Source organism: Mesorhizobium sp. CA15 (assembly GCF_020165215.1).
Lineage (GTDB): Bacteria > Pseudomonadota > Alphaproteobacteria > Rhizobiales > Rhizobiaceae > Mesorhizobium.
Map to the genome: position 1 here is coordinate 114,985 of NZ_JAIUHQ010000003.1, position 226,725 is coordinate 341,709.

The 226,725-nt window shown below is 64.0% G+C and carries 221 protein-coding genes, 1 pseudogene and 1 riboswitch (2 of these 223 cut by a window edge); of the genes and pseudogenes, 114 read left to right on the forward strand and 108 right to left on the reverse strand.

Features of this window, described 5'->3' with window-relative positions:
* The 4 genes in view from LB515_RS07155 to LB515_RS07170 are tightly spaced (at most 14 nt apart) and all read right to left on the reverse strand, a layout consistent with a single transcriptional unit that may run on beyond the window.
* On the reverse strand, positions 1–743 hold the 5' portion of the coding sequence (locus LB515_RS07155) for a nucleotidyltransferase family protein (RefSeq protein WP_095768876.1). 61 nt of this gene lie to the left of the window's left edge; only the first 743 of its 804 coding nucleotides appear in the window; the start codon lies at positions 741–743; its stop codon lies off the left edge, out of view.
* Entirely contained in the window at positions 743–1,840 is a 1,098-nt protein-coding gene (locus LB515_RS07160) for a glycosyltransferase (RefSeq protein ID WP_224707248.1), read from the reverse strand. Before LB515_RS07160 ends, LB515_RS07155 begins: the two co-directional genes overlap by 1 nt.
* Positions 1,841–1,854: 14 nt before the next feature.
* Positions 1,855–2,451, reverse strand: a complete 597-nt coding sequence (locus tag LB515_RS07165) for a histidine phosphatase family protein (RefSeq protein WP_224632603.1) — start codon at positions 2,449–2,451, stop codon at positions 1,855–1,857.
* Positions 2,448–3,551, reverse strand: coding sequence for an inositol-3-phosphate synthase (locus LB515_RS07170; RefSeq protein ID WP_140844510.1), 1,104 nt, complete (start codon positions 3,549–3,551; stop codon positions 2,448–2,450). The genes LB515_RS07165 and LB515_RS07170 overlap by 4 nt, the downstream gene beginning before the upstream one ends.
* Positions 3,552–3,704: 153 nt before the next feature.
* Here LB515_RS07170 and LB515_RS07175 point away from each other — a divergent pair, with 153 nt between their 5' ends.
* Positions 3,705–5,453: a hypothetical protein gene (locus tag LB515_RS07175; protein WP_224707249.1), complete on the forward strand. Its 1,749-nt coding sequence runs from the start codon at positions 3,705–3,707 to the stop codon at positions 5,451–5,453.
* Here LB515_RS07175 and LB515_RS07180 read toward each other — a convergent pair whose 3' ends face one another.
* From LB515_RS07180 to LB515_RS07220, 9 genes are all read right to left on the reverse strand, one after another.
* Positions 5,454–5,639 carry a hypothetical protein gene (locus tag LB515_RS07180; RefSeq protein ID WP_095768871.1) on the reverse strand — a complete coding sequence of 62 codons (186 nt, stop codon included), beginning with the start codon at positions 5,637–5,639 and terminating at the stop codon, positions 5,454–5,456. It abuts the gene before it with no gap.
* Between the two features lie 78 nt (positions 5,640–5,717).
* Positions 5,718–6,779: a UDP-glucuronic acid decarboxylase family protein gene (locus LB515_RS07185; protein ID WP_411965891.1), complete on the reverse strand. Its 1,062-nt coding sequence runs from the start codon at positions 6,777–6,779 to the stop codon at positions 5,718–5,720.
* Entirely contained in the window at positions 6,776–7,885 is a 1,110-nt protein-coding gene (locus LB515_RS07190) for a glycosyltransferase (RefSeq protein ID WP_224707250.1), read from the reverse strand. The genes LB515_RS07185 and LB515_RS07190 overlap by 4 nt, the downstream gene beginning before the upstream one ends.
* A complete protein-coding gene (locus LB515_RS07195) occupies positions 7,882–8,976 on the reverse strand; it encodes a glycosyltransferase (RefSeq protein WP_224707251.1) in 1,095 nt (364 codons plus the stop codon). Before LB515_RS07195 ends, LB515_RS07190 begins: the two co-directional genes overlap by 4 nt.
* Positions 8,973–10,100 (reverse strand): glycosyltransferase, encoded by a 1,128-nt coding sequence (locus LB515_RS07200; protein ID WP_224707252.1) that lies wholly within the window; start codon positions 10,098–10,100, stop codon positions 8,973–8,975. Before LB515_RS07200 ends, LB515_RS07195 begins: the two co-directional genes overlap by 4 nt.
* A 2-nt stretch (positions 10,101–10,102) precedes the next feature.
* The gene (locus LB515_RS07205; protein ID WP_224707253.1) at positions 10,103–11,203 is read right to left on the reverse strand and encodes a glycosyltransferase family 4 protein; all 1,101 of its coding nucleotides are present in this window, start codon (positions 11,201–11,203) and stop codon (positions 10,103–10,105) included.
* Positions 11,188–12,480, reverse strand: a complete 1,293-nt coding sequence (locus tag LB515_RS07210; RefSeq protein ID WP_224707254.1) for a TIGR04295 family B12-binding domain-containing radical SAM protein — start codon at positions 12,478–12,480, stop codon at positions 11,188–11,190. Before LB515_RS07210 ends, LB515_RS07205 begins: the two co-directional genes overlap by 16 nt.
* Positions 12,477–13,550 (reverse strand): NAD-dependent epimerase/dehydratase family protein, encoded by a 1,074-nt coding sequence (locus LB515_RS07215; RefSeq protein WP_224707256.1) that lies wholly within the window; start codon positions 13,548–13,550, stop codon positions 12,477–12,479. The genes LB515_RS07210 and LB515_RS07215 overlap by 4 nt, the downstream gene beginning before the upstream one ends.
* Positions 13,547–14,653, reverse strand: coding sequence for an NAD-dependent epimerase/dehydratase family protein (locus LB515_RS07220; protein ID WP_224707257.1), 1,107 nt, complete (start codon positions 14,651–14,653; stop codon positions 13,547–13,549). Before LB515_RS07220 ends, LB515_RS07215 begins: the two co-directional genes overlap by 4 nt.
* A 189-nt stretch (positions 14,654–14,842) precedes the next feature.
* On the opposite strand from LB515_RS07220, the gene LB515_RS07225 reads away from it, so the two are divergent.
* Positions 14,843–15,115, forward strand: a complete 273-nt coding sequence (locus LB515_RS07225; protein ID WP_140833344.1) for a hypothetical protein — start codon at positions 14,843–14,845, stop codon at positions 15,113–15,115.
* A gap of 226 nt (positions 15,116–15,341) precedes the next feature.
* Entirely contained in the window at positions 15,342–15,548 is a 207-nt protein-coding gene (locus tag LB515_RS07230) for a hypothetical protein (protein ID WP_095768905.1), read from the forward strand.
* Positions 15,549–15,787: 239 nt separating this feature from the next.
* On the opposite strand, the gene LB515_RS07235 is transcribed toward LB515_RS07230, so the two are convergent.
* Positions 15,788–16,111: a hypothetical protein gene (locus tag LB515_RS07235; RefSeq protein WP_224707258.1), complete on the reverse strand. Its 324-nt coding sequence runs from the start codon at positions 16,109–16,111 to the stop codon at positions 15,788–15,790.
* A 209-nt stretch (positions 16,112–16,320) separates the two neighbouring features.
* On the opposite strand from LB515_RS07235, the gene LB515_RS07240 reads away from it, so the two are divergent.
* Positions 16,321–16,815, forward strand: a complete 495-nt coding sequence (locus LB515_RS07240; RefSeq protein ID WP_224707260.1) for a DUF6894 family protein — start codon at positions 16,321–16,323, stop codon at positions 16,813–16,815.
* 311 nt (positions 16,816–17,126) lie between these two features.
* Positions 17,127–17,477, forward strand: a complete 351-nt coding sequence (locus tag LB515_RS07245) for a response regulator (protein ID WP_224605637.1) — start codon at positions 17,127–17,129, stop codon at positions 17,475–17,477.
* Between the two features lie 11 nt (positions 17,478–17,488).
* On the opposite strand, the gene LB515_RS07250 is transcribed toward LB515_RS07245, so the two are convergent.
* From LB515_RS07250 to LB515_RS07260, 3 genes are read right to left on the reverse strand one after another with little or no spacing between them, the layout of a single operon-like run.
* Entirely contained in the window at positions 17,489–17,863 is a 375-nt protein-coding gene (locus LB515_RS07250; protein ID WP_224707261.1) for a response regulator, read from the reverse strand.
* A 34-nt stretch (positions 17,864–17,897) separates the two neighbouring features.
* Positions 17,898–21,470, reverse strand: coding sequence for a CheR family methyltransferase (locus tag LB515_RS07255; protein ID WP_224707263.1), 3,573 nt, complete (start codon positions 21,468–21,470; stop codon positions 17,898–17,900).
* Positions 21,424–22,476 carry a chemotaxis protein CheB gene (locus LB515_RS07260; protein WP_224707264.1) on the reverse strand — a complete coding sequence of 351 codons (1,053 nt, stop codon included), beginning with the start codon at positions 22,474–22,476 and terminating at the stop codon, positions 21,424–21,426. Before LB515_RS07260 ends, LB515_RS07255 begins: the two co-directional genes overlap by 47 nt.
* A gap of 327 nt (positions 22,477–22,803) precedes the next feature.
* Between LB515_RS07260 and LB515_RS07265 the strand changes: the two genes are divergently transcribed.
* A complete protein-coding gene (locus LB515_RS07265) occupies positions 22,804–23,235 on the forward strand; it encodes a hypothetical protein (protein WP_224707265.1) in 432 nt (143 codons plus the stop codon).
* Positions 23,236–23,287: 52 nt separating this feature from the next.
* Here LB515_RS07265 and LB515_RS07270 read toward each other — a convergent pair whose 3' ends face one another.
* Entirely contained in the window at positions 23,288–23,863 is a 576-nt protein-coding gene (locus tag LB515_RS07270) for a response regulator (protein WP_224707266.1), read from the reverse strand.
* Positions 23,864–24,130: 267 nt separating this feature from the next.
* On the opposite strand from LB515_RS07270, the gene LB515_RS07275 reads away from it, so the two are divergent.
* Together LB515_RS07275 and LB515_RS07280 are read left to right on the forward strand one after the other, a co-directional pair.
* Positions 24,131–24,325 (forward strand): hypothetical protein, encoded by a 195-nt coding sequence (locus tag LB515_RS07275; protein WP_224707267.1) that lies wholly within the window; start codon positions 24,131–24,133, stop codon positions 24,323–24,325.
* An 11-nt stretch (positions 24,326–24,336) separates the two neighbouring features.
* On the forward strand, positions 24,337–24,939 hold the full coding sequence (locus tag LB515_RS07280) for a diguanylate cyclase (RefSeq protein ID WP_224707269.1): 603 nt from the start codon (positions 24,337–24,339) through the stop codon (positions 24,937–24,939).
* A gap of 14 nt (positions 24,940–24,953) precedes the next feature.
* Here the strand turns inward: LB515_RS07280 and LB515_RS07285 are convergent, their stop codons facing one another.
* Positions 24,954–25,091 carry a hypothetical protein gene (locus tag LB515_RS07285; RefSeq protein WP_181174857.1) on the reverse strand — a complete coding sequence of 46 codons (138 nt, stop codon included), beginning with the start codon at positions 25,089–25,091 and terminating at the stop codon, positions 24,954–24,956.
* Positions 25,092–25,108: 17 nt separating this feature from the next.
* A complete protein-coding gene (locus tag LB515_RS07290) occupies positions 25,109–25,312 on the reverse strand; it encodes a DUF2934 domain-containing protein (protein WP_224707270.1) in 204 nt (67 codons plus the stop codon).
* Between the two features lie 150 nt (positions 25,313–25,462).
* Here LB515_RS07290 and LB515_RS07295 point away from each other — a divergent pair, with 150 nt between their 5' ends.
* The gene (locus tag LB515_RS07295) at positions 25,463–25,777 is read left to right on the forward strand and encodes a hypothetical protein (RefSeq protein WP_224601096.1); all 315 of its coding nucleotides are present in this window, start codon (positions 25,463–25,465) and stop codon (positions 25,775–25,777) included.
* A gap of 617 nt (positions 25,778–26,394) precedes the next feature.
* On the opposite strand, the gene LB515_RS07300 is transcribed toward LB515_RS07295, so the two are convergent.
* Both LB515_RS07300 and LB515_RS07305 read right to left on the reverse strand, forming a co-directional pair.
* The gene (locus LB515_RS07300; protein ID WP_224551591.1) at positions 26,395–26,565 is read right to left on the reverse strand and encodes a hypothetical protein; all 171 of its coding nucleotides are present in this window, start codon (positions 26,563–26,565) and stop codon (positions 26,395–26,397) included.
* 570 nt (positions 26,566–27,135) lie between these two features.
* The gene (locus LB515_RS07305; protein WP_224707271.1) at positions 27,136–28,896 is read right to left on the reverse strand and encodes a thiamine pyrophosphate-dependent enzyme; all 1,761 of its coding nucleotides are present in this window, start codon (positions 28,894–28,896) and stop codon (positions 27,136–27,138) included.
* A gap of 144 nt (positions 28,897–29,040) precedes the next feature.
* Here LB515_RS07305 and LB515_RS07310 point away from each other — a divergent pair, with 144 nt between their 5' ends.
* The 3 genes from LB515_RS07310 to LB515_RS07320 all read left to right on the forward strand — a co-directional run bounded on the left by LB515_RS07310 (position 29,041) and on the right by LB515_RS07320 (position 31,139).
* Complete coding sequence (locus tag LB515_RS07310) at positions 29,041–29,937, forward strand: alpha/beta fold hydrolase (protein WP_224707273.1); 897 nt, start codon at positions 29,041–29,043, stop codon at positions 29,935–29,937.
* A 132-nt stretch (positions 29,938–30,069) separates the two neighbouring features.
* Positions 30,070–30,258 carry a hypothetical protein gene (locus LB515_RS07315; RefSeq protein WP_224629461.1) on the forward strand — a complete coding sequence of 63 codons (189 nt, stop codon included), beginning with the start codon at positions 30,070–30,072 and terminating at the stop codon, positions 30,256–30,258.
* 617 nt (positions 30,259–30,875) lie between these two features.
* The gene (locus tag LB515_RS07320; RefSeq protein WP_224544272.1) at positions 30,876–31,139 is read left to right on the forward strand and encodes a hypothetical protein; all 264 of its coding nucleotides are present in this window, start codon (positions 30,876–30,878) and stop codon (positions 31,137–31,139) included.
* Positions 31,140–31,174: 35 nt separating this feature from the next.
* Here the strand turns inward: LB515_RS07320 and LB515_RS07325 are convergent, their stop codons facing one another.
* The 3 genes from LB515_RS07325 to LB515_RS07335 are packed head-to-tail and all read right to left on the reverse strand — an operon-like array spanning position 31,175 to position 32,779.
* Positions 31,175–31,387 (reverse strand): hypothetical protein, encoded by a 213-nt coding sequence (locus LB515_RS07325; protein ID WP_140696544.1) that lies wholly within the window; start codon positions 31,385–31,387, stop codon positions 31,175–31,177.
* A 49-nt stretch (positions 31,388–31,436) separates the two neighbouring features.
* Entirely contained in the window at positions 31,437–32,036 is a 600-nt protein-coding gene (locus LB515_RS07330; RefSeq protein ID WP_224544273.1) for a hypothetical protein, read from the reverse strand.
* 17 nt (positions 32,037–32,053) lie between these two features.
* The gene (locus LB515_RS07335; protein WP_224707275.1) at positions 32,054–32,779 is read right to left on the reverse strand and encodes a DUF4142 domain-containing protein; all 726 of its coding nucleotides are present in this window, start codon (positions 32,777–32,779) and stop codon (positions 32,054–32,056) included.
* Positions 32,780–33,215: 436 nt separating this feature from the next.
* Here LB515_RS07335 and LB515_RS07340 point away from each other — a divergent pair, with 436 nt between their 5' ends.
* Positions 33,216–34,130: a hypothetical protein gene (locus LB515_RS07340; protein ID WP_224707276.1), complete on the forward strand. Its 915-nt coding sequence runs from the start codon at positions 33,216–33,218 to the stop codon at positions 34,128–34,130.
* A gap of 61 nt (positions 34,131–34,191) precedes the next feature.
* On the opposite strand, the gene LB515_RS07345 is transcribed toward LB515_RS07340, so the two are convergent.
* From LB515_RS07345 to LB515_RS07365, 5 genes are all read right to left on the reverse strand, one after another.
* On the reverse strand, positions 34,192–35,262 hold the full coding sequence (locus LB515_RS07345; RefSeq protein WP_224707278.1) for a sensor histidine kinase: 1,071 nt from the start codon (positions 35,260–35,262) through the stop codon (positions 34,192–34,194).
* Positions 35,262–36,005 (reverse strand): Crp/Fnr family transcriptional regulator, encoded by a 744-nt coding sequence (locus LB515_RS07350; RefSeq protein WP_224707280.1) that lies wholly within the window; start codon positions 36,003–36,005, stop codon positions 35,262–35,264. The genes LB515_RS07345 and LB515_RS07350 overlap by 1 nt, the downstream gene beginning before the upstream one ends.
* A 483-nt stretch (positions 36,006–36,488) precedes the next feature.
* A complete protein-coding gene (locus LB515_RS07355) occupies positions 36,489–36,707 on the reverse strand; it encodes a hypothetical protein (protein ID WP_140844354.1) in 219 nt (72 codons plus the stop codon).
* A 224-nt stretch (positions 36,708–36,931) separates the two neighbouring features.
* Positions 36,932–37,120: a DUF3606 domain-containing protein gene (locus LB515_RS07360; protein ID WP_224629451.1), complete on the reverse strand. Its 189-nt coding sequence runs from the start codon at positions 37,118–37,120 to the stop codon at positions 36,932–36,934.
* A 273-nt stretch (positions 37,121–37,393) separates the two neighbouring features.
* Positions 37,394–37,702 carry a DUF982 domain-containing protein gene (locus tag LB515_RS07365; RefSeq protein WP_224632579.1) on the reverse strand — a complete coding sequence of 103 codons (309 nt, stop codon included), beginning with the start codon at positions 37,700–37,702 and terminating at the stop codon, positions 37,394–37,396.
* Between the two features lie 366 nt (positions 37,703–38,068).
* On the opposite strand from LB515_RS07365, the gene LB515_RS07370 reads away from it, so the two are divergent.
* From LB515_RS07370 to LB515_RS07385, 4 genes and pseudogenes are all read left to right on the forward strand, one after another.
* On the forward strand, positions 38,069–38,230 hold the full coding sequence (locus LB515_RS07370) for a hypothetical protein (protein ID WP_224601105.1): 162 nt from the start codon (positions 38,069–38,071) through the stop codon (positions 38,228–38,230).
* A 93-nt stretch (positions 38,231–38,323) separates the two neighbouring features.
* Positions 38,324–39,130, forward strand: coding sequence for a hypothetical protein (locus LB515_RS07375; RefSeq protein ID WP_095768838.1), 807 nt, complete (start codon positions 38,324–38,326; stop codon positions 39,128–39,130).
* A complete protein-coding gene (locus LB515_RS07380; protein ID WP_224707281.1) occupies positions 39,123–39,869 on the forward strand; it encodes a metallophosphoesterase in 747 nt (248 codons plus the stop codon). The genes LB515_RS07375 and LB515_RS07380 overlap by 8 nt, the downstream gene beginning before the upstream one ends.
* A gap of 137 nt (positions 39,870–40,006) precedes the next feature.
* A pseudogene (locus tag LB515_RS07385) lies at positions 40,007–40,168 on the forward strand (LysR family transcriptional regulator); the annotation flags it as partial.
* A gap of 221 nt (positions 40,169–40,389) precedes the next feature.
* Here the strand turns inward: LB515_RS07385 and LB515_RS07390 are convergent.
* Genes LB515_RS07390 through LB515_RS07400 form a run of 3 tightly spaced genes read right to left on the reverse strand, consistent with a single transcriptional unit; the run spans position 40,390 to position 43,942 of the window.
* Positions 40,390–41,205 carry an alpha/beta hydrolase gene (locus LB515_RS07390; protein WP_224707282.1) on the reverse strand — a complete coding sequence of 272 codons (816 nt, stop codon included), beginning with the start codon at positions 41,203–41,205 and terminating at the stop codon, positions 40,390–40,392.
* A gap of 10 nt (positions 41,206–41,215) precedes the next feature.
* Positions 41,216–42,700 carry an NAD-dependent succinate-semialdehyde dehydrogenase gene (locus LB515_RS07395; RefSeq protein ID WP_224707283.1) on the reverse strand — a complete coding sequence of 495 codons (1,485 nt, stop codon included), beginning with the start codon at positions 42,698–42,700 and terminating at the stop codon, positions 41,216–41,218.
* Between the two features lie 15 nt (positions 42,701–42,715).
* On the reverse strand, positions 42,716–43,942 hold the full coding sequence (locus LB515_RS07400; RefSeq protein WP_224707284.1) for an iron-containing alcohol dehydrogenase: 1,227 nt from the start codon (positions 43,940–43,942) through the stop codon (positions 42,716–42,718).
* Between the two features lie 135 nt (positions 43,943–44,077).
* On the opposite strand from LB515_RS07400, the gene LB515_RS07405 reads away from it, so the two are divergent.
* Complete coding sequence (locus LB515_RS07405) at positions 44,078–44,776, forward strand: GntR family transcriptional regulator (RefSeq protein WP_224601112.1); 699 nt, start codon at positions 44,078–44,080, stop codon at positions 44,774–44,776.
* A gap of 108 nt (positions 44,777–44,884) precedes the next feature.
* A complete protein-coding gene (locus LB515_RS07410; protein ID WP_224527768.1) occupies positions 44,885–45,478 on the forward strand; it encodes a DJ-1/PfpI family protein in 594 nt (197 codons plus the stop codon).
* Positions 45,479–45,635: 157 nt separating this feature from the next.
* On the opposite strand, the gene LB515_RS07415 is transcribed toward LB515_RS07410, so the two are convergent.
* Positions 45,636–46,400: an SDR family oxidoreductase gene (locus LB515_RS07415; protein WP_224707285.1), complete on the reverse strand. Its 765-nt coding sequence runs from the start codon at positions 46,398–46,400 to the stop codon at positions 45,636–45,638.
* 289 nt (positions 46,401–46,689) lie between these two features.
* Between LB515_RS07415 and LB515_RS07420 the strand changes: the two genes are divergently transcribed.
* From LB515_RS07420 to LB515_RS07455, 8 genes are all read left to right on the forward strand, one after another.
* Entirely contained in the window at positions 46,690–46,962 is a 273-nt protein-coding gene (locus LB515_RS07420; protein ID WP_095768828.1) for a hypothetical protein, read from the forward strand.
* 294 nt (positions 46,963–47,256) lie between these two features.
* Complete coding sequence (locus LB515_RS07425; protein ID WP_224527774.1) at positions 47,257–48,459, forward strand: ABC transporter substrate-binding protein; 1,203 nt, start codon at positions 47,257–47,259, stop codon at positions 48,457–48,459.
* 77 nt (positions 48,460–48,536) lie between these two features.
* Entirely contained in the window at positions 48,537–49,403 is an 867-nt protein-coding gene (locus LB515_RS07430) for a branched-chain amino acid ABC transporter permease (protein ID WP_224707287.1), read from the forward strand.
* Positions 49,404–49,428: 25 nt separating this feature from the next.
* A complete protein-coding gene (locus LB515_RS07435; RefSeq protein ID WP_224707288.1) occupies positions 49,429–50,391 on the forward strand; it encodes a branched-chain amino acid ABC transporter permease in 963 nt (320 codons plus the stop codon).
* Between the two features lie 3 nt (positions 50,392–50,394).
* Positions 50,395–51,174, forward strand: a complete 780-nt coding sequence (locus tag LB515_RS07440; protein WP_095768824.1) for an ABC transporter ATP-binding protein — start codon at positions 50,395–50,397, stop codon at positions 51,172–51,174.
* On the forward strand, positions 51,171–51,893 hold the full coding sequence (locus tag LB515_RS07445) for an ABC transporter ATP-binding protein (RefSeq protein ID WP_095768823.1): 723 nt from the start codon (positions 51,171–51,173) through the stop codon (positions 51,891–51,893). The genes LB515_RS07440 and LB515_RS07445 overlap by 4 nt, the downstream gene beginning before the upstream one ends.
* 11 nt (positions 51,894–51,904) lie before the next feature.
* Positions 51,905–52,648: an aspartate/glutamate racemase family protein gene (locus tag LB515_RS07450; protein ID WP_095768822.1), complete on the forward strand. Its 744-nt coding sequence runs from the start codon at positions 51,905–51,907 to the stop codon at positions 52,646–52,648.
* A 141-nt stretch (positions 52,649–52,789) separates the two neighbouring features.
* The gene (locus LB515_RS07455) at positions 52,790–53,497 is read left to right on the forward strand and encodes a GntR family transcriptional regulator (protein ID WP_224629425.1); all 708 of its coding nucleotides are present in this window, start codon (positions 52,790–52,792) and stop codon (positions 53,495–53,497) included.
* Positions 53,498–53,543: 46 nt separating this feature from the next.
* On the opposite strand, the gene LB515_RS07460 is transcribed toward LB515_RS07455, so the two are convergent.
* Entirely contained in the window at positions 53,544–54,446 is a 903-nt protein-coding gene (locus LB515_RS07460) for an SDR family oxidoreductase (RefSeq protein WP_224707289.1), read from the reverse strand.
* 81 nt (positions 54,447–54,527) lie between these two features.
* On the opposite strand from LB515_RS07460, the gene LB515_RS07465 reads away from it, so the two are divergent.
* Positions 54,528–55,382 carry a helix-turn-helix transcriptional regulator gene (locus LB515_RS07465; protein ID WP_224707290.1) on the forward strand — a complete coding sequence of 285 codons (855 nt, stop codon included), beginning with the start codon at positions 54,528–54,530 and terminating at the stop codon, positions 55,380–55,382.
* Between the two features lie 111 nt (positions 55,383–55,493).
* Positions 55,494–55,829, forward strand: a complete 336-nt coding sequence (locus LB515_RS07470) for a hypothetical protein (protein ID WP_224601119.1) — start codon at positions 55,494–55,496, stop codon at positions 55,827–55,829.
* 137 nt (positions 55,830–55,966) lie between these two features.
* On the opposite strand, the gene LB515_RS07480 is transcribed toward LB515_RS07470, so the two are convergent.
* Complete coding sequence (locus tag LB515_RS07480) at positions 55,967–56,947, reverse strand: LysR family transcriptional regulator (RefSeq protein WP_224707291.1); 981 nt, start codon at positions 56,945–56,947, stop codon at positions 55,967–55,969.
* A gap of 85 nt (positions 56,948–57,032) precedes the next feature.
* On the opposite strand from LB515_RS07480, the gene LB515_RS07485 reads away from it, so the two are divergent.
* Positions 57,033–57,863, forward strand: a complete 831-nt coding sequence (locus LB515_RS07485) for a class I SAM-dependent methyltransferase (RefSeq protein ID WP_224707292.1) — start codon at positions 57,033–57,035, stop codon at positions 57,861–57,863.
* A gap of 12 nt (positions 57,864–57,875) precedes the next feature.
* Positions 57,876–58,379: a hypothetical protein gene (locus LB515_RS07490; protein ID WP_224707293.1), complete on the forward strand. Its 504-nt coding sequence runs from the start codon at positions 57,876–57,878 to the stop codon at positions 58,377–58,379.
* On the opposite strand, the gene LB515_RS07495 is transcribed toward LB515_RS07490, so the two are convergent.
* Complete coding sequence (locus tag LB515_RS07495) at positions 58,376–58,915, reverse strand: Lrp/AsnC family transcriptional regulator (protein ID WP_224638504.1); 540 nt, start codon at positions 58,913–58,915, stop codon at positions 58,376–58,378. The genes LB515_RS07490 and LB515_RS07495 overlap by 4 nt on opposite strands.
* A gap of 48 nt (positions 58,916–58,963) precedes the next feature.
* Here LB515_RS07495 and LB515_RS07500 point away from each other — a divergent pair, with 48 nt between their 5' ends.
* Together LB515_RS07500 and LB515_RS07505 are read left to right on the forward strand one after the other, a co-directional pair.
* The gene (locus LB515_RS07500; protein WP_224707294.1) at positions 58,964–60,148 is read left to right on the forward strand and encodes an MFS transporter; all 1,185 of its coding nucleotides are present in this window, start codon (positions 58,964–58,966) and stop codon (positions 60,146–60,148) included.
* A gap of 91 nt (positions 60,149–60,239) precedes the next feature.
* Positions 60,240–60,665: a GNAT family N-acetyltransferase gene (locus tag LB515_RS07505; RefSeq protein ID WP_224707295.1), complete on the forward strand. Its 426-nt coding sequence runs from the start codon at positions 60,240–60,242 to the stop codon at positions 60,663–60,665.
* Here LB515_RS07505 and LB515_RS07510 read toward each other — a convergent pair whose 3' ends face one another.
* On the reverse strand, positions 60,666–61,781 hold the full coding sequence (locus LB515_RS07510) for an anhydro-N-acetylmuramic acid kinase (RefSeq protein WP_224707296.1): 1,116 nt from the start codon (positions 61,779–61,781) through the stop codon (positions 60,666–60,668). It lies immediately after the preceding gene.
* Positions 61,782–62,006: 225 nt separating this feature from the next.
* Here LB515_RS07510 and LB515_RS07515 point away from each other — a divergent pair, with 225 nt between their 5' ends.
* From LB515_RS07515 to LB515_RS07555, 9 genes are all read left to right on the forward strand, one after another.
* A complete protein-coding gene (locus LB515_RS07515; protein ID WP_224544300.1) occupies positions 62,007–62,696 on the forward strand; it encodes an SDR family NAD(P)-dependent oxidoreductase in 690 nt (229 codons plus the stop codon).
* A 203-nt stretch (positions 62,697–62,899) separates the two neighbouring features.
* Complete coding sequence (locus LB515_RS07520; RefSeq protein WP_224527822.1) at positions 62,900–63,736, forward strand: substrate-binding periplasmic protein; 837 nt, start codon at positions 62,900–62,902, stop codon at positions 63,734–63,736.
* Between the two features lie 2 nt (positions 63,737–63,738).
* Positions 63,739–65,100 carry a dicarboxylate/amino acid:cation symporter gene (locus LB515_RS07525; RefSeq protein WP_224527825.1) on the forward strand — a complete coding sequence of 454 codons (1,362 nt, stop codon included), beginning with the start codon at positions 63,739–63,741 and terminating at the stop codon, positions 65,098–65,100.
* Positions 65,097–65,894: an aspartate/glutamate racemase family protein gene (locus LB515_RS07530; RefSeq protein WP_224601129.1), complete on the forward strand. Its 798-nt coding sequence runs from the start codon at positions 65,097–65,099 to the stop codon at positions 65,892–65,894. Before LB515_RS07525 ends, LB515_RS07530 begins: the two co-directional genes overlap by 4 nt.
* A gap of 197 nt (positions 65,895–66,091) precedes the next feature.
* Positions 66,092–66,934 carry a MetQ/NlpA family lipoprotein gene (locus LB515_RS07535; protein WP_224601130.1) on the forward strand — a complete coding sequence of 281 codons (843 nt, stop codon included), beginning with the start codon at positions 66,092–66,094 and terminating at the stop codon, positions 66,932–66,934.
* Positions 66,935–67,017: 83 nt separating this feature from the next.
* Entirely contained in the window at positions 67,018–68,109 is a 1,092-nt protein-coding gene (locus LB515_RS07540) for a methionine ABC transporter ATP-binding protein (RefSeq protein WP_224707297.1), read from the forward strand.
* Entirely contained in the window at positions 68,090–68,743 is a 654-nt protein-coding gene (locus LB515_RS07545; RefSeq protein ID WP_140844297.1) for a methionine ABC transporter permease, read from the forward strand. The genes LB515_RS07540 and LB515_RS07545 overlap by 20 nt, the downstream gene beginning before the upstream one ends.
* Before the next feature lie 285 nt (positions 68,744–69,028).
* The gene (locus LB515_RS07550) at positions 69,029–70,048 is read left to right on the forward strand and encodes an isopenicillin N synthase family dioxygenase (RefSeq protein ID WP_224707298.1); all 1,020 of its coding nucleotides are present in this window, start codon (positions 69,029–69,031) and stop codon (positions 70,046–70,048) included.
* Positions 70,049–70,512: 464 nt separating this feature from the next.
* Entirely contained in the window at positions 70,513–70,866 is a 354-nt protein-coding gene (locus tag LB515_RS07555; protein ID WP_224707299.1) for a hypothetical protein, read from the forward strand.
* Between the two features lie 134 nt (positions 70,867–71,000).
* Here the strand turns inward: LB515_RS07555 and LB515_RS07560 are convergent, their stop codons facing one another.
* On the reverse strand, positions 71,001–71,903 hold the full coding sequence (locus tag LB515_RS07560) for a LysR family transcriptional regulator (protein WP_224707301.1): 903 nt from the start codon (positions 71,901–71,903) through the stop codon (positions 71,001–71,003).
* Positions 71,904–72,005: 102 nt separating this feature from the next.
* Between LB515_RS07560 and LB515_RS07565 the strand changes: the two genes are divergently transcribed.
* Positions 72,006–72,992: a zinc-dependent alcohol dehydrogenase family protein gene (locus tag LB515_RS07565; protein ID WP_224707302.1), complete on the forward strand. Its 987-nt coding sequence runs from the start codon at positions 72,006–72,008 to the stop codon at positions 72,990–72,992.
* A 99-nt stretch (positions 72,993–73,091) separates the two neighbouring features.
* The gene (locus tag LB515_RS07570; protein ID WP_224707304.1) at positions 73,092–74,051 is read left to right on the forward strand and encodes a dihydrodipicolinate synthase family protein; all 960 of its coding nucleotides are present in this window, start codon (positions 73,092–73,094) and stop codon (positions 74,049–74,051) included.
* Between the two features lie 73 nt (positions 74,052–74,124).
* On the opposite strand, the gene LB515_RS07575 is transcribed toward LB515_RS07570, so the two are convergent.
* The gene (locus LB515_RS07575) at positions 74,125–75,021 is read right to left on the reverse strand and encodes an AraC family transcriptional regulator (protein WP_224707305.1); all 897 of its coding nucleotides are present in this window, start codon (positions 75,019–75,021) and stop codon (positions 74,125–74,127) included.
* 149 nt (positions 75,022–75,170) lie between these two features.
* Here LB515_RS07575 and LB515_RS07580 point away from each other — a divergent pair, with 149 nt between their 5' ends.
* Positions 75,171–75,896 carry an SDR family oxidoreductase gene (locus LB515_RS07580; protein WP_224707307.1) on the forward strand — a complete coding sequence of 242 codons (726 nt, stop codon included), beginning with the start codon at positions 75,171–75,173 and terminating at the stop codon, positions 75,894–75,896.
* Between the two features lie 64 nt (positions 75,897–75,960).
* Here LB515_RS07580 and LB515_RS07585 read toward each other — a convergent pair whose 3' ends face one another.
* Complete coding sequence (locus LB515_RS07585) at positions 75,961–79,365, reverse strand: acyl-[ACP]--phospholipid O-acyltransferase (RefSeq protein ID WP_224707308.1); 3,405 nt, start codon at positions 79,363–79,365, stop codon at positions 75,961–75,963.
* Between the two features lie 535 nt (positions 79,366–79,900).
* On the opposite strand from LB515_RS07585, the gene LB515_RS07590 reads away from it, so the two are divergent.
* The 5 genes from LB515_RS07590 to LB515_RS07610 are packed head-to-tail and all read left to right on the forward strand — an operon-like array spanning position 79,901 to position 87,296.
* Positions 79,901–81,271: an SWIM zinc finger family protein gene (locus tag LB515_RS07590; RefSeq protein ID WP_224707505.1), complete on the forward strand. Its 1,371-nt coding sequence runs from the start codon at positions 79,901–79,903 to the stop codon at positions 81,269–81,271.
* A complete protein-coding gene (locus LB515_RS07595) occupies positions 81,268–82,707 on the forward strand; it encodes a DUF5691 domain-containing protein (protein WP_224707309.1) in 1,440 nt (479 codons plus the stop codon). The genes LB515_RS07590 and LB515_RS07595 overlap by 4 nt, the downstream gene beginning before the upstream one ends.
* Before the next feature lie 19 nt (positions 82,708–82,726).
* Positions 82,727–83,806 carry an ATP-binding protein gene (locus LB515_RS07600; protein WP_140844275.1) on the forward strand — a complete coding sequence of 360 codons (1,080 nt, stop codon included), beginning with the start codon at positions 82,727–82,729 and terminating at the stop codon, positions 83,804–83,806.
* A 3-nt stretch (positions 83,807–83,809) separates the two neighbouring features.
* Positions 83,810–86,068, forward strand: a complete 2,259-nt coding sequence (locus LB515_RS07605) for a DUF5682 family protein (RefSeq protein ID WP_224707310.1) — start codon at positions 83,810–83,812, stop codon at positions 86,066–86,068.
* The gene (locus tag LB515_RS07610) at positions 86,061–87,296 is read left to right on the forward strand and encodes a VWA domain-containing protein (protein ID WP_224707312.1); all 1,236 of its coding nucleotides are present in this window, start codon (positions 86,061–86,063) and stop codon (positions 87,294–87,296) included. The genes LB515_RS07605 and LB515_RS07610 overlap by 8 nt, the downstream gene beginning before the upstream one ends.
* A 22-nt stretch (positions 87,297–87,318) precedes the next feature.
* Here the strand turns inward: LB515_RS07610 and LB515_RS07615 are convergent, their stop codons facing one another.
* The 8 genes from LB515_RS07615 to mtnK all read right to left on the reverse strand — a co-directional run bounded on the left by LB515_RS07615 (position 87,319) and on the right by mtnK (position 95,374).
* The gene (locus LB515_RS07615; protein WP_224707313.1) at positions 87,319–87,519 is read right to left on the reverse strand and encodes a hypothetical protein; all 201 of its coding nucleotides are present in this window, start codon (positions 87,517–87,519) and stop codon (positions 87,319–87,321) included.
* 99 nt (positions 87,520–87,618) lie between these two features.
* Entirely contained in the window at positions 87,619–89,619 is a 2,001-nt protein-coding gene (locus LB515_RS07620; RefSeq protein WP_224707314.1) for a protein-L-isoaspartate(D-aspartate) O-methyltransferase, read from the reverse strand.
* Positions 89,620–89,720: 101 nt separating this feature from the next.
* Entirely contained in the window at positions 89,721–90,446 is a 726-nt protein-coding gene (locus LB515_RS07625) for an MgtC/SapB family protein (RefSeq protein WP_224707316.1), read from the reverse strand.
* Positions 90,447–90,553: 107 nt separating this feature from the next.
* Positions 90,554–90,712: a peptide ABC transporter permease gene (locus LB515_RS07630; RefSeq protein WP_224707318.1), complete on the reverse strand. Its 159-nt coding sequence runs from the start codon at positions 90,710–90,712 to the stop codon at positions 90,554–90,556.
* 144 nt (positions 90,713–90,856) lie between these two features.
* Positions 90,857–91,921 (reverse strand): class II fructose-bisphosphate aldolase, encoded by a 1,065-nt coding sequence (fba, locus tag LB515_RS07635; RefSeq protein ID WP_095768796.1) that lies wholly within the window; start codon positions 91,919–91,921, stop codon positions 90,857–90,859.
* A gap of 160 nt (positions 91,922–92,081) precedes the next feature.
* Positions 92,082–92,549: a 6,7-dimethyl-8-ribityllumazine synthase gene (locus LB515_RS07640; protein WP_224707319.1), complete on the reverse strand. Its 468-nt coding sequence runs from the start codon at positions 92,547–92,549 to the stop codon at positions 92,082–92,084.
* Between the two features lie 77 nt (positions 92,550–92,626).
* Positions 92,627–92,779: riboswitch (FMN riboswitch) on the reverse strand.
* Positions 92,780–93,014: 235 nt separating this feature from the next.
* Positions 93,015–94,109 (reverse strand): S-methyl-5-thioribose-1-phosphate isomerase, encoded by a 1,095-nt coding sequence (gene mtnA / locus LB515_RS07645; protein WP_224707320.1) that lies wholly within the window; start codon positions 94,107–94,109, stop codon positions 93,015–93,017.
* Positions 94,106–95,374 (reverse strand): S-methyl-5-thioribose kinase, encoded by a 1,269-nt coding sequence (gene mtnK, locus LB515_RS07650; protein ID WP_224707322.1) that lies wholly within the window; start codon positions 95,372–95,374, stop codon positions 94,106–94,108. The genes mtnA and mtnK overlap by 4 nt, the downstream gene beginning before the upstream one ends.
* Positions 95,375–95,510: 136 nt before the next feature.
* Here mtnK and LB515_RS07655 point away from each other — a divergent pair, with 136 nt between their 5' ends.
* From LB515_RS07655 to LB515_RS07665, 3 genes are all read left to right on the forward strand, one after another.
* Positions 95,511–97,022, forward strand: coding sequence for a sugar ABC transporter ATP-binding protein (locus tag LB515_RS07655; protein WP_224707324.1), 1,512 nt, complete (start codon positions 95,511–95,513; stop codon positions 97,020–97,022).
* A gap of 77 nt (positions 97,023–97,099) precedes the next feature.
* A complete protein-coding gene (locus LB515_RS07660; protein WP_224707506.1) occupies positions 97,100–98,095 on the forward strand; it encodes an ABC transporter permease in 996 nt (331 codons plus the stop codon).
* 35 nt (positions 98,096–98,130) lie between these two features.
* Entirely contained in the window at positions 98,131–99,183 is a 1,053-nt protein-coding gene (locus tag LB515_RS07665; RefSeq protein WP_224707325.1) for a substrate-binding domain-containing protein, read from the forward strand.
* A 73-nt stretch (positions 99,184–99,256) separates the two neighbouring features.
* Here LB515_RS07665 and LB515_RS07670 read toward each other — a convergent pair whose 3' ends face one another.
* Complete coding sequence (locus LB515_RS07670) at positions 99,257–99,496, reverse strand: DUF1127 domain-containing protein (RefSeq protein ID WP_224707326.1); 240 nt, start codon at positions 99,494–99,496, stop codon at positions 99,257–99,259.
* Between the two features lie 234 nt (positions 99,497–99,730).
* On the opposite strand from LB515_RS07670, the gene LB515_RS07675 reads away from it, so the two are divergent.
* A complete protein-coding gene (locus LB515_RS07675) occupies positions 99,731–101,236 on the forward strand; it encodes a winged helix-turn-helix domain-containing tetratricopeptide repeat protein (RefSeq protein WP_224707327.1) in 1,506 nt (501 codons plus the stop codon).
* A gap of 54 nt (positions 101,237–101,290) precedes the next feature.
* Here the strand turns inward: LB515_RS07675 and LB515_RS07680 are convergent, their stop codons facing one another.
* The 3 genes from LB515_RS07680 to LB515_RS07690 form a co-directional block, all read right to left on the reverse strand.
* Positions 101,291–102,355: a D-alanine--D-alanine ligase family protein gene (locus LB515_RS07680; RefSeq protein ID WP_224707329.1), complete on the reverse strand. Its 1,065-nt coding sequence runs from the start codon at positions 102,353–102,355 to the stop codon at positions 101,291–101,293.
* Between the two features lie 224 nt (positions 102,356–102,579).
* On the reverse strand, positions 102,580–104,634 hold the full coding sequence (locus LB515_RS07685) for a bifunctional aldolase/short-chain dehydrogenase (protein ID WP_224707331.1): 2,055 nt from the start codon (positions 104,632–104,634) through the stop codon (positions 102,580–102,582).
* Positions 104,635–104,717: 83 nt separating this feature from the next.
* A complete protein-coding gene (locus tag LB515_RS07690; protein WP_224707332.1) occupies positions 104,718–105,683 on the reverse strand; it encodes a sugar-binding transcriptional regulator in 966 nt (321 codons plus the stop codon).
* Positions 105,684–105,886: 203 nt separating this feature from the next.
* On the opposite strand from LB515_RS07690, the gene LB515_RS07695 reads away from it, so the two are divergent.
* From LB515_RS07695 to LB515_RS07715, 5 genes are all read left to right on the forward strand, one after another.
* On the forward strand, positions 105,887–107,527 hold the full coding sequence (locus LB515_RS07695; RefSeq protein ID WP_224707334.1) for an acyl-CoA synthetase: 1,641 nt from the start codon (positions 105,887–105,889) through the stop codon (positions 107,525–107,527).
* Between the two features lie 437 nt (positions 107,528–107,964).
* Entirely contained in the window at positions 107,965–108,570 is a 606-nt protein-coding gene (locus LB515_RS07700) for a TetR family transcriptional regulator (protein WP_140844245.1), read from the forward strand.
* Between the two features lie 83 nt (positions 108,571–108,653).
* Positions 108,654–109,787, forward strand: a complete 1,134-nt coding sequence (locus LB515_RS07705; RefSeq protein WP_224707507.1) for an efflux RND transporter periplasmic adaptor subunit — start codon at positions 108,654–108,656, stop codon at positions 109,785–109,787.
* 311 nt (positions 109,788–110,098) lie between these two features.
* Positions 110,099–113,251, forward strand: a complete 3,153-nt coding sequence (locus tag LB515_RS07710) for an efflux RND transporter permease subunit (RefSeq protein ID WP_224707335.1) — start codon at positions 110,099–110,101, stop codon at positions 113,249–113,251.
* A 47-nt stretch (positions 113,252–113,298) separates the two neighbouring features.
* Positions 113,299–113,469 carry a hypothetical protein gene (locus tag LB515_RS07715; protein ID WP_224707337.1) on the forward strand — a complete coding sequence of 57 codons (171 nt, stop codon included), beginning with the start codon at positions 113,299–113,301 and terminating at the stop codon, positions 113,467–113,469.
* A 72-nt stretch (positions 113,470–113,541) separates the two neighbouring features.
* Here LB515_RS07715 and LB515_RS07720 read toward each other — a convergent pair whose 3' ends face one another.
* From LB515_RS07720 to LB515_RS07795, 16 genes are all read right to left on the reverse strand, one after another.
* Positions 113,542–115,251 (reverse strand): APC family permease, encoded by a 1,710-nt coding sequence (locus tag LB515_RS07720; protein ID WP_224707338.1) that lies wholly within the window; start codon positions 115,249–115,251, stop codon positions 113,542–113,544.
* Positions 115,252–115,618: 367 nt separating this feature from the next.
* Complete coding sequence (locus tag LB515_RS07725) at positions 115,619–117,988, reverse strand: DUF1989 domain-containing protein (protein WP_224707339.1); 2,370 nt, start codon at positions 117,986–117,988, stop codon at positions 115,619–115,621.
* A 254-nt stretch (positions 117,989–118,242) separates the two neighbouring features.
* Positions 118,243–118,869 carry a sarcosine oxidase subunit gamma gene (locus LB515_RS07730; protein WP_224707340.1) on the reverse strand — a complete coding sequence of 209 codons (627 nt, stop codon included), beginning with the start codon at positions 118,867–118,869 and terminating at the stop codon, positions 118,243–118,245.
* A complete protein-coding gene (locus LB515_RS07735; RefSeq protein ID WP_224707341.1) occupies positions 118,862–121,843 on the reverse strand; it encodes a sarcosine oxidase subunit alpha in 2,982 nt (993 codons plus the stop codon). The genes LB515_RS07730 and LB515_RS07735 overlap by 8 nt, the downstream gene beginning before the upstream one ends.
* Positions 121,843–122,118, reverse strand: a complete 276-nt coding sequence (locus LB515_RS07740) for a sarcosine oxidase subunit delta (protein WP_140544196.1) — start codon at positions 122,116–122,118, stop codon at positions 121,843–121,845. The genes LB515_RS07735 and LB515_RS07740 overlap by 1 nt, the downstream gene beginning before the upstream one ends.
* 67 nt (positions 122,119–122,185) lie before the next feature.
* On the reverse strand, positions 122,186–123,439 hold the full coding sequence (locus tag LB515_RS07745) for a sarcosine oxidase subunit beta family protein (protein ID WP_095768777.1): 1,254 nt from the start codon (positions 123,437–123,439) through the stop codon (positions 122,186–122,188).
* Between the two features lie 92 nt (positions 123,440–123,531).
* The gene (gene glnT, locus LB515_RS07750; protein WP_224707342.1) at positions 123,532–124,839 is read right to left on the reverse strand and encodes a type III glutamate--ammonia ligase; all 1,308 of its coding nucleotides are present in this window, start codon (positions 124,837–124,839) and stop codon (positions 123,532–123,534) included.
* Positions 124,840–124,876: 37 nt separating this feature from the next.
* Complete coding sequence (locus LB515_RS07755; RefSeq protein ID WP_140544190.1) at positions 124,877–126,205, reverse strand: FMN-binding glutamate synthase family protein; 1,329 nt, start codon at positions 126,203–126,205, stop codon at positions 124,877–124,879.
* Between the two features lie 6 nt (positions 126,206–126,211).
* Positions 126,212–126,958 carry a GXGXG domain-containing protein gene (locus tag LB515_RS07760; RefSeq protein WP_224707343.1) on the reverse strand — a complete coding sequence of 249 codons (747 nt, stop codon included), beginning with the start codon at positions 126,956–126,958 and terminating at the stop codon, positions 126,212–126,214.
* A gap of 4 nt (positions 126,959–126,962) precedes the next feature.
* Positions 126,963–127,859 (reverse strand): class II glutamine amidotransferase, encoded by an 897-nt coding sequence (locus LB515_RS07765; protein ID WP_140544186.1) that lies wholly within the window; start codon positions 127,857–127,859, stop codon positions 126,963–126,965.
* A gap of 86 nt (positions 127,860–127,945) precedes the next feature.
* The gene (locus LB515_RS07770) at positions 127,946–128,275 is read right to left on the reverse strand and encodes a hypothetical protein (RefSeq protein ID WP_224638546.1); all 330 of its coding nucleotides are present in this window, start codon (positions 128,273–128,275) and stop codon (positions 127,946–127,948) included.
* Entirely contained in the window at positions 128,272–128,961 is a 690-nt protein-coding gene (locus LB515_RS07775) for a hypothetical protein (protein ID WP_224707345.1), read from the reverse strand. Before LB515_RS07775 ends, LB515_RS07770 begins: the two co-directional genes overlap by 4 nt.
* 46 nt (positions 128,962–129,007) lie before the next feature.
* On the reverse strand, positions 129,008–130,414 hold the full coding sequence (locus tag LB515_RS07780; RefSeq protein ID WP_095768771.1) for an APC family permease: 1,407 nt from the start codon (positions 130,412–130,414) through the stop codon (positions 129,008–129,010).
* 12 nt (positions 130,415–130,426) lie between these two features.
* On the reverse strand, positions 130,427–130,588 hold the full coding sequence (locus LB515_RS07785; protein ID WP_095768770.1) for a hypothetical protein: 162 nt from the start codon (positions 130,586–130,588) through the stop codon (positions 130,427–130,429).
* 50 nt (positions 130,589–130,638) lie between these two features.
* Positions 130,639–131,016, reverse strand: coding sequence for a hypothetical protein (locus LB515_RS07790; RefSeq protein ID WP_095768769.1), 378 nt, complete (start codon positions 131,014–131,016; stop codon positions 130,639–130,641).
* Positions 131,017–131,027: 11 nt separating this feature from the next.
* Positions 131,028–131,315, reverse strand: a complete 288-nt coding sequence (locus LB515_RS07795; RefSeq protein ID WP_095768768.1) for a hypothetical protein — start codon at positions 131,313–131,315, stop codon at positions 131,028–131,030.
* A 285-nt stretch (positions 131,316–131,600) separates the two neighbouring features.
* On the opposite strand from LB515_RS07795, the gene LB515_RS07800 reads away from it, so the two are divergent.
* The 4 genes from LB515_RS07800 to LB515_RS07815 all read left to right on the forward strand — a co-directional run bounded on the left by LB515_RS07800 (position 131,601) and on the right by LB515_RS07815 (position 135,444).
* Complete coding sequence (locus tag LB515_RS07800; protein ID WP_224707346.1) at positions 131,601–132,734, forward strand: aminomethyltransferase family protein; 1,134 nt, start codon at positions 131,601–131,603, stop codon at positions 132,732–132,734.
* Positions 132,735–132,835: 101 nt separating this feature from the next.
* Positions 132,836–133,432, forward strand: a complete 597-nt coding sequence (locus LB515_RS07805) for a dimethylamine monooxygenase subunit DmmA family protein (protein ID WP_224707347.1) — start codon at positions 132,836–132,838, stop codon at positions 133,430–133,432.
* Positions 133,429–134,394 (forward strand): PDR/VanB family oxidoreductase, encoded by a 966-nt coding sequence (locus tag LB515_RS07810; protein ID WP_224707348.1) that lies wholly within the window; start codon positions 133,429–133,431, stop codon positions 134,392–134,394. The genes LB515_RS07805 and LB515_RS07810 overlap by 4 nt, the downstream gene beginning before the upstream one ends.
* Positions 134,395–134,403: 9 nt before the next feature.
* The gene (locus tag LB515_RS07815; protein WP_224707350.1) at positions 134,404–135,444 is read left to right on the forward strand and encodes a heme-dependent oxidative N-demethylase family protein; all 1,041 of its coding nucleotides are present in this window, start codon (positions 134,404–134,406) and stop codon (positions 135,442–135,444) included.
* Positions 135,445–135,588: 144 nt separating this feature from the next.
* On the opposite strand, the gene LB515_RS07820 is transcribed toward LB515_RS07815, so the two are convergent.
* Positions 135,589–136,311, reverse strand: coding sequence for a helix-turn-helix domain-containing protein (locus tag LB515_RS07820; RefSeq protein ID WP_095768763.1), 723 nt, complete (start codon positions 136,309–136,311; stop codon positions 135,589–135,591).
* A gap of 317 nt (positions 136,312–136,628) precedes the next feature.
* Between LB515_RS07820 and LB515_RS07825 the strand changes: the two genes are divergently transcribed.
* Complete coding sequence (locus LB515_RS07825; RefSeq protein WP_140844220.1) at positions 136,629–137,987, forward strand: NAD(P)-binding domain-containing protein; 1,359 nt, start codon at positions 136,629–136,631, stop codon at positions 137,985–137,987.
* Positions 137,988–138,039: 52 nt separating this feature from the next.
* On the opposite strand, the gene LB515_RS07830 is transcribed toward LB515_RS07825, so the two are convergent.
* From LB515_RS07830 to LB515_RS07845, 4 genes are all read right to left on the reverse strand, one after another.
* On the reverse strand, positions 138,040–139,143 hold the full coding sequence (locus LB515_RS07830; protein WP_224707351.1) for a mandelate racemase/muconate lactonizing enzyme family protein: 1,104 nt from the start codon (positions 139,141–139,143) through the stop codon (positions 138,040–138,042).
* 194 nt (positions 139,144–139,337) lie between these two features.
* On the reverse strand, positions 139,338–140,486 hold the full coding sequence (locus tag LB515_RS07835) for an efflux RND transporter periplasmic adaptor subunit (RefSeq protein WP_140844218.1): 1,149 nt from the start codon (positions 140,484–140,486) through the stop codon (positions 139,338–139,340).
* Between the two features lie 15 nt (positions 140,487–140,501).
* Entirely contained in the window at positions 140,502–143,699 is a 3,198-nt protein-coding gene (locus LB515_RS07840; RefSeq protein ID WP_224707352.1) for an efflux RND transporter permease subunit, read from the reverse strand.
* A complete protein-coding gene (locus LB515_RS07845; protein ID WP_095768759.1) occupies positions 143,693–143,929 on the reverse strand; it encodes a hypothetical protein in 237 nt (78 codons plus the stop codon). The genes LB515_RS07840 and LB515_RS07845 overlap by 7 nt, the downstream gene beginning before the upstream one ends.
* A gap of 251 nt (positions 143,930–144,180) precedes the next feature.
* Here LB515_RS07845 and LB515_RS07850 point away from each other — a divergent pair, with 251 nt between their 5' ends.
* Together LB515_RS07850 and LB515_RS07855 are read left to right on the forward strand one after the other, a co-directional pair.
* The gene (locus LB515_RS07850; RefSeq protein WP_140544202.1) at positions 144,181–144,762 is read left to right on the forward strand and encodes a TetR/AcrR family transcriptional regulator; all 582 of its coding nucleotides are present in this window, start codon (positions 144,181–144,183) and stop codon (positions 144,760–144,762) included.
* A 54-nt stretch (positions 144,763–144,816) separates the two neighbouring features.
* Positions 144,817–145,590, forward strand: a complete 774-nt coding sequence (locus LB515_RS07855; RefSeq protein WP_224707353.1) for a class I SAM-dependent methyltransferase — start codon at positions 144,817–144,819, stop codon at positions 145,588–145,590.
* Between the two features lie 290 nt (positions 145,591–145,880).
* Here the strand turns inward: LB515_RS07855 and LB515_RS07860 are convergent, their stop codons facing one another.
* From LB515_RS07860 to LB515_RS07880, 5 genes are all read right to left on the reverse strand, one after another.
* Positions 145,881–146,903, reverse strand: a complete 1,023-nt coding sequence (locus LB515_RS07860) for a LacI family DNA-binding transcriptional regulator (RefSeq protein WP_224605393.1) — start codon at positions 146,901–146,903, stop codon at positions 145,881–145,883.
* Between the two features lie 87 nt (positions 146,904–146,990).
* Positions 146,991–147,782 (reverse strand): ATP-binding cassette domain-containing protein, encoded by a 792-nt coding sequence (locus LB515_RS07865; protein ID WP_224707354.1) that lies wholly within the window; start codon positions 147,780–147,782, stop codon positions 146,991–146,993.
* A 4-nt stretch (positions 147,783–147,786) separates the two neighbouring features.
* On the reverse strand, positions 147,787–148,773 hold the full coding sequence (locus LB515_RS07870; RefSeq protein WP_140844211.1) for an ABC transporter permease: 987 nt from the start codon (positions 148,771–148,773) through the stop codon (positions 147,787–147,789).
* A 107-nt stretch (positions 148,774–148,880) separates the two neighbouring features.
* Positions 148,881–149,813: a substrate-binding domain-containing protein gene (locus LB515_RS07875; RefSeq protein ID WP_140844574.1), complete on the reverse strand. Its 933-nt coding sequence runs from the start codon at positions 149,811–149,813 to the stop codon at positions 148,881–148,883.
* 268 nt (positions 149,814–150,081) lie between these two features.
* Positions 150,082–151,239 (reverse strand): fumarylacetoacetate hydrolase family protein, encoded by a 1,158-nt coding sequence (locus tag LB515_RS07880; RefSeq protein ID WP_224707355.1) that lies wholly within the window; start codon positions 151,237–151,239, stop codon positions 150,082–150,084.
* Between the two features lie 198 nt (positions 151,240–151,437).
* Here LB515_RS07880 and LB515_RS07885 point away from each other — a divergent pair, with 198 nt between their 5' ends.
* The 6 genes from LB515_RS07885 (at position 151,438) to LB515_RS07910 (ending at position 157,515) form a co-directional block, all read left to right on the forward strand.
* Positions 151,438–152,721, forward strand: coding sequence for an NAD(P)/FAD-dependent oxidoreductase (locus tag LB515_RS07885; RefSeq protein ID WP_224707356.1), 1,284 nt, complete (start codon positions 151,438–151,440; stop codon positions 152,719–152,721).
* Between the two features lie 103 nt (positions 152,722–152,824).
* The gene (locus tag LB515_RS07890) at positions 152,825–153,712 is read left to right on the forward strand and encodes an ABC transporter permease (protein ID WP_140845780.1); all 888 of its coding nucleotides are present in this window, start codon (positions 152,825–152,827) and stop codon (positions 153,710–153,712) included.
* Positions 153,709–154,527 carry an ABC transporter permease gene (locus tag LB515_RS07895; protein ID WP_140845781.1) on the forward strand — a complete coding sequence of 273 codons (819 nt, stop codon included), beginning with the start codon at positions 153,709–153,711 and terminating at the stop codon, positions 154,525–154,527. Before LB515_RS07890 ends, LB515_RS07895 begins: the two co-directional genes overlap by 4 nt.
* Positions 154,528–154,554: 27 nt before the next feature.
* Positions 154,555–155,625, forward strand: coding sequence for an ABC transporter substrate-binding protein (locus LB515_RS07900; protein ID WP_140845782.1), 1,071 nt, complete (start codon positions 154,555–154,557; stop codon positions 155,623–155,625).
* A gap of 206 nt (positions 155,626–155,831) precedes the next feature.
* The gene (locus LB515_RS07905) at positions 155,832–156,440 is read left to right on the forward strand and encodes a cupin domain-containing protein (RefSeq protein WP_224707357.1); all 609 of its coding nucleotides are present in this window, start codon (positions 155,832–155,834) and stop codon (positions 156,438–156,440) included.
* Positions 156,430–157,515 (forward strand): ABC transporter ATP-binding protein, encoded by a 1,086-nt coding sequence (locus LB515_RS07910; protein WP_224707358.1) that lies wholly within the window; start codon positions 156,430–156,432, stop codon positions 157,513–157,515. The genes LB515_RS07905 and LB515_RS07910 overlap by 11 nt, the downstream gene beginning before the upstream one ends.
* 16 nt (positions 157,516–157,531) lie before the next feature.
* Here LB515_RS07910 and LB515_RS07915 read toward each other — a convergent pair whose 3' ends face one another.
* Positions 157,532–158,230 carry a GntR family transcriptional regulator gene (locus LB515_RS07915; protein WP_224632498.1) on the reverse strand — a complete coding sequence of 233 codons (699 nt, stop codon included), beginning with the start codon at positions 158,228–158,230 and terminating at the stop codon, positions 157,532–157,534.
* Positions 158,231–158,457: 227 nt separating this feature from the next.
* Between LB515_RS07915 and LB515_RS07920 the strand changes: the two genes are divergently transcribed.
* From LB515_RS07920 to LB515_RS07960, 9 genes are all read left to right on the forward strand, one after another.
* Positions 158,458–159,498, forward strand: a complete 1,041-nt coding sequence (locus LB515_RS07920; protein ID WP_224707359.1) for an ABC transporter substrate-binding protein — start codon at positions 158,458–158,460, stop codon at positions 159,496–159,498.
* Positions 159,499–159,575: 77 nt separating this feature from the next.
* Positions 159,576–160,655, forward strand: coding sequence for an ABC transporter ATP-binding protein (locus tag LB515_RS07925; protein WP_224707508.1), 1,080 nt, complete (start codon positions 159,576–159,578; stop codon positions 160,653–160,655).
* The gene (locus LB515_RS07930) at positions 160,652–161,575 is read left to right on the forward strand and encodes an ABC transporter permease (RefSeq protein ID WP_224707360.1); all 924 of its coding nucleotides are present in this window, start codon (positions 160,652–160,654) and stop codon (positions 161,573–161,575) included. Before LB515_RS07925 ends, LB515_RS07930 begins: the two co-directional genes overlap by 4 nt.
* Positions 161,572–162,372, forward strand: coding sequence for an ABC transporter permease (locus tag LB515_RS07935; protein WP_224632495.1), 801 nt, complete (start codon positions 161,572–161,574; stop codon positions 162,370–162,372). The genes LB515_RS07930 and LB515_RS07935 overlap by 4 nt, the downstream gene beginning before the upstream one ends.
* A 22-nt stretch (positions 162,373–162,394) precedes the next feature.
* Positions 162,395–163,981 (forward strand): gamma-glutamyltransferase, encoded by a 1,587-nt coding sequence (ggt, locus tag LB515_RS07940; RefSeq protein WP_224707361.1) that lies wholly within the window; start codon positions 162,395–162,397, stop codon positions 163,979–163,981.
* Between the two features lie 50 nt (positions 163,982–164,031).
* Entirely contained in the window at positions 164,032–165,561 is a 1,530-nt protein-coding gene (locus tag LB515_RS07945) for an acyl--CoA ligase (protein WP_224707362.1), read from the forward strand.
* Positions 165,561–166,538 carry a 2-dehydropantoate 2-reductase gene (locus LB515_RS07950; RefSeq protein ID WP_224707363.1) on the forward strand — a complete coding sequence of 326 codons (978 nt, stop codon included), beginning with the start codon at positions 165,561–165,563 and terminating at the stop codon, positions 166,536–166,538. The genes LB515_RS07945 and LB515_RS07950 overlap by 1 nt, the downstream gene beginning before the upstream one ends.
* Positions 166,539–166,639: 101 nt before the next feature.
* Complete coding sequence (locus LB515_RS07955; protein ID WP_224707364.1) at positions 166,640–167,251, forward strand: 2'-5' RNA ligase family protein; 612 nt, start codon at positions 166,640–166,642, stop codon at positions 167,249–167,251.
* 87 nt (positions 167,252–167,338) lie between these two features.
* Positions 167,339–167,692 carry a nuclear transport factor 2 family protein gene (locus tag LB515_RS07960; RefSeq protein WP_224630461.1) on the forward strand — a complete coding sequence of 118 codons (354 nt, stop codon included), beginning with the start codon at positions 167,339–167,341 and terminating at the stop codon, positions 167,690–167,692.
* Positions 167,693–167,783: 91 nt separating this feature from the next.
* Here LB515_RS07960 and LB515_RS07965 read toward each other — a convergent pair whose 3' ends face one another.
* The gene (locus tag LB515_RS07965; RefSeq protein ID WP_224707365.1) at positions 167,784–168,263 is read right to left on the reverse strand and encodes an SRPBCC family protein; all 480 of its coding nucleotides are present in this window, start codon (positions 168,261–168,263) and stop codon (positions 167,784–167,786) included.
* Positions 168,260–168,613, reverse strand: coding sequence for an ArsR/SmtB family transcription factor (locus LB515_RS07970; protein ID WP_224707366.1), 354 nt, complete (start codon positions 168,611–168,613; stop codon positions 168,260–168,262). Before LB515_RS07970 ends, LB515_RS07965 begins: the two co-directional genes overlap by 4 nt.
* Before the next feature lie 173 nt (positions 168,614–168,786).
* On the opposite strand from LB515_RS07970, the gene LB515_RS07975 reads away from it, so the two are divergent.
* Positions 168,787–169,134 (forward strand): ArsC family reductase, encoded by a 348-nt coding sequence (locus LB515_RS07975; protein WP_224632487.1) that lies wholly within the window; start codon positions 168,787–168,789, stop codon positions 169,132–169,134.
* Between the two features lie 381 nt (positions 169,135–169,515).
* On the opposite strand, the gene LB515_RS07980 is transcribed toward LB515_RS07975, so the two are convergent.
* The 3 genes from LB515_RS07980 to LB515_RS07990 all read right to left on the reverse strand — a co-directional run bounded on the left by LB515_RS07980 (position 169,516) and on the right by LB515_RS07990 (position 172,192).
* Positions 169,516–169,872, reverse strand: a complete 357-nt coding sequence (locus LB515_RS07980; RefSeq protein WP_224707367.1) for a DUF488 domain-containing protein — start codon at positions 169,870–169,872, stop codon at positions 169,516–169,518.
* A 23-nt stretch (positions 169,873–169,895) separates the two neighbouring features.
* Entirely contained in the window at positions 169,896–171,152 is a 1,257-nt protein-coding gene (locus LB515_RS07985; protein WP_224707368.1) for an aminopeptidase, read from the reverse strand.
* A 125-nt stretch (positions 171,153–171,277) separates the two neighbouring features.
* Positions 171,278–172,192, reverse strand: coding sequence for a LysR substrate-binding domain-containing protein (locus LB515_RS07990; RefSeq protein WP_224707369.1), 915 nt, complete (start codon positions 172,190–172,192; stop codon positions 171,278–171,280).
* Between the two features lie 98 nt (positions 172,193–172,290).
* Here LB515_RS07990 and LB515_RS07995 point away from each other — a divergent pair, with 98 nt between their 5' ends.
* The 3 genes from LB515_RS07995 to sbmA all read left to right on the forward strand — a co-directional run bounded on the left by LB515_RS07995 (position 172,291) and on the right by sbmA (position 175,266).
* The gene (locus tag LB515_RS07995) at positions 172,291–172,491 is read left to right on the forward strand and encodes a hypothetical protein (protein ID WP_224707370.1); all 201 of its coding nucleotides are present in this window, start codon (positions 172,291–172,293) and stop codon (positions 172,489–172,491) included.
* Positions 172,492–172,708: 217 nt separating this feature from the next.
* Positions 172,709–173,866, forward strand: coding sequence for a YbfB/YjiJ family MFS transporter (locus tag LB515_RS08000; protein WP_224601270.1), 1,158 nt, complete (start codon positions 172,709–172,711; stop codon positions 173,864–173,866).
* Positions 173,867–173,988: 122 nt separating this feature from the next.
* Positions 173,989–175,266, forward strand: coding sequence for a peptide antibiotic transporter SbmA (sbmA, locus tag LB515_RS08005; protein WP_224546892.1), 1,278 nt, complete (start codon positions 173,989–173,991; stop codon positions 175,264–175,266).
* Positions 175,267–175,282: 16 nt separating this feature from the next.
* Here sbmA and LB515_RS08010 read toward each other — a convergent pair whose 3' ends face one another.
* Positions 175,283–176,290 (reverse strand): polysaccharide deacetylase family protein, encoded by a 1,008-nt coding sequence (locus tag LB515_RS08010; RefSeq protein WP_224707371.1) that lies wholly within the window; start codon positions 176,288–176,290, stop codon positions 175,283–175,285.
* Positions 176,291–176,493: 203 nt separating this feature from the next.
* Between LB515_RS08010 and LB515_RS08015 the strand changes: the two genes are divergently transcribed.
* Entirely contained in the window at positions 176,494–177,159 is a 666-nt protein-coding gene (locus tag LB515_RS08015; RefSeq protein WP_140845806.1) for a tetratricopeptide repeat protein, read from the forward strand.
* A 6-nt stretch (positions 177,160–177,165) separates the two neighbouring features.
* A complete protein-coding gene (gene der, locus LB515_RS08020) occupies positions 177,166–178,596 on the forward strand; it encodes a ribosome biogenesis GTPase Der (RefSeq protein ID WP_224707372.1) in 1,431 nt (476 codons plus the stop codon).
* A gap of 110 nt (positions 178,597–178,706) precedes the next feature.
* Here the strand turns inward: der and LB515_RS08025 are convergent, their stop codons facing one another.
* Positions 178,707–179,627 (reverse strand): LysR substrate-binding domain-containing protein, encoded by a 921-nt coding sequence (locus LB515_RS08025; protein ID WP_224707373.1) that lies wholly within the window; start codon positions 179,625–179,627, stop codon positions 178,707–178,709.
* A 114-nt stretch (positions 179,628–179,741) separates the two neighbouring features.
* Here LB515_RS08025 and LB515_RS08030 point away from each other — a divergent pair, with 114 nt between their 5' ends.
* The 9 genes from LB515_RS08030 (at position 179,742) to LB515_RS08070 (ending at position 185,419) form a co-directional block, all read left to right on the forward strand.
* A complete protein-coding gene (locus tag LB515_RS08030) occupies positions 179,742–179,987 on the forward strand; it encodes a hypothetical protein (protein WP_224707374.1) in 246 nt (81 codons plus the stop codon).
* Positions 179,978–180,745: an MFS transporter gene (locus tag LB515_RS08035; protein WP_318012613.1), complete on the forward strand. Its 768-nt coding sequence runs from the start codon at positions 179,978–179,980 to the stop codon at positions 180,743–180,745. The genes LB515_RS08030 and LB515_RS08035 overlap by 10 nt, the downstream gene beginning before the upstream one ends.
* Before the next feature lie 21 nt (positions 180,746–180,766).
* Positions 180,767–181,015 (forward strand): hypothetical protein, encoded by a 249-nt coding sequence (locus LB515_RS08040; protein ID WP_224707375.1) that lies wholly within the window; start codon positions 180,767–180,769, stop codon positions 181,013–181,015.
* Positions 181,016–181,187: 172 nt separating this feature from the next.
* A complete protein-coding gene (locus tag LB515_RS08045) occupies positions 181,188–182,369 on the forward strand; it encodes a cell wall hydrolase (protein WP_095768725.1) in 1,182 nt (393 codons plus the stop codon).
* A gap of 389 nt (positions 182,370–182,758) precedes the next feature.
* Complete coding sequence (locus LB515_RS08050; protein ID WP_095768724.1) at positions 182,759–183,151, forward strand: AtpZ/AtpI family protein; 393 nt, start codon at positions 182,759–182,761, stop codon at positions 183,149–183,151.
* A 65-nt stretch (positions 183,152–183,216) separates the two neighbouring features.
* A complete protein-coding gene (locus LB515_RS08055; RefSeq protein ID WP_224707376.1) occupies positions 183,217–183,975 on the forward strand; it encodes a F0F1 ATP synthase subunit A in 759 nt (252 codons plus the stop codon).
* 74 nt (positions 183,976–184,049) lie between these two features.
* Positions 184,050–184,274: a F0F1 ATP synthase subunit C gene (locus LB515_RS08060; protein WP_027164582.1), complete on the forward strand. Its 225-nt coding sequence runs from the start codon at positions 184,050–184,052 to the stop codon at positions 184,272–184,274.
* A 60-nt stretch (positions 184,275–184,334) separates the two neighbouring features.
* Positions 184,335–184,916, forward strand: a complete 582-nt coding sequence (locus LB515_RS08065; RefSeq protein ID WP_095768722.1) for a F0F1 ATP synthase subunit B — start codon at positions 184,335–184,337, stop codon at positions 184,914–184,916.
* An 11-nt stretch (positions 184,917–184,927) separates the two neighbouring features.
* Positions 184,928–185,419 carry a F0F1 ATP synthase subunit B gene (locus LB515_RS08070; RefSeq protein ID WP_140845810.1) on the forward strand — a complete coding sequence of 164 codons (492 nt, stop codon included), beginning with the start codon at positions 184,928–184,930 and terminating at the stop codon, positions 185,417–185,419.
* 444 nt (positions 185,420–185,863) lie between these two features.
* On the opposite strand, the gene LB515_RS08075 is transcribed toward LB515_RS08070, so the two are convergent.
* Positions 185,864–186,562, reverse strand: coding sequence for a ribonuclease HII (locus tag LB515_RS08075; protein WP_224546909.1), 699 nt, complete (start codon positions 186,560–186,562; stop codon positions 185,864–185,866).
* Positions 186,563–186,756: 194 nt separating this feature from the next.
* Positions 186,757–187,911, reverse strand: coding sequence for a PA0069 family radical SAM protein (locus LB515_RS08080; protein ID WP_224707377.1), 1,155 nt, complete (start codon positions 187,909–187,911; stop codon positions 186,757–186,759).
* Positions 187,912–188,059: 148 nt separating this feature from the next.
* Between LB515_RS08080 and LB515_RS08085 the strand changes: the two genes are divergently transcribed.
* Positions 188,060–188,563 carry a glycosyltransferase gene (locus LB515_RS08085; RefSeq protein WP_095768718.1) on the forward strand — a complete coding sequence of 168 codons (504 nt, stop codon included), beginning with the start codon at positions 188,060–188,062 and terminating at the stop codon, positions 188,561–188,563.
* 36 nt (positions 188,564–188,599) lie between these two features.
* On the opposite strand, the gene moaB is transcribed toward LB515_RS08085, so the two are convergent.
* From moaB to LB515_RS08115, 6 genes are all read right to left on the reverse strand, one after another.
* Positions 188,600–189,157 (reverse strand): molybdenum cofactor biosynthesis protein B, encoded by a 558-nt coding sequence (gene moaB / locus LB515_RS08090; protein WP_224546921.1) that lies wholly within the window; start codon positions 189,155–189,157, stop codon positions 188,600–188,602.
* Entirely contained in the window at positions 189,144–190,037 is an 894-nt protein-coding gene (locus LB515_RS08095) for a 4-(cytidine 5'-diphospho)-2-C-methyl-D-erythritol kinase (protein ID WP_224707510.1), read from the reverse strand. Before LB515_RS08095 ends, moaB begins: the two co-directional genes overlap by 14 nt.
* A gap of 25 nt (positions 190,038–190,062) precedes the next feature.
* Complete coding sequence (locus LB515_RS08100) at positions 190,063–190,248, reverse strand: NfeD family protein (RefSeq protein ID WP_095768715.1); 186 nt, start codon at positions 190,246–190,248, stop codon at positions 190,063–190,065.
* An 84-nt stretch (positions 190,249–190,332) separates the two neighbouring features.
* Positions 190,333–191,190, reverse strand: a complete 858-nt coding sequence (locus LB515_RS08105; protein WP_224707378.1) for a S49 family peptidase — start codon at positions 191,188–191,190, stop codon at positions 190,333–190,335.
* A 242-nt stretch (positions 191,191–191,432) separates the two neighbouring features.
* Complete coding sequence (locus tag LB515_RS08110) at positions 191,433–192,230, reverse strand: tRNA1(Val) (adenine(37)-N6)-methyltransferase (protein ID WP_224605272.1); 798 nt, start codon at positions 192,228–192,230, stop codon at positions 191,433–191,435.
* Positions 192,230–192,454: a DUF2007 domain-containing protein gene (locus LB515_RS08115; RefSeq protein WP_027164594.1), complete on the reverse strand. Its 225-nt coding sequence runs from the start codon at positions 192,452–192,454 to the stop codon at positions 192,230–192,232. Before LB515_RS08115 ends, LB515_RS08110 begins: the two co-directional genes overlap by 1 nt.
* Positions 192,455–192,608: 154 nt before the next feature.
* Between LB515_RS08115 and LB515_RS08120 the strand changes: the two genes are divergently transcribed.
* The 5 genes from LB515_RS08120 (at position 192,609) to LB515_RS08140 (ending at position 197,567) form a co-directional block, all read left to right on the forward strand.
* Positions 192,609–193,622 (forward strand): polyprenyl synthetase family protein, encoded by a 1,014-nt coding sequence (locus LB515_RS08120; protein WP_112095919.1) that lies wholly within the window; start codon positions 192,609–192,611, stop codon positions 193,620–193,622.
* A gap of 100 nt (positions 193,623–193,722) precedes the next feature.
* Positions 193,723–194,388 carry a GntR family transcriptional regulator gene (locus LB515_RS08125; protein ID WP_140845817.1) on the forward strand — a complete coding sequence of 222 codons (666 nt, stop codon included), beginning with the start codon at positions 193,723–193,725 and terminating at the stop codon, positions 194,386–194,388.
* A gap of 178 nt (positions 194,389–194,566) precedes the next feature.
* Complete coding sequence (locus LB515_RS08130; protein WP_140845818.1) at positions 194,567–195,175, forward strand: biotin transporter BioY; 609 nt, start codon at positions 194,567–194,569, stop codon at positions 195,173–195,175.
* Positions 195,172–195,588 (forward strand): DUF1284 domain-containing protein, encoded by a 417-nt coding sequence (locus tag LB515_RS08135; RefSeq protein ID WP_140845819.1) that lies wholly within the window; start codon positions 195,172–195,174, stop codon positions 195,586–195,588. The genes LB515_RS08130 and LB515_RS08135 overlap by 4 nt, the downstream gene beginning before the upstream one ends.
* A gap of 203 nt (positions 195,589–195,791) precedes the next feature.
* Positions 195,792–197,567 (forward strand): tetratricopeptide repeat protein, encoded by a 1,776-nt coding sequence (locus LB515_RS08140; protein WP_140845820.1) that lies wholly within the window; start codon positions 195,792–195,794, stop codon positions 197,565–197,567.
* 395 nt (positions 197,568–197,962) lie between these two features.
* Here LB515_RS08140 and LB515_RS08145 read toward each other — a convergent pair whose 3' ends face one another.
* Positions 197,963–198,424 carry a GNAT family N-acetyltransferase gene (locus LB515_RS08145; protein ID WP_140845821.1) on the reverse strand — a complete coding sequence of 154 codons (462 nt, stop codon included), beginning with the start codon at positions 198,422–198,424 and terminating at the stop codon, positions 197,963–197,965.
* A 192-nt stretch (positions 198,425–198,616) separates the two neighbouring features.
* Here LB515_RS08145 and LB515_RS08150 point away from each other — a divergent pair, with 192 nt between their 5' ends.
* A complete protein-coding gene (locus LB515_RS08150; RefSeq protein ID WP_224707511.1) occupies positions 198,617–199,540 on the forward strand; it encodes a glycine--tRNA ligase subunit alpha in 924 nt (307 codons plus the stop codon).
* Here LB515_RS08150 and LB515_RS08155 read toward each other — a convergent pair.
* Positions 199,537–199,719, reverse strand: coding sequence for a hypothetical protein (locus LB515_RS08155; protein WP_224707379.1), 183 nt, complete (start codon positions 199,717–199,719; stop codon positions 199,537–199,539). The two genes, LB515_RS08150 and LB515_RS08155, sit on opposite strands and share 4 nt — an antisense overlap.
* A 252-nt stretch (positions 199,720–199,971) precedes the next feature.
* Between LB515_RS08155 and glyS the strand changes: the two genes are divergently transcribed.
* Positions 199,972–202,425: a glycine--tRNA ligase subunit beta gene (glyS, locus tag LB515_RS08160; protein WP_224707380.1), complete on the forward strand. Its 2,454-nt coding sequence runs from the start codon at positions 199,972–199,974 to the stop codon at positions 202,423–202,425.
* Positions 202,426–202,691: 266 nt separating this feature from the next.
* Positions 202,692–203,042, forward strand: coding sequence for an ATPase (locus LB515_RS08165; protein ID WP_224707381.1), 351 nt, complete (start codon positions 202,692–202,694; stop codon positions 203,040–203,042).
* A gap of 97 nt (positions 203,043–203,139) precedes the next feature.
* Here LB515_RS08165 and LB515_RS08170 read toward each other — a convergent pair whose 3' ends face one another.
* Positions 203,140–203,529: a hypothetical protein gene (locus tag LB515_RS08170; RefSeq protein ID WP_140845825.1), complete on the reverse strand. Its 390-nt coding sequence runs from the start codon at positions 203,527–203,529 to the stop codon at positions 203,140–203,142.
* A 103-nt stretch (positions 203,530–203,632) separates the two neighbouring features.
* Positions 203,633–204,133 (reverse strand): hypothetical protein, encoded by a 501-nt coding sequence (locus LB515_RS08175; RefSeq protein WP_224707382.1) that lies wholly within the window; start codon positions 204,131–204,133, stop codon positions 203,633–203,635.
* A gap of 171 nt (positions 204,134–204,304) precedes the next feature.
* Here LB515_RS08175 and LB515_RS08180 point away from each other — a divergent pair, with 171 nt between their 5' ends.
* From LB515_RS08180 to LB515_RS08190, 3 genes are all read left to right on the forward strand, one after another.
* Positions 204,305–205,267, forward strand: coding sequence for an L-threonylcarbamoyladenylate synthase (locus LB515_RS08180; protein ID WP_224707383.1), 963 nt, complete (start codon positions 204,305–204,307; stop codon positions 205,265–205,267).
* A 79-nt stretch (positions 205,268–205,346) separates the two neighbouring features.
* The gene (locus LB515_RS08185; protein ID WP_224707384.1) at positions 205,347–206,780 is read left to right on the forward strand and encodes an FAD-binding oxidoreductase; all 1,434 of its coding nucleotides are present in this window, start codon (positions 205,347–205,349) and stop codon (positions 206,778–206,780) included.
* A gap of 186 nt (positions 206,781–206,966) precedes the next feature.
* Positions 206,967–207,533: a DUF6101 family protein gene (locus tag LB515_RS08190; protein WP_224707385.1), complete on the forward strand. Its 567-nt coding sequence runs from the start codon at positions 206,967–206,969 to the stop codon at positions 207,531–207,533.
* Between the two features lie 167 nt (positions 207,534–207,700).
* On the opposite strand, the gene ubiA is transcribed toward LB515_RS08190, so the two are convergent.
* Both ubiA and LB515_RS08200 read right to left on the reverse strand, forming a co-directional pair.
* Positions 207,701–208,684: a 4-hydroxybenzoate octaprenyltransferase gene (gene ubiA / locus LB515_RS08195; RefSeq protein ID WP_224707512.1), complete on the reverse strand. Its 984-nt coding sequence runs from the start codon at positions 208,682–208,684 to the stop codon at positions 207,701–207,703.
* 66 nt (positions 208,685–208,750) lie between these two features.
* Positions 208,751–209,662, reverse strand: coding sequence for a LysR family transcriptional regulator (locus tag LB515_RS08200; RefSeq protein WP_224707386.1), 912 nt, complete (start codon positions 209,660–209,662; stop codon positions 208,751–208,753).
* 91 nt (positions 209,663–209,753) lie between these two features.
* Here LB515_RS08200 and LB515_RS08205 point away from each other — a divergent pair, with 91 nt between their 5' ends.
* Positions 209,754–210,548 (forward strand): phytanoyl-CoA dioxygenase family protein, encoded by a 795-nt coding sequence (locus LB515_RS08205; RefSeq protein ID WP_224707387.1) that lies wholly within the window; start codon positions 209,754–209,756, stop codon positions 210,546–210,548.
* A gap of 535 nt (positions 210,549–211,083) precedes the next feature.
* The gene (gene purD / locus LB515_RS08210) at positions 211,084–212,364 is read left to right on the forward strand and encodes a phosphoribosylamine--glycine ligase (RefSeq protein WP_224707388.1); all 1,281 of its coding nucleotides are present in this window, start codon (positions 211,084–211,086) and stop codon (positions 212,362–212,364) included.
* A gap of 9 nt (positions 212,365–212,373) precedes the next feature.
* Here purD and LB515_RS08215 read toward each other — a convergent pair whose 3' ends face one another.
* The 6 genes from LB515_RS08215 to LB515_RS08240 form a co-directional block, all read right to left on the reverse strand.
* The gene (locus tag LB515_RS08215; RefSeq protein WP_224707389.1) at positions 212,374–213,744 is read right to left on the reverse strand and encodes an alpha-glucosidase/alpha-galactosidase; all 1,371 of its coding nucleotides are present in this window, start codon (positions 213,742–213,744) and stop codon (positions 212,374–212,376) included.
* Between the two features lie 19 nt (positions 213,745–213,763).
* Positions 213,764–215,434: an ABC transporter ATP-binding protein gene (locus LB515_RS08220; RefSeq protein WP_224707390.1), complete on the reverse strand. Its 1,671-nt coding sequence runs from the start codon at positions 215,432–215,434 to the stop codon at positions 213,764–213,766.
* A gap of 9 nt (positions 215,435–215,443) precedes the next feature.
* Positions 215,444–216,598, reverse strand: a complete 1,155-nt coding sequence (locus LB515_RS08225; protein WP_224526461.1) for an ABC transporter permease — start codon at positions 216,596–216,598, stop codon at positions 215,444–215,446.
* A complete protein-coding gene (locus LB515_RS08230) occupies positions 216,599–217,606 on the reverse strand; it encodes an ABC transporter permease (protein WP_224632457.1) in 1,008 nt (335 codons plus the stop codon).
* A gap of 111 nt (positions 217,607–217,717) precedes the next feature.
* Positions 217,718–219,799, reverse strand: a complete 2,082-nt coding sequence (locus LB515_RS08235; RefSeq protein ID WP_224707391.1) for an ABC transporter substrate-binding protein — start codon at positions 219,797–219,799, stop codon at positions 217,718–217,720.
* Between the two features lie 105 nt (positions 219,800–219,904).
* Positions 219,905–221,371, reverse strand: coding sequence for an alpha-glucosidase/alpha-galactosidase (locus LB515_RS08240; RefSeq protein WP_224637677.1), 1,467 nt, complete (start codon positions 221,369–221,371; stop codon positions 219,905–219,907).
* Between the two features lie 246 nt (positions 221,372–221,617).
* Here LB515_RS08240 and LB515_RS08245 point away from each other — a divergent pair, with 246 nt between their 5' ends.
* The gene (locus tag LB515_RS08245; protein WP_263490233.1) at positions 221,618–222,460 is read left to right on the forward strand and encodes an AraC family transcriptional regulator; all 843 of its coding nucleotides are present in this window, start codon (positions 221,618–221,620) and stop codon (positions 222,458–222,460) included.
* Between the two features lie 39 nt (positions 222,461–222,499).
* Here the strand turns inward: LB515_RS08245 and LB515_RS08250 are convergent, their stop codons facing one another.
* Positions 222,500–223,663: a glycoside hydrolase family 25 protein gene (locus LB515_RS08250; RefSeq protein ID WP_224526446.1), complete on the reverse strand. Its 1,164-nt coding sequence runs from the start codon at positions 223,661–223,663 to the stop codon at positions 222,500–222,502.
* A gap of 248 nt (positions 223,664–223,911) precedes the next feature.
* On the opposite strand from LB515_RS08250, the gene LB515_RS08255 reads away from it, so the two are divergent.
* From LB515_RS08255 to LB515_RS08265, 3 genes are all read left to right on the forward strand, one after another.
* Entirely contained in the window at positions 223,912–224,796 is an 885-nt protein-coding gene (locus tag LB515_RS08255; protein WP_224526442.1) for an AraC family transcriptional regulator, read from the forward strand.
* A gap of 318 nt (positions 224,797–225,114) precedes the next feature.
* Positions 225,115–226,197 carry a sugar ABC transporter substrate-binding protein gene (locus tag LB515_RS08260; RefSeq protein WP_224547027.1) on the forward strand — a complete coding sequence of 361 codons (1,083 nt, stop codon included), beginning with the start codon at positions 225,115–225,117 and terminating at the stop codon, positions 226,195–226,197.
* Positions 226,198–226,265: 68 nt separating this feature from the next.
* On the forward strand, positions 226,266–226,725 hold the 5' portion of the coding sequence (locus tag LB515_RS08265; protein WP_224707393.1) for an ATP-binding cassette domain-containing protein. It continues 377 nt past the right edge of the window; only the first 460 of its 837 coding nucleotides appear in the window; the start codon lies at positions 226,266–226,268; the stop codon falls past the right edge of the window.

Sequence of the window (226,725 nt, forward strand, 5' to 3'; positions counted from 1 at the left end):
GGGGTCTCATCTTCAACGACATCGTTGCTTTCGAGCAGCCTGAGCGCCGTGCGATATCCATCGAAAGTGCCGACGTCGACATAGGCCGTTCCGGCCTTGACGCCGTAAGCCTCGCCTCCGGCTGCGAGATAGGCGTTGATCAGCGTGCCGAAATACTCGTCGAAGCCGTCGCGCTGGCGCCACAGTGCCGCGAGCTGGTGGAAGATACGGCCAGGCATCTTGAAGGCGCCCCAGACCCAGTTTGTTGCGGCATCAGCTTGCTTGACCTGGATTTGCTCGACACGTCCGCTCTGATCCAGGACGACGGCATCGAAGAGTTCCGGGCGATCGACCGGAAACATCAGAAAGGACAGCCGGTCGTCGGCCAGGCGGCAGAAGCCGTCCTCGGGGAACCAGATCGTGTCCGGCAGGCCGATCAGGACCGTTTCTTCCGGCGTGACCAGCGGCTCGGCACGGAAGATCGCATCGCACAGTCCGATCGGGGAGGGCTGCGCGACGAAGATTGCTGCGGCGGTGTCATAACCCGCGGCATAATATTCGAGAATGTCCGACTTGCCGGAACCGATGATGAAGCAGATGCGGTCGACGCCGTTTCGGACCATCCGCCGCACCAGATATTCGCTCACCGCACAGGGGCGCTCGGTCTGCCCGTCCAGCCGGCTGCCGACCGGCAGCAGCTCCTTGGAAAAACCCAGCGGCTGAATGCGGCTGCCGCGGCCCGCGGCAGGCACGATCCCCAACATCAGACGGCTTCCTCCATTGCTCCACCTGCCATGGACGCGGCGGCGTTCAAGATGCGATCGAGTTCGGCGGCGCGGTGCGCGGACGTGTGCTCGTCGAGGACGCGTTCACGGGCGCGGCGGCCAAGCGCCTCGATTTCGTTGTCCGACAGGCCAAGCGCGGCGACGACATCGCCGGTAGTGTGTGCCAACAGAATCTCGCTGCCGGGCGTGAAGAAGCTGTCGAGGCCGGCCCAATCGTCGGAGATGATCGCGGCGCCGCAGGCAGCTGCCTCGAACAGCCGGCCTGACGGGCACCAGCCCTTGCGAGCCATCGCCTCGCGGGTGACGTTCAGCGTCAGGCGCGAGGAGGAAAAGAAGGCGGGGTGATCCGCCGGCGGCAGGTGCCTGACGAAGAAGATATTGCCGCTCCATGGAAAGTCCGGCGGATATTGTGCGCCGCCGATGATGAAGCGGCGGTTCGGCAGCTGGGCCGCTGGAGCTACGAGCAGTCTTTCGACGGCCGCCTGCCGGTCCTCGGCATAGGTTCCGAGATAGGAGAGATCGCCGGCGAACTCGGACCGTGGCGGGGCCGGCCGGTGCCGGTTGGGGTCGACATGTCCGTATAGCGGCAGGACATGGCGCACGCCGAGAATACCCTTCAGCGCATCGATCGCCGGTCCTCCGGTATAGCTCAGGATCAGGTCGAAATCGCGCAGGCCATCCGGCTCGAAATAGGCCGGATAGTCACCTTGCTCGATTCTCGCCAGCGTTACCGGTGTATCGAGATCGTAGAACACCTTCAGCCCGCGGCAGCTCTCGTTGGCGAGCCGCGAGGCCCTCACGGCGTCCGGACAATAAGAGGTGACTATGACCACGTCGGCCTCCCGTATCGCGGCCTCAGCCTCATGGCGGATACTCTCCCAGTCCGGGTAGAGAATGATGTGGCAAGCATCGAGCCGGTCGAGGTCCCTGGCACCGGCGTAATAGGGCGTGTCGCGCTCGAAGAAGCTGATCGACCAGCCAAATGGGGCCAGAGCGCCTATCAGCCCGCGCCAGAGCGTGGCATGGCCGTTGCCCCATGAGGACGTGACGGTGAGACCGAATATGACCATGCGCATCGCCGGCCGCTCCGTCAGGGGAGTTCGTTGAGGCGGATGAGCTTGGAACCCCAGTCGCCATGAACGACTGTGGTGACCGAGGCCGGCGCGATATCGAAGCGGAAGCAGTCGCCGAGCTGCAGGCCGAGAATCGCGCAGACGGCCGCCTTGATGACGTCGGCGTGGCTGATAAGAGCGATGCACTGACCCTGCCCATTCTCGCGCAACGCGTCCATCAGGCCGACGATCCTGTGTTGGACATCCAGCATCGTCTCGCCGCTGGGCGTGCGGGCGCTCTGGCGCTGGTCGTTCCAAAGCCGCCAGCTTGCGTCGCCGTTCAGTTCTTCGAAGGTCTTGCCGGACCACTCGCCGAAGTCGATCTCATCGAGTTCTTTGCAGATCGCGATCTTCTCGACCTCGCAGGCGATCGCGATCGGCTTCGCGGTCTCCAGCGTGCGTTCGCGCGGACTGCTCAAGATGGCGGCGAGCGGCTCGCGCGCCATGCGGCGCGCGAGATGCAGCGCCTGCGCCTGTCCGGCCTCGCCGAGGCGAACGCCATCGAGCCGCCCGGCCAAGTAGCACCCGACATGATCATGAGCCGCGTGGCGGATGAGAAAGAAAGTCGTGGTCATTCGGCGGCATCGAGCAACGGCTCGTCCCCGCCGGCGATGAAGGCCAATGTGCGCAGCCGCGCCTCGGCGTCGGTGAACTGCTGGGGCGGCGACTTCATGAAGTAGCTGCTGGGGCCTGTGAGCGCGCCGGCAATGCCACGGTCGAGGGCCAGCTTTGCGCAGCGGACGGCGTCTATGACCACGCCCGCGGAATTGGGCGAATCCCAGACCTCCAGCTTGAGCTCGGCATTGAGCGGCACGCCGCCGAAGGTGGTGCCTTCGACCCGTATATAGGCCCATTTGCGGTCAGTCAGCCACGGGACATGGTCACTGGGACCGACATGGATGTTGCCGGCCTCGAGCGGGACGTCGATCTGGCTGGTGACGGATTGCGTCTTGGAAATCTTTTTCGATTCCAACCGCTCGCGCTCAAGCATGTTGAGGAAGTCGGTGTTGCCGCCGAAGTTGAGCTGATAGGTGCGATCGATGCGCACGCCGCGCTCCCGGAAGAGATTGGCGAGCAGCCGGTGCACGATTGTTGCGCCGACCTGGCTCTTGATATCGTCGCCGACGAGGGGAAGACCGCGCTCCTCGAAGCGCTGGCGCCATTCCGGCCGCGAGGCGATGAAGACAGGAATGCAATTGACGAAGGCGCAGCCGGCCTCAAGCGCGCATTCGGCATAGAAGCGCGTCGCCTGTTCGGAGCCGACCGGAAGATAGGATATCAGCACCTCGACCCCGCTCCCCCGGAGCCGGCCGGTTACGTCTGCAACCGGTTCATCCGACTCTTCGATCTCGTCCCGGAGATATTTGCCGATGCCGTCGAGTGTTGGGCCGCGCTCCACACGGACGCCGGTCGGCGCGACATCAGCAAAACGGAAGGTGTTGTTGGGCGCGGTGTAGATCGCTTCCGCCACATCGCGCCCAACCTTGTTTTTCGCGACATCGAAGGCGCAGACGACCTCAATGTCGTCGACATGATAGCCGCCGAGGTCGGCATGCATCAGCCCGGGGATCGGCTCGTTGCCGTTGGCGTGGCGATAGTAGGAGAGACCTTGCACAAGAGATGACGCGCAATTGCCCACGCCAACGATGCCGATGCGAACTTTCTTCGATGTCACGAAACCGCTGCCTCTTTGCTGAAGGTAAGTTCCTCGCGCCGAACCGGGAGCGACCTCGAATGTTCCTTCGCGCCGCGAAAAATTGCTGAGCCGGATCTCGGATCAAAGAGGCGCCGCTTCGCGTTGGCGGCCAGACAGCGGGATAGGAGCCGCATGATCGTCTTCGGCGACCACAAGCGAACGCGCAGCGCACAACAGCTGAGGGAAGCTGCCTTGGCCGCAGCGGCAGCACTCGGCGATCTGCCCGCCGGTATCGAACGTCACGCCGCCGTGGTCGATCTTTTCGTCAGCGCCTCCGAACTCGTGCAAGGCCTTGCCGATGCGGAATTCGACACCAGGGGTGCTGATTGCAATTCGTCGACACAGAAGCTGGGGTCGGAAATTCTCGTCGAGTTGTCGGAGGAAGTGCTGCGATCCTGGCAACAAGGATTTGTCCGGAGCGGAGCGCTCGACCCGTTGCTGCTTGCGAAGCTTGCCACCATCGATTGTAGCAGCGAAATAATCACCGGCCCGGCCGAAGGCTACGCGCTTTATGCGCTATATCCGGAAACCTATCTGCTTGCGGCGCTGCAGTCGGGTCTCGACGCAAACACCTGCGTCATCGGGATCCGCGGCATCGGTCTCGGCCTCGCGGCGATGGTCGCCGCCGCGCTGCATGCGCCGCCGCCCGTCAGTGTGCGGCCGATCGGGCACCCGTTTAGCCGCCACATATGCGCCGCGCCCGAACTCCTCGGCGGCTGGCGCGACAGACCTCATGCCAAATTTGCCATCGTTGATGAAGGTCCGGGCCTCTCCGGCAGTTCCTTTCATGCTGTCGTTGCCTGGCTGCGCCGGCAGGGCATCGACCAGGAGCGCATTCATCTGTTCCCGAGCCACCGCGGCGGGCCGGGCGTGCAAGCTTCGGCAGACATGCAGGCTATTTGGAGCCACTGCTCACGCCATGTCGCGGATTTCGAAGCGGCCTTCGATGGATGCGTCGCGCCGAACCTTCGCCACTGGGTGGCGAACCTGCTTGGCAAGCCCGATGTCGAACTCTGCGAGATTTCCGGCGGCGAATGGCGCAAGCATATTTCCACGCCACCGGAGCATTGGCCTCCGGTGTTTGCCGGCTTTGAGCGGCGAAAATTCATGGCACGGGCGGGCACGGAGCGTTGGTTGGTCAAGTTCGCCGGTCTCGGCGGGACCGGGCAGCACAAGCTGCACACGGCGAGGTCGGTGCACAGGGTCGGTTTTGGAACGCAGCCTGCCGGACTCTGCCACGGCTTCCTGATCGAGCGTTGGACAGAGGCGGACAGGCTGGATCGGACAGAGCTGGCCAGGGACCTCCTGGTCGAATGGCTTGGACGCTATCTCGGCTGGCGCGCTGCCGCGTTGCCGACCGAAGAGGCCGGCGCCTCGCTTGATGGGCTTGCGGACATGGCCGTGCAAAACTGCAGGGAAGCCTTGGGGGAAGGGCCGGCCGAAGCATTAAAGGGTTGGTTCGCCCGCCACTCCTCACATCCCTTCCTGCGGAGGATCGAGATCGACGGACGCCTGCACGCGTGGGAATTTCTGGTTAGGCCGGACGGAACCCTGCTCAAGACGGACGCCGTCGACCATTGCCGCTCGCATGACATTGTCGGCTGTCAGGACATAGCGTGGGACATTGCAGGCGCGACGGTGGAATATCAGCTTTCCGACGCCGAGCTTTCGAAGCTGATCCAAGGCATCGAGGCACAAATGTCGCGTGCCGTCGATCATTCTTTGGTGGATTACATGGAGCCCTGCTATCTCGCCTTCCAGCTTGGGCTATGGACGATGGCCGGACAGTCGACACACGGCGATGAGCGAGTAAGAGCCACGCGCGCCGCCGACCGCTACCAAACCGGGCTTTCGCGTTTTATCGAGCGCGCGAGGAGCTGATCAGTCCAGCCTGCGCAGCATGTCCGCTTCCTGCTCCAGAATTGTGGCCACTTCCTCGCGCTGCAGATGTGTCATCATGAGGCTGACGCAACATTCGAGATAGGTGATGGAGGCTCGCCGCAGGAACGCGGCGGTTTCGGCCGCCGCCATCTGGTCGATGTCCTTGATTGGTCGCTTCGGCTGCACGGTTCTTCTCCATGACGGTTGTCATGTCCAACCGCAATCCCGGTCGGTTGTTCCGCTACAGTGAAGGAAGCCACCGCCTCAGAGCTGAAGGTTCCGAACTTTTCCGGCCTCAGTCCTGTTGACCGGAGCGATAGGCTCCATCGCGAGGTCGTCGAGGCTCGAGAAAAAGGCGATGGTTTGCAGCAGGCCTTGCCTGAGAGGCACCTTGGGCGACCAGCCGAGAAGCGCCCTTGCGCGGCCTATGTCCGGCCGCCGGCGGCGCGGGTCGTCCTGTGGCAAGGGCAGGAATTTCACGGGCGATTTGGTGCCGGTCAGTTCCCGAACCAGCCTTGCCAGTTCGAGGATCGAAAACTCGCCGGGATTGCCCAGATTGACCGGCTGTCGGGGATTGGGATCGACATCCATAAGGCGCCGCAATCCTTCGATCATGTCGCTGACATAGCAGAATGACCGGGTTTGCCGGCCGTCGCCGAATATCGTCAGCGGCCGTTTCTCGATCGCTTGCATGACCAGGTTGGACACGATGCGGCCGTCGGCCGGGTCCATTCTGGGACCATAGGTGTTGAAGATGCGGGCGATGCGAATATCGGCCATCTCGGCCCGCAGATAATCGAAGCAGAGCGTCTCCGCGGTGCGCTTGCCTTCATCATAACAGGCGCGCGGTCCTGTGCAGTTGACGTGACCGACATAGTCCTCGCGCTGTGGGTGCTGTTCCGGATCGCCGTAGACTTCGCTGGTCGACGCCTGCAGGAAGCGGGCGCCGTTGCTTGCGGCGAGCTCGAGCAGATTGAGCGTTCCGATCACACAGGTGCGCGTGGTGTGGACCGGATCGGCCTGGTAGCGGGGCGGCGATGCCGCGCAGGCCAGGTTGAAAACGCGGTCGACAGTCTCGCCAAGTTCCAGCGGGACGCAAACGTCCTGCTCGATCAGCCGGAACCGGGCTTGGCCGATCAGCGAGCTGACATTCTCCATTCGGCCGGTAAGAAAGTTGTCGACGCATATGACGCGATACCCTTCGTGAAGCAAGGCCTCGCATAAATGCGAACCGAGGAAACCGGCACCGCCGGCGACAAGCGCCGTCTGTGTCTGCTGAACCCTTCTTGATCGCCGCATCTGCAAAGTCTCCTGTCTGCTATTCATGCTGCACTTTCCACGTTCAGATCGATCGCCGCGCGCGCATGGACAGACCGGGTCAAAGCCTGAACGAATTCACGCGCCCGAGCGCCGCCGGTGTGGCTTGCAAGCACCGCCTCGCGTGCCGAACGGGCCATATCGAGTCTGGCCCGCTCCGATTTGGCTGTGAGGATTTCCTGCACGTCGCCGGCACTGGCTGCGGTCTCGATCGTCGATTCCGGGAAGAAGCTATCGAGACCGGGCCAGCGGTCGCTGATGATCGGTGTGCCGCAGGCAGCGGCCTCGAAGAGCCGCACGCTGGGCGACCATCCTGCCGCGATCATCGACGCGCGCGTGAGGTTCAGCGTGTAACGCTGGCGGCTGTAGAAGGCGGCATGTTCGGCGGGCGGCAGATGCTCGATCCGCTCGACATTGTCCGGCCAGGCGATATCGGACGGATATTGCGAGCCGGCGACGACGAAGCGGCGCTCCGGCAGGTGGCGCGCCGGCTCTAGCAGCAGCGCTTCGAGGGCGAGCTGCCGGTCGGCGCTGTATGTTCCAAGATAGCCGAGATCCCATTCGATCGCGTCTCTGGTGCGATGGTGTCGCTTTGGATCGACCGAGCAGTAGAGCGGCTCCGTTCGGCGGGCGCCGAACTCCGATCTGAGGCGCTGCAACGTCGGTCCGCCGGTGAAGGAGAAGTAGACGTCGAAATAGGGGATCTGCCTGCGGGCAAGGTAATCGCAATCGTCCTCGGCAACCCGCGCCAGCGTCACTGGCGTGTCGATGTCGTAGAAGCAGAACTGTCCAGTGCACAGCGAAGCGAGGTCGTCGATGATGGCCCTGCCTTCCGGCACGAAGGAGCCTATCACCACCGCGTCGGCCCGCTGCAGCTCCTGCCGGTGATTGCGGGGCAGCTCGGAGACTGTCTGGTAGTAGCGCAAGTCGCAGAAATCGGGGTCGCGCAGGTCCCGGTGATGCGCGTACCAGGGCACGTCGCGTTCGAGGAAGGTGACGCGATGGCCGAGCTCGTTGAGCGCGCGCAGCAGTCCCCGGAAAGTCGTCGCGTGGCCGTTGCCCCAGGATGAGGATAACGAAAGTCCGAGAAAAACGATGTCGAGCGGTTTCGTCATTCCGCGGCCTCCATTGCCCGGCGCTCGAAATGCGCCTTGAAGATGTCGTCCACCAGGCGGGCTCTCAGCGTGTAGGTATGCTCGGCCAGAACGCGCCGCAGCGCTGCGGCGCCGATCGCCTTCGCCCGTTTCGGGGTCAGCGTGCGCACGATCTCGGCGACGTCGGCACCATCCCGCGCGACCAGGATCTCTTCGCCTGGGGTCAGGAACAACTCGACGCCGAGCCAGGCATCGGTGATTAGGCATGCGCCCGCGCCCGCCGCTTCGAAGACACGTGTCGCGGGCGAAAACCCGTTGGCCGCCATGCTGTCGCGGCTGATGTTGAGCACCGCCTTCGGCGTCACGTTGAAGGCGTTGTGATCGCGCGTACCGACATGGCCGAGCCACGAAACGTTCGCCGGCAAGGGCTTGTCGCCCCAGCCGGATCCGCCGAGCAGGAAGCGTTGGCTGCCAAGCACACGAGCCGGATCGAGGAAGAAGGCATCGACGCGCGCCTCGCGGTCGGGCAGCCGATTGCCGAGGAAAGCCAGATCGCAGGCAAAGCGCGGATTCGCGGCGACCGGATGATGTGTCTCAGGATCGAGCGCGTTGTAGATCGGCACGCATTCCGCGGCGCCGAGCGCGCGATAATCCCAAACCACGGGATCGCCGCCGCCATAGGTCAGCACAAGGCCGATCCTCTTCAACGCCTCATGCAGCGGGTGTTCGGCATGATTGCGCAGCTCGCTTAGGGTCGCCGGCGCATCGACGTCCCAGAACACGGTCAGCGCATCCGGGCGAGCGCTGTCGAGAACCGCATGCAGCAGCGCCTCGTCCTCGAAGCCGACGCCGCTTGCCTTGACCACGACGTCTGCCTGCGCGGCGCGCGAGGCGACCTGCATCAGCGCATGCGCTGTCGGCTCATAGACGACGACGCTGCACCAGTCCGGCGCCTCGATATCGCGATGCTTCTGGCGATCGTAGACATCGGGCTCATAGAAGACGATGTCATAGCCGCGCTTCGACAACGCCTTGAGCAAGCCCCGGTAATAGGTGGCCGCGCCGTTCCAGTAGGACGACAGAAGGCTCGATCCGTAAAAGGCGATCTTCATGCAACGGCCTCCCTTGCAGGTTTGATTTCAGCGACCTCGCGATTGCCGCATGCGGCGAGGATGTCGAACAACTCGTCGACGCGGTGTCGGCATGTGTGGCGCGCAAGGATGGTTTCCCGACCGGACGCAGCCAGCGCCTCCGCACGCTGGCTGTCGTTCAGCACGTCGCGAAGGTGATCCCGCATCTCGGCGCCGTTCCGGGCGAACAGGAAATCCGTGCCGGCACGGAACAGTCCTTCGACATCCGACCATGGCGCCGAGACCAGCGGAATGCCGCAGGCCATCGCCTCGAACATGCGTATGGTCGGAATGCCGGGCAGGCTCTCCCGATAAGGCCGGCGGGGGATGTGCATGGTGACGCGATGCCGGGCGAAGCTCTTCGGCACGTCGGCATTGGCAATCCAGCCATCATAGCGCAGCCCTGCCTCGGCAAGGGCGGCTCGGGCGTCGGTCGGATAGCGCACGCCGTGCACGGTTCCCGACAGCGCGAGAGCGCTCGCCGGCTCGATCAGGAACTCGGCGATCTCGGCGCTGCGTTCGTCGTCGCCCCAATTGCCGATCCAGACGAGGTCGGAGACGGGCTCGACATCCGGGCACGGCTTGAACAGCCGGTCGTCCGCCGCCTCATGCCAGGTGAAGACCCGTTTGCCCCAGCCGGCGCGAAGATAGCTCTCGCGCAGCACCTCGCCGAAGACCAGCACTCCGTCATAATGCTCGAGCTGAAGTGCCGCTATCGCCTGCGTCGCCGATACGGCGCGGTGATGAGTGTCGTGGAACAGGAGCGTGAAATTGCCATAGGCTCGCGCCTGTCCGATGCGCGCGACAAGATCCTTGTCCGTCCATTCGTGGACAATCACGACATCCGCGCCGGCGAGCCAGGCTTCGTGTGCGAAGCCGGGGCCATAGGTCAGCGCCATCAGCTCCGGGAAATCCTTGCGGAAGCGCTCGACAGCGAAAGGGCCTTGCTCGGCAAGCAGATTCGATCGGCTCCAGCCGTCGGCGGGCTCCAGCGCGATCGCCTCATGTCCGCGCGCGACGAGCTCGCGCATGATGCCGCGCTGGAAATGCGCGTTGCCGTGATTCCAGTCGGAAACGGCGGAGTGGGTGTAAAACAGGAAGCGCATGGTCAAAGCCCTGCCATGGCCGTCGCCGCCCGGTCGTAGACCTCTCGCATCCGCGCCGTCTGGGCGCTGAGCGAGAATTTGCGCGCCCGTCGGGCGGCGCGCTGACCGAAATGGCGCCGCAAGCTTTCGTCATGCGAGAGCCTGGCGATGCAGCCGGCAAGCGCGTGGGGATCGCGCGCGTCGAAGAACGTCGCTGCTCCGTCCCAGATCTCGCGGTAGGTCGCGATGTCCGCCAGCACCAGGGGAGTGCCCGCAGAGGCTGCCTCCAGAGCGGCCAGCCCGAAAGGCTCGTAGATGGACGGCGAGACAAACATGCTGGCCCGCGCCATCAATTGCCGAACCTCGCAATGGCTGATCGAGCCGAGCGAGATGCAATTGTCGAAGAACAGGCGCTGTCCGTCCGGGCCTTCCGTTTCGCCTGCGGCGAAAACGGGAGGGCCACACAAGGCAGCCGCGGCATCGAGCGCCAACCCGTTTTTACCCTCATCCCACCAGCGGGCGGCAGCGAGAACAAAGGACTCGCGATGCGCGCCTGCCGGGCCGGGGAGCGCGCCATTGTGGACGACGCTCAAGCCGGCGATCGGGCCGTAGCAGGCTCCGAGCATGGCGGCATGGCTTCGGCTCGGCGCGACAATGGCTTCGGCGCGGTCGAATCCGGCCCGGTTGCGCTCTCGTTGCCAAGCCCAATCGCCCTCGGGCGCTTGCGCCCGCACTGCGTGCAGCCATGTGACCACGCAGGAATGCGATACCGCGACGATCGGACAAGTCAGCTCGAGACCGGCTGCCTGCGCCGGCGCATTGAGGTGTACGAGATTGATTGCATAGTCCGACGCAAGCTCCTGCAATTCGCTGGGCAACCGGTCGAGATCTTTCGTGTCGCGCGTCATCCAGTCCGGCGGGCATTTCAGCCAAACCAGCGTGGCGAAGGACCGCGCCTCCCGCGCCTGCTCCGGGGAAGGTTCGGGTCCCAGCCCGGCAAGCACGATACTGTCGCCGCTGGCCGCCAGCTCCCGCGCCAGATCGAGCGAATAGCGCCAGACTCCGCCGACGGCGTCGGTCGTCATCAGAATGCGCCGCGGACGATGGGTCAGTGATTGCAGCATGAGGACTCCAACTCAGCCAGCGCATGCGGACGCTGGTCCTGGATGTCGCTGAAGGATCGGAAGGAGGCGAGGTAGTGCTCATGCGCTCGCTCCCAGGCAATATCGTCGGGCTCGCCCCAGAGTTCGCGGTAGCTGGGCGAGCTCGGATATGGATAGAGCGGCACGGGCTCGTTCGCCCAAACGCCGTGATCGATGAGGTGCTTGCGCCAATGGTCCACCAGCGCCGGGTCGTCCTCGACTACGCCGATCAGATTGGCCTGAACGAAAGGCACGTGGCGACGGGCATCGACCAAAAGCGCGGCCAGATCCTCCGTGTCCAGCCGGCATCGCTTGGCGAGCATCGCACGGCCCTCGACGGTCAGGCTTTCAAGGCCGGCTTCGATCGAGACGCAGCCGGCCTCGCCGAGCAGCTTGAGCAGGTCCGGCTTCCACAGGTCGATGCGGGTCTGGACACCGAACTGGATATCGCGGTCGACCAGCGCTTCCAGCAACGCCTTCTGCGGCAGGAAGATTTCATCGATGAAATAGATGTAGCCGACCCCTTGAGCGATCAAACCGTCGATCTCGGCTATGACGGCATCGTGCTTCCTGCGCCGATACGCATCGCGGAAATCGATCTTGGCGCAGAAGCTGCAATTATAGGGGCAGCCGCGCGACGCTTCCACCTCGGCGCCGGCGCCCTTCTGGTGGGCATCGAACCTGTGGTGGTGGTGGCCATGCGCGGCGATCCAGTCGGACGGCCAGGCGAGCGCAGGATGATTGACGAACGGGCTGGCATGCACCCCGCCATTGCACACTGGAAAGTCGTCCTGGAGCCGGGCCGTATGCGCAACCTTGCTCCAGTCGCTCTGCCGTGCAAGCTCCGTCACGACCTCCTCGCATTCACCGCGCACGACGACATCGACGCCGAGCTTGCGCAGGGTCGGCGCCGGCGTCGCCGAGCCATGCGGTCCGACCGCCACCGTGCGTCCGCCGCGCCCGGCGAGATGATTGAGGAATTCTGCCGGCACGCGCAGCTCGGGCGGCGCGCAGCGCCAGAACAGATAGGTCGGCGCGGTTGTCACGACGGTCATGTCCGGTGCGAAAGCCGCAACGCTTTCCGCAAGCGCGGCGTTGTCCAGCCCTTGCAGCAAGCCGTCCAGCATCAGCACGTCGTGCCCTTCGGCTTCCAGCATCGCCTTCGAATAGCCGAGCTCCAGCGGCAGATGCGGCTGGCGGCAGCCGAAATAGATGCTGTGCTCGTATGTCCAATGAGGATTGACCAGCGCTACCTTCATGCGACGTACCTCGTGGCTTCGGGGTGCGGTTGGAGCCGATGCCGCAGCAGCCAGCTGGCGAGATCGCTGACGCCTTCGCGCCATGGGACACGCGCCTGCCAGCCGATCGCTGCTTGCAGCTTGCGCGTGTCGGCGACGAAGAAGGGTTGGTCGCCAACGCGCTCGCGGTCGTGGCGAAGCGCGACATCGCTGCCCGTCATGTCTGCAATCTCCGCCAGTAGCACGCGCAGGCTGACCGCATTGCTCGGGCCGCCGCCCAGGTTGAATGCCTGGCCCTTGAGGGCCTCAATCCTGGCCAACACGCCGCGATAGGCGGCTACGGCATCGGACACATGCAGGATGTCGCGCACCTGCCTGCCGTCGCCGTAAACGGTAATCGGCCGGCCGGACAAGACGCTGAGAAGAAAATGCGCGACCCAGCCCTGGTCCTCGGTGCCGAATTGGCGCGGCCCGTAGATGCAGCTCATGCGCAGCACCGCTGTCGGCAGTCCGTAGGATTTGGAATAGTCGAGCACATACTGATCGGCCGCGCCCTTCGAGCAGCCATAGGGCGTGCAGAAATCAAGGCCTACCTTCTCATCGACCCCGCTCGCACGCACCTTCTCGTCGAGCGGCTCGTAGTGATCGTCGGCTTGCCGCACCGCGATCTGGGGCAGGCTGCCATAGACCTTGTTGGTGCTGGCGAAGACTACGGGGACGCCGGTGCTGCGAGCGGTCTCCAGCACGTTGAACGTCCCCTTGAGGTTGATGTCGAAATCCTGCGCGGGATCGGTCAGGCTGGTCGTCACGGCGGTCTGGGCGGCGAGGTGAAAGATCGCCTTTGCCGGCGCCAGCGCCGCTGCCAGTGCGCCGGCATCGCGTATGTCGACGATTTTGGCGCTCAGCCGGTCGCCGTGCTTTTGCGCCAGCCAGTCGAGATTCTGCTCGACGCCCGGGCGGCTGAGATTGTCGACGACCAGCACGGCCTCGCCGTCGGATAGCAGGCTGTCGGCCAGGTTGGAGCCGATGAAGCCGCTGCCGCCAATAACGGCTATCGGTGCTTTGCGCGGATGCCGGTGGCCCTGGGTCATGAGACCAATCCCCGCTCTTCCAGCTCGCGTCGCATGTCCGCGCCGCGGTCGATAACGACGCTGTTGCGGACCCATGCCGCGAATTCGCCGAGCGAATCTTCCAGTCGATGCTTCGGCTCAAAGCCGAGCAATTCGCGCGCCTTGGAAATGTCGGCGAAGCAGTTGCGTATATCGCCGGAGCGCGCCTTGCCGAGAATTTCGGCGGGGCGCTTCGGAACGCCCATGGCCTTGGCAAGCAGCCGGGCCACCTCGCTGATCGAATAGGCGCGGCCGCTGCCGATGTTGATGGCGTGGCCGGCTGCCTGGCGTTGCTCCAGCGCCAGGCGGAACGCGGTGGCGACATCGCGCACATGGACGAAATCGCGCTTCTGCTCGCCGTCCTCGAAGATCGTCGGCTGTTTGCCGTTGGCGAGGCGCGAAGCGAAATTGGCGAGGACCCCGGTATAGGGATTGGAAAGCGCCTGTCCGGCGCCGAATACGTTGAACAGGCGCAGTGCAACGGCATCGACGCCGTAGGCCTGGCCGAAGATCAGCACCGCGCGTTCCTGCGCATATTTGGTCAGCGCGTAGATCGAGGCGAGATCGGGCCGCTTCTCCTCGTCCGTCGGAAGAGGCGACAGTGGTCGGCCGGTCGCCGATACCAAATCCCAGCGGCCCTCCTTTATATCGGCAGGCTTTCGGCGCGCATTGTCGATCCGCTCGCCGTCCGGAGTCTGATAGAGGCCTTCGCCATAGATGCTCATGGAAGACGCCACGACGATCCGCTCGACCGGATGCTTGATCAATGTCTCCAGCAGCACCGCGGTGCCGAGATCGTTCGCGCCGACATAGCGGGCGATCTCGTACATGGACTGGCCGACGCCAACCTCGGCCGCCAGATGGATCACGGCATCGGCGTCGGAAACCGCTTCGGCGACAGTGTCGCGGTCGCGCACGTCGCCCTTGATCAGTTCCGCCCCCGCAGGGAGGTTGATGGCTTCGGCGCCGTGCACCTGATCGACAAGCGCATCGAGCAGGCGCACCTGATAGCCATGGTCGGTGAGTTCCTGGGCGACGTGGCGGCCGATGAAGCCGCAACCTCCCGTAACCAATACACGTTTCACGATTACTCCCTTGTGGACTTGGCTCCGGCGCCCCGAACTGCGCGGCAAAAGGTTTGTTCCCTGCTTCAACAAAGTTCCCGTCGCAGGAGGTGCCGCAGCTTCGACAGGGAGCCGTTCCACAATCTGGAACATTGCCTGTTGGCTGCCGTTAGGACCGCTCATCGGTCCCCGCTGCAGAAAGGAAAGTCCATGTCCGAGGCCAAGACGACCACCAATCACGACGAAATCCGCAAGTGGGTAGAAGAACGGAATGGCCAGCCGGCTGTCGTTCGCACGAAAGGCAAGGGCGGCATTCTGCGCATCGATTTCGGCGAGCCCGAAGACACGCTCGAGCCAATCGAATGGGACGAATTCTTCCGCATCTTCGACGAGAACGATCTCGCCTTCCTGCATCAGGATAAAGCCGGCAGCGGTGGAACGAGCCGCTTCAACAAATTCGTCGAGCGCAGCCAGAAAGGTTGAGAGGCCGAAAACCTGGCGCCGTTGGAGGGGAGGAGGCCCGATAATGGCGCGCGGCAGGCGGGGTCAGGCTGCCGCATCTATTCCGCTGCGCTCAATCGAGCGGCTGTCCGTCGGCCTGGGCGTCGCTCCAAGATCGTAGCCATCCCCGGCGCGGGGTTCCCGAATGGCGTCGGCAGTGGGAACCGCGTGGGCGCTCCGGCTGTTGGATCAGCAAGGAGCAATGACCATGGGACTCTTTTCCGACCTGAACAAGAAGCTGACCGAAAACCTTTACGCCCATGGCAGTTATCTGAGCGATCCGAGCGCCGACCTGCCGCGGCGGGTGGAGGAGACGGTCAACCTTCTGATGCCCTTCGTGCGGCCGGAGGCCCGCGAAACGGTGAAGCTGCAGATCCTCGGCATCATCCACGAGCATATCTATGACGAGGACTGACTGCGGCGACTGCTCGATCCGCCGGAGACGCTAGCCGAGGGACGCTTTCGTTATCCCGAACGCCGGGATCTGCCTTGCTTTTCGGCGTCGCGGAGCAGCCGCACGATGGCGTCCACCGGAGACGGGTCCGTGGTCGGCTGCGCTTTCCAGCGCCATAGATGACGAAACAAACTTCTCAAGCGCGGCATCGCAATTACCTCCTTGCGCTATCAAACCTGGGACGGGGAACGATGTTCCTTTCATACCTGGCGGAAGATCGCGGCGAGCAGAAACACAACCGCGACCAGGACGACCAGCGCCACGATCACCAGCACCGGGCCGTTCCTGCGCGGCTGCAGGCCGGGCGCGTTCTCTGGCGGCCGCATCGCGTTGGCAAAGCTTGCCTGGTTGGTGAAGCTCGGTTCGCGCGGCCCTGGCGGCTTGGCGGAAGTCGGGACGTCGCCGGCCTCGGCATCCGTCTCCTGCGGTGCCGCCGCAGGGTCGAACCCAGGGGTCTTGTCCTGCGTCCTGCCGGCCTGGATTTCGCCGCGGGCTTCGGCGGGCGTGCGTTGGTTGGGTGACATTCGGCGCCTCCTTTGTTTCTAAACCTGCTTCCGGCCCCGCTGTTCCAACCGCGCCTTTAAGACGGATATCGATCAGGGCGCTGCCTTCGAGTTCATCGCTAGCGTTGCGGGATGTCGGGCGCTGCTATCCAAGTCGATTCGTGAACTCCGGCGGAACTTTCAGGAGCAGGGGAGCTTTGTATCCTCGACAGGGAGACGAAGAGGCAGGAATGCAAGTTCTCGATACAGCGATACATGCCGGTCCTGGAAACGTGACGGTCGAATTTCTCGGCGAGGGCGGGGAAAAGATCGCTGTCACCATGGTTGTGTCCGACCCGTTGCCCGGCGATGCCGCGCTTGTCGATCGCGCCAAAGAGCTGATGGTTCAGTGTGCTGCATTCGGCGGCCGGTCTGCGCAAGGCAGCCAGGACGGGTCCGTGGATGCCGTCCGACCCGCCGTCGAGAGGCCAACCGACGTGGGCCAGGATCTCTACACATTCGAATATCGTGACGGTGGCAGTTTGAGGCGGCTAGAAGGGGTGGAATTGCCCAACCTCGAAGCTGTTCATGATGAAGCGTTGCGCTCCGCGATCGATCTTCTCGACGATCCGGCTGCCGAAGCTCGGCGGGAGGGCTGGGCGGTTCGGGTTCGCGGCGGCGACGGCGATGTAATCTTGTCGGTCGATTTCGATGAGGCAAGGCGGGAAAAGGCCGCCGCATTGTGATGGAGGCAAGTCTGTGAAGGATCGGACGATAAAGACCTTTATGCCCCTGCACGCGATTGCCGCCGCACGGGGAGATGGGCTGAGGCCGGAATTTCTTCGCCTGTTCGAGGCCCGCGCGGCCTTGTCAGACCTCGACGTGATCCAGCTCAGCCGGGGCGAGGACGCAGGCTTGGACCAAGCCGGCCCGAATCCTATCGGCAGCCGCGCAGCCGTTTGCGGGCAAAACGTCGTGCGCTTCTCTCGCCGGCGGAGTACAACAAGTGTGCCAGGAGGAGGTAAGCGTGTCAGAGGAGGTCGTTATGGGAGCGCCCTTGGCACTGATCATTGAAGATGAATATCTGATCGCTTGCGACGTGGCGGATGGCTTAAGGGCACTCGGCTTCGAGGTGGCTTGCGTGGCCTCGGAACGGGCAGCCGCGACCTGGCTGGACGACAACCAACCGGATTTGGCCATCATCGACATCCAATTGCTCGACGGCCAAAGGGGGGCCGCCGCCGCTCGCCTCAAGGAGGCGGGTGTGCCCTTTGTCGTGCATTCGGGCTACGATCCGGCCTTCCAGTCGCCTGTCTTCCATGGCGTGCCTTTTCTGCCGAAGCCTGCGCCGATCCGGCATCTGGTCGAGCTTGCGAGCCGGTTGATAGGCGATCGCACCATGTCGTAGGCCAGGCTTTCTCAGTCCGGCGCATCGCTCTTGCGGAACCGCGACACCGCTTCGATCAACAGGTTGTAATCGACTGGCTTCGACAGCTTGGGCTTGTCGCGAAACCGGTCGGGAAAGACGGTGATGCTGTCGTAGCCGGTGAGGAAAATGAAAGGGACACCGCCGAGCGTGAGATGCTCGGCCAGGGGAAAGCTTTGCTCGCCTCGAAGATTCACATCCAGCACGGCTCCGTCCAGAGCAACGCCCTCGATTTGTGCAAGCGCCTGTCTGACCGTGGGTGCCGGGCCGATCACTGTGCATCCTGCTTGGGTCAACTGGTCGGTGAGGTCCTCCGCAAGCACAAATACGTCCTCGACCACAAGGACATTCAGGCCGGACAAGAGCATGTTGTGTCCACTCCTCATCGCTCAGCGGCAAATGTCAGCGACCTGTGCCTGGCGCCAGCGGAATTTCTATGTCGCATTCCAGTCCGGAGCGTTCGAACCTCAGATCGACCTTCCCTCCCAGCTCGTACTCCAAACTTTGCTGGATGAAGCTCGTTCCAAAATTCCGCTTTGGCGGCTCTTCGACGACAGGTCCGTCGATTTCCCTCCAGCGGATTGACAGAATGCCCGGTTTGTCGGTGTTCCAGGCTACTTCGACGCGACCGTCCTCTGTCGATAGGGCTCCGTATTTCGCGGCATTGCTGGCAAGCTCGAAGAATACCATGCCGAGTGTCGCGGCCGCGCTCGCGCCCAGCTGCAAAGGGCTTCCGAGGATGATGATATTCTGGCGCTCCTTGCTGCTGTAAGGCGACAGGACTGCCCGCAGCAACTGCTCGAGATCGGCATCCGTCCAGTTGTAGGAAGACAGCACGTCGTGCGTTCGACCCATTGCCTGCAGCCGCTGCTGGAAGGACGTGAAAAAATCGCCCATCGAACTGGATGTGCGAACCATGCGGGACGTCAGCGCGGTGACCGTGGCCAGGATATTCTTCACGCGGTGCTGCAATTCGTGCAGCAGCCTTTCCTGGCTGCGCTCGGCCTCCTTGTGACTGGATATGTCGACCAGCGCCGCAATGGCGCCGCGGACCTTGCCCTTTTCGTCGAACAGCGGGTTGGCCGACATCATAACGTCGATTGCGGTACCGTCCTCATGCTGGATCCTCGCTTCATAGCCCGGAATTGCCCTGCCGGTGCGCATTGTCTTGAGCAGCGGCTGGTCATCGGTGCCTACCTTGGTTCCATTGAAAGTCAGCGGCAGGATCGCGGGCACGGATATCAGCTTGGTGCCGGTAGCGGGCCGACCCAACAGCTCCGCCGCGCGCCGGTTGGCGCGGATCTCCACGCCGGCGCCATCCTCGGCGATGAAGATGCCGATCGGCACGAGATCGAGCAGGGCTCCCAGGCTTTCGCCGCGGTTGCGCAGGTCATGCGAGAGCGCGCCGATCCTTTTCTCGGCCTGCGTGATCTGGGTGATGTCGACGAAGGTGACGACGACGCCCGCTATGATATTGTCGACTGTCCGGTAGGGCAGCACCCTCATGATATAGCTCTGGCCGTTGTCCATGCCCTCGACCTGCCGCTCGATCGTGCCAAGCCTTTGCAGCACCTGTTCCATGTCGGCCTGCAAGCCGTCGGCAGTGAAGCGCGGACGGACATGCGCCAGCGGCCGTCCGACATCGCTTTCCACCAGCCGGAACAGGTCGCGCGCGGTCGGCGTGAAGTTCTTGATGCAGAGGTCGCGGTCGAGGAAGATGGTGGCGATTTGCGTGCTTTCGAGCAGGTTCGCCATGTCGTTGTTGGCGCGGGTGAGCTCGTCGACGCGCAGACTGAGCTCGGCATTAACGGTGTGCAACTCCTCGTTGATCGACTGGAGCTCCTCTTTCGAGGTCTCCAATTCCTCGTTGGACGACTGCAGCTCCTCGTTGATCGAGGAAAGCTCCTCGTTCGAGGATTTCAGCTCCTCATTGGAGGATTCGAGCTCCTCCGTCGTGATCTGCAGACGCTCCTTGGTTTCCCTCAGCTCCCTTTCGAGCTGACTGACATTGGCGCTTTCGACATCGTCGGTTGTGTGGACGGCCTCGTCCTCGGCTTCCGGCTTGATCCCGCCGACATCCCGGAAGACCAGCATAAAGAGCGGGTCGGAAGAACCATCGCCCGGAAGCGGCTGCACAGCCAGGCTGATCGTCTGACGCCCGCCATTGGTGCCGATGCTGATCTTGTTCTGGACCGCCACCTGTCCGGTGCTTACGGCCTTGTGGAGCGCGGCCCTCAGATCCATGCGCAACCCGCGACGCGCCATGGAGAAGACGTTGTGGCTGGGGGCGCCGGCAGCGAGCTCCAGATATTTGCCCGTGCCGCCTGAGCTGTGCATCATCTCGCCGGCGGCATTCACGATCACATAGGCCGGCGAATAGCGCTCGACGAGCAAACGCTCCGCGGTTTCCTGCAGGGTTCCGGCCGTTGCCCGCCGGCGCGCACTTGGATCCGTCGATCTCGCCGCGGTAGCGAGCGGGAATTCCGGCAACCGATGTGCGGTGGCCCCGTTGCGCCTCTGGAAGATGCGGCTTGTCTTATCCACCGTCGAGAACAGCTGTGGATGGCGCGTGACGTTCTCCGAGGAACCGAGAAGGAGATAGCCATTGTTGCGCAATGCGTAGTGAAAGATCGGGACGATCTTTTCCTGCAGTTCCGGGCCCATGTAGATCAAAAGGTTGCGGCACGCGATCAGGTCGAGCTTCGAAAAGGGCGGATCGCGCAAGAGATTGTGCACCGAAAACAGGCAGATCTCCCGCAGGTCGGCGGAAATGCGGTACGTACCGTCCTCGCGCGAGAAGAACTCCTTCAGCCGCTTCGGCGTTATGTCCGGCGCGATCGTCGCCGAGTAGCGGCCGGCGCGCGCTACTTCCAGCGCGCGCTCGTCGATGTCGGTGGCGAAGATCTGTAGGTTAGGCGAGGCGGCGCCGCGCGGCGCGTTCTCCTTCAAGAGCATGGCGATCGAATAGGCTTCCTCGCCTGTGGCGCAGCCCGGCACCCATACCCTGATCGTCTCGCTGGGTTTGCGGTTCTCGAACAGCCGGGGAATGACCACACGCTCGAGAGCGTCGAAAGCCTGCGGGTCGCGGAAGAAGCTGGTGACGCCGATCAGCAGGTCCTGGAACAAAAGATCAACCTGCTGCGGGTCCTCGCGTAGCCGCTGGTAGAAGACGGTGGGATCGTCGATCTGCAGCACCAGCATGCGGCGCTGGATGCGCCGCAAAATGGTGTTGTCCTTATAGCCGCTGAAATCATGTCCTGTGCGCGAGCGAAGCAGGGCGGCGATGCGCGAAAGCTGTTCGGTCACTTCGCGCTTGCGCCGGTCCCGCTCGGTTTCGGTGCGGCTCGCGTGGGTGAAATAGCTGACCAGCTTGCCGGCCATCTCCTCAGCCGGAAGCACCATGTCGACCAGGCCGCTCTGGACGGCGCTGCGCATCATGCCGTCATATTCGGCGCTCTCTTGCGCAAGCGTCAGCCCGCCGCGCTCCTTGATGGCCCTCAAGCCGACGGTGCCGTCACTGCCGGTTCCGGAAAGAATGATCCCGGCGGCGTTCTCGGCCTGCTCCTGCGCAAGCGAGATGAAGAAATCGTCGATCGGCGCCCGTCTGTCGCGCGCGGCCGCGATCTTGACCAAGTGAAAGCGCCGCTCTTCAATCCTCACCGAAACACCTGGCGGGATCACGTAGATGTTGTCGGGTTTGACCTCTACGCTTTCGGCAACTGTTTGCGTTGCGATCGCGGTTGAGCGCTGGATGATGCTGGCAAGCGCACTTTCATGCTCGGCGTCGAGATGCTGGATGACGACATAGGCGAAGCCGCTGTCGGCGGGCACTTCGGGAAAAAAGCTCCGCAATGCCGCGATGCCACCCGCCGATGCGCCGATGCCGACAATGGGGAAGGACGCCGGCTGCTTTTCGTCGTCGCGCGAACTAACCCTTGCCTTGTGAGTACTTGCCTTCCGCGCTGACTTCGCCATTGCCCCTTACCTGAACCCGCCTGCTTCCGAGGATGCGTTCGATCACAGCGGCATCCGCCTCATATTCCTTCGCCCGCCTGCCCATTTCGGCGGCGAGTCCGGAGCGGCGCTTCGCCCGCTCCCGCTCTGCCATACGCTTGGCAAACGCCGCCCGCTGCTGATGCGAGCGGAGCAGGCTCCACAGGATCTCCTCGGCCTCCACCGCCTGCATCTCCATCACCGCGTCGGTGGTGAAGGCATGCCCGGTATGGCACCGATAGCGCAGCATGTCACCGTCTTCGATCTCCCACAACGGCCCGTGACATTCCGGGCATGTGAACACCGACAATTCGCCAAGTCGATCCGCTTCCTGCATCGTCGAATGCTCCTGCGCGGCAATGGCCGCTTCCAATCTAACCGCCGGCGGGGGAGGAAAGGATTCTCCGGCCGGCTCGACCGCAAGTTTTGCCAGCAAAGGGCCGAGCTCGGCAGCGGGCAGGCAGTGGTCGACCTCGACATAGCGCAGCGCGCTTTCAATCATTGCCGGCACCAGCGCGTCCTTGGGGTGCTGGACGACTGCCAGCCCGCCGACTGATTTGACGGCCCTCAACCCGGCGGTGCCGTCAGAAAGCGCGCCCGACAGCAGAACCCCGATGACGCTCGCGCCGTAGCTCAGCGCCGCCGAGCGGAACAAGGGGTCGATGGCCGGCCGGGCAAGATTCTCGCGCGGGCCGCGCCGCAGCATCATATGATCATCGTGAAGGAGAAGATGGAACCCGGGCGGCGCGACATAGATGCAGCCGGTCCTGAACTCTTCGCCGTTCGTTGCCGGCTGCGTTTTGAGCGTGCCCGCGCGGTCCAGGATCTCCGGCAGGCAGCTGACCTGGCCGATATGCAACACGACAAAGATGGCCGCCGGCAGATCGGCCGGAAGGTTGGCGACGATCTGCTTCAACGGCTCGATTCCGCCGGCCGACGCGCCGATGACGATGATGTTATGGTTGGATAGACCTTTGGAACGGGCCATTCCGCTACGAGCCTCCAAACTGGGCTGTAAGAAGTGTTCCGTTGGGGTGACGGCATCATCGCGGTTCAGCGACAGGTCAGATGTTTAACCCTGCAACCTGCACGAAGTTCCGTTCGCTGCCGGCCAGGCTCGTCGCGAAGGATGGCGGGAACATAGGGGATGACTGGCAGTTGGGGTTCGCCTCAGACGCCATGCCAGGCGTTTGTCGAAGATCGGTGGGCAACACCTGATCGGTCTGCGCCTGTCCCTTGCAAGCGCGGGCTTCAGGCCCGGCAGGCCTGCCGCGCCGCTGTACAGATGTCGCCGCCAAAACCACAGGAGACAGCAATGAAGCATCAAACCTCATATGAACTTCAATCGGTGGCGGTCGTCGACCGGCTTGGATTGATCCCCCTTGCCACGAGAACGCAGCGGATCGAGCGGTGGGCGGAACTGCTGGACCGCAATCCGCTTCGGTGTCTCTCCGCGCTGACGGGCACTGAATATGTCGATCCCGAGGTTCGCGAAAAGGTGCGGGCGGACGGATCGCCGCTCGCGGTTGCTTTCGATGATCCGTTGCTGCGCGCGGCCGGTTTGCGGTCAGACACCTACGGCGAGGCCAAGCGCTTTTTCGAATTGTCCGATTGGCAATTGCATGATGTCGTGTGCAGCTGCCATACCGGCGCGACGATGCAGGCCAGCTGGGCTGCCGCGCGGGTCCGTCGGATCGTAAAAGGCAACCGGATCATTGCCTGGCTCAGAAGCCGCCTGACGCATTGAGGATGCTGGTCGCCAGGCGAGCGCAGGTCGCCGGCGGCTCGGCTGCCTCCGATTAGTGCAGCAGACAAGCTCCGCGCAGCCGCGCTATCTTGCGCATGATGGTGTTCAGCCAGTCGGCGATCGATGACCCGGCGGGCCTTTTGTCGATATCTTCAAGCGCCTGTTCCAAAGTGTGCTCGACAAGGCGGTCGGAAGCGCCGGCATCGTCCAGCAGCAGACGCGCGGTGAGCCGGAGCTTGGGGAGCAGCGCAACGACGTCCTCCGCCGCGGGCGCCGGCTGCGCGACGGTCACCGGCTCCGCAAAGGGTTCCGGCGGGAACAGCGCATCGACCACGACGGCGCCGTTCGACGACTTGCTCAGGCTGCTCGCGAAACGCAAACGCTCGGGGATGGCGATCTCGTCATAACCGCTGAAGAAGACGAAGGGCACGTTGCGCTGCATCAATTCGTCCGCGACCGGGAAGACGAGGCGACCATGCAGGTTGACATCCAGAATCGCTGCGTCCGCCGCTTTTGCATGTCGCCCGGCCTGCTCCACTGTCGCTGCCGGTCCGAGGATGATAGCGCCCATCCCAGCGAAGAAGGTCGCCAGATCGCTGGCCAGCAGCCACTCGTCCTCCGCGATCAAGAGGTGAAGTCCCCTGAGGTTTCGCACACGAAGCTCCTTAGTTCATATTCTGAAATTCATGTTTTGACGTTGGTGAGATCTCAGTCACGGGGCATGTCGCGTCGCAACCGACGCGTGTATTCATGAGGCCGCAGGAAAGCCAGATGGTAGAACGCGGCGATAGGTGAACCGTTCCGACGGTTCGCCGCGCTGGATCTGACAGCTATGGAACCATTCCGCCGGCCGGCGGTTCGACACCAGGCGGGAGTCGGCCGGGAACGATGACCCATGACGCCGCAGGGCGAAGCTTCCAGGGAAGACAGCGAGCGCCAAAATACCGACCGTATCCGTGACCTTGCGGAAAGAACGAGAATTCCAAGCGGGTTGGCGCTGGCGCTGATCCTGAAATACGGCAACAAGCCGAACGTGCTCGATCGCGAGGCTGCAAAGTTCAGGCGCGACGCGAAGAACGGCGGCAGGTAGGGAGCTGCGGCGTGCTGGCCGATCCCATGGTCCTCATCCTGATGTACTTCATCCTGCCGGTCTGGCTGGTTGCGGGCTTTGCCGACTGGCTATGCCATCGCGCCACCCACATCGAATCGACGACCGGTGCGAAGGAATCGCTCATTCACTTGCTGATGTTCGCCGAGGTTGGAATCCCGCTGCTTGCGGCAATGTTCCTGGAGGTGAACGCCCTGGTCATCGCCGTGATGATCGTCACCTTCTTCATTCACGAAGCGACGGCGATATGGGACGTGCGCTATGCGACCACGGCTCGCACGGTGAGCCCCGTCGAGCAGCACGTGCACAGCTTTCTGGAAATGATTCCGCTGATGGGGCTGGTCATCGTGGTGGCGCTGCATTGGGGCCAATTCCTGGCGCTGTTCGGCGCCGGAACGGAAAAGGCTCGCTTCGATTTGACCTGGAAAGAACAGCAACTGCCGGTGATATACATTGCCGCCGTGATGATCGTCATCGTGCTGTTCGAGCTGCTGCCCTATGTGGAGGAGTTCTTCAGAGGCCTGCGCGCCAACTCAGGCCGGCTGGTGCCTGACAAGGTGAGGCGGCATGAGCCCGGCGACACGGCGACGCGCTGAGGCTGGCTGTCCTGTCAGCCGTTCTGGTCGATAGCGTGCGGCGAGGGCTGCTGGGCGCCGCCGCTCGGGCGCCCGCCGTTTTGGTCAGCCCAGACCCAAACGGCGACCAGAACGATCACCAGAATGCCGAGCGCAATTAGGATACGACGCATCTCCGGGCCGCCGTGCTTCAGCCGCCTGGCCGGTTGGCGGCCGGATCAGAGCCGGCGCCAACCGCTGGATCGGGCGCCACCGGACCGCGCTCGACTTCCGAACCTTCCGACTCGATCTCCTGGACGGCTTGATCCCAGTGTTCCTGCTGGCGGCCCCGAGGGCGGCCCTCACGCTCCCAGATCTCATGGGCGCGTTGCCTGATGCGTTCTTCCCTGTCCATGCCTGGCTCCTCTCGCACGGCTGAACTGCATTGTGTGCGCCTAATCGGATGCCTGGAGGTTTGTTCCACCGGACTTGAAACGGACTGCCCAGCAGTTGGGAACGCCGCTCTCGCGCCGGTGTTATCTTTCATCCAACCGGAGACAGAGTCATGAAGAACAGTCAGAACCGTCGCGAGACCGGCGCCACGAAATATCCCGCCAATACCGATCCGGATCCGAGCGATGAATTTTCCCAGGACGCCGCCGGCAATGAAAGGCCCCATGTCGATCCGGGCCTCAGCCGCAAGCAGGGCGAGGTCGAGGACAAGACCCGTCAATCTGAGGGCCGCAATCCGCCGCGACAGCCGACGCCAAGCACGGCGACGGAAAAGAGCTCAGGGGCCGGTCCCGCTGTCGCGGAGCATTCCAAGGACGCCAAGGCGCCCAGGAGCGGCCGTCAGCCCGGCGCGTATGTAAAGGAATGAACGGCGGCGCGCCCCCTGGAACATAGCTTTGAATTCTAAGTTCGGTAGCAATCGTCTCCGCCGGTTCCGGCATCGAGGCGGCGAGTAGCCAGGCTCCGAGACCATCCGGTTGCTGTAAAACGGCGGACCGACGATGAACAGAAAAGCCCCGAGCATACATTTCCGGAAACGAGCGGGCGCGTTGACATGTCGCCCGCCTGTTCAGCGCCGAACGAAGGCTTGGCTGGTTTTGCCGGCAAGCCTCTTGGCAGGTTCTCTTTGTGCCCCGGCATCGGCGCACCAGGCGCCGGCGGGCTGGCAGTACGATCCTTCCTGCTGCGCCGGAGTGGATTGCTATCAGGCTCCACCTTCGGACGTGAAAGAGACGAAATACGGCTACCAACTCTCGACCGGCGAGCTGATCCCCTACAGCGACCACCGCATCAAGCGATCACGCGACGAATATTTTCACGAGTGCAAGCCCGGGGGCGACACCAGTTCTCAGCACTCCTTCTGCCTTTATGTTCCGGACCGCGGGATGTGAGGCGGAGCGGTTAGATCCAAAATCGTGACCAAGGAGGCCCGTCCTCGACACAGGCGGACCTTCTCGGTGTGCGAAAGCTAAAGGCGCGAAACGCCTACTTGTTGCAATTCTGCATGTTGGATGTGGTGTTGCCGCTAGCGGTATTGTTGTCGATATCGTTGCCAGCCGCGTCCTTGCACCGGTCGCCCATGCCGCCGGACGGGTTTGTGGTCGTGCTGTTTGTGGCGTTTGGATCGACCGTGCCGCCATTGCCGTTGTTGTTCATGCCGTTGGTTCCGGTCGTGGTGCCTGTTCCAGACCCGTTGCCACTGGTTCCAGAGCCACTGGATTGGGCCATTGCGGATGTAGCCAGGACAATTGCGACAGCCGAAGCCGAGAGAAGTCTAATCATGGGGAAGTCTCCTGTTTGATCGCCCGATTGCGATATGTCTCAAACAAGAAATCCCTGTCGATGTTCCAGAGTGGCAGGTGCTATCCATTAACTTCTTGTCGACTACACCTGAAACCAACAATGCTGCCATATCGAATGCGCGTCATAGAACAACTAGGCTTATTTGTTGTTCGAATTTTCTGCCTCGGGTCGATCCCGGCCGCGATGTTGGAGTCGTTTCACATCGCCTTCGACCGTGTCCCGCCATGGCTCCTTGATAGTGCCCTTAGAGGTGCCGATCCCGGGATCGTTCCATATCAGCGTCGCTCGGATTTTTTGGATTTCGGGCGCAGGTTTCCCTCCGCATCGCCGCCAGGATCCCCGCTCATGGGTGCCGCCGCCGCCGAGATGAACATCGACCATTCGACGGCGCTGGCGGGAAAGGTCGAGTGTCAGAATTCCCGCCTATTCGCCGGCCTCCATCATCGTCTTGGCTGGCTCCTGTGCGACGTTTTCCTCGATCTGGTCGCGGCCCGGAGTTCGAGGCAGCGCCTTGCGGAAGTTCTTGGCGTAATCGGGCGGCATTTTCGGCGGCATCATCGGCTCATAGGCGTCGACGAGCGCTTCTATGATCACCGGCCCGCTGGCGGCGAAAGCCTGGTCGAGCACGCGCTCGACCTCCTCCGCCCGCTCGATGCTGAACCCTTTTCCACCCATCGCCTCGGCGGCCTTGGCAAAATCGATCGGCTGCAGCTCGCAGCCGAATTGGGGATTGCCGAGGAACATCATCTGCTCCCAGGCGATCTGGTTCAGCATGTTGTTCTTGATGACCAGGAGTTTCAGCGGAATGCCATAGCGCACGGCCGTCGAAAACTCGCCCAGTTGCATGGCGAGCCCGCCATCGCCGACGATCGCCGCGAGAGGGCGGCCGGGAAAGGCTATGCCGGCGGCGATCGCATAGCTGAGGCCGCAGGACATGGAGGCAAGCGCACCGGAAACGCCAAAGGCTTGCCCCGCGCGGAGATCGACATGACGGGCGGCAAGCTCCGTGTTCTGGCCGGAATCGGTGGCCAGAATCGCATTCTCCGCAAGACGTTCGCCGAAGGCACGCGCGACGCGTTGCGGCTTGAGAGGATGAGACAAGGCGTCTTCGGACTGGCGCATCATCTCGCGCCATTTGCGCATCGAGCCTTGCGCCGTCGCCAGGAACTCGCCGTCGGCTTTCTGCTTCAGCCGCTTGTTGAGGGCGCGCAAGGTCTCCGCCGCATCGCCGACCAGACCGGCTTCGACCGGAAAGCGCAGGCCGATGCGCTGCGCATCGCAATCGATCTGGACGCCACGCGCCTTGCCCGGCCGCGGGTAGTACTCGATGTAGGGAAAGGTCGAGCCGACAATGAGGACGGCGTCGCATGTTTCCATCGCCTCCTGCGATGGCAAGGTGCCCAGAATGCCAATGCCGCCAGTGGTGTAAGGATGGTCGTCCGGCAGCACCGCCTTGCCCAGCAGCGCCTTGACGACCGGCGCCTGCAACAGCCGCGCCGATTCTTCAAGCTCGGCTGCCGCGCCGATCGCTCCGCGTCCCGCGAGGATCGCCACGCGCGCTGCGTCGTTGAGAGTGGCCGCGGCCTTGTCCAACTCCCCGTCTTGCGCGACGCAATAAGGAGCGAACATGCCCTGCGGCGTGTGCGCCGGCCGGTTGCGCTTGGATCGCTTGGCCGCGTTGGCGGGCTGTTCCTGGATATCGCTGGCGATTGAAAGATGGGCGACGCCCCTGCGGGCGAGCGCGGTGCGGCAGGCGAGGCTGGCCACGTTCTCCATATGCGCCGCGTCCGAGACCTGGACGTTGTAGACGCTGACGTCGTTGAAGACGCGGGTGAGATCGACATCCTGTTGGGTGAATGTCTCGATCAGGTCATGGAACTGCATGCCGGTAATTGCCAGCACCGGCGCCTGGTCGAGCTTGGCGTCGTAGAGGCCGGTGAGAAGGTGAGTACCGCCGGGCCCCGACGTTGCGAGGCATACGCCGAGCTTGCCTGTCCATTTGGCGTAGGCGCAAGCCATGAAAGCGGCCGATTCCTCATGCCGCACCTGGACGAAGGATATCCTGTCCCGGTTTTTGCGCAGCGCCTCCATGACGCCATTGATGCCGTCGCCGGGCAGGCCGAACACGACTTCGACGTTCCAGGCAATCAGGGTGTCGACGAGGATTTCGGCTGCGTTGGGCATGGCGAGGCTCCGCTGTTGGCTTCCGAACCGGCAAGACCACGGTTGGTTCCCTCGTCGGATCGGGCCGGGCCGGCGGTCACAAGGAACAAACCTGATTGCAAGGGGTTGGGCAGCCACTGCAATGTGCTGCCCTGAGGAGGATCTGTGGAAGAGCCTGTTTTCTGCGACACGCCGCTGCTGCGGGTCGCCTATGTGAGCGGCGGATCCGAGGACGGAGCGCCTGTGCTGCTCCTTCATGGCTGGCCGGACGATGCGACCACTTTTGCGGACGTGTCGCCATTTCTTCATGCCGCGGGCTTTCGCACCTTCGCGCCATGGCTGCGCGGGTTTGGAGGAACCGTGTTCCACTCCGTCGAAACGATGCGCTCAGGCGAGATCGCCGCCATGGCGCAGGACGCGCTCGACTTTGCCGATGCCATCGGCCTCGAACGGTTCGCGGTTGTCGGCCACGACTGGGGCGCGCGCATCGCCTACCTGCTCGCCTCCGTGTTTCCGCAGAGGATAAGATGCTGCGCGGCGCTTTCGCTGGGATGGCAGCCCGGCTCGCTTCCGACGCCGTCTTTGGAGCAGGCGAGGGCCTTCTGGTACCAGTGGTTCATGGCGACCGAGCGCGGCGAGCAGTTCGTGCGACAGCACGGCCACTCCTTCGCGCGATTCCAGTGGGGCAGCTGGAGCCCGCCAGGCTGGTTTGACGACGCGCTGTTTGAACGTGTGGCGAGGTCCTTCAAAAATCCGGACTGGCCGGATGTGACGCTGCATTCCTATCGCGTGCGCTGGGGAGAGGCGGAGCCCGATCCGCGCTACGCTGAACTCGCGCGCAAGCAGGTTGAGGCGGAGGTCATCTCGGTGCCGACACTGGTCCTTCATGGCGATGACGACCGCGTCGTTCTGCCGGGTTCGTCCGAAGGCAAGGAGGAGTATTTCTCGGCAAGCTACGAACGTGAGCTTCTGCCGGGCGTCGGCCACTTTCCGACCCGCGAGGCGCCTGAGCAGACCCGAGAGGCGCTGGAGAGCTTCCTGACAAGCTTCGGCAGGCAATAGGCTGCGCCGACTTCGATATTCGGGACAGCTGTCCCGAGGAAGTTCGTCGGTCCAGCAGACTGGCGAGACAGGAACCTTTTTCCCGTCAGTGGGTTAGTGGGGAAGGCATTAACCCATGTTAGGGGAACGGCCGTGACACGCAAGCTTCGTGAAGTCCTCGGATCGGAGGAGGAACCCTCCAAGATCACGACGCCGGAGCGCGAGACGAGCGTCGCGTTGGAGGCGCTGAGAGGCGAGAATGCACCGTCTCGAATGTTGGCACTGGCGCGCAAGCTCGACGCCGCGATAGCGTTGCGGACGCGCAAAGCCCGCCCGAATTGATTGTCGACCGGGACGTTCCGATCGCAACGATGCGGAACAATCATGGCCGGGAGTTGTTCGTCTCCAAACCTTCCATGAGGCGATCGGATGAAAGGCATAATTCAAAGCCTGATTGCCGAGTTTCTGCCGCGATGGTGGCGCCGAAAATCTCGCGCCCCGGCACCGAGGCAAGCGCCGGTTCGTGCGTTCTCGCGGCTAAAATCGGACAGTTCCCAAGCGACCGGGGCAGGGGAAGAATCGGATGAAGGTCCAAGATAGCCAAGCCAGGGCATGCCCGCTCCGCCGGCTGAAACATTCATCCCGATTGGCGTTCGGCAACATCATTTCAGCGGGCGCGAGGCGACACCGAAAATGCCGAAGAAAGTTTTCCCATTACCCGACGCGCTCGAAACGTGAAACTTTCTCCGGAACATTTCTGTCGCCTGCCGGTTCGAAAGCCGATCGCCCTCCCTCTAGCGATCCAGGGTCCCATCAGGCCCATGGCCCGTTGCCGCATGCAGGCAGCGGGCCTTCTTCGTCTGGATCGCCGCGTGGCTCCCGAACCGGACGCAAGGGGAACAAGCGGGATATCTTCGGGTTCCTCTGAGATAGCGGGAACTGTCAACCAGGAGGCCGCAATGAGCGAGGCTATGACGACCTCAAATCACGAAGTGATCCGAGCTTGGATCGAGGCGCGCGAGGGCAGGCCTGCCGTCGTCGCCGGGCCGGGGAAGGGCGCGATCCTGCGGGTCGATTTCGGCGCAGGCGACGAAGATCTGAGGCCGATCGAATGGGAAGACTTCTTCAAAGTGCTGGACGACGACAATTTGGCGTTCGTCCACCAGGACATGACCGCGGAGGGTGCCATCAGCCGCTTCAACAAATTCATCGCGCGCGAGTAGGCCTCCAGGAAAGAACGGATATCGCGCTCGAACTGTCACTGAACCCCCGGCATCTTGCTGGCATCCTGTGGATTCTTCGTGATGCCGGCGGCCGGCGAGGTATCCTGCGGCGCGTTCCCGCCCTGGTTTTGCTCGGGCGTCCGTTTGACGGGCGCTGTTTGCCAGCCTGTGCCGACATAGACGAAGGCCCAATAACAGAGCACCAGGACCACCGCAGCCAATATCAGTGGCAGAAGCACCCGTCTCATGTCGAACTCCTGGCTGGCTTTGCGTCTGTTGTGGCCGCCGACGGCGAGGTTAGGTCGTCCTTCGGCGCGCCGCTTCCCGCTCGACATCCTCAGCCGAATAACTGCCGGCAGCCGGATCGAAGGCTGCCCACCCGCCCGCTTCATATTCGCTGCGGCGGTCGGCGACGTTGACCGACGCGGAGCTGTGAAGGACTTCCCGGGCTTCCGAAGCGAGGTCGTCCTCGACGCGAGCTGTCACCAGCGTGCCGCCGCGGCGGACGCCTTCGGCATAGACATGCGCGTCTTCCTCCGGCACGCCGGCATCGGTCAGGCTGCCGATAATGCCGCCGGCCGCGCCGCCCACAATCGCTCCGGCGACCGCGCCCGCGGCTGTCGACGCCAGCCAGCCGGCCGCGACGACCGGCCCGACGCCCGGTATTGCCATGGCGCCCAGGCCTGTTGCCAAGCCTCCGGCGCCGCCCACGACCGCGCCGATACCGGCGCCGCTGGCGGCATCCTCGGCGGCTGGCGATTGCGTGTTTCGATACCAGCCGCGGGCATTGTTGGCCATGATGCTGATGTCGGATGACGGGACGCCGATGGATTCCAGCTCGCCTACCGCGTCAGCGGCGTCGTCATAGTCGTCGAACAGCGCGGTGATCGTTTGCATGTCGGTTCTCCTGTCTATTATTGGCCGGCGAAGACGTTGCCCTGATAGTCGAGTGCAACGGAGGTGCCCTTGCCGTCCTTCGTCGCCTGGCCACGCCAGATGCCCTGCTCGTCCTTGGCGAGCGCTGACACGTCCGCATAGCCGGCATCCTGGATGCGCTTCTTCGCCTGCGCCTCGGTGAAGCTGTTTGCGCCGGGAACCGGAGCGGGTGGTTTGGGTGTCGATGCCGATTTGACCGCCGGCATGCTCGCGCTGGCGCGGGCGATCTTCTCGATCATGTCCTGATGCATTTTCAGTGTCGGCAGGGTTTCCGCCGCGAAAGATTTGAGCGCGGGATTGTCTCCATCCTTGGCGTAGGCCTCGAACAGGCCGACCGCGTCCGCATGTGCCTTGCGCTGCATCTCCACGTAAGGCTGATCCAGCGAGGCTGTCGTGCTCTGCAACCGTTCCAGATCGCTCTTATGCTCCGCATCGGATCGCGTCGGTACCTGCAATTTCTGCTCGGCGGCGATCTTCTGCAGTTTGGCGTTCGCCGCGCCGTGGTCGGTGATCATCCGCTTGGCGAAATCCTTGATCTGCTGATCCCTCGCATTGTCTTGCGCGATCTTGCTGGAATCCACTTCGAACATCCCGCCGATGGCAGCCTTGTCGACGAAGGTCTGCGCGTCGTCGGCCGCGAAGGCCGGAAAGGCAAGCATCAACGCGATGGCCGTCGATGGAACGAGCAACATACGCAAGCTCATGGCTGAAGGCTCCTTGCTGTTTGATCGGGCCCGAACCGCTATTCCCGGCCTTTGTTCCGCGACAGACTTGTGGCGTTTCAAAAGGCCAAAAGGGAATCCGCCAGCTCTGGCCGGGCGGGTTTCTGATCGATCGACCATGGCGAAGCCCGGTCAGCGGGCAAGAGAGGAGCCGGTGAATTCGTCGATTAGGATCGGCCCTTTTTCACAACGGAGACGGGCCTTTGCTTCAATCAAGCGCTCGGAGTCGAGGCGAAACCGGCCTTTGCCTCAGCGCTCTGCTCGCGGGTGGAACGAAAGCCGAATCCGGGAATTACCTACAAGCACTGAAGATTACTTGCAGGAGGAAGAAATGGGACGAGGTATTTTACTCTGGCTGCTCGGCGTTCCGATTCCGATCATTATCCTTTTGATGCTTTTCGCGCGGTAGGAGCGGACAATGACCAATGCCTTTTCCGCGGTCGACGAAGCCGCGGTCGAAACATCTTCGTCTGCCGTCAATTGGGGACCCATCGTGGCGGGCGCTTTCGCCGCGGCCACTCTGACGCTCGTCCTCATGCTCGTCGGTTCCGGGCTTGGTCTGACGATGATGTCGCCCTGGGGCGGCGCTTCGCTGACGACTTTCGCCGTGTCGACCGCGGTCTGGCTGATCATAGTGCAATGGCTGTCATCCGCGCTTGGCGGCTATGTTGCCGGACGGCTTCGCACCAAGTGGGTCAACGTTCATACCGATGAGGTGTATTTCCGCGATACTGCGCACGGATTCCTGGCCTGGGCGCTTGCCACCTTGCTGGTGGCCACCGTCCTTGGTACGGCGATCTCGGGAATTGTCGGCACTGGCGCCCAGGCGACGACCGGCTTGTTGAGCGGCGCCGCAGCCGGTGCAGCTTCGCAGGCCTCGTCGGCGCAGTCGCCATCCGCCAATGATTTGGCTGGATATTTCGTCGACGCGTTGTTCCGGCCGGCCGATAACGCAGCCGCTGCAACACCACCGGCCGGCACGCCTCAGAACAATGCCGATGCCGCTGGGCAGGCAACACGCATACTGGCAATCAGCGCTGCGAACGGCGAAATGAGCGCGAATGACAAGGCATATCTCGCCCGCCTGGTGGCATCGCGGACGGGCCTTCCACAGGCCGATGCGCAGAAGCGGGTGGACGAGGTCCTGGCTAGCGTCGAGGATGCCAAGAACAAAGCCAAGGCGGCCGCCGACAAGGCCCGCAAGGCAAGCGCCACCACTGCTCTGGTTGGCGCTTTGTCGCTGGTGATCGGCGCCTTCATCGCGGCCGTTGCGGGAGTGCTTGGCGGCCGGCAAAGGGACGAGGACGAGGCTCGCTTTTTGAGAAGCAGCTGACGGGTCATCGCGCCTAGTCTGGAAGAGGGCGGCAACCATGTCTCCGACAGCCGTGGTCGTGCTACTGGCCGCCTATGGCCTCGAGCGGAATGGCAGCCGTGAAATTGAGCCCGCTCGGCGCGAGCCGCAAGTCCACTGTCGCTCCGAGCTCGTACGGCAAGGTGCCCTCCAGAACCTCCAAGCCGAAGCCGCGCCGCTCGACGGGTTTGAAATCGTGGGATCCGCTCTCCATCCATTTGAAATGGAGCAGGTCCTCTTCCAGCCGCCATTGGATGTCGATGCGGCCCGCGCGGCTAGACAGTGCTCCGTATTTCAAGGCGTTGGTCGCTAACTCGTGGATGGCCAGCCCTATTGTCTCGGCGGCCTTGGGCGCAAGCGTCACGGGCGGACCGTCGATCGTCAGGTTCTCGCCTTCCCGGCCGCCCGCAGCACGCAATTCTTCCGCCACGATCAATGCCAGACTGATACCGATCGACGGGCGGCGTGTGATGGCCGCCTGGACCCGGGCGAAGGCGTTGATGCGGCCTTCCAGATGGGCCGCGGCTTCGTCCAGGGATTCGCTTCTCTCCATCGTGCGCCGCACGATCGAGCGGATGACGGCCAGCGTGTTGCGCACGTGATGCTGCAATTCGGCGAAGCGGGCCCGGTGTTGTTCCTCGCATTCCTTCTGATGCGTGATGTCGTAACCGATGCCCCCGATCTGGGCGACCTTTCCCGCTTCATCGCGCATCGGAAAATCGGCGTTGCGCAGCCAGCGTATCTCATTGTCGGCCGGCCGGCATATACGGTATTCGAAGGTGACGCTTTCGCCGTCGCGAATGCGCTCGATCTGGGCCAGCACATGCTCGCGGTCTTCAGGCAGGACAAGGTCGATCCAGCTGGCGAAGTTGTCGCCGGCCAGGGCCTTTTCACGGCTCATGCCGTAAATGGCGTCGAAAGCCGGGCTCAGATATTCACACTGCAGCGTCTCGGCGTTGCGGATCCAAAGCACGTCCGAGGCGGCCTCTCCGAAATCCTGCAGGTTCTCCTCGCTCGCGCGCAGCCCGGCTTCGGCACTCGCATGCTCGTGCAGGGCCGCCTGGACCTCGGCCAGGCTGCGTTCAAGCGGCTCTTTGGGCACACCCTTTGACATCACTCTTCATTGGCATCGAGATGCCTGCCTTCGCGATCGAAATGCAGATAATTGGGATTGAACAGGGCGACGTCCTGCAATGCTTGAAGGTTGGGAATGGTCAGCGTCCTGTCCTTCAGCACGATGAGGTTCGAGGCGCGCAGCTCCTGCAGTGTGCGATTCACATGAACCGTCGACATGCCCAGCGTCTCGCCCAGTTCCGTCTGCGTCAGCGGGAACTCGCAACTGCTGTTGCTCGTGCAGCCGGCGGCCTCCAGCCGGATGAACAGCTCGCATAATAGATGCGCCATGCGCTCCAGTGCATCGCGCTGCCCGAGATTGACCGTCCACTCGCGCTGTATCGCCGCTGCGACGAGCGATTCCCACCACAGTGCCTGCGTGATGCGCGGATGCCCGATCATCATTTCGTCGAAGGCCGTGCGCGAGATTTCCGACACCACGACCGGCGTGATGGCGCCGATAGAGTGGTCCATTTCCTTCAGGACGAAGACATTCAGATCGCACAGGTCCCCAGGCAGGAAAAATGCGATGATCTGCCTGCGGCCGTCTTCGAGGGTCTTGTAGCGGCAGGCCCAGCCCTCGCTGATCAGATTGATGAATTCGGGCTTCTCGCCCTCGTGGATAATATCCTCGCGCGCGGCGAAACGTCGAACCCGTTGCGCCGCTATTCTGAGCAGCATGTCCTTGTCGGCCTGCGAGAGCCGCGTGAACTTCTCGAGCTTCCGGATCAGAGGCCGCCTCATCCTTATCCTTCTTGTCGGTGATACACAGAACGATCGGGCAACGACCTTACCTATGTTAACGTCCCTTTGCCGCGGACGACTGCCGCAGGAAGCGCATATGGACGAGAAAGTCGTCGATGCTCGTGCACCGTCCTGGAGACGCGTATTTTCCTGAGCAGGATATCACAGCCGCGATTTTCGCGCTCGGTTTCACGGCTATTGATCCCGTCGCGGCCAGCCACGAGGCCTTGGAAGCGCCTGGTCAAGATCGCGTCGAAATGGGCATGACCGATCTCGACGGCCGGAGCCGCCGATTGATCATGCGTCGTGAGCCAAGCGCTGAGAAGCGGCTGCCGCGAGTGTCCGCCACCGGCTACGATGCAGCCGCGTTCCTCTCGTGTTGTCGAGATCGCGGGCTTGACAAGCCCACTGCCGACCGATCCGGCGCGCCACCGTTGGACATGACGCGCCGGCCTTGCGGCCCCTTGACAGATCCTCGCCGGATTAGACCGACATCAAGTCGAAGCTGACGGCGTGTCCGTGCTTGACGGCCGACCGCGCGATCATGTTGCTCAATTGAGGAGACTCTATCGAGCAATCCGGCATGACAGTCAGGATGGCCCGCGTGGCCGCGGCCACCGACACCGGCGAGCGGTGCGAGGAACGCGTTTCCATATAGTGCTCGATGAGTTCGTTCAGCCGGACAGGATGATATTTGATCACGCCGCACCTCCCTAAGCCGCGCTTATTTCTCTTGCAGTCAACGAATGCTCCCGGTCTCGCGGTCGCGCATTAACCCATGAGAGGGAGTCGGAAATTCTTTGAAGCTTCGGCGCTGCAACGACACGTCTGGAGACATTGGCGCTTCGGTCATCACACTGGCTTTGCGCGCGCATTCCCTTCGCCGGCGGCTTCAGCCAGTCGCATCCGCGCCAGGTCATTCCGGCCTAACGGGAACCGAGCGCCTTGGCTTCGCGCTCCAGCGTCGCGCGGTCATTGCCGTGTTTGCGAATAAGCTCCCGGGCTTCGGGCATCGTCAGCTGGAATTTCCGCGCGAAATACGCGACCTCATATTCTTCGTCGCCCGATATTCGGTCGCGGTCGCGGAAATCACGCTGGTTCTTGTCGTCGGTCATCACCGTTCCTCCTGGTTGAAGAACAAGGTCCGCCGGTAAACGTTCCGCCGGCCGCTGCACGGAACATGCGGCTCGGTGCGGTTCGGAAGTCCTCCGTCGCACCCGGCGGCATACCGAGCGCCTGATCGGAGAAACGGGATGGCCATCGCGAGAAGCCGCCTTTTGCTGGAACGATCCCGCTGGCTGGTGGATCAGATCGGGGCGGGCAAAATCTCGGCTCGCCATGGATGGCGGCCAGCACACCGGGGCAGCGGACCCGCCGGCCTCCTGATCTCAGCTCTGGTCGCCAAGCAATATTCTGGCGTCCTCGGCAGCAGCGATGAAAGCCTGGCGTGCGACCCTTGGCGGCTCCTGATTGCGCAACACCGCAAGGCAGGCCTGGATCGCGCGGCGCCGTGTCCTCAAATGAGGCTTGGGCCAATCGTGCAAAAGCACGTCAGCCGCATCCAGCACCGACACGACGACGCGGTCACGGTCGATGCGACCTGGCTGCACCACGACCGGTTTGCGAAAACGTTTGCTGCGATAGCGCATGGCCGCTTTGCCGCTGAACCGGTGATCGGACACGGCATCATCCTTCAATCGGCGTTTGCGACAACAACCTATGTTAAGGCGGCGCGACCGATCGTGGGGCAGACTGCGGCGGCCTTAGTTCCCTCACCGAGGCAGGCCCGGTCTGCGCTCCTGTGTCACCAACGAGGATAAGCAGACCGGGCTTTCAATTGGCTCCGCAATGCCTGCGGAATGCCTTCAGCGATCCCATTCTCCATGGAGAGCGCTTCTTCAGTAAACCTGGACGCGACCGCTACGTTCCGTCTCGTCGAGCATGGGCACGGCCGTGAGTCGAGATCGGCTTAACTGTCGCCTCGCACGGACGGTGGGCGGAACATTTGGCCGCCAACTCGGTTAGCCGGACGACCGACCGCCTCCAACCGGGAAGGAAAAGCCATGCTCGGTGTCGATCTGTGGGCCTTCGTCGTGATCGGCGGGCCGATTATTCTCCTGCTCGTGCTCGTTTATGCTCTTTTGACCCGCCGGCACCGAGGGCCGGCCGAACGCCGCGAGAGCGATCGTGCAACCGAGCGCCTATACCGCAAGCAAGGGGACTGAGGTGAGGCTCACCCACAGTCGCCGGCGACGGAACCAGCCGGTCAGGTTGCTGTTTACATCCCGGATGAAGATTTGAGCTCGGAGCAACGGTCGATGGCCGATGACGAGTTGCCGGGCGTGCTGGCGACGCTGCCTGTGATCGACGCCAAGGCGGAGCCGACGCTGAAGAGCGCGGAGGCGGAAGCTTTCTATACGCACGCGATCCGCGAGCTCGCCGCCACGGACATTCCTTTTCTGGTTGCCGGAACATATGCGGTGAGCGCCTATACCGGCGTCGTGCGCCAGACCAAGGACCTCGATATCTTCTGCAAGGCAGGCGATTGTCCGCGCATCCTCGCCCATTTCAAGGATATCGGCTACGCCGTCGTGATCGAGGACGATCGCTGGCTGGGGAAAGTCTTCGAAGGTCCGCATTTCTTCGACGTGATCTTTGCTTCCGCCAACGGCACCATGCAGGTCGAGGACCAGTGGCTGGAGCATGCCCGGCAGGTCGAGCTGCTGGGCAGCCGGGTCAGGATCATCGGACCTACGGAACTTATCTGGTCGAAATGCTTCATCCAGGACAGGGGACGGCACGATGGCGCCGATATCGCCCATACCATCCTCAAAGCACATGAGCAGATCGACTGGCAAAGGCTGCTGTCTTATCTCGACATTCACTGGGAGGTGCTGCTGATGCAGTTGCTGAATTTCCGCTGGATCTATCCCAGCGAACGCGACCGCATTCCCGACTGGTTGCTTGACGATCTGCTCGACCGGCTCGCCAGGCAGCGGCAATTGCCTTCACCGAGGATGAAGATCTGCCGCGGTCGACTGCTGTCGCAGGTCGACTACGAGATCGATGTCAAGGAATGGGGCTTTGCCGGTGTCGGCGGCGTTGGAGAATTTCACGATGGCTGAACAAAGCAGGGCAAGCAAAACGAGCGGAAACGGCAAAATCAAAGTCGCCGCGGTAGGAGATCTGCATGTTCAGGAAGATGCCCAAACCTCCCATCGCGACCTGTTCGGCGAGGTTTCGCGCGAAGCCGACGTCCTGGTGCTTACCGGCGACCTCACCAATCTCGGCAAGCCGAAGGAGGCCGAGCTTTTGGCCGAGGATCTCCGGGCCTGCTCGATTCCCGTGGTCGCGGTGCTCGGCAACCACGACTACGAATCCGATTGCGCCGAGCAGATAGCGGCGACACTTCGCCAGGCCGGCGTTTACCTCCTCGACGGACAGGCGACGGAACTGATGGAAGTCGGCTTTGTCGGCGTCAAAGGTTTTGTTGGCGGGTTCGGCTCGAGGATGCTCGGGTCCTTCGGTGAGCCGGCAATCAAGGCCATGGTGGCCGAGAGCGTCAGCGAGGCGATGCGGCTGGAAAATGCCATGCGGCAAGTCCGCGCCAAGCGGACACTTGTTGTGCTTCACTACGCCCCGATCGCGGAAACGGTCGCTGGCGAGCCGCCTGAAATCTTCCCGTTCCTCGGCTCTTCCCGGCTGGCCGAAACGATCGACCGGTTCAAGGTGAGCGCCGTCGTGCATGGTCACGCGCATCGAGGCACCTTCGAAGGTCAAACTCCCGGCGGCGCGAAAGTCTACAATGTCGCCATGCACGTCGCGAAGCCGACGGGCCGGCCCTATGCGCTGCTCGAGATCTGAGCCGGCCAGCGACTTGGTGACCGGTGGCTAGACCTCGTCGAACTGGCTGCCTTCCTTGGAAGGGCCCGCGGTGTGGACAGTCCACAAGGAGCGGATGAAGCGCTCGAAGGCGCACAATGTTTCTCTGTCGCGCCAAGCGCGTGCCGGGAACCGACCTACACATGTACGGAACGCTCTGGCTTCTCACGCAGGGGGAGTCCCGCAAGACGAAGCGCGTGCGGCTCTTCACCGAGTTCATGTCCCGCAGGCTTGCCGCGCACGCGCCGCTTCTCGCCGGGCTGTCCATATCGCGCGACTGACGCGCGGCAGGTCGCCGGAGACGCTTGCGCATCTGATGGTTCGGGCGACGGCAGCCTTCAACGCGGGGAACTTTTTGAGCGGCTACGGTCTCTTACGGTTTGACGCTTTTGTCGCCATAGCCGCCCCATGCAGCCGGCGCGCTTGCGGCCTGCGCCGCTTGAGCGGGATTGAGCGCAGCATTCCACTTCGCAGGCCAGCGGCCCGGTATCTGGATAGGGCTCTATGTGGCGATGAGCTTGGCCAGACGATCCGATGCCTCGGTTCCACTCACTCCAAGGTCGCGAACGCTGCTCATGTGATTGGCACCGGAGAGGGCGGTTTGAGAGACTGCCAGCCCTTGTTTTCGCAGATGCTTCGCAAATGCCTCGGCCTGGCTGTGAAACGGCGGCGTTTCCTCGGCTCCAACAGCAATCTCGACCTCTACGGCGGGATCGAAGCGATGTGTCAGCGGCGACAGGCTGGCGGCCTCCTCGTCCGTTATGGCGATCTCGGCGGCAAGGAAGGAGGTCTGCAGCGGCTTCAACTCGTACAAGCCGCCAAGCAGCAGCGCGCCTTTAACGCTTGATGATCGGCCGTCATCGTTGAACAGCATCGTCGCCAGATGGGCGCCGGCGGAGTGCCCGCTGACCGTCAGGCGGCCGCAATCGCCGCCATGCTCGGCGATGTGCTCGAGCACCCAACGCTTGGCTCGGCGCACCTGCTCGACGATGGCGGCCATCCTCACCGAGGGCATCAGTGAATAGTCGACGATGATCGCGATCGCGCCCGCCCGCGTCACCGTGTCCGCGACATAGGAATAATCGCGCTTGGAGAACATGCGCCAGTAGCCGCCGTGGATGAACATGTGCACCGGCAGGCGATCGCGTTTTCCCAGGGGACAGAACAGATCGACGGTTTCGGCGGCGTCCGGTCCGTAGGCGATATCGGCGACGCTCGGGATTTTCGCCCGGGTCTCCGCGCTGCGGCGAACGATCTCGGCGACGATATCGTCGAACTCCGTAACGTGGTCGCGGATGCGAAACGGATCCCTGGTCATGCCTGCGCCCTCACATCGTCACGGCGATATACTTGGCTTCCAGGAACTCGCTGATGCCGTGCTTTTGCCCGCCTTCGCGTCCCAGGCCGCTCTGCTTGACGCCGCCGAAGGGAGCCGCAGGGTCGGACATCAGGCCCCGGTTCAGCGCTATCATACCCGACTCGATCCTTGATGCCACGCGCATGCCCTTGGCCAGATCGCGCGTGTAGATGTAGGCCGCCAACCCGTATTCGGTGTCGTTGGCGCGCGCGATGACTTCGGCCTCATCGTCGAAGCGCATGATTGGAGCGACGGGACCGAATATTTCCTCGTGCGCCATCTCCGCATCCGGGGCAACGTCGCAAAGAACCGTCGGCGGGTAGAAATAGCCCTTGTCATCCGAGGCTGCGCCTCCGCACAGCACCTTTGCACCGCGACGGACCGCGTCTTTGACAAGCCGGTCGATTTTCTCGATGGCTTTGCGAGTGATCATCGGGCCGCATTCGGTCTCGACGTCCGTGCCGGGGCCTACCTTGAGGGCGGCCATGCGCTTGCGCAGTCCCTCCGCGAAAGCATCATGGATACCCGCCTGGACATAAAGCCGGTTGGCGGCAGTGCATGCTTCGCCGGCGTTGCGCATCTTGGCAATCATCGCTCCGTCGAGCGCTGCCTCCAGGTCGGCGTCGTCGAACACGACAAAGGGAGCGTTGCCGCCAAGCTCCATCGAACAGGAGATGACGTGCCTGGCGGCTTCGGCCAGAAGAACGCGCCCAACGCCGGTGGAGCCGGTGAACGAGAGTTTGCGCATTCGCGGGTCGGCGAGCATGGCAGCGGTCAGCGGTCCCGGATTGGACGTGGTGAGAACGTTCACGACACCGGGCGGGACGCCGGCGTCCTCATACAGCGCGGCAAGCGCATAGGCAGTCAGCGGCGTTTCGCTGGCGGGCTTCAGGATCACGGTACAGCCGGCTGCGAGCGCGGGCGCGATCTTGCGTGTGGCCATGGCAGCTGGAAAATTCCATGGCGTGATCAGCACACATATGCCGATCGGCTGGTAGTCGATGACGATGCGGTTTGCGCCGGAAGGCGCAAGGCCGAACTCGCCGCTGATGCGAACCGCTTCCTCGGCGTTCCACCGAAAGAACTCGGCCGCATAAGCGACTTCGCTGCGTGCATCGCGCAGCGCCTTGCCGTTCTCCAACGAAATCAGCACGGCCAGCGTCTCCGCCCGCTGGGTCATCAGTTCGAAGCAACGTCTCAGGATCTCCGACCGTTTGCGTGGGGCCGTTTCGCGCCAAGCAGCCGCCGCCTTGGCCGCGGCGTCGACGGCGGCCGCGGCGTCAGCGAGCGTAGCATCGGGAACAGCCGCGATGACGGATTCCGTCGATGGATCGACCACCTCGATAACGCGCCCGTCCGACGAGGGCCGCCATTGCCCGCCGATATAGAGCCCGTGTGAGAACGTGGCATATTCGGAGATGTCCTCCTCGTCCAAAAGCCCTGGAGAAGCGTTCATGAGGTGTCTCCTGTTTCACATCAGAACGGCGGGCATGTCGCCGTCATAGGCCGCTCGCACCAGCCGTCGCATCGCGGCGGCGTCGAAAGGGCGGGGGTTGTTCTTGATCAGGCGGTCGATGCCGAGCGCCTGCTCGGCGGTCCACTCGATCTTGCCGGCAGGCAAGCCCAGCTCGGCCAGCGTCCGTGTGATGCCGATCGAGCCGAAAAGCCGTGAGACCTCTGCGATGGTCGCGGAAGCCCTGTCCTTGAGTTCAATGTCGGCATGGGGAAGACCGAGTGCTGCACCAACCTCGGCAAACTCGCTGGCGGCGGCGGGCAGGTTGTAGTTCATCACATAGGGAAGCATGGTCGCCACCCCCAACCCATGCGGCGTGTGGGTGAGCGCGCCAACCGGATATTGCACGGCATGGGCGGCGGCCGTCCCGGCCGTGCCGAAGGCGCAGCCGGCCGCCAAGGCGCCCATCATCACATCGGCGCGCGCATCCTCGTCCGCACCGTCCCGGTAGGCCCTTTCCAGGCTGCGGCCAAGAAGCTTGACGGCCAATAGCGCGAAATGGTCGGTGAGAGCGCTCTTGCCCACAAAGACGTGCTGCTGCGGCAGTGTCGGATCGGTTCCGCGTCTCGCCGCCGTAAAGGCTTCGATGGCGTGCGTCAGGGCATCGGCGCCTGCAATTGCCGTGAGCGCGGGCGGGCAAGTCGCGGTCAGCTCCGGGTCGCATAGCGCGACGGCGGCGATGAGGTGAGGACTTGAAATGCCGACCTTCAGCAGGCGCTCCGGATCGGAAATGACGGCTACGGGCGTCACCTCCGAGCCGGTGCCGGCGGTGGTCGGCACGGCAATCAGCGGCAGCGTTGGGCCCGGGACCTTGAACTCGCCATAGTAGTCCTGAAGCCTGCCGCCATGACTGATCAGCAGCGCCGCGCATTTGGCCATGTCGAGGCAGCTTCCGCCACCGATCCCAACGACCATGTCGGGTTTGAAATCCTTCGCCTCGGCAACACAGACCGCGACGCTGTCCCGAGGCACGTCCGGCAGAGTGCGGTCATGGACAAGGATTTCAACCGAGGTATTCCTCAGCGCGGCCATCATCTCGCCGAATATGGCCGTTGCCGCGAAGCGCTCGTCCGTGCAGACGAGCGCGCGCTTGCCATGCCTGGATGCGACCTGCGGCAGCACCTGGCGCTGGCCTTTGCCGAATAAGATTTCACGCGGCAATCGCGCTGCGGCGAACAAGGTCATCGAGTGAGCCCTTCCAGTATGGATCGGCGATCCATCGCTTCCATTTAGGCGTATCCGCTATAAAATCGTATAGGATATAGGATTGAATTGGCCGGAGCATCGTGTTAGTGGTCCTTCCTGTCAAGAGGCAAAAAGATGCAGAACCCCGATGTGAAGCTTGATGATGACGCGCGGCCGACGGGCAGAATCCAGCGCGCAAACAGCCTCGCGGGAGACGTCTACGAGGCGATCTTCCAGCAACTCATGTCGCTCAAGATCGCGCCGGGGTCGCGCATAACCGTGGACAATCTCGTCCGGGAGCTGGATGTCTCGCATACGCCGATCCGCGAGGCTCTCGGGCGTCTGGAAGGCGAAGGCCTGGTGATCAAGACCCATCTGATCGGCTATCGCGCCGCACCGCAGATCACACGCCGGCGTTTTGACGAGCTTTACGAATTGCGCCTTTTGCTTGAGCCTGCCGCCGCGGCCAAGGCAGCGGCCGGCCTGGACGCTGCCCGGCTGGCGGCCCTGCAAGAGGCGGCGGGGGTCATGACCCGCGGCGAGGGCAGGGACGAGCGCCTTCGCTATTCCAACTTCGCCCGCCAGGATGCGATCTTCCATGACAAGATCATGGAGTTCGCGCAGAACGAGATCATCCGCGAGACGCTGAACCACCAGCACACGCATTTTCACATTTTCCGGCTGATGTACCACTCGCGCGTAACCGAGGAGGCTCTCGACGAGCACGAAGCCATTCTCTCGGCTTTCGCAGCCGGCGATGCGAACGCGGCGCGAAGGGCCATGCGGGTGCACATCGAGAACTCGCGCGACAGGCTCCTGCCTGCGTTCGAATAGGCGGCCGGACGTTCCAGGCGGGTGAAACATGCCCTTTGCTGACATCCACAATCCGATGCCCAAAACCCAAGGCGCGCCTTGCACTGCCACGCAACCGAGAGGAAGACCATGCCAGCCAAAAAGATACTGATGCTGACCGGAGAGTTCACCGAGGAATACGAAATCTTCGTCTATCAGCAGGCCATGGAAGCTGTAGGCCATACCATCCATGTCGTGTGCCCCGACAAGAACGCCGGAGACCGGATCAAGACCTCGCTGCACGACTTTGAGGGCGACCAGACCTATACCGAGAAGCCCGGACACTACGCGCTGATCAACAAGACGTTTTCGGAGGCGGAAAGGCAGATCGACCAGTATGATGCGGTCTACTGCGCCGGCGGCCGCGGACCGGAATACATCCGCACCGACAAGCGCGTTCAGGCCATGGTCCGCCACTTCCACGAGACCAGGAAGCCGATCTTCACGATCTGCCACGGCGTGCAGATTCTGATAGCGGTGGATGGTGTCGTGCGCGGCAAGAAGGTCGGTGCGCTGGCGGCCTGCGAGCCGGAGGTCACCCTTGCGGGCGGCACCTATATCGACCTCTCGCCCACCGACGCCTATGTAGACGGCACGATGGTTTCGGCCAAAGGGTGGACCGCACTTGCTGCCTTCATTCGTGAGTGTCTGAAGGTGCTCGGCACGGAAATCCACCATAACTAGCCACTGCCGGCCGCTGCGCTTGAGAAGGCGGGCGACCTGGCACAAATGCAACGGCGGATCCCGGTTTCGGGTCGGATCGCGACGCGTTTCCCGCGGCCTTTGCCAAGGCCGCGACGTCCTTCGATTTAAGTACGAAGCGCGCCGCGCTTCGCTTCTGCTACCAGCACACGAAGCCGCCATCCACGATGAGATCGATGCCGGTAACGAAAGACGCGGCTCGACTGGCCAGAAACACCGCCGGGCCTATCATCTCCTCGGGTGCCGCGAGGCGACCCATGGGCGTATCGCGCTCGAAGTTCTTCACTTGCTCGGCCACTTCCGGCCTCCGGTTCATCGGGGTCAGCGTGTATCCGGGGCTGAGCACGTTGAGCCGCAGTCCGCGGTCCGACCATTCCATCGCCAGGCTCTTGGTCATGTGAATGACCGCTGCCTTCGACGAGTTGTAGTGCGTCTGGAGGAGACCACGGTTGACGATCGAGCCGGACATGGAGGCCACGTTGATGATCGATCCCTTGCGGCGCGGCAGCATCACGCGAGCCTCGGCCTGGCAGGACAAGAACACACCGCCGACATTGATGCCGTAAAGTTCTTCCCACGTGGCCAGCGGCAAGGTCTCGGCCGCGTGTGCGCCGCCTATACCTGCATTGTTGACGGCAACCGTAAGCGGGCCGAGCTCCCTTTCGATACGCTCGACGGCGGCGGCAAGATCGGTTTCCGAAGTCACCGAGCCGGTTATCGCAAGCGCCTTGCGGCCGAGCGCGGTGATCCTCTGCGCCGTCGCCTCGAGCCCTCCCTTCGAGGCGTGACCGAAGCACGCGACGTCGGCACCGGCCTCAGCAAGGCCGACCGCTATGGCCTGACCGATGCCGCTGCCGGCGCCGGTGACCAGCGCGACGTCGCCGTCCAGTTTGAACAAGTCCATTGGGTAGTTCCTTCCTAATTCCTTGATCGCAATCGGGCGAACATACAGGAGTCTTGGTCTCGGCTGCGGTTTTTGTCGCACCCCATCCTTGCTGATCGCTCAAATGCTGCTGCTGAACGTGGCGGCGATCGATCGACACCTCGAGCGCGAACTGCTCCCCTATCCATGATGCGCATCGCACAAATTTCTGTGTCGAGGAACTCACCGGCCGCGAGTGCGAAACGGGAACTTTTGTTCCACTGGCGATTTTGACTATGCTGCAGATCCGAATTGCCAGAAGGTCGCTGCCATGACGAAATATTTTGCAATCGCCGCGCTCGTGCTTGCCGCAGCAGCCATGATGGCGGGCCCGGCCGCCGCTGGCGAACAGCATCGCTACCGCGTCGTCAAACAGGAGCGTTATGTTCCAGCCAGCGACGACATCATCGAGACGCTGTTCGGCGGTCCGCGCTATTACGATCAGCAGATGACCACCACGGCGGCGGGCGCCTGCGCGTATCACCGCGTCGGACCGGACGCGAATGCGGTGAACTACATCAACGATAACTATTGCGGGAAGTAGGATTCCCTGGGGGCGGCGTTCCTCGGAGCGTTATCGACAAGCCTCGACCCTCTTTGCGTTATGGTCTCTGCGAACTTATCGGAGTTCGCCGGGGTGGCTGTGGTTGGCCGGACGTGGCCTCTTTTGAATACCGATCCTCTCGCGGGTCTGCGGGTCATCGCACACAGTCGACCCAGACATTGTACACAATAATGAAGAAAGATGTTGACAATCGACCTCGGCCGGTTTCCCTTACGCTATACGCGCAGCCTACGAGCAAAACACAAAGCGCGATAACCAAGGGGAACTGAAACTATGATCAACCGTCGCTCGACTCTGAAATCAATGGCGCTCGGCGCCGTCTCGACCCTGGCGCTTGCCGCTCTCGGCATTTCGTCCGCGCAGGCTGAAAACAAGGAACTGAAGATCGGCTTCGTCGGCGTTACCAGCGGCCCCGCTGCCGCCTGGGGCACGTCGAACGTGCGCTCGATGCAGACCCGCGCCGCCTGGATCAACGAGACAGGTGGCGTCAAGATCGGCAACGACACCTACAAGATCAATATCGTCACCTTCGACGACCAGAAGGATCCCAAGCGCGCCATCGCCGGCATGGAGAAGATGGCGCAGGAAGGCATCCACTATGTCGTCGGGCCGAATGTCGATGACGGCGCCGCCGCGGTGCGCCCCGTCGCCGAGGCCAACGGCATCATTTATTTTCCCTACGCTTTCCCCAAGGCGCTCTACCAGAAGCCGGCCTCCAATGCGGTGCTCGGGATGATCGCCAACTATCAGTCAGGCCCTGCGATCTACAAATATCTCAAGGAAAACAAAGGCGTGAAGAAGATCGCCTTTGTCGCGGCCAATGAATCCGACCCGCTCAGCCAGCGCGACAGCGGCGTCGAGGCGGCGAAGGCACTTGGACTGGAAGTCGTCGCCCAGAACGACACCTACCAGAATGACACCCGCGACTTCACGCCAGTGCTGACGCCGATCGTCGCCTTGAAGCCCGACCTGCTCGTCCTGTCCGGCGTGGCCCCGGCCAACGCGCCGCTGCTCATCCGCGCCGCCCGCGAGCTCGGCTATGAAGGCCTGATCTCGACGGAAACCGCGCAGGACGCCAAGGTCCTGGAAGAGGGCGCCGGCGAATACGCCAACGGCTTCATCTCCGTCGGCGGCGCCTCCACGCCGGAGATCGCATCGGACGCGATGAAGGAATTCGTCACCCGCTACACCAAGATGTTCGGCGAATACAACGACGAGTCAAACACCAAGGTCTATGCGCTCGAATACATCATCGAGACCTTGAAGGCCAATCCGGCGGCCATCAACAACGTCGAGGAATTCAAGAAGACCATGGACACTTTCTCGGCGCCCAATCCCTTCCTGAAGGGCGACGCGAAGCTCAGCTATGTCGGCATGACCTCCTTCGGCCAGAAGCGCCAGCTTTCGGTGCCGATGGTGGTCAACGAATATAAGGACGGCGCTTTCCAGACCTTGTTCGTCGGTTCCGTCGACTAGCGCCACCTTCGAGCGTCATTCCTCCAGCTTGCCGCGGGGTCCGATAGGCCGGACCCCGCGGAAGATCGAAGGTATCCATGGAACAGGTCATCGCCAACGGATTGTATCTCGGTGCCCAATACGCGCTGATCGCGCTGGGCTTGACCCTGATCTTCGCCCTGATGAACGTGCTCAATTTCGCTCACGGGCAGATGTATGTGCTGGGCGGGTTCATCACCTACACCGTCTACGGCCAGCTCGGCCTGCCTTTCGTGGTGGCGCTGCTCGCCTCCGGCGTCACGCTCGCTATCATCGGCGCGCTGATGGAGAAATTCCTCTTCCGCACCGTCATCAGGCGCAGCCATCGCGAGGAAAGCACGATGCTGCTCGCTGCCGCGACGGCCTTTTTCTTCGACGCCGTCATCCTGCTTCTGTTCGGCGAAAAGCAGCGCGGCGTTCCCAAGATAGTCAAGGGCGTCTTCAACGATGCCGGCATCATCATGCCTTACGATCGTATGGTCGTCGGCGTGCTGGCGATCGTCTTCATCGCCGCCTTCGTGCTCTATATGCAGTACAGCCGGGTTGGGCGGGCCATGCGCGCGCTTGCCCAGGATCGCGTCGCGGCCCAGCTGATGGGCGTCCGCGTCGATCGCTATTCGATGATCGGCTTTGCCATGGGCGCCATGCTCGCGGGCGTCGTCGGCGGGCTGCTGGTCACCATCACCGGCGTCAATTCGGGCATTGGCGGGCCGATCTCGATCAAGGCCTTCCTGATGGTGATGATCGGCGGCGCCGGCGTCGTCGGCGGCGCGATCGCTGGCGGCTTCATCCTGGGAATGATGGAGTCGGTCGGGCTCACCGTGCTGCGCGAATATGGCGACGTGACCTACCTCGTCATATTCGCTGCCCTGATGGTGTTCCTGTCGGTCCGTCCCAACGGGCTGATGGGCAAGCCGTGGGGTTGATGGCGCCATGACCCGCAACCGCAACATGAAAATCGCATCGGTCGCGGCCTTCCTGGCGATCGTCTTCATCGCCGTGCCGGCCGCGATCTCGGCAAGCGGCCGTTTTGATCTCTACTACACGTTGACCTCGGTGGCGCTGCTCAGCATCGCCAGCGCAGGTGTCTGGCTCACCTTCTATATCGGCCGCATCAACATCGGCCAGGGTGCCTATGCGCTGATGGGCGGCTACGTCTCGGCCATACTGGTGATGAACTATGGCTGGTCGTTCTGGTTGACCTTGCCGGTGGCCGGACTTTTTTGCGCCGCTGCGAGCGTGCTGATCGGCCTGCCGATCCTGCGGCTGCGTGGCGTCTATTTCGCCATGGTCACGCTGGTGCTGACGGAGGTGGCGCGGCTGCTCGCGCTGGCGCTGCCGATCACCAACGGCGCCAAGGGCATCGTCAGCATCCCGCTGCCCGGCGCGCTGTCGGTCTTCGGCCTGACCATCATTCCGGATTTCGCCACGCTGCAGAATTCGCGGCTCGCCTTCTATCTGCTGGCGGTCACGCTGATGGTGGTCTGCTTCGGGGTCATGTACCGGCTGGTCAATTCGCGCATGGGCAAACTGTGCCAGTCGCTGCAGCAGAATGAGGAGCTTGCGTCCTCGATCGGCGTCAATATCGCCTATCTGCGCGTCATTGCCTATGCCGTGTCGTCCTTCTTCGGGGGCGTTTCCGGCGCCATCTTTGCCGCCATCTCGCAATCGATCTATCCGTCGAGCTTCACGGTCACCGATTCCGTCAACTTCATGCTGAACTGTTTCCTCGGCGGCCTCGGCTATGTGTTCGGTCCGATGCTCGGCACGCTCGTGCTCTATTTCGGCTGGGACCTCCTGTTCCAGACCGGCCGATTCCAATTGCTCATCTATTCCGGCCTGATGATCGTCCTGATGCTGGTGCTGCCCAACGGCCTGCTCAGCCTCGCGGCTTCGATCCGGAAGAAGGCTTGAGCCATGGCCGAAATGCTCGAAGTCTCTGGCATCACCAAGCGCTTCGGCGGTCTGGTCGCTGTCAACAACATTTCCTTCTCGGTGCGCGAGAAGGAAATCCTGTCGGTGATCGGCCCGAACGGCGCCGGCAAGTCGACTTTGTTCAAGCTGATCTCGTCCTTCCTCAAGCCCACGACGGGCGAGGTGCGCCTGAAGGGCGAACGCATCTCAGGCATGGCGCCGCATATCGCCGCCCGCAAGGGCGTCGTGCGCACCTTTCAGGAGACCACCATCTTCAAGAACATGAGCGTGCGCGACAACGTCGTCATCGCGCATCACCTGCGCTCGAAGGCAAGCCTTCTCGGCTTTTTCCTCGGCACCGGCGTGGCGAAGGCCGACGAGGTGGCCTTCGGCGCCTCCGCCGACGAAATCCTGGCGCTGCTCGGCCTCTCCTCGCTTGCCAATGAGACCGCCCGCAACCTGCCGCACGGCCATTTACGGGCGCTGGGCATCGCCATCGGCCTTGCCACCGATCCTTCGATCTTGCTGCTCGACGAGCCCTTCGCCGGCATGAACCACGACGAAACGATGCGCATGGTGGCGATGGTGCGGCGCCTGCGCGATCTCGGCCTCACCATCCTGCTCGTCGAGCACGATATGCCGGCCGTGATGAAAATCTCGGACCGCATCGTGGTCCTCAATTTCGGGCAGAAGATCGCCGAAGGAACGCCGTCGGAAATCCAGGCCAACGAGAAGGTGATCGAAGCCTATCTGGGCAGCGAAGACGAGGCGATCGGCCTATGAACCAGATCCTGAACTTCGCCAATGTCGAGCTTTATTACGATCACGTGTATGCGCTGAAAGGCGTCTCGCTCGAGGTCAACGAGGGCGAGACCGTCGCGCTGATCGGCGCCAACGGCGCCGGCAAGTCGTCGATCCTTCGCGCCATCACCGGCTTGCGCAAGATCAGGTCAGGCGAGATCCATTATGGCGGCAAGCGCATCGACGCCGCCGCTCCCGACGAAATCGTCAAGATGGGTATCGCCATGGTGCCGGAAGGACGCCGCGTCTTCCCCTTCATGTCGGTCAGGGACAACCTCCTGATGGGCGCTTTCACCCGCACCAGCAAATCCGAGATCGCCGCGTCGATGGAGATGGTTCTGGGGCGCTTTCCGCGGCTGAAGGAGCGCTTCTCGCAGGCCGCCGGCACGATGAGCGGCGGCGAACAGCAGATGCTGGTCATCGGCCGCGCGCTGATGGCGAAGCCGAAGCTCCTGCTGCTTGACGAGCCGTCGCTCGGCGTCGCGCCAAAACTCGTCCAGGACATCGCCCGCTCGATCGTCGCCATCAACCGCGATGAGAAGGTCAGCGTGCTGCTGGTTGAGCAGAATTCGCGCATGGCGCTGCGTATCTCGCAGCGCGCTTATGCGCTCACCACCGGCAGCGTCGCGCTGAGTGGCAACTCCGCCGAATTGCTGACCGACGACCGGGTCAAGCGTCTTTATCTCGGCGGCGAGATCTGAGGCTGATTTCAATGCGCATACTCGTCATCAACCCCAACACGACCGCCTCGATGACCGTCAAGATCGGCGAGGCGGCGCAAAGCGTCGCCTCCGCGGGAACCGAAATCCTGGCGGTCAATCCGGCCGACGGTCCGCCAAGCATCGAGGGCTACTTCGACGAGGTCTTCGCCGTGCCGGGCATCATTGCCGAGATGAGCAAGGCGCCGGCGGCCGATGCCTATGTGATTGCCTGTTTCGACGACACCGGGCTCGACGCAGCGCGCTGTGCCAGCGGAGCCCCCGTTATCGGCATCGGCGAGGCGGCGTTCCATATGGCGAGCCTGATCGCCGGCAAGTTCAGCGTCGTCACCACGCTTGCCCGCTCGGTGCCCGCAATCGAGCACAATCTGGCGAAATACGGTCTCGCCTCGCGCTGCGCCAAGGTGCGCTCGTCGGAAGTCGCCGTGCTTGAGCTCGAACGTCCGGGCTCGAATGCAAGGCACAAGATATCGCAGGAGATCGCGCGCGCCATAAGCGAGGATCATGCCGAAGCCATCGTGCTCGGCTGCGCCGGCATGGCCGACCTTGCCAAAAGCCTTTCGGAAGAACATGGCGTTCCGGTGCTCGATGGCGTCGTCTGTGCCGTCACGCTGGCCGAGAGCCTGTGCAAGGTGGGCTTGAGGACATCGAAGATCGGCGGCTATGCCGCGCCGCGCGGCAAACAGTTCGCCGGCATGTTCGCACCGCTGTCGCCCACGGAAGTCGAAGTCGTCTAGTCTAGGCGGCTTCATGCTGGCGGACGGCCGGCCGGCGCCCGGGCAGGTGGGATTGACCGCCGCGCGAGCGATACTAGATTGGATGGGCTGCCGGCGATTTGGGGGGCAGATCGGGCCATTTCGGGCCTGCGCATTGAAAGCATGTTGACGGTACTCAAGGAAGAAGATCGGGACGACAAGCCGGCCGCGCGCTGGTCGCCGATCTATTATGGGCTGAGGGACGCCATCGTCAGCCATCGTCTCGCGCCGGGTACCAAATTGCCGGAAGACGAGTTGGCCTCGATCTATTCGGTGAGCCGCACGGTGGTCCGGTCCGCGCTGCAGGCCCTTGCCCATGACCGGCTGGCGCGGCTGGAGCCCAATCGCGGCGCCTTTGTCGCGCAGCCGTCGAAGATCGAGGCTCGGGAGGTGTTCGAGGCGAGGGCGCTGATCGAACCCAAGGTGGCCGCGCTCGCCGCCAGGACGGCGGTGCCGTCCGATATCGTGCAATTGCGGTCACACCTGGAGAAGGAGCACGACGCGCTGCATGCCGGCCGCGACAGCGACGCCATCATGCTGTCGGCGCGCTTCCACGTCGGCATCGCCGAGATCGCCGCGCATTCGGTATTCACCAACTTCGTGCGCGATCTCGTTTCGCACTCCTCGCTAATCATCGCGCTCTACTGGAAGCGCCGCGACGCCACCTGCGAGAAGCACGCCCACCACGCGCTGGTCGACGCGATCGAGGCCGGCGACAGCGCCGACGCCGCCGCCCTGATGAACAGCCATCTGGTCGACCTGCTGTCCGGACTCGACCTTACCGACAAGGTGGAGAAGTCCGACAGCTTGGCGGATCTGCTTCGAGCTTAGAGCGAACGGCGGTTCAGCCGGGTCGCTGAACCGCCGGAGGACCAGGCTAGGCTGCGGCCGCCTGCTTGTAATCCATTCGCTCGAGATCGGCGATGAGGCCGGATCCGGTAGGCTGCCAGCCGAGATGCGCACGCGTCCATTCGCTCGACGCTTGCATGTCGAGGCTGGCGAACATGGCAAGCCATCCGAAATGGTCGGCAGCCTCTTCCTGCGAGAGCGAGACCACCGGCACGTCGAGACCGGCGCCGATCACTTCCGCGATCTCGCGCACCGGAATGCCCTCCTCCGCGACGGCGTTGTAGCGCACGCCGGCTTCCTGCTTGTCCAGCGCCAACTGGTAGAGCTTCGCGACATCCAGCACATGCGCCGCCGACCACCGGTTGCGGCCTTCGCCAAGATAGGCGGACACGCCCTTGGCGCGCGTCTGCGCGATCAGCGGTGTGATCAGGCCTTGCTTCACCGTGTCATGCACCTGCGGCAGCCGCACCACCGACACCTTGACGCCCTTCTCCGCCATCGCCGCGCCGGTAAGCTCCGACAGGATGCGCGGATTGGGATGGTCGGTATTGAACACGTCTTCTCTCGCCGGCTGTCCGTGTTCGGCGGATCCCATGCCCACACCCGACGTGATGATGAGCAGCCGGTCCGAGCCGGCGAGCGCGCCGCCCAGCGCTTCGATGACGCGCTTGTCCTTCTCGCAATTCGCGGCGAAATTCGAGAAATTGTGGTCGAAGGCGGTGTGGATCACCGCATCCGATTTCGCCGCGCCGTCGCGCAGGCTGTCGAGGTCTTCGAGGTCGCCGCGATGCGGCTCGGCGCCGGCGGCAACAAGCGACCGCGCACCGGCGTCGGAGCGGGTCAGGCCAAGCACCTTATGGCCGGCGGCAAGAAGTTCGGGCACGATCCTGGAACCGATGAAGCCGGTCGCGCCGGTAAGGAATACACGCATGGGAGGGTCTCCTGTGGTTGTTCGGAGGCCTTATTTGCGCTATAAATCATTCTGTTAAAGTAGTGACTTTATCATGGTATAATGGTCAATAGGTTCGCAATGCCCGTCGAGACGACCAACAGGCTTGGCACCTTTCTTCGCGATCGCCGCATGCGGCTCGATCCCGCCGCCTTCGGTTTCGCCACGGGGCGCCGGCGCACACAAGGTTTGCGCCGCGAGGAGGTGGCGCAGCGCGCCAATATCAGCCCGACCTGGTATACCTGGCTGGAGCAGGGGCGGGGCGGCGCGCCGTCCGCCGACGTGCTCAACCGCATCGCGACCGGGCTGATGCTGACCGAGCCCGAACGCGAGCATTTGTTCATGCTTGGTCTCGGGCGGCCTCCGGAAGTTCGCTACAAAAGCGTGGACAGCGTGACGCCGCGACTCCAGCGTGTCCTCGACGCTTTGGACCCGAGCGCGGCGATCATCAAGACCGCGACCTGGGACGTGGTTGCCTGGAACCGTGCGGCGGCCGCGATGCTGACGGACTATTCCAAGCTGCCGCGCGAGCAGCGCAACATCCTGCGCCTGATGTTCGGCAATTCGCGCGTGCGTGACGCGCAGGACGACTGGCAGAGCGTCGCGCGTTTCGTGGTCGGATCCTTCAGAGCCGACGCCGTCCGCGCCGGCGCCGGCGCGGAGGTCACGGAACTGGTCGAGGAGCTTTCCAGGATCAGCCCCGAGTTCGCGGCACTGTGGCGCGACAATGACGTCGTTGCGGCGCATGGCGAGGGCGTGAAGCGTCTGCGGCATCCCGAGATCGGACTGATCGAGCTGGAGTTCTCGGTCTTCGCGGTCGACGGCCGCCCGGAACTCGGCATGATCGTCTACAATCCCGTCACGCAGTCGGATGCGGAACGTATTCGATCACTGATCGCATCTCGCGCCGCAGAATGATGGCCGCCATGCGCGGTGTTCCGCCAAGGTGCGGCGAAGCGGAAAACAGGTCACAAAGGCGACCCGGTTAGGATAATATCCACCGCCCGACTCCTTCGTGGAAGATGTCCTATGACCTTGAATGAGCTTAGTTGGTCGCCCTCTGAAAAGAAAGTTGCCCGCGCCGCATATGACAAGGCTCTTGAGAGGGCACTGGCCAGCATCATGGCCGAATTCAAAAGACGGGCGAACGCCGCGACCACACCCTCCGAGATGTGGGAGGTCGAGGAATATCTGAAGGAGCAACGTCGCGATTTGGATCGGACGTTCGACTATCGCTATTCGCAACTGACCGTCGTTTTCGCAACTCTCATCCGGCAAGGATATCTGGACGAGGACTTACTCTCGGGTCTGTCGCAAGAAAAACGCGAGGAGATCCGCAGAATGCTTGCGTGGCACAAGGGATAAGGGTTTAGAAGCGTTACCTTCGCGTTCCGCACGCCGGATCGCTTGCGGTGGTTGGCCGAAGCTCCTCATGAAGGCGCGGCGCATGCGGCCGGCATCGCCGAAGCCGCTCTGTTCGGTCGAGCGGCTTATTGCCTGGCTCAACCGCCTTCACGGGCCTTCGAAGCATCAGCTTTGCCGCCGCCTGCCCGAGCGCTTCGGGGGACGTCAGCGCCGCCCGGCTGCCTGATGTGGTCGATGAAAGCGCGCAGCTTGGGCAGCACTTGGTGCCTTTCCGGATAATACAGGAAAACGCCCGGCGTGGTTACCGCGAAGCGGCCGAGCAGCGCCTGCAGTCGCCCGTCGGCGATCGGCGCTTCGGCGATCGGGCCCGGCACCTGTGCCAGCCCGACACCCTGGATCGCCGCGCCGAGCAGCGACGGGTAGTCGTGCGCGATGAGCGGTCCCGACACGATTGCCTCGACGGCCTTGTTGCCGTCGACAAAGGACCAGGGCGCGACCGAACCATTCGAGCGGCGCAGGCGCAGGCAGGCGTGGTCGCGCAGGTCCTCGATGCGCTCGGGCGCCGCGCGCTGGCGCAAGTAGTCCGGACTGCCGACGACCGCCATCGGAAAGGAGGGCGTCAGACGGACCGCGACCATGTCGGGCGCGATCAAGTCGCCCATCCGGATGCCGGCGTCGAATCCCTCGGCGGCGAGATCGGCGAGCTCGCCGCTGGCGACGATCTCCAGCTCGATCTCGGGATAGGTCTGGCAGAAGGAGGCGACCATCGGCTCCAGCAGCATCGGCACCACGGCCGGCGGTACCGAGAGGCGCAAGAGCCCCGCCGGCCGCTGGCCCATCCCGCGCGCGATCTCGCTCGCCGCGATCAGTTCCTCGAAGGCGGGCCGTGCGCGGGCGAAGAAGCGCTCGCCGGCTTCGGTAAGGCCGACGCTGCGAGTCGTGCGGATGAACAGCGCGGTGCCGATGCGCGCCTCGAGCGTTCGTATCGCCTGGCTGATCGCTGACGGCGTGACGGCGAGCTCGGCGGCCGCCTTGCGGAAATTGCGATGCCTTGCGACGCTCAGGAATGCTTCGACGCCGTCGAGCGCGCCGTGCCTGACTGTGAAGTTCTGCTTCATGACCCATCGACATTATCGTGGATAGTGGTTCGCGGAAAGCGGCCGTATTTCTTCCATGACTTTGGAAGCCTGAAGGGAAGTGGCAATGACCGATGAACTCGATCGCGTGCGCGATCACTATCGCGCGACCGGCTTGACCGATCGATTGAAGAACGCACTGGCGGTGTTTGGGCCTGAGCAACAGCGGCTGAAGCCCGAACAGCTGGCGACCCTCGACCAGTTCCATACCCGCGGGCTGGCCGCGACGGCGGAGCTCGCCAACCTTGCCGCCATCACCGCCGGCATGTTCGTGCTCGACGTCGGATCGGGCGTCGGCGGGCCGGCCAGGTTTCTTGCCGAGACCTATGGCTGCGCGGTGACCGGCGTCGATCTCAGCGAACCCTTCGTCGAGGCCGCGCGTTACCTGACCACGCGCACCGGCCAAGACGACAAAGTGTCGTTCGAAGCCGGCAGCGCGCTGGCGCTGCCTTTCGAAAACAGCCGTTTCGATGCCGCGCTCTTGCAGCATGTGGCGATGAACATCGCCGACCGGCCGTTGCTCTACCGCGAGATCAGGCGCGTGCTGAAACCGGGTGGAAAATTCGCGACCTTCGACGTCGTGCTCAATGGCGGCGATCCGCACTATCCGGTGCCCTGGGCGAAGACGCCGCGCGAAAGCTTCCTGCTGACGGCCGAGGCGACCTGCGAGGCGATCGAAGCCGCCGGCTTCGGCACGCTCGTCCGCCGCGACGACACGGCTGCCGCCAAGGCCTGGTTTGCCGAGCTCCGTGCCTCCGGCCCGCCGCCGTCCCTGAATCTCGGGGTCGTCATGGGCCAGGGTTTCGCCGACTTCGCCACCAATCTCGGGCGAAATCTCATGGAGGGACGGCTGGGCATTCTGACGGCAGTGTTCGAGGCCGTTCCGGCCAAGGCTTGATAGGAGGCGAAGATGTCACCTGCGATGATCTTCAACATCCATCTCGTGCTCGGCTACGTGCCGTGGCTGCTTTGCTTCGCCGCCTATATCTGGCCAAGGCTGAGGTCGATGGAGCCGATAGAGGCGCAGCGCGCCATCGCAACGCTGCACAGCTTCCGCTTCTTCGGGCTCGTCTTCCTCATCCCGGGCGTCGTGGGCCCCGACCTTGCACCTGCCTTCGCAAGCTTCGCCGCCTATGGCGACTTCGCCACCGGCTTGCTCGCCATGCTGACGCTATTCACCGTGGCGAGGCCTGTGATCTTCTGGCCGCTGGTCGTCGCCTTTAACCTCGTAGGCGTGGTGGACATTGTCGGCGACTATTATCACGGCACCGTGCTCGACCTTCCGGGGCAGGCCGGACAGTTGGGCGCGGCTTACGCGATCCCGATCCTCTACGTGCCGCTGCTGATGATCACGCATGTCGCGGCGATTTACCTGCTGGCGCGTTCCACGCGCCGCCAGCTCACGGCGACTTAATAAACCGGTGTCGCCATATGTTTCGGCGCCGGCCATTCGTTCGTGATCTCGGGCTGCACCGGCCGCTCGAGATAGGTCGAGAGCACCACATAGCTGCGTGTCGAGGTGACGCCGGGCGTGTCATAGAGACGGGCCAGCAGGCCCTCCAGCGCGCGCGTGTCCTCGGTGCGCACCTTGAGCAGCATGCAGGTGTCGCCGGCGACCGTGTGGATCTCCTCGACCTCCGGATATTTCGAGACCGCCATCAGCTCCGGCGTCTTGCCCCAGCCCCTTGTGTCGATATGCACGAAGGCAAGCAGCGGCTTCTTCACCGCCCTCGGATCGATGATCGCCGATGTGGCGCGGATGGCGCCGCTGCGCTTCAGCCGCTTGACCCGCTCATGCGCCGCCGGCGCCGACAGGCCGACGCGCTCACCGAGCTCGGCATAGCTGATGGTCGCGTCCTCGACCAGGACGCCTAATATCTTTCGGTCGATAGGGTCGACCTCCCGGGCTGGATGCTTGTTCCGCTGAATGTCATCTGTTTCTGCGTCCATATGGAAATTCTCCATTGATGCGGAATTTAATTCGGCCATTATGATGATATGTCGAACAGCAATCAATCAGTAATTATGACTGAGGCGCCGCGCGCGCCGATCCCGGCCACGGCCTATCTGCTGACCGGCTGCATCGCCGTAATCGGCTCCAATTCGCTTGTTCTCGGACCGATCGCGCCGGCCGTCGCGGCATCGTTCGGCGCCAGCGTGCCGGCGGTGATGTCGGCTGCCGCCGCCTTCGGCCTCGGCACGTCGGCCAGCGCGCTCTTCCTTGCCCGCTACATCGACCGGATCGGCGCGCGCCGCATGCTTCAGGGCGCATTGCTGCTGCTGGCCATCGCGCTGGTCGCCAGCGCCTTGGCGCCGACGGTGGCGATGCTGGTGGCCGCCCAGCTCGTTGCCGGCATCGCCGCCGGTATCGCCATGCCGGCGATCTATGCCAGCTCGGCCGCGATCGCGCCGCCCGGCCGCGAGAGCGGCACCATCGGCGTCGTGCTAACCGGCTGGACGCTTTCCATGGTCGCTGGCGTCTCGCTGTCGGCGGTGCTGGCCGATCTCATCCATTGGCGTGCCGTCTTCGCGGCCGTTGCAATGCTCGCAGGAACGGCCGTTGCCGGCCTGGCGATGAGTTCGCTGCACGATACCAAGAAAAGCGGCCCAGCGCCGTCGCCGCTTGGCGCGCTCGCCGTTCCCGGCATCCTGCCGCTGCTCATTGCCTGTGGCGCCTTCATGACCGCCTTCTACGGCGTCTACGGCTATCTCGGCGATCATCTCCACCAAGCCCTCGGCGAGCCGGTCAGCGCCAATGGCCTGGCGGCGGTCGCCTACGGTCTCGGCTTCGGCGCGGCCGCCTTGCTCGACGGCGTTATCGATCGCCTCGGCGCCCGTCGCGTCATGCCCTTTGCCTATCTGCTGGTCGCCGCCGTCTATGTCGCGATTGCCCTGGCAAGCGGCGGCTTCGGCCTGCTGATCGCGACGATCGGGGTCTGGGGCCTTGCCAACCATTTCGGGCTGAACGTGCTGGTCATGCGCCTCACCGCGCTCGACCCGTCGCGGCGCGGCACCATCATGGGCTTGAACAGCGCGGTCACCTATCTCGCCGTCACCGTCGGCACGGCAGGCTTCGGCCCGCTCTACACGAGCCTCGGCTTCGCCAATTGCGCGCTGATCGCGGCGGCACTGATGCTGGTGGCGGCGGGCGCAGCGGCGTGGCGGTCAGTCGGTCCTCGGTAACAGGCCTCAGTCTTCGCTTGCGGCCGGAATACTGTTTCGCACTTTTCCTGGAATTGCTCTAAGGCTGGCTTGCGAACCGGAGTCGCAGCCGATGAAGACGAGTCTCGAGATCACCGCCGAACCCTCGCCGCAGGACCTCGCTTTCCTGGGCGGAAGCCTTACCGCTTTCAACGATGCCGATGTCGGAGCGTCAGGCCGAAAGTCGCTCGCGGTTTTCGTGCGCGGAAATACCGGCACCCTCGTTGCCGGTATTTCCGGCTACACCGCCTGGGGCTGGCTCTACGTGCAGTGGCTGTGGGTCGACGAAAGACTGCGCGGAAAAGGCATTGCCGCCGGCATGCTCGACGCGGCCGAACAGGAGGCTACCGCGCGCGGCTGCCACAGCGCCTGGATCGACACTTTCAATCCGATCGCCGAGAAGGTTTACCGGCGCCAGGGCTACCAACCATTCGGATCGTTGCCTGACTTCCCCATCGGCCGCAGCCGTGTCTTCCTGCAGAAGAAGCTGTCGGCCTGATCAGCCCGCCAGTTTTCCGCCGCGCATCGGCTTTGGCGCGCCGGTGGTGCTCGGAAAGCTGATCGGCAGGCCGCGCAGCACGCGCACGGCGAGGAAAGCAAAACACTCTGCTTCGACCGCGTCGCCCTTCCATCCGAGCGTCTCGGCCTGCACCACTTCGACGCCGGCGCGGCTCTCGAGCATTGCCATCATCGTCGGATTGTGACGGCCGCCGCCGCTGACCGCGAGCCGCTTCGGTCGACGCGGCAACAGGTCGAGCGCCTTGCCGACGGCCGAGACGGTGAAGGCGGTCAGCAATGCTGCGCCATCCTCGGCGTTCAGCCCTTCGGCCATCGCCGCGGTGAAGTCGAAGCGGTCGAGCGATTTCGGATAGGGCTTCGTCAGGTACGGATGCTGCAAGAGCCTGGCGAGCCGTTCCTCGTCGACCTTGCCTGCGGCGGCCAGCCTGCCGTCGCGGTCCATCTCGCCCAGGCCTTTCGACTTGATGAAATCGTTGACCGGCGCATTGGCCGGACCGGTGTCGAAGGCGACGATTGCGTCTTTGCCGTCCCACCATGTGATGTTGCCGACACCGCCGAGATTGAGCACCGCGGTGTCGCCGCTGGCGTCCGCCTCTTTAAGCAACGCGGCATGATAGGCGGCTGCCAAAGGCGCGCCTTGCCCGCCGGCCGCGACATCGGCCGAGCGGAAATCATAGGCGACCTTGGTGCCGAGCAGCGAGGCCATCAGCTCGCCATCGCCGAGCTGGCGGGTGCGGCCGATGCGTCCCGGCTGCGGGGCGCGATGCAGCACGGTCTGGCCGTGGAAGCCGACGACGCCGATATCGGCCATGCTCATGCCCTGGCCCTCGACCAGATCCCTGACCGCCGCCGATTGCGCGCGCGTCAGCGCCTCCTCGGCTTCGCGAAAAATCGCCGGCTCCGGCCCTTCGAAATTCCAGGCGCGCGCCTGGCGCAGCGTTTCTTCCAGCAGGGCGCAGATCGATTGCGGATAGGGAGCCAGCGTGTAGGTGCCGGTGTCGGCGATGCGCTCTCCGTCCGTCTTGATCAGCGCCACGTCGATATTGCCGTCGAGCACCGTGCCGGTCATCAGGCCGACGGCCCAGATTGGTTCCATGGTCGTTCCTCGAATCGCCCTTCATTCACGTGTCGGACGGATCGGCGCGGCAGGCAAGTGTCTCGCTACACCCGAGCAGGCGGCGCATAGACCGACGGCTTTTTGCATCGAATGGTGAAAACGGAGCAACGCCGTTCTTGCCTCTCGGCGAAGAAGGCGCGAGGCTGCGAACAAGACCATCGGCCGGGCGACTGCCCGGATGGACTATCGCAAGGAGAAAACGCCATGGCAGCCAATGTCGCAGTGATCGCGGGCGCCGGCTCCGGGTTAAGCGCCTCACTGGCGCGGCTTCTCGCCAAGGAGGGTTTCCGTGTCGTCCTTGCCGCCCGCAACGTCGACAAACTGGCCGCGCTGGTCAAGGAAACCGGCGCGCAGGCCCTCGAAACAGACGTATCGGACGCAGCCTCCGTGGAGCGCCTCTTCGAGACGGCCGACAAGGCAGGTCCCCTCGAAATTGCCGTCTTCAACGCCAGCGGCCGCACGCGCGGCCCAATCGCCGAACTCGACGCGCAAGCGGTCAAGCAAGCCCTGCTCGTCGGCGCCTATGGCGGCTTCCTTGTCGGCCAGCAGGCGGCGCGCCGGCTTCTTGCACGTGGTTCCGGCTCGATCCTGTTCACCGGCGCCAGCGCAAGCCTGAAAGGGTTCTCCGGCTCCGCCGGTTTCGCCATGCCGAAATTCGGCCTGCGCGGGCTGGCGCAATCGATGGCGCGCGAGCTCGGCCCGAAGAACATCCACGTCGCCCATTTCATCATCGACGGCCAGATCGAGCCGGCCGGACAGGTGCCCGAGTCCGACCGGCCGGATCGTCGCCTCTCGCCCGATGCGATCGCCGAGACCTATCTCTCCGTCCATCGCCAGCATCGCAGCGCGTGGAGCTTCGAGGTCGAGCTGAGGCCCTGGGTCGAGACGTTCTGACGATCCCTCGCACGAACCGGGCAACAACACGCCCCGCCGCGGACTCGTTTATTTTAGAAAGTATGCATGTATCCTGAGGCCATTTCGGCCGTCTGCAATGTAAAAAAGCGCAAAACAAAAGATACCTTTACTTAACTTCGGCGTGCATACTGCGCATCGGTCAGAATTGTTGTCCGGCTCTCCTGCACGATAGAGAAATGCGCATGCCGCTTACACGTCGCACGCTGTTTGCAGCCGGAGGCGGAGGGCTGCTGCTCGCGCAAGCGCAAGCCCTGGCCACGCCGGCCCAGGCGCAAGACGCTCCCAAACCCATCGTCAGCGACAACAAGCTACGCATCGCCATGCCGGCTTTCGCTTCCGATCCCTTCTTCCCGGCCGACGGCTCTGGGGAGAGCGGCATCGATATGGACCTGGCGCGTGGCATAGCCGCGGAACTCGGCGTCGAACCGGTGTTCGACCGATCAGCCGGGACCTTCGACGCCATGGTGCAGCAGCTGACGTCCGGCCAGGCGGACCTGGCGATCGGCAAGCTGAGCCGCACCCTCCGGCGCGGCCGCTCGATCCTCTATTCGCGGCCTTATGCCATGCTGCACCAGGGGCTGCTGGCGAACCGCGTCAACCTGGCGCGCATCACGCAGGGCAAGCCGGCTGAACAGATCATCCGTGATTTCTCCGGCGATCTCGGCGTGATCGAAGGCTCGTCCTTCGCCACCTACGCGGCCGCCACGTTTCCGCACGCCACTATCCAGCGCTTCGCCGGCTGGAACACGGTCATCGATGCGATCCGCAACGGCACGATCGACCTCGCCTATCGCGACGATTTCGAGATCAAGAAGCTGATGGTCGACGATCCGTCGATGACGGTGGTCGCACGCTCGATCACGCTGACCGACAAGGTCGACACGATCGCCGTCGGGATCAGCCCGGCCAACCCGCATCTGGCGGCCTTCGTCGATCTCTATCTCGATCTCGCGCGAGGCCAGCAGGTCCTCAACACCGACGAGATCATCGCGCGTTATCGCCAGGGGAGCAAAGCCTGACAATGGCCGTCTCGGATGTAGCCGCAGCCATGCCTTTCGATTGGCGCCTGGCGGCAAAGCGCATCCTGCGCTCGCCGGCGACGACGATCATCATGATCCTGGCCGGGATCCTGTGCGGCCTCTATTACCCGGCCTTCGCCCATGCGATCAGCCCTGTCGCGCAGGTCTACCTGAATTTCCTCAAGATGGTCGTCCTGCCCTATCTGGTCTCGTCGGTGATCTTCTCCATCACCGCCATGGTCCAGGACCCGAAATCGGTCCGCTATCTCGGCAAAGTCGGCATAGCGGTACTGGTCGTGTCGTTCCTCGCCGTGCTGGTCAGCGGCACATATTCGCTGATCCTCAAGCCCGGCCAGATCGAGAACCCGCAGTCGCGCATCGAGCTCGGCGAGTTCATCAATTCGCAAGGCAGCGTCTCCACCGATCTCGCATTCCCCTTCCAGCCGCCGCCGACCGGGGATCCGAACAGCGGACATTCGATCTTCCTGGATCTGGTGCCGAACAACGTTTTCAACGCGCTGGCCTCGGGCCAGACCATCCAGGTCCTGTTGTTCTGCCTGCTTTTCGGGCTCGCGATGGGCAAGATTCCCCAGCCCTCGTCGCTCAGCCTCTCACAGGCGCTCAACGCGGTGTACAAGGCCTGCACGGTGCTGACCAACTGGTTCGTCTGGGGATTGCCCTTCGCGACCTTCATCCTGATCGCCGACCAGACCGCGTCGACCGGCATCAAGCCGCTGATGCTGATGGGTGGCTACCTGCTGGTGATGGGCCTTTCCTGCGTGACATTCCTCGCCGGCGCGTTTGCCGTCATCGCCATACGCTCGCGGCGAAGCTACTGGGCCACGATCAAGACCCTTCAGCCGCTTCTGATGGTGGCCATCACAACGCGCTCCACGGTCGCCTCGCTGCCCTGGGTCATCAACCTTTTGACAGAGCGCCTGAGGTTCAATCTGGTGGTCGTCGAGCTGCTCGTGCCCCTGCAGGCTGCGCTTCTGCGGACCGGCCCGGCGCTGGTCTACACCTCGGGCGTCCTGTTCATCGCCCAGCTCTACGGCCATCCCCTGGCGATCCCGGACCTCTTGCTTGTCGGTGTCGTCTCCGCGCTTCTGGCGTTGACGACAGGCGGCATGGGCAGCCTGCTCATCCTGTCGCAGATGTCCATTGTCTGTGGCTATCTGAAGCTTCCCTTCGAGGCGGCGTTCGTCCTGTTCGTCGCGGTGGACGCGGCCGTGGACACGCTGATGACGCTGTCCAGCGTCTCCACCGTGGCCGCAAGCACGGCAATGATCGCGCCCAGCCATCGGGAAGCGGCGCAGGCTGCTGAAACCGTCGCGCAAGAGCTCGAAGCCGAGCCCGCCCGATGATCGACGACGGCATCCGTCCGCAGCTCGGCATCATCGGCGGTCTTGGGCCGCTCGCATCGGCCGACTTCTACTTTAAGCTGACCCGGATGACCGGGGCGCTGCGCGACAACGAGCATGTGCCTTCCGTCATCCTCAGCGTGCCGCAACTGCCTGACAGGACCGAAGCGATCCTGGCTGGTCATGACGGGCCGCTGGCGCCGCTGCAAGCTGCGGTCTCGACGCTCAACGCGCTCGGCGTTTCCTGTATCGCTATGCCCTGCAACACCGCCCATCATTGGTACGAAAAGCTGGCGGCGAACTCGCCAGCCGAGATCATCCACATCGGCGACGCGGTGGTGGCGGAGATCCGCCGGAGCCTGGACCGGGGCAGAGTTGCGAACCTCGCAACCCGGGGCACGCTTGCCTCCGGCTTTCATCAGGACAGGATTTCGCCGGCGGGGTTCGAGGTCTGCGTTCCGGCAGACGCGGAATTCCAGGAACGCGTCGACAGCGCGATCAATCTCGTAAAGGCAGGCGCGATTGCGGAAGCCGCGGCTGAGACTGAGCGCGCGCTCGATCTCGCGCAAATGGCCGGCGCCGATATGGCACTTCTCGGCTGCACCGAACTGTCCGTGGTGGCCGCCAGCCTCAACGATTCGGCCGGAGTATTGGTCATCGACAGCAATGCGGCCCTGGCGCGGGCCTGCCTGACCCGATTGGGCTTTGCCACGCAGGAGGCGCGCGGCTTGCCGTCCGTCTCGTCGCTGCCGGGAGGCGACCGATTGCCCTTGCGCCTTGCCCGGCGCGCTTCATAGGCGCTGCCGCCTTTACGATATCGAACATCCGCTCACCGGGCATGCTCCAAGTCATCAAATCTTTGAGAGAATATTTCCCGCACTCCGCTTCAGAGGAAATGCGCTTCTTTGCCCGATGAGGCAGCATTGATGATCCTGAAAACAAGGCTTCGCATTCCGCCAGGCCGAACTGATTTCAGGATTGCAAGGAACGCATCATGTCCGACGCTTCAAAGTCTCTCGTTACGTCAGTCACCAGGCGCGCCGGACTTGGCGTGCTTCTCGCCACGACATTGGCCGTCATCAGTCTTGGTGCGCCGTCGCCATCCTTCGGCGAGGACAAGAAGTCGATCAAGGTCGGCATCATCAGCGGTGAGGATGAGGATGTCTGGCGCGTCGTCACGGCCGAGGCGGCCAAGAAAGGGCTGACCATCGAGACCGTCGTCTTCAACGATTACACCCAGCCCAACGAGGCGCTGGAGCGCGGCGAGATCGACGCCAATGCCTTCCAGCACAAGCCCTACCTCGACAACCAGATCAAGACGCAAGGCTACCACATCGTGCCGGTCGGCTATACCGGCGTCTGGCCGATCGGCCTTTATTCGAAGAAGCATGCCAAGGTCGCCGATTTGCCCGAAGGCGCGGTGATCGGCCTGCCGAATGATCCTTCCAACGAAGGGCGCGCACTGCATGTCCTGGAGCATGAAGGCCTGATCAAGCTCAAGGACGGCACGGGCATCCTGGCGACGACCGCCGACATTGCCGACAACCCGAAGAAGCTCGAGATCAAGGAACTCGACGCCGGCATCGTCGGCCGCTCGGTGGACGATCTCGACGCCGCCGTCGTCAACACCGACTGGGCGCTGAAGAGCGGCCTCGGCCCGGAAAACCGCATCGCGCAGGAGCCGGTGGCAGACAATCCCTACCGCAACTTCATCGCTGTCAAGGCCGGAAGCGAGAACGAGCCCTGGGTGAAGACGCTGGTCGCCTCGTATCAGAACGAGACGGTCAAGGCCGAGTTCGACAAGGTCTACAAGGGCACCGGGATCAGCGCCTATTGATCGGCGCCTGGCTGCCAGAAATAGGCGGCCCGCTGCTGAGCGGGCCGCCGTCGCGTTTGCGCGGCACAGAAACGGACATGGAAATGAACCAGCATGTCACGGCCGAACGGGCCGATCCGATCCACATCCAGCCGACCAGGCGGGAAGACGTTGTCCGCCTCGTCGGCCTGAAGCACCGCTTCGGCGCGACGCCGGCGCTCGACGGCGTCTCGCTCACGGTGCGCAAGGGCGAAATCCTCGGCATCATCGGCCGCAGCGGTGCCGGCAAGTCGACATTGATCCGCTGCCTGAACGGCCTGGAGCGGCCGGATTCCGGCGAGGTCTTCATCGAGGGCCGCGAGATTAGTCGTCTGGGCGAGCGTGAACTGCAGCCGCTGCGCCGCCGCATCGGCATGGTTTTCCAGCACTTCAACCTTCTGTCGGCCAAGACCGTCGAGGAGAATGTCGCGCTGCCGCTCAAGATCGAGGGCCGCCCGCGCGCCGAGCGCATGGCGCGCGCGGCGGAGCTGCTGCAAGTGGTCGGCCTCTCGGAGAAGGCGAAGGCCTATCCGACCTCGCTGTCGGGCGGGCAGAAACAGCGCGTCGGCATCGCCAGGGCGCTCGCCGCGCGGCCGGCGCTGCTCTTGTCGGACGAGGCGACCTCGGCGCTCGATCCGGAGACGACGCGCTCGATCCTGGCGCTGCTCAAGGACATCAATTCCAGGCTCGGTCTCACAATCCTGCTCATCACCCACGAGATGGAGGTGATCCGTTCCATCGCCGACCGCGTGGCGGTGATCGATGCCGGCCGGATCGTCGAGGAAGGGGCCGTCTGGCAGGTCTTCGCCAATCCGGAATCGGAGATCACCCGCAGCCTGCTCGGCAGCATCCGGCCGCAATTGCCGCCCGAGATCGCCAGCCGATTGATTCCGGGCGAAGGCGCGGAAACGATTCTCCGGATCGATGTGGCCGGCGAGGCAGCGCGCGGTGCTTTGCTTTCCGATCTTGCCGCAGCGGTACCAGGCCAATTCCGCCTGGTGCAGGGCGGCGTCGATCATGTCCAAGGTCAGCCTGTCGGCACGCTGTTCCTGGCCGTTGCCGGCGCTGAAGCCGCGCATGTTGCGCGGGTGACGACATTCCTGAAGGACCGCGGCGCGCGGGTGGAGGTGCTTGGCCATGTCGCCGGTCCTGTTTGAACTCCTGCTTCGCTCGATCTGGGAAACGGTGCTGATGACCGGCGCGTCCGGTATCATATCGCTCGTCTTCGGCCTGCCGCTCGGCCTTGCCTTGGTCGCCACCGATCGCGGCGGCATCGCCGAGAGCCTTTGGGTCAACCGTACTCTCGGCGCCGTCATCAACGGCTTCCGGTCGGTTCCTTTCATCATCTTGCTGGTGGCGCTGATCCCGGTGACCCGGCTGATCGTCGGCACCTCAATCGGCACCTGGGCGGCGATCGTGCCGCTGTCGATCGCCGCCACGCCCTACTACGCCCGCATCGCCGAAGTGTCGCTGCGTGAGGTGGACCACGGGCTGATCGAGGCGGCGCGCGCCATGGGCGGCAATCGCTGGACGATCATCCGCGAGGTGCTGGTGCCGGAAGCGCTGCCGGGCATCGTCGCCGGCTTTACCGTGACGCTGGTGACGCTGGTCGGCGCCTCGGCCATGGCCGGCGCCATCGGTGCCGGCGGTCTCGGCGACCTGGCCATCCGCTACGGCTACCAACGCTTTGAGACCAGCGTCATGGTCGCCGTGGTCGTCGTTCTCATCGTGCTCGTCTGCGGCATCCAGTGGATCGGCGACCGCCTTGTCGCTCGGCTGGACCATCGCTGACCGGGCGAGCAAGGGCGCCGGCGCGAACGCAATTTGCCGCAAAAGACGGGAATTGAGCGCCGGCTTGCTCCGTTTGCAACGAGATTGGGCGGTGCGTTTCTTCACCCGCAATGGCGCGCATGTAATCGTGCCAAGGGGTCGCTAGAGCAATTCCAGGAAAAGTGCGTAGCGGTTTTCCGTTCGGAATTGCGCCAAAACTAAAGCGAGCAATTCCGTGAAAGTGCGCAGCAGTTTTCCGTCCGGGATTGCGAAAAACAAAGAGTTACCGCCAAGAGGAGCCTGTCCATGGCCAGAATAATCCCGGTGCTCGATCTCGACCGCCTGGAGCAGGGCGCATCGGAACTGCGGACATTTCTGTTCGATCTGCGTACCGCCGCGCGCGATGTCGGCTTCTTCTATCTGAGCGGCCACGGCATTACCCAGCCGGAGATCGATGCAGTGCTGGGCGCCGCGCGCCGCTTCTTCGCCTTGCCGGAGGCCGACAAGCTCGACATCGAAATGGTCAAGTCGCCACAGTTTCGCGGCTATACGCGCGCCGGCGGCGAGCTGACCAAAGGCAAAGCCGACTGGCGTGAGCAGCTCGACATCGGCGTCGAGCGCACGACGATTGCGCAAGGGCCGGGCGTGCCGGCCTGGACGCGGCTGCAGGGTCCGAACCAGTGGCCTGCCGCGCTTCCCGATCTGAGGCCCGCGCTGCTTGCCTGGCAGGCCAAGGCGACCGATGTGGCGATCCGGCTGCTGAAAGCCTTCGCGCTGTCGCTCGACCAGCCGGAGGATGCTTTCGATCCGATCTATCGCGATGAGCCGAACCATCGCATGAAGATCGTGCGCTATCCTGGCCGCAATGCCACCGGCGACGACCAAGGCGTCGGCGCGCATAAGGATGGCGGCTTCCTCACCCTTCTGCTGCAGGACGAGAACAAGGGCCTGCAGGTCGAATATGACGGCAGCTGGGTCGATGTCGACCCGATCCCGCGAACACTCGTCGTCAACATCGGCGAGCTGCTTGAACTCGCCTCGAATGGCTATCTCAGGGCAACCGTGCATCGCGTCGTCACGCCGCCGGCCGGCGTGGAACGGATTTCGGTGCCGTTCTTCTTCAGCGCCCGGCTTGACGCCACCATCCCGCTGCTCGATCTGCCCGAGGAACTGGCGGCCGAAGCGCGCGGCCCGGCCAGTGATCCCGACAATCCGCTCTTCCGCAACGTCGGAACCAATGTGCTGAAAAGCCGCCTGCGGTCGCATCCCGACGTGGCGCGGCGTCACTATGCCGATCTTCTGGAAAAAGCAGCGGCCATCGGCTGACGATTTCGTTGGATTGAGCGAGATTTTTTCGCGTTTCCCGTCTTTTTTGGAATTCCGTTCGTGGAAAATATGCCGCTTCAGGCCCACATAGGAACCATCGCTCGGTGTTTTCCTCCCATTGCGCCGGGCGATGTTCCCCTCTGAAGGTTATGACCTTCATACTTTGGCCGGGCCGCTTTCGCGCCCGGCCTTTTTCTTATCTGCGTCGGGAATCCGCCGATCAGACCGGCGAAGCGCTCGGCCTGCATTTGGATGTCGATCCCTTCATCGGCTCCGGTCCCGGTCGGCCGCCGCCGGCTCGAATATTTCGCGCTCGAGCCTCAAGCGCGTTTTCCTCGCTATTCCATCCTGACATGAATGCGCGAACCGTTGTGTTACGGTGTTGGTGATGTTCACGGCATCCGCTCGGACCTGCCGTAAAGTGAAGAGGAGAGTTCGCCACGTCCAGGATCAGCCGCCGCGCCTTGCTCTTTCACTCCGGCTGCGCGGTCGTCGCCTCGACCGTCGCAGCAAACGGTCACGGCACGAAGGCGCCGAGGCCTGACCGGCAACCATCCAATGACCTGTTCGCCCTGATTGAGGCGCACAAGGCAGCGTACGCAGCGTTCGGCAAGGCCGTCCACAAAAGGGGCAGCCATAGCCGTGACCACATCGAGGCCGGCCGAGAGGAGGAGAGGGCGCTGCTGGCCATCTGCGCCTATCGGGTGGTCAAGCAAGGCGACCGCCTGGCCAAGGCCCGATACCTTTTGGAGATCGAGGCGCGCGGCGAGCTCGACCTGCCAGAACACATGCAGGCCCTTCTGCGCTCTACGGTGTGAAAGGCATGAGACTTCCAGCGCATAGACCGTCGAACCCGCCGCAGTGCTGAAGGTTTCGGGGCTTACGATCATCTGTTCGCGACGAAGGTGCTGACGTGGCTCGGTGTGATGCAGTGACTGAAATCGGCGTGGACTTAGCTCATCATCTTCGGCAATCCCACCGCCAGCGCGTCGACGGCCAGCCGCACTTTCAGCGGCAGATGCGGCGCCTGCAGCCGGAGCGCATGGCAGTCATAGAGATAGTCGCGTTGCTCAGGCAGCAGGCGGACCAGTGTGCCGCCCTCGATGCGTTGTCGCACCAGCCAGTATGGCAGCCAGGCCAGTCCCATGCCGTCGGTTGCCGCATCGGCGATGGCGTCGAGGTCGTCGAGCCGCAGCCGGCCGGCCGGGGCGATCTGCGTCACCGAGTCATCGTCGCGCGTAAACAGCCATGGCTGCAGCGCCTGGCCGAGCCGCCGGTAGACGATCGCTTGATGGCTGGCTATGTCTTCGGGTTGATGCGGTCGGCCGAAGCTTTCGATGTAGGACGGCGACGCGCAGACGATCATGCGCTGGCGCGCGACGCAGCGCGCGATGATGCCGGCCCTGTCGTCCAGCGTGCCGGTGCGGATCGCCAGGTCGAACCCGTCCTCGACGAGATCGGCGAAGCGATCGCTGAGCGACAGGTCCAATTCCAGCGTCGGATAACGCCGGGCCAGCTCGATTAGGATCGGCGTGACGCAGTGGCGACCGAAATGCGCCGGCATCGTCACGCGCAGTGTGCCGCGCGGCTCGGACAACTGATCGGCTGCCAAGGCATCGGCCGCTTGCACTTCGGCCAGCACGATGCGGCAGCGCTCGTAATAGGCGCGCCCGAAATCGGTCAGGCTTTGCCGGCGCGTGGTGCGGTTGATGAGCCGCATGCCGAGCCGCTCTTCGAGGAAGCGGACATGCTTGCCGACCATCGGCCCCGACAGGTCGAGCGCCGCCGCGGCGGCCGCGAACGAGCCGAGATCGACAGCCTTGACGAACACCTCCATGCTTTCGAGGCGATCCATATTCAAAACCAATCGTTTCGACTGTTCTGCCTGTGTGCCGATTTATCGGTTCTCGATACCGCTGCATAGTCCATTCCATCGGTTGGGTTTGGAGTTTCAGGCATGGCAAGGGTTGTTCGCTTTCACAGTCACGGCGGTCCCGAGGTGCTTCGCATCGAGGATATGGATGTTCCGTCGCCGGGACCCGGCGAGGTGCGGATCCGCGTCAGGGCGCTGGGCTTGAACCGCGCCGAAGCCTTGATGCGCAACGGCTCTTACATCGAGACGCCGACGCTGCCGTCGGGCCTCGGCCTCGAAGCGGCGGGGATCCTCGAGGCGGTGGGAGCCGGCGTGGAAGTCTTCGCATTGGGCGATGCGGTCAGCATCATCCCGCCGCGCTCGATGGCGCGCTGGCCGGCCTATGGCGAGCTCGTGAATTTCCCCGCCGAGCTTGTGGTGAAACATCCGCCATCGCTCTCGTTCGAAGCCGCCGCCGCGACATGGATGCAATATCTCACCGCCTATGGCGCGCTGGTCGATATCGCACGTCTCGGCCCTGACGAGCCTGTCGTCATCACCGCCGCGTCGAGCAGCGTCGGACTGGCCGCCATCCAGATCGCCAACAGAATTGGCGCGGTGCCGATCGCCGTCACCCGAACATCGGCCAAGAAGACGGCGCTGCTCGACGCCGGCGCGGCGCATGTGGTGGCCTTGGCCGAGGAGGATATCGAAGCGAGGCTGAGGAAGATCGCACCGCAAGGCGTTCGCGTCGTCCTCGACGCGGTCGGCGGCCCGATCTTCACGCCGCTTACGGCCGCCATGGCGCGCGGCGGCATTCTCATCGAATATGGCGGCATCAGCCCCGAGCCGACGCCGTTCCCGCTGTTCGATGTCCTGACGAAAACGTTGACGCTGCGCGGCTACCTCGTCCACGAGATCACCGGCGATCCCGCCCGGCTTGAAGCCGCCAAGGCCTTCATCCTCGACGGCCTCGCCGCAGGCGCGCTGAAGCCGGTCATCGCCAGGACGTTTCCGTTCGAGAAGATCGCCGAGGCGCACCGTTTTCTGGAAGCAGGCGAACAGTTAGGCAAGATCGTGGTGACCGTTTGAGGCTCGCTTCAGCCGGAAAAGCGACTATCTGCTTGGCAAGCGGTGCTGCGCCGGGCCAAACTGGTCGTTCCGCATGCCTGCCTCAAGGAGACTTCGAAGATGACCGCCAATGTTTTTTCCGGCTGCATGCCGGCGCTGATGACGCCTTGCACCGATGACCGCCTTCCCGACTTCGACGCGCTGGTGCGCAAGGGGCGCGAGCTGATCGCCGCCGGCATGTCGGCCGTCGTCTATTGCGGCTCCATGGGCGACTGGCCGCTGCTGACCGACGCGCAGCGCATGGAAGGCGTCGAGCGCCTGGTGAAGGCCGGCGTCCCGGTGATCGTCGGCACCGGCGCGGTCAACACCGCCAGCGCCGTGGCGCACGCCGCCCACGCGCAAAAGGTCGGCGCGCGGGGCCTGATGGTGATACCGCGCGTGCTCTCGCGCGGGCCGTCGGTGACGGCGCAGCGCCATCATTTCAAGGCGATCCTTGCCGCCGCGCCCGACCTGCCGGCCGTCATCTACAACAGCCCCTATTACGGCTTTGCCACGCGCGCCGATCTCTTCTTCGCGCTGCGCGCCGAGCATCCGAACCTGGTCGGCTTCAAGGAGTTCGGCGGCCCGGCGGATTTGCGCTACGCGGCGGAAAACATCACCAGCCGCGACGACGACGTTGCGCTGATGATTGGCGTCGACACCGCCGTCTTCCACGGCTTCGTCAATTGCGGCGCATCCGGCGCCATCACCGGCATCGGCAATGTCCTGCCCAAGGAAGTGCTGCATCTCGTGGGCCTCAGCCAGGCGGCGGCGCAAGGCGATGCCGAAGCGCGCCGGCTGGCGCATGAATTGGACGCGGCGTTGGCCGTGCTGTCCTCTTTCGACGAGGGACCGGACCTCGTGCTCTATTTCAAGCACATGATGGTGCTGAAGGGTAATCCCGAATACAGGCTGCATTTCAACGAGACGGATGCGCTGAGCGACAGCCAGCGCGGTTATGCCGAGCAGCAGCTCAAGCTGTTCGACACCTGGTACGCGCAGTGGTCGAGGCAGCCCGTCATGGCAAGATACGCGGCCTGAGCCGATCGGTCCGGCGCAACGTCTCTGGCGATGCAGGGCCTGTTGACAGGCTGCACCCCGTTCGGCCAAAGCCTCAATAGGCCGCGGCCGAGCCGGGTATGGCCTGAAGACGCTCGATGTCCTGACGGGGCGGGGCGCCGAACAGGCGCCGATATTCGCGGCTGAATTGGGACGGGCTGTCATAGCCGACCGCGAAACCGGCCGTGCCGGCGTTGGCCCCGTCGGCCAGCATCAGCCTTCGCGCTTCCTGCAGGCGTAGCTGCTTTTGATATTCTAGCGGGGTCATGCGCGTGATCGCCTTGAAGTGAGCATGAAGCGACGACGCGCTCATGCCTGACGCCGCGGCAATCTCGTCGATCCGCAACTGCGCCTGGAAGCCGTTCCGAATCGTAGCGATCGCGCGGCTCACCTGGTTCAGGTGGCTGTCCACGGTTCCCATTTGACGAAGCGTTGCGCCATGCGGACCAGTAAGCAGACGGTAGAGGATTTCGCGCTCTATCAGCGGGGCCAGAACATTGATGGTTTCGGGGCGATCGAGCAGCTTCACCAATCGGCTCGCGGCATCGATCAGGTCCGGGTCGCTCGGATAGACCGCAAGCACAGGCAAGTCCTTTTCGCCAGAAGCCCGCCGCTCCGTCACAAGCAGATCGGCAAGTGCCGCGAGGTCGAAGTCGATCTTGCAGCATAGATATGGCGCGGCCGGACTGGCCTCGAGAACATGGCCGACCAGAGGCAGGTCGACCGAAACAAGAAGATAGCTCGATGCATCATAGACCACGCTCTGGTCTGCCAGCGAGACGCGCTTCGACCCTTGGGCGATTATGCAAAGCGAGGCTTCATAGACCGCCGGCACGGGCGCGCTGGGCCGGTCGGAACGAATGAGCGTCAGCCGGGGGATCGCGGTGCTTGAAATGCCGGGATCCCTGGCATGCCGGGCAATCAGCCCGGCCAGTTCGGTGATTTTTTCCATGCCGCATAAATCTGCATGACGCGGAATGTTGCAAGGCTTGTCCGCCGAGTTTGGAGGATTGTGCAAACTCTTTGGGCGATCACGCTACCGGTCTTCGCCTGTGCGGCGCCATTTTTCGTCCCGTCACCGCAAGCCAAAAAGGAACGATCATGACGGGACTGAAAGACAAGGTTGTACTCATCACCGGCGCATCGAGCGGCATTGGCGAAGCGGCGGTGCGAGAGCTTGCCGCGGCCGGCGCCAGACTGTTCATCGGAGCCCGGCGCGCCGAGCGTCTGAAGGCGCTGGCCGAGGAAATCGGTGAGCGCGTCGCCTGGCGTGAGCTCGACGTAACGGATGCCGAGAGCTTCGACGCTTTCGCCGATGCCGCTCATGCCCAATTCGGACGGATCGATGCGCTGGTCAACAATGCCGGCGTCATGCCGCTGTCGCCGCTTGCCGCGCTGAAGCGCGATGAATGGGCGCGCATGATAAACGTCAACATCTTCGGCGTGCTGAACGGGATCGCTTCGGTGCTGCCTCGCTTCATCGCGCAGAAAAACGGGCACATCGTCAACGTGGCGTCCGTCGGCGCGCATCTCGTGCTGCCCACCGCGGCGGTCTACTGTGGCACGAAATATGCGGTGTGGGCGATCACCGAAGGCCTGCGGCAGGAGCACGACGACATCCGCGCCACGATCATCTCGCCCGGGGTGACAGCGACCGAGTTGGGCGACGACATCAGCGACCCGCAGGTGGCAGCGGCTTTGAAAGAGTGGCGGCAAAAATCGCTGAAGCCGGACGCCATCGCCCGCGCGATCCGCTTCGCGCTCGAACAGCCCGACGGCGTCGACGTCAACGAAGTGATCGTGCGCCCAACCGCCGCCAACATGTGAGTGAACGGCAGGGACTGGCAATGAACAGGCCGGAGCTTGTCGCCGGCCTGTTCGCACGCGCGGGTCAGGCGGCCTTGACCTTCAGGTCTTCCTCGCCGCGCACCATCCTGGTCACGCCGGCGAAGTCGAGCTTGCCGGAACCGAGCACCGGCACTTTCGCCACGACACGCACTTCGGCCGGAACCATCAGGTCCATGGCCCCGTTCGCCTTGGCGAAGGTCAGGAACTCGGCGCGGGTGGCGTTGGGCGCTTCCGTGATCAGGATCAGCTTCTCGCCCTTGCGCGCGTCCGGCAGCGTGGCGACGGCCGAAAGCGAGCCTTTCCAGAGTTCGCCGGCCAGCGCCTCCACCGCGGCCAGTGAGACCATCTCGCCGCCGATCTTGGCGAAGCGCTTGGCGCGGCCGCGGATCGAGATGAAGCCCGCGTCGTCGACTGTCACGACGTCGCCGGTGTCATGCCAGCCATCGGCGAGCGGCTCGATCACGCCCGGATTCTCGGTGCGCAGATAGCCGGCCATGACGTTCGGGCCGCGCACGAAGAGCCGGCCGCCTTCATCGACGCCGGGCACCGGCTGCAGCCGATACTCCATGCCGGGCATGATTTTACCGACGCTGCCCGACTTGTTGTACATCGGCGTGTTGATGGCGATCACCGGCGCGGTCTCGGTCACGCCATAGCCTTCCAGGATGCGCAGGCCGAATTTCTCCATATAGGTCGTGCGCGTGGCGGCCTTGACCGGCTCGGCGCCGGCGAAGCAGTAGCGCACCGAACGGAAGTCGTAAGGATGCGCCGTGCGGGCATAGCCCGACAGGAAGGTGTCGGTGCCGAAGATGATCGTGGCGTTCGAGGCATAGATCAGTTCCGGCACGATGCGGTAGTGCAGCGGCGAGGGGTAGAAATAGACCGGCACGCCTGAGATCAGCGGCAGCACCGTGCCCGCCGTCATGCCGAAGGAGTGGAAGATCGGCAGCACGTTGAACACCTTGTCGCCCGAATGGAAGTCGATGCGCGAGGCGGCCTGGGCGGCATTGGCCAGGATGTTGCGGTGGGTGAGCACCACGCCCTTGGGCGTGCCTTCCGAACCCGAGGTGAACAGGATCGCGGCCGGATCGTCCGCCTTGCGCGCCACCCGCGGGGTCGCCTTGCGGAGCAGGCCGAACAGCTTGTCCTTGAGGCCGATCGTGGCCCGCAGGTCGTCGAGCCAGACGATGTCGACCGAGCGGCCGATCTCCTCGACGACCGGCCCGAGCTTTGCCTGCTCGACGAAGGCGCGGGAGGTGAGCACGGTGCGCACCTCGGCCGCCTTGCAGGCCGACAGGATGTTCGCTGCGCCGGCGGTGAAGTTGATCATCGCCGGAACCTTGCCGGCCGACATCACGCCGAGAAGTGCCGCGCAGGCGCCGTTGGCGTTGGGCAGCATGATGCCCAATGTCTGCTGGCCGGCATAGAGATGCTCAAACTTCTCGCCGAGCACGGCGGCGGCCGTCAGGAGCTTGCCGTAGCTCAGCGACCCGGTAACCGGATCCTGCACGGCGAGCTCCTTCATGCCGCGCTCGTTGGCGGTCTCGATGATCTTCTCCAGCACCGTCTTGCCGATGTCCTGGGTGCGGAAGACCAGGTCCGACATCACCTGGTAGAGCGCGGAACCGGCCGCGGCGCGACGCTGGCGGCCCTTCAGTTCCTGCGCGACTTCGAGCTTCACCGGCTCCAGTATGGTCACCTTGACCTTCGGGAACAGGCGGCGGCGCACGTGCTGCGAGGTCAGCCGGGAGAAGTAGCTCTTCTCCAGCCCCTCGATGCGCACCGGCACCACCATCGAGCTGGTCTTGTCGGCCACCATGGCCGCGCCGTCATAGACCTTCATCAGGCCGCCGGTGACAGTGATGCGGCCTTCCGGGAAGATGACCAGCGGGTCGCCGCCCTGCACGATCTTTATCAGCGTGCGGGTCGACATCGGCTTCGCCGGATTGAGCGGCAAGGCGCGAGCAAACTTCATGAACGGCTTCATCCACCAGGCCTGTGCGATCGTATAGTCGATGGCGAAGACTGGTTCCTCGTCGGTCAGGGTCAGGGCCAGCGGACCGTCGAGGAAGCTGACATGGTTGAGGGCAAGGATTGGCGCCTTGCCGGCCGCCTTGAGGTTTTCGATGCCCTCGATCTCCAGGCGCAGGAAGGCGCGGAAGAGGATAGAGACGAAGTCGCGGAACGGATTGGTCGGCAGGTATTTCAGCATCAGCCAGGCGGCGACGGCGTTGGCCGCGACGAGGCCGAACAGGATGCCGGCGATCGAGACACCCGTAGCCTGGATGGCCGCGACGAGAATGCCGCCGACGGTCATGAAGCCCGCATTGACGATGCTGACCGCGGCCACGACGCGGGCGCGGCGCGCTTCCGGCGACCAGGCCTGCACGGCGGCGAAGGTCGGCACCACCAGGAAGGCGGCGGCAATGGCCATGCCGGCGAGGTCGATGGCGACGCGGATGGTGTTCGGGCCGGCGAAGAAGGCGGCAAGCGTCTCGGCCTTGGGCGAAGGCTGCATGCTGCCGATGGTCCAGGCAAGATGCAGGCCGAACAGCGCCAGCAGCGCGGTCCCGACCGGCGCCGGCAGCAGCACCATGCGTCCTTGCGACATCCAGGCGGCGATGGCCGAGCCGATGGCGATCGAGACGGCGAACACCGCGAGATAGGCAGTGACCGCGATCTCGTTGCCGCCGAGCGAATCCTTGATCAGCGTCGGCAGGATCGAAAGCACGATGGCGCCGACCAGCCAGAACCAGGAGGTCATCAGGCCGGCACGCCAGATGCGCGTGTCGGTGCGCAAGTCGGCGACCTGCCGCCAGGTCGAGCGGAAGATGTTCTTGTCGATGGCAAGGTTGGGTGCGGCCGAGCCGGTGGACGGGATAAAGCGGCTGACGAACCAGCAGCCGACGGCCAGCGCCATCATGATCGGTCCGAACACCCAAACGCCGATGCCATCGGCGGAGACGACGCCGCCGGCGATGGTGCCGCCGAGGATCGCCGCGAACGTGGCCGACTCGATCCAGGCATTGGCCTTTGGCAGTTCCTTGCGCTCGAGATGATCCGGCAGGATGCCGTATTTGATCGGCCCGAACAGCGCCGAGATGGTGCCGAACATCAACAGCGCCGTCATCAGCACCGGGATCGACGACAGCGCGATGCCGGCGACGGCGACGGCGGCCGCGGCGATCTCGGTGAACTTCAGCCGCCGCGCGATCAGCGCCTTGTCGAAGCGGTCGGCGATCTCGCCGCCAAGCGCCGACAGCAGCAGGAAGGGCGCCATGAAGACAGCCCCCGCCAGCGTCACCAGTGACGCGGCCTGGTCCTTGGCAAGCGTGAAGAGAATGAGGAACACCAGCGTGTTCTTCAGGAAATTGTCATTGAAGGCTGAGAGGAATTGCGTCCAGAAGAGAGGCGCGAAGCGCCGCGACATCATCAGATGGGTGTTCATGGCAATTTCCATTGGGCAAGTCCGGCTGGCAATCCGATTGGACTGAGCGGACACTTGCGCGGTTTGAGCCTTGTTTATCGGGAAGCCGTTAAACTTCGTTACTGCGATTCAATCCAATCCATTTGTTTCTTGTTCTTGGCGCCTGGAATCTGTCGTCCACGATCGGTCTCCAGGCCTTCCAGGCACGTGACTGTTTGCGGGCTTGGCTGTCGGCGAGCATCGATATGATCCTTTCGTTTCAGCGTTAAGCCGGATCGGCGCCGGTCTGTTTCAGGCCGGATACATTGCCTTGAACGCTGTTCACGAGCGCACTATAGCATATCGTGAACGACGTTCAAGAGAAAAATGAACGATGTTCACAAATGGCCTGACCGGTGCTGTCAGGAGAGCACGGAACGTTAGACAGGTTATCAAATTTTACGGCGGCTGGAGCTACACCGGCGCGCCGCAAACGGCTATCAATCGTTGCGACGTCATTGCTTCGGGGTGGTGAGAGGCGCGCGGCTTGCAGCTGGATTTGAAGACAATCGAGGCATTGGCCCCCGATCAGGCTTCGCTTGGCGCCGCGGCCAAGCTGACCAAGCGGTCGAACTGGCCCAGGCTTGAAGCACATAAACAGCTTCCGCTCATCTGGGGCGAATGCCAGGGCTCAGGATCCAACCCGTACCGGGTCGCATTCGACACCTCCGATCACGGCTATAAATGCACGTGTCCGTCGCGAAAATTTCCGTGCAAGCACATACTGGCGTTGGCGTGGATCGGTGCCACGGCGCCCGACAGCTTCGCGCGTGTCGACCAGACGCCCGACTGGGTGAACGACTGGCTCGGCCGGCGCCGCAAGCCAGGACAGCCGCCGGCGCAAGCGCCCGCGCGCGCGGAAGGCAAAAGCATCGACGAGGCATCGCGGCTGGAAGAGACCGCTCCTGTTGAGGACGCTGCTGCCGCCGAACGCCGCGAGGCCGCGCAGCGCAAGCGGGCCGAGGACACGCGCAGCGCGGTTTCTGCGGCGCTCGATGAGTTCGACCAATGGATCGCCGATCAGCTTCGGCTCGGTCTCGCCGGCTTTGTCGGCGCCAGCAGTGAACGCTGCCGCCGCATCGCGGCGCGTCTTGTCGATCTGAAGGCGACGACGCTCGCCGGGCGCATCGACGAGTTGCCGGCGCGGCTGATGGCGCTGCGCGGCGAGGAGCGCCCGGACGCCGCGATCCGCGAGCTCGGCAAGCTGGTGCTGCTCGGCAAGGCCTGGCGTGCCGCGCCCGACGATGCCGAATTGAAGCGCCTGGTCTCGACGTCGGAGACGCGCGACCAGATCCTCGCCAACCCCGATGCCGTCCGGGTCGAGAGCGTCTGGGAGGTGCTTGGCGAAAAGATCGAGACGCGGCGCGACGGCCTTGTAAGCCACGCCACCTGGTTGCTCGATCTCAGGAGTCCAACTCCACGATTTGCACTCCTGCTCGATTTCTTCCCGGCATCAGCGGGGCGGCGCTCCGGCGCTTTTGCCCCCGGGGACCGCTTCAAGGCGAGGCTGGTGTTCTACCCATCCCGCAATCCGCTCAGGGCGCTGGTCGCGGAGCGGCTGGGCGACGCGTCGCCTGGCGCATGGCCGGCGTTCGCCGGCGGCGCCGAGACCGATCCGCTCGCCGCTTATTCCGTATTCCAGGACAAAACGCCTTGGTTGTCCGATTGCCCGCTCATCCTGCCGGCCGGCGCGATCGCGCTGGACGAAAGGGACGGCGCCTGGTGGCAGGCGGCGAACGATCCGCATGGCATTGCCTTGCCTGTCGCGGGTTCGGTCAATCAAACCTTGCTCGGTCTCGACCTCGCGGCGACGGCCGCGCTCTGGAATGGCGCGAGGCTCGAGCTTCTGGCTTCGCAAAGCAGCATGGGGAGGCTCGACCTGTCGTGAACGAGCTCGATCAGGCAGGGGTGGCGAGGCTGCGCGACGGCTGGATTTCCGGCGGCGCTGCTTTCGAATTTGCTCCCGCCGAATGGAAGGGAGTCGCGGCGGCGGCCAACCCGGACGAGCAGGAGCGGCGGCTGCTGGCCATTGCCGCGCAGGCGCTGGATGTCGCGCTCCGCCCGGCGGCGCCGAAGACCTTGAAACGCCGTCCGCCACTGCCATTGCTGGCCTTGCCGATGCTTCCCGAACGGCTGCGGCCGTCGCTGCGTGCCGCACTGAAATATGCTGCCGATGCGCGGCTCAAGACCCGCGTGGCCACGCTCGTCGCCAGCCGAGGCTTCGTGCTGCATCCGATGGACTGGATGCCCGCTGTGGCGGATCAGGAAAGCCCTGATGTCTATGCGCCCTGGATCGACTGGCAGGCAGGCGCCGAGGGCGAAAAACGGTCCGGCCGCGAGCAACTGACGGCGGAAACCTGGGACGACTTCTATCCAGCCGCGCGCCGTATTGCCTTTATTGATTTACGGCGCACCAGGCCCGCCTTGGCGCGGACTCTCATCGAGACCAAAGGGGCAAGCGAACCGGCGGAGGTCAGGCTTCCACTTGTCGAACTCATGCGTTTCGGCCTTGGTACCGATGACGTTCCGTTTCTGAAGAGCTTGTCTGCCGATCGCTCCGGCAAAGTGCGCGAAATGGCCGGCCGGCTCCTGGCAAGGTTGGGCGAACGTGGCAATCCAACTGATGGCGGGCCGGAGAATCCGATAGCCGAGCTCGCCGCTTTCATCGAGGAAGGCAAGTCCGGCTTCATCCGGCGCCGCACCACCTATGCGCCGATAAAAATCAAGTCGCCCGCGCAACAGGCACGTCGCACCGACTTGTTCGCGTCCTGCTATTTCGGCGATCTTGTCGCCCGCTTCGGCAAGACGGAGTCCGATTTCATCGGGTCATGGCAGTTTGGCGTCGATGACAATGCCGACCTCTTTCTCGTTCGAATGGTCTCGGCGTCCGGCGGCGATGCGTCGGTGGCTTGTTTGGCGGACCTGCTCGTCGCCGCTGGCGGCAGGTTGGCGCTTCTCGTCCTCCAGCTCATGTTGCGTTTGGACGGCGGCAGGAAACGTCTCCTGATCAGGCAGATCCTGAATGACGCTCAAAATCTGGCCGCGCTCACCCTGGTTGAAGGCGCGGAAGCAGGCTGGCTGGAATGGGGCGACCTCACAAGCGGCAAGACGCTTTCGGCGCTGCGTGCCGCCGTCTCGGGGGACAACGACATCATGAAACGAAGCGCCGAGCAGTATCTCGAAACCATGGGCTTTCTCGCCACGGCGGCGGCGGCGGAAAAATTGATCGGCGAGGTCGTTGCCGCAGGCTTGCCGCCCGCATCGCCATCGCTCGGTCTGCTGCGGCTCAACGCGGCGCTTGCCCAGAACCAATCCCACAGATGATCAAACAGGAGACGATCGCATGAACGCAGCCATCCGCCTTCCGGTCGAAGAAATCTATGCGTCGGAACTGCAGGCGCTGGCGCGCGGCGACGACCGTCAGAAGCCTGCCGGCTGGAGTCTGTCGCCCAAAGCAGTGCTCACCTATCTGATGGGCGGCAAGGCCAGCGACGGCACGGTGATTTCGCCGAAATATGTCGGCCGCCGGCAATTGATGGAAACGGCGGTCGCCACTTTGGCTACCGACCGGGCGCTGCTTCTGCTCGGCGTTCCCGGGACGGCGAAATCCTGGGTGTCGGAACATCTCGCCGGCGCCATCATGGGAAACTCGACGCTGGTCGTGCAATGCACCGCCGGCACCGACGAGAACCAGATCCGCTATGGCTGGAACTATGCCCAGCTGCTGGCCAAGGGCCCGAGCCAGGAGGCGCTGGTGCCGACCCCGCTCTACCGCGCCATGCAGGACGGCAAGCTCTGTCGCCTGGAAGAGTTGACGCGCATGGGCTCCGACGTCCAGGACACGCTGATCACCGTGCTCTCGGAAAAGATGATGCCGGTGCCGGAATTGAACACTTCGATCTATGCGCAGCGCGGCTTCAACATCATCGCCACGGCCAACAACCGCGACAAGGGCGTCAACGAGCTCTCCTCGGCGCTGAAGCGTCGCTTCAATGTCGTGGTGCTGCCCTTGCCTGAGGACATGAACGAGGAAGTCTCCATCGTCTCCCGGCGCGTCGGCGAGATGGCCGGCGGGCTTGACCTGCCGGTGCCGAAGAATGTCGGCGAGGAGATCGCCCGCGTGCTCACCATCTTCCGTGAGCTGCGCTCGGGCGCGACCGCCGACGGCAAGGTGACGCTGAAGACGCCGTCGGGCTCGCTGTCCACCGCCGAGGCGATCGCCACGATGGTCGGCGGCCTCAGTCAGGCGGCCTGGTTCGACGACGGCAAGCTTCACGCCGCGGGCCTTGCCTCGAGCCTTGTCGGCGCCATCGTCAAGGATCCGGTGCAGGACAAGGTGGTGCTGGAGGAATATCTGGAGACGGTGCTCAAGAAGCGGCCGGACTATGCCGGCTATTACGCGGCGCTCAACGCGGCCATCTGAGCGATGATTGAGGGCGGCATCAGCTATTTCGGCATTCGCCATCACGGGCCGGGCTCCGCCGAGAGCCTGGTCAAGGCGTTGCAGGAATTGCGGCCCGTCGCCGTGCTGATCGAGGGGCCGGTGGATGCCACGCCGCTGCTGCCGCTGCTCGCCAGCCCCGACATGAAGCCGCCGGTGGCGCTGCTCTGCTATCCCGAGGATGATCCCGCGGCAACGAGGTTCTGGCCTTTCGCCGAATTCTCGCCCGAGTACCAGGCGGCGCTGTGGGCCGTAGCCAACAAAGCGGCGCTTCGCTTCATCGACCTGCCGTCGGCGGCGCGGCTGGCCGAGAAGGCGGCTGAAAGTGCGACGGACGCCGATGGGGCCGAAGCGGAGGCGACGGAAGAGCAGGGCGAGGAGACCGAACGCATCCGAGATCCGATCGGCACCCTGGCGCGAGCCGCCGGCTACGAGGACGGCGAGAGCTGGTGGTCGGACATCATCGAGCAGAATCCTGCACCCGGCCCGATCTTCGCGGCCATTGCCGACGCGATGACGACGCTGCGCGACGGCGAGCGTGCGATCGGCAACTTCGAGGCGATGCGCGAAGCGCATATGCGTCTCGAGATCGCCGCCGCGCGAAAGGAATTCGACGGACCATTGGCCGTCGTCTGCGGTGCCTGGCACGTGCCGGCCCTTCGGGCGGCGCACACGCAAAAGAGCGACCAGGCGCTGCTCAAGGGCATCGGCCGACGCAAGACCACGATGACCTTCGCGCCATGGACCGGACCGCGCCTGGCGCTGGGCTATGGCTATGGCGCCGGCGTCGTCGCTCCCGGCTGGTGCAAGCATCTGTGGGCGACGCGCGGGCGCGATGATGCCTCGGTCCTTTGGCTGGCGCGGATCGCCGCGGTGCTCAGGGGTAAGGGCCATATGGTTTCCACGGCCTCTCTGATCGAGGCAGAGCGCTTGGCTCGCGCGCTCGCCGCCATCCGCGACAGGCCGAAGCCCGGCTTCGAGGAACTGCGCGACGCCTCGGTCTCGGCGCTCTTCAACGGCGAGGCTTTGCTGTGGAAGATGGTCGAGGCCGAGCTGCTGCTCGGCGCCGATGTCGGCGAGATTCCGCCAGACACGCCGCTTGCCCCACTGATCGATGATCTGCAGCGCAACCAGAAGGCGGCCCGGCTGAAGCCCGAGGCCCTTGAGCGGGAACTTTCCGTAGACCTGCGCAGCGAGAGCGGGCTCTTCCGCTCGACATTGCTGCACCGGCTGAATGTGCTTGGCGTCAACTGGGGCAGGCTGACGGATGTCGGCCGCAGTCGCGGCACGTTCCGCGAGCGCTGGATGTTGGCCTGGCAACCGGAATATGCGGTTCGCCTGGTCGAGAACCTGGTCTATGGACCGACCATCGAGAAGGCCGCCAATGGCCGCCTGATCCAGATGATCGGCGCGGCCGCGACACTGGATACGCTTGCCACACTGGTGCAAAACGCGATCACGGCGGGGCTGAGCGAGGCGTCCGCCGCCGGGCTCGCGGCGCTGGAGGAAAAGGCGGCGCACAGCAGCGAGTGCCTGGAGCTGCTGGCCTCGGTGCCGCCGCTGGCCGACATCATCCGCTACGGCGAGGCGCGCAAAACCGAGACCGAACGCCTCGCCGGCCTCTTGGAACGGTTGATCATCGAAGGATCGATCGCGCTGCCTTATGCGGCGCGCGACCTCGACGCGCAGGCCGCCGCGGCATTGATGGCCGCGTTGCGCAAGGCCGACGAGGCGATCAGGCTGGTCGAACCGGACGAGCATGTCCTGGAGGCCTGGCGCAACGGTCTGGCTGCCGTGCTCGATTCATCGCGCTCGACGGCGCTCGTCGCCGGCTGCGCCGCGCATCTGCTCTACGAGCACGGCCGGCTCTCCGCCGAAGCGACCGCTAATCTGCTCGCAAAGCGTCTGTCGCCGGGGACGCCCGTTGCCGATGCCGCGGCATTCTTCGAAGGCTTTTTCAGCGGCGCCGGCCAGAGGCTGATCTATGACGAAGGGTTGCGCGGCGCCGTCGATACCTGGTTGGCCTCGCTGGAAGAGGAAGCTTTCGTGGCGCATTTGCCGCTGCTGCGCCGCGTCTTTTCCAACCTCGACAGCATGGAGCGCCGGCGCCTGATCGAGGCCGTGCTTGGCAAGAGAGCGAGCCTGCCCACCGGACTGACGCCGGCGCCGGACGGCGGCGAGGCCTGGCGCAGGCATTTTGCCCTTCTTGGAAAGCTGCTCGCAGGGGAGCCCCGCCATGGCTGACGAAGCGACTGGGCCGGAGCTCGATCAGACGCTGGACAGTCGGGAGCGTCGCTGGCGGCTGGCGATTGGCGCCGACGAGGAGACATCGTCGGCGCTCTCGGCCGAGGATCGGCGGCTATCTGCGGCGCTCGACGCGCTTTATGGCGACGGCAGCGGCGACACCGCCGGCGATCCGCGTAAGCGGCGTGGCGGGCTTGGCCGCTCGGCGCCGCGCGTCGCTCAATGGATGGGCGACATCCGCTCCTTCTTCCCCGAGCAGGTCGTGCAGGTCGTGCAGAAGGACGCCTTCGAGCGGCTGAACCTGAAGCAGATGCTGATGGAGCCGGAATTCCTCAAGGCAATCGAGGCCGACGTCAATCTCGTCGCCGACCTGATCTCGCTGCGCTCGGCAATGCCGGACAAGACCAAGGACATCGCGCGCTCGATCATTACCGATATTGTCGCGAAGCTGATGCAACGTCTGGAGCAGAAGACCGCGGAGGCGATCCGTGGCGCGCTCGATAAGTCGCGGCGCACCAACCGCCCGCGCCAGCGCGACATAGACTGGCCGCGCACTATTACGGCGAACCTTCGCCACTACCAGCCGGACCACAAGACCGTCGTGCCGGAAAAGCTGGTCGGCTTCATGCGCCGCCAGCGGCGGCTGGTCGATCTCGACGAGGTAACGCTCTGCGTTGACCAGTCCGGCTCGATGGCAAGCTCGGTCATCTACGCCTCGATTTTTGCCGCCGTGATGGCGTCACTGCCGGTCGTGCGCACCAAGCTCGTATGTTTCGACACCGCCATCGTCGATCTGACGGAAGAGCTCAGCGATCCGGTTGAGGTGCTGTTCGGCGTCCAGCTCGGCGGCGGCACCGATATCAACCAGGCCGTCGCCTATTGCGCCGAGCGCATCGAGCGGCCGGCCAAGGCGCATTTCATCTTGATCACCGATCTCTACGAGGGCGGCAACGGCAAGGAGCTTCTGCAAAGGCTGGCGACGCTGGTGCGGTCGGGCGTCAACGTGGTCGTGCTGCTCGCGCTTACCGACCAGGGCCGCCCCGGCTACGACCCTTCCATGGCCGGCTCGGTCGCGGCGCTGGGCATTCCGGTCTTTGCCTGCACGCCGGATCACTTCCCCGACATGATGGCGGCGGCGCTGCGCCGCGAGGACATCGGCGCCTGGGCGGCAGGGGCCGACATCAAGCTCGTTCGCGCCGACGCGGAAGAGCCAAAAACGGATGCGTGAGGCACGCGCCTGGCTTTAGACTCTATTTGTTCGTGCGCATTTTTTGCCGCGGATTGATGCCGCCGCTGGCCGTTGTGTCGTTCTCGACGTCGCCTTCGGTCGTGTTCTCGCCGAGCTCGAGATCATCGCCTTCCTTGATGCTGCCCTTTGACGTTCCGATGCCTGGATTGTTTTCCAGATCGGCGTCGCTCAGTTTGCGCGATTTGAGATGCTTGGTGCTCATGGCAGGCTCCTTCCAAGATTTGCTGGATGAGGAACTGATTGGCCGAAGCGAATGTTCCGAGCGCATTTGGACGCCGCCCGTTCCGAAACTCCGACTTCGTCAAAGTCCGAACGGATAGGTTTCGGGTACACCGGTCCTGGCATGCTCCGGCCCAAGCGGCGTCACCGCTTTCGTCTTGTCGAACCAGACGAAGGCGTCGAACTGCCTCGGCAGCGAGGCATCGGCATAGTGGCTGCGCAGTTCGGTTTCCGGCCTGTAGATCACGCCGATGAAGCGCTCCAGCCGCCGCTCCAGCAGGCGATGTCTCAGCGCGGCGTCGCGGTCCATATCGAGCAGGAACCGCGACACCCCGCTGTCGTGGCAGAGCCGTTCGTAGCTGTCCGCATGCGAAGGGCGCACCCGCATGACCTGCATCGGATCGTCCCAATCGGAAGCCGCGGCCACGGTTCCGGAATGGGTGCCGAAGCCGATCAGCGCCACTTGGTCGCCGAAGCGCTCGCGGCAGAGCTGGCCGATGTTCAACTCCTGCCTGATCGTTCCCATCTCGGTGAAGCGGGCATCGCCGATATGCGAGTTGTGGGCCCAGACGACGGCCTTTGACTCCGAGCCGCGCGCATCGAGTAGATGCTCCAGCGTCTCGAACATGTGCGTGTCGCGAAGGTTCCAGGATTCCGCCCCGCCGTAATACATGATGCGATAGTAGCGTTCAGCGGCTGCGATCAGCCTTGCGTTCTGCGTGGCATCGAGAAAGTCGGCGCCGTCCTGTCGAGCGTAGTCGAGCTGTCTTGCAAGCAGCTCCTGACATTGCTCCAGCACGGCTTGTTCGCATTTGCGATAGCCGGCGGTGAGCACGGCGCGCCCGTATGTTGAAGGCTCTTTCTGCCACGGCGTCAGGCAGCCATAGCGTTGCCGCGCAGCGGCGGCGGCATCCGGATCGACCTGATCGAGATAGCGCAGGACGGCCGCAATCGACGCGCTCATATTGTAGATGTCGAGACCGTAAAAGCCGGCCCGGCGGCTTACATCGTCGAGGCCTCCATTGTGATCCCGTATCCAGCCGACGAATGCGTCGACATCGGTGTTGCGCCACATCCATGTGGGAAAGCGCTGGAATGGCGGCTCTGTGGCCGCGCGCGGCGGCCGATGGCGGACATGGCGGTCAATGGCCGCAGCATCCGGCCAGTCCGCCTCAACCGCGACGATGCTGAAGCCATGCTTTTCGATGAGCCGGCGCGTGATCGCGCCGCGCGCCCTGTAGAATTCGGAGGTGCCGTGACTGGCCTCGCCGAGAAGGACAACACGCCGGTCCGCGAAGCGGTCGAACAGATCGCCGAACGCCGGGTCTTCGAAATCCGGCAGCGGCTCGGCGGCGGCCGCGATCATCTCCGGCAGGCTTCTTTCGCGCGGCTGCGGCGTGACCACAGCCGGTCGATCGGCTCCATATCGAGGCCATTCCGCCCAGCCTTGTTCGCCGATGAGCGGAACGAACTGCACGCCACCGAGGTCTTCCTCCTCGTAGGTCGTTGCGCCGGTTCGGGTGACCTTCAGCAGCCGCTGGTCGTCGACCTCCTTGCCGACGGGGATCACCAGACGGCCACCGACATCGAGCTGTTCCTGAAGCGCCAGCGGCGCGCCGGGACCGGCTGCGGCCACCAATATGGCATCGAACGGAGCGGCGTCGCTCCATCCCTTGGTGCCGTCGCCGGCGCGAACCTCGATATTGTCGTAACCGAGGCGTTCGAACCGCTGCCGGGCGATTTCGGCGAGCATCGCATGGCGCTCTATCGTGTAGACGCGGGCCGCAACACGACTCATCACCGCCGCCGCGTAGCCCGAGCCCGTCCCAACCTCGAGAACGCGGTCGCCAGGATCGATCTCAGCGGCTTCGATCATGTAGGCGACCATAAAGGGTTGCGAGATCGTCTGACCCTTGCCGATCGGCAGAGGGGTGTCCTCATAGGCGAATTCCTCGAAATCGGGGTCGACAAAGACCTCGCGTGGAACCTCCCGCATGGCCTCCAGGACCCGGCGGTCATGAATTCCACGCTGGGCGATCTGGACATCGACCATCCGGCCGCGCGTCAGAGAAAGTTCGGCCATCAATGCCTACCGATCATGGACAAGTACCATCTTGCCCAGAACCATCTGCGGGCGGGAAAGTTTCATGTCCGGGACGATTTCAAGCATCCTCCGTTACGACACTAGAACGGCTTCTCGCTAATCACCTCGAAGCGCTCGACCGCGCAATGCTCGCCGACAAGCGTCAGCACGTCGGTCGAAGGTGGAATAGCGTCCGGCTGCTTCCACAGAATATTGAAGGAATAAACAAAGCGCTCACGGTCTGCGTCGTGCTCCATGCCGACGAAGCGGGCACTGTAGCCAAGCGGCCGTACCATTTCCTGGAGGTCGGGCGGCGAGTTTTTCGGCCAGGAGACCGAAAGGATTGCCTTGTGATCGCGCCGGATCTTGAGGTCGACCCATTTCAGCGCCTGCAGTGTCACCAGCGTCAGCACGGTTGCGATCGCGCCGAGGCCGTACTGGCCGCCGCCGAAGGCAAGGCCGATCATGGTCATGATCCACATCGTGGCGGCGGTGGTGACGCCGGTGACCAGATCGCCGCGCCGCAAGATAGCGCCGCCGCCGATGAAGCCGACACCGGTGAGCACGCCGAGGGCAAGACGCATCACATCCATGCGCACGAAGGAGTCTGGTCCTTTGCCCGAGACACCGAGTAGCATGTTGGCCTGGACCATTGCGACGCAGGCCGCAAGGCCGACCAGGATGGTCGTCCGCAACCCGGCGGAATGACCGCGGGCCTCGCGGTTCAGGCCAATGAGGAAGCCTGCAAGCACCGTGACCAGCAGCCGCGCGACGAGGTCCGGCCAGGTCGGATGAAGCGGCATGTCGCAGCAAAGCGGCGTGAACATGGTCCGTCGGGGCAGCCTAAGCGCGCCCTCAGTTGCGTCTGGAATGCTCAACTAGGCTTGGCCGCTGATGGTTCCCTGGCCGCTACTTCGTCATGCGCGAATCGCCCTCACCGGACGGCAATGCTCAGCAACAGCGCCAGCACGACGATGCCGACCAGTCCGGCGATGAAGATGATGCGACGGGTGCGCGTGCGCAGGATGATTTCGCCCTGTCGCGCGTCCTGCCCGGAAAACACCGGACCTTCGCCGTCGCGGTCCTTGCTCATGGTTGTCTCCTTCCCTGCGAGCGGGCACGGGAGGCGTCAGAGCAGGAACCGTTTTGGCCGGTACGAAGTTCCGCCACGCGGATGCTGAGGCGAGGACAGGGCGGCTACCGCGACCGGCCGAAAACCGGCCGCGGGAAAGTTGGCTCAGCCGAATTTCGGGTCGAGGCTGCCCGACTTGTAGCGCTTGGCCATGTCGGCCAGCGGGATCGGCTTGATCTTCGAGGCGTTGCCGGCGGTGCCGAACTGCTCGAAGCGCTCCTTGCAGAGCTTCTTCATCGCCGCCATGGCCGGCGTCAGATATTTGCGCGGATCGAACTCGCTGGGGTTCTCGGTCAGCACCTTGCGGATGGCGCCGGTCAGCGCCATGCGGTTGTCGGTGTCGATGTTGATCTTGCGCACGCCATGCTTGATGCCGCGCTGGATCTCCTCCACCGGCACGCCCCAGGTCGGCTTCATCTGGCCGCCATATTTGTTGATGATCTCCTGCAGTTCCTCCGGCACCGACGACGAGCCGTGCATGACCAGATGCATGTTGGGCAGGCGGCGATGGATCTCCTCGATCACGTTCATTGCCAGCACTGCGCCGTCCGGCTTGCGCGAGAATTTATAGGCGCCGTGGCTGGTGCCCATGGCGACGGCCAGCGCGTCGACATGCGTGTCGCGCACGAACTGCTCGGCCTGCACCGGATCGGTCAGCAACTGGTCGTGGCTGATCGCGCCCTCGACGCCGTGGCCGTCTTCCTGCTCGCCGCCGCCGCTCTCCAGCGAACCCAGCACGCCGATCTCGCCTTCCACCGAGACGCCGCCCCAATGCGCCATGTCGACGACGCGCCGCGTGATGCCGGAATTATAGGCGTAGTCGGCCGGCGACTTGCCGTCCTCCTTCAGGGAGCCGTCCATCATCACCGAGGTGAAGCCGTACTGGATCGCGGTGACGCAGGTCGCTTCGTTGTTGCCATGGTCGAGATGCATGCAGACCGGGATGTCGGGATGGATCTCGACCAGCGCGTCGATCAGCTTGGCCAGCACCACGTCATTGGCATAGGCGCGCGCGCCGCGGCTGGCCTGCAGGATGACCGGCGACTTGGTCTCCTCCGCCGCCTCCATGATGGCGAGGCCCTGTTCCATATTGTTCATGTTGAAGGCAGGCACGCCATAGCCATGTTCGGCGGCATGGTCGAGCAATTGTCTCAGTGTGATGCGAGCCAACGAATAGTCTCCCGTATCTGGTTCGAGCCCGTGTTTGAAAAGGCCGCCCGGGCGTCGGGCGGCCCCTTTGCTTCTGGCCGGATTTCGGGCCTGCCGCAACCGTTTGAACCCTTTTCGGCCGCAATTCTTGTTGCAGTGCTGAAATCAGGCGCTTTCGGACTTAGGCCGCGATCTTTGCGCGCGCGGCGAGGATTTCGACGCAGGCTCTCGCCGCTTCCTTGCCCTTCACGATGAAATGCTCATGGAAGAAGCGGTGATGCTCGGCGCTGTCATGGTAGTTGTGCGGCGTCAGGACGGCCGACAGCACGGGCACGCCGGTCGCGAGCTGCACATTCATCATGCCGTCGATGACGGCGCTCGCCACGAAGTCGTGCCGGTAGATGCCGCCATTGACGACGAAGGCGGTGCCGAGGATCGCGGCGTAACGGCCGGTCTCGGCAAGCGTCTTGGCGTGCAGCGGAATCTCGTAAGCGCCCGGCACGTCGAAGACCTCGACGGCAAAGCCGCCGAGGGCGGCAAGCTCCGTCTCGAACGCCGTCACGCATTGGTCGACGATATCGGCATGCCAGCGCGCCCGGATGACGGCAACATGACGGACAGTATGGTCTTTAAGGAAATGCTGATTCATGGGTCCTTCCTTCCGTTTCGAACCAGAATCAGGACGCACGACGCAAAAACCCGGCCCGCGCCAGCGAGCCGTCTTGCGTACGTTCTCTTCCATCCGGACTGTAACCGTCGGCTCCGGAATCGCACCGGATCTGCTGACCCTTCCGTTTACGCGGAAGGCGCTCGCGGGCTTGAGCGATCGAAATCGCCCTTACCGCCGGTGGGGACTTTCACCCCGCCCTGAGAACATTAACGCAGGTTTTATGGGAGAGCAGGGCAATAGTGTCAACTGGCGATGACATCGCGGTCGTCATCCTAGGGCGGAGCAAGGAGCGAAGCGACGCGCGCAGACCCTAGGATCCATGCCGTGGCGCTAAGGCATTGCAACGGTTACAGAATTCTGCACCGTTGCGCTCGATGACGGAGGTCACGGCATGGATTCTCGGGTCAAGCCCGAGAATGACGACGTGCTGGGGAGATCAGCTAATTACCCCCGTTCCGGAAACATCGCCTTCAGCCCCTCGCGCGAGGCCTTCGCCACGCCGCGCTCGGTGATCAGCCCTGTCACCAGCCGCGCCGGCGTCACGTCGAATGCCGGATTGGCCGCCGGTGTCGCATCCGGTGAGACCCGCACCTGCGCGACCTTTCCGTCGGCCGTCTTTCCCCACACCAGCGAAACCTCGTCGCCGGAGCGCTCCTCGATCGGGATTTCCTTCAGCCCGTCGGCCACTGTCCAGTCGATGGTGGGCGAGGGGAGCGCGACATAGAAGGGCACGTCATTGTCGGCGGCCGCGAGTGCCTTGAGATAGGTGCCGATCTTGTTGCAGACGTCGCCATCGGCCGTGGTGCGGTCGGTGCCGACGATCACCATGTCGATGTCGCCGCGCTGCATCAGGTGGCCTCCGGCATTATCGACGATCAGCGTGTGCGGTACGCCGTGTCCCGCCATTTCCCAGGCGGTGAGCTGGGCGCCCTGGTTGCGCGGCCTCGTCTCGTCGACATAGATATGCACCGGAATGCCGGCCTCGGTCGCCAGGTAGATCGGCGCGGTGGCGGTGCCGTAATCGACCGTCGCCAGCCAGCCGGCATTGCAATGGGTGAGGATGTTGACGCTCTCGCCCGGCTGCTTGCGTGCCGCGATCTGCCTGATGATCGCAAGCCCGTTTTCGCCGATGGCGCGGTTCAGCCCGACATCCTCATCGGCGATCTCGGCGGCCCGTCTGTAGGCCGCCTCGGCACGCTCTGCAGGCGCGAGCGGCTTGAGGTGCCGGCGCATCTCGTCCAACGCCCAGCGCAGATTGATCGCCGTCGGCCGTGTCCTATGCAGCGTCTCCCACACCGCGTCGAGTGCTTCGTCCGATGGGTCGTCCATCATCTGGATGGCGACGCCATAGGCCGCGGTGACGCCGATCAGCGGCGCGCCGCGCACCCACATGTCGCGGATCGCGGTGGCGATGCCGGTGACGCTTCCGATCTTCTCGATGCGGAATTCATGCGGCAGCCAGCGCTGGTCGATGATCTCGACCGAGCGCTTGTCGTCGCTGAGCCAGATGGTGCGATAGTGGCGTTCGCCGACGTTCAAAGGCTCTTCTCCTGTTCGATCAGCGCGGCCAGCTTGTTGACCTCGTCGATGCTGTGGATCTGGCGCCGGTTGACGGCGATATGGCGGCCGAAGCGCAAAGCCTTGGCTTCACATCTGGCGCGCAGGTCTTGATCGGCAATGGTCTCGAAATCGGCATTGTGGGCGAGACCCAGGATGCGCCGGTGCACCTCGATGCCGGCAAAGCCGAGCAGGTCAGTCCAGATGGAGTGCAGCATGTGGTCGAGCGCCTGCTCGGAGCCGAGCAGATCGCCCTGATCCTCGAACAGGCTCTTCTGGTAGAGGATACCGCTGCGCTCGGTCCGCCACAGATGCGAGAACTCGGCGCGGAAGGTCGCCCAGGTCTCAGCCGTGACGCCGAGCAGATAGGCGCGCATGGAGTCGCGGCCGCCTTTCTCCTCGTGGCCGCGCTGCGAGAAGAAGGCCATCCAGAAATTGGCAAGCAGCATGCCGACATCGAAGGCGATCGGGCCGTAGAAGGCGAATTCCGGATCGATCATCCGGGTCTCGCTGTCGGTCACCATGATCGAGCCGGAATGCAGGTCGCCATGCAGCAGCGTCTCGGCATTGGCGGCGAACAGATGCTTCAGCCGCTGCGCCTCGACCTTGAGATCGCGGTCGGCGCGCAGCTCGGCGACCAGGCCGTCGAGCTGCGGCGAGGTATGCCGGTTCATCTTGGCGTCGAAATAGGGGTCGGAGAACACCAGGTTCTCGGTGATGTCGCACAGCTCGACATTGTCGGCGAACAGCGCAAGATCGGCCTTGCGCTCCTTGGCTGCCATCGACAGGTCGGAGCCGCGGAACAGCGTGCGCGCCATGAACAGGCCGATGTCGCGTGCGATGTTCGGCAGCTCGCGGCCGTCGATCAGCGCCCGCCTGAGGATGATGTGCGGCGGCGCCAGATACTCCATCACGATCAGCGCCTGGGTCTCGTCGAAATGGTAGATCGCCGGTACCGAGCCGGGCGCACGGCGCTCCTGCCTGGTCAGCGCATGATATTCGAAGAAGGAGCGTTTTAAGGGCAACGGCCAGCTGTCGCCGACCAGCCGCACATAGGGCAGCGCCTGCTTGACCACCGCGGCACCCTTGTCGCCTTCGACGATGAAGACGAGGTTGAGATTGCCGTCGCCGACCTCCTGTACCTTCCAGCGGCTGGTGTCCTTGCCGATGCGCTCCGTGAGCGCCGCGGTCTCGCCAAGGCGCTTCGGCAGCGTCTCTACCGACAATGCTTCGAACTTCCCGGTCATGCTCTCCCTCCTGCGCGTGGTTTCCGACGATAGCGGAGCCACGGCGGCGGGGCCAAGCTAGGAAGCGCTCTGGCAAATGTCAATCGTGTTGACAATTGCCGAATGAGCCCATAGCGTCACGATCCGGGAGGAACGGATGGGCACAGATGCCGTGTTCCATGTGGAAGGCCTGAGGAAATCCTTCGGCCAGAACGAGGTGCTTGGCGGCATCTCGCTCGACCTCTTTGCGGGCGAGGTGACCGTGCTCATGGGCGCCAACGGCGCCGGCAAATCCACCCTGGTCAAGATCGTCAGCGGCGTCTACGAACACGGCGCAGGCTCGATGCGGCTTGCCGGCAAGGCCTTCGACCCGCAGACACCCGCCGAAGCCATCCGCGCCGGTGTCGTCACCGTGCACCAGAACATCGATGACGGCGTCGTCGCCGACCTCGACGTCGCCACCAATCTGACGCTCGACCGGCTAAGCGGCAAAGGCGCGTCGTTGCTTTTCAAGCCTGCCAATGTCCGCGCCGAGGCGAGAGCCGTCGCCGACCGCATGGGACTTGCCATCGACCTCAAGGCGCGCGTCAGCGACTTGTCGTTGGCGGATCGGCAGATGGTGGCCATCGCCCGCGCCATGGCGCATCGGCCCAAGATCCTGATCCTCGACGAGCCGACCTCTTCGCTATCGAGCGCCGAGGCCGATCGGTTGTTTTCGCTCATTGATCGGCTGCGCGGCCAGGGCGTCGCCATCCTCTATATCTCGCACCGGATGTCCGACATCAGGCGACTGGCCGACCGCATCGTGTCGATGCGCGACGGCGTGGTCTCCGGCATTTTCGACCGGAAGCCGCTCGACTATGAGGGCGCGGTCAACGCCATGCTCGGCCGCAAGATCCATCTCGACAGGGTGGTTGCCAGAAGCTCGGCCCGAGCCGTCTTCTCCGCCGAAGGGTTGCGGCTGGCGCAAGGATCGCGGCCGATCTCGATGACGCTCGGCGCCGGCGAGGTGGTGGCGATCACCGGCCTGGTCGGCGTCGGCAAGACGGCTTTGGCGGAAACGCTGTTCGGCGTGCGCCGGCCGCTCGCCGGCACCATGCATATGGACGGCAAGCCCTACGCGCCGGGCTCTGCGCGCGAGGCAATCGCCGCCGGCGTCTTCCTGGTCGCCAAGGACCGCGCCGCGAGCGGCATCGTCGGCGGCTTCAACATCGAACGCAACATCAGCCTGCCGTTCCTCAAGCGCATGTCGGGCTTCGGCGTCATGAAGAAGCGCGCTGAGCGCATCGCCGCCCGCCGCCAGATCGACGAGCTCGGTATCGTCTGCCGCTCGGAGAAGGACGAACTCTCCGCGCTTTCCGGCGGCAACCAGCAGAAGGTGATGGTGGCGCGCTGGATGTCGCAGGCCTCGCGCCTCTTCATCCTCGACGAGCCTTTCCAGGGTGTCGATATCTCGGCGCGTCGCGACATCGCCGCCAAGCTGAGGGCAAGCGCCGACGGCCGCGCGACGCTGATCTTCGTTACCGAGCTCGACGAGGCGCTGGAGACCGCCGACCGCATCCTGGTGATGTCGGAACACACGATCGTCGGCGAGCACCGCAACGATGACATCGATCTCGATAGGCTGCTGGCGGAAGTGGCCGGCGGACCGCTTCACAGCGCGGCGTGAGATCGCAGGATGACGAGACCCGGAGTGCAGGCATGAGTTCCAGTTTGGCGGGCAAGGCAACGGCGCGGGAGCGTTCGATGACATTGCGCGATTACGCCATCCGCTACGGCTTCATCGTCCTGCTGGTCGGGCTGATCGCCTATTTCGCAGTTGCAGCCGATGGCTTCGCCTCGCCGCAGAGCGCCGTCTTCATCTTCCAGTCGGTGGCCATCACCGGCGTGCTGGCGCTCGGCGTCACCGCGACGCTCGTCGTCGGCGGCTTTGATCTCTCGATCGGCTCGGTCGCCACCAGCGCCATGATGGCGGCCTCCTACGCCATGGTCGTGCTGGAGCAGAACGCAATCGTCGCGGTCCTCGCCTGCCTTGTCATCGGAGTCATCGTCGGCCTGATCAATGGCTGGCTGATCGTCTATATGCGCGTGCCCGATCTTCTGGCCACGCTCGGCATGATGTTCCTGCTGCTCGGCCTGCAGCGCATTCCGACGGAAGGCCGCTCGATCGCCACCGGCATGACCATGCCCGACGGCTCGGTCGCCAACGGCAAGTTCTCCGAAGCCTTCTTGGCGCTCGGTCGCCACCGCATCGACTTCTTCATCCCGAATCTGATCCCGGTTTCGGTCGTCGTGCTCGTCGTGCTCGCGGCGCTGATTTGGTTCTTCCTCGAATACACGCGCTTCGGCCGCATGATGTATGCCGTCGGCAGCAATGAGAGGGCGGCTGAGCTCGCCGGCGCGCCTGTCAAGGCATACAAGATCTGGGCTTATGTGATTTCGGGAGTTTTTGCCTCGATCGGCGGGATTTTGCTCGCCGCCCGGCTTGGACGCGGCGACATCGCCTCGGGTAATAATCTCTTGCTCGACGCAGTCGCGGCGGCGCTCATCGGCTACGCGGTGCTCGGCGCCGCCAAGCCAAACGCCTTCGGCACCGCCGTCGGGGCGGTGTTCGTCGGCGTCCTGCTGCAAGGCCTGACGATGATGAACGCGCCTTACTATACGCAGGATTTCGTCAAGGGCGCGGTGCTTGTCGTCGCCCTTGTCTTTACCTTCGCCCTTTCCGGCAGGGGCAAGAGATAGTTTCGACCGGGGCATAACAAATGGAGGAAAACGAAGTGAGCATTACAAGAAGACTTTTGGGGAAGGCGGCACTCGGCCTCGCCGGTGCGGCGCTGCTGATGCAGGGAACGGCGCTTGCCGCGGACCGTCCGGCGCCGTTCGACAAGCCCGGCGTCAAGATCGCGCTGGTGCGCTATCTGTCCACCGGCGACTTCTTCCAGGCCTATCTCTCCGGCGTCGAGGCGCAGGCCAAGGCGCTCGGCGTCGACCTGCGCGTGCTGGACAGCCGCCAGGACGCAGCACTCCAGGCCGACATGGTCGACCAGGCCATTGCGCTCGGCGTGCAGGGCATCATCATCCAGCACGGCCTGACAGAATCGATGAAGGACGCCGCTCAGCGCGCGGTCGACGCCGGCATCAAGGTCGTCGCCTTCGACGTCAATGTCGAGAACCCGAAGATCCCGCAGGTCGAGCAGTCCGACCGCGACCTGGCGAAGCTCGCGCTCGAGCAGGCGGTAAAGGACAATGGCGAGAGCTGGAAGGCCGGCTATGTCTATGTCGCCGGCATCGCCCCGCTCGACCGCCGCAACGAGACCTGGGTCGACGTGAAGAAGAAATATTCGGGCATCAGCGAGGTCGCCATGTTCGGCACGCTCGACAACCCGATCGCCAACTCCGTCGCCAACCAGGCGCGCTCGGTGCTGCAGGCGCATCCCGACATCAACGTGATGTTCGCCCCCTATGACGAGTTCGCCAAGGGGGTGAAGATCGCCGTCGATGAGGCCGGGCTCAACAAGAAGATCAAGATCTATTCGGCCGACATCTCGACCTCGGACATCGCCGCGATGCGCGAACCGGACAGCGCCTGGGCGGCGACCGCCGCCACCAACCCCGCCGTCGTCGGCCAGGTCTCGGTGCGCGCGCTGGCGCAGCTGCTCGCCGGCGAGGATCCCGGCCACAACGTCATCGTGCCGCCGACGCTGATCACCCAGAAGGAGCTGATCGACAAGGACATCAAGAACATGGAAGACCTGTCGGCCAAGCTGCCGCAGTTCGCCCATGCCGATGTCGCGATGCCGGCCTGGATGCCGAACCCGAACGCCAAGTAAGGTTCGGACGGTCGCAAATGAAGAGAGCGGTCCAACGGACCGCTCTCTGCCCTTCGGCCGGCCCAAGGCGGTTTTATCGCTGCCAGAAGGGCAGCTTGGCGATCTCCGCCTCGACCTCTTTTCTCGTCAGGCCGATGTCGTCGATCAGATGCGGATTGTCCGTCGCCATGCGCTTGAGCTCGGAGCGGAAATAGGCCTGCTTGCGCCGCTCGGCGATAAGGTCGCGCAAGGCCGCCAGGCTGAAACGCCCGCGTCTTGAGCGCGTTGCCGGTGTCGCCGCCAGACACGTAGAGGGCGTGAAGCTATCGTTCATGGCAACCTCCATCGAATGAGGGTCTTGAACCCTCGACCTGATTGAGATTGCAGTGTGCCGCAGGCGGCCGGCGGCGTAATTAAGCCCTCCCAAATAGTTCTCAAAACTTCCAAATCGGCTAGAGCGGTTCACCGTTTCACGAAAACGGCGAACCGCTCTATCCCTTTGTTTTTACGCAATTCCGGACGGAAAACCGCTTCACACTTTTCCTGGAATTGCTCTATAGATCGCCGCATGCAGGGATCGCGCTTCGCTTTCGGACCGTTCGTGCTTGATCCGGGCGCGGGAACGCTGCTCCGGGGCGATGTTCCCGTCGCCGCCAGCCATCGCGGGCTGAAGCTGCTGGAGGCGCTCGTCGTGCGTCCGGGCGAAATCCTGGCCAAAGCCGAGCTGATGGATGCGGCCTGGCCTGGCATGGCAGTCGAGGAAGGCAATCTCACCGTCCAGATCGCGCAGCTCAGGAAGCTGCTTGGTCCGGCGACCGGTGGCGGTGAATGGATCGCCACGGTGCCGCGCGTCGGCTATCGCTTCACCGGCACCGTCGAACGGCCCGACGCCACACGCAAACCTTTGCCGCTGCCCGACAAGCCGTCGATCGCCGTGCTGCCCTTCGTCAATCTGAGCAGCGATCCCGAGCAGGAGTCTTTCGCCGACGGCCTGACCGAAGACCTGATCACCGATCTCTCCCGGATACCGGGCCTCTTTGTCATCGCGCGCAACTCGGTCTTTGCCTACAAGGGCAAGGCAATGGACGTGCGCGCCATCGCCGGGGAGCTCGGCGTACGATACCTGCTGGAAGGCAGCGCCAGGCGCGCCGCGGGGCGGGTGCGCATCAATGCCCAGCTGATCGATGCGCTGAGCGGCGAGCATCTCTGGGCGGAGCGTTTCGATCGCAGCCTTGAGGACATTTTCGCCCTTCAGGACGAAGCGACGGCCAAAATCGTCGAGGCGCTGCTCGGGCGGCTGCGCGCATTGCCGGAGCGCAACCGGCCGAAGAGTCTCGAAGCCTATGATCTCGTCGTGCGGGCGCGAAAACTGTTCGACGAGTCGCCGCAAATGGCGCGCGAAGCGCATCTGATGCTGACGCGCGCGGTCTCGCTCGACCCGGACTATGCCGAGGCCTATCGCTGGCTCGCGATGAACCATTGGATGGGCTGGGTGCATTGGGGCGAGCCGTTCGAGCCCGCCCGCAGCACGGCCCTGGAACTGGCGCGCAAGGCGGTGGCGATCGATCCCAACGATGCCGGTTGCCGCTGGGTTCTGGCGAACCTTCTTGCCTATGAACGCGATTTCGAACGGTCCGAGGCGGAATTCGCCAAGGCGATCGAGCTCGACCCGAACGAAGCCGATATCTGGGCGACATTGTCCGATATCGACGTGCTGGGCGGGCGGCTAGACGAGGGCCTGGAGCACATCCGCAAGGCCTTCCGGCTCAACCCCTTTCCGCCGAGCTGGTATTATCTGACGCTCGGCCAGGCACAGTATGCGGCCCGTGACTATGAGGCCGCCGTCGAGACGCTGCGTCGCGACGAGACTTACCGCACAAGCTCGCGCCGCTTTCTGGCGGCAAGCCTGGCGCAGCTCGGCCGTCTCGACGAGGCGCGCACCGAGGTCGCGCTGTTCCTCGTCGGCAATCCGCATTTCTCCACGCAGCGCTGGGTCGAGACGGAGCCGTTCCGCGACGATGCAACACTCAGGCATTTTGTCGACGGCTTCCGCAAGGCCGGCCTGCCGGAGTGATGTGGCGACATGGCCAACTGGCCGCTGCCGGGATTTCGTATCCTCAGGTCTTTTTCACCGGCCGGCGCGCGCCAGCCCATGCGCCACCAGACGGTCGATGACCTCCGGATAGCTGACGCCGCTCGCCGCCATGGCCTTGGCGTACATGCTGATGTTGGTGAAGCCGGGAATCGTGTTGAGCTCGTTGATCAGGAAATTCATGTCCGGCATCAGGAAGAAGTCGACGCGGGCCATGCCGTCGCAACCGAGCGCCCTGAACGCTCTTGCAGCCGCATCGCGCATGGCATCCTCGACCTCCTGCGGCAGCTCGGCTGGCACGATCAAGGCCGCGCCATTCTCGTCGATATATTTGGCGTTGTAGTTGTAGAAACCGTGGCTCTCCGCAGGCACGATCTCGCCCGGCCGTGAGACGAAGAGTTCGCCCGCGGGGCTCTCCAGCACGCTGTATTCGATCTCTCGGCCACGGACGAATTCCTCCGCCAGCAGCTTGCGGTCATGTTGGAATGCTTCCGCCAGCGCGTGGTCGAATTCTTGGCTGGCATTGACCTTCGCGACGCCGACCGACGAGCCCTGCCGCGCCGGCTTGATGAACAGCGGCAGGCCGAGCTGGTCTTCCAGTTCGGCGAGCGGAGGCGCGGCACCTTCATTGATCGTCACCGAGCGCGCCACAGGCAGTCCGGCCGCCTTCAGCAGCCGCTTGGCGATGTCCTTGTCGAGCGCCGTGGCGGAGCCGAGGATGCCGCAGCCGGCGAGCGGCACGCGTGCCACCTCGGCCACGCCCTGCACCGCGCCGTCCTCGCCATGCAGGCCGTGCAGGACCGGAAACAGGATATCGATGGGAGGCAGGTCGTGGGGCACACCGCCGGCAGGGATCGCCAGCACCCGTCCATGGCCGCCCGGCACCAGGCAGAGCTGCGTGCCGGCCGACGGCGTCGCCAGCGCGCCGCCCTCGAAGCGGCTCAGCAGCCATTGCCCTTCGCGGGTGACGAAGATCGGCACGGCATCGTATTTCGCCGGGTTTAAGGCAGCCATGACGTTGGTTGCTGAAAGCAGCGACACTTCATGCTCGGCGGAGCGCCCGCCAAAGAGCACGCCAATACGAAGTCTTTTCACCGCCATCTGGAGCTCCACCAATGATCAAGGTTGGAGCCGCATGCGAAACACGAGGCACCCCTTAAACTGGTTGAGCAATACGCGAAGAATTGGTGTGGATTTTGACGGGTTCGAGCAGTTCTTCAGCAGAAGCGCGGAAGTCCTTCAGTTCGGAACGGCGTCAAAACAGGGACGATGGAGCGTTCTTCGTTTTCACGAAACGAAGAACGCTCCAACGCATGCCCACATGTTCAGCGCAGTGCCGCCGCGATGTTGCCGCCGTCCACCGTCGTCACATCCGCCGTGGTGCGCTCGGCCAGCGCCTGGTGCAGGAAGGCCTGCGCCACGTCGTCGGCCGTCACTTCCTGTCCCAGCAGATTGCCGGACATGTATTCTTTTTCGGACACGCCGCGCGCGCCGGAACGGCTGGCGATCATCGCGTCGGTCAAGAGACCCGAACGGATGCGGTCGGCGTTGACCGCGTTGGAGCGGATGCCATAGGCGCCGTAGTCAAGCGCATACTGCCGCGACAGGAACAATGTCGCGGCTTTCGGGATGCCGTAGGCGCCGAATTTCGGGCCGGGATTGATCGCCTGCTTGGAGGTGTTGAACAGCAGCACGCCGCCCGTACCCTGTTCCAGCATGATGCGTACCGCATTCTGCGCCGCCGACTGGTGGGCGAAGAAATTGAGCTCGAAGCTTTTGCGCAAAGTGGCGTCGTCGAGCTCGCCGATGCGGCCTTCCCAGGCAGCGCCGGCATTCGAGACCAGGATGTCGAGGCCGCCATAGACCGAGACTGCCTTGTCGAAGGCGGCGCGCATCTCGGCCGGCTTGGTGATGTCGGCGCCGACGCCGATCGAGTTGTTGCCGGCCGCCTTCGCCGCTTCCGCTGCCTTGGCTGGGTCGAGATCGACGATCACGGCATGCGCGCCATTGGCCGCGAACAGTTTTGCCGTCGCGGCGCCGATGGCGCCGGCGCCGCCGGTGATCAGCACCACCTGGCCGGTCAGCGGCTTCGGCTTGTTCGAAGCGAGCTTGGCCTGCTCGAGAGACCAGTATTCGAGCGGGAAGAGGTCGGCCTTGGAGAGTGGATGGAAATTGCCGATCGCTTCCGCGCCGCGCACCGCCTCGATCCACATCTCGCCGACATCCGACGCGATCTTGGCATCCTTTAGCGTGCGGCCATGGCCGAACATGCCGAGGCCCGGCACCAGAGTCAGGCGCGGCATCGGGTCGAGCATGGTGCGCTTGACATTGTCCAGCGCGTCATTGGTCTCGAAATAGGCGGTGTATTCCTTGACGAAGGCATCGACATGGCTGCGGACGGCGGCCTTGTAGTCGCCGAGCTTGTCCATGTCGGGCGCCGGTACCGCCATTGGTCCGGTCTTGATGCGGATCGATAGGTCCGGCGTCGATACCCCGCGCCCGGCCAGCTCGGCGATCTTGGCGGAATTGATGAAGTCGACGATCGCATCCGAGGTGCGGAAGTCGCTGATCATGCGATCGAAGCGGCCTTCGCCGCGCGCCACAGCCACGGCGCCGCGCAGCGTCGGCGCGATGTCGCTGGGCTTCGCAAGCTTTGCCGGCAGCGCTGCCTTGGGCGCCTGCGGCTTGCCGTTTCTGGCGACATAGTCCTCGGCCATGGTCACATAGTGGATCATGCGGCCATAGGCCTGCCTGGCGTCGTCGCCGAAGGTGAAGATGCCGTGCTTGTCGAGAATAAGGCCTTCGACGCTGGGATCGGCGTAGAAGATTTCCGCCGCGGCCTTGGCGAGGTCGAAGCCAGGTTTGATGTAGGGCACGTAACCCATCTTGTCGCCGAACACCTTTTTCACCAATGCCTTGCTGTCTTCCTGGTCTACGATGGCGAGGATCGCCGTCGAATGCGTGTGGTCGACGAACTTGTGCGGCAGGAAGGCATGAAGCAGCGTTTCGACCGACGGGTTGGGCGAGGACGGATCGATGAGGTTGGAGCGCTGCAGCGCCACCATGTCCTCGTCGGAGAGCTTGTCCAGGGAGCGCGCCTTGAGCAGCGCGCCCATTTTCACCGCCGGCAGGCCTTGCGGCTCGATGACCGCCATGTCCCAGCCGCTCCCCTTGACGCAGAGCACGTCCCATTCGTCGCCGACGAGATCGGTGGCTTTGGTCTTGCAGGAGGTGTTGCCGCCGCCATGCAGCACCAGGCGCGGCTCGCCGCCGAGCAGGCGGGTCGTGTAGACGCGCAGCGCAAGGTCGCGGTCGACGCCCTTCCTGGCATAGTCGGCGACCATCTTTTCCGCGTCGGCGTCATTCCAAAGGTTCTGCATGTCGATCCGTCCGATTCCGTCTTTTCTTGCTCATGAACAGAAGGCCGCGACGTCGTGATGACAGAAGCGGCGAGGGTGGTTTTCTACGAGGCCTTTTTCGTTGCCGCGCCGGCGTGCTGAAGCAGGCGCTCGGCCGTATGCGCGCCGACCACCAGATGCGTGCACAGCCCGCCGGCGATGGCCGCAAGCAGCGGCTCGAACTTGGTGTCTTCCTGCACTACCATCAGCCGCTTCTCGATGGCGCGCAGCGAGGCGAGCTCGGCGGAGATGACGCGCCTATTGTAGCTGCAGTCGAGCACTTCGCCCATGGCGTCGATGATCTGTCCGGCGATGACGCCGGCCGCACCCTGGCGCCGCAACGTCTCCATCTCGGCCGCCGACAGCGCGCCGCATTTCACCAGATGGCTGTCGGCGTCGACCGCGCCGACGGAATAGAGCGCCAGATCGCAATCGGCGATGCCGGCCAACTGGTCGCGGATCACCGGCTCGGCACGCAAACCTTGCGCCAGGCCTTCCGTCGACAGAACCAGCGGCGCGTAGAAGTTGAGGCCCTTGGCATTCAGCCGTCGCGCGATCTCCATCGTGCACTGGTCGGGCCGGTAGGAATAGGGCGCGCCGAGATTGCCGCAGAGCTGCACCACGGTGACGTCCTGCAGGTCGGCATAGGACATGATGTCGGCGATGGTATAGACGGTGCGGCCCCAGGCGACGCCGATGCGGTCGCCTTTTTTCACCAGCTCGAGAAAGACGCTCGCCGCCAGCACGGCGATATCGGTCGAGGGATCGGCAAGGTAGGCATTTTCCGGCGCGATCCAGACCGCGTCGAGATCGAACGCATCTTCCAGCCGCCGCGCCATGACGTCGTCGGTGAAGAGCTGGGTCGAGGTAGAGATGTTGACGATGCCGGTCTCGCGCGCCTTGCGCAGATACATGGCGACCGAGGCGCGAGAAATGTTGAGCTGGCTCGCCACTTCGTCCTGACGCAGGCCATGCGCATAGTAAAGCCAGGCGGCCTTGTGGATGAGCTGTTCTGCCGGTCTGATAGCCATGCCGCCTCCTCGGCTGACATTAGTCACGGCTCTCGACAAAAGTCAAATTTGCCTGCGCGAGCTGCGATCGTCTCGCGGCGCGGCCCAATCCGGATTGCCGTTCCACCAAGCCGGCGCAGCATAGCATTTTCAGCCGTGGAAGGGGATAGCGTGACGGCCGGCCTAAGGTTAGAAAGCTCGAAAAGAACATCGGGGAGAACGGGATGGCTAATCCTTACGAACAGGATCTCGACAGGAACGCTGCCAACCACCAGCCGCTGACGCCGCTCACCTACCTTGAGCGCGCGGCCAAGACCTATCCCGACCATGTCGCCATCGTTCATGGCAACCAGCGCATCACCTATCGCGATTTCTGGCGCCGGTCGCTGAAGCTTGCCTCGGCGCTCGCGAAGCACGGCATCAGCAAGGGCGATACGGCGACGGTGATGTTGTCCAACACGCCGCCGATGCTGGAAGCCCATTTCGGCGTGCCGATGGTGAAAGCGGTGCTGCATTCGCTGAACACCCGCCTCGACGCCGCCGTCATCGCGTTCCAGCTCGACCATGCCGACAGCAAGGTGCTGATCGTCGACCGCGAGTTCTCGGGCGTCGTTAAGGACGCGCTGGCCTTGGCCAAGGTGAAGCCATTGGTCATCGACTATGACGATCCGGACTATGCCGCCGACGCACCCTATCCGAAGGGCGAACGGATCGGCTCAGCTGATTACGAGGAGTTCGTCGCCGCCGGCGACGAGACCTTTGTCTGGTCGATGCCCGATGATGAGTGGGACGCCATCTCGCTCAACTACACCTCCGGCACCACGGGCAATCCGAAGGGCGTCGTCTATCACCATCGCGGCGCGGCGCTGATGGCCTACACCAACACCATCCATGCCGGCATGGCCAAGCACGCGGTCTATCTCTGGACGCTGCCGATGTTCCATTGCAACGGCTGGTGCTTCCCCTGGACTTTGGCCGTGCAGGCCGGCACCCATGTCTGCCTGCGCTGGGTGCGGGCAAAGCCGATATACGACGCCATCGCCGACCACGGCGTCACCCATCTGTGCGGCGCCCCGATCGTCATGTCGGTGCTGATCAACGCGAAGGATGAGGACAAGCGGCAGTTCGCACAGACCGTCACCTTCAACACCGCCGCAGCGCCCCCGCCGGAGGCCGTGCTGTCCGGCATGGCCGATGCCGGCTTTGCCGTCACCCATCTCTACGGCCTGACCGAGACCTACGGCCCGGCGGTCGTCAACGAGTGGCACTATGAGTGGGACGCGCTGGAGAAGGGACCGAGGACGCAGAAGAAGGCACGCCAGGGCGTGCGCTATGCAGCGCTCGAAGGTCTGACGGTGATGGATCCCGGGACGATGATGGAGACGCCGGCCGACGGCGAGACCATCGGCGAGGTCATGTTCCGCGGCAACATCGTCATGAAGGGCTATCTGAAGAACCGCAAGGCCACCGACGAGGCCTTCGCCGGCGGCTGGTTCCATTCCGGCGATCTCGGCGTCATGCATCCGGACGGTTACATCCAGCTCAAGGATCGCTCGAAGGACATCATCATCTCGGGCGGCGAGAACATTTCGTCCATCGAGGTCGAGGACGCTCTCTACAGGCATCCGTCGGTTGCCTCGTGCGGTGTGGTTGCCCGCGCCGATGACAAATGGGGCGAGGTCCCGGTCGCCTATGTCGAGCTGAAGCCCGGCAAGACCGCGACCGAGGCCGAGATCATCGAGCACTGCCGAGGGCTGCTGGCGCGTTTCAAGGTGCCGAAGGCGGTGGTGTTTGCCGAAATCCCGAAGACCTCGACGGGGAAGATCCAGAAGTTCAGGCTGCGGGAGATGGCGAAGAGGGCGTGAGCGCAGCCCCCAGCGTTGGCAACTAGCATTTGGCCCCTGCGCGGTCGTCATCCACGGGCGAAGCAAGGAGCGTAGCGACGCGCGCAGACCCGAGGATCCATTCCGTGACATCAGTCGAAGAACGAAGCCGGATCAAGAAGTTACGCTGATATCCGCCCAACAATCGCTGACGGCTATTCTCGACCCGTTGGAGCACGGCCGCATGGTCACGGAATGGATCCTAGGGTTTCCGCGACGTCGCTTCGCGACTGCTCCACCCTAGGATGACGACCTCACAGGTGCCGGCGAAAATTGTCGGAGTCGCCAGCCACCGATCTCCCTCCTGTCACCATCTGTCACCAATTATACGCGTACGTCGATTTCGCGTTGACTCCTCGCCGCTTTCGTTTTACGACTGATGAAAATTGAAATTCGTCACTCATCAAACCGAAAGCGCTATGTCAGAAGCCGCCAACATCGTGGCAGACCCCGCCAGACAGGAGAATGTGACCCGCATTCTCGACTGCGCCGAGCGGCTGTTCCGCCATTATGGCTACGGTAAGACCAATGTTGCCGACATCGCTCGCGAGCTCGGCATGTCGCCCGCCAACATCTACCGCTTCTTTGCCTCCAAGGTCGAAATCCACCAGGCCGTCTGCGGCCGCATGCTCGGCGCCAGCTACAAGATGGCCTACGAGATCATGCATCTCCCGGTCAGCGCCGAGGAGCGGCTGCGCCGCTACATCCATGCCCAGTACAAGATGACGCTCGAGACCATGCTCGACGAGCAGAAGGTGCATGAGATGGTTATCGTCGCGCTGGAGCGCGACTGGTCCGTCATCGACAAGCATGTCAACAGTATCCACGACCTGTTCGCCGAGGTGATCCGCGAGGGCATCGAGGCAGGCGAGTTCAGGCAGCAGGATCCTGAAACCGCCGCGCGCTGCTTCGGCGCCGCCACCGTCATTCTGTGCCACCCGCAGATGGTGGCGCAGTGCCTTGCCAAGACCAACCGGGCAATGCCCGACGAACTTATCGACTACGCCATCAGAGCCTTGAAATAGAAGCCGTCCGCCGCGTGCGGTCGGCAGATCATCTCCAGTTCGGGAGTGCTAAAGTGTCTTTGTCCAGTTCCATCCTCCGCAGGCTGCCGGCCGCCGGCCTTCCCGCCATCGGCATCGTCGTCGCCGCGCTTGCCCTTGCCGGCTGCAGCCAGGAAAAGGCCGAGGTCGTTCAGGAAGTCGTCCGGCCGGTCAAGGTGGTCGAGATCGGCGAGGCGCGGACCACCCGCCAGCTCGACTATTCCGGTTCGGTGCGCGCCCGCATCGAGATGAACCTCGGCTTCCGCATCGCCGGCAAGGTCACCGAGCGTCTGGTCGATATCGGCCAGCATGTGAATGAAGGCGACGTGCTCGCCCGCGTCGATCCGTCTGACTACGAGCTGTCGGTGAAGAGCGCGCAGGCCAGCCTCGACGCCGCCGAACGCCAGGTCGAGACCGTCGATCTCGCCAGGAAGCGCGCCGAGCAGCTCTATGCCAAGAACTTCGCGCCGAAGTCGCAGCTCGATCAGGCGCGGCTGACTTACGACCAGGCCGTGGCGACGCGCGATGCCGCCCGCTCGACGCTGGCCCAGGCGCAGAACCAGGTCCATTACACCGATCTCAAGGCCAGCCAGGCCGGCATCGTCACCGCCATCTCCGCCGATGTCGGCCAGGTGGTCGGCGCCGGCACGCCCGTCATGACGGTCGCGGTGGACGGCGAGAAGGAAGTTTCGATCGCCGTGCCGGAGATGGATATTGCAGGGTTCAAGCCCGGCAAGGAAGTCAAGGCGAGCTTCTGGTCGGACGAAGGGCTGACGCTTGACGGCAGGGTCCGCGAGGTTGCCGGCAGCGCCGACCCGCAGTCGCGTACCTTCGCTGTTCGGGTTTCGCTGCCCAACGATCCGCGCGTGCTGCTCGGCATGACGGCCAATGTCGAGGCAACCGTCGGCAGCAAGGCGCAGCTCGTGTCGATCCCGTTGACCGCGATGACCGAGAAGGATGGCAAGCAGATCGTCTGGACGGTCGACCGCGCCTCCGAAACAGTCCATCTGCGCCCGATCAAGGTCGCCAACTTCACTGCCGACGGTGTCGCCGTGGCGGACGGCCTCAAACAGGGCGACGTCGTGGTGGCGGCCGGCACACAGTTCATGACCGAGAATCTGAAGGTCAAGTTTGCAAGCGACGCCCAGCAATCCGCCTCGGCGGAGGACGACGTCGCGACCACCAGCAGCCTGCACTGATGCTTGTCGCCCAAAAGTGCGAAGCGGTTTTGGGACAACGACATGCATCGAACTAAAACCTGAAGTCAGGCGTAACGAACGCCTTTCCCGCTCTCGCTGCTTGCGCCGCGGGCCGGGGAAAGCATGGGTTCCGGGCGGCGAACGCCCCGATCGTGAGATGCCGGCATGTTGGCTCCCCCGCAGCAGTGCCGCGTCAAGCGCGATTTGCGAGCTCTCTCCGCTTGAGGGTCTCGCCGCCCGGAAGCCCACCGAACTGGAAGCGGCATGCCAAGCGGGCGTGCTTTGCCGATCAATTGGACTGGACGTGTGCCATGACCACCAGCGACAGCAGCACTGAAAAGCGGCCCTTCAATCTTTCGCGTTGGGCGATCGGACATCCGAGCATCGCGCGCTTCCTGTTCGGGCTGATCATCCTTGCCGGCGCGCTCGGCCTGATGCGCATGGGCCAGAAGGAAGACCCCGACTTCACCTTCCGCGTCATGGTGGTGCAGGCGGTCTGGCCCGGCGCCTCGATCCAGGACATGGAGGATCAGGTCGTCAACAAGATCGAGCGCAAGCTGCAGGAAACGCCGCATCTCGATTTCGTGCGTTCCTACACCCGCGCCGGCAGCGCCATCATCACCCTGCAGGTCAAAGGCGACACCAACACCGAGGAAGTGAAGGACGCCTTCTACCAGGTGCGCAAGAAGGTCGGCGACATCTCCAATGAATTGCCGCAGGGCCTGCTCGGCCCCTATTTCAACGACGAGTTCGGCGACACCTTCATCACGCTGCATTCGATCAGCGGCGACGGCTTCACCTATCCGGAGCTGAAGAAGTTCGCCATCCAGGCGCGCGACATGCTGTTGACGACACCGGGCGTCGAGAAGGCCGTCATCATCGGCGACCAGCCTGAGAAGATTTATATCGATGTCTCGTCCAAGGCGTTGGCCGAGCGCGGCCTGACCATCCTTGACCTGCAAAACGCCGTGAAAGGGCAGAACGCCGTCGATCCGGCGGGCTCGGTCGACACCGGCCTGCGCTCGGTGCGCATCTCGGTCGAGGGCGATGTCACCAAGGCCGCGGATATCCGCGAGCTCAGGCTGCGTTCGGGCAACCAGGTGACGCGCCTCGGCGACATCGCCACCGTCTCTTCCGGCCTCCAGGATCCTTACGACAACAAATACCTCTTCAACGGCCATCAGAGCGTCCAGCTCGGCGTCGTCATGGCCAAGGGTTTTAACGTCAGGGATGTCGGCAAGGATGTCGAGGCGACCTATCAGCGCTTCGAGGCAGGGCTGCCCTATGGCGTGTCGGTCGATCAGATCTCCGACCAGCCCCAGGTCGTCAAGGACGCGGTGAGCGAGTTCATGGAGGCGCTCGGCGAGGCGCTGCTGATCGTCCTTGCAGTCTCGCTGCTGTCGATCGGTTGGCGCTCGGGCCTGGTGATCGCCATCGCCATCCCGCTCGTCTTGGCCGCCACCTTCGCCATCATGTACGAGATCGGCATCGACCTGCAGCGCATCTCGCTCGGCGCGCTCATCATTGCGCTCGGCCTTTTGGTCGACGACGCCATGATCGTCGTCGAGATGATGGAGCGAAAGCTGGAGGAGGGGCTGGTCAAGATCGAGGCGGCGAGCTTCGCCTACACCTCGACCGCTTTCCCGATGCTGACCGGCACGCTGATCACCACGGCCGGCTTCATCCCGGTCGGCTTCGCCGCCTCCACCGCCGGCGAATATGTGCGCACGCTGTTCTATGTCGTCGGCATCGCGCTGGTCGTGTCGTGGTTCGTCGCGGTCTATTTCACGCCGTGGCTGGGCTACATGATCCTCAAGCAGCGCAAGCATGCGGGCACTCATCACGATGTCTTCGATACCGGCTTCTATCGCCGGCTGCGCGCAACGGTCACCTGGGCCGTGCGCCACCGCATCATCGTTTTGGTGATGACGCTGGTTACTTTTGCCACCAGCCTGTGGGCCTTCCAGTTCATCCCGCAGAACTTCTTTCCGCAATCCTCGCGCCCGGAAATCCTGGTCGACCTGTGGCTGCCGGAAGGCACCTCGATCAAGGATGTCGAAAACCAGGCCAAGTCGTTTGAAGGCAAGATGGCGGACGATCCGGACAAGCGCTTCATCGCCACCTATATCGGCGAAGGCGCGCCGCGCTTCTTCCTGCCGCTCGATCAGCAGCTCCGTAACCCGAACTTCGCCCAACTGCTGGTGATGGCCAAGGACGAGCCGGCGCGCGAGCGGCTGATCGTCAAGATGCGCAAGATCCTGGCGCAGGACTTCCCCTCGATCCGCGGCAAGGTCGACCGCCTCTTCCTCGGTCCGCCGACCGGCTGGCCGGTGCAGATGCGCGTCATGGGCCCGGACCGCAAGGAGGTGCGCCGTATCGCCGACGAGGTGAAAGCGAGGTTCCAGGCCAATCCGCTGCTCGGCGCCATCCACGACGACTGGCTGGAACCGGTGCCGGCGATGAAGCTGGTGATCGACCAGGATCGTGCCCGCGCCCTCGGGGTCACCTCGCAGCGCATCCGCCAGATGCTGCAGGCCACCATGTCCGGCGCGCCGCTAGACGACTTCCGCGACGGCGAGGAGACCGTCTCGATCGTCGCCCGCGAGCCGGAGGCGACCCGTCACCTGCTCTCTTCGGTCGACTCGGTCTATATCCCGACCGACTTCGGCGGATCGGTGCCGCTCTCGCAAGTGGCCAAGGTCGTGCCGGTGATGGAGCAGGGCGTCGAATGGCGGCGCGACCGCCTGCCGACGATCAGCGTGCGCGCCACGCTGCCGGACGGCGTGCAGTCCAACGACGTCGTCACCAAGATGTACAACGACATGAAGGATCTGCGCGCCGGTCTCGCACCCGGCTACAACGTCGAGATCCAGGGCGGCGCCGAGGACTCGGCCGAAAGCCAGGCCTCGATCGCCGCCAAGGCGCCGATCATGCTCGCCGTCATCGTCGTGCTGCTGATGGTCCAGCTGCAGCACTTCGGCAAGTCGATGCTGGTGCTGGCCACGGGACCGCTCGGCATCATCGGCGCCGCAGCAGCGCTGCTGATCAGCGGCGCCCCGTTCGGCTTCGTCGCCATCCTCGGCGTCATCGCGCTGCTCGGCATCATCATGCGCAACTCGATCATCCTGGTCGATCAGATAGACCAGGATATCGCCGCCGGCATGGAGCGATCGGAAGCGATCGTGGGTGCAGCCGTGCGCCGCTTCCGGCCGATCATGCTGACGGCGCTGACCGCGGTCCTGGCGCTGATCCCGATCTCGCGCGGCGTTTTCTGGGGGCCGCTGGCCTACGCCATGATGGGCGGCATCCTCGTCGCCACCGTGCTCACCATCCTGGTGCTGCCGGCCGGCTACGCCCTGTTCTTCGGCCGCGCGCCGAAGAAGGCCAAGACCGACGAGCAGGCGCCCGAGCCGGAGAACGTCGAAGGCATCGAAAGACCGCAGCTGGCCTTGGCTGCGGAATAAAAGGTGGCAACCTTGGATCATCCGCCATCGGCGAAAGCCGGTGGCGGATGATCCGCGTCAAGGTCCGCGGGGCGGAAAAATGCGCTGTGGCAAGGCTTGCGCAAAACAGAATTCTTTCTCAGCAACGCCATAAAGGTTCGACGCTGCGCGAGAATCTCGGCCTGAAGCGTCCAGAAAATCGGCTCTTTGTAAGCGAAGCGGTCCGAAAGGCCGGCTGATGCCGGGACGGGGCGACGGCAAAAAAGAACGGGCGCGCCGAGGCGCGCCCGTCTGTTTTCAAGGCTGCCGCATCAGATGACGAACACCCAGTTGGCGATCAGCATCACCACCACGCCGGCAATCAGCGTCAGGTAGGGCAGCATGCCCGCCTTCTTGACCGAGAGGTCGGCCCCCGCCATGCCGAGGTCTGCCAGCATGTGTTCGGGGAACTTGCCCTTGTCCTGGATGTAGTGGCGGAAGCAGAACACCGGGATGATCAAGGCAGCGGTGATCAGGCCGGCCCACAGCGCCATCGGGTTCCACACCTTGGCGCCGGCGCCCATGAAGATGGCGTTCACATAGGCGAAGATCGCGCCGATGCCGAGCAGCCAGGTCGGCGCCTTCCAGGGGCGGTTAATGTGGCCGTTGTCGATGCGATGGATCCAGCCCGCGTTGAGGTTGAGGAAGTTGAAGATGATGTAGCCGCAATTCGACACCGCGAGGATGAAGAAGAAGCTCGTCGCGTCGGCCGAGGCGATGGCCAGCACGATCAGGTTGAAGCAGAGGTCGGTCCACATCGCCCGCGTCGGCGCGCCATGCTCGTTGACATGGCTGAGATACCGCGGCAGCCAGCCGTCGACCGAACCCTGGTAGAGCGTGCGCGAGGAGCCGGCCATCGCCGTCATGATGCAGAGCACCAGGGCCAGGATCATCAGCATGACCAGCAGGCTGTGGATCAGCTTGCCGCCGCCGACCATGCCGGCCAGCGCGTCGGCGACGCCCGAGCCGTCGACGATCGGCGTCGCCAGCATGCCGTTCAGGCCGAGCACGCCCTGGAAGGTGAAGGGCACCAGGATGAACAGCAGCATGCAGAGCAGGCCGGAATAGAAGATCGCCTTGAACGTGTCGGTGCCGGGGTTCTTGAACTCCGACGTGTAGCAGACGGCCGTCTCGAAGCCGTAGGTCGACCATGCCGCGATGAACATGCCGCCCAGCACCAGCGTCCAGCCGGCGATGTTCCACGAACCCGGGTCGGGCGCGTAGGCGGCCGCCAACGGCACCAGCGGCGAGAAGTTCGCCCAGTCGATCTGGCCGGTGAAGATCGGCACGACGCCGACGATCAGCATCGGGATGATGACCAGAAGGCCGATATATTTCTGCACATTGGCCGTGCCGAGGATGCCGCGATGCTGGATCGCGAAGATGATCAGCATCAGCACCGCGCCGATGAAGAAGGTGGCGTTGAAGGTGAAGGACACTGGACCCAGCGTATGGCTAAACAGCGACCAGGTGCGGATCGCGGGCGTGGCGGCAGCCGCCACCGCGGCGATGGCGTCGGCGGGCGCCGTCCCGGCATGCGCGGCGATGTAGGCGACGACCTCCGGCGATGTCTCGGTGAAGGCCGGGATCGGCGCCAGCGCGTTGAGGATATAGGCGGCGGCGATCGAGCAGCCGAGCGACAGCACCGGCGACCAGGCGAACCAGTTGCACCACACCGATAGCGGCGCGATGAACTTGGAATAGCGCAGCCATGCCGTGGCGCCGTAGATCGAGGCACCGCCGGATTTGTTCGGGAACAGGCCGGCGATCTCGGCATAGGTGAAGGATTGCAGGAAACCCATGATCATGGACACCGTCCAGATCAGGAAGGCCAGTGTTCCGGTCGTGCCGGCGATGCCGCCGATCGAGAACAGGACCAGCGCTGGAACGCCGCTTGCCACCCAGAAGGCGCCACGCCAGTCGATATGCCTGAGCAGCTTGCTTTCGACAGGCTGCTCGAGGGCCGTGCTTATCGTGCTCATATCTTGTGTCTTCCCCTTTTTTGTTGTTCCCCGCCAGCGATGCTTCGGCTCTTGCGAAGCTTGCTCCCCGGCAAATCGGCGTCGGCCTGTCGTGTTTCCACTCAGTCGTATTTTTTTCTTAAGAGTGAAGATTGATCCGACGCGCTTTCGCGTCAAGCGTTTTGTGGATGTCATGCACATCGCGCTTGCGAAACATGCTCTTTCCTTCTCCCCTTTGTGAGAGAAGGTGGATCGGCGCGTAGCGCCGAGACGGATGAGGGGTGTTCCAGCGGAGTGAGAGGCGGGTGTCTTCTGGAACAGCCCTCATCCGACCGAACTTCGCTCGGCCACCTACTCCCACAACGGAAGAAGGCAAGGGTTGCCGCTATCAGGAACGCGGCCTGGTCTTCTGCGGATCGTAATGGGCGAAGGCGACAACCCGCGCCGGCAGCCGCTTGGCGTGGCCGTCGAGCTTGCCGATCTCGACCTCCGTGCCGATCTCGGCATGAGTGACGTCGAGCCGTGCCAGCGCGATGGTCTTGCCGAGCACCGGCGAACGCATGCCGGAGGTGACGACGCCGATCTGGGCGCGGCCGACATGGACGCAGTCGCCGTGGCCGACGGCGATATTGGCATCGATGTCGAGACCGACGAGCTTATGCTGCGGATGCTGCTTGCGCCGGATCAGCGCGTCGCGGCCGATGAAGTCGTCGGCCTTGGTCTTGAGTGGCACGGTGAAGCCAATGCCGGCCTCGAACGGATCGGTCTGGTCGGAGAATTCGTAACCGGCGAAGATCAGTCCCGCCTCGATGCGCACCATATCGAGCGCCTGCAGGCCCATCGGCTTCAGCCCGTGCGGCTGGCCGGCCTCCCAGACGGCGTCGAACACTTTTTCGGCATCGCGCGGATGACACCAGATCTCGTAACCGAGCTCGCCGGTATAGCCGGTGCGTGAGACGACGACGGGCACGCCATTGCCGCCGCCGATGCGGGCGACGGCGAAGCGGAACCATTCAAGCTCGCCGATCGATGGCTGCACGGGCGAGGTCCAGACCACTTCCTTCAATATGTCGCGGCTCTTCGGCCCTTGGACGGCGATGTTGTGCATCTGGTCGGTGGAGGAGCGCACCAGCACGTTGAGGCCGAGTTTTTTCGCCGTCTCGCGCAGCCACTCGCCGGAAAGATCGTCGCCGCCGACCCAGCGGAAATTATCCTTGCCGAGCCTGAGCAACGTGCCGTCGTCGATCATGCCGCCATGCTCGTAGCACATCGCCGTGTAGACGACCTGGCCGACGCCGAGCTTCTTGACGTCGCGGGTCAGCGTGTATTGCAGCAGCGCTTCGGCATCCGGGCCGATGACCTCGAACTTGCGCAGCGGCGATAGGTCCATGATCACAGCGGCCCGCCGGCAGGCCCAGTATTCGGCGATGGGGCCTTCCTTGGCGAAGGAATTGGCGAGCCAATAGCCGCGATATTCGACGAAGTCGCGCGTGTGCTTGGCAAAGCTCGAATGAAAGGCTGTCTCGCGGGTCATCTTCGGTTCCGAGTCGGGCTTCATGCGTCTGGCGATCGCTCGCGAGAATTTGTGCTGGCCTGAATAGGCGCGCACATGGATGTCGGTGAGGTCCCAGCCATTGGCGGGCGTGGTGTCGTCCGGGCAGGCCGAGGAGACGCAGACGATGTCGGTCAGGGCGCGCAAGAGCACATAGTCGCCAGGTCGCGACCACGGCTCGTCCGACACCATCACGCCATGCGCGTCGATCGCCGTGTTGAAGAAGAAATTGATCGCCATCCAGCCGGCGCGGGGCGTCACGCCCTTGTCCGACAGCGCCTTGTTGAAATTCTCCGAGCAGTTGGTGTGTCCGGGATAGCCGATGTCGTCGTAATATTTGGCGGCGCAGGCAAGCGCGAAGGCGTCGTGCCGACCGCATGTATCCTGCACGACCTCGACCAGCGGCTCCATGTCCTGGTCGTAGTATTTCGAATGCAGTCCGGGCATCGGATAGGCCGAACCCATCAGCGTGCGGGTCGTCGTCACGTCGAGCGGCAGATCGCGCCCCTTGTCCAGCTTGCGCGCGGAAAAACACTGGAAGTCGGTGCATTGCCGGCCATCGACATCGATGATCTGCAGATAGTCGCCGGCCTTGACGAAATAGGCCTCGGCGGTCGCCGACTTCACCCGGAGATCAAGCACCGGATCGGCAAGCGGATCGGGAAGCTGCGACCTGTTCTTCAGCCGGATCGTGGCGCGCCGCACCAGGACGGTGAGCGGCGTCGCGGTGTTGTGTCCGTCGACCAGCATCGGCCCGCCAGGCGTCGCGATCAGCAGCGCGCCGTCGCGCTGGATGGCAAAGCTCTGCTCTGTGCCGGCGGGCGTAGCGCCGTCGAAGACGCGCACGCCTTTCGGCTGGTCGAGTTGCACATTGCGGCGCTGGAGGCTGAGGCGCAGCGCTGAGAGGCTGTCGTCGCCGTCGGCGAGCAGCGCCTTGATGCCGGCGGCGTTGCTGTTCGACCGTTCGCCGAAAATGCCGGGATCCGTCGCGCCTGATTTGTCCCAGGCCAGCAGCTCGCAGGGCTGGCCGCCTTCGACATTGGTAACGCTGACGCTGTCGCCGGCCTCGACGTCGATCAGCACCGCGCCGTTGCCCTGGACGGTATAGCGCTCCATCCCCGGCGGCAGGCTGATCTCGCCGGGGCGCAGGATCAGGCTCGGCTTGGGCGGCCCGGACAGGACGGCGGGGTAGGGCGACTGGCTCATCTCAAACCCTCCTCCGAGCGAGAAACAAGTTTGCCTGTGTGTGAAATTATTTTAGCAGCAAGAATAGCAGGGGGAATGCGTTTGGCAAGGCGGGACTTCCCTTCTCCCCTTGTGGGAGAAGGTGGATCGGCGCGATAGCGCCGAGACGGATGAGGGGTGTTCCAGCGGAGTGAGACGCTGGCTTTCCCTGGAGCACCCCTCATCCGTCGCCTTCGGCGACACCTTCTCCCACAAGGGGAGAAGGGGTGGCTGCGCTACGCCAACTCCTCGGAATGGCCGATCGTCACGCCATACTCCGCCGCCGAGTCCAGGATCGTGTGCCACAGGCTCTCGGCGAAGGTCGCGAACACCAGCAGGTTGAACACCGCCTGTCCATCCGCCAGATCCTTGCCGCGCCACAGCGTGACGCTGGTGTGATCCATCGACGTCGCGGCCGCCGCGCCCACGCCGAAAACATCGGGGTGCAGGTCGATCGAAGACAGCTTGGCGAGCATCGTGCGCGCCTTCTCTCCAGATATGCCGATCAGCACCCGCGCATGCGATTGGTCGGAAAGCGAGGCCGAACCGACGAAGGCCGGTGCAAGCGCCTCGATCGTATGCTTGCCGCCTTTGGACAGCATCAGGAATTGGTCCGGTCCCGACCAGATCAGCGTCGCGTCGGCAGTATCGACCGCCTTGGGCATTTCCGGCGCGGCGATACCGAAGCGCCCCTGCGCAGCCTTCGCCATCTCGCCGGCCTTGCCGCGCCGCGCCATTACCTGGACGAGATCGAAATTGCGGATCTCCGTCAGCGACACGCCGGCGTCGCCTTGCGCGCCGTAGCAGCCGGCAATCAGCGCGCGGTCGAGCGGGCTGCGGACGTCCCAGGAAAACTCAGCCACGCTGGCGCCCTCCATCCGGATCGTAGAAGACGGAATTGCAGAGCTCGACATCATAGTCCTCGCCGCGCAGCGGATCATGCGCGCGCACGATCTCGCCGATGCGCTCGCGGCCGCGCTCGACGAGGCCGAGACCGATCCACTGGTCGAGCACCGGCGAGAAACAGACCGAGGTGACATAGCCCTGGTCGTTGTCGGGGCCGGGGGTCTCGCCCTTTGGAATGATGTGCGCGCCGGAGCGCAGGCGGCGCGCCTTGTCGGTCGGCTTGATGCCGACGACCACCTGCCGGTTCGGCGCGACAAGCGCCTCGCGGCCGGCCATGACGCGGCCGATGAAATCCTTCTTGGTCGACATCATCTTGCCGAGGCCGAGATCGCCCGCCGTGGTGGTGCCGTTGAGCTCCGGCCCGGCGACATGACCCTTTTCGATGCGCATCACGCCGAGCGCCTCGGTGCCGTAAGGCGTCACGCCGAACGGTTTTCCCGCAATCATTAGATTGCGCGCCATCGCCTCGCCATAGCGCGCCGGCACCGAAATCTCGAACGCCATCTCGCCGGAGAAGGAGATGCGGAACAGCCTTGCCTTCAGGCCGCCGCGCAGCTTGACCTCGCGCGCGCCCATGAACGGGAAACCTTCGTTCGACAGGTCCTCGGCCGGATCGACGATCTCTTTCAGCAGATCGCGGGTCTTAGGTCCGGCGATCGAGAACTGCGCCCATTGGTCGGAGACCGAGGTCAGCTGCACGTCGAGCTCGGGGAACAGAACCTGGCGGCAGAATTCCAGGTGCTGCATCACCAGTCCGGCCTTGGCCGTCGTGGTGGTGAGGAAGTAATGATCCTCGGCCAGCCGCGAGGTCGTGCCGTCGTCATAGACGATGCCGTCCTCGCGCAGCATCAGCCCGTAGCGAGCCTTGCCGACGGCGAGGCTGGAGAAGGCATTGATGTAGACGCGGTCGAGGAAGGCGCCGGCGTCGGGCCCGTGCACGTCGATCTTGCCGAGCGTCGAGACGTCGCAGAAGCCGACGCCGCTGCGCACCGCCTTGACCTCGCGGGTGACCGATTCCAGCCAGTCCTTCTCGCCCGCGCGCGGATACCATTGCGCGCGCTTCCACAGCCCGGTGTCGACAAAGACGGCGCCCTGTTCGGCCGCCCAGTGATGCGAGGGCGTCAGCCGCGTCGCATGGAAATTCTCGTCGCGGTGATGGCCGGCGAAGGCGCCGATGGCGACCGGCACGTAAGGCGGCCGGTAGATCGTCGTGCCGGTCTCGGGGATCGACTTGCCGCTGACGGCGGCCATGATGGCGAGGCCGGCGACATTCGAGGTCTTGCCCTGGTCGGTCGCCATGCCGAGCGTCGTGTAGCGCTTCAGATGCTCGACCGATTGAAAACCCTCGCGCTGCGCCAGTTCGACATCGGAAGCGGTGACGTCATGCTGCTGGTCGACGAAGGCCTTGCCCTTGCCGGCGACATGCCAGAGCGGTGTGATCGAAAACGCCTCGTCGTCGGCGACCGGCATCGATCCGATATTGCCGCTGCGTCCGGCGTCGCGGGCTGCGGCAGCGCCGGCTTCGAACCCCTCGCGCAGGCAGGCGCCAAGTCCGAACGCGCCGTTGGCCGCGCCCGCTGCCACCATGCCGGGCGGCGCGCCCTCCGGCACGAAGGCGGCAATGTCGTCGCGCCATTTCGGCCTGCCGCGGTGGTAGGAGGTGAGGCCGACCGCGGGGTTCCAGCCGCCAGAGACGGCGAGCCCGTCCGCCTCGACCTCGGCGCGCGCGCCGCCGGCCAGCGAGACGGAAATCTTGCGCACGCCACCCTTGCCGCCGTCGATGCCGGCGACAGCGCCGTGCAGCACCGGAAAGCCGCCTTTGCTTGCAAGCGAGCGGTGGGCCGGCGAAATGTCCGGCCGCGCATCGATCACCGCCGCAACCTGCAGTCCGGCCGCGATCGCCGTCTCGGCGGTGTGCCAGCCATCCTCATTGTTGGTGAACAGCGCGATGCGTCTCGCCGGCGTTGCTGCGTAGCGGTTGATGTAGCTGCGCATGGCCGATGCCATCATCACGCCCGGCGTGTCGTTGCCGGCAAAGACGATCGGGCGTTCGATCGCGCCGGCCGCGACGACGCAGCGCTTGGCCACGATCCGCCATAGCCGCTGGCGCACCTGATGCTCGGGCGGCACCGGCAGATGGTCGTTGACACGCTCGATCGCGCCATAGGTGCCGCCGTCATAGACACCGAACAAAGTCGTGCGCGTCATGATGCGCACATCGGGCATCGCCGAAAGCTCGGCAACCGCGCGCGCAACCCATTCGGCGGCCGGCAATCCGTCGATCATGCCGCCATCGGCGAACAGGCGCCCGCCGAGGACGAAATCCTCCTCGCACAGGATGACGCGCGCGCCGCAGCGCGCGGCGGCAAGAGCCGCCGCCAGACCTGCCGGGCCGGAACCCGCGATCACCACATCGCAATGCGCCCAGGCCTTGTCATAATGGTCGGGATCGGAAACCTGGGCAGCGCGGCCAAGGCCCGCGGCGCGCCGGATCGCAGGCTCATAAATCGCTTCCCAGAACTTGGCCGGCCACATGAAGGTCTTGTAGTAGAAACCGGCGACGAAGATCGGCGCGAACAGCTGGTTGACCGACATCACGTCGAAATTGAGCGACGGCCAGCGGTTTTGGCTGGCGGCTTCGAGCCCTTCATAGAGCTCGGCGGTCGTCGCCTTGGTGTTCGGCTCGCGTCTTGCGCCGCTGCGCAATTCGACCAGCGCGTTCGGCTCTTCCGAGCCAGCCGTCAGGATGCCGCGCGGGCGATGATATTTGAACGAGCGGCCGACGAGCTTGACGCCATTGGCGACCAGCGCGGAAGCCAGCGTGTCGCCCTTGAAGCCGAAGAGCGTCTTGCCGTCGAAGCGGAAGTTGAGCGCGGTCGAGCGGTCGATGAGACCGCCATTGTTCAGCCGGTTTGCCTGATCGCCGCGCATCACGCACCAACCTTGGCGGCGCCTGCGCCCGCCGCCGGCTCGACGGCCGAAATCTCATGCGTCAGCGTGTTGCGCGTGACCTTCAGCCAGGCCCGGCAGCCGCCGCCATGGTACCAGTGCTCGCTCATCGGGCCAGCAATGTTGTCGCGCAGATAGACGTAGTCGTAGACCGCGTCCTCGCCGGCATCGGCCGCCGGCCGTTGTGGCTTGGCGTCGCCGAGATAGGTGAACTCGCCGAGTTCGCGTTCGCCGCAGAAGGGACAGACTATGCGCATGGCTGGGTCTTCAATGCATGATGCCAAAAAATGTGAAGCGGTTTTTGGATAACATCATGCTCTATCCCTAATGCAGGTTCGGTTGGGCGCCCTGGCCCTTCTCGTCGATCATGGCGCCGCGCTGGAAGCGGTCGAGGCGGAAAAGCGCGGCTTCCTTGTGCGATTGATCGCGGGCGATGAGATGGGCGAAGACGAAACCGGAGCCGGGCGTCGCCTTGAAGCCGCCATAGCACCAGCCGGCATTGATGTAGAGGCCGTCGACCGGGCTCTTGTCGATGATCGGCGAGCCGTCCATCGACATGTCCATGATGCCACCCCACTGGCGCAAAAGCCGCACGCGGCCGATCATCGGGATCAGCGCCATACCGCCCTCGCAGACATCCTCCACGACCGGCAGATTGCCGCGCTGGGCATAGGAATTGTAGCCGTCGATATCGCCGCCGAAGACCAGCCCGCCCTTGTCCGACTGGCTGACATAGAAGTGTCCGGCGCCGAAGGTCATGACCCCGGGGATCAGCGGCTTGATCGCTTCGGAGACGAAGGCCTGCAGCACATGGCTTTCGATCGGCAGGCGAAGACCTGCCATAGCCGCGACCCGTGACGAGGAGCCGGCCACTGCCATGCCGACCTTGCCGGCGCCGATCTTGCCGCGCGATGTCTCGACGCCGGTCACCTTGCCGTTGGCGTCGCGCGTGAAGCCGGTAACCTCGCAATTCTGGATGATGTCGACGCCGAGTTCGCTCGCCGCATGCGCGTAGCCCCACACCACGGCGTCATGCCGCGCCGTGCCGCCGCGCCGCTGCAGCAGTCCGCCTTGCACGGGGAAACGCGCATTGTCGAAATTCAGGAACGGCAGCATTTTGCGCAGCGCCGCCTGGTCGAGCAGTTCCGCATCGATGCCGTTGATGCGCATGGTGTTGCCGCGCCGGGCGAAAGCATCGCGCTGCGCGTCGGAGTGATAGAGGTTGAGCACGCCGCGCTGGCTGACCATCGCGTTATAGTTGAGGTCCTGCTCCATCCGCTCCCACAGCTTCATCGACAATTCGTAGAAGCCGGTGTTGCCGGGAAGGCCGTAATTGGAGCGGATGATGGTGGTGTTGCGGCCGGCATTGCCGGAGCCGATCCACCCTTTTTCCAGCACCGCGACATTGCGGATACCGAACTCGCTGGCGAGAAACCAGGCGGTGGCGAGACCGTGGCCGCCGCCGCCGATGATGATCACGTCATAGCGGTCCTTGGGCGCAGCATCGCGCCAGGTCGGCTGCCAGTTCTTGTGGCCGGAAAGAGCGGCGCGGGCGAGCGAGAAGATCGAATATTTCATCAGTTCATTCCGAGGTCGCTCGTACCGCTAGAGCATGATGCCGAAAAGTGTGAAGCGGTTTTCGGACGACATCATGCTCCACTAAAGGACGGTCAAATATCCAGCGTGTGGTCGCGCTCCCACTGCGTGAAGTGGGAAGCATAGGAATTCCATTCCTGCTGCTTCAGCTTTAGATATGCCGACGAGAATTCCTCACCCAGCGCCGCCTTCAACGATTTGTCCTTGTCGAACTCGCGCAGCGCGTCGAGCAGGTTGAGCGGCAGTTTCGGCGCATCCGTCACCGTGTGGCCGAGCTGGTACATGTCGATGTCGTAGCGCTTGCCGGGATCGGCCTTCGAGCGGATGCCGTCGAGGCCGGCGGCGATGATGACGGCCTGCAGGAGGTAGGGATTGGCGGCGCCGTCCGGCAGGCGCAATTCGAAGCGGCCGGGTCCCGGTACGCGCACCATGTGCGTGCGGTTGTTGCCGGTCCAGGTCACCGTGTTCGGCGCCCAGGTCGCGCCCGAAATGGTGCGCGGCGCATTGATGCGCTTGTAGGAATTGACCGTCGGATTGGTGATAGCGGCAAGTGCCGAGGCATGCTTCATGATGCCGCCGAGGAAGTTCCTGCCCTTGGCGGACAGGCCGAGCTCTTCCGAATTGTCGGCAAAGACATTGGTCTTGCCGGTCTCGTCCCACACCGAGATGTGCGCATGGCAGCCATTGCCGGTCAGGCCTTGGAAGGGCTTGGGCATGAACGTCGCCCGCAGGCCATGCTTTTCGGCGATCGACTTGACCATGAACTTGAAGAAGGAGTGCTTGTCGGCGGTCGCCAGCGCGTGATCGAAGGTCCAGTTCATCTCGAACTGGCCGTTGGCGTCCTCATGGTCGTTCTGGTACGGGCCCCAGCCCAACGCCAGCATGTGGTCGCAGATCTCGGCGATGACGTCGTAGCGCCGCATCACCGCCTGCTGGTCGTAGCAGGGTTTCGAGGCTGTATCGTATTCGTCGGAGATCGCCTTGCCATCAGGCGAGATCAGGAAGAACTCGGCCTCGACGCCGGTCTTGACATGCATGCCGTCGCGGGCGGCTTCGTCGATCAGCCGCTTCAGCGTGTTGCGCGGCGCCTGGTTCACCTCCTTGTCGTCCATGATGCAGTTGGCGGCTACCCAGGCGACGTCCTTCTTCCACGGCAGTTGGATGACCGAAGCCGGATCCGGCACCGCCAGCATGTCGGGATGCGCCGGCGTCAGGTCGAGCCATGTGGCGAAGCCGGCAAATCCTGCACCGTCCTTCTCCATGTCGGCGATCGCCTGCGCCGGCACCAGCTTGGCACGCTGCCCGCTGAACAGGTCGGTGTAGGAGATCATGAAATATTTGACGCCGTTCTCCTTGGCGAATGCGGCGAGATCGTTCCCCATTATGTAGTTCCTCGCTTATGTATCTTGGAAGTTTGTCCTAGAAGCCGTTCTTTCCCGGTATCCAGTTGGTGCCGGCCAAAGGCACGCCGGCCATGGCGGCGGCTTCGATCGAGAGCGCGACGAGATCCTCGGGCTCGAGATTGTGCAGGCTGTTCTTGCCGCAGGCGCGTGCGATGGTCTGGGCTTCCAGCGTCATCACCTTGAGGTAGTTCGCCAGCCGCCGTCCGGCCGCGATCGGGTCGACCCGCTTCATCAATTCGGGGTCCTGCGTGGTGATGCCGGCGGGGTCGCGGCCCTCGTGCCAGTCGTCATAGGCGCCGGCCGTTGTGCCGAGCGCACTGTACTCCGCCTCCCAGCGGGGATCGTTGTCACCCAGCGCGACCAGTGCCGCCGTGCCGATCGAGACGGCGTCGACGCCCAGCGCCAGCGCCTTGGCGACATCGGCGCCGTTGCGGATGCCGCCCGAGACGATGAGCTGCACCTTGCGATGCATGCCGAGGTCTTGCAGCGCCTGTACCGCCGGCCGGATGCAGGCAAGCGTCGGCTGGCCGACATTCTCGATGAACACTTCCTGGGTGGCAGCGGTGCCGCCCTGCATGCCGTCGACCACGACGACATCGGCGCCGGCCTTCACCGCGAGCGCAGTGTCGTAGTAGGGCCGCGCCCCGCCGACCTTGACGTAGATCGGCTTTTCCCAGTCGGTGATCTCGCGCAGCTCGAGGATCTTGATCTCGAGATCGTCCGGTCCGGTCCAGTCGGGGTGGCGCGAAGCCGAGCGCTGGTCGATGCCCTTGGGCAGCGTGCGCATCTCGGCGACGCGGTCGGAGATCTTCTGTCCGAGCAGCATGCCGCCGCCGCCCGGCTTGGCGCCCTGGCCGACGACCACTTCGATGGCGTCGGCGCGGCGCAGGTCGCGCGGGTTCATGCCGTAGCGCGAGGGCAGGTACTGATAGACCAGCGTCTTGGAATGCCCGCGTTCTTCCTCGGTCATGCCGCCGTCACCGGTGGTGGTCGAGGTGCCGGAAAGCGTGGCGCCGCGCCCCAAGGCTTCCTTAGCCGGCCCGGACAGCGAGCCAAAGCTCATGCCGGCAATGGTGATCGGGATCTTAAGCTCGATCGGCTTCCTGGCGTGGCGCGAGCCGAGCACTACCGAGGTGTCGCAGCGCTCGCGATAGCCTTCGAGCGGATAGCGCGAGATCGAGGCGCCGAGGAACAGCAGGTCGTCGAAATGCGGCAGCTTGCGCTTGGCGCCGGCGCCGCGGATGTCATAGATGCCGGTCGCGGCCGCGCGGCGGATTTCGGAAAGCGTGTAATCGTCGAAGGTCGCGGATTTGCGCGGCGTCGTCGGCGGGTTGCGGTAGGTCATCTTGCCTCAATACGCGTCGGCGTTATCGATGTTGAAATTGTAGAGTTTGCGGGCCGAGCCGTAGCGCTTGAACTCCGAGGCCTTGACGCCGGTCACGCCGGCCTTGTCGAGCAGGGCCTGCAGCAATTCGATATGCTCGGGCCGCATCTCCTTGGCGATGCAGTCGGCGCCGAGGCTCTCCACCTTGCCGCGCACGAAGAGCCGCGCCTCGTAGATGGAATCGCCCAGCGCGTCGCCGGCGTCGCCCAGCACCACGAGGTTGCCGGACTGCGCCATGAAGGCCGACATGTGGCCGATATTGCCGTGCACGACGATGTCGATGCCTTTCATCGAAATGCCGCAGCGCGACGAGGCATTGCCTTCGATGACCAGCAAGCCGCCGCGGCCGGTGGCGCCGGCATACTGGCTGGCGTCGCCCTTGATGACGATCGAGCCCGACATCATGTTCTCGCCGACGCCGGGGCCGGCCGAGCCGTGCACGGTGATCGCCGCGCCGTCATTCATGCCGGCGCAGTAATAGCCGACGCTGCCGCGCACATCGATGGTGACCGGCTGATCGACGCCGACCGCCACCGAATGGCTGCCCTTGGGGTTGAGCACTTCCCAGGCGGTCTCGTTCGAGCCGGGCGTGAGCTGGTGCAGCGCCTGGTTCAACTCGCGCAGCGAATGCACGGACAGGTCAAAGACGCGTGATGCCTGACTGTGGGCATGGCCTGGCTCGCGCTCGGCCTTCGACATTGGGGTTGCCGGCATGAGCTCAATGCTCCCAGAAATAAACGGTTGCGGGCTCGGGCTCCCAGACCCGCGCATTGTCGATGCCGGGAAGCTTGGTCAGCGCACGATATTCGGAGCCGAAGGCGACATACTGGTCGGTCTCGGCCATCACGGCCGGCTTGCAGGCGATCGGATCGCGCACCACGCCGAAGCCGTTCTTGGTGCCGACGACGAAGGTGAAGAAGCCGTCGAGGTCGGAGAGCGTGCCTTCCAGCGCCTCGCCGAGATTCTTGCCATGCGCCATCCGGTTGGAGAGATAGGCAGCTGCCACCTCGGTGTCGTTCTCGGTCTCGAAGGTCATGCCGTCGCGGATCAGCTCGCGCCGCACATTGTTGTGGTTGGAGAGCGAGCCGTTATGCACCAGGCACTGGTCGGCGCCGGTCGAGAAAGGATGCGCGCCCATCGTCGTCACCGCCGATTCCGTCGCCATGCGGGTGTGGCCGATGCCGTGCGTGCCGGTCATCGCGCGTACGCCGAAGCGGTCGACGACGGCTTCGGGCAGGCCGACTTCCTTGTAGATCTCCACCGCCTCGCCGGCGCCCATGATGCGGATGTCGGGCCGGAGCGTCTGCAGCGCCTCGCGCGCGGCGTCGACCTTGTCCGGCGTGGTCCGGATCACCGCATGCGTGGACTTGACCGCGACGCTGACCGGCGCGCTGATCGCCTTGGCGAGCTCGGCGTCGAGGCCGCGGAAATCGCGATCGGGCTTCGGCGACTGCACGGTGATCTTGGCTTCATTGCCGGTGGCTGCGCCATAGATGGCGATGCCGGCACTGTCCGGGCCGCGGTCGCTGAGCGACACCAGCATCTCCGACAGCATGGCGCCGAGCTTCGGCTCCAGCGCCTTGTCTTTCAAGAAAAGTCCGACGATTCCGCACATGCCAGCCTCCAACGTTTTTTGGCTCTCAGATGATGTACCCAATGAGTAAGCCGAATTCAATTGGTATGAAAAAAATTTTCCTGTGATTACATATTAGACGGCGCATTGCCCTCGGCACTATCGCCGCCCGGACGCGCCTTGTGAACCCAGATCGCATGGCGGATGCGCGCGATCCTATAGGCGTCGAGGATCGAGAGGGCATAGATCAGGAAACCCCCGGCATGGCGGCCGATGAAGCCGGCGTCGACCGGCGCCAGCTTGGTGGTTATCCAGCCAAGGATCACCATGAAGAACAGGAATTGCAGACCGCGCGCCGGCACGCCGAGCATGACATGGCCGCTTGCCGGCAAGACGATCGCGGCGCCGAGCACGAGATAGGGATTCGCGGGAGCAGGGGTGGCGGCTTCGTCGCTCATGCGGCCCGCCTTTCGCGCCGGTTGATGGCTTGGCGAAGCGTCGAGGCTGCCTCGAGCAGCCGTTCGATCAAGGCCGGATCGATCCCGGCATCGCCGAACGCCGCCTGCCGGAACACGCCGTAGCGAGCGCGCTCGGCCTCGGCCAGCAGCCAGACGATGCGCACGCCCTTCGGCGTTATCAGCAATTCCTTGGCGCGGCTTTCGGCAAAGATGTCTGTATGCGCGGCGATCAGATCCTGCGGGAAGGCGACGCCTCTGCGGTCCGTCCTGAGCGCCGCGTCGACGGGAAGGCCGAGCACCTTCGGCAGCGTGTGCGGCAGATGGTCGAAATTGGAGAATGTCGTCGCCGAATTCGGCCGCATCATCATGTCGAACGTGCCCGGCACCGCAACCGGCTCGGTGATCGAAACGCTGAGCCAGCGCGTCGGCAGCTTTCGCGTCGCCAGCGTGTCGACGATGGTCCGCAGCTGAACGCGCTGACCATTCCAGGAACCGGCCCAGGTGACGACACCGGCCGTGCCGTCGGAAATGTCGGCGGCGTCCGCAACGACGCTGCGGACGCTCGCCATATCGGCGGCCAAGGCCGTCTTCGCCCTGTTGCGGCCGGCGCGCGCCAGCCAGACAATATGAGCGGCGACGCCCAGTGAGATCGCCCCGGTAAGCAATACTGACGTCAGCTCGGACATTTCGATACGCCACGGCCCGCCATCGAACGGCGGGCCCTTACTCCACTCAATAACCCTGCGGCTTCGGCCACGGCATGGAGAACTGGTCGCCGCGCCGCACGAACTTGTAGCGGTAGAAGTGGAACCATAGCGAGATCAGGAAATAGAATACGGTCATCGCGATCAACTGAGAGCCGAAGCCGAGGAAGATGGCGAAGAAAGTCACCATGCACAGGCAGAACAGCACGATCGCCGGCAGTGGGTGGAAGGGGTGCGTGTAGCCGCGGCGGATCGAACCCAGCGGCCACTTCTTGCGGAACATCATGATGTTGATGCTCATGAAGGTGTATTGCAGCACGCCCGACAGGATCGAGAAGGTGATCGCCTGGTTGAGATCAGCGATGAAGGCGAAGGCCAGCGCGATCGGCAGCAGGAAGAGGATCGAGCGATAGGGCGTGCGATATTTCGGATGCACTGCCGAGAACCAGCTCGGCAGGTAGCGGTCGCGGCCGAGCGAGAACCAGGCGCGCGCCGCGTCGTTGATGCAGCCATTGGCCGAGGCGAGCGCTGCCAGCAGCGTCGCGATGAAGAGCAGGTTTTCCAGCAGCGGGCTGCCCGTCAGCTTGCCGGCGTCCCACAGCGGATAATAGGTGATGCCGAGATATTCCCAGGGCATCAGCGAGGCGCAGACATACCAGGTCATCGCGGCGGCGATCAGAAGCGTGATCATGCCGGCCATGGTGCCGTAAGGCAGCGAGCGCGCCGGCGAGCGCACTTCCTCGGCTGCCTGCGTCGTGCCCTCTATGCCGAGATAATACCAGATGCCGAATTGGAAGGCGGCAATGACGCCGATCCAGCCATAGGGCAGGGCGTTGCCGGGGGTGACCAGCTCGTTGAGCTTCAGCACCGCGCCTTGCGTCCAAGGGCTGACGGAGAAGAACAGGATGACGATCGAGACATAGGCGATCGCGGTGATGACGAAGTTGACGTTGAGCGTCATCAGCACGCCGCGATAGTTGAGCCAGGCGAGCACGACGATGGTGGCGGCGATGAAGGAGTTGTGCGTCAGCCCCTCGACGCCGGCCTTGGCGACGATGGTGTCGCCGAGCAGGATCGCGTCCGACACTTCCAGCATGGTGTAGGCGAACACCAGGAACAGTGCGACGTTGAAGGCCATCAGCGGCCCGACGATATGCTTGGCCTGAGCATACTGGCCGCCGGCGGCGGCGACGGTGGACGTCACCTCCGAATCGATCATGGCAACCGAGGTGTAGAGCAGTCCGACGACCCAGCAGACGATCAGCGCGGCGAGCGCGCCGCCCTTGTCGGCGGAGAAATTCCAGCCGGTGAACTCGCCGACCAGCACGATGCCGACGCCCAGCGCCCACACATGCGCCGGGCCGAGCACCCGAAGCAGCGAGACCCTGTCGCCGTGGATTGTCGTCGTTTGTGCCGTTTCAACCGCAGCCGTCATGTCAGTCCCCACTCAGATCCGGTGTTTTTCGGAAACGGCTTCAAGCTCGCCTTCACGGGAAGACGTCAAAGTCTCCTCGGAATAGGTCGTATCGACCTTGAACCAGTCGTAGAGCATCCACGCCGCAAGCACGACCGAGATGCCCCAGCAAACGTAAGACAGTCCCATCCACATGATGTCTTCCCCGGTCTCTTTGTCGTCGAAAGTCTCTTTGTCGTCGAAGTCTATTTGTCGTCGAACTTCTCGTTGATGACCTCGCGATATTCCTTATCGGAGGCGCGGAACAGGAAGACGAAATACGCGATCAGGACGATCGCCATGATGATCAGCGTCGGCCAGTCGATGATGTAGTGGAAGCGGTTCTGGATGATGTCGTGCGCCGTCTCCGGCGTGTAGCCCAGCTTCTCCCAGATCGAGGCCATGGTCGCGTTCTGGCCGAGCGCGTCCCAGGTCTTGGCATCGAGCGGGTCGATCGACTTCGCCGCCCCGGCAAAGCCGAGTTTCAGCGGCAGCCAGAGCGCCACGAAGATTGCGACCACCACGACCGCGATGTCGAGGATCTGTCCGGCCTTGCTCTGCTCCGGCGGGGTATAGCGAGCCATGGTTTCTCCCTTCACGATTGGCGGTTGCGGGCGGCGTCGGCGTTCTTGATGTCGAGCCCGTAGATGAAGTCCTTGTCTTCCTTGTAGTGGTTGAGCATGGCGAGGATCGCGGCGGTGTTGAAGATCAGCACCGCGGCGGCTGCAACCGCCACCACGAGCTTGATGCCGCTATGCGGAATGTATGGCCATGTCATCAGGAGGACGAAGAGGATCGTTGCCCATAGGCACACGATCAGGAGCACGGACCCACGCACGTCGGAACGGTACAGCGCTTCGATGCGCTGCTGCATGTCGGACATCGGTTTTCCCCTTCTGGTGACGTCCGGCCACACAACAGACCGGGCGTCCACTCTTTCAACAGAGTGAAATTTTTTTCATAAATTCCGCTCGATTCCCGAAATTGTCAAGCCGGATTTACGCATCGTAAACCGTTTGTCACTGGGCAGGAAATTTGCCTGACAATGAAATTATTTGCTTCAAGGGGATTGCAGGGCTTCGCCGTTTGCGGTCAATATTCGACCAAGCTCCGCCACCAAGCAGGAGCAGGGAACAGCAACGACTTAAATCGCACGGAGGACGATCGGATGACGGCATCCTGGAGATTCTCGACCCTGGCGGATCGCCATCGCGCGCTCGGCTCGAAACTCGAGGACTGGAGCGGCATGGGCACCGCCTGGACCTACGACAAGGACGCCGACGAGGAATATGTCGCGATCCGCACCAAGGCCGGGCTGATGGACGTCTCCGGCCTGAAGAAGGTTCATATCACCGGGCCGCACGCCTCGCATCTCATCGACCTCGCCACGACGCGCGACGTCGAAAAGATCTATCCCGGCAAGTCGGCCTATGCCTGCATGCTGAACGAGGCCGGCAAATTCACCGACGACTGCATCCTCTACCGCATCAGCCCGAACTCGTGGATGGTCGTGCACGGCTCCGGCACCGGCCATGAGGAGCTGCAGCGGGCGGCCATGGGCCGCGATGTCTCGCTGCGCTTCGATGACAATCTGCACGACCTGTCGCTGCAAGGCCCGACCGCGGTCGACTATCTCGCCAAGCATGTGCCGGGCATTCGCGACCTCAACTATTTCCATCACATGCAGACGCAGCTCTTCGGCTTTCCGGTGATGATCTCGCGCACCGGCTACACCGGCGAGCGCGGCTACGAGATCTTCTGTCGCGGCCAGGATGCCGGCACGATCTGGGACAGGATCCTCGAGGAGGGCAAGAGCGCCGGCATCATTCCGTGCCGCTTCACCACGCTCGACATGCTGCGCGTCGAGAGCTACCTGCTCTTCTACCCCTACGACAATTCGCAGAAATATCCATTCGAGAACGAAGGTCCCGGCGACACGCTGTGGGAGCTTGGCCTCGATTTCACTGTCAGTCCCGGCAAGACCGGCTTCCGCGGCGCCGAAGAGCATTATCGGCTGAAGGGCAAGGAACGCTTCAAGATCTATGGCGTGCTGCTCGACGGCAAGGAGCCGGCGGACGAGGGCGCGCCCGTCTACCGCGACGGCAAAAAGGTCGGCGTGGTGACCTGTGCCATGTATTCGCCGCTGGTCGAGAAGTCGATGGGCATCGCCCGTCTCGACGTCGACTGCGCGGTCAAGGACACCAGGCTCGAGATTCGCAACCGGAGCGGCTCCATCAAAGCGACGGCGCAGCCCTTGCCGTTTGACGATCCGAAGAAGACCAAGCGCACCGCCAAGGGTTGAGGCATCATCAGCGGGGAGGGGTTTTAAGGCACTAGAGCACGATCCCGAAAAGTGGGAACCGGTTTTCGGAAAAGACTATCCTCCAACTGATCTAAGGAAGAATGGCAGCCAAGACGATCATCAGCCGGCCCGTTTACGGAACGCTCTCTCCGCAGCCCGGCAAGCATCATCTCTTCATCGCCGACGCGGAAGGCGCGCTCGCGATAACCAACATGGCCGGCAAGGCGCCGTCCGGCTTTTTCGACGGCGCGGAAATCGTCTTTATTCCGGGGCCTGAGGGCAAGCACGTGGCTTCTCTCGAAGCGCTGAAGCCCGCGCTACTCCATATTGCGCCTTCCTTTGCCAGCCTCCTGCCGCGGCTCAAGCAGACGCTGACCAACGCCCATATGGGGCTGCGCCTCTATCTTGCCGGCACCGAAGGCCTGATCGGCCAGGCCATGCAGGTGGCGCTCGAAGCCGGCATCGACCATACTTCGATCGAGACCGAGCATCGCGGCTCGCTGGCGCGCCGCGTGCAATGCGTGCACTGCAAGGGCATCACCGAGAATGTGACGACGCAGCCGGCGCTCTGCTCGCATTGCGGCCTGCTGCTTCTGGTGCGCGATCACTATTCGCGGCGTCTCGCCGCGTTCCAGGGCGTGTGCATCAACGCCGAGGATCGCTCAGAGAGTCCTCCGATCGAGGAGGTCTTCCGATGAGCACCGGCACCACCAAGCTCGACGTCGTCGTCAGCCACGTCGTCCCGGTCAACGATCTCGTGACCCGTTTCCATTTCCGCCGTCGCGACGGCGAGCTGCTGCCGACTTTTTCCGGCGGCGCCCATGTCGTGGTCGAGATGCGTGACGGCGACCGCACCAGGCTCAACCCCTATTCGCTGATGGGCTCGCCGCTTGACACGCGCGAATACACGATCTCGGTGCGCCGAGACGATGCCGGCCGCGGCGGCTCGCTGTTCATGCACCGGCAGGTCAAGCCCGGGCTGGAGATGGTGATCAGCTATCCGGTCAATCTGTTCTCGCTGGATCTGCGGGCGAAGAAGCACCTGATGCTGGCCGGCGGCATCGGCATCACGCCGTTCATGGCGCAGACGTCGCAGCTGGCGGGCGCCGGCGGCAATTTCGAATTGCATTACACTTGCCGCACCGCTTCGCTGGGCACCTATGCCGATGTGCTGCAGCAGCGCTATGGCAACCGGGTCAGGCTCTATCACGACGACCGCGAGGAGCGCATCGACCTCGATCGGCTCTTGTCCTCGCAGCCGCTCGGCACGCATCTCTATGTCTGCGGCCCGGCCGGCATGATCAACTGGGTGCGCGATCGCGCGGCTAGCCTCGGATGGCCGCCGGAGACCGTGCATTTCGAGCATTTCGCGGCCCCGCAGCCTGGCGCGCCGTTCGACGTGACCTTGGCCGTCAGCGGCAAGACGATTCGCGTCGGCGAGCAGCAGAGCCTGCTCGAGGCGATCGAAGCCGCCGGCGTCGACCCGCCTTATCTCTGCCGCGGCGGCGTTTGCGGCCAGTGCGAGACCAATGTGATTTCCTCCGACGGCAAGTTCATCCACAACGATCACTGGCTGAGCGAGGAAGACCACCGTTCCGGCTGCAAGATCATGCCTTGCGTCTCGCGTTTCGAGGGCAAGTCGCTGGTCCTGGAAAGATAGGAGGCGTCAATGGGCATCACCTTTCGCAAGGAAACGTTTCGCGACGATTTCACCTTCAGGAACAGCCCGGAGCACATCAGGCGCTTTCCCTTCCCGTTCAACGAAGATGCCTACATGTATGCGGTCAACATCGAGCCGCATGTCGTCGGGCCCAAGGGCAGCGTGCTCGAGAACCTGATCGACGTCGACGAGCACTATGTCGCCGAGATGCAAGACCGCGCGCTTGTTCTGGCCGAGGATCCGCTGCGCTGCCAGTCGCTGCCGCATATGACGCTCGCGGGCTGGGACCTGCTCGAGCTTCTGATGGAGCAGCAGGCGCTCGGCTATCCCGAGCATTTCACACTGGAGCGAAACGGCGATCGCTGGCGCTGGATCAACCGGCCGCTCGGCATCGACGACACCTTCACCTTCGGCGACACCTCGACGCTGCCCTACGGGCCGATGGAGTACATCACCCGCCAGAGCCAGGGCGATTTCTGCATTCTCGACCAGCGCGACGGCAATCTGTGGATGGATGCCGGCATGGTCACCACCCAGGCCGACTGGTCGCTCGACTTCGACATCGGCATGAACTTCTTCGAATGGCACGCGCCGGTGCCGCTGGCGCATGAGAAGGGCATTTTCACCCGCGCGCTGAAGTTCCTCACCAACATCCAGCAGGGCAAGCCGGCAAGGCGTCTCAACTGGACGATGACCATCAATCCGCGCCTCGACACCAGTCCCGAGAATTATCACAAATGGGGCCCGGACCGCGCCACGGTCACGCCCGAAAATGTCGGCCAGAAGGTGCATCTGCGCGTCGAGCTGCAAAGCTTCTGGCGGCTGCCGCGTTCAAACGCCATCGTCTTCCCGATCCGTTGCTATCTGATCAAGATGGATGAGCTGGTCACGCAGCCGAAATGGGCGCGGCGCCTGCACCGCGTCATCCGCGACCTGCCGGAAGAGCTCGCTACCTATAAGGGCCTGACCCGATATAGGCCGACGCTGGTGGAATGGCTGTCGAAGCTCGACGACGGCAGCCCGACGTCACCAGGATTCGGGCCGGATTGAAGACTGGTTCCTCGCCCCCGCAAGGCGGGGGAGAGGTGTCCGCGAAGCGGACGGAGAGGGGGCCTTCGTATGGCGCTCCCCTCTCCGTCTCGGCTTCGCCGAGCCACCTCTCCCCACTTTCGTGGGGCGAGGAACTAGAACGTCTCACCCCGCGCTGTTTTGCGGATAGCAGATGATCGACAGATACCGCATCGGAAGCCGCGTCAGCTCTTCCGGTCCATGCGGCGCATCGGCGTCGAAGAACAGGCTGTCGCCCGGCTTCATCGGATAGAGGTTGTTGCCGTGCCGGTAAACGACCTCGCCTTCGAGCATGTAGAGGAACTCCATGCCCGCATGCTGGAAGGTCGGGAACACGTCCGAATTCTCGGTCAGCGTGATGAGGTAGGGCTCGACGACGACGCCGCTGGTGTTGGCGCCGATATGTCCGAGCAGGTTGTACTGGTGGCCGGCGCGGGTGCCGCGGCGCTCGACATCGACGCCTTCACCGGCCTTGACGAAGACGGCGCTGTGCTCTTCCTCGAAACGCCGGAAGAAGGCGGTCACCGGAACGCCCAGCGCCCGCGACAGCGCCTGCAATGTCGTCAGCGATGGCGAGGTGATGCCGTTTTCGATCTTCGACAGCATGCCGAGCGAAATGTCGGTGGCGGTGGCGAGATCGGCGACGGTGATGCCGAGCTTTTTGCGGAACGCGCGCACCTCATGGCCGATCGCCACTTCCAGCACTTTCTCGCGCGTGTCGCGGATGGCGTGCGGATTTTGCGTCAGCGGCGCGCGTATCGTGCGCCCGGCCGCCGAAACGCGCTTTAGCGGTGCCTTGCCCTTCGCTGCCGCATCGGTGGACCTGGTGCCGGAATTCTTGTTCGCCATGTCGCCCCCGACTCTCGCGGATTTATTTCACTCAAGGTGAACATATTCGGTGGCGATACAAGAGCGCAACCGCGACAGCAAGCCGCTGGCGGTTGCAGGGCGCGCCTGCTTCAACGTGACGCCGCCGCCTTTGTGCGCAAAAACCGTTTCACGCAAACGCCGCCGCCGCAGATGTTTGTTGACAGCACCAAAGACCCAATTACTGTCACTGTCAGTGAAATTTGTTTCGTGGGAGCAATTCCAGGAAAAGTGTCGAACGGTTTTCCGCCCGGAATTGCGTCAAGAAAAAAGTCGAAATCAAAAGGAGGAGGCCCGCAATGAAATCTCGTGTCGCCGTCATCGGAGCCGGACCGTCAGGCCTGGCCCAGCTAAGGGCCTTCAAGTCGGCCGCCGACAAGGGCGCCGAGATCCCGGAAATCGTCTGCTTCGAGAAGCAGAGCGACTGGGGAGGCCTATGGAACTACACCTGGCGCACCGGCCTCGACGAGCATGGCGACCCGGTGCACGGCTCGATGTACCGCTATCTCTGGTCGAACGGCCCAAAGGAATGCCTCGAATTCGCCGACTACACCTTCGAGGAACATTTTGGCCGGCCGATCGCTTCCTATCCGCCGCGGGCCGTGCTGTGGGACTACATCAAGGGCCGCGTCGAGAAATCCGGCCTGCGCGAATGGGTGCGCTTCAACAGCCCGGTGCGCATGGTGACCTATTCCGACGAGACCGAGAAGTTCACCGTCACCGCACATGATCGCACCAACGACGTGACCTACTCGGAGGAATTCGACAACGTCGTGGTCGCTTCAGGCCATTTCTCGGTGCCCAACGTGCCGTTCTTCGAAGGTTTTCCCACCTTCAACGGCCGCATCCTGCACAGCCACGATTTCCGCGACGCCATGGAATTCAAGGGCAAGGACATCTTGATCATCGGGCGTTCCTATTCGGCCGAGGATATCGGTTCGCAATGCTACAAATACGGCGCCAAATCGATCACCTCCAGCTACCGCTCCAAGCCGATGGGTTTCAAATGGCCGGAGAACTGGAAGGAGGTGCCGCTGCTGCAGAAGGTCGTCGGCAAGACGGCGCATTTCAAGGACGGCACGACCAAGGACGTCGATGCCATCATCCTGTGCACCGGCTATCTGCATTCCTTCCCCTTCCTTACCGACGACCTCAAGCTCAAGACCGCCAACCGGATGTGGCCGCTCGATCTCTATGAAGGCGTCGTCTGGGAGAAGAACCCGAAGCTTTTCTACATCGGCATGCAGGACCAGTTCTACACCTTCAACATGTTCGACGCGCAGGCCTGGTACGCGCGCGACGTGATGCTTGGCCGCATCAAGCTGCCCTCCGCCGAGGCGATGGCCGAGCACAGCGCCAAGTGGCGTGCCCGGGAAGAGACCCTCGAAGACGCCGAGCAGATGATCTGGTTCCAGGGCGACTACACCAAGGAGCTGATGGACCAGACCGACTATCCGGGCTTCGACGTCGAGGCGGTCAACCGCACCTTCATGGAGTGGGAGCACCACAAGATGGAAAACATCATGACCTTCCGCGACAACGCCTACCGCTCGCTGATGACCGGCACCATGTCGCCGCTCCATCATACGCCCTGGCTGCAGGCTCTGGACGATTCCATGGAAAGCTATCTCGAGGTGAAGGGCGTGGCGGCCGAGTAGCACGGCGCGCTGGCGCCAACGTTCTCAGACTCGACCCGCCTGATCTTCATCTTCAGCCGATCTCGAAGAACGGCTTACCGAGCAGGCCAGGGTCCACGTCGATGCCAAGGCCGGGTCCGTCGGGAACGCCCATATGGCTGCCGGTCACCGGCGGTGCGTTCCTGGCCGTACGCACTGTCACCCATTCGTGGAAGGCGATGGCGTGCAGCCGGCGCTCCTGCGGCGTCGACAGCGACAGATGCGCCATGGCCGCTGTGTCGATCTCGGCGCCGCCGGTGTCCTCGACCGTGATCATGAAGCCGAGATCGACCGCGACGTCGCGGATCAGGCGGGTTTGCGTTACGCCGCCCAGTCGCGAGATCTTCAGCGTCAGCCCGTCGGCGGCGCCGCGGCGGTGGATCTCCAGCATCTCGCCCAGCGAGGTGACGGATTCGTCCAGCACCATCGGCTTGTCGAGCATGCGGCGCACCGACATGTTCTCCTCGATCGTCGTGCATGGCTGCTCGAACGTGTAGTCGATGCCGCGCGTGGCGTCGGCGAACTGGCGCGCCTGGTAAGGCGTCCAGCCGGCATTGGCGTCGCAGAAGATCACCGTGCCCTTCGGCACGGCGGCGGCCACTGCCGAGACCCGCTCGATGTCGTCGCGCACATTGCCGCCGACCTTGACCTGCAGGCGCCGGCAGCCTTCGGCGATGATCCTTTTGGCAAGCGCCGCCATCTGATCGAGCGTGCCGTGGGTGACGACCCGGTAGGTCTCCGCCATGTCGCTCTCGCGGCCGCCAAGCATGGTCACCAGCGGCACGCCGGCGGCGCGGGCGGCAAGATCCCAGCACGCCATGTCGAGCGCCGACTTGATGTAGGGGTGGCCCTTGAATACCGTGTCCATCAGCCGGCCGATGCCGGCAAGGCCGCGTGGATCCTGGCCGATGAGATGCGGCGCGATCTCCGGCACGCCCGCGCGTGTGCCTGCGGGAAACGCGGCCGAGTAGAAATTGCCGAGCGGCGCCATCTCGCCCCAGCCGGTGTCGCCTCTGTCCGACGTGATGGCGACGATCACCGCGTCGAAGCAGTCGGCGATCCGCCCCTTGGACATGCGGTAGGGTCCGTCCACGAAGGGCTGCACGACATGATAGGCCTTGATGCTCTTGATCTTCACGTTTGTGTCCGTTGCAGGTCAGGTCATATTCCGGTGAACCGGCTGCAAGACAATCAGGTTGTCGACAATCCAACAAGGGACCGTCCGTAGAAGATTGTTCCTTTCGGCGTCGGAATTGCCTGACCCCAAATAGTAAACGGCGCCCTCGACGTGGGTATCGAGGGCGCCGTCGGACCGGAAACTGATGGGGGTTATCAGCTGGCCGGTTTCGGTTGCGGCAAGGGAGAAACCGGCATTCCGGGTCCGATCTTCTGCAAATTGCCCGTGATCACCTGGTCGGTCTCCGAGATGCCGGAGGTCACGGAAATCAGGTCGCCGTCGGTGGGCCCAAGCGACACCAGCTTCTGGTCGACGGTGTTGCCCTTGCCGATGACATAGAGGTATTTGCCGAGCTGGCTGGAACCCAGCGCCACCTGCGGCACCATCAGCGTGTTGGGCTGTTCCTTCACATGCAGCCGCACCCGTACATACTGTCCAGGCAACAGCGTGAACTTGGCGTTGCCGATGGTGGCGCGCGCCGTGATCGTGCCGGTCGAATGGTCGATCGTGTTGTCGATGAAGGTCAGCTCGCCCTTCTGGCTGGGCTGGGTCTCGCCGGGCAACAGCACGTCGACGGCGATCGGACCGGCGGCCTTCGCCTGCTCGATCTGCACCAGATCGCTCTCGCTCGGATTGAAGGTCACGTAGATTGGATCGAGCTGCACCAGCGTGTTGAGCACTGTGCCGGCGACACTGACCAGCGTGCCGACCGAAGCCTGGTTGCGGCCGATGCGGCCCGAGAAGGGCGCCTTGATCTCGGCATAGCCGAGATTGAGCTCGGCCGTCCGCACCGCCGCCTGGTCGACGGCAAGGGCGGCCTGGGCCGCGCGCAGATTGCTGGTGCGCTGGTCGAAGCTGTCCTTGTCGAGATAGCCGGCCTTGGCGAGGTCGGTGCCGCGGCCGAGATTGGATTTTGCATATTCGAGCGTCGCGCTATCGCGCTGCACCTGCGCCTTCGCCTGGTCGAGCGCGGCCTGATAGTCGTCGGGCGCGATACGGTAGAGCAGGTCGCCCTGCTTGACGTCGCTGCCGTCGGCAGCCGTCTGCTCCTGCAGATAGCCCGGCACACGCGCCTGCAGCGTGATACTGCGGATCGACTCCACCCGCGCGGCGTAGTCGAGATAGATCGGCAGCGTCTTCTTCACGACATTCACCACCGGCACCGGCATCACGAAGGCCGCCGGCGCTGGCGCAGCACCCGCTGCGCCACCGCTCAAATTGCCCATGTCGAGAAAGTGCACGCTGGCCACCGAGATCGCGCCGAGCGCGACGGCCGTTCCCAAAGCGATTTTCCATCTACGCATAATTGATCTCCAATCTTATTCGGCCGCCTGCGCGAGCGGCTGAAGCGCTGGCTCGGCGGTCGGTTCAATTTCGTCTTGCTGAGGCGCATCGTCGCGCGCCTTGGCAGGTTCCCTTTCGCCACGTTCGCGCAACTGCTCGATCACGGCGTAGAAGACAGGCACGAAGACCAGCGACAGGATCGTCGCCGCCACCATGCCGCCGAAGACGGTGGTGCCGATCGATTGCCGGCTGGCTGCACCGGCGCCCGTCGCGAACATCAGCGGCAGCACGCCGAGGATGAAGGCGAAGGCGGTCATCAGGATCGGCCGCAGTCTCAGCCTCGCGGCTTCCATCGCCGCTTCGACGATGGTGAGGCCCTCCTCGCGCCGGCGTCTGGCGAACTCGACGATCAGGATCGCGTTCTTCGCCGCCAGGCCGATCAGCATGACGAAGCCGATCTGCGAGTAGACGTCGATCTGCATGCCGCGCAGCATCAGCACGATGAAGGCGCCGAACAAAGCGAGCGGCACGGCCAGCAGCACCATGAAAGGCATCGCCCAGCTTTCATACTGCGCCGCCAGGATCAGGAACACGAAGACGATCGCCAGCCCGAACACGACAGAGGCGATCGATCCGGCCTTGAGCTCCTGGAAAGTGATGCCGGTCCATTCGTAGCCGAAGTCGCGCGGCAGCACATTCGCCGCCGCCCGCTCCATGGCCGCCACCGCCTGTCCGGACGAGAAGCCGGGGGCAGCGCCGCCATTGATCAGGGCCGAGGCGTTGTTGTTGTAATGCGGCACGGTCTCCGGCCCGACGATCGGCACCAGTCTGCCCAGCGTGCTCAGCGGCACCATGCCGCCCGACGCGTTGCGCACATAGAGCCGCGAGATGTCGGTCGCGTCGCCGCGCGCGTCCTTGTCTGCCTGGATGGTCACGCGGAAGGTGCGGCCAAACAGGTTGAAGTCGTTGACGTAGAGCGAGCCGAGATAGATCTGCAGCGTGTTGAAGACGTCCGGCAGGTTGAGGCCGAGCAGCTTCGCCTTGCTGCGGTCGAGGTCGTAGTTGAACTGCGGCGTCGAGGTCGAGAAGGATGAGAACAGCTGCTGCGGGTTGAGCTCCGGCTGCTTGCGCGCCTCGGCAAGCAGCGCCTGCGTGACGTCATTCAGCGCCGCACTGCCGCGCCCGGATAAATCCTCGACCTGGAACTCGAAGCCGCCGGTGGTGCCGATGCCCGGGATCGACGGCGGATCGAAGGAGAGCGCGAACGCATCCGGCATCTGCAGAAGCTTGCCGCGCACCTGCTCGACCAGTTTCGAGGCGCTCTGGTCAGGACCGCGTTCGTCCCATGGTTTCAGGATCGCGAACTCCACCGCCGAATTCGACTGCGCGGCGCTGGTCAGGAAGTTCAGGCCGCTGATCGAGCCGACGATGTCGACGCCAGGCGTCGATTGCAGGATGTCGCGCGCCTTCTGCGCCACCGCGTCGGTGCGTTCGAGCGAAGCGCCGTCGGGCAGCTGGATGACGACGAAGAAATAGCCCTGGTCTTCCACGGGAAGGAAGGTCGAAGGCAGTTTCTGCCAGACGAAATAGGTGGCGACGAGGCCGGCCGCGAACAGGCCAAGCATGATCCAGCGCAGCTTGATCAGAATGCGCACCCCATGCGCATAGGCATGCGACAGCCAGTCGAAGCCGGCGTTGAACCAGCGGAACAGCACGAACTGCGTCTCGCCGCGATGGCGCAGGAATGCAGCGCTCAGCGCCGGCGAGAGCGTCAGCGAGTTGAAGGCGGAGATGCCGACGGAGATCGCCACGGTCAGCGCGAACTGGTTGTAGAGCCGGCCCGAGACGCCCGGGATGAAGGCAACGGGAACGAACACCGCCATCAGCACCGCCGTGGTGGCGATGATCGGACCGGTCACCTCGGCCATCGCCGCGCGCGTAGCGGCCAGCGGCTTGAGTCCTGCCTCGAGCTGACGTTCGACATTCTCGACCACGACGATCGCGTCGTCGACGACGAGGCCGATCGCCAGCACCATGCCGAGCAGCGAGAGCATGTTGAGCGAAAAGCCCAGCATGTACATCACCGCCAGCGTCGCGATCAGCGAGACGGGAATGGCGATGGTCGGGATGATGGTGGTGCGCCAGCTCTGGAGGAAGATGAACACCACCGCGACCACCAGCACCAGCGCTTCGCCGAGCGTGATCAGCACGTCGTGCATCGAGGCCGACACGAAACGCGTCGTGTCGTAATGCATGGCGTAGCTGACGCCCTTCGGGAAGCGCTTCGACAGCTCCTGCATTTTGTCCTTGACCCGCTGCTGCAGGTCGAGGGCGTTGGAGCCCGGCATCTGGTAGACGGCCAAAACCACGGTCGGGTCCTTGCCGAAGAAGGCGGAGGAAGAATATTGCAGCGCGCCGAGCTCGATGCGGGCGACGTCGCGCAGCCGCACAAGCGAGCCGTTCTGCGAATTGGCGCGCACCACGATGTCGCCGAATTCCTTCGGGTCGCTAAGGCGGCCCACCGCATTGACCTGCATCTCGAAGGCGGTGCCGGCCGGCGCTGGCGACTGGCCGATCTTGCCGGCCGCCACCTGCACGTTCTGTTCGGCGATGGCGTTCTGCACGTCGACAGCGGTGATGCCAAGATTGGCAAGCTTGTCCGGATCGAGCCAGACGCGCATCGAATAGCGGCGCTCGCCGAAGATCTGCACGTCGCCGACGCCCGGCAGGCGCTTCAGCGGGTCGACCACCTGCAGATAGGCGAGGTTGCTCAGCGCCACCGGATCGACCGAGCCGTCCGGCGAGGTCAGGTCGACGATCAGCACGAAATTGGGGTTCTGCTTCTTGATCGTCACGCCGCCCTGGTTGACAATGGCCGGCAGGGAGGATGCCGCTTGGCTGACGCGGTTCTGCACGTCGACCGCCGCCGTGCTCAGCGGATAGCCGACGTCGAAGGTGATGGTGATGGTGGACGAGCCGTCATTCGAGCTCGTCGACGACATGTAGGTCATGCCTTGCACGCCGTTGATCTGCTGCTCGAGCGGGGTGGTGACCGTATCGGCCACGACCTGGGCGCTGGCGCCCGGATAGTGCGCGCTGACCACGACCTGCGGGGGCGTGATGTCGGGAAACTGCGAGACGGGCAAGAGGAAATAGGCGATCGCACCGGCGAGCACCATGATGATGGCGATCGCCGACGCGAAGATAGGGCGGTGGATGAAGAAGTTCACCATGATGCGGACGCCTCGCCGAACGGGTTTGCGAAATGGCGCAGGCGCCGGGCCCGGCCGGAGCCGGAATCCTGCAGGAAGGATGGCGGGATGTTGCCCGGCGCCTGGTCAGCCGCGCGCTGGCGCAGCATCCGTTCGAAGGCTTTGGGGTCGATCCCGTCCGCCTTCATCACCAGCCGGATCATCGGATCCCGGATGGCTTCGTCGATCGTCAGGTCTTTGCGCTTTTGCATAGGAGTGGCTCCTTGCTCGGTCCGCATCGCTTGATCACGAACCGCTTTTTCTCGTTCTTCACCGGCCAAAGCCGCATGACAGGCAGGTTTTGCGTCCTATCTCACTCTGGCAGGGCTATCGGAGGGCCTTGTCGTTTGACGGCGAGTGATATAGGTGTTACCAGTAAGTAACATGCTGGAAGTTACAGACCGGTAACACCCTAGTCAAGAGGTGGCGACGGTTTTTTTGGAAACGACGAAAGGAGAGCATGATGACTGACGGCGTTGCGGAGCGTTCCCGTCCCCGGGACCGAATCCTGGAGACGGCGCAGGACATGTTCCACAAGCACGGCATCAAGGGTGTGGGCGTCGACGCCATCACCGAGGCTGCCGGCACCAACAAGATGACGCTTTACCGTCACTTCGAGTCCAAGGACGAATTGATCGTCGAATGCCTGCGCGCAACGGCGGCAAAGGCTTCGAGGATCTGGGACGAATTCGAGGCCAAGCATCCCGGCGATAAGCTCGCCCAGCTGCATGCTTGGGTGCAAAAGGCTTCGGAACTGCTCAGCGCCGACAGCCGCGGCTGCGATATGGCCAATGCCGCCGTCGAGCTCACCGAGACCGATCACCCGGCAAGGCGCGTCATCAAGGAACTGAAGGAGGCCCAGCGCGAAAAGCTGGTCGCGCTTTGCCGCGATGCCGGCATCGGCCAGGCCGAGCTTCTCGCCGACACGCTGTCGCTGCTGCTCGAAGGCGCGCGCGTCTCGATGCAGAGCGTCGGCGCCGAAGGTCCGAGCGCGCAATTCGTGCGCATGGCCGAAAGCCTGATCGCCTCGTTCCGGGCGCGCTGATCTCTTCGCCTCGTCCTGATTCTGTTATGCTGTTCCGGAAACGGGCGCTAGACGATGGGTCAGGCAAGTTTTCCGGAGATGTATGAGCGCTGGCTCGTGGGTCCTCTCTTCCGCCCCTGGGCCGAAGTGACCTTCGAAGACCTGAAGCTGTCTCCAGGCCATCGTGTGTTGGACATCGCCTGCGGCACGGGAATAGTTGCCCGGGTTGCCAGGGAACGGCTCGGTGCCGCCGGATATGTCCTCGGCATCGACATCAACGCAGATATGCTTGCTGTCGCGCGCACCGTGGCGCCAGACATCGATTGGCGCGTAGGCAATGCCGGTGCACTGCCCCTCCATGACGGAGAGCAGTTCGATTTGATCGTCTGTCAACAAGGGCTGCAGTTCTTTCCCGATAAGTCCGCTGCGGCGGCGGAAATGCGGCGAGCACTGGCGCAGGGCGGCCGGCTGGCCGTTGCCACGTGGCGCCCCGATGAGGAAATCCCCTTCTTTCGGGATCTCCGCCGCGTCGCCGAGCGCCTCCTCGGCCCAGTGGTGGACCTGCGCCACAGCTTTGGGAATGCGGCGCCGATCGAGGTGCTGCTCCGGGACGCCGGCTTCCACGACGTCCGATCAAGGACAATATCGCGCAGGATACGCTTTGAGGACGGGGCGCCTCTCCTGCGGTTGAACACGATGGCCCTGGTCGGCATGAGCGCCGCCGGCAAGGCAATGGCCGATCAGGAACGCAAGCACGTCGTGGAGGACATCATGAGCGGGAGCGCGCCCGTGCTGCAGTCTTATGCGGATGGATCGGGGGTCGCTTTCGAACTCGCTCCAATCTGGTGACGGCGAAAGGCTAGGCGCGTATCTGGTCAGCATTAGGTAGCTTCGCCTCCGCCTTTGGCACGCAAAGAAAAAGCCCGCTGCCGGGAGGAGGTGGCAGCGGGCTCGATTTCGAATACGGCACGGGAGGAGGTGTACCGCACTCAGCGTCGGCATCACATCTGGGAGGAGGAGACGGCCGACACCCAGATAAATACGAGGTGCCTAACGATTCGGCAATTGCGAAACCTGCATAGCTGCTGTGCAGAATTGCGGGATCAATCGTCAGACAAATAAGCGAGCGGCGCTCCGCGCTACTGCGCCGGGACGTTTTCCTTGAAGATCAGCCGCGGCTCGATGAATTTCTTCGTCAGGTATGGCGCCGACGAGGCAATGGAGCCGAGCAGGCGGATCACCGACTGCTCCGCGATCAGCCGCGCATTCTGGTCGATGACGACGTCGGCAAGATCGTCGACGAGATAGCGGCGCGTTTCCCTGGTCAGGTCGTGGCAGATGAAGACCGGCTTCAAACGCGGCTTGACGTCGAGCAACGCCTTGGCCACGCCGGAGCGTCCGGCGCCGACGCAATAGATGCCGAGCAGATCCGTTTCGTCGTGCAGCGCCTTGACGGTCGCGCGGTAGCTGGCGTCCGGGTCGTCGTTGCTTTCGGCCGCGCTTGAGACCGTGAGGTCGGGAAATTCTTCGGCGAGCACCGAACGAAAGCCCATCTCGCGCTCCTCGTGGCCGCGATAGGAGCGCGAGCCGACCACCATCGCCAGATGTCCCCTACGGCCGCCGAGGAAGCGGCCCATCAGCAGCGCCGCCGTGCGGCCCGCCACCCGGTTGTCGATGCCGACATAGGCCGAGCGCGGTGCCGCTGGCACATCCGAGATCAGCGTGACCAGCCTGATCCCGGCATCGACCAGCTCGCGCAGGATGTTGCGCGTGCGCGGATGGTCGACGGCGATCACGCCGACGCCGTTGGCCTTGAGCGACAGGTTCTCCACGGCACTCTGCAGCGTGCCCGGCGAAATGCCGGGAAGGTTATGGATGCGGCAGGAAGCGACCAGCGGCAGGCGCGCGGCATACTCCTCGATGTGATGGGCGAGATCGGCCATGAAGGCATTGGATCCGATCGGCAGGAAGAATTCGAGATGCGCCGGCTTCGACGGCAGTACGACCTGATCGAGCGTCGGCAGATAGCCGAGCTGCTTGGCCGCCTCCAGCACGCGCTGCCGGTTGGCAGCGCTTGCACCCGGGCGGTTGTTGAGCACCCGGTCGACGGTCGCGGTCGACAGGCCGCAGCTCCGGGCGATATCGGCTACGGTGGCTTTCATGGGTCCAGTCATAGGCGCTGATGCAATCCTGTGCCAGCGGCGGGCGTGAAGCGGCTGCCGGCCGCCGATCCGCCGGCCGGTCAGCTGTCAGCCATGCTGCGGACCGTCGGCGATGGCGTCGCGGATTTCCTTGTCCGACATGCCGGTGATGACGCGCTCGACCTCTGCGACCGTGGTCTTCTTCGGATCGATGTCGTCGGCCACCACCTTGCCCCGGCGCATCACCACGATGCGGTCGACCACCTGGAAGACGTGGTGGATGTTGTGCGCGATGAAGATGCAGGAATGGCCGGAATCGCGGGCGCTGCGCACAAAGCTCAAGACCCCTTGAGTCTCGGCGACGCCGAGATTGTTGGTCGGTTCGTCGAGGATGATGAGATCGCTGTCGAAATGCATGGCGCGCGCGATCGCCACCGCTTGGCGCTCGCCGCCCGACAGCGAGCCGATCGGTGTTGTCGGCGGGATGTTCTTGGTGATGCCGACCTGCTTGAGCAGGTCGCGCGCTACCGTGTTCATTGCGTCCTGGTCCATGCGGTTCAGGAAGCGCGGCGCCTTGATCGGCTCGCGCCCGAGGAACAGGTTGCGCGCGATCGACAGCTGCGTGACCAGCGCCGAATCCTGGTAGATCGTCTCGATGCCGTGGGCAATGGCATCGCTGGTGCTGCGCAGCGTGACCTTCTTACCGCGGATGAAGATGTCGCCGCTGGTCAGCGGCACGGCGCCTGACAGCACCTTGATCAGCGTCGACTTGCCGGCGCCGTTGTCGCCGAGCAGGCCGACGATCTCCTTTTCATTGACGTGGAAATTGGCGTCCACCAGCGCCTGCACGCGCCCGTAGGACTTGCGGATGTTTTCCATGCGGATCAGAGGTTCGGCCATCGTCCTAAGTTCCCGCCTGGTGACGGCGCTCGAGCCATGAATGCAGCGCCATCATGCCGAGAATGATCGCGCCGATGAAAATGTTGTAGGCGAGCCCCGGCACGCCGATCAGCACGATGCCGTTGCGCATCACGCGCAGGATCAGGATGCCGAGCACCGTGCCGATGATCGTGCCGCGTCCGCCGGTCAGCGCCGTGCCGCCGATCACCACCATGGCGATGACCTCGAGCTCGTAGCCCGTGCCGCTGTTGGGATTGGCCGCGGAGGTGCGCAGCGACGAGATGACGCCGGCGAGCGAGGCCATCACCGCTGACAGGATGAACAGGCCGACCTTGACGCGGCTGACGTTGACGCCGCGCGCGCGGGCCGCGTTTGGATTGCCGCCGGCGGCCTGGATCCAGTTGCCGGTGCGACTCTGCGTCAGCACATAGCCCAGCACGACCGCGGCGCCGATGAACCAGAACAGCGAGGCGTAGATTCGGAAGGGTCCGACATAGAAGTCGCCGACCAGGATGTTCGCCAGCCAACTGCCTTCCGCGCTCCAGGTGCGCTGCGGAAAGCCGTCGGTGATGAAAAGCGCCGAGCCGCGCACGACCAGCAGCATGCCGAGCGTCACCAGGAAGGACGGGATCTTGAGCTGGGTGACGAACCAGCCATTCACCAGCCCGATCAGGGCAGCAACGATCAGCGCGATCAGCAGGCCCATTTCCAGCGAGGTGACGCCGCTGTTGTAGAGCGTCCACATCAGCACCGGCGAGAAGCCGAACAGCGAGCCGACCGAAAGATCGAACTCGCCCGACGTCATCAAGAGCGTCATTGCCAGCGCAATCAGGCCGAGCTCGACGGTGAAGGCCAGGATGTTGGAGATATTCTGCGGCGACAGGAAGTCGGGATTGATGCCCCAGAAGACGACGAGCTCGACGATAAGCAGTACCAGCGGGCCGAATTCCGCTCGAGCGATGAAACTTTGAATGAAGGAACGGTTTTCCATTGAGCCCGCGGCGTGAATGACTGGCTGAAGCCCGCTCCGATCAGGCAGGGCTCGACGGTACAGGAAAGCGGCCGCGGCCCGAAAGCCGCGACCGTGGATGTCAGGGATTATTTGCCGGACAGGATCTTGTCGTAGACGCCGGCGGTGTCCTTCTCATAGAGCGCGCCGGTGATGACGTTGAAGCCCGGAGGAATTCCGCTGGCGGCCATGTTGGCCAGCGAAAGCGCCACATAGCTGGTCGCTTGCGGATCCTGCCACTGCCCGGCATTGACGTAGCCGTTCAGCACTTCCTGCGTGGTGTCGAGCGAGTTGCCCCAGCCGACGACCGGGATTTCGCCCGGCTTGACGCCGGCCTGGTCGAAGACGCGCTTGATCGAGCCGGTGACGAGGTCGCCGAGGCCGATGATGGCCTTCACCTTGCCTTTGTGGGCGGTGAGATAGTCGACCATGCGGTTGATCACTTCGGCCTGGTCGAGCGTCGCTTCTGTCACCTCATAGGTGATGCCGGCCGGTCCGAACACGCTCTTGATGCCTTCCTCTTCCTGCACGCCATAGGTGGCGCCGGGAACCTCGACCGGCATCCAGACGAAATCGCCCTTCTTCACCAGGCCTTTGTCGACCAGATATTGCGCCCAGTGCTTGCCGAAGGTGACGTTGTCGCCGCCGACATAGGCGTTGAAGTTGGCCTTCGGATCGGGCGTGTTGAAGTTGATGATCGGGATGTTGGCCGCGCGCGCTTCCTTGACGATCTCGACAAGGCTGCCCGGATCGGGGCTGGTGGTGACGATGCCATCTGCCTTGGCTGAGATGGCGGCGCGGACGGCTTCCTGCTGCGACGCGACATCGCCATTGTGGAACGAGGTGTTCACCTTGTTGCCGGTGTCGCTCGCCCATTGCTTGGCGCCGGCCAGGAAGTAGGTCCAGACCGGATCGGCCGGGCCGCCATGCGAAATCCAGTAGAACGTCTTGGCCTCGGCCATCGCCGGAATGGCGATAGCCGCGATCAAGCCAAGCACGAGCAGTCTTAGCCGCGAAAGCATTCGATTTCCTCCCATGTTGAACTCTCCTCCTGGATCGGCGCGACGCGACCTTGGCCGCATCTCCTGCCCGCGCCGACCGGAACGTCTAGAGCATTCTCTTTTTCAGGCAGTGGCAAGCCTCCATCGCCAATGGATGTTGGCACAGGCGCGCGCGCCATCAGCAATCCCATCAGATTGCATCAGCAGCGGTGATATTCGTTGGGCAAGCGGCGCCATAGACCATCCGCTGCACGGATTGGCCTCCAAGCAACCGCCCTTCGGTGCGGCGTTAGATCAGGCCCGCCTTGGCCAGGTCGCGCATCAGATGGCTGGCGCCGTAGGTCCAGTGCGGGCAGTCCGGCGACAGCCTTACGCGGTTGACCAGAGCGCCGAGCTTTTCCGACGAGATGGTGACGATGTCGCCGACCTTGTGCGTAAAACCCTTGCCCTTCTCGCCGCGATCCTTCGACGGTACGAACATGGTGCCGAGATAGAGCGCCAGTCCGTCGGGATATTGGTGGTGCGGTCCCATTGCCGCCTTGACCAGTTCCTCTGGCGAACGGCTGATCTCGGCCATCGAGCTCGCGCCCTCCAGCGAAAAGCCATCCTCGCCCTCGACGCTGAGCCGCACCGTGGCGTGCTTCACGTCGGCGATGGAGAAGGTTTCGTCGAACAGTCGGATGAACGGCCCGAGCGAGGCGGAAGCATTGTTGTCCTTGGCCTTGCCGAGGAGCAGCGCCGAGCGTCCTTCGACATCGCGCAGATTGACGTCATTGCCGAGCGTGGCGCCGACGATGCGGCCCGAGCTGTCGGCGATCATGGCGATCTCGGGCTCCGGATTGTTCCAGGTGGAGACGGGATGCAGCCCGACATCGGCGCCGAAGCCGACGGAAGCCATCGGCTGGCATTTGGTGAAGATCTCGGCGTCCGGGCCGATGCCCACTTCGAGATATTGCGACCATGCCCCGCGCGAGATCAGCTTGGCCTTGATCTCCATCGCTTCAGGCGAGCCGGGCTTGAGCTTCGAGAGATCGTGGCCGATCAGTCCGGCGATGTCGGCGCGGATGGCGTCGGCCTTTTCGGCCGAACCGCGCGCCTGCTCCTCGATGACGCGCTCGAGCAGGCTGACGACGAAGGTGACGCCAGAGGCCTTGACCGCCTGCAGGTCGACGGGCGACAGCAGGACGGGCTTCCCGGCGTCACGTTTGGCCTCGAAGCTGTTCGCCGCGATTTCTTCCAGCGCTCCGATCGCCTTGCCCTTGGCCGAGCGCAGATAGTCAGCCGGATCCTTCAATTCGCAAAGATCGCGCACCGTAGGCGCCGCGCTCGAGGTAATGTCGATCACCTCGCCGTCCCGCACCGTCACCACCAGCGGATGGGAAGCGGCGCTGGTCTTGGCGCGGCCGACGAAAATTCCATCGGCGGGCAGGCGGGTCGGATCGGTCATGGCATCATTCCTCTCAATTTTTCGCGCGCGGCACTTTTCCTCGATTTCGCGGAAACGTCTATCCCGCCAACCGCAACATTTATGACCATGCATGTGCTGTCACACAGCCACGGCCAAACTGGCCCATCGAAGCGCTCTTTCAAATCTATGAAATCGGCAATAGGATTTTCACGAAGTTCCAGCGCGTAGGTGATCTTCTTGGCCGAAGCCTTTTCCGATCCGATCTGGCGAAAGCCCCAGGCGGCCACGGCGTTTCAGTCTGAGCTTTCGGCCGACGGCACGCTGGACGCGGTCGTCGTCGGCGGCGGCATTATGGGGCTGTCGACCGCGCTGCATGCGGCGCGCGCGGGCCTTTCCGTCCAGGTGCTGGATGCCGGCGCGATCGGGCAGGGCGCTTCAGGCCTCAATGGCGGCCAGGTCATTCCCGGCCTCAAATACGATCCGGAATGGCTGATCGAACACTTCGGCAAGGAACGCGGCGAAGCCCTGGTCGCGTTCGCCGCCTCGACGGCCGATGCCGTGTTCGACGTGATCCGCGACGAGAAGCTGGCGGTGCCGTTCACGCGCAATGGCTGGATCCAGGCCGCGCACACCGAGACCGCGCTCAAGGCAGCGGCGAACCGGGATCGCCAGTGGCGCTCGCGCGGCGCCGACGTCAAATTGCTTGACCAGGCCGAGATCGCGGCCATGACCGGCGCCAAAGGCTATCTCGGCGGCTGGCTGGACCGCCGCGCCGGCGTCATCGATCCGCTGTCCTACACGCTCGAGCTCGCCCGCGTCGCCGCGATCGCTGGCGCCCGAATCGCTGAGCAGCAGCGGGTTGTGAAGCTCCGCAAGGAAGCCGGCGCATGGCGGGTTTCGACGCAAGCCGGCGCCGAGTTGCGGGCCAAGGCGGTCGTGCTAGCCACCAACGCCTATACGGACGGGCTGCTGCCTGGTCTTGCCCAGACGATCGTACCGCTGCATTCCTTCCAGATCGCCACCGCGCCGCTTCCGGCCGAGCTTGCTGCAAGCATCCTGCCGGGTGGTCAGGCCGTTTCCGATTCCCGTCGCATCCTGGTCTACTACCGCCGGAGTCCCGATGGCCGGATGGTGCTGGGCGGTCGCGGCCGCATGGCGCTGCCTTCAAGCGCTGCCGATTGGGCGCTTTGCAAACGCGCGCTCATCCGCCTCTATCCGGCGCTGGGCGGCATCGCCATCGAAAAGCGCTGGTTCGGCCGCGTGGCGCTGACGCCGGATCACCTGCCGCATCTGCATGAACCGGAAAAAGGCCTGCTCGCGGTTGTCGGCTGCCAAGGCAGGGGCGTCGGCCTGATGAGCGCGCTGGGCAAGCGCATGGCAAACTACCTTGCAAGCGGCGACGTGAGGCAGTTGCCGTTTCCGCTGTCGCCGATCAAGCCGATCCCGTTCCACGCTTTCCGCCAAGTCGGCGTCGCCGCGGCAATCACCTGGTACCGCATGCTCGACGCGTTCGAACGCTGACGCCGAATGCGTGCAGCGCACAAGCGAATCTGCTTGACAGTTTCATGAATATGAAAAAACATCAGGCGATTTCAAAAATCCGATGGAGCCAACAGGCACTTCGATGTCGACCATCGCCGCAACACGGCCCTTGCCGGAAAACCGCATCTCGCCGGTCTTCCGTTTCGCCATGCTGCTGCCGGGTGGGCTGGTCACCTTCTTTCTGATCCTGTTCGCGCTTGGCCTGGTGGTCTTTCTCGCCTTCAGGGGCAATGACGGCTCGCTGCTCGGGGTTGGCCTGACGGTCGAAAATTTCGTCACCGTCGCCACCGATCCGCTCTATTGGACGGTGACGCTGCGCTCGCTGGTCATCGCCGGCTTGGTGACGCTCGCCACCGTCGTTACTGCCTATCCGGTCGCCTATTACCTCGCCTTCCATGCCGGGCGGCGCCGCAACCTGCTGCTCTTCCTGGTCACGCTGCCCTTCTGGACCAGCTACCTTTTGCGCGTCTTCGCCTGGAAGATCGTGCTTGCCTATAATGGCGTGCTGAACTCGGCCTTCATCGAGACCGGCCTTTGGAAGGAGCCGACGCTCGCCTTCCTCAACACGCCGGCCGCGGTCGTGGTGACACTCGCCCACGCCTATGCGCCTTTCGCCATCCTGCCGATCTACGTGGCGCTGGACACGATCCCCAAATCGCTGCTCGAAGCAGCCTCCGATCTTGGCGCGCGGCCCTTCACCAGCTTCCGCCGCGTCGTGCTGCCCAATTCGATGCCGGGCGTTCTGGCGGCGGCGCTCGTCGTCTTCGTCCCGACGGTCGGCGACTATGTCACGCCGGCCATGGTCGGCGGTCCGGCCAGCACCATGATCGGCACGCTGATCCAGTCGCAATTCGGCAAGGCCAATGATTGGCCGTTCGGCGCCGCGCTCTCGGTCTGCGTCATGCTGGTCATCCTGTGCGTGGTGCTGGTCGCGCGCGGCGCCGACCGCCGGTTCGGCAGCCGCACATGAGCGCCCGGGCAGACATCAATAGCGACGGCCGCTGGCTCGGCGTCTACGTGCTTGGCTATCTCGTCTTCCTCTATCTGCCGGTGCTTTTGATCCCGCTGTTTTCCTTCAACAACTCGATCCAGGCGGCGTTTCCGTTGCAGGGTTTCACGCTTGAATGGTACCGGACGCTCTACGGCAATCCGGCGCTGTCCGGCGCCCTGGCCAACAGCCTGGTCATCGGGGTCATCGCCGCCTTCGGCGCGACGCTCTGCGGCATCACCGTTTCCTATATGGACCTCTACGGCCGCTCGCCGATCGCCGCCACCATCAGCGCCATCGCTCGCCTGCCGATCCTGATCCCCGGCGTCATCGTCGGCATCTCGCTTTTGATCCTGGTCAATCTGATCGGCCTCGGCCCGTCGCGCGTTTCGATCGTGCTCGGCCACATCCTCGTCGCGCTGCCGACGACGGTCGTGGTGATGCGCAGCCGCTTCGCCGCAATCCCGAAGACGATCCGCGAGGCGGCGCTCGATCTCGGCGCTTCCGACTGGACGACGTTCCGGCGCGTGATGCTGCCGCTCAGCTTGCCCGCCATACTGTCGGCCTTCATGCTCTCTTTCCTGATTTCCTTCGACGAGTTCATCGTCGTCTTTTTCCTCGCCGGCACCGAGCCGACGCTGCCGCTCTACATCTGGAGCCAGCTGCGCTTCCCGCGCTCGTTGCCGACCGTGATGGCGCTCGGCACGGTGATCCTCACTGTCTCCTTCATCATCGCGGGCACAGCCGAAATCCTTCGCCACCGCGGCCTCGGCGCTGCGCACCGCAATCCAGCCTGAACCACAACAAAGAAGAGGAGAACGAAAATGACAGTCCACCTGAAATCGATCGCCGGACACAAAGCCCGGGCTGGCCTTGCCGCGCTGGCGCTCGCGCTGTCGTCGACAGTCGCTCTTGCCGCCGACAAGCTGCAATATTTCACCTGGTCGGGCTACGAATTGCCCGACTTCAACAAGAGCTTCCTTGCCGCGCATCCCGATGGCGTCGAGGCGACGATCTTCGGCGATGATGACGACGCCTTCACCAAGGTCAAGGCCGGCTTCCGCCCGGACATCGCGCATCCCTGCTACGACAAAGTGGCGCGCTGGAACAAGGAAGGCCTGCTGCAGCCGATCGACACCAAGCGCATCAAGAACTGGGATTCGATCTTCCCGGTGTTCAAGAACCTGCCCGACTTGCAGGCCGGCGACGGCAAGGTGTGGATGGTGCCCTGGGATTGGGGCAACACCTCGATCCTCTACCGCACCGACCTGGTGAAGAACCCGGAAGCGAGCTGGAATCTTCTGTGGGACAAGCAATATGCCGGCCGCATGGCGACCATCGACGCCGTGCACGACACGCCGATCGTCGCGGCCCTCCTGGCGGGTGTGAACCCCTTCGACATGACGCCGGACCAGATGGACAAGGTGGCCGAAAAGCTTCGCGAGCAGCGGCCGCTGCTGTCGAGCTACACCACCGACATGACCTCGGTCGAGCAGGCGCTGGCCAGCGGCCAGCTGGTCGCCGCCATGACCTGGAACGCGTCCGCCACCTCGCTCAAGAAGCAGGGCGTGCCGGTCGAATTCATGAAGCCGAAGGAAGGCATGCTGACCTGGGCCTGCGGTTTCGTCATGCTCAAGGACGCCAAGAACGTCGATCTCGCCTATGACTTCATCAACAGCCGCCTCGACGCCGACTCGGGGAAATTCCTGATCCAGTCCTATGGCTACGGCAGCTCGCTCTCGACCGCGTTCGCCGGCGTGTCGAAGGAGGAGTTAGAGAAACTGCAGCTGCCGGCAGATCCGGACGTGATGCTGAAGAGCACCATCTTCACCGGCCCGATGAAGCAGAATGACGATATGGCGAAGATGTTCGAGAAGGTGAAGGCCGGGGGATGACTAGCTCCCCCTTCTCCCCTTGTGGGAGAAGGTGGCCGCGAAGCGGCCGGATGAGGGGTGCTCCAGGGAACACAGACGTCTCACTTCGCTGGAACACCCCTCATCCGTCTCGGCGCTGTCGCGCCGATCCACCTTCTCCCACAGGGGGAGAAGGGGGAGCCTGGCGGCGCTGCATCACACCGGGGAAAGACAACAAGGACCAACGCATGGACATTCTTGACGAAGCGGCGGCAACGCCGAAAGACGATGCCGATATCCGCGTCGGCCGGCGCGTGCGGGCGCTCAGGCTAGAGCGCAAGCTGTCGCTGGCCGAGCTCGCGGCCAAGGCCGGCATCTCCATCGGTGCGCTCAGCCAGATCGAGCGCGGCATGTCCTCGCTACGCGTCAAGGTGATCTGGCCGCTGGCCGCGGCGCTCGACATCGAGCCGTCGGCGCTGATCGCCGACGGCAACGAGGCGGTCAACGATCTCTATTGCGTGCGCGCCGACAAGCGACGGCAGATTCCGGTGAAATCCGAAGGCATCGCCAAGGCGCTGCTGTCGCCGCCGGCCGCGCCGCTGACCGGCATGCTGGTCACGGTCGAGGCCGGCGGCGGCACGGCGGAAGCTTACGCCCATGCCGGCCACGAATTTGGCTTCGTCATGGCTGGCCAGGTCGAGCTGGTGGTGGACGCCAGCACCTATGTGCTCAAGGCCGGCGACAGCTTCGCCTTCAAGAGCACGCTGCTGCATGCCTTCCGCAATCCCGGCGCGGAGCGCTGCCAGATCCTCTGGGTCAACACGATAAAGCCGTCCGAGGTGCGCGATGGCGCCTGACGCGCTCGTACGGCTGCAGAAAATCTCAAAAGTGTTTCCTGGCGGCATTGTCGGGCTTGATAATGTCGACCTCGACATCGCTCCCGGCGAGTTCCTGACCCTTCTCGGCCCTTCCGGTTGCGGCAAGACGACGAGCTTGCGCGTCATCGCCGGCTTCGAGAGCCCTACCAGCGGCGATGTGCTGCTCGACGGCCGCGACATCACCGGACTGCGGCCTTTCGACCGGCCGGTGAACACCGTCTTCCAGGACTATGCGCTGTTTCCGCATATGGACGTCGCGGCCAATGTCGGCTTCGGCCTGTCGCTGCGCAAGCTCACCCGCGCCGAGCAGGCCAAACGGGTCCGCGAGGCGCTCGACATGGTGGGGCTCGCCGACAAGCTGCGCGCCCGCGTCTCCGAACTCTCCGGCGGCCAGCGTCAACGCGTCGCTTTAGCCCGCGCCATCGTCTGCGAGCCGCGCGTGCTTCTGCTCGACGAGCCGCTGTCGGCGCTCGACGCGCATCTGCGCGAGCAGATGCAGGTCGAGCTGAAGCGGCTGCAGTCGCGGCTGGGCACCACCTTCGTCATGGTTACGCACGATCAGACCGAGGCGCTGTCGATCTCCGACCGCATCGTCGTCATGAACAAGGGCCGCATCGAGCAGATCGCGCCGCCGGCCACACTTTACGATCGGCCTGCAACACGTTTCGTCGCCTCCTTCATCGGCACCATGAATCTGTTGCGCTCGCGCTTTGTCGGCCGCGACGGCGAGCGCCTGCGCTTTGCCGCCGGCGACCTGCCGCTGGAAGCGATCTCAGACGGCGGCGAGACGCCGGCCGCCGGAGACACGCGAACCATCGGCGTGCGGCCGGAAGATCTCCTGGTTGTCAGTGAAGCCGGCGAAGGCACTGCGCCGGCACGGGTCAGCGGCGTCGTCTTCCACGGCCGCACGCTGCGCCTGCATGCCGAGCTCGGACAGGGGACTTCGATCGTCATCGATGCCCCACGCCTCGCCGACGGTACTCAATTCAGCGTCGGCGACGTGGCGCATGTCAGCCTGCGGCGCGGCGCCAACTGCCCCATGCTTTCCAACTGATGGAACGGGCCTAGGCTCAAGACGCCTTGGCGAAGAATCCCTGATAATCGGACTTGGCCTGCAGCAGGCGCAGGATGTTCTCGCGCGAGCCGCGCACATGCGCGCGGGCGCGCTCGCCGGCCAGCGCGACGTCGCCGGCGCAGATCGCGTCGACGATGCCGGCATGTTCCTCGCGGGTGAGCTTCCATTCGTCCAGCCACAGAAGCTCGGTCCACACATATTGCTGGCATTTGTCGAGGATGCCGCAAAGCATGCCATGCAGCATCTCATTGCCGCTGATTTCGGCGATCACCCGGTGCAGGTCGATGCCGACCTGAAGCTCCTCGAATTTCTCCCTGGTGCTGCGGTCTGGGATCGCCGCCAGCCGCTCGCATTCGGCGAGCATCTCGCGCAGCCGTGCTTTGTCGGCGGCGGTCGCGTTGGCCGCCGCCAGCTCGGTCGCGCGCCCGTCGAGCAGCTCGCGGATGTCGAAAGCCTCGCGGAACATGATCAGGTTGAACTCGGCCACCACGTAGCCCTGGCGCGGCCGCCCGATCACCAGGCCGTCGCGCTCCAGACGGTTGAAGGCCTCGCGCACCGGCGTGCGGCTCACCTTCAGCCGCTCGGCGATTTCGTTTTCCGTCACGCGGCCGCCCGGCGGAATCTGGCCGGTGATGATCAACGCCTTGAGCTTCTCGAACACCGAGTCGCGCAGCGTGTTCTTTCTCTCCTTCAAGCGTTCCGCCTCCAACGGTCAGTCTGGAATCACAGTTTAGTGCCTTTTAGCGCCTGCTTGAACAGACCGTTTCGGGGCGAGCCGCCGCTCCGAACCGTCCTGCTTTTCCACCACCAAAAACCCGATGTCCCATGTTGACATCGGCTTCCGGCGAATTACACTCAAAATTGTATACAAATTCGCATACCAAATCAACGATAACGGGAACACCGGTTGGAGAAGCGAAAATGACGAAGAGACTCTGTATTCACGGCTTGGCCGTCGCCGGCCTGCTGGCCACGGTCGCCGTCCCGGCATCGGCCGCCGACACCATCACCGTCGCCTCATGGGGCGGCACTTATCAGGAAGCGGAGACCAAGGCCTTCTTCGATCCGACGGCCAAGGAACTCGGCATCACCATCAAGCAGGACACCACCAACGGCCTCGACGACGTGCGGCTGCAGGTCACCGGCAATGCCGTCAAATGGGACATCACCGAACTCGGCGCCGACGAATGCGCGCGCGGCTCGAAGGAAGGCCTGTTCGAGAAGCTCGACTACAACGTTATCGACAAGAGCGGCATCAACCCGAAGCTTGTCCACGACGATTGGGTCGGCATTTCCTACACCTCGGTGGTTTTGATCTATCGCACCGATGTTTTCGGCGACAAGGGCCCCAAGACCTGGGCCGATTTCTGGAATGTCGAGAAATTCCCTGGACGCCGCGCGCTCTCCGGCAGCCAGGCAACGGAGACGCTGAGCGTCGCCGCGCTTGCCAAGGGCATTCCGATCGACAAAGTCTATCCCGTAGACATCGACGGCGCGCTGCAATCCGTCGACAAGGTCAAGGGCCATATCGATGCCTGGTGGACCTCCGGCGCGCAAGCCATGCAGCTCGTGAAGGACGGCGAGGTCGACATGGCGAGCATCTGGAACGGCCGCGCCGGCACGCTGAAGAAGCAAGGCGCGCCGGTCAGCTTCTCCTTCGATCAGGGCGTGCTCACCGCCGACTGCATGGTCATCCCGAAGGGCTCGAAGAACAAGGACGTCGCCATGAAGGCGCTGGCCAAATTCGTCAGCCCCGACCTCCAGGCCAACCTGCCGCTCTATGTCGACAATGGCCCGGCCAACGAGAAGGCCTTCGAGACCGGCAAGATTCCGCCGGAGCGGATCAAGGATATCAATTCCGCGCCGGAGAACGTCAAGAAACAGGTGCTGCAGGATCCCGCCTTCTGGCGCGATACCCTCGTCGAGGCGACCGAGAAGTTCAACAACCTGATCCAGCAATAACGACATCGGAGCGGCGTCCACGAGGCGCCGCTCCGCATCGTTTCGCGAAAAATGATCCGGAGTTGAAGGAGATGCTCTTGTCTCTCGCGCAGTTCGCGCTTCCCATAGGCATCAGCGGTATCGAGAAGCGCTTCGGTGCTGTCTCCATCCTCAGCGACCTCAGCCTCGACGTGGCGGCGGGCGAATTCCTGACGCTGCTCGGGCCGTCCGGCTCGGGAAAGACGACGCTCTTGATGATCCTGGCCGGCTTCGTGCGGGCCAATGCCGGCTCCATCAAGGTCGGCGGCGAGGAGATCATCACCATGCCGCCGCACAAGCGCAATATCGGCATGGTGTTCCAGAACTATGCCTTGTTTCCGCATATGAACGTCTTCCACAACATTGCCTTTCCGCTGAAGCAGCGCCGTGTGCCGAAGGCCGAAACGGCCGAGCGGGTCGAGAGGGCGCTGGACCTCGTGCAGTTGAAAGGCCTCGGCGAGCGGCGTGTCGACCAGCTCTCCGGCGGCCAGCGCCAGCGTGTGGCCTTGGCCCGCGCCATCGTCTTCGAGCCGCGCATCGTTTTGATGGACGAGCCGCTGTCCGCGCTCGACAAGAGCCTGCGCGAGCATATGCAGATCGAGCTGCGCAACCTGCACCGCCGGCTCGGCATGACGACGGTCTACGTCACGCACGACCAGCGCGAGGCGATCACCATGTCGGACCGCGTCGCCGTCATGAATGCGGGGCGCATCGAGCAGATCGATCAGCCCGAGATCCTCTACGCCAGGCCAAAAACGAAGTTCGTTGCTGGCTTCATCGGCGAATCGAGCTTCATTCCGGTCGAATGCCGCAATGGCGGCGTCTGGCATGAAGGCAACAAGCTGCGCATGAAGGATCCAATGCCGTCCTCGGGCCGGCACCTGATGGTGGTGCGGCCGGAGAAGCTGCGCCTGATCGCTGGCGAACAGACTGGCGACATCAACGCGCTGCCGGCGACGGTCGGCGACGTCATTTATCAGGGCGACAGCTTCGTCTGCTATGCGACGCTCAAGGACGGTCGGCAGGTCACTCTTCGCGACTATTGCCGTTCCGACGTGCTGGCGAGACTACCGGCGCCGGGCGAGCCGATAATGCTCGGCATCGATGCGCAGGACGTGGTGTTGGTGGCGGACCAATGAGCCTTGCGTCCGTCAGCCTCGACCACGCCGGGCGGCCCAATGGCGCGCTCAATACCGATGCCTTGCGCGCCGACGCACGGCGGGAATCGCGGGGCCTGTTCGCGCTTTTGTCGCCCGGACTGCTTCTGGTCTTCGCCGTTATCATCGTACCGATCGGGTGGCTGTTCTGGCTTTCGCTGTTCGACGAGAGCGGCCAGCTCAGCGCCGCCAATTATGCGCGCTTCTTCGAGCAGGCCTCCTACATCAAGACCTTCGTCACCACCTTCAAGGTGGCCTTCACCGTCACCGGCGCCTGCGTGCTCTTCGGCTATCCGCTGGCCTATATGCTGTCGCAACTGCCGCGCCGCGCCGCCGGGGTCTGCCTGATCTTCGTCATCCTGCCGTTCTGGACCTCGGTGCTGGTGCGCACCTATGCCTGGCTCGTCATCCTGCAGCGCAAGGGGCTGGTCAACACATGGCTGATGGATCTCGGCGTCATTGGCCAGCCGCTGCCACTCGCCAACAATTTCGCCGGCGTCGTCATCGGCATGACCCACATCATGCTGCCCTTCCTGGTGCTGCCGCTCTACGCCTCGATGAAGACCATCGACGTCGACTGCTTGCGCGCCGGCATGAATCTCGGCGCCAGCCCGGCCGCCACCTTCTGGCAGGTCTTCTTCCCGCTGTCGCTGCCCGGCCTGGCCTCGGGCGTGGTCATCGTCTTCGTGCTGTGCCTCGGCTTCTTCGTCACCCCGGCGCTGATGGGCGGCGGCAAGGTCATCATGTGGGCGATGCGCATGGAGCAGACCACCAGCCTCTATTCCAATTGGGGCGCGGGCGCCGCCCTCGGCGTCGTGCTGCTCGCCGTCACGCTGGCGCTGCTTGGCCTCTTCCACTGGCTGCTCGGCACCCGCGCCACCGGTGTGTGGAGCGAGCGATGAGCATGGAAAATGCCCTGCCCATCTCACATCGGCAGCGTCTGTGGCTCTATACGCTCGGCGGCCTCGTCATGCTGTTCCTGATCGCCCCGTCGGTGATCATCGTCATCATGTCCTTTTCCGGCTCGTCGCTCTTAGAGTTCCCGCCGCAGGAATGGTCGCTGCGCTGGTATGAAAGCTATTTCGGCTCGGTCGAATGGCGCGACGCCACCGTCGTATCGGTCAAGGTTGCGGTCATGACGGCAATCGTCGCAACGCTGCTCGGCACCGCCGCCGCCTACGCCATCAACGCCCGCACACTGCGGCTGACCGGCGCGATCAACGCGCTGCTCACGGCATCGCTGATCATCCCTGTCATCCTGATCGGCATTGGCACCTTTTTCCTCTATGCCCGCATCGGCCTCAACAACACACTGACCGGCTTGGTCATCGCGCACACAGTGCAGGCGCTGCCGCTGGTCGTGCTGACAGTCCTTTCGGGGCTGCGGTCCTACGACATGAACCAGGAGATGGTGGCGCGCAGCCTCGGGGCCGGCCGCTTCTCGGCCTTCTTCCAGGTGACGATGCCGCAGATACGCTTCTCGATCGTCTCGGGCGCGCTGTTTGCGTTCATCACCTCCTTCGACGAGGTGGTGGTGTCGCTGTTCATCTCCGGCGGCGAGACCACGACGCTGACGCGGCGCATGTTCAATGCGCTGCGTGATCAGATCGATCCGACGATCGCCGCCATTTCGACTTGCCTGATCGTGCTATCGATCGTCTTGTTGTCCGCTGCCCAGCTTTTCGGCCGCGGACGTTGAATTCAGGGATACCAAAACCAGCATGCGTGACTTCCAGTTTCCAGGCCGCTCGCCGGTCCGCGCCACCGAGGCCATAGCCGCGACCTCGCATCCTTTGTCGACGCTTGCTGCGATCGACATGCTGCGCGCGGGCGGTAACGCCATGGACGCTGCGGTCTGCGCGGCCGCGGTGCAGGCCGTGGTCGAGCCGCAATCGACCGGCATCGGCGGCGACTGCTTTGTCCTCTATTGCCCGAAGGGCGACGGGAACGTGCTTGCCTTCAACGGCTCGGGCCGTGCGCCAAGAGCCGCGACGGTCGACCGGTATCTGGACAAGGGGTTCAGCGAGCTTCCGAAGCAGGGTCCGCACGCTGTCACCATCCCAGGCGCCGTCGACGCCTGGTGCCGGCTGCTGGAGGATCATGGCCGCAAGGGTTTGGCCGACGCGCTCGCTCCGGCCATCCGTTATGCGGAAGAAGGCTATGTCGTGCACGACCGCGTCGCCTTCGACTGGGAGGATCCCGAGACCGACCTGACGGCTGACGAGGTGGCCACGCGCATCTTTCTGCCGGGCGGCAAGCCGCCGAAGGCCGGCGATGTTCACCGCCAGCCGGAGTTGGCGGAGACGCTGCGCATCATCGCCAGGAAAGGTCGCGCCGGTTTCTATGAAGGCGAGGTCGCGGAGGATCTGGTCGGGCGGCTTTGCGCGCTTGGCGGCCTGCATACGCTCGACGATTTCGCCGCCACCAAGGGCGATTACCGGACCCCGGTCAGCACCTCCTATCGCGGCTACGACATCCACCAGATGCCGCCCAATAACCAGGGCCTGACCGCGCTTCTGATGCTGAACGTGCTCTCGGGCTTCGAGCTGGGCAAGCTCGATCCGGACGGCGCCGCGCGCCTGCACCTCGAGATTGAGGCCGGCCGGCTCGCCTATCAGGATCGCGATATGTTTTTCGCCGACCAGGATCATGTTGACGTGCCGGTCAAGGCGCTGCTTTCCGGCGCCTATGCCGACAGCTTGCGCGCCGCGATCGATCCCGAGCGCGCCATGACCGATCTGCCGCGTCTCGATCTTCCCGGCAGCGACACGGTCTATATCAGCGTCGTCGACCGCGACCGCAACGCGGTGAGCTTCATCAACTCGACCTATTATTCGTTCGGCAGCGGCGTTGTCGGCCCGAAGACCGGAGTCGTGCTGCAGAACCGTGGCTCGAGCTTCCGCCTCGATCCGAAGCACCCGAATGTGATAGCGCCCGGCAAGCGGCCGATGCACACGATCATGCCGGGCATGATGACGAAGGATGGCCGCGCCCTCATGCCTTTCGGCGTCATGGGTGGCGGCTACCAGCCCTTCGGCCATGTGCATCTTTTGACCAACATGATCGACTTCGGCATGGACCCGCAGCAGGCGATCGATGCGGCGCGCGTTTTCTACAACCACGACGTCGTCGAGGCCGAGCGAAGCGTGCATCCCGAGGCCATCGAAGGCCTGCGCCGGCGTGGACATCGCATTGTGGAGCCCGACCATCCGCTGGGCGGTGGGCAGGCGGTGCTGATCGATTGGGAAAAGGGCACGCTGACCGGCGCATCCGATCCGCGCAAGGACGGCCTGGCGCTCGGATATTGAGCAGGCCTTTGCTGGACATAAGCCGATCGTTCGAAACATAGTCTGGAACCATGACAAACAGCGAAAACGCCACCGATCTCGCCCATCGTCTTGCCCCCGGCGCCGACGACGCGCCGGCCATCGCCGCGCCCGAACGGACGGCACTCTCGCATGGCGGGCTGCGCCGCCTAATCCGCGATACCGTGGCGCGCTTGAACGCGCTCGGCATCGGCCGCGGCGACCGCGTCGCCATCGTGCTGCCGAACGGCCCGGAAATGGCCACATCCTTCATCGCGGTGGCGGCGGCTGCGTCCACCGCGCCGCTCAACCCGGCCTACCGGGCCGACGAGCTCGATTTTTATCTCAGCGATATCGGCGTCAAGGCGATCCTCGTGAGCAAGGAGGAGGCAGGCCCCTCGGTCGAGGTTGCCGGGCGCCTCGGCATCCCGGTGCTGCGGCTGGTCGTGCCGGAGGGCGCGCCGTCTGGAACCTTCACGATCGAGGGTGAGCCGGTTGGATCGCCGGTCTCGTCTGGCTTCGCCGCGGAAAGCGATGTTGCGCTGCTGCTCCACACCTCCGGCACGACGTCGCGTCCGAAACTGGTGCCGCTCAGCCACGCCAACCTTGCCGCGTCGGCAGCGCATATCGGCGCGACGCTCGGCCTGACGCCGGCCGACCGCTGCCTCAACATCATGCCGCTGTTCCACATTCATGGGCTGATCGCGGCGGTGCTGTCCTCGCTCGCCGCCGGCGGCAGCGTCTTCTGCACGCCGGGCTTCAACGCGCTGCGCTTCTTCCAGTGGCTCTCCGAAGCCAAGCCCAGCTGGTACACGGCCGTGCCCACCATGCATCAGGCGATCCTGCCGCGCGCCGCCCGCAATCCCGAACAGCTTGCCGAGGCGAAGCTGCGCTTCATCCGCTCGTCGTCCGCTTCGCTGCCGGCGCAGGTGATGGCCGAGTTGGAGAAGACCTTCGGCTGCCCGGTGATCGAGGCTTACGGCATGACGGAGGCCGCGCATCAGATGGCGTCCAACCGTTTGCCGCCGGGCGTGCGCAAGCCCGGCAGCGTCGGCGCGTCGGCCGGACCGGAGGTTGCCGTCATGGCGCCGGACGGTCGGCTGCTCAAACCCGGCGAGGTCGGCGAGATCGTCATTCGCGGACCGAACGTCACCGCAGGCTACGAGAAGAACCCGGATGCCAATGCCAGCGCCTTCGCCCATGGCTGGTTCCACACCGGCGACCAGGGCGTGCTCGACGAGGATAGCTATCTGCGCGTCACCGGCCGGCTGAAGGAGATCATCAACCGCGGCGGCGAGAAGATCTCGCCGCTCGAGGTCGACGGCGTCTTGATGGATCACCCAGCGGTGGCGCAGGTCGTCACCTTCGCCATGCCACATGACAAGCTGGGCGAAGAGGTGGCGGCGGCCGTCGTGCTGCGCGAAGGCGAGAGCGCCAGCGAGGCCGATATCCGTGGCTTTGCACAGACCCGGCTCGCCGATTTCAAGGTGCCGCGCAAGGTGGTGATCCTCGACGAGATCCCGAAGGGCGCGACGGGCAAGCTGCAGCGCATCGGGCTGGCGGCCAAGCTCGGACTCGGCTGATGCGCGTTACAGTCTTTGGCGCCGGCGCCATTGGGGGCTATCTCGCCGCCAAGCTCGCGATCGCCGGCTCGGTCGACCTGTCGATCGTCGCGCGCGGCGCGCATCTGGAAGCGATCAAGGCCGGCGGCCTTCGCCTGATCGAGGACGGCAAGGAAACCGTGGCGCAGGTGAGGGCGGCGGCACGCGCCGAGGAGCTCGGCGTGCAGGACTATGTCGTGCTGGCGCTGAAGGCGCATTCGCTGGCCCCGGCGCTGGACGAGATTGCGCCGCTCTTGGGCGAGGCGACAGTCGTCGTCACCATGCAGAACGGCGTGCCGTGGTGGTACTTCTACAAGGCGGGCGGCGCGCTCGAAGGCACACGGCTCGACGCGGTCGATCCAGGTGGCGCGATCTGGCAGCGCATCGGACCGGAGCGCGTCATCGGCTCCGTCGTCTATCCCGCTGTCGAGGTCGATGCGCCGGGCCTGATCCGCCATGTCGAAGGCACGCGCTTTTCGCTGGGCGAGCCGTCGGGGAAGAAGAGCGAGCGAGCCGCCGCGCTTGCGCGCGAAATGGTCAAGGCCGGGCTGCAGGCGCCGGTGCGCGAGGACATCCGCTCGGAGATCTGGGTGAAGCTTTGGGGCAATCTCTCCTTCAACCCGATCTCGGCGCTGACCGGCGCCACGCTTGCGGCAATCGTCGGCGATGAAGCCACGCGCGCCGTCGCCCGCGCCATGATGCTGGAGGCGCAGGCGATCGGGGAGAAGCTCGGCGTGCGCTTCCTCATCCCCGTCGACCGGCGCATCAAGGGGGCCGGCGATGTCGGCGAGCACAAGACATCGATGCTGCAGGATCTCGAACGCGGTCGGCCGATGGAGATTGACGCGCTGGTCACCGCCGTGCAGGAACTCGGCCGCCTGACCGGCCAACCGACGCCGATCATCGACACCGTGCTGGCGCTGGTACGGCGGCTGGCGATCGAGCGCGGGTGTTATTGACTTCATAGACGTAAAGATCGTCCCCTCTTGACTCTTGCCAATGTTCCTGTTTTGTTCTTGTTAAAAGCTTAACAGGAGCGTTCTCAGCCGAACGAGTACGGATGTCTCGGCAGCAAGAGTTTGATTTCGGCATCCCGATTCCCCCACTGCAGCCGAAGCGGCCGGACCGGGTGTTCTTTGCTCTGTTTTTGCAGGCAAAGGATCGTGCCGCGTTTTGGTCGCTGCAGAGACATCTGTGTGATCTCAACGGGATAACCGGGACGCTGCTGCTAAAAGAGCGATTTCACATCACTCAACAGCATGTGGGCGACTACAAAAGACTTAGATCGAAAATCGAATTCGCGGCCAAGCGGGCCGGCCGAATGGTTGAAATGCCGGCGTTTGAAGTCACGTTTAGCCATGCTGTAAGTTTTCCCGGCCGCCCGGCGGCAAAAGGCAGGCCGCCGTCGCGTCCGTTCGTGCTTTTGGCAGACGATGGGCCGGTCTGCGAACTCAGCCGGTTGATTGGCATCGCCATGAAAGCAAATGGTCTCAAATCGGCGGATCACTTCGTCCCGCATATGACGATTGCCTATGACGAGAAATTCGTCCCCAGGCAGCCGATCGAGCCAATCGGCTTTGTAGCAAGGGAGTTCGTCCTCATTCACAGCCTGCGCGGCCTGACGATCTACAAGGATCTGAGCCGCTGGCCGCTGATGGCCGCGTCATCCTGACACGAATTGTCACCTGCGGAGCGCCGCACCGCTGGCAGATGAACCATCGGTCCCTACTTGATGTCTTGTCCAAACCGGGAGGAAATCATGAACACTGCGGAAATTGCCAAGGATTTCACCGAGCTCCTCAAGAAGGGCGACAGCCACGGTGCCGCCGCGAAATACAATGCCGACGACATCGTCAGCTACGAAGCCATGGAAGGCCCGATGGCCGTGTGCAACGGCAAGGAAGCCGTCAAGCAGAAGGGCGAGTGGTGGGAGGCCAACCATGAGGTTCATGGCGGTTCGGTCGAGGGCCCCTACGTCAATGGCGACCAGTTCGCCTTGCGCTTCAGCTTCGACGTGACACCCAAATCCACCGGCGAGCGCGTCAAGATGGACGAGGTCGGCCTCTACACGGTCAAGAACGGCAAGATCAGCGAAGAGCGGTTCTACTACTGAGCCTTGCTGGGCTCTGAATGCCCTTCGCGCCGCGATTTAAAGAATCAGGCATGGCGGCCTCGGATGATGCCCTGGCCGCCATGCCAGCTTCTCAAATCGTCTTCACATAGGCCGCCAACTGGTCGGCTACCGTGCCCCAGCCGTCGAAGAAACCCATCTCCTCGTGGCTGTTGCGGGTCGCCTCGTCGCGATGGATGGCGGTGGCGGTGTAGCGCGTGCCCTTGCCCTCGGGCGTCAGCGTGATGATCGCGGTGATGAAGGGCTCGCCGGACGGCCGGTAGCCCGGCAGCAGCGCGTCGGTCCACACCAGCCGCTCGTTCGGCACGATCTCGAGATAGCAGCAATGGCGGTCGTTGACCTCCTTGCCGTCGGGCGATTGCATGCGCATGCGGAACAGGCCGCCGGGCCTGAGGTCGATCTCGCAGTCGGTGATGATCCATGGCTTCGGCGTGAACCACTGCTTGACATGCTCCGGCCGCGTCCAGGCGCGCCACAGCAACTCGCGCGGCGCGTCGAGGAAGCGCTCCAGCGTCAGGTCCAGTTTCGGGTTCGGCTTGATCGGATAGCTCACGTTTCACTCTCCTTGAGGCTCATCACATAGGCGTCGAACTGGTCGAGGCGGCGCTCCCACAGCGCGCGTTGTTCGGCGAGCCAGTTTTCGGCAAGCTTCAGCGGCTCGGGCGAAAGGCTGTAGGTCCTGACGCGTCCGGCCTTTTGCGACTGCACCAGCCCGCAACCTTCCAGCACCTTCAAGTGCTCGACGAAAGAGGGCAGCGCCATGCCGAAGGGCTCGGCCAGCTCGCTGACCGAGGCAGGGCTTCTGTTCAGCCGCTCCACCACGCGCCGGCGTGTCGGATCGGCCAGCGCGCGAAAGATGCTGTCGATGGGCGGCGGGTTCTGGCTTGTTGTCTGCAGGTTCATAGCTGTTCCTTCCGCGACCGTCGGCGGTCGGGCAATCTTTACGAGAAAATACTTAGGAAAAAACCTTAGTATTGGCAAGAGCCAAAATCGCACCGGAGCAAGGCGCTGGCAAAGCTTGTGGGGCCGGCCTAGGCTTCCGCCGGATTCGAATGTCCATCCGAGAGAGGCCCGCCTTGACCATCACCATGTACGGCATCACCACCTGCGACACGATCAAGAAGGCGCGTGTCTGGCTGGAGAGCCATGACGTGCCCTATCGCTTTCATGATTACCGGGCCGAGGGGATCGAGGCTGGCAAGCTGAACGGCTGGGTCGGCAAGGTCGGTTGGGAAAAGCTGCTCAACAAGAGCAGCACCACCTTTCGCGAGCTGCCGGAGGCGGACAAGGAAGGGCTGGACGAGAAGAAGGCCAAGAAGCTGATGCTCGCCAGGCCGACGATGATCAAGCGGCCGGTGCTGGAGGTGGGGGATCGGGTGTTTGTGGGATTCAAGCCGGAGGTTTATGAAGAGGCGGTGAAATAGTGCGCGACCGCGAAGCTGCCAATCTCCCCTTGTGGGCTACGGCATGCATGGCAGCTTGGCGTATGCATCGTCTAATGTAGCGCTGGTCGACCCCCACTCCGTCTCGGCTTCGCCGAGCCACCTCTCCCCCGATCGATGGGGGAGAGGAAAGGCGCCAAGCTTTTTGCCGTCAACGCTCGTCCGCAAGGCTCCCTTCCTTTCCCTCCGGAGGGGGGAAAGGTGGCGCTGCGAAGCAGCGACGGATTGGGGGAACCACGTGGCAATCAAGCCTCGGCCTGATCCGTTACGCCTGTCACACAAGACGTGTGCATAGTCTAGCCATTTCATGGGGAGATGTCAGGCAGGACAGAGAGGGGGCGAAGGAACGCTACGTCTCGATAATTATGCGTGGGCTTCCAAATACCCCGCCAGCGCCACCGCATTGTTGTGCGCCTCGTCATGCGCGCCGTAGAGCAGCGTCACCTTGCCCTCCCGCAACAGGCCACGCAGCTGGGCCACGGCGTCGCCATTGGCGTCGAGTTCGGCCCGGTACCGCTTCTGGAACTCGGCCCAGCGCTCCGGCTCATGCCCGAACCATTTGCGCAGCTCGTCGCTCGGCGCGATCTCCTTCAGCCACAGCGTCAGTTCGGCGTCCTTCTTGCTGATGCCGCGCGGCCAGAGCCGGTCGACCAGCACCCGCTGGCCGTCGGCTTTCGCCGGCGGCTCATAGACGCGCTTCACCGCTATGTCGAAGGCCATCCTATCTCCGTTGGCGAGAGCTGTTACGCCCACTCGCCCTTGCGCATCACCGGCACGCGACTGTCGTCCTTGGCGACGCCGTCGATGTCGATCTTGTCGGAGCCGATCATCCAGTCGATATGGATGAAGCTCTTGTTGCCGCCGCGCGTCGATATCTCGTCCTGGCTGAGCGAGGCGCCGTCGACGAAGCATTTCGAATAACACTGCCCGAGCGCGATGTGGCAGGCGGCGTTCTCGTCGAACAGCGTGTTGAAGAACAACAGCCCGCTCTTCGCGATCGGCGAGGAATGCGGCACTAGCGCCACCTCGCCGAGACGCCGCGCGCCTTCATCGGTGTCCAGCACCTTCTGCAGCACGTCCTCGCCCTTCGAGGCCTTGGCCTCGACGATCCGCCCACCCTCGAAGCGCACCGAGATGTCGTCGATCAGCGTACCCTGATAGGAGAGCGGCTTGGTCGAGGAGACATGGCCCTCGACGCGCCTTGCATGCGGCGTGGTGAAGACCTCCTCGGTCGGGATGTTCGGATTGCAGGTGATGCCGTTCTTCGCCGTCGAAGCGCCGCCCATCCATTCATGGCCGTCCGCCAGCCCGACGGTCAGGTCGGTGCCCGGTCCGGTGAAATGCAGCGCGTGGAAACTGTGCTCGTTGAGCCATTTCGTGCGCTCGGCCAAGGCGGCGTTATGCGCCTTCCAGTTGCCGATCGGGTCCTCGACGTCGACCCGCGAGGCCGAGAAGATCGCGTCGGCGAGCTTGACGACCGCGACGTCGTCGGGTTCGCCCGGAAACACCTGTTTAGCCCAGGCAAGGTCGGGATAGGCGACGATGTTCCAGTTGATGTCGAAGCCGGTGATCTTCTCCAGCGCCGGCTGGTAGGCCATCGAGTTGGCCTTGTTGGCGCGCGCCACCTTGGCCGGATCCTGCGACGAGAGCAGCGACGGATCTTCGCCGCGCACGGCGAGCCGCGCCGCATTGTTGGAGAACGCCTTCGCCATGCCTTCATAGAGCCAGCCGGCGGCGCGATCGAAGCCGGCGTCCGCCCCATAGCGAAAACGCGCCAGCGTGATCTCGTCGTCGTTGAAGATGGGCGTCACCAGCCCGGCGCCGGCCTTATAGGCGTGCTCGACGATGCGGCGGGTCAGCGGCAGCGCTGCGATCGAGGAGGTCAGCACCAGGTCTTGACCGGGCTGCAGCTGCAGCCCGACCTTGACGGCGACTTCCGCCAGCCGGTCGAGCTTCACCGGGTCGATGCTTGCCGAAACGCCGCGCGAATGTGTGGTCATGATCCTGCCTGCTATTTGTTGGGGTTCTCATCCTTACATAGACCGCTGCGATTGACCTTTCCACCGCGATCGACTGGGCCTGCTCTCAAGCAGGACGGACCGCGTTATTGAAAAGTGCGGAGCGGTTAGGCGGCGCTGTCCAGCGCCCGGAACTGCGCCATGGTCGCCTCGATCTCCTCGCGGATCCAGGCCTTGAAGTCGCGCACCTTGCGGCTTTCGCTCTTGGTGGCCGAGGTCACCAGCCAGTAACCCAGACCGCTCTCGGCCCTGATCCCGAAGGGCGCAACCAGCCGGCCGTCGGCCAGCGCGTCGGCGGTGAGCAACTGCCAGGCGAGCATCACGCCATGGCCGGCGATCGCCGATTCCAGGCAAAGCATCGGATCGGTGAAACGCGCACCCTTCTGGAAGGTGACCGGCTCGACGCCCGCCGCCTCGAACCAGCCGTCCCAGCTGAACATCGCCCGCTCGTCGGTGATGGCGCAGGTCTGCGCCAGATCGCCGATCGATTTCAGCCCCGCCGCGATCGAGGGTGCGCAGACCGGAAACACTTCCTGGGCAAGCAGAAGCTCGGCGCGCCCGCCCGGCCATTTGCCGTCGCCGAGCCGGATTGCGATATCGATGTCGGACCGGTCGAGATCGGCGACCCTGGCCGAGGCGTCGATGCGCAAAAGCACATTCGGATGTCGCGCGAAATGCCGCGACAGCCGCGGCAGCAGCCATTTCGAGGCGAAGGCCGGCGCCACCGAGACGACCAGCGTGCACTCGTTGGCCTCGTCGGCCAGCGCTACGGCTTGCGCGAGCTCGCGGAAGCCGGCGCTGAGTCGCGCCGTGAAGGCGGCGCCAAATTCGGTCGGCACGAGCCCGCCCGGCGCGCGTTCGAACAGCGCCTGGCCCAGCTGCTTTTCCGTGCGCTTGACCTGCTGGCTGACGGCACTGACCGAGACGTTCAACTCGGCCGCCGCGCCCGCCAGCGATCCCAGCCGGGCGACGGTTTCCACGGCGCGCAGGCCGTTGAGATGGACGCGGTTCAGCATAGCCATCCAGTTTTTCTAAAGCGACCGGACCGAAATCTCAATTGAAACCGGACAGGAAAGCGCAGAATTTAGCCGAAACAACCTTGAACCACGAGGTGGCCCCGATGAAGATTTTATCTTTGCTGAAAGGGCTTTGCGGCACCGAGGTGAGGCCGCGCGACGACAGCGAGGTCGCGCGCTGGACCACCGATCCGCTGTCGCATCCGGTGCTCGACACCATGTCGGAGCGCGAGCTCGGCGACATGCCCTTCCGGCTGACGGCCCGCCGCACCGCATATGAAACGATGGGTGCAGCTGGCCGCTAAGTTGCCGCTAAGTTTTTGGCCTTTTCGGCGGTGCTCCCCTCATCCGGCCTTCGCGGCCACCTTCTCCCTTCGGGAGAAGAGATGGCCAGCGCCGACAGGCTCCTCTCCCCACCGGGCAGAGGTCAGCCGAGCGAAGCGGAGGCTGGGTGAGGGGACGTGCACCTGGCCCAACGCAAGCGCATTGTTTCACCTGCACATGCAATTATTGTGCGCCGCAATGAACGCCACGCCATCTCCCTTGCGGCTTGCTCTCGCCGGCATGGTCGCGCTCGCGGTCGCCATGGGCATCGGCCGCTTCGTCTACACGCCGATCCTGCCGGGCATGATGGAGGGACTTGGCCTGACGCCGGCCGATGCCGGCTGGATCGCTTCCGCCAATTATGTCGGCTACCTCATCGGCGCGCTTGCCGCGGCCGGTGGCTGGGCGCATGGCCGCGAGCGCATGCTGATGTTCGCCGGCCTCGCCGCCAGCGCCGTGCTCGCGGCCCTCATGGGGTTCAACGAGACGATGCCCGCCTTTCTCGTCATCCGCTTCCTCGCCGGCCTCGCCAGTGCCTTCGTCATGGTGTTCATGGCCTCGATCGTCTTCAGCCATCTGGCAGAGGCCGGCCGCGGCGATTTGCAGGCGCTGCATTTCGGCGGCGTCGGACTAGGCATTGCCGCGTCCTCGGCGCTGCTGGCGGTCCTCGTCTCCGAACATGCGGATTGGGCCGCGGGCTGGCTCTGGTCGGGGGCGCTTTCGACCGTCGGCCTGCTCGTCGTCGCACTGCTCGCCGGCTCGACCACGCCGGCCAATGTCACCGACGGGCGCGAGCCGGCGCTGCCGAAGGACGGGTCCCTGGTGAAGTTGATCGTCGCCTATGGGCTGTTCGGCTTCGGCTACGTGGTGACCGCCACTTTCCTGGTCGCCATCGTCCGCCAGGGCGGCGGCGGGCGCGTCTTCGAGGCGACTGTCTGGATGGTTGCCGGCCTCGCTGGCTTTCCCTCGACTTGGGCGTGGCAGAAGCTCGCCGGCCGGATAGGGCTCTATGCCACTTATGCCGCGAGTTGCCTGGTCGAGGTGGTCGGCGTCACCGCCAGCGTCGTCGTCAAGGGCGCCGCCGGACCGCTGATCGCCGGCGTCCTGCTCGGCGGCACCTTCATCGCCATCACGGCGCTGGGCCTACAGATGGGCAGGCAGCTCGCGCCGCGGGCGCCGCGCCGCATCTTCGCGGTGATGACGGCGGCCTTCGGCCTTGGCCAGATCGTCGGCCCGATCGCCGCCGGCCTGCTCGCCCAGGCTTCGGGCAATTACGTGCTTGCTTCGATCATGGCAGCGTCGGCGCTGCTCGCCTCCGGCGTCATTGCTTGGTCGGCTGCGCCAAAATCGCCATGATTTGCGGGTTGTTCGATGCCGGGCGTCGGGCACGGGCATTTTCTTTCCCCCTAATGTGTGACTTTATGCCCGCCGAACAGCAATGCCGCTGATTTGCGGTCAGACCGAGGAAACCCGCCACAGTGTTCGTATCCTTCTTCCCGCAGCCGAAGCTCTTCTTCACATCGGCGGCCGTCTGGAGCCTTGCCGCGATCCTGTTCTGGTTCTTCGGCGGCGAGCAGTTGGGCGCCGTCTTCGGCCTGCCGTCGGTAGCGGCCGGCACGCCGCCCATCATCGGCATCGCGGTTCTGTGGTCGAAGCCGTTCCTGTGGTTCTACATGTACTTCGTGGCCTGCGTGGCGATCTTCTACGCTTTCTGGAGCTGGTACGCCCCGCACCCGTGGCAGAACTGGTCGATCCTGATGACCGCCGTCATCCTGTTCTTCATCTACTTCAACGTTCAGGTCTCGGTTGCGGTCAACAACTGGTATGGCCCGTTCTTCGATTATGTTCAGGGCTTGATGTCGGGAACGACGGCCTCGACCGACATCGAATTCTACAAGGGGTTGGCCGATTTCTCCTGGCTCGCGCTGGTCGGCATGAACGTGCAGGTGGTCAACGCCTTCATCGTCAGCCATTGGATCTTCCGCTGGCGCACCGCGATGAACGATTACTTCATGGCCAACTGGGGCCGGCTGCGCCACATCGAGGGCGCCTCGCAGCGTATCCAGGAAGACACGATGCGCTTCTCGCAGATCATGGAAGATCTCGGCTCGACTTTCGTTCAGTCGATCATGACACTGATCGCCTTTCTGCCGGTCTTGATTCAACTGCAGGCCCACATCACCGAATTGCCGATCATCGGCACGGTCCCGCAGCCACTGGTCGTGGCCGCATTGGGCTGGTGTCTGTTCGGAACGATTTCCGTCATGGTGGCGGGTCTCAAGCTGCCGGGCCTGCAGTTCCGCAATCAGCGTGTCGAGGCAGCCTATCGCAAGGAACTTGTCTACGGCGAGGATCATCCCGATCGGGCGCAGCCGGCGACGACGACACAATTATTCGCGAATGTCCGCCGCAATTATTTCAAGCTATATTTCCACTACATCTATTTCAACGTCGTTCGTTACACCTACCTGCAAGCCGACAACATTTTTTCGTTGCTCATCCTTGGGCCGTCGCTGGTTGCGCATAAGATCACGTTCGGCGCCCTGAACCAGATATCGAACGCATTCGGCAAGGTGACGAATTCGCTGCAGTTCCTGTTGAATTCCTGGTCGACGATTGTTGAACTGCAGTCGGTGCACAAACGTTTGCGAGCCTTCGAAGCGACGTTGCAAGGCGAGCAACTGCCGATTATCGATCAGCACTATCTAGAGCGCGAGCAAGCTGGCATGCGTCCCGAAGATCAGCCGGCAGGCTAGAGCGCGGCCGGTCCAGTTAGCCGCCCACACTCGCCTGCGCCTGCCCGGGCCGCTGGCGCGCGAGATAGTCGCGGAAACTGATGCATTCGACTTGCGGCATCACGCAGACCTCATCCGCAAAGCGCTCCAGCGCGTTCCAGTACGCGCCGTTATTCATCAGCGTGAAATGGAAGCCGAGCTCCAGCGGCAGGCGCTTGCCGTTGTACTGAGCCTCGAAAGCGGCGCGGAACGCCTGATAGGCGCGCTCGGTGAATGCGTCCGCCTCGGCCGGCTTTTCGGTGCCGCCCGAGTGGCGGACATAAAGATTGTAATCCATGGCGACGACCGGCTTGGCCTTGTCTCCCTCCGGGATAAGCGGCAGGGCGAAGCGGGTTATGCCATTCAGGGCTGGCGGCACGACCGGGACGTTCGAGACGCCGCTCGCATCGTATTCAAAGCCGGCCTCGGGCAAGGCTTCGTAAAGCGCCTTATCGGTCGATAGATAGGGCGCGCGAAAACCGGTTACGGTATGGCGGGCGAAATTGCGCCAGCCGGCCGGCTCGGGAGAAATGCCGTTGATCGCATAGGCATTCTCGAAAATGCGCCGCGCGGACGCGAATTCGGCCAGCCAGTCGGCCTTGCTCCAGGCCTTGCCGTCGAAATGGCCGCAGGCATGGCTGCCGATGTCGTGGCCCTCGGCCGCGGCCAGCCGGACCTGCTCCAGCCGGTCGGCGACATCCTGTTTCGAGGCGCCGAAGCCGACATTCGATTTGCCGGCGGCCTTGCCGGGGCCGGCATAGTGCAGCCGCGTCTCGGGAGAGAGCAGGAACACGCAGGACAGGAAATAGGTGAAATGCGCGCCCGTGCGCTTTGCCAGCGCCCGGCTGCGCTGCCATTGCGAGATCTCGCGGGCGGCGTCGAACGAGATCAGCACGACCTGCTTGGCCGGCGAAACCGTTGGCGATTTCGCCGGATCGGCGAAGGCGGTATTGGCTGAGGCGAGCGAGGCGAGACTGATCGCAAGGACGCGGTACGAACGAAGCATTGACAACCTTCTGGCGGGGACGTCTTCCGGCCGATCGGAAGCCGGCTATCGCGCAAATGTGGCGCGGTTGCGTTCAGGTATGGACTGTGGGCGCCCGGCATTCTCAGCCGATTTTCCGGTCCGCCCCCTTCCATGCCGACGAAATTTCGCTAAAACGCGGGCTCAAGAAGCGCCCCCTCCTGGGGCCGCAATGGTTTTGATTGATGTCGGACGACAGTTTTATCCGCGAAGTCAACGAAGAGATTCGTCGCGAGCAGGCGCAGAAGCTATGGGACCGTTTCGGCCCGGCCATTCTCGGCCTTGCCATCCTGATCGTGCTCGGCACCGCCGCTGTCGTCGGCTACCGCTATTGGGACGAAACCCGCGCCAACCGCTCGGGCGACGCCTTCTCGGCGGCCCTTAAGCTCGCCAATGACGGCAAGAATGACGAGGCGATCGCCGCGCTCGACCAGCTGGAGAAGGACGGCTACGGCGCCTATCCGCTGCTCGCCCGCATGCGCGCCGCGACCGTCAAGGCCAACAAGGGCGACGTCGATGGCGCGGTCAAGGATTTCGACGAGGTCGCCGCCGACAGCGCCATTCCCGCCGGCATTCGCGATATTGCGCGGCTGAGGGCGGCGCTTCTGCTCGTCGACCACGGCTCCTACGCCGATGTCTCCAGCCGCATCGAGGCGCTCACCGCCGACACCAATCCGCTGCGCCATTCGGCGCGCGAGGCGCTCGGCCTTGCCGCCTGGAAGGACGGCAAGTCGGCGGACGCGCTCAAACTGTTCGACCAGATCTCTTCGGATGAAGCCGCCCCGCGCAATGTGCGCCAGCGCGCGCAGCTGATGTCCGAGCTGATCCGTGGGTCGGGCAACGTGTCGTGATCCTGGATGGGCTTCAAAGTCGCCATCATCGGCCGGCCTAACGTCGGCAAATCGACTCTTTTCAATCGGCTGGTCGGAAAGAAGCTGGCGCTTGTCGACGACACGCCTGGTGTAACGCGCGACCGCCGCGTCCATGCGGCAAAACTCTACGATCTTCATTTCGATGTCATCGACACCGCCGGCTTCGAGGACGCAGCGGCTTCGACGCTTCCCGGCCGCATGCGCCAGCAGACCGAGATCGCCATTCGCGAGGCCGACCTCATCTTCTTCACCGTCGATGCCAAGTCGGGCCTGATGCCCGACGACCGCACCTTCGCCGAGGTGGTGCGCAAATCGGGCAAGCCGGTGGTGCTCGTCGCCAACAAGGCAGAGGCGCGTGGCGCCCAAGGGGGCATGCTGGAAGCCTGGGAGCTCGGCCTCGGCGAGCCGATCCCGATCTCGGCCGAGCACGGCCAGGGCATGCCGGATCTGCGCGACGCGGTGATTGAAGCGCTCGGCCAGGAACGCGCCTTCGGCGAGGATAAGGAAGACGAAGCCGGCGAGATCGCCGCCAGCGAGGTTCTGATCGGCGAGGACATCGCCGACCCGGATGCTGAAGCGCCCTATGACGACACCAAGCCGCTGCGCATCGCCGTCGTCGGCCGCCCGAACGCCGGCAAGTCGACGCTGATCAATGCGCTGATCGGCGAGGAGCGGCTGCTGACCGGTCCGGAAGCCGGCATTACCCGCGATTCGATCTCGGTCGACTGGGACTGGCGTGGCCGCAGGATAAAGCTGTTCGACACGGCCGGCATGCGCCGCAAATCCAGGATCCATGAAAAGCTGGAAGTGCTCTCGGTGCAGGATGGCCTGCGCGCCATCCGCTTCGCCGAGATCGTCATCATCATGCTCGACGCCACTATCCCGTTCGAGAAGCAGGATCTACAGATCGCCGACCTCATCATCCGCGAGGGCAGGGCGCCGGTGATCGCCTTCAACAAATGGGACCTGATCGACAATCCGCAGGAGCTGCTGGCCGAGCTGCGCGAAAAGACCGAGCGGCTCCTGCCGCAGGTGCGCGGCATCCAGGCGGTGACGATCTCGGCCGAGACCGGCCGCGGCCTCGACAAGCTGATAGAAAGCGTCATCAAGACGCATAAGGTCTGGAACAGCCGCGTCTCCACCGGCAAGCTCAACCGCTGGCTGGAAGGCATCCTCGCGCATCACCCGCCGCCCGCCGTCGCCGGCCGCCGGCTGAAAATCAAATACGTCACGCAGGCCAAGACCCGCCCGCCGGGCTTCGTCGTCTCCTGCTCGCGGCCGGACGCCATGCCGCAATCCTATGTCCGCTATTTGACCAACAGCCTGCGCGAGGCCTTCGACATGCCAGGCGTGCCGATCCGCATGGCGCTGCGCACCTCGGACAATCCGTTTGCGGGCAGGGCGAAGAAGCGGTGACTTCTGGGAAAGCGCCGACGCTGATCCCTCGTCATCCTCGGGTCTACGCGCGTCGCTTCGCTCCTTGCTTCGCCCGTGGATGACGATGTCGAAAGGCGTCGGCTAAGACGCTAAGCGACCTCCCGCAGTCCATCGCCGGTTCGCGTCCCCTCCGGCAGCGTCTCCATCGCCGCCTGCAGCAGGATCTCCGCCAGCCGCGCCGCCACGGGGTCGAGCTCGGCGTCCTTCCGGTGCAGGTGCAGCGCCATCGTCGGCAGGGCAGGCAGCCCGAGGACTCCCGGCGCGATCGCCCTGACATTGGCAGGCAGGCCGATATCGGTGCGGATCGTCAGGCCGAGGCCCGCCGCCACCGCCGCCCAGATGCCGCCGAGGGAAGGACTCGAGAAGGACATGCGCCAGGGCATGCCCGCGCGATCGAGTGTCTCGGTCGCCACGGTTCTGAGCAGGCACGGCGCCTCGAACACCACCAGCGGCAGCGGCTCGCCATTGCGCGGACCAGCCTCGATCGGCTTGGCCGGGCCGATCCAGCGCGCCGGCACGTCGGCGACATGGCGGCTATAGGGCAGGGCCGTGCCGTCATGCCAGGCAAGCGCGATGTCGAGATTGCCTGACAGGACACGCTCGGCCAGGTCGTGGCTGCGTCCGATCCGCGCCTCGATGCGGACCTTGGGATGGGCGCGGGCGAAGCGGCCGAGCACGTCGGGCAGCACGGCCTCGCCGAAATCCTCCTGCAGGCCGAGCCGTACCCAGCCTTCCAGCTCGACGTCGCGGATGGCGGAAGCCGCCTCGTCGTTGAGCTCGATCAAGCGCCGCGCATAGCTGAGCATGGTCTCGCCGGCTTCGGTGAGCGCCAGGCCGCGCCCAGCCTTGCGGAAGACCGGCGTGTCCGCCTGCTCTTCGAGCTTCTTCAATTGCGCGCTGACGGCCGACGTCGAGCGTCCCAGCCGTTCGGCCGCCTTGGCGAAGCTGCCCAGCTCCATGCCGGTGACGAAAGTTCTGAGGACATCGAGATCGAACGTGACGCGGCGCATGAGATTGTCCTGATTTTCAGGATTGTCGATCAAAAACTTCCTGATTTTATGGATGAAGCTATGGCGCTACATCCGGTCCGTCAAGCCGTCAGCCGGTCGCAACGGGAATGAACCATGTCCGCCATCGTCACACGCAGCGATTGCCAACGTCCTGATGCACCCGCCGGCGTCTCCGCCCGCCGCGCTTTCGGCCCCAACCATCGCTGGAAGGTGCTGGGCATCGGCGTCGCCGCCAATGCCGGCTTCTCCGCCACCTTCTCCGGCATTCCGGCAACCGCGGTGGCGCGCGCCAGGGCTACCACCTCGACAATGCCTCGCTGGGCTTGGCATTGGGTCTACTCGGTCTCGGCGTGGCACTGAGCGAGCTGCCTTGGGGAGTGCTCACCGACCGCTGGGGCGACCGCCGCGTGCTCCTGACCGGGCTCGGCGCGACGGCGGCATGGCTCTTCATCATGGCGATGCTCGTCGTGCCGACAAAAATGGCGGTACCCGGCGTCACGCTGCTATCGGCAAGTCTGCTCGTCGCCGGCCTGCTCGGCGGCAGCGTCAACGGCTCCAGCGGCCGCGCCATCATGGGCTGGTTCGGCGAGGGCGAGCGCGGCTTTGCCATGAGCATCAGGCAGACGGCGGTGCCGCTCGGCGGCGGGCTGGGCGCTCTCATCCTGCCTTCGCTGGCGCTGGCTTTCGGCTTCGCCGCGGTCTTCGGCCTGCTTGCCGTCGTGTCCGCGCTCTCGGCCTGGTTTGCCTGGCGTTGGCTGCACGAGCCGCCGGCTGAAAGCGGCGGTCACGCCGCCGCAGCGGCAAGCGGCCCGGCGCCTTTGCGCAACATCGAGGTGTGGCGCATGTCGACCGCCATCGGCCTGCTCTGCTTCCCGCAGGTCGCGGTGCTGACCTTCGCCTCGGTCTTCCTGCATGACTTCGCCGGCATGGGCACCTTTGTGACCAGCGCCAGCCTTGCCGCTGTGCAGGCCGGCGCCATGGCGATGCGTGTCTGGAGCGGGCGCTTCACCGACCGCCACGGCAACCGCCGCCCGTTCCTGAAACTCTGCAGCGCGCTGAGCGCATTTGCCTTCCTGGCGCTGTGGCTGCTGGTGATCGGCGCTGCCGGCGCGCCGTGACTGCTGGCGCTGCTTCCGCTGATGGTCGTCGTCGCCGGCATATCCGTCTCGGCCTGGCACGGCGTCGCCTATACCGAGCTTGCCACGCTTGCCGGCGCCGGCCATGTCGGCACCGCGCTCAGCCTGGCCAACAGTTTTGTGTTCATCGGCTTCTGCCTGGTGCCGATCGCCATTCCATGGCTGCTGGTGGTCTTCGCATGGCCCGGCGTGTGGCTCGCGGCCGCCATCTGCGCGGCGCTCGCCTGGCCAATCTTCCTGCGCCCCGCCTGATTCACCCAAAACTGATGCACCCACCCAGGCCTGATTCTTCATCGGCCCGCTGTGGAAATTGCAAGCCGGCTTGCCTCAAACATGAAAAGAACATGATCGATGCCGTTAACCCCGCATCAAGGTTAATGCTTCATTTTGACTCTCCGGGGTCAGTAGCGTTCTGGAGAGTTCCGTGCATCGACGCGTTTCATTGCGGCTTGCCGCCGCCGCCGTTGCGAAAAAACGTTCCTTTCTTCCTCCTTTGGTGCTTGGGCTCGGTATTTGGATCGGCTTCCCGTCGGCCGTCGCCTATCAGGATATGGCAAGCCTGATCTCCGGCCTGGAATCGTCCGACACCCGCTGGAACGCCTATATCGAAAAATCCGCAGCTGGCTCGGTGCATGCCGCCGAAATGCCGTTTGTCGATTCCGTCACCACCGGCTCGCTGTCCGGTTCCGGCGTAAATTTGCCGGGGGTGGGCACCGTCGCCTTCCGCGGCAAGGGCAGCGCCGTGGGCGTGACGCCCGATGAGGATCGTGTCGTACGCGCCGACAAGAAGGGCCGCATCGTCAAGGTGTCGCCGGTCGCGCCGCCCAAGAATTTCAGCGCCGGCTCGATTTTCGAGCGCACCTCCTCGCTGCTGCGTCCCGCGATGGACAGCGGCCTGAAGCTCACCTTCGCCAAGCCCGGCATCAAGGGCAAGGAAGTCCAGATCGCCCAGGCCTTCCATCTTCGCGAGGACAAGAGGCCGGATCCGGCGCTGCCGGCGGCGCTTGTCGCCCTCGTCAACAACGACAAGCCGGACATCCTTGCCACGGCCTATGCCCAGTCCGCGCCCGACTACGCCAAGGCTTCGCCCTTCGAGGCGCTGCTGCAGGACGATCCGAACGATGGCCGCTTCATTCCGCCGATGGGCAAGGGCGACCATGCCTGGCTGCAGACCCCCCTGCCGGCAAGTGTCTTTTCCAAGCCCGAGCAGGCCTGCCTTGCCAAGGGCATCTATTTCGAGGCGCGCAGCGAGCCTGTCCGCGGCCAGGCGGCGGTGGCGCAGGTGATCCTCAACCGCGTCCGCAACCCGACCTATCCGAAGACGATCTGCGGCGTCGTCTACCAGAACGACAATTGGTTCAACCGCTGTCAGTTCTCCTTTGCCTGCGACGGCAGGAAGAAGACAATCACCGACCTGGCCTCCTACAAGACCGCCCAGGAGGTTGCCATGGCGGTGACCGCCGGCAAGATATTCATTCCCGAGGTCGGCTCTTCGACGCATTACTACGCCAATTACGTCCATCCGGGCTGGGCGCGGGCCATGCACAAGATGACCAGGATCGGCCTGCATATCTTCTACCGCACCTATGGTGGCGGCTGGAGCTGAGCCGTTAAAGCATGTCTCCCGAAGTGGTAAGCGGTTTCGGGAAAAGACATGCGCGAAATCAAAACCTGAAGCGCATGGAGCGAATCTGAAGGATCGCGACGCGCTTTAGGTGGCTCGAGCTGAGCCGCTTAAATACCACCCCGGCTATCCTTCCTCCGACGCCCGGCAATGCCTCGGCGGACGCGCCTTGTCGCGCGGATTCGCGCCGTTACCTCACGCGGGCGTGAAGGGCACGATGTCGCACCTCGATAAACCATTGATTTAACTGTTAAAAATACATCGCTCGGAAGTTCCGCCCGTGGCTTGACGGGGGCGGACCCTCTAACTATGTTGCCGGCGACTTTAGAAGCGGACGGACGGCAATCGTCTGCCCGGGCAGGGGGGTTGCGATGGCCGACAAAACCGGGCCAGACGGAACCGGAGAAACCGGCCGCGGCAGGCAGCCAGAAGCCACCATCCGCGACGACGAACTTGAGCGCCGCCGGCGCGACCTCGAAGCATCGCTTGCGACGAGACGCACGGACCGGTCCGAGGGGAAAGACGAAGCGAAAGCTGCGACCGGTTACGGTCAGGCGCTGAAGCTGTCCAGCGAGTTCATCGCCGGAGTGGTGGTCGGTGTCGGCTTGGGCTGGATCATCGACCGTCTGGCGGGAATAGCGCCCTGGGGTCTGATCGTCGGCCTGTTGCTGGGCTTTGGCGCAGGCATACTCAATGTCCTGCGCTCGGCGGGACTGGCATCGGAATTCGGCCAGGGCGGCAAGCCGCGCGAGCCGAGAGAATGAAGTGAGGCGCCGCAGGGCGCTAAAGTGAACTTAAAAGCCGTTTGTGGCTTTGACGGGGATTTAAAGTGGCTGCTGACAAGGTCGATCCGATCCACCAGTTCCAGATCCATCCGATCATCCCGCTGCATATCGGCGGCTACGACGTATCTTTCACCAACTCCTCTTTGTTCATGGTCGTGACGATCGTCCTGGCGTCCGCCTTCCTCTATATGAGCACCGCCAGCCGGGCCTTGATTCCCGGTCGCCTGCAGTCGGTGTCCGAAATGGCCTACGAATTCGTCGGCAACATGCTGCGCGATGCCGCGGGCAAGCAGGGCATGCAGTTCTTCCCGCTGGTGTTCTCGCTGTTCATGTTCGTGCTGGTCGCCAACCTGATCGGCCTGTTCCCTTATTTCTTCACCGTCACCAGCCATATCATCGTCACCTTCACGCTGGCGATCCTGGTCATCGGCACGGTCCTCGTCTACGGCTTCGCCAAGCACGGCTTCGGCTTCCTCAAGCTGTTCGTGCCGCATGGCGTGCCGGGCTACCTTCTGCCGCTGGTGGTGGCGATCGAAATCATCTCCTTCGTCTCGCGGCCCGTCAGCCTCTCGGTTCGTCTTTTCGCCAACATGCTGGCCGGCCACATCACGCTGAAAGTGTTCTCGGGCTTCGTCGTCAGCCTGAGCGCGTTTGGCGCCATCGGTATCGCCGGCTCGGTGCTGCCTCTTGCCATGGCGGTCGCGCTCTCCGCGCTCGAGCTGTTGGTCGCCTTCCTGCAGGCCTATGTGTTCGCGGTGCTGACCTGCATGTATCTGAACGACGCCCTGCACCCGAGCCACTGATTTTCACCGGCGCCCCGGCGCCAGCTTACCCAACGTACCAACTTCAACGAACAGAGAACCACAGGAGTTTTGAAATGGACGCAACTGCAGCAGCTGCTATCGGCGCTGGTATCGCCTGCATCGGCATGGGCGGCGCGGGCATCGGCCTCGGCAACATCTTCGGCAGCTACCTCTCGGGTGCGCTCCGCAACCCGTCGGCTGCCGACGGCCAGTTCGGCCGCCTGATCTTCGGCTTCGCCGTGACCGAAGCTCTGGGCATCTTCTCGCTCCTGATCGCTCTGCTCCTGGTCTTCAAGTAAGAGCCGGCGCTGACGAAAGGGGCCGCATGGTGCGGCCCATTCTAGGGACAGGGGAATGAGATGTTCGTGACATCTGCCTATGCGCAAGAAGCAGCGCCGGCCGCGGCCGAGGGCGATACGCATGCCGGCACTGCTGTGCCTGCCGCGGAGCATGAAGCGTTCCCGCCGTTCGATGCCAAGACCTTCCCGTCGCAGATCCTGTGGCTGGTCATCACCTTCGGGCTCTTTTACCTGTTCCTGAAGCGGGTTGTGATGCCGCGTCTTGGCGGCATCATAGATGTCCGCAACGACCGCATCACCCAGGACCTCGACCATGCCGCAAGGCTGAAGGGCGAGGCGGACGCCGCGGTTGCTGCCTATGAGCAGGAATTGGCGGAAGCCAAGGTCAACGCCAACAAGATCGGCCAGCAGGCGAACGACGCCGCCAAGGCGCAAGCCGAGGGCACGCGCAAGAAGCTCGAGGCCGAGCTTGAGAAGAAACTTGGCGAGGCCGAGGCGAGCATCGCCTCGATCAAGGCCAAGGCGATGAAGGAAGTCGGCACTATCGCCGAGGACACGACCTCGGCCATCGTCGAGGCGCTTGTCGGCGGCAAGGCCGACAAGGCCGAAATCGCGGCCGCGGTCAAATCCGCGAGCCGGTGAGGAGCGGGATCATGGACGCCACATCACTCGCCACGCTCTGGGCCACCATCGCCCTGATCATCTTCCTCGGCGCCGTCGTCTATCTGAGGGTGCCGGGCATGCTTGCCAAGTCGCTCGACGCCCGCGCGGCCAAGATCAGCAGCGAGCTCGAAGAGGCACGGCGCCTGCGCGAGGAGGCCCAGCAGCTGCTGCGCCAGTATCAGCAGAAGCGCAAGGAAGCCGAGAAGGAGGCCGCCGACATCGTCGCTGCCGCCAAACGCGAGGCTGACTTGCTTGCCTCCGAGGCGGCCAAGAAGACCGAGGACTATGTCGCCCGGCGCACCGCGCTTGCCGAGCAGAAGATCAGCCAGGCCGAGCGCGAGGCGGTCAGCGAAGTGCGCGCCACCGCCGTCGACATCGCCGTCGAAGCCGCCCGCACGCTGCTCGCCGCCAAGGTCGACGTCAAGACCGGCGCGGATCTGTTCAAGTCGGCGCTCAATGATGTGAAGGCCAAGCTGAACTGAGCTGACTTCGAAACTTCGAACTCAAAAGCCGCCTGGGCAACCCGGCGGCTTTTTTGTTTGGAAGGAGCGCGGCGCCGAAGCTGCCAATCTCCCCCACAAAGGGGCTACGCTATGCACACATTTCCGAGCAGCTGGTCTTGGCGATAGCGTGCTTGGCAGCCTGGCGCATGCATTGTCTTATGTAGCGCAGGTCGACCTCCACTCCGTCTCGGCTTCGCCGAGCCACCTCTCCCCCGATCGACGGGGTAGAGGAAGGCGCCAAGCTTTTTGCCGTCAATGCTCGTCCAGCAACGCTCCTTCCTTTCCCTCCGGAGGAGAAAGGTGGCGCTGCGAAGCAGCGACGGATTGGGGGAACCACGTGGCAATCAAGCCTCGGCCTGATCAGTCGCGCCACTGACAGTGGATGTCCGCAAGCCGTAACCCACATTGGGGGGGATCAGCTAACTACTCCAGCCCGGCGAGGCTCTCTTCCTCTTCCGCCATCTCAACCCCACCCAACCGGAACGGCGCGAACGAGGCTCGGTGAAGCCGTGCCACCGGCCCATGCGCCTCGATCGCGGTGCGGTGGCGGACCGTCGCGTAACCCATATGCACTTCGAAGCCGTAGTGCTCGTGATGTCCGCCGCAGCCGCACATCATGCGGTCGCGCATCACCTTGGCGACGATCGAGGCGGCGGCGATCGACTGCGAGCGCTGGTCGCCCTTGATGAGCGCGCGGCCTTCGCAGGCGAGACCTGGCGGTATGTCGCGGCCGTCGGCCAGGGCGAGCTTCGGCCGCAAGGACAGGCCGGCGGCAGCGCGGCGCATCGCTTCGAGGCTGGCTTTCAAAATGTTGCTGTTGTCGATGCCTTCGGCACTGATCGAAGCCATCGAGATGCTGAGCGCCGAGCCGAGAATCTTGAGGAACAGCGCCTCGCGCTGCAAATGGGTGAGGCGCTTGGAATCGTCGAGGCCTTCGGGAATGTTGGCGGGGTTGAGCACCACCGCGGCGGCCACCACCGGACCGGCGAGCGGGCCGCGGCCGGCCTCGTCCATGCCGGCGACCGGCCACAGCCCGTCGGCTATCGCTTTCGTCTCGATCGAGAAGTCGGGCTTCTCGACCATTTCAAAGAGAAGCGGAGAATCGGAACGCGCGCGAGCCATGGTGCGGCGAGGTTCGCATCGGCTCCGATTCTCCGCAAGTCCTTCCGGGTCGGATGGGGCGTCGGACCGGGAAGGCACCGTCTCACAGCCGGGGGACAGGGGCCGGACGGAATTTCGAAACGAATGGCAATTCCAGACCGAAAATCGCTTTGCCTGGAAGTGTTTAGCGCCGGCCGTCATGGCCGGTGCTGGCGTCAAAGCAGCATCAGCTGCTCGCCGGCACTGGCGCCTGCGACGAATTGGTCGGTGCGAAGCTGCCGCCGCTCGACATTGAGGCCGAGCCGCTTGGCGGCGATCTCGAAGCGCCGGCCGATCTGCCAGGCATAGGGACCGGCGCCCTTCATGCGCTTGCCCCATTCGGAATCGTAATCCTTGCCGTCGCGCATCGAGCGGATAAGGGACATCACATGCCGGTAGCGGTCGGGATAATGGCGCAACAGCCAGTCCTTGAAGATCGGCGCCACTTCGAGCGGCAGGCGCAGGATGACGTAGCCGGCCTCCCGCGCGCCGGCGGATCTAGCCGAATCGAGGATGCGCTCCATCTCCGGATCGGTAAGCCCAGGAATGATCGGTGCCACCATGACCGATGCCGGGATGCCGGCGTCCGAAAGCTGCCTGATCGCCTCCAGCCGCTTCGTCGGGGTCGAGGCGCGTGGCTCCATCGTTCTCGCCAGCATGCGGTCGAGCGTCGTCACCGACAGCGCCACCTTGGCAAGGCCGCGCTCGGCCATGCGCGACAGGATGTCGATGTCGCGTGTCACCAGCGCCGACTTGGTGACGATGCCGACCGGATGGCCGCGCGCTTCCAGCACTTCCAGGATCTCGCGCATGATGCGGTATTGCTTCTCGATCGGCTGGTAGGGATCGGTGTTGGTGCCGATGGCGATCGTGCGCGGCTGGTAGCCCGGTTTTGACAATTCCCTGTCCAGCATGCGCGCGGCATCCGGCTTGGCGAACAGCTTCGATTCGAAATCGAGCCCCGGCGACAGGCCCATGAAGGCATGCGTCGGCCTGGCGAAGCAGTAGACGCAGCCATGCTCGCAGCCGCGATAGGGGTTGATCGAACGGTCGAAGGAGATGTCAGGCGACTCGTTGCGCGTGATGATGGTGCGCGGCTTCTCGACCTGCACTTCCGTCTTGAACGGCGGCAGTTCCTCCAGCGAGTTCCAGCCGTCGTCGAACACATGCCGGCTGATCGGCTCGAACCGGCCGGACGGATTGATCCCGGCCGAGCGGCCGCGATTGCGATCGGGCCGCACGCGCAAGCCGCTCTGCTCGATCATCGCGTTCGCCATCTCGGCTCGGCCTGCTCCGAAAGCGGCAATGTCGGCGCGCACGATCTGTTCCATTTTCGCCCTCTCCCAGGGACTGTCGGCAGGCTGTCGAATCGCTCTGTTCATGAAACTATTCCTATTTCGCCGAAGAGAACAAAGCAAGAACTTTTTCGCTTGAAGCGCGCAACTGGCGCATCGCCGCACTTTCCGCTATTCGGCTAAAATGCTCAGCGTCCTTATCGAAACCCGCAACGACGAAGAGGGGCTTGCCCGTACGCTCGCCTCGCTGGTCGGCGGCGCGGTCGAAGGCGTCGTGCGCGACGTGATCGTCTGCGATCAAGGCTCGACCGATCAGACGCACCGGGTGGCCGAGCATGCCGGCTGCCACTATGCGACCGGCGGGATCGGCGCCGGTATCGGCCAGGCCAAGGGCGACTGGCTGCTCCTGCTCGAGCCAGGGGCGCGGCTCGCCGAGGGCTGGATCGACGAAGTCGTGGCGCACACGGCGAAACAGACCATGCCGGCGCGCTTTTCACGCGCCCGCGCCAACCGTGCGCCTTTCCTGGCCAGGGTGTTCTCGAGCAATCGTGCACTGGCCGAGGGGCTTGTCATCAGCAAGCGTCAGGCCTCGGCTCTGGCAAAGAGCGCGCGCAGCGCCGAAGCCCTGGCGCGCGGCCTGGCGACCAGAAGGCTGAACGCCGAAATCTGGATCGCGCCGCCGAAATGATGCCCCGCCGTGCCGGCCGGGCGCCTTAACTGAGCTTTACGAGGTGGGCTTGCCGCCGCGCCTGAGATGCTCGTCCAGCCGCGGCATGATCTCGACGAAGTTGCAGGGCATGTGCCGGTAGTCGAGCTGCGCCTTGATGATGCCATCCCAGGCGTCCTTGCAGGCGCCGGGCGAGCCCGGCAGCACGAAGACGAAGGTGGCGTTGACGACGCCGCCTGTTGCCCGGCTCTGGATCGTCGAGGTTCCGATCTTGTCGTAGGAGATGCGGTGGAAGACTTCCGAAAAGCCGTCCATGCGCTTTTCGAAGATCGGCTCCAGCGCCTCCGGCGTCACGTCGCGGCCGGTGAAGCCGGTGCCGCCGGTGGTGATCACGACATCGATGTTTTCGTCCTTCGACCAGCCAAGCACCTTGTCGCGGATCTTGTCGCGGTCGTCGGTCACGATATCGCGCGCGGCAAGGCTGTGGCCGGCTTCCGCAATGCGGTCGGCCAGCGTCTGTCCGGATTTGTCGTCGGCGAGGCCGCGCGTGTCGGAGACGGTAAGCACGGCGATGCGCACTGGAATGAAGGGCCGGCTTTCGTCAAGCTTCGCCATCGCTCACCTCCATGCTGCGCGTCGCGGCAACGAACCAGTCGGGGTGGCGGGCGCGGATCTCGATCGCCGCGCGCTTTGCGACATTGCCGGTCTCGAACAGGCCGAAGCATGTGGCGCCCGAGCCGGACATGCGCGCGAAGGCGGCGTCGGCACGCTTGAGCGTCTTGAGCGCCTCGCCGATCGCCGGGCAGATCGAACGGGCGGCGGGCTCGAGATCGTTGCGCGTCGTCTCCAGCCAGTTGCGGATCGTGTGGAAATCGAGGCGTTTCGGCAGCGGCGGCAGCGCCTCGTTATCGCGGCTGGAGAGCGCCTTGAACACGTCCGGCGTCGAGATCGCGATGCCCGGATTGACCAGCACCAGGCCAAGCGCAGGAAAGGCGGATAGCGGCGAGACTTCATCGCCGATACCGCGTGCGATCAGCGGCTTTGATTTGAGGCACATCGGCAGGTCGGCACCGAGCGAAAGCCCGATCCGGGCCAGCGAATTGTCATCGATATCGAGCTTCCAGAGCCGCACCAGGCCATTAAGCGCGGCCGCCGCGTCGCTCGAGCCGCCGCCGACTCCGGAGGCGATGGGCAGGTTCTTCTCCAGCCGGATGGCAACGGGCGACCCCTGTTGCATGCCGGCTTCCCGGCGCAAGGCATCGCGCGCCTTCACCACCAGATTGCCTATGTCGAGCGGCAGCCCGGCGGCATAACGGCCGGATACGGAGAAGTCATCCTCTTCCGCCAACTCGATTTCGAGCCGGTCGCCGAAGCGGGTGAAGACGGCAAGGCTGTCGACGAGATGGTAGCCGTCGGCGCGCTGTCCGATGACATGCAGCGCCAGGTTGATCTTGGCAGGCGCAAGCCACGTCCGGACCTCTGTGCCGGGCTCCAGGATGTCGGCTGCTGGCGAGATGGGATCAGTCCTTGGCGAGACGATATTCGCCGGTCTTGGGGTCCTTGACCAGCGTGCCCGTCGTGCCGTTCGCCGCCTGTCTTTCGGTACGCCGGATCTTGGCCGTCACGCGTTCGGCCTCGCGCACGAAAGCGCGGTAGCCAAAGTAAGCGGCGGCGCCGACAACGGCGAAGAAAATGATCTGCGGCATCTCTAAAACTCCTCCCGCGTCCTCGCGGCAAGGCCGGCCGAATGGGTCGGTCAAGCGGCCATGCTAGCCGCATTCATGGCTTTTTCAAAGCCCGAAGCGCGCCCACAGCGCGCGCTCTTCCGCCGCATCGAGGACGCCGCTGGCGGCGGCCGCCGCGATATCCGGCGCCGAAACGCGCGAGCCGAACAGGCCGAAACGGCCGAACAGACCGCGCGGCGCGGTTATCAGCTTGAGCTGCGTCTTCTCGCCGAAACGGGTCTTGAGCACGCTGCGCATATCGCCCAGCGCATCGACAAGGCCGAGCTCGAGGCCGCGCTTGGCGGTCCAGAACAGGCCGGTGAACAGGTCCGGGTCGTCCTTGAGCTTGCTGCCGCGCCGTTCCTTGACGAGGTCGATGAAAGTCGCGTGCACTTCGAGCTGCAGCGCCTTCAGCCGTTCGACGTCCTCCTCCTTCTCGGGCTTGAACGGATCGAGCACGGCCTTGTTCTGGCCGGCGGTGTGGACGCGCCGCTCGACGCCGATCTTCTTCATCAGTTCCGGGAAGCCGAACGAGGCCGAGACCACGCCGATCGAGCCGACGATCGAGGACGGGTCGGCGAAGATCTCGTCGCCGGCAACCGCGATCATGTAGCCGCCCGAGGCCGCCACGTCCTCGACGAAGACCAGCACCTTCTTGTTCTTTTCCGCCGCCAGGTCGCGGATGCGCTTGAAGATCAGACGCGACTGCACCGCCGAGCCGCCCGGCGAGTTGATCGAGATGGCGACCGCCGGCGCGTCGAAGCTGAACGCCTTTTCGATCAGGCCGGCCGTCGAGGCGAGCGACAGGCTCGGCCGGAACTGGCCTCCGCCGGCCATGATGGGACCTTGCAGCCGGATGACCGGAATGGTGACGACTGTCGAGCGCCAGGATTTCGGCAGCAGGCGGTTGAAAAGGCGTTTCACGAACGATTGTCTCCGGACAAAAGGCAAAGGAGCAAGATGCGATCAGGTCGGTTGGTCTGTTTCAGGGTCGCGGCATCATCCTGCTTGGGCATGTAAGGAACTCGCCGGCCAACGGCAATGCCGCATCGCCGGCCAGTGCATGTCGCGCAAAAGTGTGCAGCGGTTTTGCGAAAAAGACATGCATAAAACAAAAACTTGAAGTGCGTCGCTAGAATCCATTTCAACGCGACGCGCTTCAAGGATCAATCGCCGAACAGCGATGCCAGGCCGTTATTGATCATTTCCGTCCGCTCCGCCGGCCCGTTGCCGGACGGCCCGTGCAAGATGAGCGGCGGGCGGATCGACAATTTTCCGCGCGCGCCGAGCACCGCCCTGACGACGATGCGGATCGCCGCCGCATCCGGCCGCGGATGCACGCACAGCAACTCGGCATCGCCGAAGCGTCCCTCGATCGCGTCCAGGATGGCAACCAACTGCTCGGGCCGCGCGATGACGGCCAGCCCGCCGCGCGGCCTGGCGACGGCGGCGGCGCTCCTGATCCAGCGCTCGAACAGGCCGTCCTCCGCCACATGCGCCTCTCTGCGCAACGCGTCGGGCGTCGAGCGATCCTCGGCCGCGTTGAACGGCGGGTTCATGATGACGAAGTCGAAGGAGTTGTCGGCAAGCCCGGCCTCGGTCCGCGCTCGACCGGTCAGCGTCACGTCGGCGGTCAGCACCGAGGCGCGGTCGCCGAGATGGCCATTGCCGGGATGCGAAAGCGTGGCAGTGGCGAACCCGGCCATTTCGGCGGAGCGCTCGACGAGCACGGCCTGCGCCGCCGGACAGCGCGACAACACGGCAAGGGCGGCGGCGCCGGCGCCCGCGCCGAAATCGGCGAGCCGGCCGGAAAAGCCGGACGGCACGGCGGCCGCCAGCATCATGGCGTCCATGCCGGCGCGATGACCGCCGCGGCTCGGCTGCACCAGCCAGAAGCGCCCGCGATGGAAGGCATCGATCGTGTGCGCCGGCGTATCCGGGACGGGGGCGGTGCTGGCTCCCATTATTTTTTGCGGATCTCGTTCTCGATGCCGGCATCCTTGAGGATGCGCCGTGCGGCATCGACCTTTTCGGCATCGACCATCACGCGCCGCGGCAGGATGCCGAGCGAACCGTCGAGCACGCTCATATTCTGGTCGGCGACGAAACAGGCGATGCCGGCGTCGCGCATCAGCGATTCGACAAAGGAGATGACGACGGCGTCGTTGGTGCGGACAAGCTCGATCATGAAACGAAAATCGCAGGTTGTGGCGTTCGTGTAAACGTGCGCGTGGACACTCAGTCGGCGGAGCCGCGCTAATTCGCCTCTTGCCGTGCCCGGTTGCGCCGCCCTAGAGTCGGCGAGGGACCAAGGGTGCGTCAGATTGACGGGAGTTGTCGTGGTGGGTGTCGTTCTCAACATCGAAGGCAAGCGGGAACCCGCTTCCATCAAGGATTTGATCGATCTGACAGCCGCCGATATGGGGCGGGTCAACGAGCTGATCCTGTCCAAGGCCGGCTCCGACGTCGAGATGATCCCGGAGATCGCCAATCATCTGATCTCCTCCGGCGGCAAGCGGCTCAGGCCCATGCTCACGCTCGCCGCCGCGCAGATGTTCGGCTATTCCGGCGAAGGCCATGTCAAGCTCGCGACCGCCGTCGAATTCATGCACACGGCGACGCTTCTGCATGACGACGTGGTCGACGAGAGCGCGCTGCGCCGCGGCAAGAAGACGGCGCGCATGATCTGGGGCAACCAGGCGAGCGTGCTCGTCGGCGATTTCCTGCTCGGCCAGGCTTTCCGCATGATGGTCGAGGTCGGCTCGCTGGAAGCGCTGGACATCCTGTCGGCCGCAGCCTCCATCATTGCCGAGGGCGAGGTCATGCAGCTGGCCGCCGCCAAGAACCTCGAGACCACCGAGGACGAGCATTTCGCCGTCATCAAGGCCAAGACGGCGGCGCTGTTCTCGGCCGCCGCCGAAGTCGGGCCGGTCATCGCCCAGGCCTCGCGCACCGATCGCGCCGCGCTTCGTTCCTACGGCATGAATCTCGGCCTTGCCTTCCAGCTCATCGACGACGCGCTGGACTATGGCGGCTCGAGCAAGGATCTCGGCAAGAATGTCGGCGACGATTTCCGCGAGGGCAAGGTGACGCTGCCGGTGATCCTCGCCTACCGGCGCGGCACCAAGGCCGAGCGCACCTTCTGGAAGCGCGCCATCGAGGACAACGTCGCCGACGATGCCGGGCTTGAAAAGGCTATCGGACTGATGGCCCGCCACGGCGCCATCGCCGATACGATCGGCCGCGCCCGCCATTTCGGCGAGATCGCCCGCGACGCGCTGGCGCCGCTGGAGGCGACGCCGCAGAAGTCGGCTTTGATCGACGTGATCGATTTCTGCATCAGCCGCGTCAACTGAGCCCGCGGATCCGGCACATTTGGGTCCGCCGGGAAGGGCGCCTGTGAATCCCGCGCCGGCCGTCTCGACAAACGGCGGTCCGGCAAATTATCTATAAAATATGGCCAGCAAAGAAGACACGATCGCCGTCCGCATCAGCAAGGAACTGGCGGACCGCATCATTTCGGGCGCCATCGAGCCCGGCTCGCGGCTGCGCCAGGACCATGTCGCCCAGGAATTCAACACCAGCCATGTGCCCGTGCGCGAGGCCTTCCGGCGCCTGGAGGCTCAAGGATTGGCGATCGGCGAACCGCGCCGCGGCGTGCGCGTCGCCTCTTTCGATCTCGGCGAGGTCAGAGAGGTGGCCGAGATGCGGGCGGCGCTCGAAGTGCTGGCGCTGCGCCATGCCGTGCCGCATCTGACGGCGTCGATCCTCGATCAAGCCGAGGAGGCGACCAAGGCCGGCGACAAATCCCGCGACGTGCGCTCCTGGGAAGAGGCCAATCGCACCTTCCACCGGCTGATCCTGGCGCCCTGCAGCATGCCGCGCCTGCTCTCCACCATCGACGACCTGCATGCCGCGAGCGCGCGCTTCCTTTTCGCGGCCTGGCGCTCGGAATGGGAAACCCGCACCGACCAGGATCATCGGGCGATCCTGAGCGCCCTGAGACAAGGCAACACCGAATCGGCCGCCGCGACACTCGGGCGGCACGTGCAATGGATCGGCCAGAAGCCGGTCAAGACCGCTTCCGGCAAGACGCGCGACGCCTTCGCCATCGTGGGGTAGCGGACGCCGTCGCATCGCCGTCGGCGTCGATATCACGCTACGACCCAGATCGCCTGTATCCGCCATCTGTTCGCAAGCCGTGTCGCAGCCGGACTTGCCATCTCCGCGAAAATATGGATTCGATAATAGATGAAGTCGAAAAATTATCTATAATTCCACGCCAACCAAGGAAGACACCGTGACCAACGCAGCCGTTTCGACGTACAAGCCCTCCTTCAGCCCGTTGCGGCTGCACAGCCGTTCGCTCGCCTGGCAGATCGGCGCCGTGATCCTCGGTTCGCTGTTCCTGGCGCTGTCGTCCTATATCGAGGTGCCGATGGTGCCGGTTCCGGTCACCATGCAGACCTTCGCCGTCACACTGGTCGGCGCGCTTTATGGCTGGCGCTTCGGTGCGTTGACCATCGCCGCCTGGCTCGTCGAGGGCGCCGCCGGCTTTCCGGTGCTGGCGGGCGGCGCCGCTGGCATACAGCATTTCGTTGGCCCGACCGGCGGCTATCTCTTCGCCTTTCCGGTCGTCGGCGCTGTCGTCGGCTGGCTGGCCGAACGCGGCTGGAACGGCAATCGCGCCATGCTTGCCTTCGTCGCCATGCTCATCGGCAACCTGCTCTGCCTGGTTCTCGGCACCGCCTGGCTTGCCGTCATGATCGGCACTGAAAAGGCCATCACCTTCGGCTTCGTGCCCTTCATCGTCGGCGGCCTGCTCAAGTCGGCGCTGGGCGCGGCGACGCTGAAGCTCTTTTCCACCTATCGTGCGGAGCAAGGCGACCGCTCGTCCGGGACGCGATGACCGTCAAGCTGCGCGCCCATCATCTGCTCTGCCTGCTGACCTATGTCGGCAAGGGCTACTCGCCGGCCTTCACCGCCAATTACGACAAGGTGGTGAAGCGGTTGGGCGAGGGCGAGGCGGTGGTGATCGTTGCCGGTCCGGACGACGTCTGCGCCCCGCTGCTCGGCGAGCCGGAGCCGCATTGCCTGCGCGAGAGCGCCGCCGAGCGGGACCGGATGGCCGCGCGCGATGTCGGCGCTCTCCTCGGGCGGCCGATCCAGGCGGGAGACCGGTTGGTGCTGGACGCCCCCAAACTGGCGGGGATGCGCAAGGCTTTTTCCGCCGGCCTGACGCGCCAGGCGTGCTCCGGCTGCGAATGGTCCGGCCTGTGCGATACGGTTGCCGCCAGCGGATTCAGCGATACCTATCTGTAGGCAATCCGATGCCGCATATGGGCGTCCCGGGCCTGCGCGCGGGATTTTCGCTGGCGCGGCATCGTTTTTTAAGCCGGATGATTGCATTGTGATTCGCCCGGCAATTGAAGCCTGACCCCAAAAAGGCCATGCTTTGACCGGAAAAGAGCGAGTCTGTGGGCGGTCCGCCAAGGGCGGGATCGCATCTGGCTGAAAGGGATACGATGCGGCAAGGACGTGCGCGCTGGCTGACGAGGCTGGCATTTTTGACCGGTGTGGCGCTTTGGGTGCTGCCGGTCCAGGCCAAGGAAGAGGCCCGACCGCTCCAGATCACGTCTTTCTCGGGCGCCTATCTCGCGGCTCATATCGCCGAAAGCGACAACGATCTCGACGATGCGATCGCCTATTACAAGCAGGCGCTGGCCTTTGCGCCGAACGACAAGGAATTGCAGCAGAGCCTGATGCTGGCTCTGGTCGCGCAAGGCCGCTTCGAGGAATCGCTCGTCTATGCCGACAAGCTGAAGGAAGTGCCGGACGTCGAGCGCTTCTCGCGCCTGGCTCTGGCCATCGATTCCTTCCACAAGAAGGACTACGCCAAGGCGCAGTACTGGCTGAAGCTCTCGCTGGAATCCGATCTCGACCGACTGCTCTCGGGCGTCATGGACGGCTGGGCCAAGGAAGGTGCCGGCAACGCGTCCGAGGCCATGGACTCCATCGACAAGCTCAAGGGCCCGGACTGGTTCGGCCTGTTCAAATCGTTCCACCGGGCGCTGATCGCCGACGCTGCCGGCCTGAACGACAAGGCCGAGGAACTCTACGCCGCCACCATGGCCGATACCGCGGCCGGCGGCTCCGCGCCCGAAACCTGGATGCGCAACGCCCAGGCCTATGCCTCGTTCCTGGTCCGCAAGGGCGACAAGTCGAAGGCGCTGGCGGTGTTGAACCAGGCCGAGGCCTTCGCGCCGGGCAAGCTCGAAATCACCACGCTGCGCGACCGCATCAGCAAGGGCGACAAGATCGAGCCGCTCGTCACCGGTCCGGCCGACGGCGCATCCGAAATCCTGCTTGACCTTGCCACCGCGCTTAACCGCGGCGGCGGCGAGCCTTTTGTGCGGCTCTATCTGCAATATGCCCTGGCGCTGAAGCCGGACAGCGACGCAGCCCTTGTGCAGCTTGCCGCCGTGGCCGAGCAGCTTAAGGACGGCGAAGGCGCCGTCTCGCTCTACCGCCGCATTCCGGCGTCCTCGCCGCTGAAGGAGCTCTCCGACCTGCAGATCGGCCTCAATCTTGCCGATCTCGACAAACATGACGAGGCGATTTCGCATCTCAAGGCCTATCTCGACCGGCATCCGGACGACATGCGCGCCTATCTGGCGCTTGGCGGCGTCTATGGCTCGAAGGAAGATTTCCGCTCGGCCGCCAGTCTCTACGACAAGGCTGTCGAGCAGCTGAAGACGCCAACCGCCGCCAACTGGAACATCTTCTACCAGCGCGGCATCGCCTATGAGCGGCTGAAGGAATGGCCGAAGGCGGAACCCAATTTCCGCAAGGCGCTGGAGCTGCAGCCCGACCAGCCGCAGGTCATGAACTATCTCGGCTATTCCTGGGTCGACATGAACATGAACCTCAAGGAAGGCCTGGCGATGATCCAGAAGGCCGTGGATCTGCGGCCGAACGACGGCTACATCGTCGATTCGCTGGGCTGGGCCTATTTCCGCATGGGCCGCTTCGACGACGCCGTGCGCGAAATGGAGCGCGCCGTCTCGCTGAAGCCCGAGGATCCGGTCCTCAACGATCATCTCGGCGATGCCTACTGGCGCGTCGGCCGCAAGCTCGAGGCCACCTATCAGTGGACGCAGGCACGCGACCTGAAGCCCGATCCGGATGTGCTCGCCACTTTGCAGCAGAAGCTGCTCAAGGGCCTGCCGCCGATCGAATCCAACACCGCGCAGGAAACCCCCAAGGTGAAGCCGGAGCCGACGCCCGCGCCGAAAGGCTGAGCGCTTTTCGTCAACATTGAAGAATGCGGGGCTCATCGAGCCCCGTTTTCGTTTCGGCCCGGCGTCTGCCGAGCTCGGGCCTTGGCAGGTGGAGATTGGCCGAAACGGCCACTCTGTCGTCATCCACGGGCGGAGCAAGGAGCGCAGCGACGCGCGCAGACCCGAGGATCCATTCCGTGACTTCTGAGCGCTCCCGCGGTGCAGAATTCTGCTCCGCTGCACTCCGCGGCTCAGGTCACGGAATGGATTCCAGGGTCTCCGCGACGCCGCTTCGCAGCTGCTCCGCCCTGGAATGACGAGGTTGGAAGGCTTCAACCAATCTCAGCGGTTGTCATGGAAATGACCGGTGACCATCTTGCGCCGACAAACAGCGGCCTTTCCCTGTGTCGAGGAAACTAGAACACTTTTCTATAAACGACGAACCCCGACTTCTCGCCGATCCTGTCGTAGAGCTGCATTGCGGTGTGGTTCGTCTCATGCGTCAGCCAGTAGACGCGGTTCGCGCCCGCTTGCCTGGCGCGTTCATACACACCTTCGATCAGCGCCCGGCCGACGCCCTGGCCGCGCGCGGCCTGTGTGGTGAAGAGGTCCTGCAGATAGCAGCTCGGCGCGATCGATGTGGTCGAGCGATGATAGAGATAGTGGACGAGGCCGAGAAGCTTGCCCTCCTGCTCGGCCACCAGTGCATGCACCGGCTCATAGGCATCGAAGAAACGCGACCATGTCATCTGCGTGATCTCGCCGGCAAGCGCCGTCGGCCCGGAGCGCCCGTAAAATGCGTTGTAGCCGTCCCAGAGCGGCAGCCACTGCTCGTAATCCTGCCTTGTGACGGGCCGCACGGTGAGTTGACCGGACATGGCTGAACCTTCTTTGTTGGAGCTGGGGGCTGAGCAAAGGATCACCGCTGCTGGCCGGCAATGGGCCAGCCGGCCGCAAAGCGTTCAACGTCGCCGGGCGGCTCGCCGCCTTGACGCTCGGCGGCCCGGCAACTAGGGAAGCGTCATCCCGCGCTTTCCGAGGCCGCCGTGACCATCGAAATTCCCGCCCATATGCATCCCAGCCGCTCCTTCCAGGGGCTGATCCTGACCTTGCACAATTACTGGGCGGACTATGGTTGCCTCATCCTGCAGCCCTACGACATGGAGGTCGGCGCCGGCACCTTCCATCCGGCCACCACCTTGCGCGCGCTGGGCCCGCTGCGCTGGAACGCGGCCTATGTGCAGCCCTCGCGCCGCCCGAAGGATGGCCGCTACGGCGAGAACCCGAACCGCCTGCAGCACTATTACCAATACCAGGTGATCCTGAAGCCCAATCCGCCGAACCTGCAGGAGCTCTATCTAGGCTCGCTGGAAGCAATCGGCGTCGATCCGCTGCTGCACGACATTCGCTTCGTCGAGGACGACTGGGAAAGCCCGACGCTGGGCGCCTGGGGGCTCGGCTGGGAGTGCTGGTGCGACGGCATGGAAGTCTCGCAGTTCACCTATTTCCAGCAGGTCTGCGGCATCGAATGCGCGCCGGTGGCGGGCGAGCTGACCTACGGCCTGGAGCGGCTCGCCATGTATGTGCAGGGCGTCGACAATGTCTACGACCTGAACTTCAACGGCCGCGAGGGCGCCGACAAGGTCACCTACGGCGACGTCTTCCTGCAGGCCGAGCAGGAATATTCGCGCCACAATTTCGAATTCGCCAACACCGCGATGCTGCTGAGACATTTCGAGGACGCCGAGGCCGAGTGCAAGGCGCTGCTTGATGCCGGCACGCTCAAGCCGAGCGACAATCTGGCGATGCACCGCATGGTCTTCCCGGCCTACGACCAGTGCATCAAGGCAAGCCATGTCTTCAACCTGCTTGACGCGCGCGGCGTCATCTCGGTCACCGAGCGGCAAAGCTATATTCTGCGCGTGCGCAATCTGGCCAAGGCCTGCGGCGAGGCGTTCCTAAAGACGCGAGCGGGCGGGCTGGCGGCGGCTTAAGCCGATACGACTTTCGCGGTCTCGGTAACGGCGCCGGCCGGCAACACGATCTGCGCCGATGCGCCGTCGATCGTGCGCATGGCCTGCCTGATCCCCGGCATCGTGATCGTGCCATGCGCCTGGGCGGCGAAGCAGGCGCTGAGCGCCAGGATCTGCAGGGTTCTCGATGCCGTCTTCATCGCCGTTCAGCCAATAGGTCTCTGCCTGAGCGTTTGTCGCTTCAGCGCAGTGTTCGGTTCATGGGAAGTTCTGCTCCAAGGACGGGTGGGCCGGCGCCAACCCGACAGCGGGTCGAAAAATTCCGCGAAATCGGTCGAAGAGGCGATCTGCTGGCGGGGTGACAGCGGGCGGCCGAGTTGCTATTTCCCGGCCATTCGTTTCGGCGCTTCGCGCCGACCCTCCCCATCAAGGGGAGGGTGGGGAGCTTAACTATGCCCGACCTGCTCTTGGAACTCCGCTCGGAAGAGATTCCCGCCCGCATGCAGCGCAAGGCTGCCGGCGACCTCAGGAAGATGCTGACCGACGGTCTGGTCGAAGCGGGCCTGACCTATGAGGCGGCGCGCGAATATTGGACGCCACGTCGCCTGGCGCTCGACATCCGTGGCTTGACGGCGCGCTCGAAGGACATCCGCGAGGAGATCAGGGGGCCGTCGACCACGGCGCCCGAGCAGGCGGTGCAGGGCTTCCTGCGCAAGGCCGGCCTGTCATCGATTGCCGAGGCGCATGTCCATTCCGATCCGAAGAAGGGCGACTTCTACGTCGCTCACATTTCGAAGCCAGGCCGGGCGGCCGAAGAGATCATCGCCGAGCTGGTGCCGGGCATCATCAAAAGCTTCCCCTGGCCGAAATCGATGCGCTGGGGGCCGGCCTCGGCGAAGCCCGGCTCGCTGCGCTGGGTGCGGCCGCTGCAGTCGATCGTCTGCACCTTCGGCCCGGAGACCGAGGAGCCGGTCGTGGTCGATTTTGAGATCGACGGCATCCGCGCCGGCAACGTCACCTATGGTCATCGCTTCCATGCGCCGGGCCCGATCACCGTGCGCCGCTTCGACGACTATGTGGCGAAGCTGGAGGCGGCCAAGGTCGTGCTCGATGCCGACCGCCGCAAGGAGATCATCCTGGCCGACGCCCGCAACATCGCCTTCGCCAACGGCCTCGACCTGGTCGAGGACGAGGGCCTGCTGGAGGAAGTGTCCGGCCTGGTGGAATGGCCGGTGGTGCTGATGGGCGAGTTCGAGCAGGATTTCCTCACCATTCCGGGCGAGGTCATCCGCCTTACGATCCGGGCTAATCAGAAGTGTTTTGTCACCCGGCCGCAGGGCGCGGGCGAAAACCTGTCGAATCGCTTCGTGCTGGTCGCCAACATCGAGGCGAGCGACGGCGGCAAGGAAATCGCCTATGGCAACGGCAAGGTGGTGCGCGCGCGCCTGTCCGATGCGCTCTATTTCTGGAAGACCGACCAGGGCGATCTGCCCGACCTCGACCAGCTGAAGGAATCGGCGGCGAAGTTCGACCTGGATTTGAAGAAGCCGCTCGACCAGCGCATGGCGCGCCTCGATCATCTGAACGTCACCTTCCATGCCAAGCTCGGCACGCAGGGCGCGCGCGTTGAGCGTATCAAGCGGTTGGCTGAGGAACTGGCACCGACGGTCGCGAAATCGATCTCCCCCCTTGAGGGGGAGATGGCCGGCAGGCCAGAGGGGGTCGCCGCGCGTGAAGCGCCGACATCTTCTGCGGCGAGAGGCAGCGTTGGCGCTCTACGCGAGGCGACCCCCTCTGTCGCCTTCGGCGACATCTCCCCCTCGAGGGGGGAGATTACCGCGCTGGTCGCCCGCGCGTCGGTGCTCGCCAAGGCCGATCTGCAAACCGAAGTGGTCGGCGAGTTCCCCGAGCTGCAGGGCGCCATGGGCCGCAAATACGCGCTGCTGCAGGGCGAGCACCCATCGGTCGCGGCGGCGGCCGAGGAGCATTACAAGCCGCAGGGTCCGTCTGACCGCGTGCCGACCGATCCGGTCTCTATTGCCGTCGCGCTCGCCGACAAGTTCGACACGCTGACCGGCTTCTGGGCGATCGACGAGAAACCGACCGGCAGCAAGGATCCGTTCGCGCTGCGACGGGCTGCGCTTGGCGTGGTCAGGATACTCGTCGAGAACCGGATTCGTCTGGCGCTGACGTCTGTTTTCGCCAAGGCCTTTGCAAACTTCAAAGGCGGCGCGGACCAGTCGTCCGACCTCCTCGCCTTCTTCCACGACCGTCTGAAAGTCTATCTGCGCGAAAGCGGTGCACGGCATGACTTGATCGATGCCGTGCTGTCAGCGGGCTCGCGCCCAATCTCCCCCCTTGTGGGGGAGATATCGGCGCAGCCGACAGAGGGGGGCGCTGTCCCGCCGGCCTCTCACTCTGTCGCGCCTCCCTCTGCCCTGCCGGGCATCTCCCCCACAAGGGGGGAGATTGGGCAATCGCCGAACGACGACCTCCTGCAGATCGTCCGCCGCGTCGAGGCGCTCGGCTCCTTGCTCGACACCGAGGAGGGCAAGAACCTGCTTGCCGGAACCAAGCGCGCCGCCAACATCCTGGCCGCCGAGGAGAAGAAGAAAACGGCAATCGCCGAGACCGTTGAGCCGGCGCTGTTCCGCGAGGACGCGGAAAAGAAGCTCTATGCCGCGGTGAATCAGGCCGAGAAGGAAGCCGGCCAAGCAATTCAAAACGAAGATTTTTCTGCCGCCATGCTGGCGCTTAGCGTGTTGCGCGAACCGGTTGATTCATTCTTTGAGCGTGTTCTCGTGAATGATGAGGACCAGGCCGTACGCGCCAACCGTCTGGCGCTGCTCGCCCGCATCCGCGCCGCCACCGACCAGGTCGCGGATTTTTCAAAAATCGTCGGCTGACGGCTCGGAAAACCGCACATTCGAGCTTGCCCGCGTCGGCTAGGATGCCGGCAGGCTTGAACAATTCGGCGCTCGAAATTTAATGCGCCGGAGCCGGCTTACAGTCATATGACGATGACCTCCGCATGGGACAAAGGTGCATGTCGTCCAGAAGCGCTGAGCGGTCCTGGGGCAACGACATGCATCAACCAAAGACCTAAGGCGCGTTGCCCGAAATCGTTTCGTGGGGCGCGCCGTAAGACATTCCCAAAACACGGAGGCATGCCATGAATTCCGTTGACGATATCGACCTGAATGAAGAGACCCCGGCCGCCGCCGCGGCGATCGAATCCGCTTCCGAAAACCTTCTCGACCACGCTGCCGCCGCGGCGGTCGAAGCCGCCGATCCGTCCGAAGATGACGAGGAAGACGGCGACGAGGAAACCACTGCCTCGGCCGACGACGAGTCGGACGACCAAGATGAAGGCGACGAAGACGGCGACGACGAAGACGCCGACGAAGAAGCCAAAGCCTCGGGCGACGATGAGTCCGACGACGAGGATGAAGATGGCGACGATGATGAGGACGAAGCCGATGAGGATGAGTCCGACGATGACGACAAGGAAGAAGCGGCCTGAGCCGTCTCCTCTCGTCTGAACCATCAGGGGCGGCGCGTCGCGCGTCGCCCTTTTTCGTCGGTGCGGCTCTTGTCGGTCTTCCAGGAAGATTGACCCGTTAATCCTCCACTATGCTGACCCGCACACCGTCCGAATAGACATCGACCTCGATCAACGGCTCGCCATTGACGATGGCGCGCCTTGTGGCGCTGCTCATGGCGCCGCCGCGTTCCAGCATGCGCTGCAGGTCGGCGCGCGAGCCGTCGCTGCGGAACCAGGCATCACCCTGGTCGTCGCTGTCGCGCCGGTGGAATTTATGCCAGTTGGCGCGGTCCTGCCGCACCATCTGCGCCGCGCTGCCGAGCGGGTAGCCGTCGCTGGCGCGGTGATCGCGGTCGGAAATCCGCGCCGTGTAAGAGCCAAGCATGTCGTCGGCCCGTGCCGTACCCGTGCCCAGTGTCGTCGTCGCCAACAGTGCGGCAACGGTCATTGCTTTCGAAACAGTCATGAAACCCCCTTTTTTTTGAAATGCCGGCGCAATCGTGCCCGATCCGATCACGGGAATCGGACAGGTTAAGCGCCTAGCATGCCAGGGCCGGATCCAGTGTGATCTACATCGCCTTGCCGACGCGCGGCACCGACGGGGCGCCTTGCGGCTGCGCGCCGCCGCCCGACGCATTGGCCGTCGCGGCCGGCTGTCCGCCGGTTCCGCTGTTGCCGTTCGAAGCGGACGCTGTGCCGTTCGCGGGCGTTGCCGGCGTGGTGCCGTTTGCCGGCGCGGCGGCGGTAGTGTTTGCCGGTGCTGTGGGCTTGGCCGCCGCGGGCGTTTCGAAAGCGCCGCCGACAATGCCGCCGCGAATGATCATCGGGGCCTGCTGGCGCCCGGACTTCGCGGGGATTGCCGCGACCTTTTCGTCGGTGACGGCGGGCACAGGCTCGCCAAGCGCTATCATCGACGGCGTCGAGGCCACAGACAGCTTGGTCGGTTCGATCGCATTCAGCCTGATAACCGAAGGCGTCGAGATCGAGGGTGCCACCACGACGATTGACGAGGCATGTGCCGCGCCGTTCATCGCCAGAAGGCTGATACCGAAAGCTCCGAGCAAACGCATTACAAACTCCCAAGCCGCAACCGCATTGAACCCGCACCCTAGGGCCGTCCGATTGAAGCCGGCTTGCACGGGAACTTAACATTTTAGGGATTGATAAATCGCCAATGCCCGCACTTGCCCGATGCAAGCGGCCGTATTACGGGACCGGCATGTTCAGGACTGGTGGCGGATTTGGCTGAGATACTGGCGGTCGGCGAGGCTATGCAGCAGGCATTGGCGCTGCTCGAAGGGGGCGACGTCGTCGCCATCCCGACAGAGACGGTTTACGGCCTGGCCGGCGATGCCACCAATGGCATTGCCGTGGCGCGCATCTTCGAGGCCAAGGGTCGGCCGCGCTTCAACCCGCTGATCGCCCATGTCGCCGATCGCGCGATGGCGGACCGTATCGCCGGCTTCGATCCGCTCTCGGCAAAACTGGCCGAAGCCTTCTGGCCGGGTCCGCTGACGCTGGTGCTTCCGCAGCGCGCCGGCAACGGCATCCACCCGCTCGTCACCGCGGGGCTGGACACCATCGCGCTGCGCATGCCGCGTGGGTTTGGCGGCGAGCTCATCGCCCGGCTCGGCAGGCCGCTCGCAGCCCCGAGCGCCAATTCCTCCGGGAAAATCAGCGGCACGACAGCGCAGGCGGTCGCCGCCGATCTCGGCGACAGGATCAGGCTGGTCGTTGATGGCGGCGCGACGCCGGTCGGCCTGGAATCGACTATTCTCAAGGTCGAGAACGGCAAGTTGCGGCTGCTGCGGCCCGGCGGCATCGGCGCCGAGGAGATCGAGGCGGTGGCCGGCGCGAAGCTGTCGCGCGGCGCTGGCGGCATCGAGGCGCCGGGCATGCTCGCCTCGCATTACGCGCCGGCCGCCGCGATGCGGCTCAACGTCGGAAAAATTGCCGAAGGCGAGGCGTTGCTTGCGTTCGGCCGCAACCGCGCCGAGGGCTGGGAACGGGCCGTTGCGCTGCGCAATCTCTCTGAAAGGGGCGACCTGCGCGAAGCGGCAAGCAACCTCTTTGCCTATATGCAGGCGCTCGACCGTGTCGGCGCCGCGACCATCGCCGTCGAGCCGATCCCGTTCGAGGGCCTGGGCGAGGCGATCAATGACCGGCTCGCCCGCGCCGCCGCGCCGCGTGATAAGCCGGCCTGAGTCTATCTCTTTGTTCTGACGCAATTCCGGACGGAAACCGCTTCGCACTTTTCCTGGAATTGCTCTAGTCTCGCCGCCCATGAACGATCAGCCCTTGGACCTCGATCCCGCCCTCATCGACCGCTTCGCGGCAATCGTCGGCGACAAATATGCATTGCGCGATCAGGCCGACATCGCGCCTTACATCACCGAGCGGCGCGGCCTTTGGCACGGCCGCACATCACTGGTGCTGAGACCCGGCAGCGTTGAGGAAGTGAGCCGCATCATGCGACTTGCGACCGAGACCGGAACGCCGATCGTGCCGCAAAGCGGCAATACAGGCCTGGTCGGCGCCCAGGTGCCGGACAAATCCGGCCGCGACATCGTGGTCTCGCTGTCGCGACTGAACCGCATCCGCGAGATCGATGTCCTGTCGAACACGGTAACGGTCGAGGCCGGCGTCATCCTGCAGACGCTGCAGGAGGCGGCCGACGCCGCCGATCGGCTGTTTCCGCTCTCGCTCGCCGCGCAAGGGTCGTGCCAGATCGGCGGCAATCTCTCCTCCAACGCCGGCGGCACCGGTGTGCTTGCCTATGGCAATGCGCGCGAGCTCTGCCTTGGCGTCGAAGTTGTGCTGCCGACCGGCGAAGTGTTTGACGACCTGCGCAAATTGAAGAAGGACAACACCGGCTACGATCTGAAGAACCTCTTCATTGGCGCCGAAGGCACGCTCGGCATCATCACCGCCGCGGTGCTGAAATTGTTCCCGAAGCCGAAGGGCAGGGAGGTGGCCTTTGCCGGCCTGCCATCGTCGCCGAAAGATGCGCTTTCGCTGTTTACCCTGGCGATGGATCGCGCCGGCGCATCGCTCACCGCTTTCGAGCTGATCGGCAAAAGGCCATACGATTTCACGCTCAAGCACGGGCAAGGCATCACGCGGCCGCTGGCCGACGACTGGCCGTGGTATGTGCTGATGCAAGTCTCTTCCGGCCGCTCCGAGGAAGACGGCAGGGCGCTGATCGAAGAAGTCCTGGCCGAGGCTCTCGATCAGGGCGTCGTCGGCGACGCGGTAGTATCGGCAAGCCTTGCCCAAGGCGACGCCTTCTGGAATTTCCGCGAGACGCTTCCCGAATGCCAGAAGCCCGAAGGCGCTTCGATCAAGCACGACATTTCGGTGCCGATCGCCTCGATCCCGGAGTTCATTGAAAAGGCGGCCGTCGTGGTGGAGGGAGTCTGCCCCGGCGCGCGCGTCGTCTGCTTCGGCCACATGGGCGACGGCAACCTGCACTACAACATCTCGCGTCCCGTGGATTGGCAGGACGAGGCGTTCCTCGAGCTCTACCACCCTATGAACCACGCCGTGCACGATGTCGTGCGCTCCTTCCATGGCTCGATCTCGGCCGAGCACGGCATCGGCCAGCTGAAGCGTGACGAGCTGATCGCCACGGCCCCGCCGATGGCGATTGATCTGATGCGCCGCGTGAAGGCGGCCATCGATCCGGCCGGCATCATGAATCCCGGTAAGGTTATCTGATCCTTCCTCGATCCGCCGGCCGGTCGCATTCCGATAACCATCGGCTCAGATCAGCAAAATTTAACCGACTTTCTTAAGCGCGCCGGTAAGAAGCGAGCGCTAATGTTTCTTCCCATAACGAGGCCGGAAAAACCGGCCCTGAGAGAACCGGAAAAACGGCCCTCAGGACTAACAGGGAAGACATCGATGAACACTGGACTGAAGCCAGTCTGGGCCGGGCGCAACATGCGTCTCGACCCATTTCGCCTGCCGCAGATGGTGAGCTATGCCACCCGCGACGACTATGGCGATGTGACCTTCACCATCGACCAGCGCGGCGCCGTCATCCGCCGTGTGCTGGAGATGAGCGGGGTGCCGGCGATCATCGCGCTGCCCCCCAATGCGTTCCGCGGCGTCGCCGCGCGCGCCATGGAGGATCCCGACGGCAACGTGACCGTGACGCTCGAGCTCCTCCACAATGATCCGATGCTGTCGGTGCCGCTCCTGGTCGCCGACGACCTCGACGACGTCGCCGCCGACTGGCGCGCCTGGGCCGATGCCTATCGCCTGCCGATGCTGCTGATCGAGGCCGACGGCGTTGCCCGCACGCTGGAAGAATCGCTCGGCGCCGCCATCAAGGCGCTGCCGCCGCAGGAGCGCCGCAAGGGCCGTGTTTCCACCACGCGCCGCCCGCGCTTCCTCGCCCGCCGCAAGGCCGGCAATCTGGGCCTGAGACTCGTCATCGACGGCCAGGAGATTATCGCAAGGGAGTAGCGCGATTCCACCTTCTCCCCTTGTGGGAGAAGGTGTCGCCGAAGGCGACGGATGAGGGGTGCTCCAGGGAATGCCTACGCCTCACTCCGCTGGAACACCCCTCATCCGTCTCGGCGCTGCGCGCCGATCCACCTTCTCCCACAAGGGGAGAAGGGAAAGCGGCGCCACTACACCAGCGGCTTCAGCCAAATCCACACGGACCCGCCGATCAGGCCGAGAAAGATCAGCCAGCCGACCTGGTTGTTCGACTTGAACAATTTCAGGCACTGGTCCGGATTGTCGATGTCGAGCCGGATGATCTGGCGCGCCATATGCGCGCCGGCGGCGATCAGCCCGGCCAGCGCCACGATCGGCACCTGGGCGGATGCAAAGGCGATGGCGAAGCAGACCAGCGCGCCGCCATAGAGTCCAACCAGCCAGGTCTTGGTGTTGTCGCCGAACAGCCGCGCCGTCGAGCGCACACCGACGATGGCGTCGTCTTCCTTGTCCTGATGCGCGTAGATCGTATCGTAGCCGATCACCCACAGGATCGAGCCGATATAGAGCATGATCGCCGGATCATCGAGATCGCCGAACTCGACCGCCCAGCCCATCAGCGCGCCCCAGGAGAAGGCCAGCCCAAGCACCAATTGCGGCCAGTTAGTGATGCGCTTCATGAAAGGATAGACCGCGACGATCGCCAGCGAGGCGATGCCGAGCGGAATGGCGAAGCCGTTGAACTGCAACAGCACGGCCAAGCCCACCAGCGCCTGGATGAGGACGAAAGCCCAGGCCTGGCGGCGTGTCACCTTGCCGGCGGGCAGCGGCCGCGAGCGCGTGCGCTCGACCTGGTTGTCGATGTCCTGGTCGGCGAGATCGTTATAGGTGCAGCCGGCGCCGCGCATGGCGACAGCGCCGATGAAGAACAGCAATAGATACCAAGGCGTCGGCAGCAGCGTCAGCAGCGGGTCGGTCGGGCGCGGATAGGCGCCCGCGGCAAGCGCTGCCGACCACCAGCAGGGCCATAAAAGCAGCTGCCAGCCGATCGGCCTGTCCCAGCGCGCAAGCTGCGCATAGGGCCAGAGCCAGCGCGGCAGCACGCGATAGACCCAATGGCCGCTCGGCGCGTCGGCGACACGGCCCTGGATCGCTTTCGACTGGACGGTTTCCATCACGCTGGAGTGGCAGCAGCAAGCAGCGCCGTCAAGCGGCCGCGTTGTCGCTCAAGCGCTGAAAACCTAAGCAGTGAAAACATCGTGACCGGCAAACCATGCCTTGGCGACGTCGATGAAGGCGACCGCTGCCTTCGACAGGCGCTGGCGCGTGTCGTGGGTCAGGATGATGCGCTGCATGGGCAGCGAATCGGAGAGCGGCTTGCAGACCAGCGGCAGGCCGTCATAGCTGCGGTCGCCATAGGGCCTCGTATAGCTGACCGCGACGCCGAAGCCGTTGGCCACCATGGAGCGCTGCAGCTCGAACGAACTCGTCGTCGCCCGCGCGACCGGCGACAGGCCGCGGCTGAGGAAGAGGTCCAGCATATGCTGCCAGCTATGCGGCTGGTCGGTGGTGATCAGCGGATGCTGCGCGAGTTCGGCCAGGCTGACGGCGTGCTTGTCCGCCAGCTCATGGCCGGCCGGCAAAAGCGCGTGCGGCCGCAGCTCGTGCAGGAGAATGCGCTTGAAATGCCCGGGCAGGCCGAGATCGTAGGTGAGGCCGAGATCGACGGCGCTGTCGGCCAGGCGCCGCCCCAACGTCTCGAAGGTTTCATCGCCGATGACGACGGTGACGGCCGGGCAGCGCTCGGCGAAGGCCCGCATCAGCGCCGGCGCGAAATAGGGCGCCAGATCCTCGAAGCAGCCGAGCACCAGTTCGCCGCCGACATCGGCGTTGCGCGAACCGAGCGCCGCCAGTTCGTCCGCCTCGCCCAACACCTGCCTTGCCTTGGCCACAGCCCTGCGGCCGAAGGATGTCAGCGAAACGCCGCTGCCGCGCTGGCGCACGAACAGTTTTTGGCCCAGCGCGTCCTCGATATTGTCGATCGCAACCGAGATGGACGGCTGCGACACGTTCAGCGCCTGGGCTGCCGCGGTCACGCTGCCATAGCGGGCCACGGCAACGACATAGCGCAATTGCGCGAGGGTCAGTCTCATAGGCTATAACTATAAACCAGATGGCAAGTTATTATTTTACCCGATGTCGGGCGCTTGCGATAGTCGCTTGCCAACTCAAGGAGAGCTCGCCATGGCCAGCCCGAAGATTGATGCCTCGACAATTGCCGATTATCAGCGCGATGGCGCGGTCTGCATCCGCGGCGCCTTCAAGGACTGGGTCGACGTGATCGCCGGCGGCATCGAGCGCAATATGCGCAACCGCAGCGCCGCCGCCTCCGACATCGCCGGCGGCCAGGGCAGTTTCTTTGACGATTACTGCAACTGGGAGCGCATCCCGGAATTCGTCAGGATCGTGCGCGAGTCGCCGGCCGCCGAGCTCGCAGCCGCGGTCATGCAGTCGCGCAGCGCCCAGTTCTTCCACGACCACGTCCTGGTCAAGGAGCCCGGCACGCAGAAGCCGACGCCGTGGCACCAGGACATTCCCTACTACTTCGTCGACGGCAGCCAGACGGTGAGCTTCTGGATCCCGATCGATCCGGTGAAGGAAGCGACGCTAAGGCTGATCGCCGGCTCGCACAAATGGGAAAAGATGGTGCTGCCGGTGCGATGGCTGAACGACGACAACTTCTACGCCGGCGAGGGCGACTACCTGCCTGTGCCCGACCCCGACAACGACCCGTCGATGAAGGTGCTCGAATGGGAGATGGAGCCGGGCGACGCCATCCTGTTCGACTTCCGCACCGCGCACGGTGCGCGCGGCAACCTGACGGCGGCGCGGCGCCGGGCGCTGTCGCTGCGCTGGGTCGGCGACGACGCACATTATGTCGAACGTCCCGGCCGCACCTCGCCGCCCTATCCGGGTCACGACATGAAGCCCGGCCAGAAACTGCGCGAGGACTGGTTCCCCGTCATTTTCCAGAGCTGAGGCATTTTTTCAGACCAAGTTGGGGACACAGCAATTTCTGATGGGTCGGCTATATTTGCGCCGGCAATCGCATGTTGGGGTTGGCCGAACCGGCCCGCCCTCGTCATCCACGGGCGGAGCAAGGAGCGTAGCGACGCGCGCAGACCCGAGGATCCATGCCGTGATGCTGAGGCGTTGCAGGGGTGCAGAATTCTGCTCCGTCGCGGCCCTCGATCAATGTCACGGCATGGATCCTAGGGTCTCCGCGACGGAGCTGCGCTCCTGCTTCGCCCTAGGATGACGACGTTGATGAAACTTCAGCCAATCACCAACGCTTGCGCCGATTTCACGGAAATGAACGGCCAACATCTTGCTCGCCGATAAACGGCAACCTCCCAAATCCCTGTACCGGGGACTGGCCGGCGGCGGCACCTGTCTTATCCGCCTGATGAGGCCCCTGTTCTCGTGCGCAATTGCCGCCAAAATGCCGAGACGCCTTGACCCGTCGCCCGCGGATCAATAGCGGGTTCAGGGAGACGATCAGCAAGAGGTGGCCATGAACGTTCTTCTTCTCGGTTCGGGTGGCCGCGAACATGCGCTCGCCTGGAAGATGTCCGCCTCGCCGCTGCTGACGAAGCTCTATGCCTCGCCCGGCAATCCGGGCATCGGCCGCATCGCCGAACAGGTCAAGCTCGACGTCGCCGACCATTCCACCGTGGCCGCCTTCTGCCAGGAGAAGAAGATCGATTTGGTCGTGGTCGGTCCGGAAGGTCCGCTGGTCGCCGGCATCGCCGACGATCTGCGCGCCTGGGGCATCCGCGTCTTCGGCCCCTCCAAGGCGGCGGCGCGGCTCGAGGGATCGAAGGGCTTCACCAAGGATCTTTGCGCCAAGTTCAACATCCCGACCGCCGCCTATGGCCGCTTCAGCGACCTCGCTTCGGCGAAAGCCTATGTCGAGAAGACCGGGGCGCCGATCGTCATCAAGGCCGACGGACTCGCCGCCGGCAAGGGCGTCACCATCGCCATGACGCTGGACGAGGCGAACGCCGCGCTCGAAGCCTGTTTCGACGGCGCCTTCGGCGCGGCCGGCGCCGAGGTCGTGGTCGAGGAATATCTGAGCGGCGAGGAGGCAAGCTTCTTCTGCCTGTGCGACGGCGCCACCGCGCTGCCCTTCGGCACGGCGCAGGACCACAAGCGCGTTGGCGACGGCGATATCGGGCCGAACACCGGCGGCATGGGCGCCTATTCGCCGGCGCCGGTGATGACGCCGGATATGACCGAGCGCACCATGCGCGAGATCATCGAGCCCACCATGCGCGGCATGGCCAATCTCGGCGCGCCCTTCGCCGGCATCCTCTTTGCCGGCCTGATGATCACCGACCAGGGCCCCAAGCTGATCGAGTACAACACCCGCTTCGGCGATCCCGAATGCCAGGTGCTGATGATGCGGCTGAAGGACGATTTGCTCGTCCTGCTCAACGCCGCCGTCGACGGCCAGCTCGCGCATATGTCGGTCCGCTGGAGCGACGAGACGGCGTTGACCGTGGTGATGGCGGCCAGGGGTTATCCCGGCGCGCCGGAAAAGGGTTCCGTCATCCGCGGTCTCGACGAGGCGGAAGCCGAAGGCGTCCAGGTCTTCCATGCCGGCACCGCCATCAATGGCGGTGCGCTGGTCGCCAATGGCGGCCGCGTGCTCAACGTCACCGCGCTCGGCAAGACCGTCGGCGAGGCGCAGGCCAAGGCGTATGCGGCGATCGACCAGATCGACTGGCCGCAAGGCTTTTACCGCCACGACATCGGCTGGCGCGCCGTCGAGCGCGAGAAGGCCGGGGCGTAATCCCGGAATTCAGGCGGCCGCGCTCTTGCGCCGGCCTCGCGCCCAGGCCGGCAGCCAGTCGCCGTGAGCGGCAAGCAGGTCGTCGACCAAGGACCAGATCTGATCGAGGTCGAGCTCGGCCGCCGTATGCGGGTCCATCATCGCCGCATGGTAGATGTGCTCGCGGTTCTCGCTCATCAGCGCCCGCACCGTCAGCTCCTGCACATTGATGTTGGTGCGGATCAGCGCCGTGAGCTGCGGCGGCAGATCGCCGATGTAGGTCGGCTGGATGCCGGAGGCATCGACCAGGCACGGCACTTCCGCCGCGCAGTCGAAAGGCAGCGAGGTGATGCAGCCATTGTTGCGCACATTGCCGTAGATCACCGACGGCTCGCCGGTCCAGACCGAATTCATGATCGAGGAAGCGTATTCCCTGGACTGCTCGACCTCGATCCGCTCGGCCGAGCGGTAGGCCTCCGCCTGGCCTTTCCAGCGCTCGATCTGCTCGATGCAGCGTTTCGGATATTCGTCGAGCGGAATGCCGTATTTCTCGATCAGGTCGGGTCGGCCGTCCTTGATGAAATAGGGCGTGTATTCGGCGAAATGCTCGGAGCTTTCGGTGACGAAATAGCCGAGCCTGGTCAGCATCTCGTAGCGCACCTTGTTCGGGCAGCGCGGGTTCCAGCCGGGTTTTGGCGCACGACCCTCGCGATAGGCGCGCACAAGGTCGGGATAGAGGTCGCGGTAGGTGCCGTCCGGCTGGCGATGCTCGAACTTGAGATAAAAGGCCATGTGGTTGATGCCGGCCGAGCGGTAGCGGATCTCCTCATAGGGAAGGTCGAGATCGTGCGCCAGTTCCATCGCCGTGCCCTGCACCGAGTGGCAGAGCCCGACCTGCTTGATCGTGGGATATTTCTCGGCGATCGCCCAGGTGTTGATCGCCATCGGGTTGACATATTGCAGCATGATCGCCTCTGGGCAGACCGCGAGCATGTCCTCGCAGATCTTCCACAGATGCGGCACGGTCCTGAGGCCCCGCATGATGCCGCCGACGCCGAGCGTGTCGGCGATGGTCTGGCGCAAGCCGTATTTCTTCGGCACCTCGAAGTCGGTGACGGTGCAGGGCTCGTAGCCGCCGATCTGGAAGGCGACGACGACGAAGTCGGCGCCTTTCAGCGCCTTGCGCTGGTCGGAATAGGTCTCGGCCTTCGCCTTGACGCCGAGCGTCGCGATCAGCTTGTTGACGACGACGGCGCTTTCTTCCAGCCGCTGCGGGTTGATGTCCATCAGCGCGATGGTGGCGCCCGACAGCGCCGGCCGCTGCAGCACGTCGCCGACGATGTTCTTCATGAACACCGTCGAGCCTGCGCCGATGAATGTGATCCTGGGATTTCTTGCCACTGTAAAACCTCCGGCACTTCTAAGCCACGTCGAAAGCGGCCCTGACGAGCCGTTCGGTGTAGGCGGTCTTGGGATTGGAAAGGACCTCGTCGACGGGTCCCTGCTCGACGATCTTGCCGTGCTGCATGACGATGACGCGGTGGCAGAGCGCCCGCACCACCTTGAGGTCGTGCGAGATGAACAGATAGCTCAGGCCGCGCTCGTCCTGCAGCTTGCGCAACAGGTCGATGATCTGCGCCTGCACCGAAAGGTCGAGCGCCGAGGTCGGCTCGTCGAGCAGGATGAATTCGGGCTCCAGCGCGATGGCGCGCGCGATCGCGATGCGCTGTCGCTGGCCGCCGGAGAACTCGTGCGGGAAGCGCGACAGGATATTGCCGGGCATGCCGGCGCTGACCAGCGCCTCGCGCACCCGCTCGTTCCGCTCGCGCCGCGTCGCGCCCAGCCTGTTGACGACCAGGCCTTCCTCGATGATCTGGCCGATCGTCATGCGCGGGTTGAGCGAGGAGAACGGATCCTGGAAAACGACCTGCATGCGCGAGCGCAGCGGCCGCATCTCGGTGCGTGAAAAGTTCTGGATTGGCTGGCCGTCGAAGCGGATCTCGCCGCGCTTGGCGTCGGCCAGCCTGATCAGTGCCTGGCCGAAGCTGGTCTTGCCGGAGCCGGATTCACCGACCAGTCCCAGCGTCTCGTGACGGCAAAGCTTCAGGTCAAGATCATCGACCGCGACCAGCTCGCGCCAGTCCGGCTTGAGGAAGGAGCCGTGGCGCAGCATGAAGCAGACGCGCACGCCTTTCGCCTCGAGGATGGTGCCGCTGCTCTCCGGCAGTGGCTGCGGGCGGCCGCGCGGCTCCGAGGCGAGCAGCCGCTGCGTGTAAGGGTGCCGCGGGTCGGCGAACAGCCGCTCGGTGACGTTGTGCTCGCGCATTTCGCCATGCTGCATGACATAGACGTAGTCGGAGAACTTGCGCACCACGGTGAGATCGTGGGTGATCAGGATCACCGCCATCCGCAGTTCCTTCTGCAGGTTGCGGATCAGGTTCAGGATTTGCGCCTGCACCGTGACGTCGAGCGCCGTGGTCGGCTCGTCGGCGATCAGCACGTCGGGCTCGTTGGCCAAGGCCATGGCGATCATCACCCGCTGCCGCTGACCGCCCGACAGCTGATGCGGATATTGCTTCAGCCGCGCCTCCGGCTCGGGGATCTGGACATGCCGTAGCAACTCGAGCGCGCGCGCCCAGGCTTGCCTGCGGCCCACCTTGCGGTGCACCCTGATCGCTTCGACGATCTGGCTGCCCACCGTGTAGATCGGGTTGAGCGAGCTCATCGGCTCCTGGAAGATCATCGAGATGCGGTTGCCGCGCAGCTTGCGCCGGGCGCTCTCGGGGAATTTCAGGATGTTCTGCCCGAGATATTCGACGCTCGATCGCGGCGAGACGGTTGCCCGCCTGGACAGCAGCCCCATGACGGTGCGCGCCGTCACCGACTTGCCGGAGCCGGATTCGCCCACGATCGCGATCGTCTCGCCGCGATAGATCTGGAAGGAGACGTCCTTGACCGCCTCGACGGTGCCGTGCTCGACCTTGAACGCGACCTCGATGTTGCGGGCGTCGATGACGGGTTGGTCGTGGCGTCCGCCATGGTCGAACCGGACGGCCGGCGCGAGGGAGTCTGCGATCGCGATCGTCGTCATCCGGCCACCTCAATAAGGATCGACGGCATCGCGCAGGCCGTCGCCCAGCGCGTTGAAGGCAAAGACGGTGATCAGCACGAAGCCGACCGGCGACAGGATCCACGGATAGGTGCCGATGACCGAATAGGTCGCGGTGTCCTGCAGCATCAGGCCCCAGGAGATCAGCGGCGGCTTCACCGCGAAGCCGAGGAAACCGAGGAAGGATTCGAGCAGCACCACGGTCGGGATCGCCAGCGTCACGGCGACGATCACATGGCTCATCACATTGGGGAAGATGTGCTGCATGATGATGCGCCGATCGGTGGCCCCGACCGCCATGGCGGCGCGCACATAGTCGATCCGCGCCAGCGCCAGCGTCTTGCCGCGCACCTCGCGCGACATCTGCGCCCAGCCCAGCGCCGACATGACGATGATGACGAAGGCGAGGAAGACATTGGTCGGCGCGGTGACCGGGATCAGCGTCGTCAGCGCCAGATAAAGCGGCAATTGCGGGAAGGCGAGCACAAGCTCGACGAAGCGCTGCATCCAGACATCGAACTTGCCGCCGAAATAGCCGGAGATCATGCCGACGCTGGTGCCGATGACCGTGATGATGAAGACCACCGTCAGCGCGATCATCAGCGACACGCGCGAGCCGTGGATGGCGCGCGACAGCACATCGCGGCCGAACTTGTCGGTGCCGAGGAAATGCACCGGCTGGCCGTCCATCGAGGCGAAGAAATGCCGGTTCGCCGGAATGAGGCCGAGAAGCTTGTAGGGCGCGCCTTCGACGAAGAAGCCGAGCAGCCTTGGGTGGTCGTAGTCGGGGCCGACGATCGGCTGGAAGGTGACCGGATCGAGATCGGCCGAATCGGCCAGCGCGTAGACCCGCGGCCGCGCGACGAAATTGCCGTCCTTGTCGTGGAAGGCGGGCAGTTGCGGCGGCGCGAAGGCGACGTCGGTCGCCTTGGGGTCCATCGGCGCCAGGAATTCGGCGAACACCGCCATGACAAGCAAGAGCGCGACCAGGCAAAGCCCGGCCATGCCGGTCCACGAACGCTTCAGCCGGCGCCAGACAAGCGCGATGTAGCTCTCATTGCCATGCGCGGCTTCGGCCACCGGGACGCTTTCGGCCGGCAAGGGCGTAAGGGATGGGGGCGGGGGTAAGGGATCGCGGGCCAGCATCTAGCGCTCCCCGAACTGGCGGATGCGCGGGTCGAGCAGGACTAGCAGCATGTCGGCAATGATGTTGCCGACGATCAGCGTCGCCGACAGCACCATCATGAAGGTCGCCGTGACATAGACGTCGCCAACCGCCATCGAGCCGACGATCGCCGGGCCGACAGTGGGCAGCGCGAAGATGATTGCCGTCTCGATCTCGCCGGTGAGCATATAGGGCAGCACCACGCCCTGATACATCACCAGCGGATGCAGCGCGTTGGGCACGGCATGCCGCATGACGACGGCGCCGCCGGTCAGGCCCTTGGCCTTGGCCGTCTCGACATATTGCGCGTTGAGCGTGTCGAGCAGATTGCCGCGCATGACGCGCATATTGTAGGCGAGGCCGCCGAAGGTCGCGATCGCCACAACCGGCCAGACGTGTTTGACTAGGTCGACGAACTTCGCCCACGACCAGGGCGCGCCGCCATATTGCGGCGAGAAGAACGAGCCGATCTCGGAGACGTTGAACTGGAAGACCAAGAGGTAGACGATGATCAGCGCCATCAGGAAGCGCGGCACCGTCATGCCGAGGAACGAGATCGCCGAAAGTGTCGAATCGATCCAGCTGTACTGACGCGTTGCCGCCCATATGCCGAAGGTGATGCCAAGCACCGAGGCGAGCAGATGGCAGACCAGCGCCAGAAGCAAGGTGCGCGGCAGGCGCTCGCCCACCACATCGGCCACGGGCTTGTTGTAGTAGAGGCTGTAGCCGAAATCGCCGCGGGTGACGATGCCGCCGATCCAGTTGAGGTACTGGATGGGCAGCGGCCTATCGAGGCCATGCTCGACGCGGTAGGCCTGGGCTTGCGCTTCAGCCTCGGCGTAGGAAGCGCCGCCCTGGTTGATCAGCTGCGAGCGGATGTAATCCGCATAGTCGCCGGGCGGCGCCTGGATGATGGCGAAGGTGACGAGGCTCAAAATGGCGAGGACGGGAAGCGCCGACGCTATGCGCATAAGCAGGAATCGCAGCATGGGCGGTCAGCTTCCTTTCTGGCCGGTCGCTCCCTGAGGTGCGTTCGGAGGTTTCGTTGTCCGGCCGCGCCGCGGCGCGGCCGGACGTCTTTTCGTCAGGGGAGGTAAACCTTACATCGGACCCTTGTCACCCGGTTTGCCGGGAAGCTCCTCCGGATACAGTTCGTGCTTCGCCTGCTTGTCGGCGGGGACGAAGACACGTTCGCGGACGATCGAATCCTCGGCCCAGTTGAACATGTAGATCGGCGTGCCTTGCGGAATGTTCGAGAAGCGCTTGTTGATGATGAGCGCGCCCGGATACTCGGTCAGCCCGACATTGTAGACATGCTCGGTCGATATCTTCTGGAACTTTCGCATCAGGTCGGCACGCTGGTCGTTGTCCTGCGTCGTTACGAACTTGTTGACGATGTCCACGAGGTCCTTCTCGAAGGGCATCAGGTCGACTTCGCCGCTTTCCGGCGCGCGGTGATTCCAGCTGGTCTTCGGGCCGACAGGAGCAAGTTGCTCGGTGTTCTGCACCACCGAGGTCAGCTCGGTCTCGTTGCGCCGGATCAGCCAATCGAAACGGCCGGAATATTGGATAGCGTCGCGCTGCGTTCCGTTGACCCCGTTGAGCACGACCCTCAGCCCGAGCTTTTCCATCTGCGCGACCACGCCTTCGGCGAGGCTCTTGTCGGTGGTGTAGTCGTTGTTGACCAGCATCACGATCTCGACATTCTTGCCGCCGGCGGTGCCGGCCGGGAAGTTCACGATGCCGTCGCCATCAGTGTCCTTCAGCCCGGCCTTGGCAAGCTCGGCCTTGGCGCCTTTGAGATCGAACGGATAGTAGACGGTCGACTTGCGGTCATAGAAGCTGGTGCCCGACGAGAAGCCGCCCGGATAGATGGCGGTAAACGGACCCTTGACCAGCGAGTCGCCCAGCGCCTTGCGGTCGAGCGCCATGGTCACCGCCTTGCGGAAGTCCTCGTTGCGGTTCAATTCGCGCAGCGCCTGGCCGCGTTCGTCCGGGTTGCCCCAGCCATTGGCGGAGAAATTCATGCGCAGATTGTAGCCGATGAGGCGCGGGCCGAAGGCAAGCCGGGCCGGCGCGTTCGGGTCGGCCGCGCGCTTCAGCGAGGCGACGAAATTCTCGGGCTGCTCAAGGTTCGAGAAGTCGCCGGAGCCCGCCACCGCCTGGACGTCGCGGTCGGCCCAGGTCGACAGCTTGTATTGCAGCTCGTTGAGATAGGGCAGCTGGTTGCCCTTTTCGTCGACCTTCCAATAGTAGGGGTTGCGCCGCAAGACGATGATATCGTCCGGCCGGTATTCGACCGGCACCCAGGCGCCCATCACCGGCATGTTCATATAATCCGGCGGGAAGGCGTTCTTGAACTGGTCGTAGGTATTCTTCGAATATTTCGGATGCTGCGGCTTCAGGATATGCGAAGGGCCGGGACAGAAGGTGCCGTAGGCCATCGCATAGAGATATTGCCGCGGGAACGCCTCCTTGAAGGTCCACTCGACGGTGTAGTCGTCGACCTTCTTCAGCGTCGTGCCGACGCCGAAAGTTTCGGGCGTGGCGCCGTTCAGCGGCGAGACATTGGGATCGACGACCTCGTCATCCCAGTAGAACATGACGTCGTCGGCGTTGAAGGGCGCGCCGTCCGACCATTTGGCGCCTTCGATCAGATGCATGGTGAGCTTGTGGCCGTCACTCGACCAGTCCCAGCTCTTGGCGAGGTTCGGAAGCGGCTCGGTGTCCTTGGCCTCGACCTGGAACAGCGGCGCCGTGCGCGTCAGGCATTCGGACAAGCCGATATCGATGCCGCCCCAGCCTTGCGTCTGGCCGGCGCCGTAGTTCCAGCCTTCCGGCCTGCCGCCTATGACGTGGCGCATCGTGTCGCCATAGACGCCGATGCCGTCGGGCATGTTGCCGGTCTTGAAGACCAGCGGCTCCTTGGGCAGTCTGTCCTTGACCGGCGGCAACTTGCCGGTCTTGACGTATTTCTCCGTTACCCAGTCCGGCTCGTGATATTCGGGCAGCGCCTTGAACTCCAGGATGGAGTCGCGCGCCACATAGTGGATCTTGCCTTCGGCCGGGAATGTCGCCGGCTGCGGCGGCACGGTCGGTTCGGACGCGAAAGCGTTGAGTGCATGGACTGAAACGCTCAGCATCAGCCCGGCGGCGATGCCAATTCTATGCAGGTTCCTCATAGTCTCCTCCCAGATGTTTGGATGTCTGCTGTTGCCCGCCTCTTGTTCGGGACGGCTCATTCCGACGGGACCTGCCTCCTGCAGGTCCGGCTGCTTGTCCCAGCCTCAGCCGGCCTGTTTCAGCGCCGCCTTCTCGGCGCGCAGTTCCTCGATCGAGCGCACGCTGCGCCGCGCCGCGCCCGCCCATTCACGCGTCTTGACCTTGGATTTCGAAAGCCGCTCCTTGGCCGCCGGAACGGCATGCGCATATTGCGGCAGCCATTGAGCCTGCGCGACGACCATCTCGTCCACCATCTGCCAGACCTCTTCCGGCGTCGACACGGCTCCGACCAGCGGATCGTGGAGCACGGCGAGCTTCAACAGGTCGATGTCGCCGGCGATCGCGGCATGCACCGACATGCGCTGGACGTTGATCGAAGCCATGCAGGTGGCCGCGCAGGCTTCCGGCAAGGTGATGCCGGCGGCCATGTTGATGCCGAACCGGTCGACGAAGCCGGGCGATTCGATGATGGCATCCTGCGGCAGATTGGTGATCACGCCGTTGTTCTTGACGTTGAAGTGGCCGCGATAGACGCGGTTCGTCTCCAACGCTTCGAGAATGTGGCTGGCGTGTTCGTTCGAGCGTTTTGCCGGGTCGATCGGTTTCGAGGCCGCTTCGAGAAATTGCGGATATTCCGTCTCGAACCAGTTGCGGGTTTCGGTCGAGTAGCGCAGGTAGCCGCCCGTCTCGCCATGGATCCAGTCCGACATGTCGATCCAGCGCGCGATCTCGTCGGGACGCTTGCGATACCAGGGCAGATATTCCGACAGGTGGCCGTTGCTTTCGGTCGAATAGACCCCAAAACGCTTCAGCACGTCGATGCGCAGCTTTTCCTGCTTCGAATAGACCGGATGCGCCTCGAAGGCGGAGATCAATTCGTCCTTGCCGATCGACCGGCCGTTCAGCTTGAGCTCGATGAACCAGGTCTGGTGGTTGATGCCGGAGCAGACATAGTCGAGCTCCTTGGGCGACTTTGCGCCGAGCACCTGGGCAATCTGCTCGGCGCCATGCTGAACGCCGTGGCAGAGGCCGACCGTGTCGACCTTGCCGTATTCGATCGCGGCCCAGGTGTTCATCGCCATCGGGTTGGCGTAGTTGAGGAACTTGGCGCCGGTCGCGGCGACCTCGCGGATGTCCCGGCAGAAGTCGAGGATCACCGGAATGTTGCGCTGGCCGTAGAGAATGCCGCCGGCGCAGATCGTGTCGCCGACGCATTGGTCGATGCCGTATTTCAGCGGGATGCGGATGTCGTCCGCATAGGCTTCGAGCCCGCCGACGCGCACGCAGCTGATGATATAGCGCGCGCCCTCCAGCGCCTCGCGGCGGTTGGTGGTCGCCGTCACCTTGGTCGGCAACTTGTTCGCTTCCACGATCCTGTCGAGGATCGCCTTGATCATCGCCAGATTGTGCTCGCTGACATCGGTCAGCGCGAATTCGATATCCTCGAACTCCGGCACGCATAGGATGTCGGTGAACAGCTTCTTGGTGAAGCCGACGCTGCCGGCGCCGATAATAGCGATTTTGAAACTCATCACCTTCACCTCGATCCAATCGAATGCTAGGCAAGGAGCAAAGGAGAGAACATGGCCGCGTGCAACAGCGCGCATGCCATCCAAAGCCGGAAATCCGGCTCTTTCTCCTCCCGCCCGCTCCTCGACCGCGGGTCTTTCGCGTTCTTGAGGGCCGGATTATGCGCTTATTCGCCGACGGGGCCAGAGAAGGATTATGCTTTCGAGGGTAATTTTGTGCTGCGGGACCTGATCGCCAACGGAAAGCTGATGCGGACGATCTCGCTGCCGCGCGGCCGCCAGCGCCTGCACGCCATGCCGACCAGCACCGGCTACGAACTGCGCGAGGACGAGACCTACGACTGGGACGGGCGAAAGCGCGGCCAGACCCCGTTCACCGTGCTCCAGCATACGATCAGCGGCACCGGCCAATTGCGCTACGAGAGCCGCAATTACCGCCTGCAGGCGAACGACACGCTGCTGGTTCTGGTGCCGCACAATCATCGCTACTGGTTGGCCAAGGGCGACCGCTGGGAATATTTCTGGATCTCGATGAACGGCGAGGAGGCGCTACGCATCCACAAGTCCATCCTCAGCGTCTCGGGCCCGGTGCTGCGGCTGCAGCCGGCCACCATCGATCACCTTGCCGATTGCAGCCTGCGGCTGATCAAGGGCGCCGCTTCGCCAGGCGCGGCCTCGGCGATCGCCTACGAGGCGGCAATGGCGCTTTATGACGACGTCTTCGGCTCGCACGCCTTCGCCGAGAAGCAAAGCGCCATGCAACCGGTCATCGACCACATCAACGCCAATCTCGACAAGCCGCTGCCGGTGGCAGAGTTGGTTCAGATCAGTGGCTTGAGCCGCGCCCATTTCTCGCGCTGCTTCGCCGAGAGCGAAGGATTGCCGCCGGCCGAATTCGTGCTGCAGCAGCGCCTGCAACGCGCGGCGAAACTCCTGACCAAGGCCGATTTCCTGCCGGCCAAGGAAGTCGCGGTGCTGTGCGGCTTCGAGGACGCGAACTACTTCTCCAAGGTCTTTCGCCGCTGTTACGGCATCAATCCGACGCAGTTTCGCACCACCGGCATGTATGCCAGCCTGGGCAGCCATCGTTGATGTCCTCGGCTCCTGGAAGAAGTCGGCCCTTGGAAGAAGTCAGCGCTTGGCGCTGTCGAGCGCCGTCGAGGCGGTGCTGACCGGATCGGCGGCAGCGGCGAAGGCCGCGTCGATCTGCTCGGGCGTGCGCTGTCCGGAGCGTTTCCAGGCAACATATTGCGCGATGCCGAAGCCGGCGCGCCGCGGCACCGTCTTCACCACCGGCATGCGGAATCCGTCGCGGAATGTCTCCCAGCGCGCACCGAGCACAGCCACCATCTCCTCGAAGGTCGGCGGCGCCGCCACGTCGGCATAGGTGATCGTCACCTTGCCGGCGAGCGCCGCTTCGCGCGAGAGCGGCACCGGGATCGAGGCGAGGTAGTCGGCCGGCACGTCGAGCAGGCCGCCAAAAGCCCATTGCCGGCGCAGCTCGTCAGCGCTCATCGGCGCGACGCTGACGTCGATGTCGTTGGGCGTGCCGGGCACGCGGTAGGGGCAACGGAAGCGGCCGCAATTGGTGTGCGCGGAGAATTGCCAGAGCGCATAGCCCTGCCAGTTGCCCATCGGGAAATGCACGTCGATATCCGGCTTGTAGCGCGCATACCAGAGCGGCAGCCGCGACAGGAGCCGATATTGGTAGCGGTTGTCGGCGATATACTGGGCGGTCTTGCCGTTGACATAGAGCACCGGGAAGCGGCCGAGGCGGCGATGCACCTGGCGCACGAATTCCTCCGCGTCCTCCAGCGACATCCATTGCGTTGCATCGATGCCTTCGATGTCGAGGGCCATCAGCTCGTCGGGCGCCGGCTCGGCGAAATCGATGAAATTATTGGCCTGCTCGACCGGGTTGCCAGGCCGCGCCAGGTGATAGGCGCCCCATTTCAGCCCAAGCGCCTTGGCCACCACCTTGCGCGTCTGGAACAATTCGCGTGTCACCGCATAGCGCTTCCACTGCGCCTTGCAGAGTTTGACGTCGGCTTCGGCGCCGAAGCAGAAATAGGGTGGCGGCAGCCCGTCGGACGCCTTGTTGATGAAGCCGGCGACACGCTTGTCGGTGACCAGCTGCTGCCAGTCGATCGAATTGTATTCATAGGCGTCGATGACCAGCGGCCGGTCGGCATTCTTCCACGGCTCGGAGAAATCCGAGGCCTTTGCCGCCGTGCCCAACGCAATCGCCGCCGCGAGAAGCGCCAGGCGGCGAAGAGGGCGCGCCGGCTTTTTCAATCAGGGTGTCCCCACTGACCAGGGAACGATCCTGAACGCCTATGGTTAAGGAAGTGCTTTCAAAACATCGGCTGCTTCGACCCGCTCCGAACGTCAAAAAAGTATCGGTCGGGTGGACAAGCCGTGGTGGCAGGCGTTTCAATTGCCGCCTAAGCTTCAATCACGGCGGCCAGTGGGAATACACGGGCCTGCCTGACGAAGCGCAGCAACCGGTCCCAAGACCGGACCCGCGCGGGGAGGAAATGAAGATGAATCCGGACCTGGAAGTCGTCCAGATCAGACAGGGAGAGTCGTTCAAGGCCTGGGCCCACGGCTATCCTTTCCGCACCGTGCGCTGGCACTTCCATCCCGAATACGAGCTGCATCTGGTCGTCGCCACCACCGGCCGCTATTTCGTCGGCGACTTCATCGGCGAGTTCGAGCCGGGCAATCTGGTGCTTACCGGGCCCAATTTGCCGCACAACTGGGTCAGCGACGTGCCGCCGGGCGAGACCGTGCCGCTGCGTGGCCGCGTCGTCCAGTTCTCGGAAGAATTCATCGCCGGCGCCTCCGCCGCGCTGCCCGAACTTGCCGCCTGCGCCGGCATCCTCGAAACCAGCCGCCGCGGCGCGCTGTTCTCGCCGGCGACGGCTGAGCTCGTGGCGCCCCTGCTGGCCGAACTGACCGAGGCGCAGGGCGTGCGTCGCCTGTCGCTGTTCATGGCCGTGCTCGATATATTGAACCGCGCTGGCGACGTCCGCACGCTGGCCAGCGCGGGCTATCTGCCCGACCCCTCGGGCTTCATGTCGGCCGGCATCAACCAGGCGCTCGCTTACATCAACTGCCACCTGACCGAGCCGTTCAGCGAAGGCACTCTGGCCGAGATCGCCGGGCGCAGCCCGAGCGCCTTCTCGCGCAGCTTCCGCCGGCACACCGGAATGGCGCTGGTGCAGTATGTCAACCGCCTGCGCATCAACCTTGCCTGCCAGCTGCTGATGAGCGAGGACCAGATGTCGATCACCGAAATCTGCTACGCCGCCGGCTACAACAACATCTCGAATTTCAACCGTCAGTTCCTGGCGCAGAAAGGCATGTCGCCTTCGCGCTTCAGGGCCTTGTTGGCTGAAAATATCAACGCGGAGATAGCCGCCTAACAGGGAGGAAGCGGGAGGAGCCTAGAGCAATTGCGAAGCGGTTGAACGCGGCGAGCTTGCCGTAGCCTCCGTCCGCAATTGGTCAAACAACAAAAGATTCAGGGAAGGAAGGACGCGGGGTGCGGAGCACCCTGTGCTGGAGATCGTTTGTTTCGAATCCAGCACGTTCAGGAGGATGCTTGTAGAGTTTACCGGGATCGGATCGATCCTCGGCCGCTGACAATACTCCTCCCAACAGTTCGACATGCAGTCAAGGCCTGGCGCGTGGTCCACCGCGCAGGTCCTCGTGAAACCATTTCTCGAAACGGAGACATTCGAATGACCAGACATGCTTGGAAATCGCCGTTTGCCTTTAAATCGACGATCGCGGCCGTTTTCGCGGTCTCGCTGCTCGGCAGCACCGCGGCCTTCGCCGACACGGTAACCGATGCTACGGTTGCCTTCCTGATGCCCGACCAGGCGTCGACCCGCTACGAGCAGCACGACTATCCCGGCTTCGTCGCCGAGATGAAGAAGCTCTGCCCTGGCTGCAAGGTGATCTACCAGAACGCCGACGCCGATGCGGCGCGCCAGCAGCAGCAGTTCAATTCGGTGATCTCGCAGGGCGCCAAGGCGATCGTCCTCGACCCGGTCGATTCGACCGCCGCCGCCTCGCTGGTGAAGCTCGCCCAGAGCCAGGGCGTCAAGGTGATCGCCTATGACCGGCCCATCCCGACGGCGCCCGCCGATTTCTACGTCTCCTTCAACAATGAAGGCATCGGCAAGGCCATCGCCGACTCGCTGGTCGAGCACCTCAAGGCTCTGAAGGTCGACCCGGCCGGCGGCGGTCTGCTGCAGATCAACGGCTCGCCGACCGATGCCGCCGCCGGCCTGATCAAGAAGGGTATCCACGAAGGTCTCGACAACAGCGGCTATCCGATCCTGGCCGAGTTCGACACGCCGGAATGGGCGCCGCCGAAGGCACAGCAATGGGCGAGCGGCCAGATCACCCGCTTCGGCACCAAAATCCTCGGCGTCGTCGCGGCCAATGACGGCACTGGCGGCGGCGCGATCGCCGCTTTCAAGGCAGCAGGCGTCGATCCGGTTCCGCCGGTGACCGGCAATGATGCGACTATCGCGGCGCTGCAGCTGATCATCGCCGGCGACCAGTACAACACCATCTCCAAGCCGAGCGAGATCGTTGCGGCCGCCGCGGCCAACGTGGCCGTCAAGCTCTTGTCGGGCGAGAAGCCGAAGGCAGAGATGACGCTCTACGACACGCCCTCGCAGCTGTTCACGCCGGCGGTGGTGACGCAGGAGAACCTCAAGGCCGAGATCATCGACAAGAAGATCAACACGGCGGCCGAACTCTGCGTCGATCGCTATGCCGAGGGCTGCAAGAAGCTCGGCATCACGAAGTGATCCATATGGCATCCGCCCGCTCCTGGGCGGCCGGATGTCCAGCGAACGACAGTCAAGAAAGGCGGCGCATGAGTGAAAGTCCCGAAAGGTCGGCTTCCGTCGGCGAGCTGGTGCTCAGCCTGCGCGGCATATCGAAGAATTTCGGCGCCGTTTCGGCGCTGACCGATATCGATTTCGATGTCCATGCCGGCGAGGTCGTCGCGCTGGTCGGCGACAACGGCGCCGGCAAGTCGACGCTGGTCAAGATCCTCGCAGGCGTGCATCAGCCGAGCGCGGGAACGATCAATTTCCGCGGCAAGCCGGTCACGCTGCCCGATCCGCGCGCGGCGCTGACGCTTGGCATCGCAACCGTGTTCCAGGATCTGGCGCTCTGCGAAAACCTCGATGTGGTCGCCAACATTTTCCTCGGCAACGAGCTCAGTCCGCTGCGGCTGGATGAGGTGGCGATGGAGATGCGCGCCTGGACGCTGCTCAACGAATTGTCGGCGCGCATCCCGAGCGTGCGCGAGGCGGTCGCCTCGCTGTCCG

Bases quoted from the DNA above. Each gene is read 5' to 3' on its own strand.
- LB515_RS07160 (WP_224707248.1), bottom strand. From the start codon at position 1,840: ATGCGCATGGTCATATTCGGTCTCACCGTCACGTCCTCATGGGGCAAC.
- LB515_RS07165 (WP_224632603.1), bottom strand. From the start codon at position 2,451: ATGACCACGACTTTCTTTCTCATCCGCCACGCGGCTCATGATCATGTC.
- LB515_RS07175 (WP_224707249.1), top strand. From the start codon at position 3,705: ATGATCGTCTTCGGCGACCACAAGCGAACGCGCAGCGCACAACAGCTG.
- LB515_RS07185 (WP_411965891.1), bottom strand. From the start codon at position 6,779: ATGAATAGCAGACAGGAGACTTTGCAGATGCGGCGATCAAGAAGGGTT.
- LB515_RS07190 (WP_224707250.1), bottom strand. From the start codon at position 7,885: ATGACGAAACCGCTCGACATCGTTTTTCTCGGACTTTCGTTATCCTCA.
- LB515_RS07195 (WP_224707251.1), bottom strand. From the start codon at position 8,976: ATGAAGATCGCCTTTTACGGATCGAGCCTTCTGTCGTCCTACTGGAAC.
- LB515_RS07200 (WP_224707252.1), bottom strand. From the start codon at position 10,100: ATGCGCTTCCTGTTTTACACCCACTCCGCCGTTTCCGACTGGAATCAC.
- LB515_RS07205 (WP_224707253.1), bottom strand. From the start codon at position 11,203: ATGCTGCAATCACTGACCCATCGTCCGCGGCGCATTCTGATGACGACC.
- LB515_RS07210 (WP_224707254.1), bottom strand. From the start codon at position 12,480: ATGAAGGTAGCGCTGGTCAATCCTCATTGGACATACGAGCACAGCATC.
- LB515_RS07215 (WP_224707256.1), bottom strand. From the start codon at position 13,550: ATGACCCAGGGCCACCGGCATCCGCGCAAAGCACCGATAGCCGTTATT.
- LB515_RS07225 (WP_140833344.1), top strand. From the start codon at position 14,843: ATGTCCGAGGCCAAGACGACCACCAATCACGACGAAATCCGCAAGTGG.
- LB515_RS07230 (WP_095768905.1), top strand. From the start codon at position 15,342: ATGGGACTCTTTTCCGACCTGAACAAGAAGCTGACCGAAAACCTTTAC.
- LB515_RS07235 (WP_224707258.1), bottom strand. From the start codon at position 16,111: ATGTCACCCAACCAACGCACGCCCGCCGAAGCCCGCGGCGAAATCCAG.
- LB515_RS07240 (WP_224707260.1), top strand. From the start codon at position 16,321: ATGCAAGTTCTCGATACAGCGATACATGCCGGTCCTGGAAACGTGACG.
- LB515_RS07250 (WP_224707261.1), bottom strand. From the start codon at position 17,863: ATGCTCTTGTCCGGCCTGAATGTCCTTGTGGTCGAGGACGTATTTGTG.
- LB515_RS07255 (WP_224707263.1), bottom strand. From the start codon at position 21,470: ATGGCGAAGTCAGCGCGGAAGGCAAGTACTCACAAGGCAAGGGTTAGT.
- LB515_RS07260 (WP_224707264.1), bottom strand. From the start codon at position 22,476: ATGGCCCGTTCCAAAGGTCTATCCAACCATAACATCATCGTCATCGGC.
- LB515_RS07265 (WP_224707265.1), top strand. From the start codon at position 22,804: ATGAAGCATCAAACCTCATATGAACTTCAATCGGTGGCGGTCGTCGAC.
- LB515_RS07275 (WP_224707267.1), top strand. From the start codon at position 24,131: ATGACGCCGCAGGGCGAAGCTTCCAGGGAAGACAGCGAGCGCCAAAAT.
- LB515_RS07285 (WP_181174857.1), bottom strand. From the start codon at position 25,091: ATGCGTCGTATCCTAATTGCGCTCGGCATTCTGGTGATCGTTCTGGTC.
- LB515_RS07290 (WP_224707270.1), bottom strand. From the start codon at position 25,312: ATGGACAGGGAAGAACGCATCAGGCAACGCGCCCATGAGATCTGGGAG.
- LB515_RS07295 (WP_224601096.1), top strand. From the start codon at position 25,463: ATGAAGAACAGTCAGAACCGTCGCGAGACCGGCGCCACGAAATATCCC.
- LB515_RS07300 (WP_224551591.1), bottom strand. From the start codon at position 26,565: ATGAACAACAACGGCAATGGCGGCACGGTCGATCCAAACGCCACAAAC.
- LB515_RS07305 (WP_224707271.1), bottom strand. From the start codon at position 28,896: ATGCCCAACGCAGCCGAAATCCTCGTCGACACCCTGATTGCCTGGAAC.
- LB515_RS07320 (WP_224544272.1), top strand. From the start codon at position 30,876: ATGAGCGAGGCTATGACGACCTCAAATCACGAAGTGATCCGAGCTTGG.
- LB515_RS07325 (WP_140696544.1), bottom strand. From the start codon at position 31,387: ATGAGACGGGTGCTTCTGCCACTGATATTGGCTGCGGTGGTCCTGGTG.
- LB515_RS07330 (WP_224544273.1), bottom strand. From the start codon at position 32,036: ATGCAAACGATCACCGCGCTGTTCGACGACTATGACGACGCCGCTGAC.
- LB515_RS07335 (WP_224707275.1), bottom strand. From the start codon at position 32,779: ATGAGCTTGCGTATGTTGCTCGTTCCATCGACGGCCATCGCGTTGATG.
- LB515_RS07340 (WP_224707276.1), top strand. From the start codon at position 33,216: ATGACCAATGCCTTTTCCGCGGTCGACGAAGCCGCGGTCGAAACATCT.
- LB515_RS07345 (WP_224707278.1), bottom strand. From the start codon at position 35,262: ATGTCAAAGGGTGTGCCCAAAGAGCCGCTTGAACGCAGCCTGGCCGAG.
- LB515_RS07350 (WP_224707280.1), bottom strand. From the start codon at position 36,005: ATGAGGCGGCCTCTGATCCGGAAGCTCGAGAAGTTCACGCGGCTCTCG.
- LB515_RS07360 (WP_224629451.1), bottom strand. From the start codon at position 37,120: ATGACCGACGACAAGAACCAGCGTGATTTCCGCGACCGCGACCGAATA.
- LB515_RS07370 (WP_224601105.1), top strand. From the start codon at position 38,069: ATGCTCGGTGTCGATCTGTGGGCCTTCGTCGTGATCGGCGGGCCGATT.
- LB515_RS07375 (WP_095768838.1), top strand. From the start codon at position 38,324: ATGGCCGATGACGAGTTGCCGGGCGTGCTGGCGACGCTGCCTGTGATC.
- LB515_RS07380 (WP_224707281.1), top strand. From the start codon at position 39,123: ATGGCTGAACAAAGCAGGGCAAGCAAAACGAGCGGAAACGGCAAAATC.
- LB515_RS07390 (WP_224707282.1), bottom strand. From the start codon at position 41,205: ATGACCAGGGATCCGTTTCGCATCCGCGACCACGTTACGGAGTTCGAC.
- LB515_RS07395 (WP_224707283.1), bottom strand. From the start codon at position 42,700: ATGAACGCTTCTCCAGGGCTTTTGGACGAGGAGGACATCTCCGAATAT.
- LB515_RS07400 (WP_224707284.1), bottom strand. From the start codon at position 43,942: ATGACCTTGTTCGCCGCAGCGCGATTGCCGCGTGAAATCTTATTCGGC.
- LB515_RS07405 (WP_224601112.1), top strand. From the start codon at position 44,078: ATGCAGAACCCCGATGTGAAGCTTGATGATGACGCGCGGCCGACGGGC.
- LB515_RS07410 (WP_224527768.1), top strand. From the start codon at position 44,885: ATGCCAGCCAAAAAGATACTGATGCTGACCGGAGAGTTCACCGAGGAA.
- LB515_RS07415 (WP_224707285.1), bottom strand. From the start codon at position 46,400: ATGGACTTGTTCAAACTGGACGGCGACGTCGCGCTGGTCACCGGCGCC.
- LB515_RS07420 (WP_095768828.1), top strand. From the start codon at position 46,690: ATGACGAAATATTTTGCAATCGCCGCGCTCGTGCTTGCCGCAGCAGCC.
- LB515_RS07425 (WP_224527774.1), top strand. From the start codon at position 47,257: ATGATCAACCGTCGCTCGACTCTGAAATCAATGGCGCTCGGCGCCGTC.
- LB515_RS07430 (WP_224707287.1), top strand. From the start codon at position 48,537: ATGGAACAGGTCATCGCCAACGGATTGTATCTCGGTGCCCAATACGCG.
- LB515_RS07435 (WP_224707288.1), top strand. From the start codon at position 49,429: ATGAAAATCGCATCGGTCGCGGCCTTCCTGGCGATCGTCTTCATCGCC.
- LB515_RS07440 (WP_095768824.1), top strand. From the start codon at position 50,395: ATGGCCGAAATGCTCGAAGTCTCTGGCATCACCAAGCGCTTCGGCGGT.
- LB515_RS07445 (WP_095768823.1), top strand. From the start codon at position 51,171: ATGAACCAGATCCTGAACTTCGCCAATGTCGAGCTTTATTACGATCAC.
- LB515_RS07450 (WP_095768822.1), top strand. From the start codon at position 51,905: ATGCGCATACTCGTCATCAACCCCAACACGACCGCCTCGATGACCGTC.
- LB515_RS07455 (WP_224629425.1), top strand. From the start codon at position 52,790: ATGTTGACGGTACTCAAGGAAGAAGATCGGGACGACAAGCCGGCCGCG.
- LB515_RS07460 (WP_224707289.1), bottom strand. From the start codon at position 54,446: ATGCGTGTATTCCTTACCGGCGCGACCGGCTTCATCGGTTCCAGGATC.
- LB515_RS07465 (WP_224707290.1), top strand. From the start codon at position 54,528: ATGGTCAATAGGTTCGCAATGCCCGTCGAGACGACCAACAGGCTTGGC.
- LB515_RS07470 (WP_224601119.1), top strand. From the start codon at position 55,494: ATGACCTTGAATGAGCTTAGTTGGTCGCCCTCTGAAAAGAAAGTTGCC.
- LB515_RS07480 (WP_224707291.1), bottom strand. From the start codon at position 56,947: ATGAAGCAGAACTTCACAGTCAGGCACGGCGCGCTCGACGGCGTCGAA.
- LB515_RS07485 (WP_224707292.1), top strand. From the start codon at position 57,033: ATGACCGATGAACTCGATCGCGTGCGCGATCACTATCGCGCGACCGGC.
- LB515_RS07490 (WP_224707293.1), top strand. From the start codon at position 57,876: ATGTCACCTGCGATGATCTTCAACATCCATCTCGTGCTCGGCTACGTG.
- LB515_RS07495 (WP_224638504.1), bottom strand. From the start codon at position 58,915: ATGGACGCAGAAACAGATGACATTCAGCGGAACAAGCATCCAGCCCGG.
- LB515_RS07500 (WP_224707294.1), top strand. From the start codon at position 58,964: ATGTCGAACAGCAATCAATCAGTAATTATGACTGAGGCGCCGCGCGCG.
- LB515_RS07505 (WP_224707295.1), top strand. From the start codon at position 60,240: ATGAAGACGAGTCTCGAGATCACCGCCGAACCCTCGCCGCAGGACCTC.
- LB515_RS07510 (WP_224707296.1), bottom strand. From the start codon at position 61,781: ATGGAACCAATCTGGGCCGTCGGCCTGATGACCGGCACGGTGCTCGAC.
- LB515_RS07515 (WP_224544300.1), top strand. From the start codon at position 62,007: ATGGCAGCCAATGTCGCAGTGATCGCGGGCGCCGGCTCCGGGTTAAGC.
- LB515_RS07520 (WP_224527822.1), top strand. From the start codon at position 62,900: ATGCCGCTTACACGTCGCACGCTGTTTGCAGCCGGAGGCGGAGGGCTG.
- LB515_RS07525 (WP_224527825.1), top strand. From the start codon at position 63,739: ATGGCCGTCTCGGATGTAGCCGCAGCCATGCCTTTCGATTGGCGCCTG.
- LB515_RS07530 (WP_224601129.1), top strand. From the start codon at position 65,097: ATGATCGACGACGGCATCCGTCCGCAGCTCGGCATCATCGGCGGTCTT.
- LB515_RS07535 (WP_224601130.1), top strand. From the start codon at position 66,092: ATGTCCGACGCTTCAAAGTCTCTCGTTACGTCAGTCACCAGGCGCGCC.
- LB515_RS07540 (WP_224707297.1), top strand. From the start codon at position 67,018: ATGAACCAGCATGTCACGGCCGAACGGGCCGATCCGATCCACATCCAG.
- LB515_RS07545 (WP_140844297.1), top strand. From the start codon at position 68,090: ATGTCGCCGGTCCTGTTTGAACTCCTGCTTCGCTCGATCTGGGAAACG.
- LB515_RS07550 (WP_224707298.1), top strand. From the start codon at position 69,029: ATGGCCAGAATAATCCCGGTGCTCGATCTCGACCGCCTGGAGCAGGGC.
- LB515_RS07560 (WP_224707301.1), bottom strand. From the start codon at position 71,903: ATGGATCGCCTCGAAAGCATGGAGGTGTTCGTCAAGGCTGTCGATCTC.
- LB515_RS07565 (WP_224707302.1), top strand. From the start codon at position 72,006: ATGGCAAGGGTTGTTCGCTTTCACAGTCACGGCGGTCCCGAGGTGCTT.
- LB515_RS07570 (WP_224707304.1), top strand. From the start codon at position 73,092: ATGACCGCCAATGTTTTTTCCGGCTGCATGCCGGCGCTGATGACGCCT.
- LB515_RS07575 (WP_224707305.1), bottom strand. From the start codon at position 75,021: ATGGAAAAAATCACCGAACTGGCCGGGCTGATTGCCCGGCATGCCAGG.
- LB515_RS07580 (WP_224707307.1), top strand. From the start codon at position 75,171: ATGACGGGACTGAAAGACAAGGTTGTACTCATCACCGGCGCATCGAGC.
- LB515_RS07585 (WP_224707308.1), bottom strand. From the start codon at position 79,365: ATGAACACCCATCTGATGATGTCGCGGCGCTTCGCGCCTCTCTTCTGG.
- LB515_RS07600 (WP_140844275.1), top strand. From the start codon at position 82,727: ATGAACGCAGCCATCCGCCTTCCGGTCGAAGAAATCTATGCGTCGGAA.
- LB515_RS07605 (WP_224707310.1), top strand. From the start codon at position 83,810: ATGATTGAGGGCGGCATCAGCTATTTCGGCATTCGCCATCACGGGCCG.
- LB515_RS07610 (WP_224707312.1), top strand. From the start codon at position 86,061: ATGGCTGACGAAGCGACTGGGCCGGAGCTCGATCAGACGCTGGACAGT.
- LB515_RS07615 (WP_224707313.1), bottom strand. From the start codon at position 87,519: ATGAGCACCAAGCATCTCAAATCGCGCAAACTGAGCGACGCCGATCTG.
- LB515_RS07620 (WP_224707314.1), bottom strand. From the start codon at position 89,619: ATGGCCGAACTTTCTCTGACGCGCGGCCGGATGGTCGATGTCCAGATC.
- LB515_RS07625 (WP_224707316.1), bottom strand. From the start codon at position 90,446: ATGTTCACGCCGCTTTGCTGCGACATGCCGCTTCATCCGACCTGGCCG.
- LB515_RS07630 (WP_224707318.1), bottom strand. From the start codon at position 90,712: ATGAGCAAGGACCGCGACGGCGAAGGTCCGGTGTTTTCCGGGCAGGAC.
- LB515_RS07640 (WP_224707319.1), bottom strand. From the start codon at position 92,549: ATGAATCAGCATTTCCTTAAAGACCATACTGTCCGTCATGTTGCCGTC.
- mtnK (WP_224707322.1), bottom strand. From the start codon at position 95,374: ATGACCGGGAAGTTCGAAGCATTGTCGGTAGAGACGCTGCCGAAGCGC.
- LB515_RS07655 (WP_224707324.1), top strand. From the start codon at position 95,511: ATGGGCACAGATGCCGTGTTCCATGTGGAAGGCCTGAGGAAATCCTTC.
- LB515_RS07660 (WP_224707506.1), top strand. From the start codon at position 97,100: ATGACATTGCGCGATTACGCCATCCGCTACGGCTTCATCGTCCTGCTG.
- LB515_RS07670 (WP_224707326.1), bottom strand. From the start codon at position 99,496: ATGAACGATAGCTTCACGCCCTCTACGTGTCTGGCGGCGACACCGGCA.
- LB515_RS07675 (WP_224707327.1), top strand. From the start codon at position 99,731: ATGCAGGGATCGCGCTTCGCTTTCGGACCGTTCGTGCTTGATCCGGGC.
- LB515_RS07680 (WP_224707329.1), bottom strand. From the start codon at position 102,355: ATGGCGGTGAAAAGACTTCGTATTGGCGTGCTCTTTGGCGGGCGCTCC.
- LB515_RS07685 (WP_224707331.1), bottom strand. From the start codon at position 104,634: ATGCAGAACCTTTGGAATGACGCCGACGCGGAAAAGATGGTCGCCGAC.
- LB515_RS07690 (WP_224707332.1), bottom strand. From the start codon at position 105,683: ATGGCTATCAGACCGGCAGAACAGCTCATCCACAAGGCCGCCTGGCTT.
- LB515_RS07695 (WP_224707334.1), top strand. From the start codon at position 105,887: ATGGCTAATCCTTACGAACAGGATCTCGACAGGAACGCTGCCAACCAC.
- LB515_RS07700 (WP_140844245.1), top strand. From the start codon at position 107,965: ATGTCAGAAGCCGCCAACATCGTGGCAGACCCCGCCAGACAGGAGAAT.
- LB515_RS07710 (WP_224707335.1), top strand. From the start codon at position 110,099: ATGACCACCAGCGACAGCAGCACTGAAAAGCGGCCCTTCAATCTTTCG.
- LB515_RS07715 (WP_224707337.1), top strand. From the start codon at position 113,299: ATGATCCGCGTCAAGGTCCGCGGGGCGGAAAAATGCGCTGTGGCAAGG.
- LB515_RS07720 (WP_224707338.1), bottom strand. From the start codon at position 115,251: ATGAGCACGATAAGCACGGCCCTCGAGCAGCCTGTCGAAAGCAAGCTG.
- LB515_RS07725 (WP_224707339.1), bottom strand. From the start codon at position 117,988: ATGAGCCAGTCGCCCTACCCCGCCGTCCTGTCCGGGCCGCCCAAGCCG.
- LB515_RS07735 (WP_224707341.1), bottom strand. From the start codon at position 121,843: ATGCGCGGCGATCAGGCAAACCGGCTGAACAATGGCGGTCTCATCGAC.
- LB515_RS07740 (WP_140544196.1), bottom strand. From the start codon at position 122,118: ATGCGCATAGTCTGTCCCTTCTGCGGCGAACGCGAACTCGGCGAGTTC.
- LB515_RS07745 (WP_095768777.1), bottom strand. From the start codon at position 123,439: ATGAAATATTCGATCTTCTCGCTCGCCCGCGCCGCTCTTTCCGGCCAC.
- glnT (WP_224707342.1), bottom strand. From the start codon at position 124,839: ATGGGGAACGATCTCGCCGCATTCGCCAAGGAGAACGGCGTCAAATAT.
- LB515_RS07755 (WP_140544190.1), bottom strand. From the start codon at position 126,205: ATGACCTACCGCAACCCGCCGACGACGCCGCGCAAATCCGCGACCTTC.
- LB515_RS07760 (WP_224707343.1), bottom strand. From the start codon at position 126,958: ATGCCGGCAACCCCAATGTCGAAGGCCGAGCGCGAGCCAGGCCATGCC.
- LB515_RS07765 (WP_140544186.1), bottom strand. From the start codon at position 127,859: ATGTGCGGAATCGTCGGACTTTTCTTGAAAGACAAGGCGCTGGAGCCG.
- LB515_RS07770 (WP_224638546.1), bottom strand. From the start codon at position 128,275: ATGAGCGACGAAGCCGCCACCCCTGCTCCCGCGAATCCCTATCTCGTG.
- LB515_RS07775 (WP_224707345.1), bottom strand. From the start codon at position 128,961: ATGTCCGAGCTGACGTCAGTATTGCTTACCGGGGCGATCTCACTGGGC.
- LB515_RS07780 (WP_095768771.1), bottom strand. From the start codon at position 130,414: ATGACGGCTGCGGTTGAAACGGCACAAACGACGACAATCCACGGCGAC.
- LB515_RS07785 (WP_095768770.1), bottom strand. From the start codon at position 130,588: ATGTGGATGGGACTGTCTTACGTTTGCTGGGGCATCTCGGTCGTGCTT.
- LB515_RS07790 (WP_095768769.1), bottom strand. From the start codon at position 131,016: ATGGCTCGCTATACCCCGCCGGAGCAGAGCAAGGCCGGACAGATCCTC.
- LB515_RS07795 (WP_095768768.1), bottom strand. From the start codon at position 131,315: ATGTCCGACATGCAGCAGCGCATCGAAGCGCTGTACCGTTCCGACGTG.
- LB515_RS07800 (WP_224707346.1), top strand. From the start codon at position 131,601: ATGACGGCATCCTGGAGATTCTCGACCCTGGCGGATCGCCATCGCGCG.
- LB515_RS07805 (WP_224707347.1), top strand. From the start codon at position 132,836: ATGGCAGCCAAGACGATCATCAGCCGGCCCGTTTACGGAACGCTCTCT.
- LB515_RS07810 (WP_224707348.1), top strand. From the start codon at position 133,429: ATGAGCACCGGCACCACCAAGCTCGACGTCGTCGTCAGCCACGTCGTC.
- LB515_RS07815 (WP_224707350.1), top strand. From the start codon at position 134,404: ATGGGCATCACCTTTCGCAAGGAAACGTTTCGCGACGATTTCACCTTC.
- LB515_RS07820 (WP_095768763.1), bottom strand. From the start codon at position 136,311: ATGGCGAACAAGAATTCCGGCACCAGGTCCACCGATGCGGCAGCGAAG.
- LB515_RS07825 (WP_140844220.1), top strand. From the start codon at position 136,629: ATGAAATCTCGTGTCGCCGTCATCGGAGCCGGACCGTCAGGCCTGGCC.
- LB515_RS07835 (WP_140844218.1), bottom strand. From the start codon at position 140,486: ATGCGTAGATGGAAAATCGCTTTGGGAACGGCCGTCGCGCTCGGCGCG.
- LB515_RS07840 (WP_224707352.1), bottom strand. From the start codon at position 143,699: ATGGTGAACTTCTTCATCCACCGCCCTATCTTCGCGTCGGCGATCGCC.
- LB515_RS07845 (WP_095768759.1), bottom strand. From the start codon at position 143,929: ATGCAAAAGCGCAAAGACCTGACGATCGACGAAGCCATCCGGGATCCG.
- LB515_RS07850 (WP_140544202.1), top strand. From the start codon at position 144,181: ATGACTGACGGCGTTGCGGAGCGTTCCCGTCCCCGGGACCGAATCCTG.
- LB515_RS07855 (WP_224707353.1), top strand. From the start codon at position 144,817: ATGGGTCAGGCAAGTTTTCCGGAGATGTATGAGCGCTGGCTCGTGGGT.
- LB515_RS07860 (WP_224605393.1), bottom strand. From the start codon at position 146,903: ATGAAAGCCACCGTAGCCGATATCGCCCGGAGCTGCGGCCTGTCGACC.
- LB515_RS07865 (WP_224707354.1), bottom strand. From the start codon at position 147,782: ATGGCCGAACCTCTGATCCGCATGGAAAACATCCGCAAGTCCTACGGG.
- LB515_RS07870 (WP_140844211.1), bottom strand. From the start codon at position 148,773: ATGGAAAACCGTTCCTTCATTCAAAGTTTCATCGCTCGAGCGGAATTC.
- LB515_RS07875 (WP_140844574.1), bottom strand. From the start codon at position 149,813: ATGCTTTCGCGGCTAAGACTGCTCGTGCTTGGCTTGATCGCGGCTATC.
- LB515_RS07880 (WP_224707355.1), bottom strand. From the start codon at position 151,239: ATGACCGATCCGACCCGCCTGCCCGCCGATGGAATTTTCGTCGGCCGC.
- LB515_RS07890 (WP_140845780.1), top strand. From the start codon at position 152,825: ATGTCGACCATCGCCGCAACACGGCCCTTGCCGGAAAACCGCATCTCG.
- LB515_RS07895 (WP_140845781.1), top strand. From the start codon at position 153,709: ATGAGCGCCCGGGCAGACATCAATAGCGACGGCCGCTGGCTCGGCGTC.
- LB515_RS07900 (WP_140845782.1), top strand. From the start codon at position 154,555: ATGACAGTCCACCTGAAATCGATCGCCGGACACAAAGCCCGGGCTGGC.
- LB515_RS07905 (WP_224707357.1), top strand. From the start codon at position 155,832: ATGGACATTCTTGACGAAGCGGCGGCAACGCCGAAAGACGATGCCGAT.
- LB515_RS07910 (WP_224707358.1), top strand. From the start codon at position 156,430: ATGGCGCCTGACGCGCTCGTACGGCTGCAGAAAATCTCAAAAGTGTTT.
- LB515_RS07920 (WP_224707359.1), top strand. From the start codon at position 158,458: ATGACGAAGAGACTCTGTATTCACGGCTTGGCCGTCGCCGGCCTGCTG.
- LB515_RS07930 (WP_224707360.1), top strand. From the start codon at position 160,652: ATGAGCCTTGCGTCCGTCAGCCTCGACCACGCCGGGCGGCCCAATGGC.
- LB515_RS07935 (WP_224632495.1), top strand. From the start codon at position 161,572: ATGAGCATGGAAAATGCCCTGCCCATCTCACATCGGCAGCGTCTGTGG.
- ggt (WP_224707361.1), top strand. From the start codon at position 162,395: ATGCGTGACTTCCAGTTTCCAGGCCGCTCGCCGGTCCGCGCCACCGAG.
- LB515_RS07945 (WP_224707362.1), top strand. From the start codon at position 164,032: ATGACAAACAGCGAAAACGCCACCGATCTCGCCCATCGTCTTGCCCCC.
- LB515_RS07950 (WP_224707363.1), top strand. From the start codon at position 165,561: ATGCGCGTTACAGTCTTTGGCGCCGGCGCCATTGGGGGCTATCTCGCC.
- LB515_RS07955 (WP_224707364.1), top strand. From the start codon at position 166,640: ATGTCTCGGCAGCAAGAGTTTGATTTCGGCATCCCGATTCCCCCACTG.
- LB515_RS07960 (WP_224630461.1), top strand. From the start codon at position 167,339: ATGAACACTGCGGAAATTGCCAAGGATTTCACCGAGCTCCTCAAGAAG.
- LB515_RS07970 (WP_224707366.1), bottom strand. From the start codon at position 168,613: ATGAACCTGCAGACAACAAGCCAGAACCCGCCGCCCATCGACAGCATC.
- LB515_RS07980 (WP_224707367.1), bottom strand. From the start codon at position 169,872: ATGGCCTTCGACATAGCGGTGAAGCGCGTCTATGAGCCGCCGGCGAAA.
- LB515_RS07985 (WP_224707368.1), bottom strand. From the start codon at position 171,152: ATGACCACACATTCGCGCGGCGTTTCGGCAAGCATCGACCCGGTGAAG.
- LB515_RS07990 (WP_224707369.1), bottom strand. From the start codon at position 172,192: ATGGCTATGCTGAACCGCGTCCATCTCAACGGCCTGCGCGCCGTGGAA.
- LB515_RS07995 (WP_224707370.1), top strand. From the start codon at position 172,291: ATGAAGATTTTATCTTTGCTGAAAGGGCTTTGCGGCACCGAGGTGAGG.
- LB515_RS08000 (WP_224601270.1), top strand. From the start codon at position 172,709: ATGAACGCCACGCCATCTCCCTTGCGGCTTGCTCTCGCCGGCATGGTC.
- LB515_RS08010 (WP_224707371.1), bottom strand. From the start codon at position 176,290: ATGCTTCGTTCGTACCGCGTCCTTGCGATCAGTCTCGCCTCGCTCGCC.
- LB515_RS08015 (WP_140845806.1), top strand. From the start codon at position 176,494: ATGTCGGACGACAGTTTTATCCGCGAAGTCAACGAAGAGATTCGTCGC.
- der (WP_224707372.1), top strand. From the start codon at position 177,166: ATGGGCTTCAAAGTCGCCATCATCGGCCGGCCTAACGTCGGCAAATCG.
- LB515_RS08025 (WP_224707373.1), bottom strand. From the start codon at position 179,627: ATGCGCCGCGTCACGTTCGATCTCGATGTCCTCAGAACTTTCGTCACC.
- LB515_RS08030 (WP_224707374.1), top strand. From the start codon at position 179,742: ATGTCCGCCATCGTCACACGCAGCGATTGCCAACGTCCTGATGCACCC.
- LB515_RS08040 (WP_224707375.1), top strand. From the start codon at position 180,767: ATGGTCGTCGTCGCCGGCATATCCGTCTCGGCCTGGCACGGCGTCGCC.
- LB515_RS08050 (WP_095768724.1), top strand. From the start codon at position 182,759: ATGGCCGACAAAACCGGGCCAGACGGAACCGGAGAAACCGGCCGCGGC.
- LB515_RS08060 (WP_027164582.1), top strand. From the start codon at position 184,050: ATGGACGCAACTGCAGCAGCTGCTATCGGCGCTGGTATCGCCTGCATC.
- LB515_RS08065 (WP_095768722.1), top strand. From the start codon at position 184,335: ATGTTCGTGACATCTGCCTATGCGCAAGAAGCAGCGCCGGCCGCGGCC.
- LB515_RS08070 (WP_140845810.1), top strand. From the start codon at position 184,928: ATGGACGCCACATCACTCGCCACGCTCTGGGCCACCATCGCCCTGATC.
- LB515_RS08075 (WP_224546909.1), bottom strand. From the start codon at position 186,562: ATGGCTCGCGCGCGTTCCGATTCTCCGCTTCTCTTTGAAATGGTCGAG.
- LB515_RS08080 (WP_224707377.1), bottom strand. From the start codon at position 187,911: ATGGAACAGATCGTGCGCGCCGACATTGCCGCTTTCGGAGCAGGCCGA.
- LB515_RS08085 (WP_095768718.1), top strand. From the start codon at position 188,060: ATGCTCAGCGTCCTTATCGAAACCCGCAACGACGAAGAGGGGCTTGCC.
- moaB (WP_224546921.1), bottom strand. From the start codon at position 189,157: ATGGCGAAGCTTGACGAAAGCCGGCCCTTCATTCCAGTGCGCATCGCC.
- LB515_RS08100 (WP_095768715.1), bottom strand. From the start codon at position 190,248: ATGCCGCAGATCATTTTCTTCGCCGTTGTCGGCGCCGCCGCTTACTTT.
- LB515_RS08110 (WP_224605272.1), bottom strand. From the start codon at position 192,230: ATGGGAGCCAGCACCGCCCCCGTCCCGGATACGCCGGCGCACACGATC.
- LB515_RS08115 (WP_027164594.1), bottom strand. From the start codon at position 192,454: ATGATCGAGCTTGTCCGCACCAACGACGCCGTCGTCATCTCCTTTGTC.
- LB515_RS08125 (WP_140845817.1), top strand. From the start codon at position 193,723: ATGGCCAGCAAAGAAGACACGATCGCCGTCCGCATCAGCAAGGAACTG.
- LB515_RS08135 (WP_140845819.1), top strand. From the start codon at position 195,172: ATGACCGTCAAGCTGCGCGCCCATCATCTGCTCTGCCTGCTGACCTAT.
- LB515_RS08140 (WP_140845820.1), top strand. From the start codon at position 195,792: ATGCGGCAAGGACGTGCGCGCTGGCTGACGAGGCTGGCATTTTTGACC.
- LB515_RS08145 (WP_140845821.1), bottom strand. From the start codon at position 198,424: ATGTCCGGTCAACTCACCGTGCGGCCCGTCACAAGGCAGGATTACGAG.
- LB515_RS08150 (WP_224707511.1), top strand. From the start codon at position 198,617: ATGCATCCCAGCCGCTCCTTCCAGGGGCTGATCCTGACCTTGCACAAT.
- LB515_RS08155 (WP_224707379.1), bottom strand. From the start codon at position 199,719: ATGAAGACGGCATCGAGAACCCTGCAGATCCTGGCGCTCAGCGCCTGC.
- glyS (WP_224707380.1), top strand. From the start codon at position 199,972: ATGCCCGACCTGCTCTTGGAACTCCGCTCGGAAGAGATTCCCGCCCGC.
- LB515_RS08165 (WP_224707381.1), top strand. From the start codon at position 202,692: ATGAATTCCGTTGACGATATCGACCTGAATGAAGAGACCCCGGCCGCC.
- LB515_RS08170 (WP_140845825.1), bottom strand. From the start codon at position 203,529: ATGACTGTTTCGAAAGCAATGACCGTTGCCGCACTGTTGGCGACGACG.
- LB515_RS08175 (WP_224707382.1), bottom strand. From the start codon at position 204,133: ATGCGTTTGCTCGGAGCTTTCGGTATCAGCCTTCTGGCGATGAACGGC.
- LB515_RS08185 (WP_224707384.1), top strand. From the start codon at position 205,347: ATGAACGATCAGCCCTTGGACCTCGATCCCGCCCTCATCGACCGCTTC.
- LB515_RS08190 (WP_224707385.1), top strand. From the start codon at position 206,967: ATGAACACTGGACTGAAGCCAGTCTGGGCCGGGCGCAACATGCGTCTC.
- ubiA (WP_224707512.1), bottom strand. From the start codon at position 208,684: ATGGAAACCGTCCAGTCGAAAGCGATCCAGGGCCGTGTCGCCGACGCG.
- LB515_RS08200 (WP_224707386.1), bottom strand. From the start codon at position 209,662: ATGAGACTGACCCTCGCGCAATTGCGCTATGTCGTTGCCGTGGCCCGC.
- LB515_RS08205 (WP_224707387.1), top strand. From the start codon at position 209,754: ATGGCCAGCCCGAAGATTGATGCCTCGACAATTGCCGATTATCAGCGC.
- purD (WP_224707388.1), top strand. From the start codon at position 211,084: ATGAACGTTCTTCTTCTCGGTTCGGGTGGCCGCGAACATGCGCTCGCC.
- LB515_RS08220 (WP_224707390.1), bottom strand. From the start codon at position 215,434: ATGACGACGATCGCGATCGCAGACTCCCTCGCGCCGGCCGTCCGGTTC.
- LB515_RS08225 (WP_224526461.1), bottom strand. From the start codon at position 216,598: ATGCTGGCCCGCGATCCCTTACCCCCGCCCCCATCCCTTACGCCCTTG.
- LB515_RS08230 (WP_224632457.1), bottom strand. From the start codon at position 217,606: ATGCTGCGATTCCTGCTTATGCGCATAGCGTCGGCGCTTCCCGTCCTC.
- LB515_RS08235 (WP_224707391.1), bottom strand. From the start codon at position 219,799: ATGAGGAACCTGCATAGAATTGGCATCGCCGCCGGGCTGATGCTGAGC.
- LB515_RS08240 (WP_224637677.1), bottom strand. From the start codon at position 221,371: ATGAGTTTCAAAATCGCTATTATCGGCGCCGGCAGCGTCGGCTTCACC.
- LB515_RS08245 (WP_263490233.1), top strand. From the start codon at position 221,618: ATGCGGACGATCTCGCTGCCGCGCGGCCGCCAGCGCCTGCACGCCATG.
- LB515_RS08255 (WP_224526442.1), top strand. From the start codon at position 223,912: ATGAATCCGGACCTGGAAGTCGTCCAGATCAGACAGGGAGAGTCGTTC.
- LB515_RS08260 (WP_224547027.1), top strand. From the start codon at position 225,115: ATGACCAGACATGCTTGGAAATCGCCGTTTGCCTTTAAATCGACGATC.